The organism is Janthinobacterium sp. GW822-FHT07A03 (genome assembly GCF_058798815.1).
Map to the genome: position 1 here is coordinate 58807 of NZ_JBXAKW010000009.1, position 230686 is coordinate 289492.

Below are 230686 nucleotides of genomic sequence, written 5' to 3' on the forward strand. Positions count from 1 at the left end.
GGGTCGGGTGCGGGTGGATGGTCTTGCCGATGTCGGTGCCGTCGCAGCCCATTTCGATGGCCAGCGCGATTTCGCCGCTTCATCTTTCACCTGTCGCCCGCATGCGTGCCGACGATGGTGCCGCCGGTCAGGTATTTAATCGTATTTGGACAATAAAAAACCCCGCAATCGCTTGCGGGGTTTTTAGTGTCACAGCGCTACAACATCAACGCTTGCGCGGCGGCGGCAAGTCCGTGCATACGCCTTCGTACACTTCGGCGGCCATGCCGATCGACTCGCCCAGGGTCGGGTGCGGGTGGATGGTCTTGCCGATGTCGGTGCCGTCGCAGCCCATTTCGATGGCCAGCGCGATTTCGCCGATCATGTCGCCCGCATGCGTGCCGACGATGGTGCCGCCGATGATACGGTGCGTTTCCGCATCGAACAGCAGCTTGGTGAAGCCTTCGGCGCGGCCGTTGGCCACGGCGCGGCCCGAAGCGGCCCACGGGAAGTGGCCCTTCTCAACCTTGATGCCCTTGGCTTTCGCTTCGTCTTCCGTGATGCCGGCCCATGCCACTTCCGGATCGGTGTAGGCGACCGAAGGGATCACCTTGACGTCGAAGTGCGACTTCTGGCCGGATGCCGCTTCGGCGGCCACGTGTGCTTCATGCACGGCCTTGTGCGCCAGCATCGGCTGGCCGACCAGATCGCCGATGGCGAAGATGTTCGGCACGTTGGTGCGCATCTGGCTGTCGACTTCGATGAAGCCGCGGTCGGTGACGTTCACGCCGGCCTTGTCGGCAGCGATCTTCTTGCCGTTCGGGCTGCGGCCCACGGCGACGAGCACCAGGTCGTAGACTTGCGGCGCCGGTGCCGTGGCACCCGCTTCGGCAGCTTCGAACGTGACCTTGATGCCTTCCGGCAACGCCTCGACGGCGACCGTCTTGGTCTTGGTCATGATGTTGTCGAAGCGCTTTTCGTTGAACTTCTGCCACACCTTGACGGCGTCGCGGTCAGCGCCCTGCATCAGGCCATCCATCATTTCGACCACGTCGATGCGCGCGCCGAACGTGGAGTAGACAGTCGCCATTTCCAGGCCGATGATGCCGCCGCCGATGACCAGCATGCGTTTCGGGATCTGGCGCAATTCCAGTGCACCCGTCGAATCGACGATGCGCGGGTCTTCCGGCACGAAGGGCAGTTTCACCACGGACGAACCGGCAGCGATGATGGCTTGCTTGAACTGCACGACTTTTTTCGAGCCGTCGCCAGCCGTCACTTCGATGTGGTTCGCGGAGAGGAACTGGCCCACGCCCGTGACGACTTGCGTCTTGCGCGCCTTGGCCATGCCGGCCAGGCCGCCCGTCATGTTCGAAATTACACCTTCCTTGTACTTGCGCACTTGATCGATATCAATGGTCGGTTTGGCAAATGTCACGCCTGTATTCGACATGTGCGCCGTTTCATCGATGACGGAAGCAACGTGCAGCAGCGCCTTCGACGGGATGCAGCCCACGTTCAGGCACACGCCGCCCAGGGTGGCGTAGCGCTCGACGATAACCGTCGACATGCCCAGGTCGGCCGCGCGGAACGCCGCCGAATAGCCGCCAGGACCGCCGCCCAATACCATCATGTCGACGTCGATGTCGACCTGGCCGCTGTAATTGCCGGCCGGGATGGCGGCGACAGGTGCAGGAGCCGCAGCGGCTGCCGGAGCGGCTGCGGCAGGCGCAGGAGCGGCCGCCGGCGCAGTTGCTGGAGCAGCAGCCGCGCCTACAGCCGCTTCCACCACCAGCAGCGCGCTGCCTTCGGCGATCTTGTCGCCGACCTTGACCTTGACTTCCTTGACGACGCCGGCGTGGGTCGACGGAATCTCCATGCTGGCCTTGTCCGATTCGACCGTGATCAGGGACTGGTCCACCTTGATGGTGTCGCCCACCTTGACCATCAGTTCGATGACTTCGACTTCCTTGAAATCGCCGATATTCGGTACTTTTACCTCTACTGTGCTCATCAATCGCTCCTTACAGCAGAATTTTGCGCATGTCGGCCAGGACTTCGCCGAGGTACACGGAGAATCGCGCGCCCATCGCGCCATCGACCACGCGGTGGTCGTAGGACAGCGAGGTGCCCATCATCAGGCGTGGCTGGAAGGCCTTGCCATCCCATACCGGCTTGATCGAGGCTTTCGACAGACCCAGGATCGCCACTTCCGGCGCATTGACGATAGGCGTGAAGTGCGTGCCGCCGATGCCGCCCAGGGACGAGATCGTGAAGCTGGCGCCCTGCATGTCGGCCGGTTTCAGCTTGCCTTCGCGTGCCTGCAGCGACAGTTCCGTCATTTCGCGGGCGATTTGCGAGACCGACTTCTGGTCCGCGCCCTTGATCACCGGTACCACCAAGCCGTTCGGCGTGTCGGCCGCGAAGCCGATGTTGTAGTACTGCTTGAGGATCAGGTTCTCGCCCTTGGCGTCGAGCGAGGCGTTAAACGCGGGGAATTTCTTCAGCGCGGCGACGGAGGCCTTGATCACAAAGGCGAGCATGGTCAGCTTGGCCGCATCCTTGTTCTTCGCATTGGCCGCGTTGGTGTCGACGCGGAATGCTTCCAGGTCCGTCACGTCCGCTTCGTCGAACTGCGTGACGTGCGGGATCATGACCCAGTTGCGGTGCAGGTTCGGACCCGAGATTTTCTTGATGCGCGACAGCGGCAGCAATTCGGTCGTGCCGAACTTGCTGAAGTCCAGCGACGGCCATGGCAGCAGATCGAGGCCCACGCCCGAACCGCCTTTGGCAGCGACTGGCGCGTTTGGCGCGGCAACGGCGCCCGACATCACGCCCTTGACGAAGTTCTGCACGTCTTCCTGGGTGATGCGGCCCTTCGGACCGGAACCGCCCACGCGGGCCAGGTCCACGCCCAGTTCGCGCGCGAATTTGCGGATCGATGGCGACGCGTGCGCCAGCTTGCCGTTGACGGCAGGCGCGGCGGCAGGTGCCGGGGCAGCGGCGACCGGCGCCGAAGCGATGGCGGCGGCTGGTGCGGCGGCAGCTTGCGCGGCCGGTGCAGGCGCGGCAGCGGGTGCAGCGACCGGGGCGGCAGCGCCACCGGTCGTTTCCACCACCAGTACCAAGCTACCCTTGGCGACCTTGTCGCCGACCTTGACTTTCAATTCCTTGACGATGCCGGCATGGCTCGATGGGATTTCCATGCTGGCCTTGTCCGATTCGACCGTCAGCAGCGACTGGTCGACCTTGATCGTGTCGCCGACCTTGACCATCAGTTCGATGACTTCGACTTCCTTGAAGTCGCCGATATCGGGCACGGTCACATCGACCAGGGCCGGCGCGCCGGCAGGGGCGGCAGGCGCTGGCGCGGCCGCAGGAGCGGCGGCGGGGGCGGCTTCAGCGGCAGGTGCCGGGGCAGCAGCGGCGGCAGGCGCCGGCGCCGAGGCGTCGTCCGCCACTTCCAGCAGCAGAACCAGCGAACCTTCGGCGATCTTGTCGCCCACGTTGACTTTCAATTCCTTGACGACACCGGCGTGGCTCGATGGAATTTCCATGCTGGCCTTGTCCGATTCGACGGTGATGAGGGACTGGTCCACCTTGACCGTATCGCCTGGCTTGACCATCAGTTCAATGATCTCGACTTCCTTGAAATCGCCGATATCCGGGACTTTGACTTCCACAATGCTCATAGCTTGCTCCGTTATTTTATTTGTCAGATGGACCCGCACACACGCCAGGGCGGCACTTTCGCACCGCCCTGGCATCATCGGGTCCGCACAACGATTACTGGGTCACCGGATTCGGTTTGTTCGCGTCGATGCCGTACTTGGCAATCGCCTGCTCCACCACCGACACGTCGATCTTGCCTTCGTCAGCCAGCGATTTGAGCGCGGCCACGGTGACATAATAACGGTTCACTTCGAAGAACTCGCGCAGCTTGGCGCGGCTGTCCGAGCGGCCAAAGCCATCGGTACCGAGCACTTTGTAGGTGCGGCCCTTCGGCATGAAGGCGCGGATCTGTTCTGCAAATGCGCGCATGTAGTCGGTCGTGGCGACGATCGGGCCATCCGTGTCCTGCATCAGCGACGTCACGTACGGCACGCGCTGCTGTTTCGACGGGTTGACCATGTTCCAGCGTTCGGCGTCCTGGCCATCGCGGGCCACCAGGGTCAGCGACGGCGCCGACCATACGTCCGCAGCCACGCCCCAGTCGTTTTCCAGCAATTCGGCGGCAAAGATCGATTCGCGCAGGATGGTGCCGCAACCGATCAGCTGTACGCGCAGCTTGGCGTCAGCCTTGCCTTCTTGCAACTTATACATGCCTTTCAGGATGCCTTCTTCCTGGCCTGGCTTGATGCCTGGCTGGGCGTAGTTCTCGTTCATGATCGTGATGTAGTAGAACACATCTTCCTGGTTGGCGATCATGCGGCGCAGGCCGTCCTGGATGATGACGGCGACTTCGTGGCTGAAGGTCGGGTCGTACGGCATGCAGGTCGGGATGGTCGCGGCGAAGATATGGCTGTGGCCATCTTCGTGCTGCAAGCCTTCGCCGTTCAGGGTCGTACGGCCGGCCGTGCCGCCCATCAGGAAGCCGCGGGCGCGCATGTCGGCCGAAGCCCACACCTGGTCGCCGATGCGCTGGAAACCGAACATCGAGTAGAAGGTGTAGAACGGGATCATGATGCGGTCGTTGGTCGAATACGACGTCGCCGCGGCGATCCACGAGCTCATGCCGCCCGCTTCGTTGATGCCTTCCTGCAGGATCTGGCCGGCCTTGTCTTCGCGGTAGTACATGACCTGGTCCTTGTCGACCGGCTCGTACAACTGGCCTTTCGGGTTGTAGATGCCGATCTGGCGGAACAGGCCTTCCATGCCGAAGGTACGCGATTCATCGACCAGGATAGGCACGACGCGCTGGCCCAGGTTCGGGTCTTTCAGCAGGGTCGAAATGACGCGCACGAAGGCTTGCGTGGTCGAGATTTCGCGGCCTTCCGGCGTCGCTTCCAGCACGTTCTTGAACGCGTCCAGGCCAGGCACGGGCAGGGTTTCTTCCGCTTTCTGGCGGCGCTGCGGCAGGTAGCCGCCCAGGGCCTTGCGGCGCTCGTGCAGGTAGACCATTTCCGGCGCGTCGTCGGCAGGCTTGAAGAACGGGATGTCGGCCAGCTTGTCGTCGGGGATAGGCAGCGAGAAGCGGTCGCGCATTTCGCGGATGGCTTCGTCGTCCAGTTTTTTCGTCTGGTGCGCCGTGTTGCGCGCTTCGCCGGACTTGCCCATGCCGTAGCCCTTGATGGTTTTTACCAGCAGGACGGTCGGCTGGCCCTTGTGTTCCTGGGCGATCTTGAAGGCCGCGTAGATCTTGTGCGGATCGTGGCCGCCGCGGGTCAGGCGCCAGATGTCGTCGTCCGTCATGTTGGCAACCATTTCCAGCAGCTTCGGATGCTTGCCAAAGAAATGCTTGCGCACGTAGGCGCCGTCTTTCGCCTTGTAGTTCTGGTATTCGCCGTCGACGGTTTCCATCATCACGCGCTGCAGGATGCCTTCTTTATCTTGCGCCAGCAGGGCGTCCCAGCCCGGACCCCAGATGACCTTGACGACGTTCCAGCCGGCGCCACGGAATTCGCCTTCCAGCTCCTGGATGATCTTGGTGTTGCCGCGTACCGGGCCGTCCAGGCGCTGCAGGTTGCAGTTGACCACGATGACCAGGTTGTCGAGCATGTCGCGCGCGGCCAGGCCGATCGCGCCCAGGGATTCCGGCTCGTCCATCTCGCCGTCGCCGCAGAAGGCCCAGATCTTGCGGTTGTCGGTCTTGGCGATGCCGCGTGCGTGCAGGTATTTCAGGAAGCGCGCCTGGTAGATCGCCATGTGCGGGCCCAGGCCCATCGACACGGTCGGGAACTGCCAGAAGTCAGGCATCAGCTTCGGATGCGGGTACGAGGACAGGCCCTTGCCGTCGACTTCCTTGCGGAAGTTCAGCATTTGCTCTTCCGTCAAGCGGCCTTCCAGGAAGGCGCGCGCGTAGACGCCGGGCGAGGAGTGGCCCTGGATGTACAGCAGGTCGCCGCCGTGGTCGGCCGTCGGCGCGTGCCAGAAATGGTTGAAACCGATGCCCAGCATGTTCGCCAGCGACGCGAACGAGGACAAGTGGCCACCCAGGTCGCCGTCGGCGCGGTTGGCCTTGACCACCATGGCCATGGCGTTCCAGCGCATCCACGAGCGCAGGCGCTCTTCGTACTCCAGGTTGCCGGGACAGTGTGCTTCTTGCTTGGTGGGGATGGTATTGACGTAGGCGGTGGTGCTGGAGAACGGGATCTGGGCGCCGCGGCGGCGGGCCAGGTCAACCATGCGCTCCATCAGGTAATGCGCGCGTTCCGGACCTTCGTTTTCCAGCACGGCTTCGAGCGCGTCCAGCCACTCCTTGGTTTCCTGCATATCCGGGTCGGTGCCGATCTGTGTCGTTACCTGGTTCAGTTGAGCTGACATCTGTTGAGTCTCCTTTGTGAACGCCCCACCCCGATTTTCCGGATCGCTGTCGGACGGTATTTCGCTGATTATTTACTATTAAGTCGGTTTAGTGTGGGGATTCTAACAGCGTATTTAGTATTTTTCAAATTACGATATAGCATTTCATATTATGAAATCGCCCTATGAAATTTATGCTGCACTGCCGCAAATTCTGCCCGGAAATTAGGGTGATCAAAGTGCCAAAAACGGCGCCAAAAGAACCGCAGGCCCTTGCGCTCCCTAGGCCACCAGCCCACCAGCAAAACGCATTAACGCCCCAGTCGTCCGCACAGGCATACCGGGCCAAGCGGGCCTGAAAAATGTCGAGGGCAAGGCGCAGCGACGCAGACAGTACGCCAGTACGGCAAGGAGCTGCAACGCCGCCATCGGCATTTTCTCAGGCCCGCGTCTCTGGCCCGCTGCTGCTACGCCTTTGCATAGCCAAAACCGCCCCTTTGCGCCGCCCGGCTTTATAATCTGTCTTTTCCCTCCCACATCTCTCAGCCCCTACCATGCCAGCACAACTGATCGACGGAATCGCCCTCTCCCAAAAACTGCGCAGCGAGATCGCCACGCGCGCCGCCGCCCTTACAGCCAAGGGCACCCAGCCCGGCCTGGCCGTGATCCTCGTCGGCGAAGACCCGGCCAGCCAGGTGTACGTCCGCAACAAGGTCAAGGCGTGCGGCGACGTGGGTTTCCACTCGGTGCTGGAAAAATATGAAGCGGACCTGTCCGAAGCGGACTTGCTGGCACGCATCGCCAGCCTGAACGCCGATCCCGCCATCCACGGCATCCTCGTGCAGATGCCCTTGCCCAAGCACATCAACCCGCACAAGGTCATCGAAGCGATCGCCACGACGAAAGACGTGGACGGCTATTCCGTCCTGAGCGCCGGCGAACTGATGACGGGCTTGCCCGGCTTCCGCCCGTGCACGCCGTACGGCTGCATGAAACTGATCGAAAGCACGGGCGTGGACTTGCGCGGCAAGCATGCCGTCGTCATCGGCCGCAGCAACACGGTCGGCAAGCCGATGGCCCTGCTGCTCTTGCAAGCGAACGCTACCGTCACCATCTGCCATAGTGCGACCCCGGACTTGGGCCTGTACACGCGCCAGGCGGACGTGGTCGTGGCCGCCGTCGGCCGCCGCAACACCCTGACGGCCGACATGGTCAAGCCGGGCGCCATCGTCATCGACGTGGGCATGAACCGCGACGATGACGGCAAGCTGTGCGGCGACGTGGATTTTGCCGGAGTGAAAGAAATCGCCTCCCACATCACGCCCGTGCCCGGCGGCGTGGGCCCGATGACGATCACGATGCTGTTGATGAATACGGTAGAGGCCGCCGAGCGCATCTAAGAGGAGCACCTGAGAAAACGTCCATGGCTGCGTTGCAGTGCCTCGCCGTACTATTCGTACTGCCTTCGGCACCGCGCCTTGCCCTGAACGTTTTTCAGGCGCTCCATATATGAAGACAGAATGGACGAACCGACGATGAATACCAATCCCCTGCTTGATTTTTCCGGCCTGCCACGCTTCGACGCGATCACGCACGAGCATGTCACGCCTGCCATCGATACCCTCCTGGAACAGGCACGCGCCACGGTGGCGCGGCTGGAAGCGCCCATGGAAGAAGTGAGCTGGGACAACTTCGTCGCGCCCCAGGACCAGATCGCCGAAACCCTGGGCCGCGCCTGGAGCATCGTCAACCATTTGAATAGCGTGGTCGATACGCCGGAACTGCGCGCCGCCTACAATGCCAACCTGCCCAAGGTAACGGAGTTCTTGACCGAGCTGGGCCAGAACGAAATCCTCTTCGGCAAATACAAGCAATTGCAGGCCCGCGCCGATTTCGCCAGCCTGTCGCCGGCGCGCCGGCGCATCGTCGAGAATGCCGTGCGCGACTTCCGCCTGGGCGGCGCCGAGTTGCCCGAGGACAAGAAAGAGCGCTTCGGCGCCATCCAGGAAGAACATGCGGCCGTCGGTACGCGTTTTTCCGAAAACGTGCTCGACGCCACCAATGACTACAAGTTGCTGGTCGAGAACGAAAGCGACCTGGCCGGCTTGCCCGACGACGTGAAGGCCGCCGCGCGCGCCGCCGCCGAAAAGGCCGGCAAGCAAGGCTATGAATTCTCGCTGCACTTCCCGTCCTATTACCCTATCCTGCAATTTGCCGACAACCGCGCGCTGCGCGAAACCATCTACCGCGCCAACGCCACCAAGGCATCGGACCAGGGCGAGGTCTTCAGCAAGAAAGAGGACTGGGACAACACGCAAAACATCGTCACCTTGTTGCGGCTGCGCAACGAAGAGGCACAACTGCTCGGCTACGCCAATTTCGCCGAAGTGTCGCTGGTATCGAAGATGGCCACCTCGCCCGCGCAAGTCGTCACTTTCCTGGAAGACCTCGCCAAGCGCGCGCGTCCGTTCGCCGAGAAGGACCTGGCCGAGCTGAAACAATTCGCCCGGGAAGAACTGGGCATCGCCGAACTGCAGGCGTGGGACGTGCCTTACGCCTCCGAAAAACTGCAGGAACGCCGTTACGCGTTCTCGGCCCAGGAAGTCAAACAGTATTTCCCTGAACACAAGGTGATCGACGGCTTGTTCCGCCAGATCCAGAACCTGTTCGCGGTCGAGATCAAACTGGATACAGCGCCCGTCTGGCACCCGGACGTGCGTTTTTACCGCATCGAGCGCGATGGCCAGCTGGTCGGCCAGTTCTACCTGGACCTGTATGCGCGCGCCGGCAAGAGCGGCGGCGCCTGGATGGATGACGCGCGCGGCCGCCGTGCCGATGCACAGCAAGTGCAAACGCCGATCGCCTACCTGACCTGCAATTTCACGGAACCGGCCGTGGTCGATGGCCAGGCCCAGCCGGCGCTGTTCACCCACGATGAAGTGATCACCCTGTTCCACGAGTTCGGCCATGGCCTGCACCATATGCTGACCGTCGTCGACGAGCTGGGCGTGTCGGGCATTGCCGGCGTCGAATGGGATGCCGTGGAACTGCCGTCGCAATTCATGGAAAATTTCTGCTGGGAATGGGAAGTGCTCGAACACATGACGGCGCATGCCGTCACGGGCGAGCCGCTGCCGCACGCGCTGTACGACAAGATGCTGGCGGCCAAGAATTTCCAGTCCGGCCTGCAAACCCTGCGCCAGGTGGAATTCTCCCTGCTCGACATGCATCTGCACTATGACTACGATGCCAGCACGGGCCAGAGCGTGCAGCAGCTGATCGACGGCGTGCGCGCCAAGTTCGCGCTGATCATCCCGCCCGCCTTCAACCGCTTCCAGAATTCCTTCGGGCATATCTTCTCCGGCGGCTACGCGGCTGGCTACTACAGCTACAAATGGGCCGAGGTGCTGTCCGCCGACGCCTATGCGGCCTTCGAGGAAGCCCGAGCGCTGGGACCGGCCGCCACCACGGCGGCGGGCAAGCGTTACCTGCAGGAAATCCTGTCCGTCGGCGGCTCGCGCCCCGCGCTGGAATCGTTCACGGCCTTCCGCGGCCGCGAACCGTCGATCGACGCCCTGCTGCGCCACAGCGGCATGGCCGCTTGATCGCCATGAGCCGCGTCGATTTTCACAGCAACGTGCCGGACAAGCTGGCCTACGCCTGCCGTCTGGCACGCAAGGCGTATATGGCCGGCAACAAGGTGGTCGTGCTGGTGCAAGATGGCACCCAGCTCGACGCCTTGAATAGCGCCATGTGGACCATTTCCGCCACGGATTTCCTGCCGCACGTGCTGGCCGGCGACCCGCTGGCCCCGCAAACGCCCATCATCCTGACCGATGACGCGGCGGCCGAGCTGCCGCACCACGACATCCTCGTCAACCTGTCGCAGCTGCCGCCCGCCAATTACGCGGATTTCCAGCGCGTCTTCGAGATCGTCTCCATGGATGAACAGGATGCGCAGGCGGGCCGCCAGCGCTTCCTGCACTACCGCCAGCAGGACGTGCAGCCGACACATTTCGTGGCGGGTAAAGCATGAACCAACCGCCATTCGACCAGGGCATCCCCCTGCTGACGGAGGTGCTGCTGGGGCCGGAGGTGCCGGAGGTGCCACAGGTGATGCCCGTCGCACCTGCTGCGCCTGCTTTCGAGGAAGCGCCAGCATTGCCGCCCAGCATGCCGCAACCCGACTGGGACGCCATCGAACAGCGCCTAACGCAGCGCATCTTGCATCAAGTGCAGGGCAAGATCGACCATCTGCTGGAAGAACGCATCGCCCACGTCCTGCAGACGGCCCTGCAAAACGCCCTGATCGGCATGCGCGGCGCCCTGCGCGAAGACTTGCAGCAATCGCTGGAACAGATCGTTGCCCATGCAGTGAGCCATGAACTGGGACATCTGCATCCGCCGGCACAGTAATCAAGCCACTTTACCCCTAGCAGCGAATTGCCGGGGTCGGCCCCTGAGAGTCCGCCCCCAGTCCTTGCCGCGGGGTTAATGCCGGCATTCCTACACCCTTCCCCCTCCCAACGCCATTCTTTGGTGCGCGCGCGCCTGCGAAATCGGTGCATCGCGCCTCACTTTGGTGATTGTTGCGACAAAATGCAAAAAGCCCGAAAAGCGGCTTTGCGCCGCCTGTTTTTTGTTGTACCTTTCTTCACACGTACCGCCATTCGAAGCGGTTTTCACGAGACGCCGCCGTATCTTTATCCATTGGAGAATGTTTATGCTGCTCAAGACCAAAGTCCTTCCTCTCGCCCTCGCCCTCGCCTTTGCCGGCCATGCGGGCGCGCAGGAAATCATCAAGATCGGCCACGTCGCCCCGGTCTCTGGCGCCAGCTCCCACCTGGGCAAGGATAACGAGAACGCGGCCAAGATGGCCATCGAGGATTTGAACGCCAAAGGCTTCAAGATCGACGGCAAAGCCGTCAAATTCGTGCTGGTGCCCGAAGATGACGCGGCCGATCCCAAGCAGGGCACGGCCGTGGCGCAAAAGCTGGTCGACGCCAAGGTCAACGGCGTCGTCGGCCATCTGAACTCGGGCACGACGATTCCCGCTTCGCGCATTTACTTCAATGCGGGCATCCCGCAGATTTCGCCGGCCGCCACCAACCCGACCTACACCCAGCAGAAATTCAACACGGCCTTCCGCGTCGTCGCCAATGACAACAAGCTGGGGGGCACCCTGGGCGCGTATGCCGTGGGCAAGCTGCAAGCAAAGAAAATCGCCGTCATCGATGACCGCACGGCCTACGGCCAGGGCGTGGCGGAACAGTTCGTCAAGGGCGCCAAGAAGGCAGCCCCCGGCGTGCAAATCGTCGGCAAGGAATTTACCAATGCCAACGCGACGGACTTCAATGCCATTTTGACCAGCATCAAGTCGAAAAATCCCGACCTGATCTTCTTTGGCGGCATGGATTCCGTGGGCGGCCCCATGCTGCGCCAGATGAAGGCGCTGGGCATCAAGGCCAAGTTCATGGGCGGCGACGGCCTGTGCACGGAACCGCTGGGCAAGCTGGCCGGCGACGCCGTGGGCGAAGACATGGTCACCTGCGCGGAAGCGGGCGGCGTGACGGGCGCGCAGCAAAAAGGCATGGACGATTTCCGAGCCCGCTACAAGCAGAAATACAACATGGAAGTGCAGCTGTACGCGCCATACGTCTACGATGCCGTGATGACCATGGCCACCGCCATGCAGGACGCCAAATCGTCGAAACCGTCCGTCTACCTGCCGTATCTGGCCAAGGTGCACTACCAGGGCGTGACGGGTCCGATCTCGTTCGACGCCAACGGCGACATCAAGGATGGCGCGCTGACTTTATTTACATATCGCGACGGCAAGAAGACCAAGATGGAGGTCGTCAAGTAAGCGGCTGCTCAGCCACGTAATCGCGTAAACCTTCGGCCAGCGCGTCGAAGGTGGCGCGGCAGCGCAGGCTGCCGCGCAAATCTTCATGCATGGTGACCCACGTCTCCATCGGCAGCGAAAACGCTTGCGGCAGCACGCGCCGCAGGGCCGGATCGCACGCCGCCAGCCCCGCCTGGCACACGCCGATGCCGGCGCCCGCCCGTATCAGGGCCAGTTGCGCCAGGTCGCTGTCGCTGCGCCAGGCAAAGTTTTCCCGCGAAAATCCCTGAAAGGCCGCACCCGCGTTGCGCACGAACGGACTCGCCTCGTCGTAGCCGATGACGGCGTGTTGCGCCAGATCAAGCAACCCCGCCGGCGTGCCATGGCGCGCCAGATAATCCGCGTGCGCATGCAGGCCCAGTTCGATCTCGCCCACCTTGCGCGCCACCAGCTGCTCCTGGCGCGGACGCAGCATGCGCACGGCAATGTCCGCCTCGCGGCGCAGCAAATCCTGCACTTTATTGCTCAATACCAATTCAATGGTCAGCCCAGGATGGCGCGCGCGCAAGCGGGCCAGGATGGGCGGCAGCACCTCCACGCCCACCACTTCGCTGGCCGCGATGCGCACGACGCCGGCCACGCCCTGCCCCTGGCTGCTGGCCGCGCGCTGCATCAGGGCCGCCGTGTGCTCCATGGTTTCCGCATGGGGCCGCAGCGCCAGGGCCACTTCCGTGGGCAGCAAGCCCAGCTGGGAGCGCGTGAACAGGGTCGCGCCCAGCGCCTGCTCCAGGGCGGCGACGTGCCGGCCGACGGTGGGCTGCGTGATGCCCAGCGCGCGGGCGGCGCCGGACAGGGAGCCCTGCTTCAGCACGGCCAGCAGCGAACGGTAGTATTCCCAGGGAATGGATGGGTTCATGGTGTCAACTTGGTCATACATAAATGTATAGCTTGTGCTCGATGTTCGTCAATTCCCAATTAGCCTTGCGCGGCAGATACTGGCGTCATCAACCACACGGAGGTCATGATGGACAAAACAGCATTGGTACTGGGCGCGACGGGCGGCATCGGCGGCGAGATGGTGCACCAGCTACTGGCGGCGGGCTGGCAGGTACGCGCCCTGACGCGGGGAGAAACGCCATCGCCACGGCGAGATAACATCGAGTGGCTGCGCGGCGATGCGCTGTCGCGCGCGGACGTGCTGGCAGCCGCGAAAGGCTGCGCCGTCATCGTGCACGCCGTCAATCCGCCCGGCTACCGCCACTGGGGCCGGCTGGTGCTGCCCATGCTCGACAACACGATTGCCGCGGCGATGGCCGAAGGCGCCACCATCGTGCTGCCCGGCACCGTGTATAACTTCGGTCCCGACGCCTTTCCCGTGCTGGAGGAAGACGCGCCGCAGCACCCGCAGACGCGCAAGGGCGCCATCCGCGTGGAACTGGAAGCACGGCTGGAACGGGCCAGCACGCAGGGCGCGCGCGTGCTGATCGTGCGCGCAGGCGACTTCTTCGGCCCACGCGCCGGCAATAACTGGTTTTCGCAGGGGCTGGTGAAACCGGGCCAGAGCGTGCGCAGCATCCTGCATCCTGGCGCGCCCGGCGTGGGCCACCAGTGGTCCTACCTGCCCGACGTGGCGCGCACGATGGTGCAATTGCTGGCCATGCGCGCCACCTTGCCCGCGTTTGCGCGCTTTCACATGGCCGGCCACTGGGACCACGACGGCCGGCAAATGACGGGCGCGATCGCCCGCGTGGTGGAACAGGCGACAGGAGCGGCGCCCGCCATCCGGCGTTTTCCGTGGTGGCTGGTGGCGCTGGCGTCGCCGTTCGTGGCGACCTTGCGCGAAATGCGCGAGATGCGCTATCTGTGGCAAGCGCCCCTGTCCATGGACAATGCGCGGCTGCTGGCCGTGCTGGGCCAGGAGCCGCATACGCCGCTCGACGAGGCCGTGCGGGCGACCTTGACGGGCATGGGGAACCTGCAGAATTTGCAGGCTGGGGGCAAAAAAAACGCGCCGGGATTGCCGGCGCGCTAATTGCAGGTACTGCGGCACAGATTATTTCTGTGCCAGTACCCATTTAACCAGGGTGTGGGCTTCCGCATCGCTCACTTGCGGGTTCGCTGGCATCGGGATCGCGCCCCAGGTGCCGGAACCGCCCTTCATGACTTTCGCCACGAGCTTGGCTTCCGCGTCTTTCTGACCGGCGTACTTGGCAGCCACGTCCTTGAACGCAGGGCCCACCAGTTTCGTGCTCACCGCGTGGCAAGCCATGCAGTTTTTTGCTTTCGCCAGGTCCGGATTGGCCAACGCTGCTTGCGATGCCAGAGCCGATACGGCCAATACACTCACCAACATAAAACGTTTCATTGTCTTTTCTCCAAAGTTACTTCCTGCGGCATTTTACTGTGTTTCCGCAGATGCACCACGAGCCCAGATCAAGCGTTTCAATGTAGTAACGCAATGTCGTCAGAAGGCATAGCTATTCTGCCCCATCTGCGCGCGCATGACCATGTTGTTTGTAAGGCGATGTAACGACAGCCGGCCCCGCACAGTCAAACGGGGCCGGCCGTCGTACTTACACAACAAATCAGCGTTTCTGCTTCTTCAGCTGGGAGAGATCACGCACGGCGCCCCGGTCGGCCGACGTCGTCAGCGCCGCATACGCCTGCAGCGCTTGCGACACGTAGCGCTCGCGGTTGACGGGCAGCCAGGCCGCATCGCCCTTCGCTTCCATGGCGGCGCGGCGCGCGGCCAGCTGCGCATCGGTGACGCGCAGGTTGATGGTGCGCTCGGGGATGTCGATGTCGATGAAGTCGCCCTCTTCCACCAGGCCGATGGCGCCGCCTTCGGCCGCTTCCGGCGAGGCGTGGCCGATCACCAGGCCCGAGGAGCCGCCCGAGAAGCGCCCGTCCGTGAACAGCGCGCAGGCCTTGCCCAGGCCCTTGGACTTGATGTACGAGGTCGGGTACAGCATTTCCTGCATGCCGGGACCGCCTTTCGGGCCTTCGTAGCGGATGATGACGACGTCGCCTTCATGCACGGTATCGGCCAAAATCGCTTCCACAGCGGAATCCTGGCTTTCGAACACGCGCGCCTTGCCCGAGAACTTCAAGATGCTTTCATCGACGCCTGCCGTCTTGACGATGCAGCCCTTTTCGGCCAGGTTGCCGTACAAGACCGCCAGTCCGCCATCCTGCGAGTAGGCGTGGGCCTTGTCGCGGATGCAGCCCGTGCTGCGGTCCGTATCGACGGCCGCGAAGCGCTCCGACTGCGAGAATGCCGTCTGCGTCGGCACGCCGCCCGGCGCGGCGCGGAACAGTTCATGCACGGCGGGGTTATCCGTGCACATGATGTCGTTTTGCGCGATGGCGTCGGCCAGGGTCGGCGCGTGGATCGTCGGCAGGGTCGTGTTGAGCAGGCCGGCGCGCGCCAGTTCGCCCAGGATGCCCACGATGCCGCCCGCGCGGTGCACGTCCTCGATATGGTATTTGTCCGTCATCGGCGCCACCTTGCACAGGCAAGGCACCTTGCGCGAAATGCGGTCGATGTCGGCCATGGAAAATTCCACCTCCGCCTCATGCGCGGCGGCCAGCAAGTGCAGCACGGTATTCGTCGAGCCGCCCATGGAGACGTCGAGCGCCATGGCGTTTTCAAACGCGGCCTTGGTGGCGATGGAACGGGGCAGCACCGAGTAATCGTCCTGCTCGTAGTGGCGCTTGGCCAGTTCCACGATCAGACGGCCCGCGCGCAGGAACAGCTGCTGGCGGTCGGAGTGCGTGGCCAGAATCGTGCCGTTGCCGGGCAGGGCCAGGCCCAGCGCTTCGGTCAGACAGTTCATCGAGTTGGCCGTAAACATGCCGGAGCAGGAACCGCAGGTGGGGCAGGCGGAACGCTCGATCTCGGCCACGTCAGCGTCGGAGACGGTGCTGTCGCCCGCCTTGATCATGGCGTCGACCAGGTCCAGCTTGATGATCTTCTGCGTGCCGTTGACCACCTTGACGACCTTGCCCGCTTCCATCGGCCCGCCGGAGATGAACACGACGGGGATATTGATGCGCATGGCGGCCATCAGCATGCCCGGCGTGATCTTGTCGCAGTTCGAGATACAGACCATGGCGTCGGCGCAGTGGGCGTTGACCATGTATTCGACGGAGTCGGCGATCAGGTCGCGCGAGGGCAGCGAATACAGCATGCCGCCGTGGCCCATGGCGATGCCGTCATCGACGGCGATGGTGTTGAATTCCTTGGCCACGCCGCCGGCAGCCTCGATTTCGCGCGCCACCATCTGTCCCAGGTCCTTCAGATGCACGTGGCCGGGCACGAACTGGGTAAACGAGTTGACGACGGCGATGATCGGCTTGTCGAAGTCGCCGTCCTTCATGCCGGTGGCGCGCCACAGGGCGCGGGCGCCAGCCATGTTGCGGCCGTGGGTGGTGGTGCGGGAGCGGTATTGCGGCATGATGGGGTCCTTCCAAGGATGATTGATGCCTGACTGCGCGGATTTTCAACAAAACCCTGCATGCAGTGGGGGTACGTCAGATTGCCTTGCGCGCGCCCCACTGTCAAATATATGATGCACGTTCCTGTGAGTCGTTTTGCATATCACAGCACTTACTCCACATGGAAACGCATATGAATATCGAACTGCGCCAGCTGCGCTATTTCGTCACCGTCGCCGAGGAATTGCACTTCGGCCGCGCCGCCGCGCGCCTGCACATGACGCAACCACCGCTGTCGCAAACCATCATGGCCCTGGAAGAACTGCTGGGTGCGCCCCTGTTCGTGCGCACGCGCCGCGAAGTGCAGCTGACACCGGCCGGCAGCGCCCTGCTGCCCGAGGCGCGCCGCCTGCTGGCGCAGGCGCAGGACTTGCCCGCGCTGGTACGGCGGGCCGCGCAGGGCGAGGCGGGCCGTCTGAGCCTGGCTTTCGTTTCCTCGGCCGACTACAGCGTGCTGCCGCCATTGCTGCGCGCCTACCAGACGGCCTGTCCGCAGGTGCAGATCGCCCTGCAGGAAGCCACCTCGGACCTGCAACTGGACGAACTGCTGGCCGGGCGCACGGATGCGGGCCTGCTGATCCCGCCCCTGCCCGAGAAGGCGAAGGGCGAACTCGACTACCTGCCCGTGCTGGCCGAGCCGCTGGTGCTGGCCGCGCCGTCCGGCCTCGACATCCTGAACACGCCGGGCCCCGTGCGCCTGCGCGACCTGCCGCCCCTGCCCTTGATCATTTTCCCGCGTGCAATATCCCCCGCCCTGCACGATGCCATCCTCGGCGTGTTCCGCGCGGCCGGCATCACGCCGCAGATCGGCCAGGAAGCGATCCAGATGCAAACCATCGTCAGCCTCGTGTCGGCTGGCATGGGCATCGCGCTTGTGCCACAATCGGTATCGAATCTGATGCGCCCGGGCGTAGAATACAGGCCGCTGCAGGACGCCACGCCGCTGGTGGAAACGGGCCTGGCCTGGCGCCGCGACAATCCGTCCGCCGTGCTGCAAGGTTTCCTGGCGCTGCTGCGCAAGCAGATCAGCGCTGCCGCCGATTAAATTAAGTGGCCGCTAAGGCAAAAAACCGCCAGCGCCCCCATACTACGCAACCTTGGCTTTAAACAAAGAAAGAATTCCCATGCTGATACACCCGATGCCCGACCCGATAGCCATCCAGATCGGCCCGCTCGCCGTGCACTGGTACGGCCTGATGTATGTACTGGCCTTCGCCCTGTTCATTATCCTGGGCCGCGTGCGCATCAAGCAGCCGCATATCGCCGTGCTGGGCTGGAAGAAGGAAGACCTCGACGACATGCTGTTCTACGGCATGCTGGGCGTGGTGATCGGCGGGCGCCTGGGCGAAGTGCTGTTCTACCGTCCCGAATACTTCCTGCACAATCCGCTCGAGATCTTCATGGTCTGGCATGGCGGCATGTCCTTCCATGGCGGCTTCCTCGGCGTCATCCTGGCCATGTACCTGTGGAGCCGCAAGGCGGGCCGCAACCTGTTCGACGTGCTTGACTTCATCGCGCCGCTGGTGCCGCTCGGCTATGCGGCCGGCCGCCTGGGCAACTTCATCAATGCCGAACTGCCGGGCCGCATCGCACCGGAAACCCTGCCGTGGGCCATGCAATGGCCGGGCATCCCGTATCCCGTGCACCCGTCGCCCATCTACCAGATGCTGGTCGACGGCATTTTGGTGTTCATCATCCTGTGGCTGTATGCGCGCAAGCAGCGTCCGCGCATGGCCGTGGGCGCCATGTTCACCCTGTTGTACGGCTGCGCGCGCTTCTTCACGGAATACTTCCGCACGCCGGACTGGGAAGTCGTGTGGTTGGGCGTGCCGATCACCTCGGGCCAGATGTTGTCCTTGCCGATGATCGTCGGCGCCATCGCGCTGCTCGTGTGGGCGTACAAAAGCCAGGTGATGGGCACGCCGCCCACCAAGGCCCGCCCGGCCAACACCTAAGCACCACAATTCCCCCGGTGGCGCGCCAGGCAGGCGCGCCATCCCCTCCCCCGCCAACATTTCCCTAAAAACAGCAAAATTTCTGCATGGAATGGACTAGCTGTTGACATCTGGGTATCATCGTTTTCACGTATCGCCGTATTGGCGCTACGCCACGACGCCACCGGGGAGTGCCTTGCCATGCCGCCTGCCGGGCGAAAACTGACCTGCTGGACTACGCTGGGCGCCTGCTATGTGCTGGCCCAGCTGGCCTTGACGGCATGGGCGGGCACGCGCGCCCCCTGGGTGAGCTATGCCTTCAGCATTGTCGCGCCGCTGCTGGCGCTGGCCGCCTGTTGCCGCTGCGCCTGCGTCAGCACGGCAGGCACAGCCAGGACAGGCTGGGCCCTGTTCGCCGTGGCCATGCTGTTCTGGAGCACGGGGATGATATTGTCGGCCTGGCAAGACCTGAGCGGCCAGGTGGCATCCGACGCCACGTATTTTTCCGATTTTGCCTATTTCATGTATGGCGCGCCCCTGCTTCTGGCCATGTCGTCCGTGACGCACGAGCATCCCTCGCGCACCCTGCAATGGCTGGACGCCGTGCAGGTGCTGCTGGCGGCCTACCTGGCCTATACGGCTATCTTTTCCGTGTCGCCATTCGACCAGCGCTCCATCGCGCCGATTCCCGCCAGCCTGCTGGTGCTGACCTACAACGTGGAAAACCTGGCCCTGGCTTGCTGCGCCTCGCTGCGTTTGCTGGCGCACCGCCGCGATGGCGAACAGGGCCGCTTTTACCTGCTGCTGACGGTGTTTTTATGCTGCTACGGGGGCTGCGCGGCCATCTATAACTATCTGACCTTGCACGGCGTGACGCAAGCATGGAGCGAAGTGCTGCCGGGCTTGCCGTTCCTGCTGCTGGCGGTGCTGGCCGCGCAAACCCGGATGACCGGGGACGAGGCACGGCCAGGCCAGCCGCCGCGGCGGCTGACCCTGCTGATCGACAATTTCAGTCCCATCTTCTTTACGGCCGCCCTGCTGGGCCTGGGCTTTGCCGTCATGCGCACGCATTTCTACCTGGCGGCGGCGTCGCTGTTCGTCGCGCTGCTGGTCCACGCGCTGCGCTCGGCCACCTTGCAAAGCCGCTACATGCAAAGCGAACTGGCCTTGCGCGCGGCGCTGGACAAGCTGGAAAAGCTGTCGCTGACGGATGGCTTGACGGGCATTGCCAACCGGCGCTGCTTCGACCAGACCTTGCAGCTCGAGTGGCAGCGCGCCGCGCGCAACAGTCAGCCGCTGGCGCTGCTGATCATCGATATCGATTTCTTCAAAAGCCTCAACGATACCTTCGGCCACCCGTATGGCGACGCCTGCCTGGTGCAAGTCGCGGCGGCCCTGCATTCCGCGCTACCGCGCGCCAGCGACCTGGCGGCCCGCTTCGGCGGCGAGGAATTTGCCGCCATCCTGCCCGCCACCGACCGCGCGGGGGCGCTGGCGGTGGCGCACAAGATGCAGGCAGCGATCGCCGCGGCCGCCATCGCCCACGCGCCGTCGCGCGGCGGCCTGGTGACGGCCAGCATCGGCCTGGCCCTGCATGACGAAAATCAAACGCCGGCACAACTGCTGGCCGCCGCCGACCAGGCCCTGTACCGGGCCAAGCAGAATGGCCGCAACCGGGTCGAGGAGCAGGCTTGGACTACACCTTCAGCTTGCCGGTAATGACCTTCCATTGCGCCGGCGTCACGGGCGTGATCGACAGCCGGCTGCCCTTCTTGAGCAGCAGCATGTCTTCCAGCTCCGGCATCTGGCGCATCTCGGACAGGGGCAGCAGCGCCGTCTTCTTCACGCCGCGCACGTCGACGCTGATCCAGCGCGGCTGTTCCGGCGTGGCCTTAGCATCGAAATACTTGCCGCCTTCTTCAAACTGGCTGTGATCGGGATACGCGCCGCTGGCCACTTCGGCCACGCCCGCCACGCCCGGCTGCGGGCAGCTGGAGTGATAAAACAGCACGCCGTCGCCCGGCCGCATGCCGTCGCGCATGAAGTTGCGCGCCTGGTAGTTGCGCACGCCAAACCACGGCATGGTGTGCCCGGGCGCCGCCATCAGGTCGTCGATGCTCACTTCATCGGGTTCGGATTTCATCAGCCAGTATTGTTTCATGCAGACTCCGTGTGAAAGCGACAGACGTAAAAAAACGGTTGCGCAGGATGCGGCAACCGTTTTCGGTGGTGATGCAAATTGGGCCCCGCCTGTGCCGCTATGCCGGCATCCCGAACCAAACGGTTCAAGGTGGTCACGTTAGTTCAATTTCGGGTTCGTCGAACGAGCGACGCTCACTCCCATCAAACAAAATTCGCAACCGATGCGCATAAATGGTTCAAGGAATATATGGCAATCGCGAACACCGCAGGGTAGACCCAAGTTTACTCCTTTGATCGCGCATCGCAAAGACAAATCGTACCGTGTCCGCTTAAAATCCAATTAATAACACTGAACAAAACCGTAGCGAGCGGCGATGAATTGTGGCCAAGAAGCGCAGCTGTGCTTGCACGGGGCCGCCGAGGCAGCGAGCATCGCAGGCCGCAAGTCGCGACGCGCAGTAGGTTTGGTTCGGTGTTTAAAAAAGGTTTTCCTGGGGCGTCAATGCGCTGTCCAGTACCGTGTGCATGGCCGAGATCTTCTGCTTCACTTCCAGGATCGTCAGTTCCGACAGCGGACCTTGCGGCGACTTCACGGAGAGGAATTCCGCGGCCACGCCCAGCGCGGCCAGCACGGCGATGCGGTCATTGCCCTTGACCTTGCCCGCGTCGCGGATGGCTTTCATTTTGCTATCGAGATAAATCGCCGCTTCGCGCAACGCGCGCTCTTCGCCGTCGCGGCACACCATGCTGTAGGACTGGCCCATGATATTGACATCGACACGCGGCATTACGCTTCCTTCTCGTTCTCGGCAATATAGGCGCCCGCCTCCGAAGCGGCTTGCTCCAGGCCAGCTTGCACCAGTTCGGGAATTTTTTCCAGCAACGCTTCCACCCGCTCCTGCGCCTCGCGCATGCGTTGCACATACAGGGCGTTCTCGGCGGCCAGCGCGGCATTGTCCTTGCGCAATTGCGCGTTTTCACGGCGCAGCGCATGGGTCATTTCGGCCAGCAGGCCTATTTTGTCGGATAATTCGTTGAATTCGGAAATCATCCCGCCACTATAGGGCGGACGCTCCATGGGCGTCAATCGAATCACGCCGCTGTCACACATATTTACATCAATGCAGGTCAGTTGCCGTGAAATACACGCTTTTTCCGGCGCGTTTCGCCATCTGCACGCATCCGCCGGCGCCGCGATGGCAGCGTTTTACTCGTCGACGTAATCGGGTTCGATATCGAGACCACCATAGCGGTTTTCGCACGAGCGGCGCGTCAATTCCTGCTTGCCGCTCTTGCCATCAAGCACCATCGTCAAGTCGCGGCAAGTACGATGGTAGCTGCCAGGTTTGGCGTCCGTCCGCGAGGGCGTCAAAGTGACGCGCAAGGGCACGGCATTGCCCAGTCCCTTGTTGCTCCATTCACGGCTCTTGCCATCCTCTTCATCTTTCAGGGTGCGCACGGCGGCCGTCAGCAAGGATTTCTGTTCCTTCGCATTCAGCCTGGCGATGGTCACGTCGGACAGGAAGGGCGGATACACGACGGGCGCCGGGTCCTTGCCCTGCACATCCCAACGGCCGCTGTTCTGCGAACAGGTGCGGCGGCTCAGGTCCTGCGACTTGTCGCGCGCCGTGACGACGAATTTCAGGTCGCGGCAGATGTGCGCCTTCAGGCTGTGTTCCGTCATGCCGGAGTTGCTGAAGTGATATGTGACCTTCACCAGCACGCCGCTGTCGCCGCCGTTGTTCCACACATGGGCTTCCTGGTCGTCGTCGTCCTTGTTCAGATCGTTGAACAGCTCGTTGAGCAGCATTTCCTTTTCCAGCGGCGTCAGGGTCGCCACGGTGATCTCGTCGAGAATGGTGGGCGTTTGCGCGGCGGCATTGCCCAGGCAGGCGAGGCCGACGAGGGCGGCGCCCAGCAGGCGCAGGGTAGGACGGGAAAGAGTCGATGGCATGGTGTGCTTTCTGGTACAGGGGGAATATTGATATGCAATTGCAATCATCTTATCAAAGTCCATAGCAAAACTCTGTTTCCCGTGCGTACAGGAACGCCGTTCGCCTGAAGGGCATGCTAGAGTCGCGCCTGTTGCTGACGCCCGGGAACGAGGCTTGCGTTTGCGCAAACCCTGCGTAAATGCAGGCTGCACAGAACGTCTATGCATATCTTCCCGGAGAATAAGCCCTTGAATAAGCCCCCTACCGTCCCTATAATTAGCACTCGTTAGTAGAGAGTGCTAACAAACTCTTTCGTAGCAATCCTCAGGACATGATGGTGTCTGCCGGGCAACAGCAGGGAACGCTACGCGGCGGGCGACGCCGCGATGCCACCACTGCCCAGCGCCGGCATGCACCCGATGCCATGGGGTTTGCTTGACCGTTGCGGGCTGCTTTCAACGGCGGTCACTGAAAGCACGCCTGGCGCTGTGCCAGGCATGTATTCATTTAGCAACACCTATCCATTGAACTTTAAGGAGTTTTGTATGAATCTGCGCCCATTGAACGATCGCGTCATCGTCAAACGCCTCGACCAGGAAACCAAGACTGCGTCCGGCCTCATCATTCCTGATGCAGCTGCTGAAAAACCGGATCAAGGCGAAGTCCTTGCCGTAGGCAATGGCAAGATTCTCGACGACGGCAAAGTCCGTCCTCTGGATGTCAAAGTGGGCGACCGCGTCCTGTTCGGCAAGTACGCCGGCCAAACCGTCAAAGTTGACGGCGATGAGCTGCTGGTCATGCGCGAAGAAGACATCATGGCGATCGTCGTCAAGTAATTGTTTCCACGTTGTAGACAGATACATCCCGAAACTCAGGAGAATTGAACATGGCAGCTAAAGAAGTAGTATTCGGCGACGCAGCGCGCGCCAAGATGGTCGAAGGCGTCAACATCCTCGCCAACGCAGTCAAAGTCACCTTGGGCCCGAAAGGCCGCAACGTGGTCCTGGAGCGCTCGTTCGGCGCCCCTACCGTCACCAAGGATGGTGTGTCGGTAGCGAAAGAAGTTGAACTCAAAGACAAGCTCATGAACATGGGCGCGCAAATGGTCAAGGAAGTGGCTTCCCGCACCAGCGACAACGCCGGCGACGGCACCACCACCGCAACCGTGCTGGCCCAAGCCATCGTGCGCGAAGGCATGAAGTTCGTTGCCGCCGGCATGAACCCGATGGACCTGAAGCGCGGTATCGACAAGGCTGTTGCTGCGACCGTCGAAGAACTGGCGAAAATCGCCCGTCCTTGCACCACGACCAAGGAAATCGCCCAGGTTGGCGCGATCTCGGCGAACTCGGACTACTCGATCGGCGAGCGTATCGCTGAAGCGATGGAAAAAGTCGGCAAAGAAGGCGTGATCACGGTGGAAGACGGCAAGTCGCTGAACGACGAGCTGGACATCGTTGAAGGCATGCAGTTCGACCGCGGCTACCTGTCGCCATACTTCATCAACAACCCAGAGAAGCAAGTTGCCGTCCTGGACAGCCCATTCGTCCTGCTGTGCGACAAGAAAATCTCGAACATCCGTGACCTGCTGCCGGTACTGGAACAAGTCGCCAAAGCTGGCCGTCCACTGCTGATCATCGCGGAAGACATCGAAGGCGAAGCGCTGGCTACCCTGGTTGTGAACAACATCCGCGGCATCCTGAAAACTTGCGCAGTGAAAGCACCTGGCTTCGGCGACCGCCGCAAAGCCATGCTGGAAGACATCGCTGTCCTGACCGGTGGCCAAGTGATCGCTGAAGAAGTCGGCCTGACCCTGGAAAAAGTGACGCTGGCCGAACTGGGCCAGGCGAAACGCATCGAAGTGGGCAAGGAAAACACCATCGTCATCGATGGCGCCGGCGAAGCTGCCTCGATCGAAGCACGCGTGAAACAAGTGCGTGTGCAGATCGAAGAAGCGACCTCGGACTACGACCGTGAAAAACTGCAAGAGCGCGTAGCCAAACTGGCTGGCGGCGTTGCCGTGATCAAGGTTGGCGCAGCCACCGAAGTCGAAATGAAAGAGAAAAAAGCCCGCGTTGAAGATGCACTGCACGCAACACGCGCTGCCGTGGAAGAAGGCATCGTGCCAGGCGGCGGCGTAGCCCTGCTGCGCGCACGCGCCAACATCACGGTCAAGGGCGACAATCCTGATCAAGACGCTGGTATCAAGATCGTCCTGCGCGCAATGGAAGAGCCACTGCGCATGATCGTGCAAAACGCTGGCGAAGAAGCTTCGGTCGTCGTGGCAGCCGTACTGGCTGGCTCGGGCAACTACGGCTACAACGCTGCCAACGGCACGTATGGCGACATGGTGGAAATGGGCGTTCTGGACCCAGCCAAAGTGACCCGTTCGGCGCTGCAAAACGCCGCTTCGATCGCTTCGCTGATGCTGACGACCGACTGCATGGTCTGCGAAATCGCTGACGACAAGGCAGCCGGCGGCATGGGCGGCGGCATGGGTGGTATGGGCGGCATGGGCGGCATGGACGGCATGATGTAATGTCCGGCATCCCCGCGCGCAGGCGACGGCGCGCGGGGATGCATCGCCGGGACAGGACAGGCAGACCAAAAGCTGCTTGCGCCTGCCCGGCAGCCCCAAGAGCCATCTTCTACGGAAGGTGGCTTTTTTTCGCCTTGCTTTTTAGAAATTTCAACGATTGCCCGCCTGCACGTTTTGCTTTAGCATGGCCGCCATCGTCCCTCTTTCTCACGCCACCATCATGCAGCCACGCGCCTCTTCTTCCAAAACCACCATCATCGCCGGCATCCTGGCCGGCTTGCTGGCCGCCGGGCTCGGCGCTTTCTACCTGCACGAGCAGTCCGCGCCGCACGGCGATCATGCCCCGGCCGCGAGCAGCCCGGCGGCGGCACAGGAACAGAATGCGCGCGCCGTCGATGCGCTGATGGCGTTGCCGGAAATCAAGGCCTGGTCGGCGCATATCGAAAAGGCTTCGGGCGGCCGCGCCCATGGCGCCGTGATGGAAACGTCGCCCGATGTGCGTCTCATCGATGGCAAGCCCTACTATGACCTGAACTTTGTGGAAAACACGCCGGACGCGGCGCACCGCTGGGAGAGTTTCGTCGTCTCCCAGGATGGCAAGCGCATCCTAGTCGACGACGTCGTCAGCGGTGAGCTGATCAGCCTGGAACAATGGCGCAAGGACAATGCGCCCATGCAGCGCATCGCCACGCAGTAATCCCCTACGCCGGCGCCCCCTGCGGCGCCGCGCCGCGCACGCGCGCCACCCACCACACCGTCCACAGCGACAAGCCCGCCGCCAGCCAGCCATTGATGCCGTAGCCGCTGATGTGGCCGGCCGCGTCCGTCTGCAGGGTCAGGCCGCCCAGCCAGGCGCCCAGGCCGCTGCCAAAGCTTTGCAGGGCCGAATTGGCGCTGAGAAACGCGCCCCGCTTGTGCGGTTCCGGGATGGTCGTCAGCAGCGCCTGCAGCGGCACCATGCGGCCCGAGACGAGGGCCATAAAGAAGGGAAACGCCAGCATCAGCCCCAGCAGGGGCAACTGGGGCAAGTGCGTCATGAACAGCAGCGGCGCGATCGACAACAGGGAGACCCAGCGGTACACCTGCTGCTTGCCGGCCCGGTCCGCCCAGCGGCCGATCAGGCGCGCCGTGAAGATCGTGGCGCAGCCGCCCGCCAGGTAGACCCAGGTGACGTCGGCCGGCGCCAGCCCCATATTGCCTACCAGCACGGGCGAAATGAAGGGAATCACCAGCATGCCGGCCGTCATGTTGACAATCGACAAAGAAAACGCTTGCAGGTGGCGCCGCTCGCGAAACAGCGCCAGCAGGTTCGGCAGCACCTGGTGCAGCGGCGTGGGAGCCGCGCCCATGTGCGCCGTCAGCGCCGGCAGCACGCGCGCCGCGCCCAGCCAGACCAGCAGCGACAGCACGACCAGCAGGAAAAACGGCGAGGCCCAGCCAAAGTGCGCGGCCAGCACCACGCCGATGGGCACGCCGCCCACGGCCGCCATGGCAAACGAGGTCATGACGATGCCCGTGGCCGCGCCGCGCCGCTCGGAAGGAATCACGTCGCCGATGATGGCCATGACCATGGCGCCCAGCACGCCGCCCGTCAGCCCCGCAAACGCGCGCGACCACAGCAACACGTGGAAGTTCGGCGCCAGCGCGCAAGCGAGGTTCGACAGGGTGAACAGGCAAAACATGGTCAGCAGCAGCTTCTTGCGGTCGAAGCGGTCGATATACGTGGCCGCCAGCAAGCCGGACAGGCCCGCGCACCAGGCATACGCGGAAACGGCGCCGGAAACGGCGGCCGGGCCGATGTGAAACGCCTGCATCAGCTGGGGCGCCAGCGGCATCATCACCATGAAATCCATGATGACGGTAAATTGCGTCAGTGCAAGCAGCCACAGCATCGCGCGCTCGCGCGCCGGCGTCAGCATGGGTACGGGCGCGGGCGTCATGCCAGCGCCTCGATATCGGCGCGGGCCTGGCGCAGGATGGCGCGGATGGCGTCCAGGCGCACGGCATCCGCATCGCCCGCGCGCCCGCGCGCCAGCACGGCCGCCTTCAGTTCGTGCATCAGGTGGCGCAGGTCGTCGTCCGCGCCGGCCGGCGCATCGATCCTGGCGGCAATCGCGTCGACATACGCACGGTTCGCCGCCAGGAAGGCCAGCCCTTCGGGCGTGATGCTGTGCAGCTTCTTGTTGCCATCGAGGCTGACGGCCACGTAGCCGTGGCCCACGAGGCCGTGCATGAGCGGATAGATGGCGCCGGGACTCGGGGCATACGCGCCGCCGGCGCGCTGGGCGATGGCCTTGATGATGTCGTAGCCGTGGCGCGGCTTGTCGGCGATCAATTGCAGCACCAGGTAGCGCAAGGTGCCCGCGTCAAACATTTTCGGCCCGCGCGCGGCGGGGACAAGGCTGGCAGCGGCGCCCGGCGCATCGCCCTGGCCATGGGCTGCCGCGCGCACGGGGTGCATCCCGTGCAGAAGATGGAACATGATAATTCCTTAAGATATATCGCAATAAGATATATCTTATTATCGAAGTCCCTGTAACGCAAGGTTTACTTTCTGGCATCGAAGCCCGATACTCGCCCACATGCCCGCTACCACTGTCCGCCCCCTGACACCCGACGACGTTGCCGCCTACCGCGCGCTGCGCCTGGCCGGCATCGCCGAATTGCCCGCCGCCTTCTGCACCACGTACGCGGCGGAAAGCGGCTTGCCGCTGGCACGGATAGCCGAGCGCTTGCGCATCACGTCCCACCAAATAATATTTGGCGTTTTCAACGGAGAACAATTGATCGCCATTGCCGGCCTGCGCCGCGAGCCGATCGCCGTCGTGCATGACAAGGCCAGCCTGTGGGGCGTGTATGTGGCGCCGCAGGCGCGCGGGCGCGGCGCGGGTCGGCAACTGGTGCAGGCCGCCATCGCGCATGCCTGCGCCATTCCCGAACTGGGCCGTGTGCGCCTGGCCGTGGCGCAGGACAACCACGCGGCGTTGACCCTGTACCTGGGCTGCGGCTTTACCCTGGCGGACAGCCCCGCACCGGATGGCATGCTGCAACTGCAGCTGTTGCTGCCCCGCCCGGCCCGTGCAAGTGCCGAAAGTAATGTCTTTATGAAAATCAATACCTTACAAATCCCTGCGAAATAGCGGACAGGCCGTTTTTTCTGTTGCAAGCAAACGCGGCAGGCCTTAGCATCGCGGCTTACAAAAAAAACTTGGGGGAGAGCCAATGTCATCGGCCGAGACACAAACCGCCACGGGCAAAATGCCGCGGCAAATACCGTACATCATCGCCAACGAAGGCTGCGAACGCTTCAGCTTTTACGGCATGCGCAACATCCTGACGCCATTCCTCATCAGCACCCTGCTGCTGATGATCCCGATCGACCAGCGCACGGGCGAAGCCAAGCACGTGTTCCACACCTTCGTCATCGGCGTGTATTTCTTCCCGCTGCTGGGCGGCTGGCTGGCCGACCGCTTCTTCGGTAAGTACAACACCATCTTCTGGCTCAGCCTCGTGTATTGCGCCGGCCATGCCTGCCTGGCCATCTTTGAAAACAGCGTCAACGGCTTCTATTTCGGCCTGTTCCTGATCGCCTTCGGTTCCGGCGGCATCAAGCCGCTCGTCGCCTCGTTCGTCGGCGACCAGTTCGACCAGACCAACAAGCACAAGGCCAAGCTGGTCTTCGACTTGTTCTACTGGATCATCAACTTCGGCTCCTTCTTCGCCTCGCTGCTGATGCCGATGTTCCTGCGCGACTTCGGTCCCTCGATCGCCTTCGGCATTCCCGGCCTGATGATGCTGGCCGCCACCATCGTCTTCTGGATGGGCGCCAAGAAATACGTGCACGTGCCGCCGGCGCCGCCGAATCCCGATTCGTTCACCCGCGTGGCCCGCACGGCCCTGCTCGCCCGCGTCGACGGCGGCTCGCGTCCCGGCCTGTACGTGGCCTACGTGGGCGTGATCGGCGCCCTGTACGCGTTCTACAGCATTCCCGAATGGGGCTTCGTGATTTCCGCGTGTACGGCGCTAGTATTGCTGCTGGCCTTCGGCAGCATCGGCACGGCCATGCAGCTGGAACGCGCGCGCGGCATCCACCCGGACGAAGCCGTCGAAGGCGTGCGCGCCGTGCTGCGCATCCTCGTCATCTTCGCCCTCGTCACGCCGTTCTTCTCGCTGTTCGACCAGAAGGCCTCGACGTGGATCGTGCAGGCGAACACCATGGAAAAACCGAGCTGGTTCCTGCCGGCGCAGATGCAGGCGCTGAACCCGATGCTGGTGATGCTCCTGATCCCGTTCAACAACCTGGTGCTGTACCCGATGCTCAACCGCTTCGGCCTGGAAGCGACGGCCCTGCGCCGCATGACGGCCGGCATCGGCTTTTCCTCGCTGGCGTGGATCGTCATCGGCTTGCTGCAGCTGGCCCTCGACAGCGGCAACGCCGTCTCCATCATGTGGCAGATCCTGCCGTACGCCCTGCTGACGTTCGGCGAAGTGCTGGTCTCGGCCACGGGCCTGGAGTTTGCCTACAGCCAGGCGCCCGTGTCGATGAAGGGCGCCATCATGAGCTTCTGGAACCTGTCGACCACCGTGGGCAACCTGTGGGTGCTGATCGTCAACCGCAGCGTCATGAACGAAGGCGTGATCGGCAAGATCGCCGAGAGCGGCATCAGCGTGACGGCCTTCCAGATGTTCTTCTTTGCCGCCTTTGCCGCCGTCGCCATGCTGGCCTTCGGCCTGTATGCGAAGCGCTACAAGATGGTGGACAACTACCGCCAGGCGGCCATCCCGGCAAAAGCATGATGCCGGTTTGATCTGTCGCAATGCAGAAGGGCGCCCTCGGGCGCCCTTTTTTGTTACGTCGTCACCGTCGGCGCGTCGCGCCCCGTGCGTGCGCGTATCTGCGCCAGTTGCTCCGCCACGGCGGCCAGCCCCGCCAGCGCTTGCTGGGTCGGAATGTCATGCTGCGCGGGATCGGCTTCGTAGCGCTCCAGGTACAGGCGCAGGGTGGCGCCCTCGGTACCCGTGCCCGACAGGCGCAGCACGATGCGCGCGCCGTCCGTCATGATGATGCGGATGCCCTGCTGCGTCGCCACGGAGCCGTCGACGGGGTCCGTGTAGCTGAAATCGTCGGCCAGCGCCACCGTGTAGCCATCGAACACCTGGCCCGGCAAGGCGGCCAGCTGGCCGCGCACGGCGTCCATCAGCTGCGCCGCGCCGGCGCTGTCGATGTCTTCATAGTCGTGGCGCGAGTAGTAATTGCGGCCATAGGCAGCCCAGTGCGCGCGCACGATGTCTTCCACCGGCTGCTTTTTCTCTGCCAGCAGGTTGAGCCAGAACAAGACGGCCCACAGGCCATCCTTTTCGCGCACGTGGTTCGAACCCGTGCCGTAGCTTTCCTCGCCGCACAGGGTGGCCATGCCGGCGTCGAGCAGGGTACCGAAGAATTTCCAGCCCGTCGGCGCCTCGTGGCAGGGGATGCCCAGCGCGCTGGCGACCCGGTCGGCCGCGCCCGACGTCGGCATGGAGCGGGCGATACCCTTCAAGCCCCCACGGTAGCCGGGCGCCACGGCGGCGTTGGCGGCCAGGATGGCCAGGCTGTCCGACGGCGTGACGTCGAAGCGCCGGCCGACGATCATGTTGCGGTCGCCGTCGCCGTCCGAGGCGGCGCCGAAGTCCGGACCATCTTCGGCCGCCATGATGGCGATCAGTTCCTGCGCATTCACGGGATTCGGGTCCGGGTGGCCGCCGCCGAAGTCTTCCAGGGGCACGCCGTTGATGACGCTGCCTTTCGGTGCCCCCAGCATGCCTTCCAGGATGGCCGTCGCATACGGGCCGGAAACGGCGTGCATGCCGTCAAAGCAGATGCGCAGGCCGCCCGCGAACAGGGCGCGGATGGCGTCGAAGTCGAACAGCTGCTGCATCAGTTCCGCGTAGTCGAGAACGGGATCGATCACTTCGACCGTCATCTGCTCCATGCGCACAGTGCCCAAGGCGTCGAGGTCGATGTCGGCCGCGTCGCTGATGCGGTATTCGGTGAGCGTTTGCGTGCGCGCAAACATGGCTTCCGTGACCTTCTCGGGCGCCGGGCCGCCATTGGCGATGTTGTACTTGATGCCGAAATCGCCATCGGGGCCGCCCGGATTATGGCTGGCCGACAGGATGATGCCGCCGCTGGCGCCATGCTTGCGGATCACGCAGCTGACGGCCGGTGTCGACAAAATGCCGCCCTGCCCCAGCAGCACGCGCGCGTAGCCGTGCGCGGCCGCCATGCGCAGCACCGTCTGGATGGCCGCGCGGTTGTAGTAACGCCCGTCGCCGCCCAGTACCAGGGTCTGGCCGCGGCAGTCGCCGAGCGTGTCGAAGACGCTTTGCACGAAATTTTCCAGGTATTGCGGGGCGCTGAAGACCGCTACCTTCTTGCGCAAGCCCGACGTGCCGGGCCGTTGGCCGGCAATCGGTGCCGTATTGATAATTTGAATAGCCATCTTGCCTCCCTGTTAACTTCCCATGTTAACCGATGCCGGCCGCCCGGCAAAGCGTTGTACGCCTGCCACGGTGCGGCAAGCCGCTTAACGCCGTATCCCGGCATATCGTATAATGAGAATCATTCTCATATGCGGCATTCCTCGCTGCGGACTCATACATCGGACGCCGTGGTTGCACGCTATTACCAAGAACTGTTGAACTTTTGCTGGCGCAGCTTGCGCAACCGCGAGGCTGCCGCCGACCTGGTGCAGGAAAGCTATCTGCGCGTGCTGGGCGAAGCGGCCGTGCGCGAACCGCGCGCGCTGCTGTACCGCACGGCGCGCAACCTGATGATCGACCAGCACCGCCGCGCCGCCCTGCGCCAGCACGAGGAACTTGATGCCCTGCCGGAAGCGGCGCATCCGGCCGCGCCGCTGCATTTGCAGCCGGAACAGGCACTCGAAAGCAGCCAGGACTGGCAAGCCTGCGTGGCCGCCATCGACGCGCTGCCGCCCCGCTGCCGCGACGCCTTCGTGCTGCACGTCTTCGAGGAATTGCCGCACGCGCAGATCGCCGCGCGCATGGGCATTTCCGTGAGCATGGTGGAAAAACATATCGCGCGCGGCATGCTCAGTTGCCAGGCGCAGTTGCATTCTTTGCGCAAAGCCACATAATGGCGCCCATGACCGCCCGCCCGCCCCGCCATGATTTCGGCCCCTCCGCCCAGGAGCAGGCGGACTTGCGCGAGTACGCCGCTTTTACCGCCACACAAGACCCGGCAGCGCTGGCGGCGGCGACCTGGTTCAGCCGGCGCGGCCAGCTTGATGCGCAGCAACAGGCCGACTTTGCCGCCTGGCTGGCAGCCGATGCGCGTCACGCCCAAGAGTATGCGCAGCTAAAAGATACCCATCGCGCGGTGCGACGGATTCCCGCGCAGGTCGCCGCGCGCTGGACGGTGCCCCCGGCGCCCCCGGCGCCAGTGTCCGCTCCCCGCCGACACTGGCTGCGCGCCCTGCCGTATGCGGCCGCCGCCATGCTGCTGCTCGGCGTGGGCGCGGGCGGCTACCAGTGGTGGCAGCAGCAAGCCGTGTTCAGCCAGTCGTATGCCACGGCGCGGGGCCAGCGCCTGGCCGTCGCCCTGCCCGACGGCAGCAAGCTGCAGCTCGATACGGCCACGCAGCTGCACGTCACCCTGTACCGCCAGCGCCGCGAAGTGCGCCTGGCGCAGGGCGAAGCGCTGTTCCAGGTGCAAGCGAAGCAAGGACAAGCGTTCGACGTGCTCAGCGGCCCAGTGACGGTGACGGTGGTGGGCACGCAGTTTTCCGTGCGCAACACCCTCAAGCATGACGGCCAGCTGCGCGTGGCCGTCCAGCATGGCCATGTGCGCGTGGCGGGCGCGCGGCAAGAGCAAGTCGACCTGACGGCCGGCCAGGGCGTGACGGCCGACGCCGCAGGGAATTTGTCGGCCGTCGCCAGCCTGGCGCCCGGCAGCGTGGCGCCGTGGCGCGACGGCAGGATCACTTTCGACAACGTGCCGCTGGGCGCGGCGCTGGCCGAATTCGAACGCTATGGCGACACGGGCCTGCTCGTGCGCGATCCCGCCGTCGCCAGGCTGCGCATCGGCGGCAGCTTCAGCCTGACCCAGCTCGACCGCTTCGCCGCCGCCCTGCCCCAGCTGCTGCCCGTGCAGCTCGTGCGCGCCGGTGCGGCCAGCGAGATCCGCATGGCGGCAACAATGCCTGCGCAGGCGCCCGCCATGCACCTCCCCAAAAAATAAATGAAAATAAGTCGCATTCGCAGGTGAGGGTTTTTCCCACTGCCGCGTCTACCAAGTTAATCGACAACAAGTAACCTGGAGAATGCCGCATGTGGTCCCCCCGCTTCAATCTGCAACCCGCCCCCCTCGCCCTGGCCGCCATGCTGGCCCTGGGCACGCTCAGTGCTGCACAGGCGCAAATCTTGCCCACCGTCAAACTGTCCATCGCCGCCCAGCCGCTGGGGCAAGCCCTGAATGAACTGGCGCGGCAAGCCAACCTGCAACTGCTGTTTTCGCCCGAGCTGGTGGCCGGCAAGACGGCGCCCGCCATCAGCGCCACCCTCAGCGTGCGCGACGGCCTCGATCGCCTGCTGGCGGGCAGCGGTCTGCAGGCGTCGATCGACGGCAGCGCCGTCATCATCAAGGCGGCACCCAAGGCCACGGGCGAGACGGCGACCCTGTCGGAAATCACCGTGACGGCCAATGGCGAGCGCACGGCCACCAGCGAAGGCACGGGCGCCTACACGACGCGCGCCGTGACCCTGGCGGGCGCGGAGCGCTCGCTGCGCGACACGCCGCAATCGGTATCCGTCGTCACGCGCCAGCAGATGGATGACAAGAACCTGTTCACCTTGGACCAGGTGCTGGAGCAAAGCACGGGCCTGACGCGCATGAACCGCAGCTTCGGCTCGCATGAATTCTTGTCGCGCGGCAACGCCTTGTCTTATCTGATCGACGGCATGCCCGGCATTTCCGACAATGCCACGGGCTGGCTGATCCCCGACATGGCCGTGTATGACCGCGTGGAAATCCTGCGCGGCTCGGCCGGCCTGATCGTCGGCGCCGGCACGCCGGGCGGCGTGGCCAACCTGGTGCGCAAGCGCCCGCGCGCCGAAGCCCATGCGGATGTGACGGCAACCGCGGGCAGCTGGAACCAGCGCCGCATCGAGCTCGACGCAGGCGCGCCCCTGAACGCGGCCGGCACGGTGCGCGGCCGCGCGCTGGTGGCCTATGAAGACCGCGATTACTTCTATGACGCGGCGCACAGCCGCATGCCATTGTTCTACGGCATCGTCGAGGCGGACCTCGATGCCGCCACCACCTTGCGCGCCGGCGCGCGCCGCCAGCACACGGTGACGGACGGCTACTGGCTGTTCGGCCTGCCCCGCTACAGCGATGGCGCCACCTTGCCGATACGCCGCTCGACCTCGCTGGCGCAGGACTGGAACCGCCACGACGCCACCATCGGCGAACTGTTCGCCGACCTCGAACACCGTTTTGGCGGCGACTGGAAGGCCAAAGTTGCCATCAACCGCACGTATGGGGCCTTCGACCAGCAGGCGGCCATCGTGCGCGGCAGCATCAATCCCGCCACGCAGCAAGGGGCGCGCCTGTACACGCTCAATTACCGCAAGCAGGATATCGTCACCACGGGGCTGGACGTCAACGCGGGCGGCACTTTTCAAGCCTGGGGCGGCAGGCATGAGGTGTTGCTGGGCATGAACGCCTCGCGCGCCGTCACCGACGACCATGCGGCCTCGACCTCGCCGGGCCTGCCCTTCGACGTCTTCCATCCGAACAATTCCCTTCTGGCACAGCCCCCGCATCCGGCCTGGGACGCGCTGCCGCACCTGAACGAGCAGCATTACGGCGCCTATGCCAGCACGCGCTGGGAACTGCGCCCGGACCTGCATCTGCTGCTGGGCGGCCGCCTGAGCTGGTTCGACAAGCAGACCACGGGCAAGCTGGAGACCGACCCCGTCAGCCGCTACAAGGAAAGCCGCGAATTCACGCCGTACGCGGGCCTGGTCCTCGACCTCGACAAGCGCTGGTCCGTGTACGGCAGCTACGCCAGCATCTTCCAGCCGCAGAGCCTGTACTACACCCTGGGCGGACAGCCCTTGAAACCCGTGGTGGGCGATACCTATGAGGCGGGCGTGAAGGGCGAGCTGTACGACGGGCGCCTGAACGTGGCGCTGGCCGCCTTCCGCATCAACAAGCGCGACACGGCCATCTACGACGAGGCCAGCAACGACGACTGCCTGAAGTGGGACGTGACGGGCAGCTGCTACCGCAATGGCCGCCCCATCCGCAGCACGGGCATCGACGCGGACGCCAGCGGCGAAGTGCTGCCGGGCTGGCAGCTGTCGTCCGGCTACACCTACAATATCGCGCGCGGCGAAGGCGACGAAACGCCGCCCACCGTCACGCCCAAGCACATGCTGCGCGTGTCGACCAGCTACCGCCTGCCCGGGGCCTGGAACCACTGGACGGTGGGCGGCGGCGTCTCGGCACAAAGCGGCTATGTCTACCGGGCCGATGACAACCCCGACGTGCGTTTCCGCAACGGCGGGCGCACCGTCTGGGACGCGCGCGCCGCGTATATTTTCAACCGCCACTGGAGCGCCAGCCTCAGCATCGCCAACCTGACGGACAAGACCTACTGGGCCGCCACGGGTGAATTGCGCCGCGGCAATTACTTCGGCGAACCGCGCAACATCATCCTCACCGTGCGCTACACGCCGGCGCTGTAAGCGCCTCGCAGCCAGCATCGCATCTACGGCCGCCGCCAGCACTGGGGCGGCCGTGTGCGTTTACAACATCGCACTCTTGCATGTCTCACAACCCCGCACTATAATAGGAATAGTTCTCATTCACATTTAGACTCGCCGGAGTCTGCGCGCAGTCGCCTGACTGCCATATGGCTGGATGACACGCTGCGCCAGCCAGGCAACACCGCCAAGCAAGCCTCCCCTACCAAAAACGCCAGCCGCCCGACGGCGGGCATGCGAGAAGAAGGATGTTTCATGGCGCGAGCACGTTCGCTGGCCGGCATGGTTGCCGGCCCGTTTTCCCCAACCGTTGGCAATACCGCCCTGCGTCCGCTGGCTGTCGCCGTGCAGGCGGCATTGCTGGCCGCGGCGCTGGGCGCAGGCACGGCCCTGGCCGCCGAAACGCAGGCCAAGGCCGACGAAGCCACCTTGAGCGAGATCAAGGTGCTGGGCCAGCAAGACCAGGCGTCGACGGAGCACACGGGTTCCTACACGACAAGGGAAATGGCCACGGCCACGCGCATGGGCCTGTCGATGCGCGAAACGCCACAATCGATTTCCGTGGTGACTCGCCAGCGCATGGACGACATGGGCTTGAACAGCCTGGCCGAGGTGCTGGTGCAGTCGACGGGCGTGACGGTGCAGGAAAACGATAGCGAACGCACGAGTTTTTCCGCGCGCGGCTTTTCCATCGGCAATTACCAGATCGACGGCGTGGCCGTCAATTCCGGGTCGAATGCGCTGTTCGACACGGCCATCTATGACCGCATCGAAATCGTGCGCGGCGCCACGGGCCTGGTCAGCGGCAATGGCGACCCGTCGGCCACCATCAACATGCTGCACAAGCGTCCCGGCAAGGAATTTTCCGCCTCGGCCGGCCTGACCGTCGGTTCGTGGCGCAAGGTCCGGCTCGAAGGCGACATCAGCGCGCCCTTGAATGCGGACGGCAGCATCCGCGGGCGCGTCGTCGTGGCCGGCCAGAACCGCCATTCCTACATGGACCTGTACCAGGAGCGCAAGCTGGCGGGCGCCGTCATCGTCGAGGCGGACCTGACGCCTGCAACGTTGCTCACGGCCGGCATCGACTATCAAAAGAACACGCCGAAAGGCACGAGCTGGGGCACCACGCCCCTGTTCTTCGCGGACGGCACGCCGGCCAACATGCCCCGCTCGTTCAACATGGCGGCCAAGTGGAGCAGCTGGGAGCGCGCATTCGAAAACAAATACGTCTACCTCGAGCACCGCTTCGCCAGCGACTGGAAGCTCAAGGCCGCCTACGGACGCCTGGACAGTTCCTCGAACGGCAAGCTGTTCTACGGCGGCAGCGGCTATCCGAAACGCGACGGCAGCGGCCTGGAAGTCTGGAGCGGCGCCTTCCCCTACGAGGAAAAACAGGACAATTTCGACCTGTCGGCCAATGGCAGCTTCCCCCTGTTCGGCCGCCGGCACGACCTGGTGCTGGGCGTGAACGGCTGGAAGCGCACGGGCACGACGAATGAAACCTTGCTGCCCGATCCGCTGCCGTTCGCCACCACCATCCCCGACTTCCGCCACTGGACGGGCGACGTGCCCGAGCCGGCGCTCACGCGCACGGGCGCGCGCGACGTCGCCACCACGAAACAGTCGGGCGCCTTCATCGCCACGCGCATCAACGTCACGGACAGCTTCAAGGTACTGGCCGGCGCGCGCGTGTCGAAGTGGGAAACGTATAACGACCGTTACGACACTGGGGGCCGGTTTGTGAAGCGCAGCTCCGCGTATAAAACGGATGACGTCGTCACGCCATACGCGGGCCTGGTGCTGGACGTGAGCAAGAGCACCTCGCTGTACGCCAGTTACACGGACCTGTTCAAGCCGCAAAACCTGAAGGACAAGAACAACGCCTTCCTCGACCCGATCACGGGCAGCAACGTGGAAGCGGGCGTGAAGAGCGAATTCCTCGACGGCGCCGTCAATGCCTCGTTCGCCGTGTATGAGGCGAAGCAGGACAACCTGGGCGAGGAAGACAAGTCGGTGCCGCCCACCTTCGTGCTGCCGGACGGCAGCCGTCCGTATATGTCGACGGGCAAGGGCACGAAAAGCAAAGGTTACGAAGCAGAAGTGTCGGGCAGCCCCTTGCGCGGCTGGCAGCTGTTCGCCGGCTACACGCGCAGTACCTCGAAGACGGGCAAGGGCGTGGTGACCAATACCATCCAGCCGACCAACATGCTGCGCGTCTCGACCACGTACCGCCTGCCGGGCGAACTGCAGAACCTGACCATCGGCGGCGGCTTGAACTGGCAGAGCGAAATCTGGACGATGGCCACCCTGCCGAACAAAAGCAAGATCCGCGTCAGCCAGGGCAGCTACGTGCTGGCCAACCTGATGGCGCGCTACCAGATCAACCCGAAACTGTCGGCCAGCCTGAATGTGATCAACCTGTTCGACAAGACGTATTTCCGCCGCGTGGGTTTCTATAACGGCGGCTATTACGGCGAACCGCGCAACGTGGCGCTGAACCTGCGCTACCAGTACTGATGCACCGCCGGCCGCCGGTCCTCGGACGCGCGGCCGCTTTTTCCATTCACATAACAAGATAAGGGATACACCATGCACATCGCTTCCATCGCGCGCCGCGGCGCCCTCGCTACCGCCCTGCTGGGCGCGGCCATCGCCTGCGGCAGCGCCAGCGCGCACCAGATCTGGCTGCAGCAGGACGGCAAGGCGGCCAGCGTGTACTTCGGCGAATTCGGCGACAACCTGCGCGAAGCGTCGCCCGGCCTGCTGGACAAGTTCAGCATCCAGCGCGTGACGTGGCTGTCGGCCAAGGGCGCGCAGCCGCTACAGGCCAGCAAGACGGCCGGCGCCTTCCTCCTGAACGGCAAGGTGGGCGCCGGAGAAAGCATCATCGTCGAGGAAGACAACTACCCGTCGTGGGAAGAGAAAAAAGAGGGCAAGACCACGCGCACCGTGTGGGTTCCCGCCGCGCGCCTGATCGCCGACGCCAGGGCGCAAGCGGCCGCGCTGACGCTGGACCTGGTACCGACCGGCACGCCGGGCCAGTTCCAGGTCAGCTACCAGGGCAAGCCTCTGGCGCAGGCCAAGGTCAACGCCGTGGTGCAGTCGGGCTGGGGCAAGGAAGCGTGGAGCGATGCGCAAGGCCTGGTCAGCTTCCCGCTGCCATGGCAAGGCACGTATGTGCTGGAAGTGCAGCACACGGACAAGACGGCCGGACAGCGCGGCGCGCAAGCGTATGACAAGGCCATGTTCGTGACCACCCTGAGCCTGGTGCAGCCGCAAGGCGTGACGCCGCTGCCGGCCGGCCCGGCCCAGCCGCCGAGCAAGGATCACGACTGACCATGCAAGCGCCTGCCATCCTTAAAATGCCGCGTCTGCGGCTCTCCGCCGGGGCCGTGTACCGCCTCGGCGTGGCGTCGCGCAGCGTGGCCGCCATCGCTGGCGGCTACGTGCTGGCCGCGCTGGTCACCATGCTGCTGTCGGTGAGCCTGCCCCTGGCCCGTTCCGAAGCCGTCATGACGGCCACCCTGCTGTCGTTTGCCATCTATACCTGCGCCGTGCTGTGGGTCTTCGCCACGCGCAGCGCCCTGCGCGCCTGGCTGGGTCTCCTGATTCCGGCCGCCGTCATCGCCGCCATCCTGCAGTCGATGGATGCACTTTCCTGGAGTCTCGCATGAAAGAAGGTTTCCGCCAGTCGATGGCATGGCTGCACACCTGGTCCGGCCTGCTCGTCTGCTGGATCTTGCTGCTGGTGTTTTGCGCCGGCACGGCCAGCTACCACCGCAATGAAATCACCTTGTGGATGCAGCCTGAACTGCACGGCGCCGCCGCCAGCGACGTGACGACGGAAGACGCGGCCAAGGTGGCGCAGCAGGCGATGGAAGAGCGGGCCGAAGGCGCCACGCGCTGGTTCATCAGCCTGCCCGGCGAGCGCAGCCCCGCCACGCAGCTGGGCTGGAGCAAGCCGTCGCAACCGGGCGAAAAGAAACGCGGACGGCGCGGCAATTTTCATAGCGAAAAAGCCGACCCGGCCACGGGCGAAGTGCTGTCCAAGCCGCGCGAGACGCGGGGCGGCGAATTCCTCTACCGCCTGCATTTCGACCTGCACTACATGCCGGCCATCTGGGCCCGCTGGATCGTGGGTTTCTGCGCCATGTTCATGTTCGTCTCCATCATCAGCGGCATCGTCACGCACAAGCGCATCTTCAAGGACCTGTTTACCTTCCGGCCGAAGAAGGGCCAGCGCTCATGGCTCGACGCGCATAACGTGACGGCCGTGCTGGCCCTGCCCTACCACATCATGATCACCTACACGGGCCTGGTCACCTTGATGTTCCTGTACATGCCGTCCGGCGTCACGGCCGCCTACAAGGGCGACCAGGACGCCTTCTTCGCCGAAGCCTTTCCGGGCCGCTCGGGCGACAGCAAGCCGGCCGGCGTGACCGCGCCCCTGACGCCGATCGCGCCCCTCGTGCGCCAGGCAGAGCAGCAGTGGGGCGGCAAGGTCGAACGCATCTCCGTCAACCACCCAGGTGACGCCAACGCCACCATCACGCTGACGCGCGCGGGCGGACGCGACATGTCGTCGAAGCAGCCGTCGATGGAATTCGATGGCGTTTCCGGCAAACTGCTCTCAAGCGATGGCGAGGCGCAGCCCGGCGCGGCCGCCACGCAAGGCGTGATGGTTGGCCTGCACGTCGCGCATTTCGGCGGACCGCTGCTGCGCGCCCTGTTCTTCCTCTCCGGCCTGGCCGGCTGCGCCATGGTCGCCACGGGCGCCCTGCTGTGGGCCGTCAAGACGCGCCAGAAGCAGGCCAAGGCGCTGGCCGCCGGCAAGCGCGCCAGCTTCGGCCTGCGCCTGGTCGAAGCGCTCAACATCGGCGCCATTGCCGGCATCCCGATCGCCTTCGGCGCCTACTTCTGGGCCAACCGCCTGCTGCCGGTGGCGATGGAAGAGCGCCCGAAAGAAGAAATCGCCTGCTTCTTCGGCGCCTGGGCCCTGGCCGCCATCATCGCCCAGCTGCGCCCGTCGCGCGCCATGTGGCGCATGCAGCTGGGCGCCGGCGCCTTGCTGCTGGCGTCGCTGCCCGTGCTGAACGTCTTCACCACCGCATCGCACCTGGGCGTGACCCTGTTCCTGGGCCGCGGCCCCGTGGCGGTGGCCGCCTTCGACTTGGTGGTGCTGGTGCTGGGCCTGGGCCTCGCATATGCGGCGTTCAAATTGAAACCGCTGCCCGTGAAAGCGGCCAAGGCCGCACCCGCCGCCAAGCCGGCGCCGACGACGATGGAGGCCGCGTGATGGAACTGTTAGCCAATTTCCTCGTCTTCGCGCTGTGCTATGCAGGCCTGTCCTCGCTGTGCCTGGCGATGGACCGCCACTACGCGGACCTGCACGGACGTGGCGCCGAACCGCCCGCGCCGCTGCGCCGCCGCCTGCAGTGGGCCGGCTGGCTGGCACTGGCGGCCGGCCTGGCCTGGGCCATGCACATCGCCGGCGGCGGCTACGGCCTCGTCTACTGGGTCGGCAGCCTGACGGGCTGCGGCTTGCTGCTGATCTGGCTGCTGCCGTATGCGCCGCACCAGGCCATGCGCCTGGCGCGCGTCATCGGCGGCGCGGCCGTACTGGCCGCCGTGCTGCTGGCGGCGCTGTCCATCACGCCGGGCTAGACAAGTTGAGCAGCACCTCGATGCCCTCGGGCGCCATGGCGCGGCCGAGAAAATAGCCAAACGCCTCGTCACAGCCCATCTCGGCCAGCAGTTCCAGCTGCTCGCCGCTTTCCACGCCGCCGGCGATGCTGCGCAGCCCCAGCGTGTGCGCCATCGCCACGATGGCGCGCACCATGGCGCCGTCGCCGCCCGGCTTGCCCAGGTCGTCAACGAAGCACTTTTCGATCTTCACGGCATCCGTGGGAAAGCGTTTCAGGTAAGTGAGCGAAGCGTCGCCCGTGCCGAAATCGCTGATGGCGATCGCCATGCCCAGCTGGCGGAACTGGCGCAGTATCAATTCGCAGTTCTGGTTGCGGTCGATCAAAATGCCGGCGGCGATTTCCAGCTCGATGCAATGGCCCGGCACGCCGGCCGCCTCCAGCGCGGCGGCGAAATTGCGCGCGATATCGCGCTGGTAGAACTGGCGCGCCGACAGGCTGACGGATACGGTCAGCATCTGCCCCTGCGCCATCCAGCTGCGCGCCTGCTCCACCGCCGTGGCCATCACCCACGCCCCCACCGGCAGGATCAAGGCGCTTTCCTCCAGCACCGGCAGGAAGTCGAGCGGCATCATCAGGCCCAGTTCCGGGTGCTTCCAGCGCAGCAGCGCCTTCACGCCCGTTATCCTGCGCGTCTTCAAGTCCATGCGCGGCTGGTAGAACAGGGCGAATTCATCGCGTTCGAGCGCGTGGCGCAGGGCCGTCTCGAGGATGGTGCGCGAATACGACTGCGTCTGCATGCGCGCGGCGTAGCGCAGGCAAGTTCCGGGCGCGTGGCGCTTGGCCGCATACATGGCCAGGTCGGCCTTTTCAATCAGTGCATTGACGTCGTCGTCGTCGTCCGGGTACAGGGCCACGCCCACGCTGGCCGCCACCGACAGACTGTACTCGCCGATGACGAAGGGCGCGGCGATGGCGGCGACGATCTTTTCGGCCACCCGCTCGGCATCGTGCGCCACGCGCAGTTCCGTCAGCAGGATGATGAATTCATCGCCGCCCTGGCGCGCCACCGTATCGACCTTGCGCACGCACTGCTGCACCCGGCGCGCAAACTCCGTCAGCACCTGATCGCCCACGTCGTGCCCCAGGCTGTCATTGATGGATTTGAAGCGGTCGATGTCGACGAACAGCACGGCCAGCAAGGCCTGGTGGCGGCGCGCGTAGGCGATGCCGTGCTCGAAGCGGATCTGGAAATGCAGGCGGTTCGGCAGCCCCGTCAAGCCGTCGTGGTGGGCGATGAATTCCAGCTGCTGCTCGGCGCGCCGGCGGGCCGACACATCGTGCAGCAGCAGCACCGCGCCGCCCTGCGCCAGCGGCGCGCAGCTGTACTGCACGTCGATGCGCTTGCCGTCGAGATGGCGCAGCAGCACGGCGCCGCGCGCCACCTCCAGCACTTCCTGGCGTGCCACACAGTCGCGCACCTGGCGCGCCGCATCGACGGGGGTGCCGTCATGGAACAGCGGCAGCAGCCCGGTCACGGGCTGGCCCAGGCCATCGTCGCCCAGCAAGCCCCCCATGGCGCTGGCGCGGGGATTCAGGTACTGCACCACGCCATCGCGGTCGGTGCCGATGATGGCCGCCGGCAATGCATGCAGCAGCGCCAGCGCATCTGCCATGCGCTGCGCCTGCGCCGCCTGCAGCACCGCGCCGGTCGCATGGCGCATGCGCCACATGCGCGCCGCCTGCCACTGGCTGGCCAGCAGCACGCTCAGCATCACGGCCAGGCACAGGCACAGCGCCAGCAGCAGCGCCGTCATGCGTCACCCGGCAGGCGGAAAGTACGAAACATGGTTTTCCTTTGCAACGCGCGCCATGCGGCCGGGCGCAGATACATGCGGAAAGGAAATAGTATAAGAATTTCGGCGCGATATTTGCCTGATCGGGCGCCGCTTGACTGGCATCAAGCGGCGCAGGGTGCGACTGCGTCAGGCCAGCGACAGCGTGCGGGCCAGGGCGGCACCGGCAGGTAGCGCCACGCCGGGCGTCCCGTGCAGCTTGAAGATGCTGACGGCGTCGGCCAGGCTGGCCGCCTGCTGCTGCAGCGCGTCCGCGGCGGCGGCGGCCTGCTCCACCAGGGCCGCATTCTGCTGCGTCACGCCATCCATCTGGCTGATGGCGATGCTGATCTGCTCGATGCCGTCGCGCTGCTCCACGCTGGCCACGGCGATCTCGCCAATGATGGCGTTCACGCGCTGCACGCTGCTCACCACGTCATCCATCGTGCGCCCCGCCTGGCCGGCCAGCACGCTGCCCTCTTCCACCGTGCGCACGGATTCGCCGATCAGCTGCTTGATTTCCATGGCCGCTGCGGCCGAGCGGTGCGCCAGACTGCGCACTTCGCTGGCCACGACGGCGAAGCCGCGTCCCTGCTCGCCCGCGCGCGCCGCTTCCACGGCCGCATTCAGGGCCAGGATATTCGTCTGGAAGGCGATGCCGTCGATGACGGCGATGATATCGACGATGCGCTTCGAGGAGGCATTGATATGGTGCATGGTCTGCACCACCTGCGCCACGGCTGCGCCACCCCGCTGCGCCACGTCGGACGCGCCGCCAGCCAGCTGGCGCGCCTGGTCGGCGTTGTCATTATTCTGCCGCACGGTGGACGTCAGCTCGATCATCGAGGCGGCCGTCTCTTCCAGCGAACTGGCCTGCTCCTCCGTGCGCGAGGACAGGTCCATATTGCCGCTGGCGATTTCGCCGGACGCCATGGCAATGGCGTCCGTGCCGGCGCGCACCCTGCCGACGATGGCGGCCAGGTTGCCGCTCATCGCTTTCAGGGCCCGCAGCAGGTCGCCGATTTCATCGCGGCTGCCGTCGGCCACCACGGCGCGCAGGTCGCCGGCCGCCACTTGCTGGGCAATGCCGACGGCCGCGCCCAGCGGCACGGTGATGCTGCGGATCAGCCACCACACGGTGACGCTGCCGACCACCAGGGTCACCAGCACGGTGGCCAGCATGACGATGCTGGCGCTGCGGTGCGCGGCGTCATCCTGCTCCTTCATCTGCGCCATCAGGCTGTGCGACTGCTTGCCGATGGAAGCGACGATGGCGTCGATCTGCCGCGTCGGTTCGCGGTCCATGCCCTTGACCAGCGCATCGACCGTCTGGGCGCTGTCGGCGCGCGCGCCATCATACTTTTGCAGCGCCGCCAGGTAGCTCACGCCCAGCGCGTCGTGCGCCTGCAGCGCATGCTCCACGGGCGCCGTATCGAGTTTCAACGCCCCCATCATGGCCTGCAGGCCTTTCAATTCCTTGCGCGTCTGCGCGCCGCTGGCGACAAACGCTTCGCGGTAGCGCTGGAAGGCGGCCGCGTCGCCGCCGCGCAGCAGGATGTTTTTCCATTCCTGCACCTGGATCTTGAATTCCACCTGCGCGCTGCGCGCCGCGTCGACGGCTTCCGTCAGGGCCACGGAGCGCTGCATGGCTTCGTTGCCGCGCGCGCTGGCCGCGTCGAGCGCGCTCCAGCCGCGCGCGCCGACGAACACCAGCGCAAGAAAGAAGAAGGCGCCCAACAGACCCAGGCGGACGGAGATTTTCAGATTCGCGAGTTGCATGTGTTTCTCCCGGCGGCAAGAACAGGATGGCAACAAAGACGCCGCCAAATCTATCCAATTCTCACCGAATACAGAAATCATGCGGCGCGCCCCGTGAAAAACCAAGCGGCGCTTTCGCTAGAGAAACACTTTCAACATAGAAACAACAAATTACACTGGAAGATTGACTGTCTGGCCATATTCCCGCGCCCACAGCATGGCCGGGCAGGCAATCTTGCCGGCCCCGTCAGCGCGCCGCCGCCGCACCCGCGAACTCCTCGCGCAGCAGCGGGTACAAACGCCGGTAACGCGCCAGGCGCTCGTCCAGTACGCCGGACGCCTGCGGCGCCACCGTTTCCAGCACGGCCGGGCGCGTGCATACCTGCACGGGCGGCAAGCCCGTCGCCGCCATCTGCGCCAGGCGCGCCGCGCCCAGGGTGCCGCCGGCCACGCCATGGTCGTGACGCAGCACCTGCAAGCCCGAGGCATTCGCGCACAGCTGCGCCCAGAAGCGGCTGCGCGAGCCGCCGCCCACGAACGACGCTTCTTCCAGATGCGTGCCGGCGCTGCGCAGGGCCGCATTGCCGTCGGCCATGGCAAAGGCCACGCCTTCCATCACGCTGTAGGCCAGTTCCGCGCGCCCGTGCTCCGTCGACAGGCCAAAGAACACGCCGCGCGCCGTGGCATCGTTGTGCGGCGTGCGCTCGCCGCTCAGGTAGGGCAGAAACACGGGCGCCGTACGCGCCTCGACGTTTTCCGCCAGTTTCACCAATTCTCCGATGTCGGACGACTGCGTCAGGCGCGCCACCCAACTGAGACTGGACGCGGCGCTGAGAATCACGCTCATCTGGTGCCAGCGCTCGGGCAGGCAATGGCAGAACGCGTGCACGCCCTGGCCCGGATTGGGCGCGAAGCCGTCGCTGCCCGCGAACAGCACGCCCGAAGTCCCCAGCGACAGCAGGCCGGCGCCCGGCTCCGCCACGCCCAAGCCGACAGCCGCCGCGGCGTTGTCGCCCGCGCCGCCGGCCAGCACCACCGCGTGCGCGATGCCCCATTCCTGGCACAGCGAGGGTCGCACCTGCGCGGCGGCATGGCTGCCTTCCACCAGGCGCGGCATATGGTCGCGCGTCAGGCCAGTGGCGGCCAGCATGCGCTCGGACCAGTCGCGCCTGGCCACGTCCAGCCACAGGGTGCCGGAGGCATCGGACATGTCCGACACATACTCGCCCGTCAGGCGCAGGGCCACGTAATCCTTGGGCAGCAGGACCTTGGCCGTGGCGCGGAACAGCGATGGCTCGTATTTTTGCAGCCACAGCAGCTTGGGCGCCGTGAAACCGGGCATGGCCTGGTTGCCCGTGATGGCGCGCGACTCGGGCACCAGCGCCTCGAGCTCCACGCATTCGGCAAAGGCGCGCGTGTCGTTCCACAGGATGGCCGCGCGCAGCACGTGCTGCTGCTTGTCGAGCAGGGTGGCGCCATGCATCTGGCCCGACAGGGCGATGCCGCGCAGGCCGGAAAACGCCACCGGCTGCGCGGCGCGGATGGCGGCGATCACGTCGAGGGTGGCGTGCCACCAGTCTTCGGGATTCTGTTCCGACCAGCCGGGATGGGGACTCGAGACGCGCAGGGTCACGCCGCTGCTGGCAAGGATGGTCTGCGCGTCATCGGTGAGGATGGCCTTGACTTCGGAAGTGCCGATATCGATACCGAGATAAGTCATTTGATTCCAAGAGAAAGTTAAGAATGGCCGTCGCCGGACGGCTCGGGCATGTTCATCAGCAGGCAGGAGCGGAATTTCGACGGCGACATCTGCTTGTGCGCCAAAAACTGGCGGTTGAAATTGGAAAGGTTGTTGAATCCCGTGCGGTAGCAGATATCGGTGACCTTCATGTCCGTGTTCATCAGCAGCTCGCAGGCCAGCGCGATGCGCTCCTGATTCACGTATTGAATGAACGAGGTGCCCGTATGCTTGCGGAAGAAACGCGTGAATTTCAAGGTGTTCATTTCCGCCACGTCGGCCACGTCCTGCTCGCAAAAATCGAGCGTGATGTTCTGCTTGATGTAGGCCAGCACCAGGTTGATGGTCGACGACATGTAGCGCCCCGCCTGCGCCAGGTAGCTGACGCTGGCCAGGGGCCGCCGCTCGCGGCAGTCGCACAGCTCGCCGAACAGGCGCGTAAACAGTTCGACGCGGCGCAAGCCCTGTGCCGTCGTCAATTCCTTCATCAGCGGCACCAGGCGCAAGCCCAGCGCATCGGGAAATTGCAAGCCCCTGGCGGCCTCGACCAGCAGGGATTTCAGGGGCGCCATTTCCGGGAACAGCAGCGCACAACGCTCGATGAAATCGCTGGAAAACTGCAGCACCAGGTCGCGCTCGGGCAGCACCACGCCTTCCGGCAGTTCGCTGACCCAGTTATGCGGCAGGTTCGGCCCCGTCAAGATCAGATTGCCCGCCCCGTAACTGCCGATATGGTCGCCGATAAAAAATTTACCGTTCGATGTGATGATGAAGTGCAGTTCGTACTCGGGATGAAAATGCCATTTCGCCACCGTATGCGGAAAGCCGTGCGCCCATGCGCGAAACGATTCGTGGATCGGTTTGTGGATCAGTTCCAGGTCAGGCGTCACGGCAGTTCCCTTGCGCGGTCTCGTTGCCAGCTATTCTAACCACTTACCTGAGCACTGACCGCCACGGCCAGCCCGCTGTCGGCATCGAACAGGTGCATGTGCTCCTCGTCGAAGGCCAGCGCCAGGGTCTGGCCCACCTGCGCCACGCTGTTGGCCGCATTCGCCGGCAGCAGGGCCGACAGGCTCAAGGCTCCGCACTGGAAGCTGATCAGCGCTTCGGCCCCCAGCAGCTCGACCAGGTCGATCACGCACGCCAGGCCATGGCTGCCGGCGTGTTCCTGCGGCAGCGCCGCGCGCAAGTGGTTCGGCCGCAGGCCGAAGACCACGCGCGCGCCTGCCTGCAAGGCCGCGAAGCGGGGCGACGTCAATGGCCAGCGGTAGCCGGCGCACACGAGCAGCGTTTGCCCGCCCTCTTTCTCGATGACGCCGTCGATGAAGTTCATGGCCGGCGTGCCGATGAACCCTGCCGCGAACAGGGTGCGCGGATGGTTGTACAGTTCCGCCGGCGTGCCGATCTGCTCGATATGCCCGCCCTTCATCAGCACCACGCGGTCGGCCAGGGTCATGGCTTCGAGCTGATCGTGCGTGACGTACAGGGTGGTGGTGCGCAGGCGCCGGTGCAATCGCTTGATGTCGGCGCGCAGCTGCGCGCGCAGCTTGGCATCCAGATTCGACAGCGGTTCGTCGAACAGGAACACCTGCGGCGTCTTGATCATGGCGCGCGCGATGGCCGTGCGCTGCTGCTGGCCGCCCGACATGGCACGCGGTTTGCGTTCCAGCAGGCTGTCCAGGCTGAGGATGGCCGCCACCTCGCGCACGCGGCGCTCGATCTCGTCGTTCGGCACCTTCAGGCGCCGTAAACCGAAGGCGATGTTGTCGTACACCGTCATGTGCGGATACAGCGCGTAGTTCTGGAACACCATCGCCACATTGCGCGCGCGGGGCGGCAAATCATTGACGATGGCCCCGCCGATGTGCAGCTCGCCGCCGCTGATGTCTTCCAGGCCCGCGATCATGCGCAGCAGGGTCGACTTGCCGCAGCCCGAAGGCCCCAGCAGGACGATGAATTCGCCGTCGGCGATCTCCAGGTCGAACGGCTGCAGCACGGCCGTCTTCTGGTCATAGGTCTTGTGCAGCTGCCTGCAGGCGATGTTTGCCATGATCAGTCTCCTGCCAGTTCGATTTGTATCTTGACGTCGCGCGGATGGCCCTTGGCCGCTTCCTCGAACGCCTGCACGCCGTCGGCAAAGCCGAAGGTGCGCGAAATGAAGGGCTTCACGTCGATCTTGCCCGAAGCGAGCAAGGCGATCGCGCGCGGGAAGATGTTCGCGTAGCGGAACACCGATTCGATGCGCACTTCCTTGGCCTGGATGGCGACGATATCGAAAGGCACGTGCCCGGGCGGCATGCCGACCAGCACCAGGCAGCCGTTGGGGCACAGCAGGTCGACGATATGGTCGTAGGCGCGCATGCTGCCGCTGGCCTCGAAGACGATGTCGGCGCCCCAGCCATCCGTCAGTTCGCGCACCGTGTCGGCCAGGCTGGCCTGGCGCACGTCGACGGTGGTCACGGCGGCGTTATCGGCGAACAGGGCCAGTTTTTCCGGCACCAGGTCGGCCAGGATCACGCGCGAGCAGCCGCCCGCCAGCGCGGCCAGCGCAGTCATCGCGCCGATGGTGCCTGCGCCGATGACCACCGCCACGTCGCCCGGCTTGATGGCCGCCTTCTTGGCCGCCTGCAGGCCGATGGCCAGCGGCTCGACGATGGCGCCTTCGCCGAAGCTGACGTTGTCGGGCAGCTTGAAGGTGAACGCGGCCGGGTGCACGACATACGGCGTGAGGCAGCCGTGGATGGGCGGCGTGGCCCAGAAGCGCACGGCCGGGTCGAGGTTGTACAGGCCGCGCATGGTGGCCGGCGAATCGAACTGCGGCACGCCCGGCTCCATGCAGACGCGGTCGCCCGCTTTCAAATGCGTCACCTCATCCCCTGCTTCGGCCACCACGCCGGACGCTTCGTGGCCGAGCACCATCGGTGCTTCGACGGCGAAGGGGCCGATCTTGCCATGTTTGAAGTAGTGCACGTCGCTGCCGCAGATGCCGACAGTATGAATCTTGATCTTCACGTCGCGCGGGCCGACGACGAGCGGCATGTCGATGTCGCGCAAGGTGATTTTTTCCGCCTGTTCCAGTACGAGTGCTTGCATGATGAATTCCTTTTATTTGTGTTTGAGCATGGAGTTGAGCAGCCGTCCCAGGATGCCGACGAACAGCAGCGGCGGCAGCGCCAGCAGCACGGTGGAAGCGTTCACCACGCCCCACGGCACTTCCTGGCCCATCGAGGTAAACGCCGACGCCACCACGGGCAGGGTCATGCTTTTCGACGAGGTGAGCGCCAGCGCGATCATCAGTTCATTCCAGACCAGCACGAAGCTGAAGACGATGCCGCCCATCAGGGTCTTCGAGGCTACCGGCAGGGCCACATGCCAGAACACCTGGTAGGGGCCATAGCCGTCCAGCGCGGCCGCTTCCTCGATCTCCTTGGGGATGCGGGCAAACGCGGGAATCGACAGCCAGATGATGGTCGACAGGGTCACCAGCAGATACGTCACCACCATCGACAGGCGCGAGTCGTACAGCCCCAGGTCGATCCAGATGGAGATCAGCGGAATGGCGACGGCCACGGGCGGCAAAAAGCGCAGGGACAGCAGGAAGAACTGGATATCCTTCTTCGCCGGAATCGGATAGCGGGCGATCGCATACGCGGCCGGCACGCCCAGCACGGCGCCCAGCAGCACGGCCACGCCGACGATGGCCACGCTGTTGCCCAGCCCCGTCAGCACTTCCGGGCTGGCCAGCACCTGCTGGTAGTTGGCCAGGGTCGGGCTGAAGAAAAAGCGCGGCACGGGCGTGACGATATCCATCAGCTCCTTGAAGGAATTGAGCACGGCCCACAGGATGGGAAACAGCGCCACTAGGATAATCACGGTGGTGATGGCGGTGGTGGTGACGGCACCAACGCCGCGCGTCAAAGTCAGTTTTCCCATTTGGCGACCCGCTTCCAGAGTAGAGTGAAGATGACAGTCGTGGCCAGCATCATCAGCACGGCCATGCTGGAGGCGTACGACACCTTGCCCATCAGGCCGATGCCTTGCGCATACGCGTACATGTCCAGCGTTTCGGTGGAGATGCCGGGGCCGCCCTTGGTCATCACGTAGATCAGGTCGAACGAACGCAGCGACTCGACCATCTTGATGAACACGAGGCTCATGATGGGTACCTTCAGCATGGGCAGCGCGATGTAGGCATACACCTGGAGCGTGCTGGCGTAATCGAGGCGCGCCGCTTCCAGCGGTTCGGCAGGCAGGGTTTCCAGCAGCTTCAGGATGACGGCGCCGAAGAACAGGCCCCACTGCCAGATATCGACCAGCGCCACCGCATACAGGGCCGTGGCGGGGTCCGACAGCAGCGCCGTGCCGCCCAGGCCCACGCATTCGAGCAGCCAGTTCAAAATGCCCATCAGCGGCGAATACATGAACTTCCAGATGAAGGCGGCCGACACGCGCGGCAGCAGCACGGGCACGATCAGCAGCAGCGCGATGACATCGCGCGTGCGTCCCTTGACTTTCTCGAACAGGAAGACGGCCAGCAGCACGCCGACGAGCAGCGAGCCGGCCACGGTGACCACTTCCCATATGGCCGACACCTGCACGGCATTGAGGAAGCGGCGGTCGCCAAACAGGCGGATGAAATTGGCAAAACCGACGTAGTCGCTGTCGCTGTAGCGTAGCACGCGGTTTTGCAGGGCCAGGTTGATGGCGGCGATACTGGGCACCAGGCCCAGTATCAGCAGGACCAGCAGCGGCAGCGTGAGGAACACGGCCGGCAGCCAGGTATGGCGTTTCTTGCGGATGGTATGCGGCATAGGAGAGACTCTCGCAACGGACTGTCAGGCACAGGGAAGCTGGCCGCCGTCTTGAAGGACGGCGGCTAAACAGCATGGGAATTACTTTCTCTTCTGCGCCCGCTGCATCACTTCCGTGGCGTACTCATTCGCTTCATCGAGCGCGCTTTGCACGTCGCCGCGCGTGCCCGTAAACACCTCTTCCAGCACGACGCCCAGGTTGTCGCCGATGTCCGGCCACTCGGGGCTGGGCCAGATGGTGACGCGCGAGACGGGCGTGGTGTCCGTCAGGCCCGCCTGGATCTGCGGCTTGACGTGCTTGCGGAAGTACTCGCTGGCGATGGTGCTGCTGCGGTTGTAGTCGCTGAAGACGTTATCCTTCAGGCGCGCCTGTTCCTGCTCCTTGCCCGTGGCCCAGGCGATGAACTTGCCAGCCGCCTGGCGCGTGCATTCATCCCTGGCGCCCGTGGCGGAGATAGCCAGGCCGTGGCCATACGCGGCCGATGGCAGCGGCGATGGCGGGCGCACATAACCCACCTTGTCGACCACCGAGGATTTCTTCGGGTCTTCCATCCAGTCGGCGAACGGCGTCGATTCGATCATGAAGGCCACCTTGCCCGACCTGAACGCTTCGAGCGCATTGCTCCAGTCGTAGGTGGCGCCGCCCGGCGGCGAGTACTTGAACAGCTCGCGGTACAGGGTGGTGGCCTTCACGGCCTGCGGCGAATTGAAGGCCGGCACGCCATTGTTTTCCCATTTGCCGCCGGCGGCCAGCATGAACGGCGCCCAGCGCCACACATTCATGCCCGAGCCGCGCTGGCCCCGCGCCGCCCAGCCATACACGTTCGGCGGGTTGTTCAGTTTTTTCACGGCGGCGACCAGTTCGTCGAGCGTCTTCGGCACGGCGATGCCGGCCTTTTCCAGCAGGTCGCGGCGGTAGAACAGGAAGTCGCTGCCGCCGATCAGGGGCGCGAAATACGCCACGCCCTTGTACGAGGCGACGGCGCGGCGGCCCGGCAGGAAGTCGTCGTAATCGGCATCCTTGGGCAGGTATTTGAGCAGGGGGACGACCCAGCCGGCCGTGGCAAATTCGGCCACGTTGGCTTCGTCGATGTAATAGATCTGGTAGGAGCCGGCCTTGGTGGAAGCGTCGAGCCTGGCCTTGGAGCGGCGGTCGTTTTCGCCGAAATAGCTGATCTGCACCTTGGTGCCGTTTTTCTTTTCATACTCGGCCAGGGTCTTTTCCATCACGGTCAGGCCCAGGCTTTTTTGCGCCAGCACCTTGAGGACGGGCACCGAGCAGCTTTGCGCCAATGCCGCCGGCATCGACGCGCAGGCGGCGGACATGACGCCGCCCCATGCAATAGCAGTAACGATTTTCATCACGAGTCTCCAGTTTTTATAGTCCGGCGGTCTTCCACCGGTATGCCAACTATAAAAACAAAGACTGCGCGCCACCACTACAAAAGCGGCCGGATTTTAAATACTATTTTTCAGCCTGACGATACGCCTTGCCCATTCAATCCAGACGAAAATCGCGGCGGTAGACATTCGTATCCTTGCCATCCGGCTGGCGGCGCGTAAAGCGCTCGAAGCGCAGCCCCAGCTTGTTGAGCAGGTTGATCGACGCCTGGTTCTGCAGCGAGGTGATGCCGTACAGGGTGGGCAGGCGCAGCACGTGCTGCGCATGCCGCACGATGGCGGCCGCCGCTTCCCAGGCATAGCCCTGGCCCCAGTAGGCGGGACGTACGGCATAGCCGATATCGGGGCCGGGCAGGCTGTCGCGGCGCACCAGGCCGGCCATGCCCACGGGGGCGCCGTCGCTGCGGCGCTCGACGATGTACAGCGAATAACCGTGTTCGCGGAACTGCGCCATGGGTCCCGACTCCAGCGCGGCGCGGGCCGCTTCCAGGGTATGGATGTTGCGCTGGCCGATATTGACGATCCACGACGGGTCGTTGACCAGCTCCATGTAGAAGGCCGCATCGTCCAGGGTGGCCGTGCGCAGACGCAGACGGGGCGTCTCGATGACGGTGATCGGCTCTGTCATGGCGCCGCTCATGCCGGCCACTGCATCGGGTCGGTCAGCAGCTGGTACATCACGTAGGCGTCGACATAGCCCAGCTGCGCGTGGCGGTAGGCCAGCGGCAGGGTGGCGACCACCGTGAAGCCCAGTTTTTTCCACAGGGTGACGGCGGCCAGGTTGGTGCTGACGACGAAGTTGAACTGCATCGCCAGGTAGCCCGCGCGGCGCGCCTCTTCCATGCAGTGCACGCCCATCAGGCGGCCCACGCCCACGCCTTGCGCGGCGGGATCGACCATGAACGAGGCATTGGCCACGTGCGATCCATGACCCGGCTGGTTCGCCACCAGCTTGTACATGCCCAGCAGACGCTCGCTGCCCATCACGGCGACGAAGCTTTGCACGCCGGGACCGAACCAGTAGGCGTGGCACTCTTCGCGCGTGGTATCGGCGGGGAAGGTATAGGTGTCGCCAGCGGCCACCAGGACCTGGAAGATGGCCCACATGGCGTCGAAATCGGCTTCGTTGGCCGGGCGGATATCAATTTCTTTCAAGGCGGTGCTCCCAATGACAAGTGATGGCCGATTGTATCAGCGCCCCAGGCGGAAGTTCACACTGTCGGGCCGCCCCGGCAGGTGCAGGCGCGATTGCGCGCGCGGCGCCTCGCTGACGACTTTCCCGCGCCGCAGCACCAGGCGCCGCGCCGCGCGCAGGCGCAGCGCTTCCACCGTGGAGCCGCAATCGAGGATCAGCAAGTCCGCATGGCAGCCGGGCGCGATGCCGTAGCCGTCCAGGCCCAGGATGCGCGCCGGCGTCTCCGTCACGGCCAAAAAACACTCGTGCATCGCCTGCTGGCCCGTCATCTGCGCCACGTGCAAGCCCATGTGCGCCACTTCCAGCATGTCGCCGGAACCGAGGCTGTACCACGGGTCCATCACGCAATCGTGGCCGAAGGCGACGGGAATGCCGGCGGCCAGCATCTCGGGCACGCGCGTCATGCCGCGCCGCTTCGGATACGTATCGTGGCGCGCCTGCAACGTGATGTTGATGAGGGGGTTGGCAATGGCCGCCACGCCCGCCTCGCGGATCAGGGGCAGCAGTTTGCTCACATAATAATTGTCCATCGAATGCATGGACGTCAGGTGCGAACCCGTCACCCTGCCCTGCAACCCCAAGCGCTGGCTGTGGAAGGCCAGGGTTTCGATGTGGCGCGACAGCGGGTCGTCCGATTCGTCGCAATGCATGTCGACCATCAGCCCACGCTCGCAGGCAAATTCGCACAGCAGGCGCACGGATTCCGCGCCGTCGGCCATGGTGCGCTCGAAATGCGGGATGCCGCCCACCACGTCGACGCCCATGGCGATCGCGCGCTTCAGATTGTCGAAAGCGCCGGGACTGCGCAGGATGCCATCCTGCGGAAAGGCCACCAGCTGCAGATCGAGATACGGCGCCACTTGCCGCTTGACGTCGAGCAGCGCTTCCACGGCCAGCAGGCGCGGGTCGCAGATATCCACGTGCGAGCGGATGGCCAGCAAGCCGCGCGCCACGGCCCAGTCGCAATACTGCAGGGCGCGTTCGATCAGCGCGTCCTGCGTCAGCTGCGGTTTCAGCTCGCCCCACAGGGCGATGCCTTCGAGCAGGGTGCCGGAGGCGTTGACGCGCGGCAGGCCGTAGCTGAGCGTGGCATCCATGTGGAAGTGGGCGTCGACAAACGGCGGCGTGACCAGATCGCCGGCGGCGTCGATCTCTTGCGCGCCCGTCACGGGCAAGGCGGGGCCGACGGCGGCGATGCGGCCGCCCTCGATGGCGATATCGATGGCGCGGCGCCCGTCGGACAGGCTGGCATTGCGGATGACTAGGTCCATGCGGACACTCCTTCGGTTGACGACTGTGTCTGGTGCTTCCAGTTAATTATCATTTAATATACTTCTCATGGATGCTGCAGTGCAAGAAATCAGCCACTGGCAAAAGCGTAGCCATAGATTCCCTGGCAACACCTTGCGCGCGCGCAAACTTCCCGCAAATGCTGCCAGGCGCATGAATGGGGCAAGCACACGTCGCGCCATCTAAAGAAAATAACTTTCAACTAACTCGAATCACCGCTAGAATATTCATATTGCGTTGCATCATAAAAAGTCTATGATCAGCTATTTAGCACGCTACCTACTTTACAAAACGCGGCCAACTCTGGTTTTCGGGATTTTGCAGAGCGTTTTGCCAGCATTTTAATCCGTACAAAGGAGTAAATATGTTTCCGCTTCCAGAACACATTTCCAGCGCCGCCAAGTCGCAACTGGAAAACCAGCTGCAAATCTTCAGCACCCTGACCAGCAAAGTCTTCGAAAGCGCCGAGAAAATCATCGCCCTGAACCTGAACGCAGGCAAGGCTGCCATCTCGCAAACAGCGGAAACGGCGCAGCACCTGCTGGAAACGCAGGATCCGCGCGATTTCTTCAGCTACAGCACCAGCCAGGCGCAGCCGAACATCGAAAGCGTGCTGGCCTACAGCCGCCAGCTGTTCGGCATCGCTTCGAGCACCCAGGCAGAATTGCTGGCCTCGGCCAAGGCCCGCCTTGATGCGGCCGCCCCTGTCGTCGCAACCGCGCCTGTTCCGGCCCCTGCCAAGCCCGCGCTGGCCGTCGTCGCGCCTGCCGCCGCACCTGCACCTGCACCTGCACCTGCGCCGGCAGCGGCGCCCGCGCCCGTTGCCGCCAAGCCGGCCGAAGTGGCCAAACCTGCCGAAGTAGCCAAGCCGGCCGCCAAGGCAGCGCCAGCGCCAGCCGCTGTTGCCGCCCCGGCCGCCAAGCCGGCGGCAGCACCTGCCAAGGTTGCCGAGAAGGCCGCCGACAAGCCCGCCGTGAAAGCCGTCGAAGCCAAACCGGCAGCCAAGCCTGAAACGGCCAAGCACGCACCTGCCCCCGCCACCGCCGCGGCCCCAGCGAAAGCCGCCGCGCCAGCCCCCGCCAAGCCGGCCGCCAAGCCAGCCAGCACCGCCGGCAAGACCGTGGCCAAGGCCGCCGTGAAGCACGCCCCTGCGCCGGCCGCCAAGGCAGCGCCCAAGGGCACGCCATCGAAACAGCTCGACATGCTGGGCGGCAGCAAAGGCAGCGGCCGCAAGTAAGCCTCGCGCACGGTACTGACGCAGCAAAACAACGGGCTACGGCCCGTTTTTTGCGTGCCCGTCCACAGCGCGCTTTTCCGCCTTGTTGTATCCTACGCGTACTTTCCGTCCGCGTGCCCGTCCTTCCGCCCCGCGACACCCCATTACTCAAAACAAAAGGTAACCATGAGTTTATCGAGGCTCATCGCCGGCTTCGTGCGTCAGCATTGGCCGGCGTATGCCGCCGCCGCCGTCATGCTGACAGGCGTGGCAACACTGACCGTCTGGATCCCGCGCCGCGTGGGCGCCATCATCGATGCGCTGGCCGCGCACCGCATGACGGCCGCCGAGCTGTGGCTTGAGCTGCTGACCCTGCTCGCCGTCGGCGTCGTCATCTACTTCCTGCGCGTGGGCTGGCGCATCACCCTGTTCAAGGCCGCCTACCAGCTGGGCGTGATGCTGCGCACACGCTTCTACACGCGCATGTCGCAGCAGGGCGCGTCGTTCTACCAGAACCAGCGCACGGGCGACCTGATGGCGCTGGCGACGAACGACATCGACGCCATCGAAATGGCCGCCGGCGAAGCCATGCTGGCCGGTTTCGACGGTACCCTGACCTTGCTGATGGTGCTGGGCATCATGCTGCTGGGCGTGGACTGGCGCCTGGCCTGCATCGCCCTCCTGCCCTTCCCCCTGATGGGACTGGCCTTCTGGCGCATTTCCAGCCATATCCACACGGCGTCGACGGATTCCTTAAAGCGCTTTTCGGCGCTGAACGACCACGTGCAGGAATCGCTGTCGGGCGTGCGCACCTTGCGCGCGCTGGGCCTGGAAGAGCGCAGCAGCAAGCAATTCTCCACCCTGGCCGGCCACGCGGCCAACGCCAGCCTGACGGCGCAGCGCTGGGAAGCGGCGTACGAACCGGCCGTCGGCCTGACCCTGACGGCGGCCACGGCGCTGACCCTGGGCCTGGGCGGCTACCTCGTGTGGCAAGACCAGCTGACCATCGGCGCACTGACGAGCTTTTCCATGTACCTGGGCCAGCTGATCTGGCCCATGTTCGCCGCCGGCTGGGTGCTGTCCCTGATCGAACGGGGCCGCGCCGCCTGGCAGCGGCTGCAACCCATGTTAGATGCGCCGCTGGCCATCGACGACCATGGCAGCATCGCCACGCTGACGCCCGGCCCCCTGCACTTGCAGGACATCGGCTTTGCGTATGCGGGCCAGACGGCGCCGGCGCTGTCCGGCATTTCGCTGCTGTTACAGCCGGGCCAGACCCTGGGCCTCGTCGGTCCCACGGGCAGCGGCAAGTCGACCCTGCTGCGCGTGCTGCTGCGCCAGGTGACGCCGCAATCGGGCACGGCCACGTGGAACGGCCAGCCGCTGGATGCCTACACCCTGCATGCGCTGCGCGCTGCCATCAGTTGGGTGCCGCAGGAGTCCTTTTTATTCTCCGCCACCATCGCCGACAATATCGCGCTGGCCCGCCCCGGCGCCACGCGCGAAGAAGTGGAACGGGCGGCCCAGCTGGCCGACATTCATGCCGATATTTTGCAGTTCCCGGACGGTTATCAAACGCATGTGGGCGAAAAGGGCATCACCCTGTCCGGCGGCCAGCGCCAGCGCGTGGCGATTGCCCGCGCCCTGCTGGCCGACAACGGCTTGCTGCTGTTGGATGATGCGCTGTCCGCCGTCGACACGGGCACGGAAACGCGCATCCTGCAGCACCTGGAAGAACTGCGCGCGCGCCGCCCCGAGCGCAGCGCCATCATCGCCAGCCACCGCCTGAGCGCCGTCGTCAACGCGGACCTGATCCTGGTGCTGCGCGATGGCCACGTCACGGAAACTGGCAACCACGACGCGCTGATGCAGCGCGACGGCTGGTATGCCAGCCAGTGGCGCTATCAACAACTGGAGGCCAGCCTCGATGCCATCTAAGAACGACCAAGCCACCGCCGCCACGCCATCCGTGCGCCGCCAGGCCGCGCAAGCCGTCGGCCTGCTGCGCCGCGCCGCCGCGCCCGACCTGCGCCATTTGTACTGGGCCACGTTCTGGCTGATCCTCGCCGCCGCGCTGGAAGTCACGGGTCCCATTTTAGGCAAGGCCCTGATCGACCAGCATCTGCTGCCGCGCCACCTGGACTGGACGCGCATGTCGCTGCTGCTGGGCGGCTGCCTGCTGACGGGCTGGGTCGCTTCCGGCCTGCGCTATTTGCAGCTGGTGCGCCTGTCCGGCCTGGCCATGCGCTCGGTGCAGCGCCTGCGCGAAACCGTGTATCAGCACGTGCTGCGCCTGCCGATGAGTTTTTTCGACCGCGCCATCACGGGGCAACTGGTCAGCCGCGTCACCAACGACACGGAAGCGGTGAAATCGCTGTACGTGCAGGTGCTGTTCGTCATCCTCGACAGCTCCATCGTGCTGGTCGGCACCATGGCCGCCATGGCCTTCCTCGACTGGCGCTTGATGCTGATCGTGCTGGCCCTGCTGCCGGCCGTGCTGCTCATCGTCTTCCTGTACCAGCGCTGGAGCGCGCCGGCCGTCACGCGGGCGCGCGCCCTGCGCAGCGAGATCAATGGCCAGATCGCCGAATCGATCGGCGGCATGAGCGTGCTGCAGGCGAATAACGCGGAAAAGCGCTTCGGCGCGCGCTTCACGGGCATCAACCAGGACCACTACACGGCGCGCATGCAGGAATTGCGCGCCAACGCCTGGCTGCTGCGCCCCGCGCTCGACATGCTCAACATCGTGCTGCTGGCCGTGGTCATCTTCAGCTTCGGCCGGCGCGAGATGGGCGCCGTGGAAGTGGGCGTGCTGTATGCGTTCATCAGCTACATCGCGCGCGTAATCGAACCCTTGATCCAGATCACCATGCAATTCAGCCAATTGCAGCAATCCGTCGTGGCGACGGCGCGCGTCTCGGCCCTGCTCGATGAAGCGCAGGCGCTGGAACACGCACAGGGAAGGGAGACTCCGGCCCTGCGGCAGGCGAAAGCGGACAGCGATGTGCCCGCCGTCGACATTTCCCGCCTGACGTTCGCCTACGTGGAAAACCAGCCCGTGCTGCACGAGCTGTCGCTGAGCATTCCCCAGGGCGCCTTCTTCGGCATCGTCGGCCACACGGGCAGCGGCAAGTCGACCCTGCTCTCCCTGCTGCTGCGCTTCTACCCCGTCACGCAGGGCAGCATCGCCATCAACGGCGTGCCCCTCGACAGCATCGACAACGAGCACTTCCGCGCCGACGTGGGCCTGGTGCCGCAAGACCCCTTCCTGCTGGCCGCCTCGGCGCGTGAAAACATCGACATGGGCCGCGGCTACACGCAGGCGCAGATCGAGACGGCCGCCCGCGCCGCGCATGCGCACGACTTCATCGCGGCGCTGGAACACGGCTACGACACGCCGCTGGGCGAAGGCGGCTCGCGCCTGTCGTCGGGGCAGAAGCAGCTGATCGCGATTGCCCGCGCGCTGGCCGGCCAGCCGCGCATTTTGCTGCTGGACGAAGCGACGTCGCGCATCGATAGCCAGACGGAGCAGATCGTGCAACTGGCCCTGAATGAATTGCGCGGCAAGGTCACCATCATCGCCATCGCCCACCGCCTGTCGACCATCCGCGAGGCCGACCGGATCATCGTGCTCAACCATGGCCGCATCACGGAAGCGGGGCCGCACGACGCCTTGATGCAGATCGAAGGGGGCTTGTACCAGCGCCTGTACCTGCTGCAGCAGCTGGCGCAGTAATGCTGTTTTGTCAATGCCTGCCGTGTGCACTTTCGCAAATTTCTGCGTCCCGCATGATATTTCTTGATTGCAACAGAATATAATCTGCTCCAGACAGGTGGTCATTGCGGGAGCGGGACGTTGGCAGGCAGACAGAGACGGGCATCATGGCGAAAAGCGCATTGGCTGCTGGTATTGGCCTGCCTGCTGCCGCCTGCCGCCCAGGCCCAGGTCAGCAACCTTGAGCAGTATCTTGCCGCCGTGCGCGACGATGGCCGCTTCGTGCCCGCGCGCGCCCTGGAGCGCCTGCAGGAGGTGGAAACGCAGGCGCGCAGCGCCCCCTTGCCCGTGCGCGCGGAATTCCTTACCCAACTGAGCAACGCCCGCATGCGCCTGGGGCAGAACGACATCGCCATGCAGCTGGCCGAGGAGCTGATCGCCTACGCCCGCATGAACAAGAGCGACGTGGCGCTGGCGAAAGGCATGCTCAACAAGGCCTACATCACGTTTGCCAGGAACGAGCGCCGCGCCTCGCACCTGCTGGCCTTTGAAGCGGAACGCATCGCCAACCGCACGGACGACTTGCCCGTGCGCGTGCAAGCGACCATCAGCGCGGGCCAGTCGTGGGCCGAGGAAGGCAATTTCCCGTTTGCGCTGGCCAAGCTGCAGGCGGCCGTCGACCTGGCGCGCCAGAGCGAATCCCCTTCCAGCCTGGCCGCCGCCCTGAATGCGCTCACCTTGCTGTACACGCAGATGCGCGAATACGACAAGGGCTTCGAGGTGCTCGACGAATTGCTGGCAGTCTCCGCGACACTGGAATCGCCGGGCCGCATGGCGCAGGCGAAGAACACGGAATACGGGCTGGCGCTCGACGCGCAGCAGCCGCAGCGGGGCCAGCGCGCCCTGCTGGCGGCCCTGGCGCTGGAACGCCAGCTGCGCGCGCGCGGCATGGTCGCCGTCACTCTCGTCAATCTGTCGGACAGCTATCTGAAGGAAGGCGACTACGCGCGCGCCCAGCGCTACGCGAATGAAGCCATCACGGCGGCGCGCCTGGTCAACGACGAACAGGTGGAGGCGACGGCGCGGCTCAATATCGGCCAGGCGCTGATCGGCCAGGGACGGCTGCAGGAAGGCAAGCAAAGCGTGGCCACGGGCCTGGCCTACTATGAACGCACGGCCAACCAGCCGGACATGCAGGCGGTGCTGCTGGAATACGGCATGGCGCTGGAACAGGCGGGCGACCTGCGCGGCGCCGTCACGGCGTATCACCGCGAGCGGGGTATTTCCAACCAGCTGTTCGAAAAGCAGCGGCAAAAGGCCGTGTATGAGCTGCAAGAAAAGTATGAGGCGGAAAAGAAACAACGCCAGATCGAGCTGCTGAGCCGCGAAAATCAGCTGAAAAGCACGGAAATCGACAACCGCCGCCTGCAGCAGCGCGTGTGGTGGCTGCTGGCGCTGGTGCTGGCCATGGCGTCCGTCATCGTCGGTTTGCTGTACCGCAAGGTGCGCCACGCAAACGTGCAGCTGAAGGTGAAAAACCAGGAACTCAAGCGTCAGAGCTCGCGCGACCCGCTGACGGCCCTGTACAACCGCCGCCACTTCCAGGAATTCATGCGCAGCCATGCGGGCAAGCCGCAGCCGGCCTACGGTGGCAACGACGTCGTGGGCGCGCTGTTCCTGCTCGACGTCGACCATTTCAAGCACATCAACGACGCTTACGGCCATGCGGCGGGCGACCTGGTACTGACGACCATCGCCGAAACCTTGCACGATGTGTTGCGCGAAACAGACATGATCGTGCGCTGGGGCGGCGAGGAATTCCTCGCCTTCCTGCCTGCCGTCGCGCGCGACGGGCTCGACGATATCGCGCGGCGCATCCTCAACGGCATGGCGGTGCAAAGCATAGACTACCAGGGGCAGACCATTCAGGTGCACGTGTCCGTGGGCTTTGCGCCCTATCCGCTGGCGCCGCTGGGACGGCCGCTTACGTGGGAACGCAGCGTCAACCTGATCGACATGGCGCTGTACCTGGCCAAGGCGCACGGGCGCAACCGGGCGTATGGCTTGCGCGGTTTTCAGCAGGTGGAAAGAACGACCCTGGAAGCGGTGGAGCAAGACCTGGAACGCGCGTGGCGCGACGGCTATGTCGATTTGAGCGTGGTACTGGGGGGAACGGACGGGATCGATGGTGCAAGTACAGGGATGGCGGCGCACGGCAGGCAGGCGGGCGCCGGCGATGGCGTCGCCGCAGCCGCCATCACCTGACGGCAGCCACGGGGACCGGACCGGCAGCGGCCGGCCCTGGCGCAGTGATTACTTGTGCGCGGCGTCCTGCATCTTTTCGCCGGCTTTTTCCACTTTCTTGCCGACGGCATCGGCCGCTTCGCTCATTTTCTTGTCCGCGTCAGCGGCGACCTGGTCCATCTTGGCGCTCGTATCGGAGGCAGCCTGGCTCACGGCAGCGTCGGCTTTGGTAGCGGCGGCCTTGATGTCGGCTTCAGCCTTGGCAGCGGCCGCATCGATCTTCTGGCCAGCTTGTTCCGCAGGACCGGCGGCGACATCGTCCTTCTTCTGGCAGGCAGCCAGTGCCACAACCATCATGCCGGCGGCGCACACGGTCATCCAATTTTTGCTTACTTTCATGATATTCCCTTTCATTGTTATCAAAAGACACAGATCAGTTCGCAATATACACCTGCCTAAAATTTTCTAGCGTGCGCTAACGCACATAAAAACACGCTTTTGTGGCATAGTTGTAAGCAATGGTATCTTGATATCTTTTCAGCCATGCTTCCCCTCTGCCGGGCGGAGCGCCGGATAGCCATCCGTCAGGGTATGCAGGAAGGCGATCACGTCGGCGATCTCCCGCTCGTTCAGGGCCGGCGCCTGGCCCGGCTGGCGGTCGAACGGCGCTTCCACATTCACGTTCGCTTCCAGGCCGGGCGGCAGATCGTTGTATTTGCGCACCTTGCCATTGTTGTCCTTGGGATACCATTTTTGCGGCGCCGTATCGCGCTGCACGTAAAAACGCAGCACCTGCTCCAGGCTGGTGAAACTGCCGTTGTGGAAAAACACCTTGCGCAGGGCGACATTGCGCAGGGACGGCGTCTTGAAGCTGCCGCAGTACTCCTTGTGCTTCATCAAGTCGGTGCGGTCCGGGCCACATAAACCCATGTCGAAGAACGCCGGGTCCGCATTAGCCGGCAGCTTGCCATTGCGCGGCACGCCGATATTGATCAAACCGTAGTCCGTAAATTGGGGAAAGGCGCCGCCGGCGCTCACCTGGCTGATGTGGCAGGAGGCGCAATTGCCCTTGCGCTCATCGTTGAACAGGGCCAGGCCGCGCGCTTCCTGCGGACTCAAAACGGCCTGCTTGCGCAGCACGGCGTCGTACTTGCTCGTGTATGGATAGAAATCCAACGGGCTTTCCTGGAACACTTCCAGCGACATCAGCGCCCAGCGCAGCGCCTGGCCCGGCTGCTCGAAGATATCGGCGCCATACGTCTGGCGGAATTGCGCCGCCAGGGGGCCAGCGCGCAATTTGGCGACGACGGCGGCCGCGTCGCGGTTGCCCATCTCGCGTTTGGAGAGCAACGGCGCCAGCGCCTGCTCATGGCCGGACTGGGCGCGGCCATCCCAGTTGCGCCCGCCCGTGGGGCCCGCGTCGACGCTGTCGTCGCCATCGTCGTCGTGATAGTGCTCGGTAAAGGCGGGCGCGGTCTGCAGGTAGCGCAGCGAGGGCGCCGCGCGCGTGCCCGCATCCTTCAATTCCGGGCCGCCCAGCTGTACCGCCAGCGCGTTCGGCGGACCGTACGCGTGTTCGGGACTGTGGCAGCTGGCGCACGACATCTTCCCCGACACGGACAGGCTGGGTTCGAAAAACATGGCGCGTCCCATGGCCATCATCTGGGCCACGGAAGGCTGGCGTTTCAGGGAGGGGGCGTAGGCGCCCGCCAGATAGGCGGGCTTGGCTGCGGCTTCTTTTTGCGCTGCCGGATGGCAGGCGGCCAGCAGGCAGGCGGCTACAAAGGCGAGCAGCAAGGAGGGCATCGGTTTCATCATGGGCTGGCAGCGTAGCAACGGCATGTGACAGCTGCGTGACAAGACCCTGCGAAACGTAATGTATCAAGTCCGTACATTACGTCATGTAACAGGCGCTGACATGTCACAGAGCTGACATATTGCCTGCCTAGCATGCGACGTTTTCCACCCAGAAGGCATGAACATGAAACCGCACGCTCGCCCCATCTTACGTCCCCTACCAATCTTGCTGTCGCTGGGCCTGGCCGCCTGCGGCAGCGACTATGCGATCACGCCCAGCACCACGGGCCAGGTCATCGGCAGCTACTATGAAAACGCCCAGGTATGCCTGGAAAGCGCCACAGCCAAGCTGACCTGCGACAGCGCTTCGACTCCCGTGCGCACGGCCGCCGACGGCAGCTACACGCTCGACGGCCAGGGCGCCGTGCTGGTGACCGTCGGCACGGACGCCATCCGCCATGAAGCCATCGGTGATGCGGGCAGCAAGGTGACGCAAAAACTGCTGCTGCGCGCCCCCGCCGGGCACAGCACCTTCGTCAGCGCCCTGTCGACGGAACTGGCGCAAGTCATGGAAGGCAACGGCGGTGACTTTGCGGCCGCCAGCAGCAAGCTGGCCGCGCGCCTAGGCGTGTCGGAAGCGGGCCTGGCATCCGACTTCAACAAGGCCAGCGGCGACGAATTGACAAAGCTCAAGGCGGAAAACGCCAGCGTGACGGCCCTGATCGCCAGCGCCAGCGCGCAGGCGGCACCGGCCGACGCGCTGGCCGCCCTGAACGGCGCGCTGGCGCTGAACAATATCCAGACCATCGTCGTCATCTACGCGGAAAACCGCGGCTTCGACAACTTGTACGGCCTGTTCCCGGGCGCGAACGGCGTGCCGGGCGTCAATCCCACGTCGACTTCCACCTACGTGCCGCAGAAAGACTATGACGGCAGCACCCTGCCCGTGCTGCCGCCCACCTGGGGCGGCATGACGGCGGCCGGCCAGAGCACCGTCATCACGCAGGCGCAATCGGCCAACCTGCCGAACAAGCCGTTCCAGATCGACGACGCCGGCAGCCCCCTGTACCTGCCGCAATCGGTGATCACGCGCGACCTCGTGCACCGCTTCTACAACAACCAGATGCAGATCAACGGCGGCGCCAACGACAAGTTCGCGGCCTATTCCGATGCGGGCGGCCTGTCGATGGGTTACTACGACGGCAGCAAGATGCAGCTGTGGGACATCGCCAGACAGTATGCGCTGGCCGACAATCTGTTCATCGGCGCCTTCGGCGGCTCCTTCCTCACGCACCAGTATCTGATCTGCGCCTGCGCACCCACGTATCCGAACGCCGACACCTCGGTGGCCAAAGGCTCAATTGCGAAGATCGACGTCGACGCCAACGGCAACTTCGTGCGCCTGACGCCGTCCGCCACGGCACCGACCACGGTCCTGAACGGCGCGCCCGCCTACGCCAACGACGGCGCGCTGACGCCGGCCGACAGCACGGGCATGTTCTACGCCGTCAACACCATGCAGCCGCCATTCCAGCCCAGCAGCAATGCGCCCGCCTCGGGCGACAGCAGCAGGCTGTATGCGGACACGGCCAAGGCCACCACCCTGCCGCAGCAGACACAGACGAATATAGGCGACTTGCTTTCAGGCAAGAACATCGACTGGGCCTGGTACGCGGGCGCCTGGAAGGACACGACGGCCCTGGCCACGGCCAGCGCGCGCGCCGGCAGCTTCCCGAATCCACCGAATTTCCAGTTCCACCACCAGCCGTTTAACTATTTTGCCAACATGGACCCCGTGAAGGCGCCCGCCTACCGCGCCGCCCACCTGCGCGACTTCGACAGCCAGTTCCTGGCCGACGCCAGCGCCGGCAAGCTGCCGCCCGTGGCCTTCTACAAGCCGCAGGGCAATTTGAACCAGCATGCGGGCTACGCCAGCGTGGCCGACGGCGACGCGCATATCGCCAGCGTCATCGCCCAGCTGAAGAAGAGTCCGCAATGGAAAAACATGCTGGTCATCGTCACCTACGATGAAAACGGCGGCTTTTATGATCACGCCGCGCCGCCGAAGGGCGACCGCTGGGGTCCGGGCACGCGCGTGCCGGCCATCCTCGTCTCGCCGTACGTGAAAAAGGGACTAGTTGACCATACGCAATACGATTCTGCCTCCATCCTGCGCGCCATCACGCACCGCTTTGGCCTGCCCGTCCTGGACGGCTTGAACACGCGCGACAAGGCGCTGGTGGCCAATGGCGGCAAGCCGATGGGCGACTTCAGCGCGGCGCTGGCGCTGGTGCCGCAAGAGTAAGGCTGAGTAGGTGCGCCCTCCCGGCCTGGCCGCGGCGGGCGTTTTAGCTGTTGGCGCTACTGGCCAGGGGCCGTATCGAGCAACGAGTGCTCGAGCAATTGCGACAAGGCCGCGCGCAGCGCCTGCGTGCGTGCCGCCAGTTCCGGCCGCTTGTAGCGCTCGGCAGCGATCAGGCTGTTTTCCAGGCAGACGCGGTCCCCCTTGGCCAGGCAGGCGTCGGCCAGGTCGAGCTGGGCGCTGGCTTGCGCCACTTTCACTTTGGCATCGAGTTCCAGGGTGTCAGGATCGTCGCCCCAGCGCTTCACGTAGGCGGCCAGGCGCGTGGCGGCCAGCTCCGGCTTGCCCGCATCGAGGGCCTGCAGGACGCTGTCTTGCAGCGCCGTCCACGCCTGCGCCCGCTGCTGTTGCCTGTCGCACGCGGCGGCGGACTTGGTGATATTGGCCTGTAGACGTTTGATCTGCGCGGCGGGTGCCTTGGCGCTTTTCAGCACGGCCAGCGCGCTGCGCGCCCCGTCCAGGTCGCACTGCGCCGCCAGCGCAGTGGCGGCCTCGACCTGTTCCCCCACGCTGGCCGGCTTGTCGGCCGGCTTGTTATAAAACCAGATACCGGTCAGCACCACGGCCGCCGCGATCCACGTGCGCAAGCGCACGGGCGGGCGCGGCGGCGGCACCGAGCCCCTGGCGGCTGGTTTCGCGGGAGGCGCCTTGGCCGGTGCGGCAGCCGGCGGCGGAGCCGGCTGGGGAGCGGAAGCTGGCTGCGGTGCGGGCTGCGGTGCGGCTTGCGGCGTGAACACGGGCGGGGCGACGGGCACCGGCGGCGGCATGCGCGGCACCGGCGGCACCACCGCTTTCTCCAGAACTGGCGCTTGCGCCACCTGGCGCGCACCGCAAAACGGGCAATGCGCCACGCGCAGCGGCAAGGTCCGGCCGCAGGCGGCGTTGATGCAAACGTCATTCACTGTTTCAAGCACATTCCAACCTTTTCCTGGAGTCATTCCACTGCGTTCTGCCGCAATATTACCTTACGCAAGCACGGCACCGGCGCACCGGCGCCCTGTTCAACAGTCTTGATACCGATCAAAAAGCCTTCGCCGCCACGGCCTAAGCTACAAGCACAGGCCACGGACAAGGAGATTGCCATGTCAGCCCACCTGATCATCGAAGACGGCCAGCCCTGGTGGTGGGACAGCGCCGATATCTGGGTCGTGCCCGGCAATGATCCGAATGGCCCGCCCGGCGCGCCCATTGCCGGCATCAGCAATTACCTGTGGGGCCGCGTGCACAACACGGGCAACAGCGCCTCGAATGGCGTGCGCGTGGACTTTTATTGGGCCGACCCTTCCGGCCAGATCGCCGTAGGTGCCGCCACGCAGATCGGTTCCGCGTTTGCCGACTTGCCGCCCGGCGCCACGCAGGAAGTGCTGTGCCTGGTGCCCTGGATCCCCGTCATCGTCAATGGCGGCCACGAATGCCTGCTGGCCGTGGCCCACGGCCCTGGCGACATCAACCCGCTGCCCGACCCGCTGCCCAACGGTTTCCCCTTCCAGCCCACGCAGCACGACCAGATCGCCCAGCGCAACGTCAACGTGGTGCTGGCAGCAAGACGCGCGCAATTGCTGGCCATCGCGGTGGCGGCCTTGCCCCGCGAAACGAAAAAAGTGGAACTGCAGATTGAGTATGGCGGCGAGCTGCCGGAGCGCCTGCTGGCCGCCCTCGGGCTTGAGCGATGGCAGGCGGCCAGGGACGCACACCTGGTAGCGGGCCTGGCGCGCACCCCCCATTGCAATGGCGATGCGCCCGGCGAGCAAAAACTGGCGCTGGAAGTGCCGCGCGGCCAGGCGCAGGCCGTGTACCTGAGCGTGCGCGCCGAAGCCTTGCCGCCACGCCAGTATGCGCTGCTGCGCGTGCTGGAAACCCAGGACGGCAAGGTACTGGGCGGCGTCACGTATGTCGTCACCGATCTGGAGAAAGAACAAGCTCAAGAACAGCAAAGCCCCGAGGAGCAAGCATCATGAGCGACACCCCCCTGCAGGTGCTGACGCGGCCGTTCGCGATCGAGCCCGTCACCAATATCATGCTGCCCGATGGCATCTTCGACAACGCCATCTATGGCTTGCGCATCACCGCCCACGTCACGAATATGTCCAACAGCGCATTGAGCAATGTCACGGTGTACCTGGAAAGCGTGGGCGACCCCGGCATCGTGCCCGTGGCGCGCACCTTTTTCTTTGCCAGCATTCCCGCCGGCGCAGCCATGCTGGTGATGTGGGACGCCGACTTCCAGCATGCGGCGCCCGGCAAGAGACTCGTCAGCTTTGTCGCCAAGGCGGACGGCTATACGCCGCACCGCTCGATCCAGCAAATCTTCGTCTCGCAAACGCGCTTCGACAGCACGACCAACACCTACACGTGCACGGTCGAGGAAGGCACCCTGGAACTGTCCAAGCCGCAGGGCCACCTGCCTGGCAAACGCTGGGGCAGCACGGGCACGGATGGGAAGGAGTGCCGCTGTCCGCCCGGCCTGGGCCCCATCGTGCCAACCGGCATGACGCTCGTCTGGACGCCGAACCCCGCCTACGCAGGCACGCATGGCGAGCTGCCGTTTTCCGATCCGTGGTGGAAGATACTCGCCATCATCATCGCCATCATCGCCGCGCTGGTGGCCATCATTGCCGCCGCGCTCGGTTCCGGCAAGGCCAGCTTCAGTGTGGGCGGCAGCTTCGATGAAACGGAACCCGACGTGCATTGCTGTTCGCTGGAAGGGGCCGGCTCGGGCCAGCCCGAATTCACGGTGGCGGGCGTGGCCTCGGCCATCGCCTCGGGCGCCATCGCCGTCGCCTGCTCCGATATCGCCGACCCGTTCTGGCGTGGCCAGGAAGCAACACCACCGGCCGCCGGCGAACTGACCCTGGCCGAGCGCGTGGTGGCGAAGTGGGTGTTGCCGGAAGCGCCGAATGCGGGCCTGCCCTACACGGCCGACATCAGCTGGGAGTATCAACGTTTCACCACGGGCGCCACCTACCAGCACGCCGTCACCGAAACGCAAGTCAACATCCATGTGGCAGGGCCGGTGGAAACGGATACGCCCGCCGTCGTGCAAGCCTACGAACCGTTGTGGATACGTGCCAGTTTCAAGCGCGACAACGGCAATGTGTTCCGCGGCACGGAACTGTACGCCTTCGTGTTGTTCCAGGCGCCGCAGGGCCTGTATTTCGTGGAGTCGCTGACCGATGACGGCCTGGGCTTCGACCCGGGCGCCAACGATGGCGTCTATGCGGGCAGCCTGGACTTGAAGCGCGCTTACCGCACCTTGCTGCAATATGATCAAAAGGTCTACGGCACCTGGCGCGTATTTGTCTTCGCCCAGGACGTCAACCTGACCAAGCCCGGCACGCCGCCCGAAATCGCCGCCCAGCACATCGGCGGCATGTTCGTCGCCAGCGCCATCGAAATCACCTTCGACGACACCCTGCCCTGCCCGCTCAAGGCGCAGGCGAATATCGTCGTGGTGTGAGGGGGAAAATCGAAAACGGCCGGAAAAAACGCGCAGGGCCAAGCGCCGCCCCGAAGACAGTACGCCAGGACCGAGGGAAAGGCTACAAACTGTGGCCTTTCGTACAGCCATTCGTAAGCGCGCCAAGAGCGGCTGAGAAAATGCTCAGGGCTAGGCGCCGCCTCGAAGACAGTACGTCAGTACGGCGAGAGGCAGGCAACAACGCCTTGGGCGTTTTATCAGCCGCTCTTACACCTTGACCGCGTCGGCCTTGGCAATGACCGTGCGTGGAATGATATCCGTTGCCGGGCAAGTATCCATCGCATCCGAATACGCGAGCCAGCGCTGCAGGCTTTCCATGCGGCGGATGGTGATGCCCTTGCCATTGATATAGCCGATCTGCTCGAAATTGGCGGGGCTGGTGGTCAGCTTCGATACGGTGGGCGCATTGTCGACCAGGCGGTCATAGGCCTTGCGTGCCTTGTGCTCCCACTTGGCCAGCACGGGGTCGTCAAAGCGGTTGCTTTCAAAATACACGGTGATGGTGCGGTCGTGGTTGGCAAAGCCGACAATGGCCGCACCCTTGCGTATGGTTAACAGGACATCTTCCTTGACGCCCGTGACGGGAACGAACACAGCGGCGCGCCCATCCGTATCCGGCCGCTCCATGGGAATATCTTGTCCGATTATGCTCATCACATCACACTCTTAGTCATCGCCTGTTGGCTTGTTGTCCGTGCATCGCTGAAAGCGTGCTGGCATGCGCATGCGCGCCTTTGCCGCTGCGCCGGGCCGCTTCCAGGCTCGCTGCTATACCATTTATCAAATAATACATTGCCGTAAAGCACTACACAAGATAATCAGGGACCCGGCAGGCGCCTGTCCTCCGCCGGATGGGGAATGGTGTGCCCAGCAGCAATCACCTTATAATGCTGCGATTACTTCACGTCTCCCACCTTCGCACCATGACGCTTCCCGAGAATGACACCAGCCGGCTCGACGCCATCAGCGCCGCCACCGAAGTGGCCGCGCAAAACGTGGCCGACCTGCTGGCCATGGCCATCTGCCACCGCCCCGACGAACCGGCCCTGGTCGTCTGCGACAAGCGCAGCTGGCTCAACGTCGTGCTGACGGAAGCGTATCGCCAGACCTTGCCGGACGCCACCTTCATCGATTTCGACGAGGTCACGCCCGATGCCGTGCTGGCCGCGTTTGCCGACCTGCCGGCCGGCAGCCTCGTCGTGCTGATCCAGTCGACCAGCTTCCGCCTGGAAGCGTTCCGTATCCGCATCGAGCTGTTCAAGCGAGGCCTGAAGGTCATCGAGCACGTGCATCTGTCGCGCATGCCCGGCGTGCAGGGGCTGCACTACATTGCCTCGCTGGCCTACGACCCCGATTATTACCGCGGCGTCGGCCATGCGTTGAAGGCGCGCATCGATGGCGCCCGCCACGGCATGGTCGACAGCGGCGGCGAGCAGCTGGTCTTTGCTTCTCCGTTCGAATCAGCCAAACTGAATATCGGCGACTACAGCGGCATGAACAATATCGGCGGCCAGTTCCCGCTGGGCGAAGTGTTTACGGAAGCGCAGGACCTGGAGGCCGTCAACGGGCGCGTGCGCATCTTCGTCTTCGGCGACACGCACTTCATGGTCAACCGCCCCGACACGCCGATCACCCTGATCATCGACAAGGGCCGCGTGACGGGCACGGAAAACGCCACGCCGGAATTTCTGGCCATGCTGGAAATCATCCGCGCGCATGAAGGCGAAGTGTGGGTGCGCGAACTGGGCTTCGGCATGAACCGCGCCTTTTCGCGCGAACAGCTGGTCAACGACATCGGCACGTATGAACGCATGTGCGGCATCCACCTGTCGCTGGGCGCCAAGCACGGCGTCTACACAAAACCGCAATTCAAGCGCAAGGATGCACGCTATCACGTCGATATCTTCGCCGTCACCGAAGCCGTTTATCTGGACGACGAGCGCGTGTACGCGGATGGCGCGTGGACGGTGGAACCGGTCGCCTTCAACTGAACTTCAACTGAAAAAACCCGCGGCTGCCAGCTCGCGGTCCCATGGCGGCACGGGCTGGTATTCGGCCACCAGGAAATCGATCAGCGCGCGCACCTTGGGCGAGGGCTGACGGCTGGCCGGATACAGGGCGCTCAAGTGATTCAGCGGCAGCTCCCAGTTGGATAGCACGGGCAGCAGGCTGCCATCGAGCAGATTGCGCCAGGCGAGGAACGTGGTGCTGTAGACAATACCGAGTCCCCGCTGCGCCGCCTGGTGCAGCACCAGGCCATTATTGGCCGTAAATCCCGCCTGCACGCGCACGCTCACTTCCTCGCGCTGTTCCCCTGCTCCCCGCTGGAAATGCCAGTTCGTGCCATCGGTCAGGTGGCTGAAATGCAGGCATTGATGTTTCAACAAATCCTGCGGCGTCTGCGGCACGCCCCATTGCGCCAGATAGGCGGGACTGGCGCACAGCACCGCGCGGCACGGCGCCAGCGGGCGCATGGCCAGCGCGCTGCTGTCCGGGATGCCGCCCACGCGGATGGTCAAGTCAAAACCGTGGCGTATCGGGTCGAGCAGCGCGTCGTCGACAAACAGTTCGGCCTGCACCTGCGGGTGCAGCAAACTGAAACGGGCGACGGCATCGGCCAGCCAGGCACTGCCGAAACTCGATGGCGCCTGGATGCGCAGCGGCCCGGCCAGCCCGGCCCCCGCCTGCGCCACGTGCGCCACCATGCGCGCCGCTTCCTGCGCCTGGATGACGGTGGCCATGCACGGCGCCAGATAGGCACGGCCCGCGTCCGTCAGGCTCACTTCGCGCGTGGAGCGGTGCAGCAGGCGCGCGTTGAGACGCTCCTCCAGCTGCATGATGGTCTTGCTGACCATGGCGCGCGTCAAGCCCAGGCGCTGTCCCGCCGCCGTGAAGCTGCGCAGGCGCGCCACTTCGACAAAGATTTCCATCGCTTTTAATTGATCCATGTCAAAGATTGTCTGCGTTTTGACGACAATCTGTCAACCGCCGGGCGATTGTTTGCGCACTGTCCCCATCCTACAATGGCGCTTTCCATTGACCTTCCGGAGCCGCCGCCATGCTGACAACTGAACAACAAGAACAATACCAACGCGACGGCTACATCATCCTGCCCGGCTTCAAGGGCGCGGACGAAATCGCCGCCCTGCGCGCGCGCGCCGAACAGATTGTCAACGAATTCGATCCCAGCGTCAGCCAGTCGATCTTCACCACGCGCGACCAGGCGAAGAATACCAACGATTACTTCCTCGCCTCCGACAACACCATCCGCTGCTTCTTCGAGGAAGAGGCCTTCGGCCCGGACGGCCAGCTGAAACAGGCGAAATCGCTGTCGATCAACAAGATCGGCCACGCCATGCATGACCTGGACCCCGTCTTCCGCGCTTTTTCGGCCGACCCGAAACTGGCCGAAGTGGCGCGCGACCTGGGCCTGGCGGATGCGCAGGTATGGCAATCGATGTACATCTTCAAGCAGCCCGGCATCGGCGGCGAAGTGCGCTGGCACCAGGACGCCACGTATTTCGAGACCACGCCGGTCAGCGTGACCACGTTCTGGTTTGCGCTGGAAGACGCGACCCTGGACAACGGCTGCCTGTGGGCGGAACCGGGCGGCCACCGCGGCCCCCTGCGCGAACGCTTCATCCGCAACGGCGACCAGGTAAGAGTGGAAAAACTCGATGCCATGCCCTGGCCCGACGACAGCACGGCCGTTCCGCTGGAAGTCAAGGCGGGCGCCCTCGTCTGCTTCCACGGCTTGCTGCCCCACTACAGCGCGCCGAACCGCTCGCCCGTCTCGCGCCACGCCTACACCTTGCATGCGACGGACGGCCAGACCGAATACGCGGCCCACAACTGGATACAGCGCGATGCGGCATTCCCCGTGCGGGGCTTCGTCTGATGCGCATCGAGGTTTTCGCCGCCCACTGGGGCAATAACGACCTGCCGCCCGAGGTCTTCATCGACAGGGTAGCGGCGGCCGGCTTCGACGGCATCGAGATGTCGCTGCCGCTGGATGCCGCGCTGCGCGAGGAGTGGACGGGGCGCATCGCCGATGCGGGCCTGGACCTGATCGCCGCACAGTGGGAAACCGTCTTCCACAGCGACTTCGAGCTGCACCGCGCCGCCCTGGCGGAACTGCTGGAAAACGCCTGCCTGGCGCGCCCCGTGCTGGTCAACACCCACACGGGCAAGGATTACTATACCCAGGCGCAGAACGCGGAATTGATCGACCTGGCCGCCGCTATCTCGGAAAAGCACGGCGTGCCCATCGTCCATGAGATCCACCGCAGCCGCTTTTCCGGCCATCCGATGCTGCTGCTGCCGTATCTGCAGCAGTATCCGGATTTGCCCTTGACGGCCGACCTGTCGCACTGGTGCTGCGCCTGCGAATCGCTGCTGGAAGACCAGCCGCACACGCTGGCGCAAGTACTGCCGCTGGTGCGCCACGTGCATGCGCGCGTGGGCCATGCGCAGGGACCGCAGGTGGCCGACTTCCGTGCGCCGGAAGCCAAACCGGCGCTCGACGCCCACCTGGCCTGGTGGGATGCCATCGTCGCCCTGCGCCGCGCGGCCGGCGCCGAACGCATGACGTTCACGCCGGAATTCGGCCCCGCGCCGTACACGCAAACCCTGCCCTGGACGCAGCAGCCCGTGAGCGACGCGTGGGAACAGAACGTCGCCATGCTCAAGCTGCTGCGCGCGCGCTACGCGCAGTAGTGCGCCACGACCGCGCCCATGCCCCGGGCCAACCGGTCCGGGGCATGGGCGCGCGCCAGCCACGCTTGTCATTCGGTTGCAATTAAATAGCGCGCTATATATACTGTGACCATGGATACCACCACTTCCCCCAACCCGCTACACCAGGTGCCGCGCCTGGACAGCCAGCTGTGCTTTGCTCTGTACTCGACCTCGCTCGCCATGAACAAGCTGTACCGCAAGCTCCTGCGCAAGCTGGGCCTGACCTATTCGCAATACCTAGTGATGATGGTGTTGTGGGAGCGCGACGGCCTGACGGTGTCGGAAGTGGGCGAGCGCCTGTTCCTGGATTCGGCCACCCTGACCCCCTTGCTCAAGCGCATGGAGCAATCGGGCCTGCTGACGCGCACGCGCGCCGCCAGCGACGAGCGCCAGGTCATCATTTCCCTCACGCAGCAGGGCGACCAGCTGCGCCATGCAGCGGCCCTGCTACCCGAAGCCATCCTGACGGCCAGCCACTGCAGCGTGGAGCAGGTTGTGGACATGAAACAACAACTGAACCAGTTGCGCGATAGCCTGATGAAAAGTGAGTAAAGGCGCCGCTTTTCCGAGCAAAATCAGGTAAAGCATCGCCATGACGGGGCCAGGCAAAAGCTGGTGCGAAATCCGCCTTTCTTTATTACAAATCGATACAAGACTGACGCCACCCTGCGTATAGAATAGTTGCCACTATTTCTTTACAACAACATCAGGGTGATCATGCGCATACCTTTCGGCTCCGTAGCCTCGTTGGCTCTGTGTTTTACCGTCTCGGCCTTCGCTGCCGAACCATTCGACGACAAGTTCCGCCAGCTCGAAGAGGTGCTGCCCACCCCGAATACCTACCGCACCGCGTCCGGCGCGCCGGGCCATGCCTACTGGCAGCAGCGCGCCGACTACACGATCCGCGCCACCCTGGACGAAGCCAAACGCGAGATCGCCGGCAGCGGCACCATCACCTACCATAACCGGTCGCCCGACACCCTCGGCTACCTGTGGGTGCAGCTGGACCAGAATATCTACAAGCCCGATTCGGACGCGCGCCGCATGACCACGGCGCCATCGCGCCAGGCGTGGGCCAAGACGGCGGGCGAAGACACGATGAAGTTCGAAGGCTTGCGCGGCATCCTGGCGCGCGGCGACTTCCAGGGCGGTTTCAATATCCGCCGTTTGACGGGCGCCGATGACCAGCCGCTGAACTACGTCATCAACCGCACCATGATGCGCATCGACCTGCCGCAGCCCTTGAAACCGGGCCAGGATTTCGTCTTCCAGATCGACTGGGATTACCGCATCAATGAACAGAAGGTGCTGGGCGGGCGCGCCGGCTATGAAGTCTTCGACGACAAGAACGCCCTGTTCGAAGTGGCGCAGTGGTTCCCCCGCATGGCGGCCTACTACGACGCGGCCGGCTGGCAGCACAAGCAGTTCCTGGGCTCCGGCGAATTCACGCTGGAATTTGGCGACTACGACGTGCAACTGACGGTTCCGGCCGACCATATCGTCGCCGCCACGGGCGCGCTGCAAAATCCGCAGGAGGTGCTGTCCGCCGCGCAGCGCGAGCGCCTGGAGCAGGCCCGCGACAGCGACAAGCCCGTCGTCATCGTCACGCAAAAGGAAGCGGAAGCGGCCGAAAAATCCGTCAGCCGCGCGCAAAAGACGTGGCACTTCAAGGCGGCCAACGTGCGCGACTTCGCCTGGGCCTCGAGCCGCAAGTTCATCTGGGACGCGCAGGGCTACAAGAAGGGCGGCAGCGATGTGATGGCCATGTCCTACTATCCGAAAGAGGGCAATCCGCTGTGGGAAAAATACAGCACGCAAGCCATCGTGCACACGATCGAACAGTACAACAAGTACAGCATCGACTATCCGTATCCGACGGCCATTTCCGTCAACGGCCCCGTGGGCGGCATGGAGTATCCGATGATCTCGTTCAACGGCCCCCGTCCCGTGAAGGACAAGAAAACGGGGGAGCTGACGTATTCGAAGCGCACCAAGTATGGCTTGATCGGCGTGATCATCCACGAAGTGGGCCACAACTACTACCCGATGATCATCAACTCGGACGAGCGCCAGTGGACGTGGATGGACGAAGGCCTCAACACCTTCGTGCAATACCTGGCGCAGCAGGCGTGGGAAGAAAACTACCCGGCCTCGCGCGGCGAACCGCGCGAAATCGTCGACTACATGCGTAGCCGCGACCAGGTCCCCATCATGACGAACTCCGAGTCCCTGCTGCAGTTCGGTAACAACGCCTATGCCAAGCCGGCGGCGGGCCTGAACATCCTGCGCGAGACCATTCTCGGGCGCGAGCTGTTCGACTACGCGTTCAAGGAATATGCGCAGCGCTGGAAATTCAAGCGCCCCACGCCCGCCGACTTCTTCCGCACCATGGAAGACGCTTCCGGCACGGACCTCGACTGGTTCTGGCGCGGCTGGTTTTATACGACCGACCCGGTCGACATCAGCATCGACGGTATCAGTGAATACGGCGTGAGCTCGAAAGATCCGGCAACAGAAAAGGCGTGGAAGAAGGCGCAGAAGGACGCCCAGCCGGAATCGGTGACGAGCCGCGCCAACAAGGGCATGCCGCGCCGGGTCGATGCGCACCCTGAGCTCAAGGATTTCTACAACCAGCACGACGACTTCACGGTGACCAACAAGGACCGCAACACCTACGCCGAAGCGCTGGCCGCGCTGGAGCCGTGGGAAAAGGACCTGCTGAAACAGGGCAAGCACCTGTACCTGGTCGACCTGTCGAACTTGGGCGGCATGGTCATGCCCCTGATACTCGAGATCGAGCTGAAAAGCGGCAAGAAGTACGTCGAGCGCGTGCCGGCCGAAGTGTGGCGCTATTCGCCGAAGAAAATCACCAAGGTCGTCATCACGGATGAACCGATGGTGGGCCTGGTGCAGGACCCGTACTGGGAAACGGCCGACATCGACACCAGCAACAATAGCTGGCCGAGAAAAATCACGCCCTCGCGCCTGGAACTGTTCAAGAGCGAAAAATCGCCCAGGGATAACCTGATGCGCGATTTTCATACGCCGTTGAAAGGCAAGAACGGCGGTTCCGACAAGGGCGACGACGCGTGAAGCGCTGGCGCCTCCTCGCGGCAAGCGTGCTGGCCTGCGCCAGCATGGCGGCCGGCGCCCATAACTTCCACATGGGTATCGCCGACATCAGCTATAACGCGGCCAGCGGCAGCACGGAAGTGGTGCACACCTACACGGGCCATGACGTCGAAGCGCTGCTGACGAATCTGTACCAGCGCCAGTTCGACCTGGGGCAGGAAGACAGCGAAGCGGCGCTGCGCCGCTATGTCGAAAAACAGTTTTACCTCGTGGGACCGGACGGCAAACGCCTGCGCCTGAACTGGGTCGGCATGAAGGTCAACGCCGACAACGTGGTGATCTTCCAGGAGATCGAACGCACGCGCCTGGCGCCCGCCACGCGCATCCATAACCAGTTGCTGACCGACTTCCTGCCCAGCCAGCGCAATACCCTCAACGTGCAGGACAGCGGCAGCATCCAGACGCTGATCTTCGACCGCCAGAACACGGAATTGCCGATCCGCTAAGCCCCGGCACACCTATCCCCCATGACGCCACGCTCCCTTCCCTTCCTCCTCGCCGCCCTGTTTTCACCTGCGGCCCACGCCGACGACATCTTCCAGCGCGTGCTGGTCGACGGTTCGCGCCTGAACCAGCTGGGCGTGGCCGATTCGGCCAACGCGGGCAGCGTCACGCAACAGCAGCTCGACGCGCGCACCAGCTACCGGCCCGGCGAACTGCTCGAAGCCGTGCCGGGGCTGATCGTCAGCCAGCATAGCGGCGAAGGCAAGGCCAACCAGTTCTACCTGCGCGGCTTCAACCTCGATCACGGCACGGACTTGCGCACCACCGTCGACGAGATGCCAGTCAACCAGCGCAGCCATGGCCACGGACAAGGCTGGACGGACCTGAACTTTTTGATCCCCGAACTGGCCATGCGCCTCGATTACAAGAAAGGACCGTATTCGGCGGCGCAAGGCGATTTTTCCTCGGCGGGCGCGGCGTCCGTCGTCTACGCGAACCGCCTGACGCAAGGCATCGCCAGCGCGGGCATCGGGCAAAACGGCTTTCGCCGCGCCCTGCTGGCCGACTCCATCGATGGGGGCGACGGCAGCCTGCTGTACGCGCTCGAAGCGCAGCATAACGATGGCCCGTTCACGCAGCCGGACCGCTACCGCAAGCGCAATGGCGTGCTGCGCTACAGCGAGGGCTATGCCAACAACGGCTTCAACGTCACGGCCATGGCGTACGACGCCAGCTGGAACGCCACCGACCAGATCCCGCTGCGCGCCGTGCAGGACGGCAGCTTGGGCCGCTTCGACGCCGTCGATGCCAGCGACGGCGGCAAGGCGCAGCGCTACAGCCTGTCGGGCGCCTGGCGCCAGACGACGGACGACGTGTCGTCCAGGGTCAGCGCGTACGTGATCGCCAACCGCCTGGCCCTGTTCTCGAATTTTACGTATGCGATGGACGACCCGGTCAACGGCGACCAGTTCGCCCAGCCCGACCGGCGCGTGACGGCCGGCCTCGATGCCAGCCACACCTGGCACCGGCACACGGACAGGGGCAGCAGCGACACCACCATCGGCCTGCAGCTACAGAACGACAATATCCACAATGGCTTGTACAACACGCGCCAGCGCCAGGTCCTGTCGACCACGCGGCAAGACCATCTCGTCGAAACGAGCATCGGCGTGTATGGCGAAAACAGCACGCGCTGGTCGCGATCGCTGCGCACCGTGGCCGGCCTGCGCGCGGACGCCTACCGCTTCGACGTGCGCAGCGACCGCGCCGCCAATTCGGGCACGGCCAGCGACCATTTGTTCAGCCCCAGCCTGAGCGTGATCGTGGGGCCGTGGCGCGACACGGAAGCGTATGTCAACATTGGCAATGGTTTTCACAGCAACGACGCGCGCGGCACGACCATCGCGGTCGACCCGAAGACGGGCGAGGCGGCCGGCAAGGTCACGCCCCTGGTGCGCTCGCGCGGCCTGGAACTGGGCTTGCGCAGCGCCGCCATCGCCGGCTTACAAACCTCGCTGTCGCTGTACCGCCTGGACTTCGATTCCGAGCTGCTGTTCATCGGCGACGCGGGCGCCACGGAGGCGGGCCGCCCCAGCCGCCGCTACGGCATCGAATTTTCCAGCTACTACAAGCCAGCCAGATGGCTGTCGCTGGACCTGGACCTCGCGTATGCGCGGGCGCGCTCGCGCGGCAGCGACCCGGCGGGCGACTTCATCCCCGGCGCCATCGAAGGCGTGGCCCAGCTGGCCATGACGGTGACGCCGCCGGGATCGTGGTCGGGCTCCTTGCGCCTGCGCTACTTCGGCCCGCGCCCCCTGGTGGAAGACAACAGCGTACGCTCCGCCGCCAGCGTGGGCTTGAACGGGCGCATCGCCTACCGGATCGACAAGACCTGGCGCATGGAACTGGAAGGCTACAACCTGGCCAACCGGCGCGACTCGGCCATCGATTACTACTATGCCTCGCGCCTGCCCGGCGAGGCGCAGCCCGTGGACGATATCCACTTCCATCCGGTGGAATCGCGCTCGCTGCGTATGACCCTGGTAAAGAATTTTTAAGTAAACAAGAATAATTCTTATCGTACTGCACAGGAAACGCCGCGAAGTCGTAGAATGCCAGGCTGGATAAACTGATACAGGCCGCGTTCCGGCCGGCACCGCCATGAGCACTTCCGCACCGATCTTTACCGACCCGTCCCGCCTCAAGGAAGCCTTGCGCGACGACGGCTATGCCGTCCTGCGCCCGCAGGACGTGGCCGCGCTGGCCGGCTGCCCGCTGGCCGCGCTGCGCGCGCTGGAACCAAGCTGGAACACCCTGGCGCTGGACAATTACCTGAAGGATGGCGGCCGCTATCGCCGCCGGCGCCACTCGTGCTTCGTGCAGGATGGCGAGCGCCTGACGCAGACGGCGCACCGTCCGCACTGGCAGCCGGTGGAGTACAACGCCCTGCATGGCGGCATGCACCGGCTGTTCGAGCCGGTCGAAGCGGCCATCGTCGCGCAAGCGGCCTGGCAGCAGCTGATCCGCGCGCTGGGCGACGCCTGCTCGCAGGTCAAGGGGCGCCAGCCGTGGTTCATCGAGGCGCACCAGTTTCGCATCGATACGACCGATGGCATCGGCCGCCCGACGCCGGAAGGCGCGCACCGCGACGGCGTCGATTTCGTCGCCGTGCTGCTGATCGGGCGCGAGCAGGTCAAGGGCGGCGAGACGCGCATCTTCGAAGCAGACGGCCCCAACGGCAAGCGCTTTACCCTGACCGAGCCGTGGTCGCTGCTGCTGCTCGACGATGCAGCCGTGATCCATGAATCGACGCCGATCCAGCCCATCGGCGAACACGGCCACCGCGATACGCTCGTGCTGACCTATCGCGCCGGCCAGTTCCAGGGCGAGAACTGACAGGCGGCCACAGCATTCCCTGTGGCCAAAATAGTTACTTGGAAGTTACTTTTGCAGACCTAAATCCGATATAGTCATACGATGTCGATATTGCGCGCTCACCGCGCCCAGCATCACCACACTGAAATTCTAGGAGAGGTCTGTGGACTCCAACAACCAAATCAAGCCTGACGAAATCGAGATCCTGATCGTCGAGGACAGCCCGACCCAGGCGGAGCGCTTGCGCCGCCTGATCCAGTCCCTGCACTACAACGCGCGCGTGGCGGCGAATGGCCAGCTGGCCCTGGCCGCCATCCGCGAGCGCAAGCCGCACCTGGTGCTGTCCGATATCGTCATGCCTGAAATGAATGGCTACGACCTGTGCCGCGCCATCAAGTCCGATCCGACCCTGCGCGACATCCCCGTGATCCTCGTCACCTCGCTCAACGACCCGAAGGACATCATCCGCGGCATCGAGTGCGGCGCCGACAATTTCATCCGCAAGCCCTACGCGGAAGACTACCTGCTCAACCGCATCAGCCACATGCTGATGAACCAGAAGCTGCGCAAGAACCAGAACGTGGAAATCGGCATCGCCCTGTACCTGGGCGACCAGAAGCATTTCATCAACGCGGAACGCCAGCAAATCCTCGATTTGCTGATCTCCACGTATGAACAGGCGGTGCAGGTCAATGGCGAACTGCAGGCGCGCGAACGCCAGGTGATCGAGCTGAATATGCGCCTGGCGCACCATGCGGCAGAACTGGAAACCATCAACCGCGAAATCGCCCTGAAAAACCTGGAGCTGGCCGAAGCGAGCCGCATGAAGTCCGCCTTCATCGCGAATATGTCGCATGAACTGCGCACGCCGCTCAACGCCATCATCGGGTTTACCGGCGCGCTGCTGATGAAACTGCCCGGCCCCCTGACGTCGGACCAGGACAAGCAGCTCAATACCATCCGCGCCAGCGCGCGCCATCTGCTCTCGCTGATCAACGACATCCTCGACGTGGCGAAGATCGAGGCAGGCAAACTGACCCTGTCGATCGAGCCCGTGCACTGCCAGGACCTGATGGCCGAAGTGGCCGACACCCTGCGTCCCCTGGCCCAGCAAAAGGGCCTGGCCCTGGAAATGGCGCTGGGAGAAGCAGACCAGCCGCCCGCCATCATCGACACGGACCGCCGCGCGCTGACGCAAATCCTCATCAACCTGCTCAACAACGCCATCAAGTTCACGGAACAGGGCACAGTGCGCATCAGCCTGGCCCAGCGCGAAGAAGACGGCGTGCTGGTGACGGAAATGAGCATCGCCGACAGCGGCGCCGGCATCAAGGAAGAAGACCAGGCCAAGCTGTTCCAGGCCTTCTCGCAGCTCGATTCCACCTCCACGCGCCACGTGGAAGGCGCGGGACTGGGCCTGTACCTGTGCCAGAACCTGGCCAACGCCATCGGCGGCGCCCTGTTCTTCAACAGCGACTACGGCTCGGGCAGCACCTTCACGCTGGCGCTGCGCAGCAAGGCCTGAACTTCTGTGCGGCGCAGCACGGAATACTGATTTTTTGCCATCCACGAGAGACCGATACAGTAGTTCTACGGTATTGCACTGCACCATTTTCGGCGCTATAGTAGAACCGTCTCCTCCAATTCGTTCTCCGAACATTGGATTCAGCCCGCGCCAGTTCGCGGGCTTTTTTTTGCCCGCGTTTTACCTCATCTTCATCATTTCTTAACTAAATCAAACGATTTAGTTATATCAATCGTTTGAGATATGTGCTTCAATCTGCGGCATGATTGAAAAAAACATTTCCCCAACGCCAAGCGCCGACGACGGGCGCAAGCCCCGTTCCGATGGCGAGCAGTCGCGCGAGCGGCTGCTGCACAGCGCCATCCGCCTGTTTGCCGGGCAGGGCTACGCCAAGACGTCCACGCGCGAACTGGCGCAGGCGGCCGGCACCAACGCCGCCGCCATCCGCTACTATTTTGGCGACAAGGCGGGCTTGTACCGCGCCGCCTTCGCGCAGCAATCGGCCAGCCCGCAAGACAATATCGCCCTGTACGAGCAACCGCATTTCACCCTGCGCCAAAGCCTGGAAGGCTTTTATGCACAATTGCTCGCACCCATGCAGCAGGGCGAGATCGCGCGCGACTGCATGCGCCTCTGGTGCCGCGAGATGCTCGAACCGACGGGCCTGTGGGCGCGCGAGATCGACCAGAACATCCGCCCCGAACACGAGGCGCTCACGCGCGTGCTGGCGCGCCACCTGGGCGCGCCCGACAACAGCGACGACATGCACCGGCTGGCGTTCTCGATCGCCTCGCTGGCCCTGCAGCACATGGTGGGCGCCGACGTGCTGCAAACCCTGCGCCCGCAACTGCTGGAATCGCCGCACGCGATCGACACCTGGCTGGCGCGCATGACCGACTACGCGCTGGCCATGGCCGACGTGGAGCGCCGGCGCCTGGCCATCCCCCCCTCCTCCCCTACCACTCAACGACAAGCAGAAGGACCAGCATGACGATTATTCGATGCACCGTTCAACGCGCCCTGGCCGCCGGCATCGTGCTGGCGCTGGGCGGCTGCGCCCTGCAGGGACCACCCACCACCGTGACCGCCAATGATCCCGCGCAGTGGCAGGCGCCACTGCCGCATAACGGCAAGCTGACCGACCTGGCCAGCTGGTGGCAGGGCCAGGGCGACAGCCTGCTGGTGGAATTGATCACCGACGCGCAACAGGTCAGCCCCACCATCGCCGCCGCCGGCACGCGCATCGTGCAGGCGCGCGCGGACAGCATCGCCGGCGGCGCCGCGCTGGCGCCCAAGCTCGACGCGACGGGCAGCGTGGTGCGCACCAGCCAGCAATCGGCCCAGCCGAGCGGCACCACCTCGCAGGCGGCCTTGCAGGCGTCGTGGGAAATCGACGTGTTTGGCGCCAACCGCGCCACGCGCGACGCGGCGCAGGAGCGCTACGACAGCGCCCGCGCGCTCTGGCACGAGGCCCGCGTCTCGGTGGCCGCCGAAGTGGCGAACCAGTATTACGCCTTGCGCACCTGCCAGCAGTTGCAGGCCGTGGCCAAACAGGATGCCGTCTCGCGCCGCGACTCGGCACGCCTGACGGAACTGAGCGCCGGCGCCGGCTTCCAGCCGCCCGCCAACGCGGCGCTGGCCCGCGCCAGCGCCGCCGAGGGCGCCAGCCGCGCCATCGAACAGCGCGCCGCCTGCGACGTGAACATCAAGGCGCTGGTGGCCCTGTCGGCCATGCCGGAAGCGTCGCTGCGCCAGAAGCTGGCGGCCAGCCCTGCCATCCTGCCCTCGCCCGTGGAGATTGCGCAACTGCCGGCGCAAACCCTGGTCCAGCGTCCCGACATCTACAGCGCCGAACGCGAAGTGGCGGCCGCCAGCTTCGAAGTGCGCGGCGCACAGGCGCAGCGCTATCCCCGTCTGAGCCTGGCCGGCTCCATCGGCAAGGGCAATATCCGCGCTGGCGGCAGCAGCATCACGGCCAGCACCTGGAGCATTGGCCCGCTGGCCGTCAGCCTGCCCATCTTCGACGGCGGCACCCGCCGCGCCCAGGTCGATGCGGCCACCGCGCGCTACGACGAGGCGGTGGTGAAATACCGCGCCGGCGTGCGCCAGGCCGTGCGCGAAGTGGAAGAAGCGCTGGTCAACCTGGCCAGCACGGACGCGCGCAGCGAGCATGCCAAAACCGCGCTGGAAGGCTACCGCGTGTCGTTCGTCGCCACCGAGGACCGCTACAAGAACGGCCTGGCCAGCCTGATCGAACTGGAAGACGCGCGCCGCACGCGCCTGGCCGCCGAAAACACTGTGGTCAACCTCGAGCGCGAACGCAGCGCCGCCTGGGTGGCGCTGTACCGCGCCGCCGGCGGCGGCTGGAACAGCAGCGCCATCGCCAACAACGCACCCTGACGGATACGACAACATGAAAAAACTGATTTTGACACCCACGGCATTCGCCCTGGCCGCCCTTTGCGTGATGCTGGGCGCGGGCGTGGCCCTGTACCCATCGGCTTCCACGGCGGCCGACGAGGCGAAGGACAAGAAGGCGGCGCAAAAACCCGCGCTGACCGTCACCACGGCCAAGCCGCAGACGGCCAGCCTGCCCATCAAGCTGAGCGCCAACGGCAACGTGGCCGCCTGGCAGGAAGCCGTCATCGGCAGCGAATCGAACGGCTTGCGCCTCACCGACGTGCGCGTGAATGTCGGCGACGTGGTGCGCGCCGGCCAGGTGCTGGCCGTATTCTCGAACGACACGGTCAATGCCGACGTGGCCCAGGCCAGGGCCGCCGTGCTGGAAGCGGAAGCGAATGCGGCCGAGGCGGCAGCCAACGCGCAGCGCGCCCGCTCGCTGCAAAGCACGGGCGCCATCAGCGCGCAGCAGATCAGCCAGTACCTGACGGCCGAACAGACGGCCAACGCGCGCATCGCGTCCGCCAGGGCGCAGCTGGCGTCGCAGCAGCTGCGCCTGAAATACACGCAGGTTGTGGCACCCGACAGCGGCATCATCTCTTCGCGCTCGGCCACCGTCGGTTCCGTCGTGGGCGCCGGTACGGAACTGTTCCGCATGATCCGCCAGGGCCGCCTCGAATGGCGCGCCGAAGTGACGGCCACCGAGCTGCTGAACCTGAAGCCGGGCACCCTGGCGCAGGTGAAGGCGGCCAATGGCAGCGTGTTGACGGGCAAGGTGCGCATGATCGCCCCCACGGTCGACCCGCAGACGCGTTCCGCCCTCGTGTACGTGGACCTGCCGGCCAGCACGGGCAACAACGCGCCGTTCAAGGCCGGCATGTACGCCAGCGGTGAATTTGAACTGGGTACCTCGGGCGCGCTGACGGTGCCGCAGCAGGCGATTGCCGTGCGCGATGGCTTCAGCTATGTCTTCCGCCTCAATCCCGACCAGCGGGTCAGCCAGATCAAGGTGCAGGCCGGACGGCGCCTGAGCGACCGCATCGAGATTTTGAGCGGCATCACGGCCGACACGACCATCGTCGTCAGCGGCGCAGGCTTCCTCAATGACGGCGACCTAGTACGCAATGTGGCGACACCAACAGCAGCCAAGCCGGCCGCAGCGAAAAAGTAAGGAGAGGCCATGAATTTTTCCTCCCTCTCGATCAAGAATCCGATCCCGGCCATCATGCTGTTCGCGCTGCTGACCCTGGCCGGTCTGCTCGCCTACAAGGCCAATCCGGTGCAGGATTTCCCCGACATCGAACTGCCCATCGTCACCGTCAGCGCGGTGCTGCCCGGCGCCGCGCCGGCCCAGCTGGAAACGGAAGTGGCGCGCAAGATCGAAGACTCCGTCGCCACCCTGCAAGGCGTGAAAAACATCTACACCAAGGTGCTCGATGGCGTCGTCACGGTGACCGTCGAATTCATCCTGGAAAAGCAGATCGCCGAAGCCGTCAACGACGTGCGCGACGCCGTCGCGCGGGTCAAGGCGGACATGCCGGCCGAGCTGCGCGACCCCACCGTCACCAAGGCGTCCACGGCCGGGCGCGTGGTGCTGACCTTTATCGCCACGGCGAAACCCGGTGTCGATAATCCGCTCGACTCTCCCGACCTGTCGTGGTTTGTCGACAATACGGTGGCCAAGCGCCTCTTGACCGTACCCGGCGTGGGCGCCGTCACCCGCGTGGGCGGCGTCTACCGCGAGATCCAGGTGGAACTCGACGAGGCGCGCATGGCGGCATTGAAAGTGTCCGCGCTCGACGTCTCGCGCCAGCTGCGCCTGGTGCAGCGCGAAGCGCCGGGCGGCCGGGGCGACATCAGCGGCGCCGAGCAATCGGTGCGCACCATCGCCACCGTGAAAACGGCCGATGAACTGTCGCGCGTGGAAGTGCCGCTGCCGGACGGCCGCCATGTGCGCCTGGACCAGGTGGCCACCGTGCGCGACACCATTGCCGAACCGCGCGCGCTGGCCGAGCAGGATGGCAAGACGGTGGTCGCCTTCGAGGTCTTCCGCACCAAGGGCGCCAGCGAAGTGGCCGTCGCCAAAGGCGCGCGCGACGCCATCGCCGACCTGCAGAAGGAAAATCCGAATGTGGTGCTGCAGCAGTCGATCGACAACGCCTTCCCCGTCGAGGAAAACTTCGACGGTTCGATGGAGCTGCTGTACGAAGGCGCGCTGCTGGCCGTGCTGGTGGTGTGGTGGTTCCTGCGCGACTGGCGCGCCACTCTGGTGGCAGCCGCCGCCCTGCCCCTGTCCGTGATGCCGGCCTTCCTCGGCATCTACTGGTTCGGCTACACGCTCAACACCGTCACCCTGCTGTCGCTGGCCCTGGTCGTCGGCGTGCTGGTCGACGACGCCATCGTGGAAATCGAAAACATCGAGCGCCATCTGCGCATGGGCAAGTCGCCGATGGATGCGGCCATGGAAGCGGCCGACGAAATCGGCATGGCGGTCATCGCCACCACCTTCGCGCTGGTGGCCGTGTTCCTTCCGACGGCCTTCATGAGCGGCATTCCCGGCCTGTTCTTCAAACAGTTCGGCTGGACGGCCGTGCTGGCCGTGCTGGCCTCGCTGGTGGTGGCGCGGCTGCTCACGCCGATGATGGCGGCCTACATATTAAAACCGCTGCCGCACAAGGAGGAACAGGACGGCTGGCTGATGACGCGCTACCTGCGCGTGATGCGCTGGTGCCTGAACCACCGCGGCATCACGGCCATCGCCGCGGCCCTGTTCTTTGTCGGCGCCATCGCGCTCGTGCCGCTGCTGCCGACCGGTTTCGTGCCGGCCGCCGACCGCGCGCAGACGCAGATCAACCTGGAACTGCCGCCCGGCTCCACTTTGAGCGAAACGCAGGCCGTGGCAGCCATGGCGCGCGACGCGGCCATGCGCACGCCGGGCATCCAGGGCGTCTTCAGCTCGATCGGCGGCGGCTCCAGCGGCGATGCCTTCGCCCCCGGCGCGGCGGCCGAGGCGCGCCGCGCCGTGCTGACCCTGACCACCGTGCACCGCACGGAGCGCAAGGAATCGATGGCGGGACTGGAAACGCAGCTGCGCCACAAGCTCGATGCGATTCCCGGCGCCCGCTTCACGGTGGGGCCGCCCGACACGGGCGTCAAGATGCAGCTGGTGCTGCGCTCGGAAGACCCGGTGGCTTTGACGACGGCGGCGCAAAAGGTCGAGCGCGAACTGCGCGGCCTGAAAGGCATCGGCAACGTCAGTTCCAGCGCCTCGCTGGTGCGTCCGGAAATCATCGTGCGTCCCGATTTCGCCAAGGCGGCCGACCTGGGCGTGACGGCGGCAGCGATCGGCGAAACCGTGCGCGTGGCCACGGCCGGCGACTACGACACGGACCTGACGAAAATGAACCTGCCGGAACGGCAAGTGCCGATCCGCGTCAAGCTGCCCAACAGCGTGCGCGCCGACCTGGCCGCCATCGAGCGCCTGACCGTGCCCGGCAAGAACGGCCCCGTGCGCCTGGCGAACGTGGCCACGGTGACGATGGAAAGCGGCCCGGCGCAGATCGACCGTTTGAACCGCAGCCGCAACGTCACCCTCGACGTGGAACTCGGTTCGCGCACCCTCGGCGAACTGAATGAAGAAGCGCGCGCGCTGCCGTCGATGAAGAATTTGCCGCCGTCCGTGAAGATCGCCGAACTGGGCGACGCGCAGGAGATGGCCTCGCTGTTCGCCAGCTTCGGCCTGGCCATGCTGATCGGCGTGCTGTGCATCTACTGCGTGCTGGTGCTGCTGTTCAAGGACTTCATGCAGCCGGTGACCATCCTGGCGGCGCTGCCGCTGTCGATCGGCGGCGCCTTCGTGGCCCTCCTGATCACGGGCAGCGCCCTGTCGATGCCGTCGATGATCGGCCTGATCATGCTGATGGGGATCGTCACGAAGAACTCCATCCTGTTGGTCGACTATGCGATCCTGGCGCGCCAGGCCGGCATGAACCGCTTCGACGCGCTGGTCGACGCCTGCCACAAGCGCAGCCGCCCCATCCTGATGACGACGATTGCCATGGGCGCCGGCATGATGCCGCTGGCACTGGGCTGGGGCGCCGACCCCAGCTTCCGTTCGCCGATGGCCATCACCGTCATCGGCGGCCTGATCACCTCGACCTTATTGAGCCTGCTGGTCGTGCCGGCCGTGTTCACCTATATCGACGACCTCGAGCACCTGCTCAAGCGCGGCATGGCGAAACTGCGCCGCCAGAAGGCGCCGCTGCGGCGCGATGACAGGGTGGCGCTGGAAAAATAAGCGCCGCAGCTGATTGCAAAAACGCCCCCTGCGGGCAAGGAAGCGGGGGACCGGCCGCCAGGCCGCGCTCCCTCGCTTTCATCTATCTGGCATACTGCGCCCATTCTCCATGAACGCAATCTGCCCTGCCTATGAATTACCGCACCCCGCTCGTCCTGCTGATGGCCTCCGCACTGCTCGGCGCCTGCTCGGACAAGACCGCCCCCGCCAGCGCCGACCTGGCAGCCGACGTGGCAGCAACTCCCCCCGCCGCCGCTGAGGACACCGCATCGGCCGAACACGTGCCGCCGCCGTCCGCCACCGCGCCCAGGACGGAAGCGATGAACACGCCGCAGGCGCGCGAGCGCGAAGCAGGCATGATGCGCGCCGTCTTCGGCAAGGACTACCGCGGCGACAGCGACGATGCACTGGCCGACCTGCCCGATCCGGACAATCACGTCGACAAGCTCAGTTACGTCGTCAGCGCCGTCAGCCACAAGCTGCTGCCCGATGGCAGCGCCATCCTGGTGGCGAATGCGGAAACGGCCAACACGGAAGGCACAGCCGAATCGGCGCATGCCTCGCCGGGACTGCTGAATGTCTTTTTCCTGGCGCCCAAGGGCACGCCGGAAGACGGCCAGTGGCAAGTCGTGAAACGCCTGGAAAACATCGCCGCCCTGGGCTCGTCGGGGCAGCTCGGCGAAGTCCACTGGGTCATGCTGGGCGCGAACAAGCCGGGACTGGCGATCCGCTACGGCTATACGGGCCAGGGCTACACCATCACGCAACTGGCCCTGTTTGAAATCGGCGACTGCAAGGTCACCTCGCTCGATGGCGCCATCGACCTGTACTCGGACAATATGGGTGCCTGCGGGCCTGAAACGGACGAGTGCTGGCTGGTCAAGGGGAACTGGCGCTTCGCGCCAGCGCGCAATGGCGGCGCCTACGATGACTTGCTGATCGATTTCAAGGGCGCCTCCGAAAAGATCAAGCCGGGCGTCGCGGTCAAGCAGGACGAAGACCCGCCGCGCATCGCCACGCCACTGAACGGCCACGCGCGCTATGGCTTCGATGGCAAAGGGTATAAACTGGTCGAAGGGAAGAATCCAGTGCCTGGCGTGTAAGCCGGCACCGGCAAGCCATCAGCGGCGCGCCGCCTCCAGGCGCGCCAGCAGCGGCGCATACATGGCACGCGTATGGCTGCTCCAGCGGGCCATGGCGCTGTCGATATCGAGCAGCAGGCGCTCCGACAGCACCTTGTCGCCCTGCTGCAGCGCCCAGATCGCGCACTCGGCGCGGCACTCGAAGCTGTTGTAGCGCGTCAGCGCATCGTCGAACTCCGCCTTCGCTTCCGCCTGGCGCCCGCTTTGCGCCAGCGCGCGCGCCGTCAGCAGGGACACCATCTCGGGACGGAAATGGATATCCGTGCGGCGGATGAATTCCAGGTGCGTCAGCGCTTCGGCGCCGCGCGCACATTCCAGATAGGCGCGTGCCGCGCCCAGGCGAATTTCCAGGTCCGATGAAAACGCTCCCCGCAGGCAGGCTTCGTACGTCGCTGCCGCTTCCTGCGCAGCGCCCGCCTCCAGCTGCGCGCTGGCCAGGCGCATCTGGTTTTGCGCCGTCGGCGTGTACTCGAAGGCGGCCTTCGCCTCGCGCAGTTCGCGGTTCGGATCGAGCACCTGCACGGCCACCGAAGCGACCTTGCGCGCGCCTTGCGGCAGGCGCGAATTGGGCAGGTAGATGGCGAAGAAATACACCACGCTGCCCAGCAGCGGGAACATGAATAAAATGAGCAGCCAGTACAGCTGCTGCCCGTTGCGCACCACGTGGATCGCAAAAAATACCGCGATCAGGATGTGGATGCCTATGCCAAAAATCGTCATGCTGCGACCTCGTTCGTTCGTGACGGGAGCAGCTGGCACCATGCCGCCGCTTTCCCTGGTCAGAATATTACACTGGCCGCGCCGTGCACACGCGTCTATTGCGCCTTGGCCGACCAGCCGCCGCCCATGGCCCGATACAAGTCGACCGAGGCGACGAGGATGCGCGTCTTCAGCTGCAGCAGTCCCACGTCGGCGCTGTACAGGGTGCGCTGGGCGTCGAGTTCCTCAAGGTACGAGGCGTAGCCATTGCGGTAGCGGTTGTGCGCGATGCGCAGGGTGTCCGCCGCCGCGGCGCGGCGCGCGTCGTTTTCCACGGCCTGCTGCTGGAGGCGGTAGATGGCGCCCAGGCTGTTCTCCGTTTCGGCGAAGGCGTTGCGCACCACGTTTTCATACGCGTACACGAGCTGGTCGCGCTGCGCGCCGGCCGCATCCGTCTGCGCCTGCACGCGCCCGCCATCGAACAGGGGGCCGGCCGCCAAAGCCGTCAGACGCCACAGGGCCGTGGGCGCATGCAGGAAATCGGTGAGGGTCGTCGCCTGCCCGCCGCCGGCCGCCGTCAGCTTGAACGAGGGCAGCAGCTGGTCGCGCGTGGCGGCCAGGCTGGCGTTGGCGGCCGCCAGGTTGTGTTCCGCGCGCGCGATATCGGGCCGCCGGCGCAGCAGTTCGGACGGCAAGCCGGCCGGCACGCCTGGCGCCGCCAGCTCGGCCAGCGGCAAGCCGCGCGCGATGGGGCCGGGATTGCCGCCGACGAGGATGGCCAGCGCATTTTCCTGTTCGAAGATCTGCCGCTGCAGCTGCGGCACCTGCTCGGCCGCCGCATGGTATTCCGATTGCGCCTGCAGCCATTCCAGGCGCGAGCTGTAGCCCACCTCGAACTGCTTGCGCGCCAGCTCGCGCGACTGTTCGCGCAGCTGCAGGGTCGATTGCGTCAGCGCCAGCTGCGCGTCGAGTCCCCGCAGGTTCAGGTAACTCGTCGCCACGCTGGCGGCGATCGACAGAGCCGCCGCATCGAGGCTGGCCTGCTCGGCGCGGTAGCTCTCGCCGGCCGCGTCGCTCAGACTGGCCAGCCGGCCCCACACATCGATTTCATAGCTGGCCTGCAGTTCGGCCTGGAAGACATTCGTCACATACGGTTTGCCGCTGGACGCCAAAGTGCGCGTGCGCGTGGGCGAACCGTCGAAGGCCAGATTGGGCGCGCGGTTCGCGTCGGCCTGCGCCAGGCGCGCGCGGTATTCCTGCACTCGGGCGCGCGCCACGCGCAAGTCGCCATTGCGCGCCAGCGCCTCGCCCACCAGGTCGCTCAAGACGGGATCGCCGAAGGCTTGCCACCACAGTTGCTCGACCTGGGCACCCGTCGCCGCAGGTGCGCCGAGGGCTTGCGCGCGCCAGCCCGACGGCAGCTGCAGCGATGACGGGGGCTGCGAAGGCGCCTTGGCGGCGCAGCCGGCCAGCGCCAGCGCGGCGGCCATCAGTAATGCGCGGCGTGTCATGGCTTGGCTTTCTTTGGCGCAGGCGGAGGCGCCGGATTGTCCGCCGAGTCGTTCAGCACGGCCGACGTGTCGACGCTGACCACCACCGACATGCCCGGCACGAGCCGGCGCGCATTCGCCTGGCCCGGATCGATGCGGATGCGCACGGGAATGCGCTGGGCAATTTTGAGATAGTTGCCCGTCGCGTTATCGGCCGGCAGCACGGAAAACTCGGACCCCGTGGCCGGCGAAATGCGCTCCACCTGGCCCGTCAGCACGGCGCCGTCGAGCGCGTCGACGTGGAAGGTGGCGCTTTGCCCTTCCTGCACGCCGTTCATCTGCGTTTCCTTGAAATTGGCGATCACCCACATCTGGCGCGGCACCAGCGCCATCAGCTGCGCGCCCGAATTCACGTAGGCGCCCTGGCGCACCGTCACTTGGCCCAGCTGGCCGTCAGAAGGCGCGACGATGCGCGTGTTATCGAGGTCGATCTTCGCCGCCTTGACTGCCGCCTGCGCGTTGGCCACGGCAGCCTCCAGCGCCTGCTTGTTGACCACCACCGAATGCACGCTCTGCTGAGCGATGTCGAGATTGGCGCGGGCTTGCGCCAGCGCGGCCGCCATCTGCGCCTGCGTGGCGCGCGACTGGTCGTGTTCGCGCTGCGACAGCGAGCCGTCGGCCACCAGCTGCTCCACCCGGCTCAAGTCCGCGCTGGCCTTGCGCGCCTGCGCTTCCGCATTGGCCAGCGCCGCCTCGCTGACGGAGATGCCCGCCTGCGCGCTGGCCTTCTGCTGCGTCCAGTTCGACAGCGCCGCCTGCTGCGCGGCCAGCTGCGCCTGCGCCTGCTCGTAGCGCTGCTGGTAGATGCGGTCGTCGATGCGCACCAGCAGCTGGCCTTCCTTGACGTCCATGAAGTCCTGCACTGTCACTTCCACCACATAGCCGGACAGCTGCGTGCCGATGATGGTCACCTGCCCCCGCACGGTGGCGTTTTCCGTCGTCACGATGGGACTGGTGAACGGCGGCAGACGCCACGCATACAGCACGATCAGCACGCCCACCAGGGCCACGGCGGCAAAGGCCAGCGCGGACAGCCACTGGTGGCGCCGGTCCGGCTGCGGCGGCGTGCTGCTGGCAGCGGGCGCGGGTGGCGCTGCGGGTGCGGATGGCGGTGCAGGCGTCGGTACTGGCGGCGGGGTGTTATTTTCTGTCATTGCTCGGTTCCGAATTGGTAATGGGGACGATGGCCATGGCCGTCTGCGCATCGCGCACGGGGCCGACCAGGCGGCGCGCGCCGGTGGTGATGCGGGTCCAGGACTGGCTGACCAGCATCCAGATCAGGGTGGCGATGGCGACGCCGGCGATCATCAAAAAGACGTCGTTGTAGGCGAGGACATTGGCTTCGCGCGTGGCGACGGCGCCCAGGCGGGCCACGCCCTGGGCGCTGCGCAGGGCCGGGTCCATCAGCACGCCGCCGTAGCTTGCGGCACCGGACTGCACGCGCGCGGCCACCTGCGGGTCGAGCATGGTGAGGTGCTCGACCAGATAGCTGGAATGGTATTTTTCGCGCGCCGTCTGGATGGTGCCGACGATGGCCGACCCGAGCAAGCCGCCCAGGTTCTGCGTCATGGTAAACATCACGGAAAAACTCACCAGGTTGCGCGGTTCGGCGATCACGGCGCCCATGCCAGCCACCATGGTGGGACCGAGGAAATACGTGCCGCCAAAGGCCAGCAGGAACTGGCTGACATACATATTGACGGGGCGCGTCTGGCTGGTGGCGTGCGCGTCGATCAGGGCACCGGCTGCGATCAGCAGCAGCGCGACCATCAGCGAACGGTTCAGGGTCGCCGGATTGATCGTCAGCGCGCTGACCACCAGGCCCGCCACGCTGCCCATCAGGACCACGACGAACAGATTTTGCATCTGGTCCGTGTTCAGGCCCAGCGCCTGCAAAAAGCCCACGGCGCCCGTCGATTCGGACAGCACGACGCGAAACAGCAGCACCGATAAAAACAGCTTGGCGATCTTGCCCGTGGTGAGCCAGCGCGTGTTGAGCAGCGGGCGCGCGCGGTTATGCTCGATGGCCAGCGAGGCGGCGATCAGCACGATGGAGCCCGCCAGGCACACGCCCACCCACTCCGATTCCATCCACCACGCCGTGCGCCCCTGCGCCAGCACGGCGCACAGCAGGGCCACGCCGGGCGCGAACAAAATAAAGGTGAGGAAATCGAGCGGTTCGAACGTCTGCACGCGGTCGCCGGGCGGCAGCTTCAGGGCCAGCACGCAGCCCAGCGCCAGCAGGGCCAGCCCCAGCTCGAACAGGTACAGGCCGTGCCATTCGCCGATCTGCAGCAGTTCGGACGTGAAGATGCGCGCCAGCGGCAGCGCCAGCTGGGCAAAGCCCAGGCCCAGCACCACGCCCTTCAGGCGGTGCCGCGCGGGAAACGCCTGCAGGGTGTAGTACAGCCCCAGCACGCCCAGCGCGCCGCCCACCATGCCATGCGCGGCGCGCACGGCGATCGCGGACGGCAAGGTATTGGCATACAAGTGGGCGAACGTCACCAGCGCGTACAGCACGAGAAAGAATTCCGTAAACAGGCGCAGGCCGAACTGCTGGCGAAACTTCACCAGCAGCAGATTCATCGAGACGATGGTCATCACGTAGGCGGCCGGCAGCCACTGCATCTGGTAGGCATAGGCGGCCAGCGAACCTTGCAGGTTCAGCAAATTGGCCGTCACCAGGCCGTTACCGAGTCCCCCCGTCAGCGCGACGATCAGGCCGACGATGAAATACGCGACACGCTTGGGCGTCGAATGTTCGGGCATCGATGGCGACCCGGGCAAGGTCGGGCGTTCGCCCGGCCCCCAGGTGCGAGGTGTGTACTTGTCCATGCGGTAATCGCGATCCGGTTTGCTGAAGCCGTTCTTTGCTGCTGTTATAGAAATAGTTGCAAATGAACAGTTCTAGTCAGCAGCATATCATCGCAGGACGTTTTTATTGTTTACATTGTTGCGCACTGTTGCGTCAGCAAGGCAAGCCAGGCCTGCCCCACTGACGCTCAAGCGGGCATCACACGCGCGGCGGATCCGTTTCGCGCGCAAACGCCCGGTGCGCGGCCAGCGCCTTTTTAAAGGCCGCCACGCCTTTCACCACGTCGCTCGCCGGCACGACGATGATGGCGGGGTCCGGCTTGCCGTCGGGCAGGGTCACCGGTACGCCAGCCTTGTCCAGCAAGCCCTTGCCGGCGCCGATGGCCAGGATCGGCTTGCAGTGGCGGTACTGCAGGCGCAGGAAGTCAAGCGCATTGGCGTCGCTGCCCAGCTGCTGCACGGCGCCCTGGCCGTCCGGCAGCACGACGGCGTCGAACAGCACGGACGGTCCCGTTTCGAGCGAGATTTCCACGTCGAGCGGCGCGCCGCCGCTCGTGTCGACTTTCCCCAGGTGGCTGCCCACCAGGCGCGGCACGGCGCCGTCGGCCAGCAAGGATGCATAGATGCTGCGCACCTGCGCCCCATCGCTGCCCGGCCCCACGAGGATGGCCACGCGCAGGGTGTGGATGCCCGTCTTGCCGGGACGGAAAAAGAGCGACAGCGCCGGCGACGGTGGATACGTGGGGATCGGCAGCATGGACACGGGCGGCATGACGGGCGGCAGGGCCAGGCCCAGCGCGTCGGCCAGGCGCTGCGCCAGCGTCTCGTCGACATTGCGCAGCATGGCGACGATGCGCTTGCGGATGGCCACCGTCTGCACCTTGCTCAGTTCAAAGCGGAACGCATGCACGATATGGTCTTGCTCGACCGGCGTCTGGCTGATCCAGAACAGCCGCGCCTGCGCATAATGCTCGGCGAATTTCTCGGGCTTGCCGCGCACCTTGTCGCCTTCGGCGGGCGCTGGAAAACTGTTAAAACCCTTCGCCCCGGCCTGGAACGGACAGCCGCCCGCCAGCGAATTGGGCTCGTACGCGACCCGGCCCCGGTTGATGGCCTGGCGGTGGATGCCGTCGCGCTGGTTGTTGTGCAGGGGCGCCAACGGCGAATTGATGGGGATTTCATGGAAATTGGCGCCGCCCAGGCGCGTGATCTGCGTGTCGACGTACGAGTGAATGCGCCCCTGCAGCAGCGGGTCGTTGGAAAAATCGATGCCGGGCACGATGTGCGCCGTGCAGAAAGCCACCTGCTCCGTCTCGGCAAAAAAATTGTCGGGATTGCGGTTCAAGACCATTTTCCCCACCGGGATCAGCGGCACCAGTTCCTCGGGAATCAGCTTGGTGGGGTCAAGCACGTCGAAGGCAAACGCTTCGGCCTGCGCTTCCGTGAAGACCTGGAAGGACAGCTCGTATTCGGGATACTCGCCGCACTCGATGGCTTCCCACAGGTCGCGCCGGTGGAAGTCGGAATCGGCGCCGCTGAGCTTGACGGCCTCGTCCCATACGAGCGAATGCGTGCCCGCCATGGGCGACCAGTGGAATTTGCAGAACACGGACTGCCCCTTGGCATTGACGAGGCGGAACGTATGCACGCCGAAGCCCTGCATCATGCGGTAGCTGCGCGGAATGGCGCGGTCGGACATGGCCCACATCAGCATGTGCGTGATTTCCGGCGACAGCGACGCAAAATCCCAGAAGGTGTCATGCGCGCTGGCTGCTTGCGGAATGCCGTTGTTCGGCTCGGGCTTGACGGCGTGGATCAGGTCGGGGAATTTCATCGCATCCTGGATGAAGAAGACGGGAATGTTATTGCCGACCAGGTCCCAGTTGCCCTCGTCCGTATAGAACTTCACGGCGAAGCCTCGCACGTCGCGCGCCGTGTCGGTCGAACCGCGTTCGCCGGCCACCGTGGAAAAGCGCACGAAGACGGGCGTGCGCTTGCCCGCCTTGGCGAACGGCGCGGCGCGCGTCAGCTTGCTTTGTTCCTTGTAGCATTCGAAGTAGCCATGGGCGGCGGAGCCGCGCGCATGCACGACGCGCTCGGGGATACGCTCATGGTCGAAATGCGTGAGCTTTTCACGCAGGATGAAATCTTCCATCAGGGTGGGGCCGCGCAAGCCCGCCTTCAGCGAGTTCTGGTTGTCGCCCACGGGCACACCCTGGTTGGTCGTCAGCACGCAGCCGCTGTCGTCGCTGCGGGCGCCATCGAGCGAGGCGTTACGGGCATTCTCGCCCAGCGCGGGCTGGCCATCGCCCGTCTTCGGCGACGCTAGCGTTTCGCCCGTGGTGCTGGCCGTGGCCAGCGGTTCGCCGGCCGCCACATGCACGCCTTCGGGCGGCGTGCGCGCCGCCTCGCCATACTGGCCGGCTTCCTTGGGATTATCGGCCATGGCGGCGGACAGCTGCTGGCTGGCAGCCGTCTTTTGCAGCAGCGCGCGGGTCACGTCATTGTCCGCGCCCAGGCTGTGCGGCGCATTGCTGTCGGATGGACCGGACATGCTGCTCAAAACGGAACCCGCACCGTCCGTGGACGGCGTTTTCTTGGTGGTAGCCATTACATCTCCTGTGAGTAGTTTGCCCCGGGAAGTAACGCTACAACTCCCTCATTCAGCGCACGAACAGGGCAATCAAAATAATGATGGGAATAGGTATGCCAATCAACCACAACAAAATGGAGCGCATCATCACTCTCCTTTACTGCTTGCTACTACCTTGTGCGCGTGGGCGCCGCTCCGGGCCGCCATGAGTGCAGACCGGGCCAGCGCCCACGACAAATACTTCCAGGAAGGCGTAAGACTTATTTACGCGAACCCAGCAGCTTCGACAGGCCATAACCGGCCGCCGCAGCAATCAGCAGGGACACGGCCGGGCGCTCGCGCACATAGCCGCGGCCCGTTTCGCCGGCGCGCTGGCAGGCGGCGCCCAACTGCTTGCCGCGCGCCATCAGGCGTTCCGAGGCCTTGCTGACGGTGTCGCTGACTTGCTCGATGCGGTCGCCCACCTGGTCCACGCCGTCATGGGCGCGCGTGGCGACCTTGTCGGCCAGAGGCTGGGCCTGGCTAGCCACCTTGTCGATGGTGCGGTGCAAGTCCTGGCGGGTATCCTGGGCGGTGCCGTTCATCTCGGAGCTGGTTTTTTCAATCGCGTTCATGATGGTTTCCTTCAAAGGTGAATAAATCAACCATGCTCGATGCCGTGACCGAATCATGATTCTCCTCGCTTCCGGGAAAAAGAAGCGGCTAAACGCTGCCGGGCTGAGCCATATCAAACTCTGGTTCAGCAGCAAGCTGTTGTCACCACCTTAACCGCGCCCGCCACATGCCACCGTGCGGTGCCACACCTTGAAGCACAGACTTAAATTCCTGATGGAAATAACAATCGCCGCCGGCCCGGTAGGACAGCGGACACGGAGAAGCGAACAAGGCAGGACTTCCCCGCTGTGGCAAAACATCCACGGAAAACCTGCGCCTGCCCCCTTGCCCACAAATTGATTGCTTGTCCGAATAATTCTATGCGACGATACAAACCGCTTTGACCGTCCGCCCGGATGGCCGATTGCAGGCGCTTTCTTGCCAGCGGGGGACATGAATAAATTGTTAGACCTCAACACGCTCAAGCTTGCGCCCCCCTCTACCGCCCGTCCCCTGATGGAGCGGGAACAGGTGTTGCGCAAGCTCTCCTCCCTTGGCGCGTTTCGCCTGGTGCTGCTGCGCGCGCCGGCCGGCTACGGCAAGACGTCGCTGATGCGCATGATCCGCGCCGATGCCGGCGCGGCCGGAGGGAACGTGGCCTGGCTGACCTTCGACAGCAGCGACAACGATCCCGCCCGCCTGCTGCTGGGCATGCGCGCCGCCCTGCTCGTCACGCCCGAACCGCCGCAGGACAACTATGTCCGGCTGGGCGACACGCGCGTCACCCACCTCTTCCTCGACGACGTGGAACTGCTCGACACGAGCAATATCGCCCTCGTCTTCACGCTGATCGCCGACGTGCTGCCAGCGCCGATGAGCGTGTTCATCGGCGCCCGCTCGCTGCGCGGCCACAGCGTGGCGGCGCTGAAAGCCAATGGCGCGCTGCTCGAGCTGGACATGGAAGACCTGCAGTTCAGCCAGGCCGAGACGGCCAGCTACCTGCAGCGTGCCCAGTTCGACCTGTCCGCAGCCGACGTGGCCCTGCTGCAGCAGACCAGCGAGGGCTGGCCTGCCGCAGTCGAGCTTATCGGCCTGGCCTGGAAACGGCTGCAAGGCCGTGGCCATGTTGCGTTGCCGCAATTGCCCGGCTTGCGCGACTTGGGCGAATACCTGGCCGAGGAAGTGTTCGAAGCGCAGAGCGACGACATCAAGGAATTTCTCATCGCGACGGCGGCGCTGAGCTCCTTCCACGCCGAACTGGCCGACTGCGTGCGCGCCAGCAGTGACAGCGCGCGGCTGATCGCCGCCATCCGCGCGGCCGGCCTGCCGATCCAGCCGCTGCAAAACAACTGGTTCCGCTACCACCCGCTGTTCGCCGAGCACATCGTGCTGCACCACCGGCCGCCGCCGGCCATCTATGTGCGGGCGGCGGAATGGCTGACGTCCCACGGCTACGCCTTCGAGGCGATCGATTACTTCCTCAAGGGCGGCGAATACGAACAGGCGGCCGATACCCTCGAGAGCATCGTCGGCCAGCTGCGCCTGCACGGCCAGTTCCCCAGCATTATCCAGTGGTGCGACCAGTTGCCCGACGCGCTGCTGAAGCGCCGCCCGGCCCTCACCAGCGCGCTCGTCGTGGGCATGGTGTATTCCTCGCGGCGCGACGACCTGGCGCGCTGGCTCGACTACTTCCGCCAGCAGGCAGGCAAGCCGGATGCCGACCCGCTCTACAGCGAAGGCTTGCGCGCGCTCGACCCCGTGCTGGCCTTCCTCGACGGCGACACCGCGCGCACCATCGCGCTGGCGGACCGCGACTGGCCGCAGCAGCGCCAGGCCAATCCAAACGACCGCGCCACCCTGGCCTACGTGGCGGCCTACACCTGCCTGTGGCGCGGCATGCTCGACGAGGCAGCCGCGCTGCTCATCGAGGCGCGCCGCGCCTGCCGCGAGTCGGGCACCATTTCCGGCCTGGCCATCGTCTACTTCCTGCAAGCCTACCTCGATGCGATCCAGGGCAATTTCGACGCCGCGCTGCAGCAGCTGGCGGCCATCGATGCGCTGGCCCAGCGCCACAGCGACAAGATCTCGCCAGCCCTGCTGTACCCGTTCAGCGCGGGCCTGATCCTGCTGATCGACTATGAGCGCAATGCCCTCGACCTGGTGGCCTCGCGCCTGACCTTCGCCCGCAGCCTGATCCCGCTGGGCTTGCCATGGGACTCGCTGAGCGCCGTCTCCATCGTGCAGGCGCGCATGCTGGCCATCAAGGAAAATCCCGCTGCCGCGACGCGCTGGCTGGAAGGGCAGATCATGCAGGGCCATCCGCGCTCCGCCTCGCCGGCGCGCGCGGCGCTCGAGGGAGAACTGTCGCGCATGGCGATCCAGACGGCGCGCCCCGAGTCGGTGGCCGGCTACGCCGCCCTGCTGCTCGATGCCAGCTGGCCCGGGCACGAACGCTGCATCGTTTCCTGCCAGGAAATCGACGGCGCCGGCATCGTCCAGGCGCGCCTGATGATCCATGCGGCGCCCGGCGAAGCGCTGGCGCGCATCGGCCAGTTGCTGGCGCATGCGCTGGCGGCCGGGCGCCTGTGGCGCGCCACCAAGCTGCGCGTGCTGCTGGCGATCGCCCTGCAGCGCAACGGCTTGCCCAAGGACGCGCAGCGGGAACTGGCGCTGGCCCTGGAGCAGGCGGCGCGCTCGGGCATGGTGCGCAGCTTTCTCGACGAAGGCCCCGACATCCATCCGCTGCTGGCACACATGCAGGCCAAGTCGCGCCACCTGCTCAGCATCGCCGCCGCCGCCCACCTCGATGCCGTGCTGCGGGCCGCCGGCGCGGCCGCCGACGCCGCGCCGCCGGCGGTGACGCTGACGCAGACCGAGTACGCGCTGCTGTCGCTGGTGGCGCAGGGCAAGTCGAACCAGGAGATCGGCGCCAACCTGTTCCTCTCCGTGAGCACGGTAAAGTGGCACCTGGGCCAGATCTTCCGCAAGCTGGAGGCCGGCAACCGGGGCCAGGCCGTCTTCAACGCGCGTCAGCTGGGCCTGCTGCCCCAGCAATAGCCTGTCCGCCAGCCCCGGGAATCCGTCCGCCTCACTTCGCCGCCGCGCCGAGCCAGCGCCGCGCGATGGCATCATAGGCGCCGTCGCGCTGCATGCGCTCGAGCGTGCGCTGCCAGCGCAGCACCAGGGCAGGGTCGGTCGACAGGGGAAAAGTGAGATAGCTGCCGATCGAAAAGATCGGGTACACGAGTTCGACGGCATCGGCCGCCACGCCCGCCTGCTTCAGCAGGGCTGGCAGCTGTTCCTGGTCCAGCGCCATCAGCGGGTGCCGGCCGGCCAGCAGCATGGCCAGCATGGTGGCCGAGTTGTTCACCGCCTCCAGGTTGGCAAAGCCGGCCTGCTGCAAGTAGCGATAGGAATAGAAGGCGCGCGGCGCCATCACGCCCGACAGGGTCTTGGCGTCGTTTACGCTGCCCAGATGGATGCCCGCGCCGCGCCTGGCATAAAAATTGGTTTGCGACACCAGCAGCGGCCCCACCCATTGGAATTGCCGCTCGCGCTCGGCCGTGCGCTTGGGGCACACCAGCACCACGTTGGCGCCGCTCTGCGCCATCAGATAGGCGCGCGCCCATGGCATCAGGCGCATCGGCGAGCGGTCGCCGAGCCGGCGCTGGATTTCCGCCACCACCTCGACGCAAAAGCCCGTGATCTTGCCATCCTTGCTGAAAGCCAGAGGCGCAATCTCGGCCGTCAGTATCTCCAGCGCCTGCGCCTGCGCGCCGCCGCACAGCGCCGCCGCCAGCAGCGCGGAACCCAGTAAGCACATCGGCAACATCGCATCCTCCTTCCCGCCGGCTTGCCACCGGCAGAGACCGGCGCAGGCAGGCTTGCGCCGCTGCCCACGCCATCGCATCCATGATAGCAGCGTGGCCGGCGCGGCGCCAGGCGCGCCAAAAACCGTACTTTAGTAGGGCGCAAGGGACGCCGCATTTGACTATATTCGTCGCTTTTTCATCTGTCTGCCGCCACCTTGCTTCCCTGGAGCGCACACCTTGCCGTATCCCCATTTACTGAAGCTGACGCCGCCATTCGGCAACGTCCCCCAGATGGAACGCGAAGTACCGTTGCGCGAACTGTCCGCGGACGGCGCCTTCCGCCTCGTGCTGCTGCGCGCGCCCGCCGGCTACGGCAAGACGGCGCTGCTGCGTGCCGCCCATGCCCGGCGCGCACGCGCGGGCGCCCACGTCGCCTGGCTGAACCTGGACCACGCCGACAACGATCCGGCCACGCTGCGCCGCAGCCTGCACGCCGCGCTGCGTGTCGCCCCGGCCCCCGCACCCGGCAACGACGCCCAGTTGGCCAGTTCAAGCGTCACCCATCTGTACCTTGATGCCGTCGAGCATCTCGACGGCGCGGCCATCCGCGGCCTGTTCGCCCTGATTGCGTGCGTCCTGCCGCCCTCGATGCGCATCTACCTGGCGGCCCGCGCGCTGCACCACGGCGGCATCGCCGCGCTGAAGGTGGCAGGGACGCTGGTCGAGCTCGATATGGAGGACCTGCAGTTCTCGCCAGCGGAAACGGCAAGCTACCTGCAGCAGCAAAAGATCGATATTCCGCCCGATGATGTTGCCCTTTTGCAACGCGTCAGCGAAGGCTGGCCGGCGGCCATTGCGCTGATCGCGCCGGCATGGAAAAAGCTGCGCCGCCACGAGGGGGCGGACAAGTTCATTCTTTCCGCCTTGCCCGAATTTAACGCCTACCTGCAGCGCGAAGTGCTGGGCGCACTGGACGAGCCAATGCGCCGCCTGCTGACCACGGCAGCGCCGCTGGCCACCTTTTGCGCCGGCCTGCTCGAGGCGGCGCTGGGACGCGGCGACAGCGGGCAGCAGATGGCATGGCTGCAAGCGGCCGGCCTGCCCCTGCGGCAACTGCCGGACGGCTGGCTGCGCTGCCATCCGCTGCTGGCCGGCCACCTGGCCCTGCGCCAGCCCGCGCCCAGTGCCGTGTACGCCAGGGCAGGAAGCTGGCTGGCGCACCACGGCCACGTCGAGCAGGCCATCGATTGTTTCCTCATGGCCGGCGCCCACGCGCAAGCGGCCGACGCACTCGAGTCTGTCATCGCCGCGCTGTGCGCGGGCGGCCAGTTCGAGCGCATCGTGCACTCTTGCGAACAGTTACCCACCGCCATGCTGCAGCAACGCCCGGCGCTGTCGGGCGCCTTGCTGGTCGGGCTGCTGTGCACGGCGCGCGGCAACGAACTGGCAAACTGGCTGCATTTCCACCGGCGCCGCAGCACTGTCGTTGGCGCCGACCCGCGCTACGCCGCCAGCCTCGACGGCATCGCTCCGCTGCTGGCCTTTCTGGCCGGCGATACCGACCGCTGCATCGCACTTGCCGCAGGACACAAATCGCACGCGACGATGGCGCCGCCCGCCCCGGCCGATCCGCGCCACCTGGCCGCCTATACCTGCCTGTGGCGCGGCGAGCTGGCCGAGGCGGCGGCACTGCTGGTGACGGCGCGGCGCGATTGCGCCGCTTCCGGCTCGCCCATCGGCATGGCCCTGGTCGGCTTCCTGCAAGCATATCTGGATGCCATCGGCGGCAATTTTGACGCGGCGCTGCAACAACTGGCGGCGGCCGATGCACTGGCGCAACAGCAAGCCGAGCAGATTCCTCCCTTCCTCTTCCATGGCTACAGCATCGGGCTGGCCCTGCTGATCGCCTACGAGCGCAACCGCCTCGACCTGGTGACGGCGCGCCTCGCGCTGGCGCGCAGCTTGCCCGCCGCCGGACTGCCCTGGGACGCGCACGCCGCCGTACTGGTGATGCAGGCGCGTATGCTGGCGCTGCAACAGGGCCAGGCGGCCGCGCGGCAATGGCTGGAAGCCGCCTGCCGCCAGAGGCGCGCACGGCTACCGGCCGCCGCACGCGCGCTGCTGGAAGCCGAACAGTCGCGCATGGCGCTACTTGCCGGCAACCACGACGCCGTATCCTGGCACGCCTCGATCCTGCTGCAGCCCGTCTGGGCCGGCGATGAACGCTGCATCCTGCCCAGCCAGGAAATCGATGGCGCCGGTATCGCCCAGGCGCGCCTGCTGATACGGCTGGGGCCCTTGCCCGAAGCCAAGGCCCTGATCGGCCGCCTGCTGACGCATGCGCTGGCCACCGGGCGCCGCTGGCGCGCCACCAAGCTGCGCGTGCTGCTGGCCATCGCCCTGGCCCAACTGGGCAAGGCCAGGGAGGCGGAAGCCGAAATGGCCCTGGCGCTGGAACAGGCGGCCGCGTCGGGCATGCTGCGCCTGTTCCTCGACGAGGGCAGCGATGCGCTCGGCTTGCTGCGCATCATGCGCGGCAAGGCGCGCCGCCTGCTCAGCACCCAGGCCGCCACGCACCTGGACGTGCTGCTGCGCGGCGCCGACACGCCTGCCGCAGCCCTGCCTGCGGCGCAACTCACCCCCACCGAATCCACCCTGCTGGCCCTGGTGGCGCTGGGACGCACCAACGGTGCCATCGCCGACCAGCTGGATCTGTCCGTCAACACCGTGAAGTGGCATCTGGGGCAAATCTTCCGCAAGCTCAGCGTCAGCAACCGCGGCCAGGCCGTCTGCAAGGCGCGCCGCGTCGGTGTGTTGCCAATGCAATAGATGTTGCGGATCGCGCAACAGATAGCGCAAATCCATACTTAAGTATGGTGCCCCCCTACCGCCTGACAAATATGATTTCAATCACTTGCTGGCATGCGCCAGCCGCACCGCATTGCACTTAGTTCTTGAAAGAAACATGTTAAAAAAGACCATCATCCAACCGCGCCGGGCCGGTGCCATCCAGCGGCCGGCGGCCGCCGATGCGCCACAGCCACCGGACGCTGCCAAGATGGAGCATCCCCCTGCCGCGCGGCCGCTGCCCGGCCTGCTCAAGAAGCTCGGCACCATGACGGCCATCCGCGACATGCAACTGGTCGAGAAAAGCTTGCTGCGCACGCTCGGGCCGATGCTGGGCGTGCTGCGGACATCGCTCTACCGCACCGACGAAAACCGCGACGTCGTGCGCGTGCTGCGCCACTCGCGCAGCAGCGGCCCTACCGCCGACGGCACCGAACGCATCACGGAGCAGGTCGAAGAGGTGCGCAGCGGCGCCCATGTGCCGGCACACGTGGCGCAGCTGCTGGCCGACATGCGCCTGCTGGGCCGTCCCTGCAGCCGGGCGATGGCATCGCACCTGATGATCGGCTACCCCTTGCATGGCGGCAACGCACTGTGCGGCTATCTGATCTTCGAGCGCAGTCACGCCGTTACGCCGGTCGAGGATGCCGTCATCCACGGCGTGCTGGAAGTGTTTTCCAACTATTACGCCTTGCTCGACACCAGCCAGCGCGACCGCCTGACCGGCTTGCGCAACCGCCATTCGCTGGAACTGAACCTGGAACGCCTGTGGGACGAGCTGGCCGCGCAATCGGGCAGCACCGCCGAGGTGCCCGAAACCTATTGGCTGGGCTTGCTTGACATCGACCACTTCAAGCGCATCAACGACAGCTACGGCCACATGATCGGCGATGAAGTGCTGCTGCTGGTGGCGCGCCTGCTCGACGGCGCTTTCCGCAGCACCGACCTGCTGTACCGCTACGGCGGCGAGGAATTCATCGCCGTCATCGCCGCCAGCGACCTGGAGCAGGCCACGCTGGCATTCGAGCGGGCACGCCTGACGATTGCGCAATTCAACTTTCCGCGCGTGGGCTCGGTGACGATCAGCGGCGGCTTTTGCCTGGCCAGTTCCGCGGTCCTGGCCAACGCCATCGTCAGCCGCGCCGACCAGACCCTGTACGAAGCCAAGCGGGCCGGACGCAACCGGATATTCCACTACGGCAGCCTGGTCGATGCCGGCATCCTCGCGGAAGTCGAAGCCGGCACCATCGAGCTCTTTTGAGCCCGTTTCCCCGTTTTCATGGAGACACAATGACCAACTCTCAGCAAGCCTTCCTGGCGCAGCGCAAGCGCTTCGAGGCGGACATGCTTGCCCGCTACGACATCGACGCGGCCAGCTACACGGCCGTCAGCATGCTGCTGGCGCCGCTCGCCGTCGCCGTTTCGCTGGACAAGGGCGACTACCTGCAGCGCGCCGGTTCGCCGGCCAGGTATGTGTACTGGATTACCTCCGGCATCGTCTGCTGCGGCGTCAACACGCCGTCCGGCGGCGACATCACGGCGGCCTTCTCCATCGAAGGACACAACGCCACGCCCTACCACGACCTGCTGCAGGGCGCCAGCGGGCTGCCCGCGCTGCACTCGCTGACGGCCGAGACGGCGGTGGAAGCCTTCCGCCTCGACTGGGACAAGGTCGTCGCCCTGCGCGCCAGCCACAGCGTACTCGACGCCTATCACCTCAAGGTGATCGAATACATGCTCAAGCAGCAATCGCGGCGCAGCCATGCCCAGTACGGCGCGTCAGCGCAAACCCGGCTCGCCTCGTTCCTGCGCGATTACCCCGGACTCGAAAGGCGCATCTCGCAAAAGACGCTGTCCTCGTATCTGGAGATCACGCCGCAATACCTGTCCCAGCTCCTGAACAAGGGCAGGCGCAAGGATGAGCCCAGGCAAGACAGTGCCGTCCGGCCCATGGCAAGGCTGATGGCATGACGCGCGCCGGCGTGTCAGCGCGACCGCGCTGAGCCGCCGCCCGGGTTCCACGGAGACGACACGGATGAACGCAAACAAACGGCGCAGTTGGATCAGCTCGCCTTACATGCGCAAGGTGCTGAAGGTTTCCTTCAGCAACATCGCGTTTTATGCGCTGGCGGCCCTGACCCTGTTCCACAGCGCACGGCACTACGAAGAACAGGCCATGCTCGCCACGCAAAACCTCGCCTACGCGCTCGAAACGAGCGTCGCCGACGTCTTCGGCAAGATCGACCTCGTCCTGCTCGGCATCCAGAGCGAGGCGCAACAGCAGCTCGCCGCGCGCGGCATCGACGCCGCGACGCTGCACGCCAGCATGCTGCAGCAGCGCGCGCAGATCCATGAAGTCGAAACGGTCGGCGTGGCCGATGCCAGCGGCGCCATCCTGTACGGCCCGCAAGCACCGGCCGGGCAGCCGCCGCTGCGCCTGCGCGGCGATGTCCTGCGCGCCGCGCGCGACCCGCAGTCGCAGCTGATCATCGCCGCACCGGGCACCAGCGCCGCCAGCGGCCAGCGCGTGGTGCTGATGGCGCGGCGCCTGAGCCACAGCGATGGCAGTTTCGCCGGCGTCGTCTACGCGGAACTGCCGCTGGATTACCTGGCGCGCCTGATCACCGCCTTCGACGTCGGCCGCCACGGTATCATTTCCCTGCGCAGCGCCGACATGGCGCTGGTGGCGCGCTTTCCCGAACAGGCGTGGAATCAGCAGGTCATCGGCAGCCGCACGGTTTCGGCGGCCACGCGCGCCCACATCGCCGCGGCGCCGGCGGCAGGCAGCTACCGCACCGTGGTCGCGCTGGACGGCATCGCGCGGCGCATGGCCTACCGCAAGAGTCCACGCCAGCCCTTCTACATCTTCGTCGGCCTGGCCACGCAGGATTATCTGCAGCCCTGGTGGCAGCAACTGGCGGTGCTGTCGCTGCTGGCCGCCGCCTTCACCGCCTCGACCATCATCCAGGGGCGCAAGGCTTACCGCCGGCGCAAGGCCGAACTGGCGGCGATGGCCGAGCTGCGCGGCAACCGGGAAGAGCTGCAGCACTCCGAACTGAAATTGCGCACCCTGTACAACTCGATCAGCGACGCCGTCTGGCTGGTCGATGCGCGCGGTCTGCTCGACTGCAACCGCGCCACCCTGGACGTCTTCGGTTGCGACAGCAAGCCCGCCTTCCTGGCCAACAGTCCCGGCGATCTGTCGCCCGCGCAGCAGCCATGCGGCGGCGGCTCGGTGCCCCTGTTCGAATCGCAGATCGCGGTGGCACTGGCACAGCGCGTCGTGCGCTACGACTGGGTCTACCGCCGCCTCGACACGGGCCGCGACTTCCACGCCGAAGTGCTGCTGAGCGCGATAGAACTGGATGGTGCACCGGTCGTCCAGGCCGTCGTGCGCGATATCAGCGAGCGCAAACAGGCCGAGGAACGCATCCGCCACCTGGCTTACTATGACGGCCTGACCGATTTGCCGAACCGGCGCATGATGATGGAACGACTTGGCCAGGCCCTGGCCGCCAATCAGCAGAACTACGGCGCCATGCTCGTCATCAACCTCGACAGTTTCAAGGGCCTCAACGACATTGAGGGACGCGCCGCCGGCGACCGCCTGCTGTGCGAGGTGGCGCAGCGCCTGCGTGACTGCACCACCCCGGCCGACACGGTGGCACGCGTAGGCGCCGACGAATTCATCGTCCTGCTGGCCAATCTGGCGTACAGCGAAGCGGACGCTGCCGCACAGGCCGGTGCCGTGGCGCAGCGCATTCGCGGCGAACTGTGCCACCCTTACCAGTTCTGCGCCGACGCCCAGCTCTGCCATGCCACGGCCGGCATCGGCATCACGCTGTACCGTGGCCAGCGCCTGTCCATCGACGACATCCTGCGCCAGGGCGAAGCGGCACTGGCGCATGCCAAGCAGGGAGGACGCAACGGCATCTGCTTTTTTACCACGGCGATGCTGGCGGCGCTCGAATCGCGCGCCATGCTCGAGGCGGCGCTGGGCAAGGGCCTGCACCGCGATGAATTCCAGCTGTATTACCAGCCCCAGGTGGACCTGACTGGCCGCCTGGTCGGGGCCGAGGCGCTGCTGCGCTGGCTGCCGCCGGACCGGCCGTCGGTGTCGCCAGCCCAATTCATTCCGCTGGCCGAGGAAAGCGGCCTGATCGTGCCGCTGGGCCTGTGGGTGCTGCATACGGCCTGCGCCCAATTGCAAGCCTGGGCCGGCGCGCCGGACAGCGCGCAACTGACCCTGTCCATCAACGTCAGCGCACGCCAGTTCCGCCGCCGCGACTTCGTCGAGCAGGTGCGCGAGGCGCTGCAGCAGTACCAGGTGCGGCCGGCGCTGCTGAAGCTGGAACTGACCGAGAGCGTGCTGCTCGACAGTGTCGACGACGTCATCGAACGCATGCACGACATCCGCGCGCTCGGCGTCAGGATGTCGATGGACGACTTCGGCACCGGCTTTTCCTCGCTGTCCTACTTGCGCCGCCTGCCCCTGGACCAGTTGAAAATCGACCAATCCTTCGTGCGCGACGTCACCGCCAACGCCAGCGACGCCGCCATCGTCCACGCCATCATCGTCATGAGCCAGTCGCTCGGCCTGCACGTGATCGCCGAAGGCGTCGAGACCGAACCGCAGTACCGCTTCCTCGCGGAGAAAGGCTGCCATGCCTTCCAGGGCTATCTGTTCGGCAAACCCATGCCCATCGCCCAGTGGCCGGCCCAGCAATTGATTCCCGACTTCAACTAGTTGATTTTTAGCAAGCCCATTTCTATTTAGACTGGGTCATACCACAGCGCCATGCGCGCCATCGTCACAGGAGAATGCATTGACAGACCATACGCAGAAGGCCATGCCTGGCCCACCCACCGACCTCGAAGCGACGATCAGCCATCTGCTGCGCTTGCGCGACACGCTGGTCACCGCCGCGCAGACCCTGCGCGACATGCACTTTGAACAGAATACGCCGGCACGCCGCGCCGCGCTGGAAGACACCAGCATGCTGCTGGACAAGCTGTCGCGCATGTATGGCACGCCACCGGTACAACAACAAGGAAAAAAACCATGAAATCGTCCAGCATCAAGTTCATGTTCGCCACGGCCCTGACCGTCGTCAGCCTCGTCATTGCCCTGGTGGGTTTCGGCATCTACCGCGTCAGCCTGGCGTCGGCGGCCGTCAGCGCCGCCCACGACTCGCGCTATGCCTCCTACCTGCTGGCGGACGAAATGCGCCAAAGCTCGGACGACCTGACCCGCCTGGCGCGTACCTATGTCGTGTCGGGCGAGCCGAAATGGGAACAGCAATACCTGGAAATTCTCGATATCCGCAGCGGCAAGAAGGCGCGCCCCGCGCAGTACGAAAAAATCTACTGGGACTTCCGCGCCGCGGACATCGATCCGGGCAAGGGCTCGGACAAGGCCATCGCGCTGACGAGCCTGATGAAGGCGGCCGGCTTCAGCGAGGCCGAGTTCGCCAAGCTCAAGGAAGCGGAAGTCAATTCCAACGAGCTGGTACGCACTGAAACGGTCGCCATGAACATGGTCAAAGGTCTGTACGCGGACCAGAGCGGCGCCTTCACGCGCCAGGATGCACCCGACCTGGCCAAGGCGCGCAGCATGATGCACGACGCGGCCTACCATGCCGCCAAGGCCCGCATCATGCGCCCGGTCGACGAGTTCCTCGGCATGCTGGACCGCCGCACGGGCCAGGCCATCGAGGAAGCGGAACAGGCCAAGCACTTCTGGTTCGGCGCGCTGACCGCCGTCGCCGTGCTGCTGATCGCCACGCTGGCGGCGGCCCTCTGGTATGTGTATCGCCAGATCGCCGTTTCGCTCGACCACGCGGTACGCCTGTCCGACGTGATGGCCTCGGGCGACCTGTCGGCCGACATCCGGCGCCAGGGTCCGGCCGAAGTGGCCAGGCTGCTGGGGGCACTGGCCAGCATGCGCGACAGCCTGACGGCCGTGGTCGCGACGGTACGCCACAACTCGGAAAGCGTGGCGCTGGGCAGCGCAGAAATCGCCGCCGGCAACCAGGACCTGAGCGCCCGTACCGAAAGCCAGGCCAGTGCGCTCGAGCAGACTGCCGCCTCGATGGAAGAACTCAGTTCCACTGTCAACCAGAATGCCGACAACGCGCGCCAGGCCAACACCCTGGCGCAGCAGGCATCGCAGGTGGCGCTGGCCGGTGGCGCCGTGGTCGCGCAGGTGGTCGAGACCATGCGCGGCATCCACGCCGCCAGCAAGCGCATCGCCGACATCATCAACGTCATTGACGGCATCGCCTTCCAGACGAATATCCTGGCGCTCAATGCGGCAGTGGAAGCGGCGCGCGCCGGCGAGCAGGGACGCGGCTTCGCCGTCGTCGCCACCGAGGTACGCAGCCTGGCCGGACGCAGCGCCGAAGCGGCCAAGGAAATCAAGTTGCTGATCAACGACAGCGTAGCCCGCGTCGAACAGGGCACGACCCTGGTCGACCAGGCCGGCAGCACCATGACGCGGGTCGTCGACAGCATCACCCGCGTCACCGACATCATGGCCGAAATCAGCTCGGCCAGCGTCGAGCAGAGCGCAGGCGTCGCCCAGATCGGCGAGGCGGTGACGCAAATGGACGAAGTGACGCAGCAGAACGCGGCCCTGGTGGAACAGATGGCGGCGGCGGCCATCAGCCTGAAACAGCAGGCCGGGGAGCTGGTGCAAGCCGTCAGCGTGTTCCGCCTGGCGGCACCCGCTGCCGCCACAAAACCGTTGGCAACCGCGCCGCGCGCCAGTGCCATCCTTGCCCCACGCCCTGCCACCGTCACGCAGCGGCCGCAGGTGACGCGCATCGGCGCCGCCAGGCCCGCCGCGCACCGCAAAGCCACGGAGTCTGACTGGGAAGAGTTCTGAGGGGCTACCGGAACGCAGTGCCGATGGCCGTCACGGCATCGGCGCCGCCGCAGGCCAGTAGCGCGGCAAGCGCTGCCGGCAAACAAAAAACCCGCTGACCTTTGCAGGTAAGCGGGTTTTCTGATGAAACTTGGTGCCGTTGGCCGGAATCGAACTGGCGACCTTCACATTACGAATGTGCTGCTCTACCAACTGAGCTACAACGGCGAAGACCCACATTCTACAAACAATGCACAAAATTTGCTAGTGTCAACGCGAACTTTTTTGCATTTTTTTAGCGGCCCGGCTGCGGGCCGCTGAAAATCGTGGAAAAGTGCGGCTTTTTACTCCGCGTGGTAGGCCGTCACGCGGGCCACTTCGTCTTTCGAGCCGAGGAAGACGGGCACGCGCTGGTGCAGCTTGTGCGGGGCGATGTCCATGATGCGCTGCTGGCCGTCGGTGGCGGCGCCGCCGGCTTGCTCGACGATGAAGGCCATCGGGTTCGCTTCGTACATCAGGCGCAACTTGCCCGGCATCGAGGTGTCGCGCAGGTCGGCCGGGTACATGAAGATGCCGCCGCGGTTCAGGATGCGGTGCACGTCGGCCACCATCGAGGCGATCCAGCGCATGTTGAAATTGGTGCCGCGCGGACCCGTGTCGCCGGCCAGCAGTTCGTCGACATAGCGCTTCACGGGCGGATGCCAGTGGCGCGCGTTCGACATGTTGATGGCGAATTCCTTGGTCGTCGGCGGAATCTGCATATTGCTTTGCGTGAGTACCCACGAACCCATTTCGCGGTCCAGGGTGAAACAGTTCACGCCATTGCCGAAGGTCAGCACCAGCATGGTTTGCGGACCGTACACGGCGTAGCCGGCCGCCACTTGCTTGCTACCGGCTTGCATGAAATCCTGCTCCGTCGGCTGGCCCATGCCATCCGGCGCTTTCAGCACGGAGAAAATGGTGCCGATCGAGACGTTGACGTCGATGTTCGATGAGCCATCCAACGGGTCGAACAGCAGCATGTATTCGCCCTTCGGATAGCGGTTCGGGATCGGGTGAATCGATTCCATCTCTTCCGACGCCATGGCCGCCAGGTGGCCGCCCCATTCGTTCGCTTCCAGCAAAATCTCGTTGGAGATGATGTCGAGTTTTTTCTGTACTTCGCCCTGCACGTTTTCCGTGTCGGCCGTGCCCAGCACTTCACCGAGGGCGCCCTTGCCGACAGCATGGCTGATGGTTTTGCAAGCGCGCGCGACGACTTCGATCAGCAGGCGCAGTTCGGCCGGAATGCTGTTGTTCGAGCGCTGCTCTTCAACCAGGTATTGCGTAAGACTGATGCGTTTCATGAAACCCCTTCGTTAGTGTTTTAAATACGTCTCGTGCGGTGATTGTCGGCTTACGCGCCGTTGGCGCTAAGCCGACCTACGAAATCATGACGCCGTGTAGGTCGGATCAGCCCGCAGGGCGTAATCCGACATGCAGTCAATTGGCCAATGCCTTGCTGACCACTTCCATCACGTCGTTCGACAAACTGGCCTGGCCGGCGACTTGCTCCAGCGCCGTGCGCATGTGGCTTTGCAGCGCTGGGACGTAACGGCGCCAGCGGTCCATGGAGCGCGCCAGGCGCGCGGCCACCTGCGGATTCAGGGCGTCGAGCGCGATGACCTGCTCGGCCCAGAAGGCGTAGCCGCTGCCGTCAGACGCATGGAATTGCGATGGATTGCCGTTGGTGAAATTGAAAATCAGGCTGCGCGCGCGGTTCGGATTTTTCAAGGTGAAGGCCGGATGCGTCATCAACTGGTGCACGGCTTGCACGTCGGTCGTCGGCGCGGCCGCCTGCATGGCGAACCACTTGTCGACCACCAGCGCTTCGTTCTCGAAGTCGGTATAGAAACTGGTCAAGGCCGCCTGCGCATGCGGCTGCGAGCCGGAATGAATCAGCGCCGCCAGCGCCGCGGCGCGGTCCGTCATGTTGCCGGCATTGTCGAACTGCAGCCGCGCCAGGTCCAGCTCCGCCGCTTCGGGCGCGATCAGCAGATACGACAGGGCCAGGTTTTTCAGCGCGCGCTTGCCGGCCGACAGGGCGTCGGGGCTGTAGTCGCCCGGCGTCTGGTTGGCGTGGTATTGCGCCAGCAATTCAGGTTTCAGGGCTGCCGCGATGGTGCGGCGCATGAACTGGCGCGCCGTATGGATCGCCTGCGGGTCGACTTGCGCCATGCGCTCGGCGATGATGGTTTCCGACGGCAGGATCAGGGCCAGCTCGCGGAAGGCAGGATCGAGGGTGTCGTCGGCCAGCAGGGCGCGCTGCGCGGCGATGAAGGTGTCGTCCAGCGCCAGCGTCTCGCCGGCGGCGACGGCGGCGGTCAGTTTCAGCAGGCGCTCCATGGCCAGGCGCTGGCCCGCTTCCCAGCGGTTCACGGGATCGCTGTCATGGCGGAACAGGTGCAGCAGCTCCGCGTCGGTATAGCCGTATTCGAGCACCACGGGCGCGGAAAAATCGCGCAGCAGCGATGGCACGGGTTCTTCCGTCACCTGCGTGAAACGGAAGGTCTGCGACGCCTGCGTCAATTCCAGCACGACGCTGGCCGCGCCGTTCGACGCCACGCCATCCACGTGCAGCGGCAGGTCGCTGCCATCGGCAGCCAGCAAGCCCACGGTGACGGGAATGTGGAAAGGCAGTTTTTTCGGCTGGCCCGGCGTGGCGGGGCAGCTTTGCGCCAGGGTCAGCTGGAACGTCCGGCTGGCGGCGTCGTAGCGCGTGGAAGCGGTGACGACGGGCGTGCCGGCCTGGCTGTACCAGCGTTCGAACTGGCTGAAGTCGCGGCCATTCGCGTCCGCCATGGCGGCGCGGAAGTCGTCGCACTGCACGGCCTGGCCATCGTGGCGTTCGAAATACAGGTCCATGCCCTTGCGGAAACCGTCGCGGCCCACGAGGGTCTGGTACATGCGCACCACTTCGGCGCCCTTCTCGTAGATGGTGACCGTATAAAAGTTATTGATCTCGACGAAAGAGTCGGGACGCACGGGATGGGCCATCGGGCCCGCGTCCTCGGGGAACTGCGCCTGGCGCAGGGTACGCACCTGGTCGATGCGCGTGACGGCGCGGCCCGTGTCCGTGCCGATCATGTCGGCCGAGAATTCCTGGTCGCGGAATACCGTCAAGCCTTCCTTCAGCGACAGCTGGAACCAGTCGCGGCACGTCACGCGGTTGCCGGTCCAGTTATGGAAGTATTCGTGGCCCACCACCGCTTCGATGCCCGCGTAATCGACGTCGGTCGCCACGCGCGGATTGGCCAGCACGTACTTGGTGTTGAAGATATTTAAACCCTTGTTTTCCATGGCGCCCATGTTGAAGTCGCCCACGGCGACGATCATGAAGCGATCCAGGTCCAGCTCCAGGCCGAAGCGCTCCTCGTCCCAGCGGATCGAGTTTTTCAGCGACTGCATGGCGTAATCGGTCTTATCGAGGTTGCCCTCTTCCACCCACACCTGCAGCAGCACTTCGCGGCCCGATTTCAAGGTGTAGCGCTCTTCCTGGCACACCAGGCGCGCAGCGACCAGCGCGAACAGGTAGGACGGTTTCTTGAACGGGTCTTCCCACTTGGCGTAATGGCGGCAGTCGCCGAGGTCGCCCTCTTCGATCAGGTTGCCATTCGATAGCAGCACCGGATAGCGTTCCTTGTCGGCGCGCAGCATGACCGTGTACTTGGCCATCACGTCCGGGCGGTCCGGGAAGAAGGTGATGCGGCGGAAGCCTTCCGCTTCGCACTGCGTGAAGAAATTATGGTTCGACACGTACAGGCCGGATAGCGAGGTATTGTCCTGCGGCGCCAGCACGGTCTCGATATCGAGCGTAACATCGTCCGGCGCCTTGGGGATGGTCAGCATGCCGGCCGTCAGCTTGTATTGCGACGGTTTCAGCTGCTTGCCGTTCAGGCGCACCATCACCAGCTCGATGTGTTCACCATGCAATTCGATGCTGCGGCTGGTGCTGGCAGGGTTGTGGCGCATGCGGATCCGGCTCGCCACCACTGTGCGGGCGGGATCAAGATCGAAACCAAGTTCGACGCTGTCGACCAGGAAGCTGGGCGGCGTGTAATCTTTGCGGTAAATCGTCTGAGGGCTGTCTGTGCGCATAGGGATTTGGGTGGGAGCGGAGGCAAAAGCCTATTTTACCAACACCAGCCCCCGATAGTCGCGATTCAGCTCAGGAATGTTGGATTCCCTTACACGCCGACATACCAGGTAACATTCTGTAATAATGAATAGAAACAAATAGAACTATTCTTATAATACTAAGCGATGAATTGCGTCTACTAATCAGGAGGTCATGCAATGAAACGATATCTCACCATCATGATGGCCGCATTGACCGTGTTGCTGACCGGATGCGCCACCACCATACGCAGCGATGTGACCGTCTTCCATGAGTGGCCTGCGCAATTGCAGGACAAATCGTATGCGTTTGAAACGCCAGATGCCGAAAATGACACGCTGGAATACCGCAGCTACCAGAAGCTGGTGCGCGCGGAACTGGCCAAGCACGGCTTCGGCGAAGCTTCCGGCCCCGCGGCAGCCAATTTGCGCGTGGCAATGAATTTTTCCACCGTCGACTATCCTGAACGCGTGCTGCAAGCCACCGACCCGTTCTGGTATGGTCCCGGCTACTGGCCTGGCCGCTACGGCTACCGCTACGGCGCATGGCCAGGCTATGGCCGCTTCGGCTACAACCCCTACTGGTATGGCCCGATGGATGTCGAGGAAAGCGTACGTCATAAATACGAGCGCGAATTGCGCATCACGATCAATGACCGCAACGGCAAGAAACTGTACGACGTGACCGTGCAATCGACCAGCAACAAGCGCGCCACCTCGCAAGTGATGCCGGCCATGGTGGCGAGCGCCTTTGCCGACTTCCCCGGCCAGAGCGGCGTGCCACGCAAAGTCGAAGTGAAAATAGAATAATTTCGTGGCAAGACAAAAAAACCGGCTGGTGCAGCGATGCGCCAGCCGGTTTTTTCATGTCTGTTTTATGCCTATGAGTAATACGCCTCGGCGGCAAAGGTGAGCGCACCGATCAGGGCCACGGCCAACAACAGCACGATCAGCAGGCGGCCGAATTTCGGCACGCCGTCTCTTTCGCTGCCGCCGCTCATGGCACGATGATGGTCGAACCGGTCGTCTTGCGCCCTTCCAGGTCGGTGTGCGCCTGGGCGATATTGGCCAGGCTGTAGCGCTGGTTGATCTCGATTTTGACTTCGCCGCTGCTGACGACGCCGAACAGCGAAGTGGCCATTTCTTCCAGGTTGGCGCGGTTCGAGGCATAGCTGAACAGGGCCGGGCGCGTGATGAAGAGCGAGCCGCGCGAGGCCAGTTCGCTCAGCGTAAAGGCCGGCACGGGACCGGAAGCGTTGCCGAAGCTGACCATCATGCCCAGCGGCGCCAGGCAGTCGAGCGAGCCCGTAAACGTGTCCTTGCCGATGGAATCGTAGACCACGGAGACGCCCTTGCCGCCCGTGATCTCGCGCACGCGCTCGACGAAGTTTTCCGTGTTGTAGTTGATGACGTGGGCCGCGCCATGTGCCTTGGCCAGCGCCGCCTTTTCATCGGAACCGGCCGTGCCGATCAGGTTCACGCCCAGCACCTTGGCCCACTGGCAGGCGATCAGGCCCACGCCGCCCGCGGCCGCGTGGAACAGGATGGTATCGCCCGCCTTCAGCGCCACCGTGCGGTGGAACAGGTATTGCACCGTCAAGCCTTGCAGCATCATGGCGGCGGCCGTATCAAAACCGATGCGCTCGGGCAGCACCAGCAGCAGGGCCGCCGGCAGGTTGCGCTGCTGCGCATAGGCGCCATTGATGCGCGCCGCATAGGCCACCCGGTCGCCGACCTTCACTTCCGTGACGCCCTCGCCCACCGCCTCGACGATGCCCGCGCCTTCCACGCCGAGGCCATTGGGCAGCGGCTGCGGATACAGGCCCGTGCGGAAATACACGTCGATGAAATTGAGGCCGATCGCCTCGTGTTTCACGCGCGCCTCGCCGGGCCCCGGCGGCGGCAGTTCCACATCCACGTATTCCATCACTTCCGGGCCGCCCACGCGCTGTACGCGGATGGCTTTGGTGGTAATCGTTGCGCTCACAATATGCTCCTAGAAGAAGAATCGGGAAAAACGTCAGGCGGCCGCGCTGGCCCGCGCCTGCAGCTGCGACAGCACCAGGTGCGCCGACGACAGGTTCGTTGCGCACGCCACGTTGTGCACGTCGCAGGCGCGCACCAGGGCATTGATGTCCGGCTCGTGCGGCTGCGGCGTCATCGGGTCGCGCAGGAAGATCACGCAATCGATCAAGCCTTCCACCAGCAGCGAGCCGATCTGCAAATCGCCGCCGAACGGGCCGGAATGCTTGCGCTCGACCGCCAGGCCCAGCTCGTTGATCAGGCGGCCGCCCGTCGTGCCCGTGGCCGACAGTTCGCAACCCTGCAAAAAGTCCAGGTATTCGCCCGCCAGGGTAATCATGTCATCTTTTTTCTTGTCGTGGGCAATCAGGGCGATGCGTGTTTTCATGGTGAGGACCATTTCAGTGGTTGGAGGAATTATTTCTTTTTCGACAGCAAGTAAATACCGGCCAATACCAGGCTGGTGCCAGCCAGTTGCCAGTTGGTGATCGGTTCGTCGAGGATCATGGCACCCAGGAACAGGGTCGAGACTGGGCCGATCATGCCCGCCTGCGAAGCGACGGGCGCGCCGATGCGTTCGACGGCGATCATCGTCATGAAGACGGGCATCACCGTGCAAAAGATGCCATTGAGCAAGGACAGGCCATACACGGGCATGGGCTGAATCAGCAATTCGACGGGGCGCAAAATAAAAAACTGGGCGATGCAGGCAAAGCTGGCCACGCACATCGCGTAGGAAACGAGCCGCATCGAGCCGATGCGCTTCACCAGTTCACCCGAGCCCAGCAGGTACACGGCATACGAACAGGCCGAGCCCAGCACGAGGGTGGAACCGAGCGCCACATTGCTGGCGCCGCCCTGCAAGTCGTGCACGAACACCAGCACGATGCCGCAATACGAGGTGAGCAAGGCCAGCCACTGCAGGCGGCTGATGGTCTGCTTGAAGTACACGGTGGTAATCAGCAGCACGAAAGTCGGCGTAAGGAACAAAATCAGCCGTTCGAGCCCCACGGAAATGTATTGCAGGCCCAGGAAGTCCAGATAGCTGGACAGGTAGTAGCCGACGAGGCCCAGCCCGACCAGGCGCCAGCGGTCGCTGTTTGATAAGGGCGGCTCCGTGCGCATCTTCCACCAGGCGATGACGGCGAACACGGGCAGCGAAAAGATCATCCTGAAGGCGATCAGGGTGACGGCGTCGATCTGGTAGCGGTACAGCAGCTTGGCAACGATGGCCTTGGTGGAAAACAACACCGCCCCGCCCACGGCGATGGCCAGGCCACCGAGGTAGACGGAACGGGGAATAGATGGAGGGGTTGCTTGCGGGGAACTGGAGCTCATGCCCAGATTGTAATGGATAAGCGCAAGTTTGCTGGGCCGCCCCTTCCAGGCCGACCGCCAGCCTCTATTCCAGCAACAGGTTAGGAAATACTCACTCCCGCCGTACCGGCCACCACCGTGGCCGTCGTCACCCGCGCAATCACGTTCGACGGCGCCGCCGTGCCGATCAGTTTATTCACCTGCTTGAACTGCGCCACCAGCTTGCCCGGCGTCAAGGTCACCACCGTGTAGCCCTGCGCATCCGTGTTCAAATGCTTGATCCACGGATTGTTGCCCAGGCCGGACAATTGCTGCGCCAGGCCCAGCAGGGTCGCATTGAAGTCAGTGCTCGCTTTCAAGCCAGCCTGCACGGCCGCTACCGTCGCGTCCAGCTGGGCTTCCAGCACGCCCTTGGCGGCCAAGGCGCCGCGCAACTGCACGCGCAACTGCTCCAACAGGCTGTCAACGGTGGGCGCGGCCTTGCCCATGGTGTAGTCGAGCAGGTTGACGTCGAGGTTGACCGTGCCCAGGCCCGTGACGGGAATGGCCAGCGGATAGCTGACCAGGGTACCGATATCACCCATGGCACCGGCGGCCGACTTCAGGTAGCTGAAGAAGGAATCGGAGCTGACGCCAGCCGAGACTAGGTCCACCATGACGGGCGTGCCGCCGCCGGCCGCGTCGAAGTCGTCGCTGACCGTGCCGGCAAAGAACGAGTGGATATCGCCGGTCAGCGCCACCACGTTGCCGATGGCATTCGTTTTCAGGTGCGCCATCAAATTCTTGCGCTCGCTGTTGTAGCCGTCCCACTGGTCGCAATTGAGCAGGAAACGCGTGAAGAACGGCGCCAGCGCCGCCTGCTGGCCCGACGCGGCGACGAAGCTTGAGGCGGCGCCCTTGGCCTGTACGTCGGGCTTGATCCAGCCGAAGGCGATCACTTGTGCGGCGGCGGCCGGTGAGCCGCTGTTGTAGGCGGCCACCGTGATGCCGGCCTGGGCCGCGCTCAAGCCGGCGCCCACGGCAGCGGCGCCCTGCGCGTCGGCGTTGGCGGCCGCACCGGCAATCGCCATGGCTGCTGCCTGCGCCACGGACTGCGATGCGCCGGCCGTCGAGGCGGCGACGATGCTTGAGGCCAGCGGCACGCTGCCGCCCACCAGCGGCAAGGTGCTGGCGATGGCCTTGCCCACGTTGGCCATGGCGCTCAGGGCCAGCAAGGTGGCAATCGCATCCGTGCCATTCAAGCCCATGCGCAGCAGGGACACTTCATTGCCCCACAGCTTCCAGGTCGAGGTGGCCGCCTTCATCTTGCCTTTCCACCAGTCGCGCTGCGTGCTGCCCAGCATGGCAACAAAGGCCAGCGGGTCGGCGCCGGCCTTGGTGGCGGCCGCCATTTTCTGCCCTTCAACGCTGTCGAACAGCGCTTGCGGCACCAGGTAGCGGCTGCCGATGCTGCCCAGCGGCTTGCCCGTGGCCGGGTTGATGGTCGATTCGGCGATCGCATGGTCGGCGCGGTACAGGCGCTCGTCCGTCATCACCAGCTGCATCAGTTTGCCGAACTGGAAATCGCGGTAGATCTGGATATTCTGGAACGTTGTCGCGGCGGCATCGAACGTGACGTCGGCCGGCATGTATTCGAACCATGCCTGGTTGGCGCTGCGGCGGCGGGCCGGCTGGTGCAGATCGCTGCCGTCGGCGGCCGCGATACCCTCGTAGGTGGAGGCATCCTGCCAGGCGTCGTCCGTGAATTCATGGTCATCCCAGATGGCGATGAAGGCGAAGCGCTCGTGCACGGCTTGCAGGCGCGTATCGGTGCGGTATTTCTTGTACAGGTAGCGGTAGTCGGCCACCGTGGTCGCGTATTTCGCACCGGCATTGCCGCTTTTGAACGTGCCGTCCGGCAGTTTCAGCTGGTCGTGGCGGCTTTCCACGGCGCCGCTCTGGAAGGCTTCGCCCACCGTTTCATAGATGTAATCGCCCAGGTGGACGATGAAATCGAGCGCTTCGTTGGCGGCGATGTGCGACAGCGCGCCCCAGTGGTTGATGCTCCAGTCCTGGCACGTCAGGTAGGCGAACTGCAGCTGCGACACGTCGCTGGTCGCGGCGGGCGCCGTCTTGAAACGTCCCACGTTCGAGCGCACGTCGCCGGCGATGAACTGGTAAAAATATACCTGGCCCGGCTGCAATCCCGTCACCTTGTGGCGCAGCGTATTGTCGAAATCGGCTTTCAGGGGCAGCTTGGCGTCGACGATGGGCGTGCCGGCCAGGGCCTTATTGCCGCCCAGGGCGGCCGTATTGTCCGCCGCGCTGACGATCAGGCGCACGGCCACGTCGGACTTGCCGGCCACGGCGGGCGCGACGGCGTCGAAACTGGCGGGCACGACGCGCGTCCACAGCATGGCGCTATCCGGACGCGGATCGCCCGAAGCCACGCTCTGCGGGAATTTCCAGTCGCTGCCCGAGGCCAGCGGCACGCCAGGATCGCTGTAATCGGTGCTGCCGCAGGCGGCAAGGCCGACAGTAGCCACGGAGACGGTAATAAAGCCGCCCAATTTCAGAAATTGCCGCCTGTCCATTTGACTTGCCATGATGTCGCGCCCTCGATATGGTGAAAGCGCGTCACTTTAGCAACAGATTGTGTCATCCTGATGACGGGGCCATGCCGCTTCGCAGGGGGCCGATATGCTAAAATGTCGGCCACAATTGAACACCCGTCTAAGGAAGATTCGACATGGCAGGACATAGCAAATGGGCCAATATCAAGCATAAAAAGGCTGCCACCGATGCCAAGCGCGGCAAAATCTGGACGCGCCTGATCAAGGAAATCACGGTCGCGGCCCGCATGGGCGGCGCCGACGCCATCACCAATCCGCGCCTGCGCCTGGCAGTCGACAAGGCGGCTGACGCCAATATGCCGAAAGACAACGTCCAGCGCGCGATCAACCGCGGCAGCGGCGGCGTCGATGGCGCCAACTACGAAGAAGTGCGCTACGAAGGCTACGGCGTGGGCGGCGCGGCCGTCATCGTCGAATGCATGACCGACAACAAGGTGCGCACGGTGGCCGAGGTTCGCAACGCCTTCAACAAGAATGGCGGCAACATGGGCAACGAAGGCTCCGTCGCCTTCATGTTCCAGCACTGCGGCCAGCTGCTGTTCGCACCGGGCACCGACGAAGACAAGCTGATGGAAGCGGCCCTGGAAGCCGGCGCCGACGACGTCATCGCCGACGAGGAAGGCGGCTTCGAAGTGGTCACGCCCGTGCACGATTTCGCCGCCGTCAAGGAAGCGCTGGAAGCGGCCGGCTTCAAGGCCGAAGTAGCCGAAGTCATCATGAAACCGACGACGGAAACCGTCTACACGGGCGACGACGCCATCAAGATGCAAAAGCTGATCGATGCGCTGGAATTGCTGGACGATGTCCAGGAAGTGTTCACCAACGCCCTCATCGAGAATTAATCACTCTGCACACAAGGGCGGCACCGCCGCCCTGCAACCCACACTGAACGAACGGTCCCTATGAAAATTCTGGTAGTCGGCTCTGGCGGCCGCGAACACGCCCTGGCCTGGAAACTGGCCCAGTCCGAACGCATACAGATGGTGTATGTCGCACCGGGCAACGGCGGCACCGCGCGCGATGCGCGCCTGGTCAATCTCGACATCAGCGACCCGCAATTGCTGGCCGATTTCGTTCAGCAGGAGCACATCGGCCTGACCGTCGTCGGCCCGGAAGTGCCGCTGGCGGCCGGCATCGTCAACCTGTTCCGCTCGCGCGGCCTGAAAATCTTCGGCCCGACCAAGGAAGCGGCACAGCTGGAGTCGTCGAAGGACTTCGCCAAGGCCTTCATGCAGCGCCACGGCATCCCGACGGCCGCCTACCAGACGTTTTCCGACGTCGCTCCCGCGCACGCCTACGTCGACGCCATGGGCGCACCGATCGTCATCAAGGCCGACGGCCTGGCCGCCGGCAAGGGCGTCGTCGTTGCCATGACCCTGGAAGAAGCGCACCAGGCGGTCGACATGATGCTGTCCGATAACCAGTTCGGCGACGCCGGCGCGCGCATCGTCATCGAGGAATTCCTCGCTGGCGAAGAAGCGAGCTTCATCGTCATGTGCGACGGCAAGAACATCCTGCCGCTGGCCACCAGCCAGGACCACAAGCGCCTGAAGGACCACGACCAGGGCCCGAACACGGGCGGCATGGGCGCGTATTCGCCGGCACCCATCGTCACGCCGGCCATGCATGCGCGCGTCATGCGCGAAATCATCGTGCCGACCATCCAGGGCATGGCCAAGGACGGCATCACGTTCACGGGCTTCCTGTACGCGGGCCTGATGATCGACGACAAGGGCACGCCGAAGACGCTGGAATTCAACTGCCGCATGGGTGACCCGGAAACGCAGCCCATCATGGCGCGCCTGAAGACCGACCTGGTCACCGTCATGGAGCACGCCGTCAACGGCACGCTGGACGCCGTGGAACTGGAATGGGACCGCCGCACGGCCGTTGGCGTCGTGATGGCCGCCGCCGGCTATCCGGACGATCCCGTCAAGGGCACGCCGATCGGCGACATCCCGGCCGAAACGCCAGACTCCGTCACCTTCCATGCGGGCACCCGCATCGACGGCGAACGCCTGGTCACCAACGGCGGGCGCGTGCTGTGCGTGGTGGGCCTGGGCGACAGCATCAAGATGGCGCAGAAGCAGGCGTATGAAACCGTGGAAAAAATCCATTTCGACGGCGCGCAGTACCGCCGCGACATCGGCTGGCGCGGTTTGAAGCACTAAGCATGCCTCTGGCGGCAAACGGCGGGGCCGGCGCGGAATTCATCCGCCCCGGCCCCGTTTGCATAGACGCGCCGGGAAACCGGCATCTGCGCTAAGATTTTGCCTTCCTGACAAAATTACAGCCCATGACCACACGCACCCATCCCTCGCTTGCCGAACTGCGCCAGCTCGGCCTGATCACGCCCCAGGAGCTCGGCGAGGCGATGGACGAACTGAACATCCTCGCCCAGCCCGACGAGGACGATGTCGACATGCCACGACTGGCCGTCGGCGCCGGTCTCGCCGACACCCTGGCATGGCTGCTGCGCACCGACCTGCTGCCGCAGGACGACTTCCTGCGGCGCGTGCGCGACCTGCCGCGCCAGCATGACGGCGCGGCCCTGCTCGAGCGCCAGCGACTGGCCGCCGATGCGCTAACGCTGGTCAACCGCCAGGCCATCGACACCCTGTACGACGAAGACCTGCTCGACCAGTGGCAACGCGATGCCGCGCACGCCAGCTTGCCGGCGGACCGCCTGCTCGCCTCGCCGGTCGCCGCCCTGCGCGACATGCTCCGGCAAGGCACCCTGACGGCGCAACAATTCGAGGCGCTGCGCCTGCGCACACGCCAGCGCGGCTCGGAACTGGCCTGCCTCATCGTCGACGCTGCCGCGCGGCAGGCCCGCCCCGCCTATGCCCGCCCGGGCACGTGGGTGATGGCCGCGCTGCTACTGCTGGTGCTGGCCTTTGCGGTCCGCACCATCGTCTCGAGGCAGCCGTCCGCTCCCGCCGCCCCCGTCGCCGGGCAAGGCACCGAGCGGCCCGATCTGCAGCAGCGCGCCGCGCAGGCCGTGGAGAGTGCGCGCGTGCCCGGCGGGCCGGACCTGTCCATCACTGTGGTGCAGGAGGAAGCTGCGCCGCCGGCACGCTAATGCACGGCGCACTTCCCGCGCCGGCGGCCATGATGGCATACTGCCGTTTTGCCACCAATGCGGGGAAGCCATGGCCTGGAATGAAGGATACGTGTCGGATATCGAGTACACCAACGGTTTTTACAGCGACCTGAGTCCGCATCACCTCAATTTCAGCTGCATCCTCAACGGCATCGAACCAGTGCCCCTGGATCAACCCTACACCTACTTTGAACTGGGCTTCGGGCGCGGCCAGACGCTCAACGTACTGGCCGCCGCCAACCCCAACGGCCAGTTCTACGGCAACGATTTCAATCCGGCCCATGTCGCCGGCGCACGCGCCCTGGCGGCAAAGGCACAGTTGGGCAATCTGACCCTGCTGGAAAACAGCTTTGAAGAATTGGCCCAGGGTCGCGTGCCCGATCTGCCGCAGTTCGACTTCATTACCTTGCACGGCATCTACACCTGGGTCAACCGCGAGAACCGCCAGCATATCGTCGACTTCATTGCACGCTATCTGAAACCGGGCGGTATCGTTTCACTCAGCTATAACGCCATGCCTGGATGGAGTTCCGCCCTGCCCCTGCAACGCCTGCTGCTGGAGTTTGCCGCCAGCTTCCCCGGCCGCAGCGACTTGCAGATGCAGGCTGGCATCGCCTATGTGCAGCAGTTGCAGAACCTGCAGGCCAGCTACATCACGGCCAATCCCGCACTCGCGCCGCGCCTCAATGCGCTCATCAACAGCGATCCCCATTACAGCGTGCATGAATACCTGAACCAGGACTGGGAACCGCTGTACCACGCCGACGTGATGCGCGATGTGGCGCGCGCCAAGCTCGATTTTGCCGGCTCGTCCGACCTGCCTTTTGCCTTTCCCGAGCTGTACCTGAACGCCGACCAGCAAGCCACCATCGACTTGCTGCCCGACGCGGCCATGCGCGAAACGATGAAGGATTATTTTCTCGACACCAGCTTCCGCAAGGACGTGCTGGTACGCGGCGCGCGCCGCATGGGGGCCGTGCGCCAAGCCGAATGTTACGCCGACGTACACCTGGCCATGCTGGTACCGCGCGCAAAAATGACTTTTACCTTCCAGACCAAGGCCGGCGTCGTGACGGGCAACGAGCAGGTCTACGGCGCCGTCTGCGACGCGCTGGCGAACGGACCACATAGCCTGGCCGAATTGGCCGCACTGCCTTCCTTGCCCGGACAGAGCGTGCAAAGCCTGGCGGAGGTGGCGGCCATGCTGGTCACCGGCAGCCAGGTCGTGATGTATTTTCCAAATGAGGCGCAGGGCGACAATGGCGACGAGGCCGCGCACCGCCTGAACCGGGCAACCGGCGCGCAGCTGCGCTACGGCGACGACTACCGCATCCTGTGCTCGCCATTGACAGGCAGCGGTATCGACACGGAATTCATCGACCGACTGCTGTTTTCGCTGCTGACCCAGGAGCGGGAGCAGCCGGACTTGGCCACCCTGCAGGCGCAGGCGGCCACCACCATGGCGCAGTGCGGGCGCCGCCTGCTCAAGGATGGCGCTGCATGCGCCGACGAGGCGGCGCACCAGGAGCAGCTCAACGCCGCCATCGAGGAATTCATGCGGGACACGCTGCCCGTGCTGCAGCAATTGCGCGTGCTGTAGAAGGCGCTGGCCGCGGACGGTGCGCGCGGCCAGCCGCAAAACCACAGCGCCAGCGCCGCCCTATCACAAAAACGCGTTACAGGGTACAATCCGTCCTTACTTTTTTATTTCGGCCTCGTCGGCCCACGCGATGTCGTCAACTCCCTCTCCTTCGGCCGTCAAGGCTTATTTGCTCGATTTGCAAAGCCGTATCGTGCAGGCGCTCGAAGCGCAGGACGGCAAGCCCTTCCTGACAGATGCCTGGCAGCGCCCCGAGGGCGGCGGCGGCATTTCGCGGTTGATCGAGGAAGGTAATGTGTTCGAGCGTGGCGGCGTGAATTTTTCGCACGTCACCGGCGCCGCACTGCCGCCATCGGCCGCGGCCGCGCGCCCTGAACTCGGTGGCAAGGCATGGGAAGCGATGGGCGTGTCGCTGGTGCTGCATCCGCGCAATCCCTACGCGCCCACGGTGCACATGAACGTGCGCTTTTTCAGCACCGTGAATACCGATGGCGAAGCCGTATGGTGGTTCGGCGGCGGCATGGACTTGACGCCGTATTACGGCGACGCGGGCGACGTGAAGCACTTTCACCAGGTGTGCCATGATGCGCTGGCGCCGTTTGGCGCGGAACTGCATCCGAAGTTCAAGCAGTGGTGCGACGATTATTTCTACCTGAAACACCGGCGCGAAGCGCGCGGCGCCGGCGGGATCTTCTTCGACGACTTCAACGCCCTGGGCTTTGATGACAGCTTTGCCATGCTGCGCAGCGCGGGCGACGCTTTCATCGACGCCTATGTGCCGATCCTGGCGCGGCGCAAGGACACGCCCTACGGCGAACGCGAACGCGATTTCCAGTGCTACCGGCGCGGACGCTATGTCGAGTTCAACCTGGTCTTCGACCGCGGTACCCTGTTCGGCCTGCAGTCGGGCGGACGCACCGAGGCGATCCTGATGTCGATGCCGCCCGTGGTCAAGTGGCGCTACGACTGGCACCCGGAAGCCGGCAGTCCCGAAGCGGCGTTGTATACTGACTTCCTCGTGCATCGCGACTGGCTGCAGGCGTGACGGAAATTGGCACGGCGGGTAGTACTGCGAGCAGTACGGCATGCGTGACGCTGTTGGGCGGCAGCTACGATCCGGTGCATATGGGCCACGTCGCACTGGGCACGTATTTTTCCAGCCTGCTGCACGCCGACGAACTGCGCGTGATTCCGGCCGGCGCGCCCTGGCAAAAGAGCAAGCTGGGCGCCACCGGCCAGCAGCGCGCCGAGATGGCCAGCCTGGCCTTCGCCGGCCTGCCCCTGCCCGTGGTGATCGACCGCCAGGAAATCGAGCGCAGCGAACATGGCCAGGCCAGCTACACCATCGATACCTTGCGCCAGGTACGCGCCGAGCTGGGACCGCGCGCTTCCATCGTTTTCCTGATGGGCGCCGACCAGTTGCAGCGGCTCGCGACATGGCGCGAATGGCAGCAATTATTTGAATACGCGCATATCTGCGTCGCGGCCCGCCCAGGCTTCGCGCTGAATGACACAGCAGTACCGCAAGTGGTCGCCGATGCATTTTCGCGCCGCCTGGGGTCTCTGGAAAGCATCCGCAACACGCCGCACGGTCTGACTTATCTGGCACAGGACTTCGCGGTGGATATCTCCGCCACCGAAATACGTGCGGCATTACAACGGGGGAATCGGGCAAACTCGCTTGTTTCCCCGCTAGTGCTAGACTATATTGAACAACATAATTTATACAAAAGCTAAATGGACATCAAAAAACTGCAAACCCTCGTCGTTGACGCCCTTGAAGACGTCAAAGGCCAAGACATCGCCGTCTTCGAAACGAGTCACCTGACCAGCCTGTTCGACCGCATCGCGATCGTCTCCGGCACCTCGAACCGTCAAACCAAGGCGCTGGCCGCCTCGGTGCGCGACAAGGTCAAGGACGCCGGCGGCCAAATCATCGGCATGGAAGGCGAGGAAACGGGTGAATGGGTGCTGGTCGATCTGGGCGACATGATCGTCCACATCATGCAAGCACCTATCCGCGCCTACTACCGCCTGGAAGAAATCTGGGGCGACACCCCGGTCAAGCTGGGTGCCGCCAAGCGCGCGCCGAAAAAAGCGGCCGGCGACGAGCCGAAAAAGGTCAGCGGCCATCTGGCGGCAAGCAAGGCCAATGTGGAAGCTGCGCCCGTGATCGAAAAGAAAACGCCAGCGAAGAAAGCCACGGCAACCACCACCGCCAAGAAAGCCCCGGCGAAAAAAGCCACCGCTTCCAAAGCCGTCGGCAAGACCGTGAAAGTCGCGCCTACCAAGACCGAAGCGGCCGCCGTAAAAGCGCTGAAAGCGCTGCCGGAGAAAAAAGTACGCGCCCCACGCGCGGCCAAGCCGGCAGCCGATGCCGCACCGGCAAAAACCGTGATCAAGCGTATCAAAAAAGTCGAAGCGTAAGCGTCGATGCAGCTCATCATCGCTGCGGTCGGCCATAAAATGCCGGCCTGGATAGAGACGGGCTTCGCGGAATACGCGAAGCGCATGCCGCCGGAATTGCGCATCGTGCTGAAAGAAATCAAGCCGGTGGAGCGTTCCGGCAGCAAGACCGCCGCCACGGCGATGGCGCTGGAACGCGAACGCATCGAAGCCGTCCTGCCCAAGGGCGTGCGCATCATCGCCCTCGACGAACGCGGCAAGGATCTGACCAGCGTCGGTCTGTCGCAGCAATTGATGGCGTGGCAGCAGGATGGCCGCGACACGGCTTTCCTGATCGGCGGGGCCGACGGCCTCGATCCGCAACTCAAGGCGCGTGCCGAAGGCATGCTGCGCATTTCCAGCATGACCCTGCCGCACGGCGTGGTGCGCGTGATTCTCGCCGAGCAGCTCTATCGTGCCTGGTCGATCACGCAAAACCACCCCTACCACCGCGTCTGAACTCCCCCATGAAAACGGCTGATCACAAGATCTACCTTGCTTCCAAAAGCCCGCGCCGGCGCGAACTGCTGCGCCAGATCGGCATCGATTTCGAATTGCTGCTGCTGCGCAGCGATGGCCCGCGCGGCGCCGACGTCACCGAGGAAGTGCTTCCCGGCGAATCGGCGCTCGATTACGTGGCTCGCGTATCGAATGAAAAAGCCGCCTTCGCGTGGGACCTGGTGCGCCGCCGCCACCTGACGCCGCGCCCCGTGCTGGCGGCCGATACCACCGTCACCATCGACGGCGTCATCCTCGGCAAGCCGGCCGACCGCCTCGAGGCCGTGGCCATGCTGCAGCAGCTGTCGGGCCGCACGCACGAGGTGCTCACCTCGATCGCCGTGCACTACAAGGATTTCGCCGAGCAGCGCACGCAGGTGTCGCAAGTGCGCTTCGGCGTGCTCTCGCCCGCCTCGATCGCCGCCTATTGCGCCACGCCGGAACCGTACGACAAGGCCGGCGGCTACGGCATCCAGGGCAGCGCCGCGCTGTTCGTCGAGCATATCGAAGGCAGCCATTCCGGCATCATGGGCCTGCCCCTGTACGAAACCGCACAGTTGCTACGGCTAGCAGGTTTGCCCCTGCCCTGATCCCGGGTATGATGTCATTCGTTGCCTCCACTCCCGCGCCTCCATGAACGAAGACATCCTGATCAATATCACGCCGCAAGAAACGCGCGTCGCCCTCATCCTGCAGGGCGCCGTGCAGGAATTGCACATCGAGCGCACGCTCACGCGCGGCCTGGCCGGCAATGTGTACTCCGGCAAAGTGGTGCGGGTGCTGCCGGGCATGCAGTCGGCCTTCATCGACATCGGCCTGGAGCGCGCCGCCTTCCTGCACGTGGCCGACATCTGGGAAGCGCGCGGCCACGATGGCCAGAACGCCACGCCGGCGCCCATCGAGAAAATCCTGTTTGACGGCCAGGTGCTGACGGTGCAGGTGATCAAGGACCCGATAGGCACCAAGGGCGCGCGCCTGTCGACGCAGATTTCCATCGCCGGGCGCATGCTGGTCTACCTGCCGCAAGACAAGCACATCGGCATTTCGCAGAAAATTGAAAAGGAAGCGGAGCGCGAACAGCTGCGCGTGCGCCTGCAAAGCCTGCTGCCGCCCGACGAAAAGGGCGGCTACATCGTACGCACCATGGCCGAGGACGCGTCCGACGCGGACCTGAAGGCGGATGTCGATTACCTGCGTAAGACTTGGAGCACCATCACGCACGGCGCGCGCACGCGCCCCGCCACCAGCCTGCTGCACCAGGACTTGAGCCTGGCGCAGCGCGTGCTGCGCGACTTCGTCGGCGATGAAACGGCCACCATCCAGGTCGATTCGCGCGAAAACTATGTCAAGCTGCGCGAATTCGCGGAAATCTACACTCCCAGCGAACTGACGCGCCTGCAGCACTACACGGGCGAGCGTCCCCTGTTCGACCTGTACGGCGTGGAAGAAGAGATTTTGCGCGCGCTGGGCCGCCGCGTCGACCTGAAATCGGGCGGCTACCTGATAGTCGACCAGACGGAAGCGATGACGACCATCGACGTCAACACGGGCGGCTTTGTGGGAGGTCGCAATTTTGCCGACACCATCTTCAAGACCAATCTGGAAGCGGCGCACGCCATCGCGCGCCAGCTGCGCCTGCGCAACCTGGGCGGCATCATCATCCTCGACTTCATCGACATGGACAATGCCGAGCACCGCAACGCCGTGCTGGCCGAACTGAAACGCACCCTGTCGCGCGACCGCACCAAAGTTTCGGTGAGCAACTTCTCGCCCCTGGGCCTGGTGGAAATGACGCGCAAGCGCACGCGCGAATCGCTGGCGCACATCCTGTGCGAACCGTGCCCCGCCTGCGCCGGCAAGGGCCAGGTGAAAACCTCGCGCACGATCTGCTACGAAATCCTGCGCGAACTGCTGCGCGAGGCAAAGCAGTTCAACCCGCGCGAATTCCGCATTCTCGCCTCGCAGGAAGTAGTCGATCTGTTTTTGGAAGAAGAATCGCAGCACCTGGCCATGCTGGGCGACTTCATCGGCAAGAAAATCTCGCTGCAGGTGGAGAACGCCTACCACCAGGAGCAATACGACGTGATTTTGATGTAGCCATGCCGGGCACCACCGCCTTCTGGCGCGACCCGGCCTTGCCCCACGTGGAGAGCCGGCGCGCCTGCCACAGCCGGGCCTGCTACAAGCCGCACAGCCATCCCACGTTTTCCATCGGTGCCGTCGACAAAGGCGGCAGCATCTTTACGGGCAGCAAAGAGGGCAAGGTCACCCTCAGCAATGGCAGCCTGGTGCTGGTGCCGGCCGGCTGCGTGCACGCCTGCAATCCCCTGCCTGACGCCGTCTGGAGCTACCAGATGCTGCATCTCGATGCGCAATGGCTGCAAGCCCACGCGCCGGCGCTCGATGGCGATACGGCGACGGTGTTGCACTGCCCGCTGCTGTACGCACAGTTTTGCGCCATGCATGCGCTGCTGTTTTCAACGACTGGCGCAGGTGAAAAAAATGCGGCGCTGCTCGCGTTCCTGGGCGCTTGTGCCAGCGCCCGTGCAGACCTGCTGCCCTCGGAACGCAAGCCGGTGCCGCAGCAGCTGGCGCCCGTGCTCGCAACGCTGCAGGCGCAGCCCTCGGCCAGCCTGCGGCAACTGGCGGAAGCGGCAGGCCTGAGCCCTTATCAATTGATCCGCGCCTTTCGCGCCGCCACGGGCATGACGCCGCATGCCTACCAGCTGAACGCGCACGTCAACCGCGCGCGCAGCCGCTTGCAAGCGGGGACGGCGTTGGCGCAGCTGGCGCATGAGCTGGGCTTTGCGGACCAGAGCCATCTGCAGCGCGTCTTCAAGGCGCATGCGGGCATCACGCCCGGGCGCTATCGCGGCCAGGGCGGCTAGAGCGCCTGCAATTTTCTTCAATACGGGCTGCCGCCAGCCCCTGCATACTCGCGCATCGCCATTGCCGGAGCCGACTTACATGCAGGATTTCCTCTTCATCGCCGCCGCCCACTTTCTGTCCCTGCTGTCGCCCGGTCCCGATTTTTTCCTGATCGCGCGCACCTCGCTGGCCCACGGCTGGCGCGGCGCCGCCGGCACGTGCGTGGGCATTACGGTGGCCAATGCGGTGTTTATCGTGGCGGCATTTGGAGGACTATCGGTACTGCGGGCGGGCAGTACGGCATTCATGGTGGTGCGGCTGGCGGGATGCGCCTATCTGCTGTACCTGGGCTGGCTGTTCCTGCGCCATGCGGGCAAGAGCCGCCTGGATGCAAAGCCCGCCAGCGGCAAGGCGCGCTGGCGCGGCGGGGTCGTGATGGGATTCATGTCCGCCATCCTGAATCCGAAGAATGCGCTGTTCTACGTCAGCCTCGCCACCGTGCTGGCCGCCAGGCAGACGAGTCCCGCTGCGATGGCGGCGTATGGCGCGTGGATGGTCTTTGCCGTGCTGGCGTGGGATATGACGGTGGCGCTGGCCATCGGCAGCACCGCCCTGCGCCAGCGCTTTGCGCGCGCGCTGCCGTCACTGGAACGGCTGTCAGGCGTGATGCTGATCGTGCTGGCGGTGGCGCTGCTGGTTCAGGCAGGCAGCGGGTCCAGGTAAAACACGGCATACACTTTCAACGGCGACGTCTCTGTCGCTTTTTCCGAGCGCACGACGGAGCAGTCGTCGGCGGCCAGGCTGCGCCAATTCTGGATGCCGGCCTTGGCGAACATCGCGTGTGCGGGGGCATTCGCGGCCAGGTCCAGCACCAGGCAGGCGTTGCGCGGGCCGGCGCCGTAGTTGACGGTACGGATCTCGATGCCGAAGGTCGTCATCCACGGCTCCCACAAGCCTTTTTCCTTGCCGGCAGCCATGCGCTCGAGCATCTCGCCGAAGGTCAGGCCCTTCTTGACGGTGCTGCGCAGGGCGGCCAGCGACGGCGCCAGGCGCGGATCGGGCTGCTTGTTGCCGGCGCGGATCTCGGCGATCGCCTTCAATTCCTTGATGATGGCCGCATCGCGCTCCGTGTAGTCGCGCATGCGCGCATAGAATTCGGCGTCCAGGAAAGGATTGACGGTCAGCTTGGCAACGCCCTCTTCGCGGCGTTTCGGGGAAGGCGTGTTGGTTTTGGTCATGGCGATGAGGGCAAGAGAAACGATGAGGGGCGCCAGTTTAACACCATGCGGCCCCTGCGGCAGCGCGGCGGGCGCTTTAATGTTGCGCCTGGCGGGTGCCGGATGGCGCGGCCGGGGCGCCGGCCGCGCCCGGTGGCAGGAAAAAACGCCGCGGTCTGAACAGGTGGACGGCGCCCGCATACAGGCCGGCCAGCGGGAAACGCACTTCCTTGAGCAACTGGTGAAAAATGGCGATCGAGCGCGCGCGCGTGACGGGAATCTCGGCGCGCCACTGGCACAGCACGTCATGCACGAGGCTAGCGTGATAGGTCGCAGGCAGGCCCAGGTGTTGCGCGCCATCGGGCGTGCCCACATAGAACAGGCCGAGCACGCTGATACAGGGCGAACAGCCATCCCAGGCGTAGCCGGCGCGGATGCGGATCGCCGATTCGCGTATCGTCACCCACTCGTTTTCAAATTCAATGCCTTCGAGTAGCGGCGAGCAATAACCATAGTCGCTGCCCAGCGCATAGCGCCAGGCGTTGCCGGGCATGCCGAAGTTTTTCGGCATCAGCGGCCTCCCTGCTGTGCTTGCTTTGCTCTCGTCTGCATGGCGTTGCCTTGATAATTATCAATATCAAGATTTAAACATACTCGGACGAAAGAAGGGCAAGAAGGTATCAGGCGCGCGGCGCGGCCGTCGATTCGCGCACCACCAGTTCCGGTTTCAGGCGCACGTCGAGCACCGGGGAATCGGGCGAGTCGATGGTTTGCAGGATCAGCCGGGCCGCTTCCGTACCGATGCCGTGGTGGCGGATACGGATGGTGGTCAGGGGCGGGCGGATCATGTCCATGTACGGCATGTCGTTGTGGCCCACCACGGAAATATCTGCGGGGCAGTTCAAGCCCAGTTCGCGGACGGCGTCGTAGCAGCCAAGGGCCACCAGGTCGCTGCCCGTCACCACGGCCGTCGTTTGCGGCGACTGGCGCAGCAGTTCCAGCAGGGCCGCCTTGCCGCATTCGCGCGAATAGCCGCTGCTTTCAAAAACGAACGCTTGCGAGGGATCGAGTTCGCTGGCCTGGATGGCGGCCAGGAACCCCAGGCGGCGCACGTGGCCCGTGGACAGGTTTTCCGGGCCGGCAATGTGCGCGATATGGCGATGACCCAGCGCCAGCAAGTGTTCCACGGCCAGGCGCATGCCGACCACGTCGTCACTGACGACGCAGGAAGCGACGCCCGTCTCGTCGCTGCGGTTGACGGTGACCACCGGCACGTTCTGGTCGATACACATCTTGATGACGGGATCGTCGCGGCGCGCGGTGGCCAGGATCAGGCCATCGACCTGCTGCCCCAGCAGGCGGTTGATGACGAACAGCTGCTCTTCCTCGTCGGCGCCCACGTTGGCGACGATGGCCAGGTAGCTATGCTTGCGCAAACCCTCCTCAATGCCCAGCAAAATCGGCGGGAAAACAGCGTTGGTGATGTCGGGCAAGACCACGCCGATGATGCGCGACTTGCGCGTGACGAGGGTCGAGGCGGCGCGGTTCGGCCGGTAGCCGAGCCGGCCCGCTTCGGCCAGCACGCGCGCGGCCACCTCGGCGCTGACCATTTGCCGCGTTGCCGGGTTCATCACGCGCGACACGGTGGAAAAGTGCACGCCGCTGGCCCGCGCAACGTCGCTTAAGGTGGGGTTCTTGTTTGTCATGGGCTTCCCGGATCGCAATACTGTGATTTTATCGTAAAAATTCCCCATTTCGTCAAAAACCGAGCAAACGCTTGCATTGAAATAAAGCCGTTGCCCAAAGCGGTTTTGGTCGACTTAAGTACAATCCAGCCTTGACAGCGTGCAAACGCTTGCATACCATGGCTCGGACTTACCACTCGGGCCATGCATGCCCTTCCCAGAATTCCTATGTCTACTTCCCACAGCAAGCACGCCGACCAGAACGGCGAAAACTTCAACCTGAAAGAAGCCGCCCTCGCCTATCACGCACAACCCCGCGCAGGCAAGATTTCCGTCACGCCAACCAAACCACTGGGCGACGCCCGCGCCCTGACCCTGGCGTACTCGCCGGGCGTGGCCTTCGCCTGCGAAGCCATCGTGGAAGATCCGCGCACGGCCGGCACCTACACGTCGCGCAGCAACCTGGTGGCCGTGATCACCAATGGCACGGCCGTACTGGGCCTGGGCGATATCGGCCCGCTGGCCAGCAAACCGGTGATGGAAGGCAAGGCTTGCCTGTTCAAGCAGTTCGCCGACGTTGATGTATTCGACATCGAATTGGCCGAGAACGATCCCGACCTGTTCATCGATACCGTGGTGCGCATGGAGCCGACTTTCGGCGGCATCAACCTGGAAGACATCAAGGCGCCCGACTGCTTCTATATCGAGCAGCAATTGCGCAAGCGCATGAACATTCCCGTCTTCCACGACGACCAGCACGGCACTGCCATCATCGTCGCGGCCGGCATCCTGAACGGCCTGGAGCTGGTGGGCAAGGATATCGGCAATGTGAAAGTGGCCGTCTCGGGCGCCGGCGCGGCCTCGATCGCCTGCCTGGACCTGCTCGTCTCGCTGGGCCTGAACAAGTCGCTACTGAAGGTATGCGATAGCCAGGGCGTGATCTACCCGGGCCGCGATGCCAACATGGAAGAGAACAAGGCGCGCTACGCGAACGATACGAGCGACCGCGACCTGGCCGACGCCATGGTCGGTGCCGACATCTTCATCGGCGTCTCGAAGGGCGGCGTGGTGAGCGCGCAGATGGTCGAATCGATGGCCGCCAAGCCTTTGATCTTCGCCCTGGCCAATCCGCATCCGGAAATCGCCCCGGAAAAAGTGCATGCCGTGCGCGACGACGCCATCGTCGCCACGGGCCGCTCGGATTATCCGAACCAGATCAACAACGTGCTGTGCTTCCCGTACATCTTCCGCGGCGCGCTCGACGTAGGCGCCACCACCATCAACGAAGAAATGAAGCTGGCCTGCGTGCGCGCCATTGCCGCGCTGGCAAAAGAACCGCTGCCAGGCCACGAAAGCAGCGCGCTGACGCCGCTGCAACTGATTCCGTCGCCGTTCGACGAGCGTCTGCGCAGCTGGGTCGCCCCTGCCGTCTCGCAAGCGGCGATTGCCACCGGCGTGGCGACGCGCGTGCCGGCGGTTGCCTGATCGACATTAGAAATATCCGCCTGCCTTAATAAAATTACAGCAAGTTACCATTGCTTACAAAAAAACCATGGCTAAAAACCATGGTTTTTTTCATTCCCCCCCTTGAGATCGCCTATATAGTTATCGAAGAGTAAATTCTCAGAGAGCGTTTTTGCTGTCACCTTCGATTACAATGACGCCTACTTTATGTTGCTACAGTTGCCATAATGGCGATGTCGTGCGTTACCAAGGATATTCATGCCGGGCCTGACCTCTGTTTGTGTTTTTCTCTTTTCGGCATTGGCGCTGGCTGTCACCAGCGGATACTCGCTGGGCGCGCTGGTTCTCCTGCTGGCCAGCAGCTGGCTGCTATGGAAACGCCCCCGTCTGAACCTGCAACGCCGCGATTATCTGATGCTCGGCGCCCTGCTGCTGTACTTCTTCATCTTTACAGCCAATATGCTGTACCACGGCGATCCGGCACGCGAACTCGACATGCCCTTGCGGGCACTGCTGGCCGTGCCCGTGCTGCTGCTGCTGCTCGCCTATCCGCCGCGGCCGGGCGCTTGGTGGAGCGGTGTCGCCATCGGAGCCATCGGCGGTGCGGCACTGGCTTTTTGGCAATTCTTTGCCAATGATATTGGCCGTCCACAAGCGGCAACGAGTAACGCCATCCATTACGGTAATGTAAGCATGTTGCTCGGCATGCTCTCGCTGTGCGGCGTCACGTGGGCACGCGCTCAATCGCGCCAGTGCCTGTGGACCGTGCTGATGCTGTGTGGCTGCATCGCTGGAATTGCCGGTTCGATCATCAGCGGCAGCCGTGGTGGCTGGTTGGCATTGCCGATCTGTGTCTGCATCATCACGCTGCATCATGCTAAAAAACACGGCAACCGGTATCTTTTCAGCGTCGCCGCCATTTTTGTGGTGCTGGGAACGCTGGTCTACGCCCTTCCCAACTCACCGGTGAGGGAGCGCAGCGTAGCCGCCATTAACGAACTCAACAGTTTCAACGATTCAGGCAACATATACTCGTCAGTTGGCCAGCGCGTTGAAATGTGGCGTTCCGCGCTGCGTATGTCGGACGAAAACCTGTTGCTAGGCATCGGCCGCAATGGCTATCTGGAGCAAAAGCAGGAACTGGCAGCGGAAGGCAAGATGAATACCGTGACGCGCGATTTCACGAATGCCCACAACGATTATATCGATTCGCTGGTCAAGCGTGGTTTGGTGGGCATGTCAGCTTTACTGGTGCTGTTTTTCCTCCCTCTGAAGCTATTTAGCCAGGCACTGCAGAATACCGGGTGTGAGAAAACGACTCAGCCTTATGCGCTGGCGGGTGTGATTTTAGTTTCCTGCTATATCACGTTCGGCCTGACGACGAACTCGCTCACCCTGAATATCGGCATCATCATGCTGGTCTTTCCGATGGTGATAGTGTGGGCCCTGTTGCGCCAGCAAGAGCGTATCGCTTGAGCTCGTCTTCCGCCTGACCGTTTTTGCTGTCCCCTGCAAGGAATCATACCGATGCTCACGCCCGACCTGAAGCGCCTCACCGCGCTGCACGCGCCCTACAAGAAACACCTGGCCCTGGCTCTGCTGGCGATGGTCGTCACGGCGGCGACGGAACCGCTGTTGCCGTATGCGCTCAAGTTGCTGCTCGACAATGGTTTTGGGGGCAAGGTCGAATTTTCCTACTGGCTGGTGCCGCTGATCGTCATCGGCATCTTTGCCATCCGGGGCGCCTCGACGTTCGCCAGCAGTTATCTGATGAGCTATGTCTCCACGCGCATCCTCAACGAATTGCGGCGCCGGATGTTTGCCAGCATGCTCAACCTCCCCATCGACTTCTACAACACGCACACGGTGGGCAAGGTCATCAACTCCATCATGTTTGAGGTGCAGCAGATCATCGAGATGGTGACCAAGGTGTTTACTTCGATCGTGCGCTCCTCGCTGACCGTGCTGGGCTTGCTCGCCTGGCTGCTGTACCTGAACTGGGCACTGACCCTGGTCACCCTGGTGCTGCTGCCCGTGCTGACCATCGTCGTGCGCACCACGGGCAAGCGCCTGAAAAAACTCAACCGCGACTCGCTGGCCGTCAACGCCGAGCTGACCCAGGTCATCGAAGAAACTACGCGCGCCCAGCAAGTGATCAAGATCTTCGGCGGACAGCATTACGAGAAGACGCGGTTCGAGGAGCGCGCCGAGCAATTGCGCCGCTACAGCATGCGCATGACCACCACCTTTTCCGCCACCGTGCCCATCACGCAGGTGATCACCGCCGCCGCCGTGGCCCTGGTCATCGTGATGGCGCTGTTCCAGTCGGAACAGGGGCAAATCACGGTGGGCGGCTTCGTTTCCTTCATCACGGCCATGCTGATGCTGCTGACACCCCTGAAACAACTGGCTGAAGTCAACGGTCCCCTGCAGCGCGGCATGGCCGCCGCCGAAGAAGTCTTTTTACTGATCGACAAGACACCGGAACGCACGGGCGGCAAGCCGCTGGCGGGCCGCAGCAAAGGCCGCATCGAGTTCAAGGACGTCAGCTTTGCCTACCCCGGGCACCAGGAACTGGCCCTGCAACACATCGATCTGAGCATCGCGCCAGGACAAACGGTCGCCTTTGTCGGCATGTCCGGTGGCGGCAAATCGACCCTGGTCAGCCTGCTGCCCGGCTTTTACTCGGCTAGCAGCGGCCAGATTCTGCTCGATGGGCAGAATATTGACGACATCGCCCTGACCAGCCTGCGCAGCCAGATCGCCATGGTCAGCCAGCAGGTGGTGTTGTTCGACGATACCCTGGCCGCCAATATCGCGTATGGCGATGCGGCCCCGGACCGGCAGCGCGTCGAAGCGGCCGCCGCGGCCGCCTTCCTGTCGGACGTCATCGACGGCTTGCCCGACGGCCTGGAAACGCGCCTGGGCGACAACGGCTCGCGCCTGTCCGGCGGCCAGCGCCAGCGCGTGGCCATCGCCCGCGCCATCTACAAGGATGCGCCCATCCTGATCCTCGATGAAGCCACCTCGGCACTGGATACGGAGGCAGAACGGGCCGTGCAAGCGGCACTGGAGTACCTGATGCAAGGTAAAACCACCTTAGTTATTGCTCATCGGCTATCAACAATTGAACGTGCGGACCGTATCGTGGTATTGTCACATGGGAAAATAATGGAAACCGGCAGTCACCAGCAATTATTGGATGCCGACGGCGCGTATGCCAATCTGCATCGCCTGCAATTTTCCCAGCAAGTGGTATGACACCATCGAATGAATACCTGAAATCGTACTGATACATGACGCCTTTGATTCCCGCCGAACTTCTACAAAAGTCGGAAAAAATTCTGTTCATCGCCCATCTGGCGCTGGGAGACTTTACCTACCTGCAAAATGGTTTCCGCGCCTTTGCCGCGGCCTACCCCCATATCCAGATCCACCTGTGGGTCGACGAAGTACGGCGCACGTCCGACGCCAAGCAATGGGAAAGCTTGCGCACCTATTCGCTATACGACTGGGTCGAACAGTCGGGCCTGTTTTCCAAGGTGTACCGCAAGACCTACAGCCCGGCGCTGTACGAAGAGTCACTGCGCGAAGCCAAGGCGGAGCACTATCCTGTCGTCGTGTCGCTGGCCCACGTACGGCCGCAGCAATACGCGGACCTTGCCCGCGCGATCAGCCCGCACGGGCTGGTGATCGGCACGCGCAAGCCGTTCAGCCCGCTACGCCCCTGGCACTACCTGGCCTACCGCAAGATCGATGCCGTGCTGGCCTCGTATGCGGGACAGGATGCCGGCGAACACCATATCAGCAGCGTGTATGCGGACTGGTTCCATCAATTGACGGGCCTCGATATTCCCGTGGCCGAACGCTATCCCTTCGTGCACATTCCCGAGCACGCATTGCAGCAGGCGCAGGAGCAGCTGGCCGCCTGGGGCTTTGCCCCGCGCCAGGGTCCGCTCGTGCTATTGAATCCGTTTGCCAAGTCGCACAAGCGCGGCTGGCCGCTGGAGCGCATTGCCGAGCTGATCGCGCGCATGCAGGCGATGCCGAAATGGCAGCATGCCTGTTTCCTGATCAATGCCATGCCGCAGGAACTGGCCAAGGTGGATGCCATCGTGCAGGCGCACAACTTGCCGCGCACGCAAGCCTTCAGTGCCGTCGACAACTTTTTCCAGCTCCCGGCCATGCTGGCGCAATGCGACCTGATTATTTCAGTGGAAACCTCGATCATGCATCTGGCGAACGCCGTGCATGTGCCCGTGGTAGCACTGATGCGCAAGAAAAATCCCGAATGGGCTCCCTTCGACAGCGCCAACAGCACCGTCATCACGGTGGCGCGGCGCAGCGACTGGGTCAAGGCGATTTCAAGCGATCAGGTATTGAAGACCATCGCCTAGAGAACTCTTCCGCGGCTAGCCGGTGCCCAGCATGCTGATGCGCACCAGGTCGGCCACATTATCGACGCCCAGCTTGTCCATCAGGCGCGCCTTGTGCACTTCCACGGTGCGCACGGAAATACCCAGCGCCGGGGCGATGTCGCGGTTGTGCTGGCCCGTCACCACAAGATGCATCACTTCGCGCTCGCGCGGCGTCAAGGCGCGCAGCAAGGCTAACCCTTCCACCTGGCGCTGCAACTGGCCGCGCGCATGCGCCTCGCGCGAAAACGCTTCGTCTATGGCCGCCAGCAACTTGTCATGGTCAAATGGCTTTTCCAGGAAATCGCTGGCCTGCGCCTTGAATGCCTGGCGGGCCAGCGCCACGTCGCCGTGCCCCGTGATGATGATGATGGGCAGCATGCATTTGAGCTCCAGCAGGCGGCGCTGCAGGCTCAGGCCATCCATGCCCGACATGCGGATATCGATCAGCAGACAACCGGCCCACTCGGGCCGCCAGCTGTGCAGGAAATCCTCGCCGCAGGAAAACAGGGCCGTGCGGTACCCGCGTATGCCCAACAGCAAACCCAGCGCATCGCGCACGGCGGGATCGTCGTCCACGATAAACACCGTCAAATTACTTGTCACCATACTCTCCCTTGGCGGCCGCACTGGCATGCGCCAGGGGCAGGATAAAACGAAAAATACCATGCTTGCCCACTTCGGCCCATAGCTGGCCGCCATGCGCTTCGACAATGCTGCGGCTGAGCACAAGCCCCAGCCCCAGGCCGCTGGCCTTGGTCGAGACAAACGGTTCGAACAGGCGTGCGGCCAGGCTATTGGAAATGCCGGGTCCGCTGTCTTCCACGGACAGGCGCAGCCGGCCACCCTCGAGCGGCTCGGCCGACACCGTGATGCGGCGCTGGCCGCGCGGCTGGCCCATCACCGCATCCTGTGCATTGGCCAGCAAGTTACGCAGTACCAGCTCGATTTGCAGGCGGTCCGCGTTGACGGCCAGCGGCGACGGCGGCGCCAGCACCAGCTCGATGCCATGCTCATGGAACAGCGGCGTAAACTGCCGCGCCAAGCCCTCGATCAAGGCGCTCGCCTCTACCGCTTCGAGCTGCATCGCGCCAGTGCGGAAAAAGTCGCGCAGGCGGCGCACCACGTCCGCGGCGCGTCCCGATTCAACGATCATGTGCCCGATGGCGCTTTGCAGCAAGGCGCCGTTCTCGCCCCGTTCCAGCAGGTATTCGCATGCCTTGCCGTAGGTCGACAAGGCTGTCAGCGGCTGGTTCAGCTCATGCGCGAGAGCGGCCGCCATTTCGCCGGCGGCCGCCAGGCGCATCGTATGCTTCAGTTCGTCGGCCACCTGGCGCATTTCATCGACGACGATGCCGATAAAAAAGCCCACCAGCGCCAGCACGGCGTCCAGCAGTTGCAATTCATAAAACTGGATATCGACGGCATGCGTCCATTTCACCAGGGTGATGATGCATAGCTGCAATACAAATACGGCCAGTACGGCACCATGCAAGCCCTGGCGCGAGGCGGCCCAGATCACGGGGAGAAACAGGAAATAGAAATGCTTGTATTCGGAACGCACGATGGAACCGAAGACGCTCCACAGCACGAAACTGGCCAGGGCCAGGTACGCCAGGGTTTCCCAGCGCCAGACGGCGGCATGCAGGCGCTCACGCCCGCGTTCGCTGAACAGCACCCAGATGAGCGGCATCGACACCAGCATGCCGACCGTGTCGCCGATGCCGAAACGCCATACTGCCGTGCCCCATTCGCCGGCCGGTATGCGCCCCGTGAGCGACAGCAAGGAAATATAGCCGAGCGCATTGAGCACGGTGCCCAGCAGCACGATGAGGACCCAGGCGCTCAGGCGGCGCCGGTTGTCGAAGATGTCGCTGCTGCTGAAACTGCGGCGCAAGACTGCGCCGATACCGCCATAGCCGAGCACCAGCCACGCAGAACAGAGCAAAGTCAGAGGCAGGCCTGCCGGCATGCCGCGCACCAGCACCTCGCCGGCCACCAGGGCGATGAACCATGGCAGCGCCGCCTTGCGGCCGTGGATCAGCCAAAATACCAGTCCCAGTGCGGGATCCGGGTTCCACGGGGTGATGTTCAGCCCATACATCGGGTCGATATAGGTCGCCCAGTCAAACAGCAGATACAGGCCGACAAAGGCAGGATACGGCAGGTAGCGGGACAGGAATGGGCGCATAACGGTGTTTTTTAACTGTTCCGCATTATGCATCGCAAGCGTGCGCCACGCCATGCCATCTTGCGTTATATGCACATACAATAATCTTCATGCAATATCGCAAGACCCGCCAGCGCAGTCAGACCTCGGCCAACGGCAAGCGCACCTCCACCAGCAAGCCCAGGCCACCGTTACCGCTGTGCAACTGAATCGTGCCGCCGTGCTGGCGCACGACGGAAGCGACGATGGACAAGCCCAGGCCGCTGCCTGGCTGCACCTGCTGCGGCGCGCGGAAAAAACGGTCGAACACGCGCGCATACAGCGCCGGCGCGATACCCGGCCCCTGATCGGCCACATGCAACACAGCCTGGCCCCGTTCCGCATGCAGCGACACCGTCACGCTGCTGCCGCGCGGGCTGTACTTGATGGCGTTTTCCACCAGGTTGTCGATCAGCGAAACCAGGCTCTCGCGCTGGCCGGGCACGCTGAGCGAGACGCTGGCCTGCAATTCGAGCTCGATATCGCCCGCCTGGGCCAGACCGGACAGGGCCGCCAGGCGGTCTTGCAGCAAGGTATCGAGCGCCTGCCGCCGCGGCAGCTCGCCCGCGCCCGCCTGCACTTCGCTGCGCGTCAGCTGCAGCAACTGGCCCACCAGGCGCGCGGCCCGGTTGCCGCTGTTCAAGATACCGTCCAGCAACTCTTGCTGACGCGCATCATGCGCCTGGCCCTGCAAGGCCTCGACATTCACCCGCATGGCCGCCAGCGGCGTGCGCAGCTCATGCGTGGCATCGGCGATGAAGCTGCGTTCGCGCGCGGCGCTGGCGTCGACCCGCTGCAGCAAGGCATTGATATTGTCGACCAGGGCCGCCAGTTCGCCATGCGGCGGCTTGAACGCCAGCGGACGCAAATCCTGCGGCCCGCGCGCCGCCACCTCCTGCGCCAGCCTGCGCCACGGGCGCATGGCAAGGCGGATCGACAGCCAGGCCGGCACCAGCAGGAATGGCAGGCTGATCAGCAGCGGCAGCAGGTAGTAACCGCGTGAATTGATCGTGATGAAAAATTGCCATGCGCCCCCCACTTCCAGCACCGTCACGCGCGTCGCTCCTTCGGTCAGGCTGCGGCTGCGCCAGGCCTGTCCCTTGATGTACACCACTTCCATCTGCTCCGGGCCGGCGCTGCGGATACCGCTGGGCGCTGCGGGGGACTTGTAGACCAGCTTGCCCTCACGCCAGACCAGGATGCGCGGCGCCAGCTCCGGCACTTGCCCCATTTCAAATTCCTCGCGCAAGGCTTCGTCGATCGCGCGCAAGCTTTGCTCCTGGCGCTGCGGCTGCTCGGCCAGGTTATCGGCCACGCTGATAATGGCGTGCAGGACGCCGCGGCTCACATTGCTCGCTTCGCCCGCGCCCTCGACCAGCACATACGCCACGGCCAGGCTCCACAGCACGGTCAGCATCAGCATTTGCGCGATCATCAGGCGGCGCACCAGGGTAGGCCGGCGCAGCATGGCCCAGAAACGCCCCATCATGCGCCGGTGCCCGGCGAGGTGGATGTCTCGCTCTGCTGGTCGATGACATAGCCGACGCCGCGCACGGTACGGATATAGCCTTCGCCTATCTTGCGGCGCAGGTTGCCCATATGTACGTCCAGGGTATTGCTGGCATTGGCCAGCCCGCCGGGCAGGATATGTTCTTCCAGCACGCGGCGCGTGATGACCCGGTTGGCGCGCATCAGCAAGGTCTTCAGCAGGGCATATTCACTGGCGGTGAGCTCCACCGGCCGGCCATGCACGCTGACACGGCGCGTGGGTACCTGCAGCAGCAAGCCGCGCAACTCGATGGTATCGCCGTCGAAGCCATAGCTGCGGCGTGCCAGGGCGCGCACGCGCGACAGCAGCTCGGCCAGCACGAACGGCTTCACCAGATAGTCGTCGGCGCCGCCATCGAGGCCCCGCAAGCGCTGTTCCAGCGTATCGCGGGCGCTGAGGATCAGCACCGGCAGGCGGGCTGCGCGCAGCCTGGCCAGCAAATCGAGGCCATCGCCATCGGGCAAGCCCAGGTCCAGCAGCACCAGTTCGCAGCTGTCGTGCTCGATGCTGCGCGCCGCATCCTCCAGGCTGCGCACCCAGACCACTTGCATGCCCTGGTCGCGCAAGGCAATCCGCACGCCATTGCCCAGGTCCATATCGTCTTCAATCAGCAGTATCTTCATGTTGAGTATTAAACCACCGCAAGCTGAAGAATGGGTAAAGAAGCGCTCTTCATGCAATCTTAATAAAAGGCTCATTTTTCCTTCATGGCAAGGACCGATACTGTCGGCAGTCAATCGAGCCACTCCGGACTCGGTTCTCCACCTGACGGAAAACTCCATGCACGCACCCACAACCCTGCTGACCTCGCTGGCACTCGCCAGCGGCATGATCCTCAACCCGCTGGCCGCTGCGGCGGCTGAACCGCCGGCGGAAAATGTCTTCACCATCGGCGGCGGCGTCGCCGCCGTGTCCAGCTATTCCGGCTCCGACAAGCTGTCGGCCTCGCCATTGATCATCCTCGACTACGCCATGGCCAATGGCTTGTTCATCAGCACCTCGCGCGGCATCGGTTATGGCGGCCAGGCCGGCCCCTTCAGCTACAGCGCCGCGCTGGGCTACCGCGGCAAGCGCGAAGACCACAAGCGCACAGGCGTCAACGGCTGGGGCGGCAGCGATTACCTGAAGGGCATGGGTGAAGTCAAGGGCAACGCCAGCGCCCTGCTCAGCGCGGGTTATTCGCCCTTGCCAGGCCTGTCGCTGAGCGTCTCGAGCGACATTCCCCTGTCGAACCGCGAAAATGGCGCAAATGTGCATTTCGGCGCGACAGGTCAGATCTACGGCCGGGCCGATGCCAGGGGCGTGCAGCAAGACAGCGTGAGCATCGGCGGCCAGCTGGGCTGGGGCGAGCGCAAGTACGTACAGACCATGTATGGCGTGACGGCTACCCAGGCCGCGAATACCTCGTTCAAGCAATACACGCCCAAGGGCGGTTTCTATGAAGCACAGGCCACCGTCAACTGGGAGCACCGCTTCGATGCGCGCTGGGGCATCAATACCCTGGTCGGCGTCGAACACCGCATGGGCGACGCGGCCAAGAGCCCCATCGTGCAGCGCAAGACATCCCCGATCGGTGCCGTGTATGTCACTTACCGCTATTAACAACACGCAAACCTAAGGGAAACCCGTACGCTGTTTCGCCAATTTACAGGGCGTGAGGGCATGGATAAGATGGCACGGTTTTTCCACCACGGCCATCTTTTCCATGCATGCATCGCGCCTTGCCCCGCAACGCCACCGCGCCCCGGACAGCGCCGCGGGCGCGTGCGGCAAGCCGGGCCAGGATACCTTGCTGCTGCTCTTGCCCGTCAAGCGCGCCAGCGACATCATCTACGGTGCGCGCTACGCCAGACGCTTGCAGGAATGGGGCATCAACGTCTGCGTCAGCCTGTTGCACGTGACACCGGCGCCGCGCCGCAGTGCCGATGGCGTGCCCCGGCACTGCGCCAGCGAATGCGATGCCCTTGACCCGGCCACGCAGCACATGATGCACGAGGCGGGACTCTACCTGAGCCGTTCTCATATTTCCTTCAGCACCCACATTTTTGCCGGCGAGCTGCTGTTTACGATCCTCGATGCGGCTGAGCTGCTGGGTTGCCACGAAGTGGTCTTGCCAGCGCCGCGGCACAACGGCTGGCCGCGCCGTTTCTCGGGCGGACTGGCCGGCAAGCTGGCGCGTGGCAGCCGCGGCACCACCATCCTGCTGGCAAACCACGAGGGCGTCAGCAGCCCGGTACCCGTCTGAGCCGAAACGGCCTCGACGTTCCCTCTTTATCATGGACATGCGCACGATGATGCCAACTATTACCCTGTCTGACGGCTTGATGGCGATGCCGAACGGCATGCGCCGCTGGCGCGAAATGCTCAAGCTGCATCTGCGCGCCCGCGTACAACAGCGCCAAACCCGACTATGGCTACAACTGCTGAACTCGCATCCGGTGTTTCATGATCTGGTCCACGCCTATCCGCACATGATCCACAAGGTCTACCGGCCTTACCTGAGCCTGACCTTGAATTGCCACCAGCGCGTGGCATTGCTGGCCGAGCACTACCACTTCATCTTGCAACAAGGCTGGGGCAAGCTGATGGCTCAAGCGGCCCATGGCCCCGTGCGCCTGGGCACCGTGCCGGGCAAGTCGGGCGCGCCCTATCACCTGCAACTGTGTTCGCTGCACCCGATGGACCGCGAAGGCGAGATGGTGCTGCAACTGATGCATGACGACGACGTGCTCTATTCGATCGCCTTTTCCTTCTTCGGCAGCCAGCTGCGCGCTACCCTGGGCATGCGCATCGGCTGCCTGCAAGGCCCGAAGGGCCAGGAAAGCGCACACCGCGTGCGCGAGGCAACGCGCGACTTGCACGGCATGCGTCCCAAGACCCTGATGGTACGCCTGGTGCGCCAGTTGGGGTACGAACACGGCTGCCGCAAGATGCTTCTTGTCGGCAATATCAACCGCGCCGTGCACCACTCCGCCAAGAAAGGCCGTTTGTTCGCCGACTACAATGCAATATGGCAAGAACTGGGCGCGCATATGCGCCAGGATGGCGATTTCGAGTTAAGGTGCGAAAACCTGCCCTTGCCGGCACTGGAAGAAATTCCTTCCAAGAAACGCTCGGAAGCCCGCAAGCGCCATGAACTGACACTCGCCATGATCGGCAGCCTGCGTAGCGGCCTCGACGCCCATCGCAGCCCGCTGCAGGCCGCCACGGCAAACGCCGCGGCCGCCGCCAGCGAGGTACGCCAATCGGCCGTTCTCGATGACGACGACGATTACGCTTCCGCTATCGCCTGAGCATCCTCCCTCTTCCGGCACACGCTACAACCCGTGCATGGCACAATCCTGTTACGCTAGCACTATCGGTATGCACATGTAGTGTGCCGGTTCCCCCAACGCTTACTAGGAGGCAAGTCATGCGCGTAGACATCTACCGCCGGGCCGAGCACGACGGCATTTTTTCCTACCTCGCCGTGCCGGAAGGAAAGCTCATTCCGGAAGAAGTTACCAATACCGACTGGCAACTCGAAGTACGCGCCAGCGAAGTCGCCGACGATGCCAATATCTTGCCCGACTACCATATCGAACAGCCGCACCAGCAGATCGCCGCCAAGGGCTATGCGATCACGGGCCTGAAAGACATGTAAACGTAAAAAAGCCAAACCAGCATGCCTGCGGTTTGGCTTTGTTGTATGCCCCGGGCGGTGCCGGTCAGTACTCGACCGCCACCTCTTGCGCACCCAGCATCTGCTCCAGCGCCATCTGCAATTCATCCGATGGCGCCACTTTCCACTCGTCGCCAAACTGCAGCACGCAACTGACGCCTTGCGGGCTGACCTTGGCGGCGATCGGTAATCCGTCCGCCGCCCGGTGCGGCATGATCACGTCGCGGATGCGCTTGGCGTCCAAGGTGGCCGGCAAGGTCAGGCCCAGCTGGCGCCCATACTGCACGCGCGCGGCGATGATGTCGAAGGCGCTCTCGGCCGTGATACGCAAGCCGCCCGAAAAGCGGTCTTCCGACACCTTGCCCACGACGGCCAGGAATTCATCTTCCTTGAAGATTTTTCGGTTGGAATCAAACAATTCCCCGTACACCGTCACCTCGACGGTACCGCTCTTGTCGTCCAGGGTGACGATGAGGATCTTGCCGCGCTGCGTCATCTGCGTGCGCAAGCCCGTGATGACGCCGGCCATCATGCGCGGCTCGCGCGACGGCGACAGTTCGGACAATTTCGTGCGGGCAAAACGGCGCGCCTCGGGCGCATACGAATCGAACAGGTGGCCCGACAGGTAGAAGCCCAGCGCGATCTTTTCTTCCGTCAGGCGCTGCTTGTCCGTCCACACGGGCACCTTGACGTATTCGGGCGGCGCCACCATGTCGCTGTCGTCGCCGCCGAACAGGCTTACCTGGTTGGCGGCCTTGGCGGCCTGGTCGGCGCATTCCATGGCAAAGGCCACGGACGCGAGCAGGATGGCGCGGTCGACCTTCAGGCAATCGAAGGCGCCGCTGCGGATCAACGACTCGATGGTGCGGCGGTTGATTTGCTTTTTATCAACACGCTTGCAGAAATCGAACAGGCTCGTGAATGGCCCGCCCGCCTCGCGCGCAGCGATGATGGCTTCGATGGCGTTCTGGCCCGAGCCCTTCACGGCGCCCAGGCCATAGCGGATCTGCGTGACTTTCTTGCCGCTCACGGATGGCGCCGCGCCGCTCGGCATGAAGCGGTAGTCCGATTCGTTGATATCCGGCGGCAACAAGGTCAGCTTGCAGATTTCCAGCGAATCTTCCACCAGGATCTTGATCTTGTCCGTGTCGTCCATGGCCAGCGACAAGTTGGCAGCCATGAAGGCAGCCGTGTGGTGCGCTTTCAGGTAGGCCGTGTGATACGACAGCAGGGCGTAGGCGGCGGCGTGCGATTTGTTAAAACCGTAGCCGGCGAACTTTTCCATCAAGTCGAAGATCTCGTCGGCTTTTTCCGCCGTCAAGCCATCTTTCGCCGCACCGGCGCGGAAGATCTCGCGGTGCTCGGCCATCTCTTCGGCCTTCTTCTTACCCATGGCGCGGCGCAGCATGTCGGCGCCGCCCAGCGAGTAGCCGCCGACGATCTGCGCCATCTGCATCACCTGCTCCTGATACACCATGATGCCGTAGGTTTCGGACAGAATCGATTCCGTGCGCGGATCGGGATAATCGAAACGTTCGCCGTGCTTGCGCTTGCAGAAGTCGGGAATCAGGTCCATCGGACCCGGGCGGTACAGCGCCACGAGCGCGATAATGTCTTCGAAGCGGTCGGGACGCGCGTCTTTCAGCATGCCCTGCATGCCGCGCGACTCCAGCTGGAACACGGCCACGGTCTTGGCCTTGGTCAGCAAGTCATACGATGGCTTGTCGTTCAGCGGCAAGGTGGCCAGATCGAAATTGGCTTGCGCGGGATCAAGCTGCTTGATGTAGCGCACGGCGCGGTCGAGAATCGTCAGGGTCGTCAGACCCAAAAAGTCGAACTTCACCAGGCCGACGGCTTCCACGTCATCCTTGTCGTACTGCGACACGACGCCCGAGTCGCCGCCCTGCGTGTACAGCGGGCAGAAATCCGTCAGCTTGCCCGGAGCGATCAGCACGCCCCCCGCGTGCATGCCGATATTGCGCGTGATGCCTTCGACTTGCTGCGCCAGGTCCAGCAGCTGCTTGACCTCTTCCTCGTTTTCCAGGCGCTCCTTGAGCAGCGGTTCCTCTTCGATGGCGTCGGCGATCGACACGGGCTTGCCCGGCTTGAACGGAATCAGCTTCGAGATGCCGTCGCAGAAGTTGTAGCCGAAGTCCATCACGCGGCCCACGTCGCGGATCGCGCCCTTGGCCGCCATGGTACCGAAGGTGGCGATCTGCGAGACGGCCTCCTTGCCGTACAAATCCTTGACGTGCTGGATGACGCGATCGCGCCCTTCCTGACAAAAGTCAATATCGAAGTCGGGCATCGAGACGCGTTCGGGATTCAGGAAGCGCTCGAACAGCAGGTTGTATTGCAATGGATCAAGATCGGTAATCAGCAGCGAATACGCGACCAGCGAGCCGGCGCCCGAACCGCGGCCCGGGCCGACGGGCACGCCGTTTTCCTTGGCCCACTGGATAAACTCGGCCACGATCAGGAAGTAGCCGGGGAACTTCATGTTGCAAATCGTGTCTGTCTCGAACTTCAAGCGCGATTCGTAGCGCGGACGCTCCTTTTCGCGGCGTTCCGGGTCCGGATACAGCTGGATCAAACGCTTTTCCAGGCCCGCCTGCGATTCGGCCACGAGGAACTGGTCGATCGTCATGCCGTCCGGCGTGGGGAAGTTCGGCAGTTGCGGCTTGCCCAGGGTCAAGGTCAGGTTGCAGCGCTTGGCGATTTCCACCGAATTGGCCAGCGCGGCCGGCAAATCGGCAAACAATTCCGCCATGTCCGCCTGCGACAGGAAGCGCTGGCTGTCATTGAAGCGTTTCACCCGCTTGGCGTTGGCCAGCATTTCGCCTTCGGCGATACAGGTGCGGGCTTCGTGGGCAATAAATTCCTCAGGGGAAATGAATTGCACGGGATGCGTGGCCACCACGGGCAAGCCCAGCTTGGCCGCCAGGGCCACCGCGTGGCGCACCTGCGCCTCCTGGTTGGCCTGGCCGCCGCGCTGGATTTCAATATAGAAATGGCCGGGGAAAATCTCGGCCCAGCGCTGCGCATTGCGCTCGGCCAGGGCCAGGTTGCCGTTCTCGATGGCAGTACCGACGTCGCCGAAATGCGCACCGGACAGCACGATCAAGCCATTCGCCGCGCTTTCGCCCGGGTACAGGTCGTAGGTATTCGTCGCCAGCGCCTGCAGCCACTCGATGCGCAGCTCGGCGCGCCCCTTGTACTGGTTGGTCAGCCAGGCCGTCGACAACAGTTCGCACAACTGCAGATAGCCCATGCGGTTCTTCGCCAGCAACAGCAGGCGCGACGGTTTTTCGCGGTTGTCGTCATTCGTGATCCACACGTCGACCCCGACGATGGGCTTGATGCCCTTGCCGCGCGCTTCCTTGTAGAACTTGACCATGCCAAACAGGTTCGACAGGTCGGTGACGGCCAGCGCCACCTGCTTGTCCTTCGCGGCCGCCTTGACCACGTCGTCGATGCGCACCAGGCCATCGACGATCGAGTACTCCGAGTGCACGCGCAAATGGACGAAGGCAGGACCGGGCTGCATCGCTTGCTGTGAACTTGCCGGAGCGCCGGCCTCTTGCATTACCATTTCCATCCTGTGTACCGTTTCGTGCAAAATTCAATGGGGTCTATTCTACCGCGTCGCGCGTGCGGACCGGGTATCCTGGCTGGCCTGTCGGGCTTATAATATCGGCTGTTCAGTCTAACCCGATCGCCATCATGCAAGCCATCACCCCAGCAACATCCGCCGTTTCCGCCGCCGTCAGCCCGCCCGCCGCCACGTTTGTCAATATTGCCGCGTATAAATTCATTACGCTGGCCGATACGGAAGCCATGCGCCCCTTGTATCAGGAGCAATGCCTGGCGCTGGGCCTGAAAGGCACGATCCTGCTGACGCCGGAAGGCATCAACATGTTCCTGTCGGGCACGCGCGAGCATATCGACAGCTTCCTGGCCTGGGTGCGCAGCGATGAGCGTCTGGCGGACCTGGAATGGAAGGAAAGCTTGTCGAACGAGCAATCGCACAAGCGCATGCTGGTCAAGCTGAAAAAAGAAATCATCACCATGCGCATGCCGCTGATCAAGCCGGAACTGGGCCGCGCCCCGTCCGTCGACGCGCAGACGCTCAAGCGCTGGCTCGACGCCGGCGTCGACGACGCGGGCAAACCCGTGGTCATGATGGAAACGCGCAACGCCTTTGAAGTGGATGTGGGCACGTTCAACAACACGCTTGATTATCGTATCGACAAGTTTACGGAATTCCCGGCTGTTGCTGCCGCACACAAGGAAGAACTGGAAGGCAAGACCGTCGTCACCTTCTGTACGGGCGGCATCCGCTGCGAAAAGGCCGCCATCCACATGAAGGAAATCGGCTACGACAGCGTGTACCAGCTCGACGGCGGCATCCTGAAGTATTTTGAGGAAGTGGGCGGTGAGCACTACACGGGCGACTGCTTCGTCTTCGACTACCGCACGGCCCTGAATCCGAAGCTGGAACCGACGGAAACCGTGCAATGCTTCGTCTGCCGCGCCGTCGTCACGCCACGCCAGCAACTGGCGCCGGAATATGTGTATGAGGTGTCTTGTCCGCATTGCTACGGCAAAAAGAACTAACCCCATCGTGCCCATGCGCGCCTGGTGGCGCGCAGCAGCGTCCATTCCCCGCCATTGCGCCAGAGGCATGCCAACTGCGCATGTCATAATTCATAATATTGCCCGATTCCGGGAGACGGCAACATGCATAATAAAGGCAAGCTATAACAAGATGACAAAACAAGGCTTGGCCATTGCGGTCGTCATACCCAGCTACAAGGTGGATCGGCATATCCTCTCCGTCATCAGCCAGATTGGCGTCGAAGTGAGCCGTATTTATGTCGTCGACGATTGCTGCCCGGAGCGCTCCGGCGAACTGGTCGAGCGTCACTGCAGCGACCAACGCGTGGTAGTGTTGCGCCATACCGAAAACCAGGGCGTCGGCGGCGCCGTCATGACCGGCTATCGCGCCGCACTGGACGATGACATGGATATCATCGTCAAGGTCGATGGCGATGGCCAGATGGATCCGACATGCATTCCCGACTTTATCGCGCCCATTGCCGCTGGCGAAGCCGATTACACCAAGGGTAACCGCTTCTACGATCTGGAAAGCGTGCGCAGCATGCCCAAGGCGCGCCTGTTTGGCAATGCGGTCCTGTCTTTCATGAGCAAGATCTCTTCGGGCTATTGGGACATCTTCGATCCGACCAACGGCTACACCGCCATCCACTGCGATGTGGTGCGCTACCTGCCGATGGAAAAAATCAGCCGCCGCTATTTTTTTGAAACGGATATCTTGTTTCGCCTCAATACATTGCGCGCAGTCGTCGTCGATATCCCCATGGATGCAAAATATGGCGATGAGGTCAGCAATCTGAAGATTTCCCAGGTTGTGCTTGAATTTTTTGCCAAACATCTGCGTAATTTTTTTAAGCGCATTTTCTACAATTATTACTTACGGGACGTGTCCATTGCGTCCATTGAACTGCCCATCGGTCTTCTGATGGTTGGCTTCGGCTGCGTGTTTGGTGCCACGCAATGGCTGCACTCCGTGCATGACGATGTACCAGCCTCGGCAGGTACAGTCATGCTGTCAGGCTTGCCGATTATTGTCGGCCTACAACTAATACTGGCCTTTCTTGGACACGATATCAGCTCGATCCCCAAAAAACCATTCCATCGCATTCGGCGGGGTAAAAAGTGACAGCTCAATGCATGGCCTCTCAGCCTAACCGCAGGCAATGGCGCAGGCTGCCCGTGCGCTGGAATACGGCGCACGGCGTTTCGCCTCAGCAACTGTATGGAGATAAATGAATGACTTACCTCGTGGCCCTGTTATGTGTGCTTGGCATTGCAGCCGGACAAATCCTGTTTAAAATCAGCGCCAACGGATTGCTGCAAAGCGGCAGCTTTTTTTCATTCAAAACCCTGGCGGCACTTTCGGCCGCAATCTGCCTCTATGGGCTAACGACGCTGGCCTGGGTCTGGGTACTGCAGCGCATCGAACTGGGCCGGATCTACCCGCTGATGGCACTGGCCTTCGTGCTGGTACCGATCGGCAGCCATTTTCTCTTCGGTGAACGTTTCCAAACCCAATACCTGATTGGTGTCGCGCTGATCATCGTCGGCATCCTTGTTGCCACGAAGGCATAAGCACCATATCGCCCTTGCCTGCGGCACTGCTCCTTTCTCCAGCTCGAATTTGAAGTTACCCATGAAAAATCAGGTTTTCACTCCTCTGGCCATTGCCTTGACAGCCATCGTCCTGGCGGTCATCTGGTTCTGTTTCGCCCCTGGCTTCATGTCATATGACTCCATGGTGCAATACAAGACAGCACTGAATCAGTACTATACGGATAGCCATCCCGCGATCATGTCTTATGTGTGGCATCTGTGCCTGTCCTTGGTATCCGGGCCGCAAAGCTTGCTGCTGCTGCACCTCGCCTTGCTGGCAGCAGGCATCCTGATCTGGTATGGCAATGTGGCGCACCGCGGATGGGCTCTGCTGATTCCCGCCATGTACCTGCTACCATGGGTCCTCAACTTTGCCGGGGTGCTGTGGAAAGACGTAGGCATGGCTTTCGCCCTGCTCGTAGCGACGGGACTGCTGTACACGAAGACGAAGAACTGGCGCATCGCCGCCTTGGCCATCCCGTTCATTTTCTATGCGTCCGCCGTCAGGCACAATGCCATCCTGGCAATCGTACCCCTCATCTACTTTGCACTGCGCTACTTCTGGCCAACACGATCCATCGTGCAAGTAGCCATCCTGAGCGTGCTGGTGTCGGCCACCCTGCCTCTGGCCACGTCCGTCCTCAGCTACAACGTCCTGCAGGCGGAAAGAAAACACTTTGAAACATTAACGATGGGGGATGAAGTGGCCAAGATCGCCTTCATGACGGGCGAAAACCTGATGCCTTGGGTAAAGCCTGAAGACAATGCCACCTGCTCCCCCATGCTTATCCAATATGAACGGGCGATGTGCTTTGTCCGCAAAGGCTATGACCCTAGCGGCAGCCTGTTTGCTGGCATGCCGCATACAACTGCCCACGCCTTATGGAAAAGCACCATTGTTGCGCACCCGCTGCAGTACTTGCAGATCAAGGGCACTGCATTCCTGTATTTCCTGCGTTCGCCCACACTGGAACCCTACTATGCCTGGCACCCAGGCATTATGGACAATGAACTGGGCATCAAACTGGATAATCCGAAACTGGCGCACCTGATGCAAGCCTATGTCGAAGGCAGCCAGGCGACGCCGCTCAGGGAATTCTTCAAGCCGTATGTCTGGCTGCTACTGGCAATCGCCATGATGGTGCTTGGCGGGCGCATGCGGCAATCGCTGGAAAAGACCCAGATATTGGCCTTGAACGCCTCCTCGCTCGGCTACTTCCTCGGGTACCTGGCGAGCGTGCCGTCAGCCGATTTCCGCTATATCTACTGGTGCATCATCGCCACCAGCCTGTCCATCATCATCTGGCTGGCCGCACGGGCCAGCGCGCGTGCAAGCCTGGCAAAAAACTAGCGGCCAAGCTCCACCGCATCGATCGTCAGCATCGAGCAAGCATCGGGAGAGTCGAGATCGATACGCACGCCGGCGATCATGGCCGCCGGCTGCCATGCCGGCAGCGTCGCCAGATCGATGGCATTGCTGCCAGGTGTAGCCATGAAACGTACACTGAACGCTTCGCTCGGATGGCCGTCCGCGGCATGCCAGAATAGTTGTACCGGCACCGCCACGGACTTATCGTCGCAGCCCAGATTAAACGCCACTCTGGACGCTTCGGCCGCGCGCACTACCGGCGCGAGCTTGAAGGTAATGAAGGCATCGCCACCAGTTACACGGTAAGCCCGGGAACCAGGCACTGCTGCCAGGTCATTTGCCGAGGACTCCGTGCCACGCGCCAGGGCCACGAAATTGGCCGGTTTGGCCGACACATGCAGCGGCGGTACCTGTTCGAACCGGGGTGCTCTCGCATCGCGCTCGACAACGGTGAAAAACACATAATCCGGCTGGTACTTCTCGACCAGCTTCACCACCATGGCGGCATCGGTCACGCCATAATGAATCTGCAAGGTTTCACTGAACGTCGCTGCCATATAGGGCGACATGGCAGTACCGAAAGAATCGCGCAGCCACAGTACTTTCTTTCGATTCAGGGCATTGGGTGACTTGACAAGCATCGGCGTGCGCGGAGCGCCCACCTCAGGATTCCCGCCCGATTCCAGCAGACGGCCCGTCTCAAAGTCATATTTCGCCGTCTCCACCGGACGCCCGATATCAATCTCAACCGGAATCTCGCTATCATGCAAGGTCTCGCTCAACTTGAGGAAGTTGGCCAGATCGCCCCCGTTGCGCTGGACGGCCGTACCGGGTCGCACCTGCTGTCCGGAGAGCCTCTGCAGTCCCGGCGCCGTGCGTGCCAGCTCGTCCCCCAGGGCTCGCATGGCAATCCATCCGCCAAGCCGGTTCCAATGGGTATCCGTTTTGTAGTAAAGGGCTTGCGCAAATTCTGTCCTGGCTTTCAGCATGGCAGGCCGCACATCAACATACTGGCCTGGCTTCATGCCAGCGATGAGGGTATCTGTGGCCGATGGCTTGCGCGCTTGCGCCCAGCCAGGTGCCATGTCGCCATACACGCTATCCTTGTTCGGCCCCAGGACTACGTGGAAAGCCTGCACGCCTCGCGCTGCCAGCCATTGCTCCCAGCCGGTGGTGGCCAGGGCAATTCTCCTCGCCGCTTCGACATCGGCAGGTGTGCTGCCGCGCCGAGTCACCGTCAGCGTCTGTTCATATTGGTCCCCCAGATACAGCCAGCCTTGACGGCCTATCGTCACTTGGCTGGGACTGGTGGAAATGCCAAAGCCATACAGCATCCGGCTCCAGTAAGGCAAGGCAAAATCAAGGTTGTACAGCACGGCGCGGTGCCACCAGGTTTCACCCGGCTTTTTTTGCACCTTGCCCAAGCTCAGGTTGATAAGGGGCACCAGCGACAGCACCAGCAATGCCAGACCGATAAAGGTAAAAATCCTTTTTTTCATGATGATACCGCTTAGAAATTGAAGTAAAGGAAGACAGATGTCGTTGTCACCAGCACGGAATACATTGCAAAACAAAACAGGAACAGGGCACCTGTCATTTTTGTCCGGCTCAAGCCGCTTTGCATCAAGTCAAAGGAATTCTTTTGCCGGACAATCACAAAGGCCACCACGACTGCGCAGAAGCACAGGAAGTTCGCCGCCAATCCGGTAGGCAACCAGCGCAGCAGATAGTCGGTCAGCCAGCCTCCCCAGGCCAATTGGTTACTGGGAATCGTGACCAGTGGCAGCTGCTGAATCGATGCGAAATCGACCATGCCACCCAAAATGCGACGGGCATCGCCCATGTCTTTGGCGCGGAAGAAAACCCAGGTGACATTAATAAATAGAAAAGTTACCAGCCAGGCCAGCGGTTTCGGCATGCTCCAGCCCCGTCCACCCCAGAAGCGGTGCAGCACCAGAGCGCCGCCGTGCAGCGCGCCCCAGATAATAAACATCCAGCTGGCGCCATGCCATAGGCCACCCAAGACAAAAGTGGCCATCAGATTGAAATAGACACGCCCAGGCGAACAGCGATTGCCGCCGAGCGGGATATACAGGTAGTCGCGCAAATAACGGCTCAGCGTCATATGCCAACGGCGCCAGAAATCCTGGATATCGAGCGCCTTATAGGGTGAATTGAAATTGATCGGCAACCAGATGTTGAACAGCAACGACGCCCCGATCGCCATGTCGCAATAGCCGCTGAAATCAAAATATAGCTGGAAGGTATACGACAGGCTGGTCAGCCAGGCACTGAAGAAATCCAGTTGCGCCTTGCCGTCGAAACCCGCGTTGGCCCAGATGGCAAAGGTGTCGGCGATCACAGCTTTCTTGAACAAGCCGATACTGAAAATGAACAGTCCAAGCAGGATATTACGATGACGGACAGACAAATTGCGGTGCGACTTGAACTGCGACATCATCTCGTGGTGATGAAGAATTGGACCGGCGATCAAGTGCGGGAAGAAGGTGACGAACAACGCGTAGTTGAGGAAATCATATTCCTTGGCTTCGCCGCGATAGCTGTCGACCAGATAGGCAATTTGCGTAAACGTAAAAAAACTGATCCCCAATGGCAGCAAGATCTGCGGCAGCACATACGAGGCGCCGAGCACGGCATTGATATTGTCGACCAAAAAATTGGTGTACTTGAAGTAACCGAGCAAGGCGAGATTCAAGCCTATGCTCAACGTCAGCACCGCGCGGCGCGACAAGGGGAAATGCCGCGAACGGAAATCCGAGGCCAAGTGATTACCGATCGAGAAATTGAACAGAATCGAGCCTAGCAACAAATGGATATAAGCGGGATTCCAGTAGGCGTAAAAGAACAGGCTGACCGCCACCAGCCATGCTTTACTCAGCACGACAAGCCGTATCCGGTTAAGAAAAAAATAGCCAAAGAACGAGACAGGCAGGAATAACAGAATGAACTGAGCAGAACTAAAAATCATCGATGCAACCTTTTCTTTGGGTGTTTTCCACACACTTTTCGATCATTCGCTTCATCGTGTCCAGAGTGCAATACATAACAATCCCTTATCTAAAAAACAAAGCTTGCAAGTATTATCGAGCAGCGGGATCGCGTCAAATTCTATCCAGCACCGGGAGCGTCACATGCTCGATGACATGATCCACGGGCATGCCATCGCGCAGTGGGAGCCACATCTGGAGTCGAACAGGGGTCAGTTCGAGTGTCTTTCCATGCCGCTGCAATTCATGCAATATCGCATCCTCTGCCAGTACGTTCAGGCGCCAGCACGAAGGAAGATGGCGCACCATCGCCTGAGCGGCGGCAGCGGGCAAACCGTCGTATGCCGTGACAATGGCGCCTTGGGCATCCTCCAGCACGACCATCGAGCACACTGGATCGGTATAACCATACACGGCGCGCGCAAATGGAGGCAGGGGCAATGTGGTATTGAGTACGAGTTTGCTATCGGGCTTGAACGGCGGCCGATCTGTGCCCTCAGCGCCCTTCACCCAGCCATACATCCAGCGGTCAGCCACCTGGAAACCGTGCTTTTCATATACCGAATACTGGCTGGTCCACAACGTCAGGTAATCGAACTGCTGTTCGCGCGCATGGGCAAGAATGGCCTCCAGCATACTATTGGCGATACCTTTGCCGCGTTCTCGTGGTGCCACGCAAACGAGGCCGATCATCCCGATACGTAGCGAACGCTCGCCCACCGGATACCGCATTTCCCGCAACACCAGTCCGCCGACGGTCACCACGCCAATACGCGCTTCGGCAAAAATCACGCCTTTCGATCCCGTCGACAACCAAGGGAAATGACGCTGTAGCGTCACACCACGGTGTTTACTTTGGAAAAAAACATCCCAAAACAAAGCTTTTAATGCCTCGGATACAACCGTGGAGAGCGTGATGATCACACCCTCCACATGAACAATTCTCGATGATTCCATGAATTAATGGGCTCCAACATGAACAGTAAAAAGAGGCGGCAGACTGCAGTCGCGGCAGCGGACAGCACTGCCGGCAGCGCATGAGGAGCACGGACAAGGTACAAGGAACAAGCGTGAGGTGCCAGCAGCCGCTGCCCTGCCGGGCCGGGCTCCGGACGCCCCGCGACCGCCCCCTCTACTCAAGGACGGGAAACGTCCATGTTCAACGCCCACCATTTACGCAGCAAAACGATTGCCGAGGACAGGAAGAACCCGAACAGCAGACTCAGCAGCAATACCGCGGACAAGCGGATATTGCGTTTCTCCGGCAAAGTAGGACCAGCGATGAAGCGGCTTTTTTCCAGATACAAATTGATGGAGCGCTGATTGTCGATCGTGATCATGTTATATACCTCCTTGACCACTTCATCGTTCAGATTCTTGCTCTTGAAGACGCCTTCCTTCACGGCTTCGAGACCGCGCAGCAGCGCTTCTCCTGACTGGTTGTTATCAAGCAGGCTCTTGGCCTTGTCGTAGTACTCGCGCAACAAAATACTCTGCGCCTGCTCGCGCTTGAGCCTGATGATGGTTTCGCTGGTGTTCAAAGCTTCCACTTCGCCGGACATCAGATGGGTGACGGGCGACAAATAGCGGGCGCTATCTTCCGTAATTGAAATCACCGAGTTGGCCGCCTTGTTCGCCGCTTCCGGATAATTGCCTACAATCTTCTTGAGCACCACGCCCTTGCGCTGATACATCTCCAGGCGCTCATTCATGGTGATGATATCGTTATCGAGTTTGGTGATCTTGGCCGACAATTCAATATGCTTGAAACGCAGCACATCAGAATAATTAGAATAGATGATGCTGTCGATGGTATAGCGCCCCAGCAAGCCCACCATGCGCTGGGCACTTTCGGCATTCCCTGCGGCATAGGAAATGCGCAAGCCAATCACATTATTGCCGCCATCTTTGGGCTGCTCCATCAATTCTTTGGCGTCTACCTTGGTAAAGGAGAAAATAGGTTCGACCATCTTATTAAAGCCATCTCCGCTGGCCATGGCCTTGCGCAGCCCCGCTATGCCGTCGACTCCCTGCAGCTTGTTCGCCAGTACAAAAGCATCGAAGCGTTCGCTGGTGCTGAAGGTGGCGGCATAGCGCTTGTAATCCGCCAATACGATACCAGGATTACCTTCCTTGTCCTTTTTGACATCCTTATCTTTGTCCAGCGTCTCCAGGGGCAGGGGAATAGGACCGCCAAACTGCAAGAAGCCCTCGCTACGATACTGTCCCAGATACAAGGCACCGGCCACGGCGATCGCCATGACGCCGATCGTGGCGGCGCCTATCCATTTGCGCGCATCACGCAAGGCTTTCACATAATTGGCAACGTTGACGCCATTGTGCTTGTCAAGCTGATTCAAATTTTCCATATTTTTTCTTTAGAAAGTAAATACATCAATCCACCGGTACGGCAAGGCAAGATGTGCGCTGGCCGTACCTGATTACTTAAAGCTGCGACGATCCGGCATCGCCACCACGAGCGCACCAGATTAAATCTTCAATCCCGCACTGAGGCGCATATTCGCTGACTACTTGCAGCAGCAAGGCGCGTACGGCTTCATGATCAAACCGTTCGCACGCTTGCGTCAACTCATCGAGCAGCAGCTGCAACTGTCGCCAGGGCAATTCGGCTTCTTGGGCACGCATGATCAGGGGATGATCGGTGCCTTCAACGTTATCGCCAATCAGCAGTTCTTCATACAATTTCTCGCCGGGGCGCAAACCAACATGATGGATCTCAATGGTGCCATTCGGTGTCTGTTCACTACGGACTTCCAGGCCGCTCAGATGCACCATGCGCTTGGCCAGGTCGACGATCTTTACCGGATCACCCATGTCCAGCACGAAGACATCGCCTCCTTCGCCCATAGCGCCAGCTTGCAGAACCAATTGCGCGGCCTCCGGAATGGTCATGAAATAACGCGTGATTTCCGGATGCGTAATGGTGATGGGCCCGCCTGCCATGATCTGCTTGCGGAACAGGGGAACGACAGAGCCGGATGAGCCCAGTACATTACCAAAGCGCACCATGCAGAAACGCGTCTTGTCTTGTTCGCGTGAAAACGCCTGCAAAATCAATTCCGCCAGTCGCTTGGTCGACCCCATGACGTTGGTTGGCCGCACAGCTTTGTCGGTGGAAATCAGCACAAAGCGTTTCACCCCGGCGGCAATGGCAGCGCGGGCCATGCTCAAGGTGCCCAAGGCATTGTTGCGTATCCCCTCGATGGGGTTATGTTCCACCAACGGCACATGCTTGTATGCGGCTGCGTGATAGACCGTTTCCACCTTGAACGTACGCAGAATCTTTTCGCATTTCTCCGTTTCCAGGACGGATCCCAAGAATGGCAGCAACTCAAGTTCGATATGCTGCGCCTTGCGCAGGCCCTGCAATTCCTGTTCGATGGTGTACAGGGCGAATTCCGACATCTCGAGCAAGATCAGGCGCGCAGGCCGTTGGCGCAGAATCTGGCGACACAACTCGGATCCGATGGAGCCACCGGCCCCCGTGACCATGACGGTCTTTCCAGTGATACACATGGCCATCAAGTCATGGTCAGGCTCGACTGCATCACGGCCCAGCAAATCCTCGATCTCGATCTCGCGCAAATCCTGCAAGCGAACCAGGCCGCTGATCAGGCTCTTGATCGGCGGGGTCACCAAGGTCTTGATCTTCAGAGGCTCCAGCTTGTCAAGAATACGGCGCTGCTGCGCACGCGACAACGATGGCAGCGCCACCAGTATCTTGGTGATGCCCTTGTCTGCCACCAGTTCCGGCAAGTCGTTGGGGGAATACACGCGGATGCCGGCGATAATTGCGCCGTGCAACTCTTTTTTCTCGTCAATGAGCGCCATCGGACGATACTCGGTGCCATAGCTAAGCGTCTGTGCCAACTGGCTGCCGGATGCACCAGCGCCATAAATGGCGACAGGAATACCACCGGTCACGCCGGATATCCGGGCAAAATAGCCGCGCGCTATGAAGCGGCTGGCCGTCACGTACATGATCGCACTGACCCAGTAAATGCCAAAGACGCCGCGCGACAGGCCAATCATGTGCGTGGAGAAAGCAGCAATGGCCAGCAAGACCGCAACGGATAGCGTCACGCCCAGCACCACCACATAGACAATCTTGTAATCGATGAAACGGATCACTGCACGATACAGCCCCAGCTTGATAAAGATCGGAATGGAGATCAGCGGCGCCAGGAGAATCAGCAAGAAGTACGGGCGGAACACGGCGAGGCTGACACCATCAAAACGCAGCAAAATTGCCACGCAAAATGTCAGTGGTAAAAAGAACATGTCCGCAGATGCGGCGATCAGCTGCTTTTGCAAGCGCGGGAAATTCGATAAAGGAGTCATCAATTCATACCAATCTCAATATACGGGCGCAACCTGGGCATCAATGCGTGATGCCATCGCGACGCACCACTTTCAGGAAGGTCAGGAAGATAATCTTCAAGTCGAGGAAAAACGACTGGCGCTCCAGGTACTCGGCATCCAGGCGCACTTTGTCCGGTATCGGCAATTCATCGCGACCGTTGATTTGCGCCCAGCCGGTCAAGCCAGGCAACACCTTGTCGACACCGTACTGCGTACGCAAGGCAATCAAGTCATCCTGATTGAACAGGGCAGGACGCGGACCGACAAAGCTCATGTCACCGACCAGGATGCTCCATAGCTGTGGCAATTCATCCAGGCTGGATTTGCGCAGGAAAGGGCCGACCGGCGTGAGAAAGCGCTTGGGATCGGCCAGCAAATGGGTCGCGACCGCGGGAGTATCCACACGCATGGTACGAAACTTTGGCATGCGGAAAATTCGGTTATGGCGTCCCACCCTGTCCGACCAATACACAAACGGGCCAGGCGAGGTCAATTTGACCATCAGGGCAACCACCAACAGCGGCACGGACAGCACGACGATGGCCAGCAAGGCAACACTTATATCAAATACACGTTTCATTTAATTTCCCCGCGCCGCACGGCGCAAACCTTCATCCACACTCAATGGCGGCACCCAGCCGAGTAGCCGGCGCGCCTTTGAACTATCCACTTGCAGGGACCCGCACAGGCGCTGAGCAAAGCCGCGCTTGCCAATCGCGGCACATGCCGCGCCCAGCATCCATGCGGGTACCGGCAGCAACCGCGCGGGCTTGCCCAGTGCCTGGGCCATACGGCGCAGCAGCTGGCTCGTCGACAGGTCCTCGCCATCGGCAACCAGCCAGACCTGGTTGGCGGCAGCGGGATGTTCCGCGCATACGGCAACCAGATCAGCCAAATTGTCCAGCGCTACCAGGCTGCGCCGATTCTGGATCGCTCCCAGCGGCAGCGGCACACCGCGCCGCAGCCAGCGCATCATGCTGAGGAAGTTGGCCCCGACGCCAGGCCCATAGACCAGCGGCGGCCGTATCACCACCACCTGCATGCCGGTTTCCTGGCCCAGCGCGAACAACGCCTGCTCGGCTTCCAGCTTGGAAATGCCATACGGATCCGACGGTGCCGGAACATCGCTTTCCGAAAAGGCCTGTCCCGGTTGTGTCCCTTCGCCATTCACCTTGATGGAACTGATAAACACAAAGCGCTTTACCCCGGCGCGCGCGGCGCAACGTGCCAGGTGCAGGGTGCCATCGACATTTACACGGCGAAACTCCCGCAACGGATCGGCCGCCGTCTCGTGCATCACATGCACCCGCCCTGCGGCATGCACGACAACACTCACCGAATCGAAAGCATGATCCCAACGTGTCTGGCTGGAAAGATCATCGATGACAAACCTTTCCACCGTCTCAGGAAACACGGCACTGGCATCGCGTGTGCACGCACGAATGCGTCCATCGCCTATGCGGGCCAGCCGTTCAAGCAATGCGGCGCCGACAAATCCGGTCGCTCCAGTCAATAACACCACAATACATTCCTAATCAAAAACATGGGAGCAAGACACCGGCCTGGCATCCTGCCAGCCGCACGGGCGGCTTGTCCTGCCATTAGCGCACCTGGCGCGGCGTGTCAAACAAGGCGGCATATTTCGCCGAAATTGTGCTCCACGTATAATTTTCTTCAGCGATCCGCTTCATGCTGCGCCCAACCGCCTGCAGCTCATCTGGCTGCACGGTATTCAGAATGGCCAGCAAACCTGCTTCGTCATCGAAGTATTGGGCCTGATTTTGCGTTGTTTCCCGGTTATAGCTCACGCCAAATGCCAGAATGGGCAAGCCCAGATACATCGCTTCCACCAGAGACGGATTCGTTCCACCGGCGCTGTGGCCGTGCACGTATATACGGCAATTGCTGCGCAACTGGTTCAGAATGCTCTGGTCATAAATCGGATCCAGCAAATGCACATGCGACACATGCGCATATTGTTGCTTCAACTCCTGCCCATACACGCTATTGGACCAGTTACCGACAATCACCAGGGGCATGCGCGTCTGCGAAGCAAAGACATCGATGATCAAGTGCACATTATTTTCCGGCTCGATGCGGCATACCTTGAAGGCATAATCATGCTGCAAGAAGGGAAAGCGTTGCAATACCTCACCGCTGATAGGCTGCTGCGTCACATGGTCTGCACCATACGCAATTAATTCGCTGGGGCGGCCATATTGCGCGCTGACATATTGCTGAATTGCCTTGTTGTCCGCAATCGTGACATCGGCAAAGCGCACCGCCGTCGCTTCGGAAAGCTTCAGGAACCATTTGGCGAAACGCCCCCATTTGGCGCGGCGCCACTCCATGCCATCGATATTGACGATGATTTTCTTTTTACTCAGCAACTTAATAACCGGCAAGAAAATACAGCCTGAAACCCCCAGGATCACCAGCACGTCCGCATAGCGCAGCGCAGACAACATGGAAACGATATCGTATGGAATACTCTGCACGCCATTCGCGTCCAGATTGACATATTTCAGCTTGATGCCCCTATAGGTCGGCGGCTGCTCGGCATATTTTTTACCACTGCAGTATACGGTGATATCAAACTTGTCGCTCAGATTATCCGTCAAATGCTCGGTCAGCGTTTCCCATCCACCGTATTTTGCCGGCAAGCCCACCGTTCCAATAATTGCAATCTTCATTTACCAGCTTTCATTTTTAACTTGTCATTCAACAGGAGTGCCGTCGCGGATATTTGCCCACTGCATGCAGCAGGACAATCCAATAGGCAATACAAAACATTATTTACGGAAATACCTTAACTTCAGCACATCGGACAATATCCTCAAGCACCCGAATGCGATGGAAATCGACAGACAGCCGATGCCGTAAAAGCGCCAATGGCGCAACATGACTTTCTTTGCGCGAAACTCATTCAAGCGCATCTTGAACAGCGCGGAAGACAGGCCGCCCGTACTGCCTGGCGCGCGCGACAGCGTCGTCATCGGCAGAGGAACGAAATGGACGGCCTTGGCCCTTGCGTTGATATTGAGCAGATACGCATAATCCTCGCAATAACGCATCAACGGCACGCCCAGGCCCAAGTTACGCCGGACTGCAAGGCAAGGGGTATACACGGGATTGAGCGCTGCCAGCAAATACTTGAACGGCAGATGGCGCAGGCGCCCCGCATACCAGCGCGCATTGATGGCATTGATATTGGTCGGCGTGTCGACGGGATGATAAACAATGTCGCACGTACCCTGTTTCAGATAGCCAAGCAGAAAATCCATTTTCTCTGGAGCAAACCGATCATCGGAGTCCAGAAACGCCACGAAACTGTAGCGCGCGCGGCGCACACCCATGTTACGAGCCGACTGGGGGCCACTGTTTTTCGCCAGGCGGTACACCCGCACGGGCACGCCGGACGAATTGCAAAATGGCAACTTTTCGGCCAGCACCAGATTGGGAGAGCAGTCGTCGACGACCACGATCTCAACCTGTCCGGTTGCAGTGGTCGTGACCGATTCTATAGCATCAAGCAACGCGTCATAGCGGGCATATGCGGGTATGACCACGGTGATACCAAATGTTTTTCCGATAGTCATAATTTAAAAAAAGCTCACCGAATTAATGGAAGACGAACCAAGCAGGAAAGCGATGGTCAGGCCAAATGACATGAGCACATAGCAATACACGCGCGAGTACATCTCCAAGGCTCGGCTGCGCTCAAGCTCATAGGCAAAGCACCACACAAAGATCGGATAAATCGAATACACAAACCGATAGCTGAAGTACGGCAGGGGAAACAGCAGGACACTGGCGATAAACAGCAGCCAAAGGAAGTTCGCGTATGGCTTCAGCTCAATATATTCCCGCTTGTTCAAATGGCGCATGAACGCATACAGGCAGAAAAAACTGGCATAGATGCTGATCCGGGCCAAGATCTCGTCGTTATCATGCGCCAGATATTTCGTGACCTCATATACAAAACCGTTGACCGGTGCATACAGGACGCTGTCCGCTGGCACAATGAACAAGCAAAGCAAGGCCAACAGGCCGCCTTGGAGTAGGCGGCGCATGTCACAACACGACAACAGATAAATTGCCAGCAATAACAATGAACTTTTATGCAACAGCAACGACATGACCAGAAAGACAAGGCCAGACTTGTGTTTCATTCCGCGCGAAATAGCCACACAAAACAGGATGGCCGATGCCGATTGCCTGAATGCATTTGTAAAAAACTCGGTGCCCACCGGGGAAATAATCAGGAAGAACAGCATGAAGAACTTGACCCGAATATTTCCTTTCATAAACAAAATCGGCAACACAATGAAGAGTATCCAGATGCTCGCAAAAGCATACCGATTGCACAATGCCCCGGGCGCCATCGAGAAAAAGAAGTCCATGACATAGAAGGAATAGTCATCGGCTTCGATGGCGCCGCCCCCGCCTTGGCAAGCCGACAAGAAATAATTCAGGTATGTCGAAGAGTCCGTGCCGAATTCTGGCGAACGGAAGGCAAAGGCGCACAAGGTGATCAGGCAGCACATCGCAATCTGAAATGACAGACGCGACTTATCCTGGGTAAACATCCCGAGTATCAAGACCGGCAGGAAAGCGAGTATATAAACTTGACCGATTGGCATTTTTCTTTTTTCAAACGGGGCAGTGCCGACTTTGCGCTACGGGGATGCAACACCTGCAACGCGCTACATGCCAAGCGCCGCAGGGCCTGGCAACGCAATTTCGGCAACATCTCAGCGCTTGAACTCTTTCATGGCGGATTGCAACTGGCTCAGATTCGGTTGCACATGCGTCAACAAATGCGCATATGCATCGCCAATATTTGTCAGTTTTTCCTGAGCATAAGCTTGACGGTTAATCGCCGGTTTGAACTTGATCTGCATAAAACGATAGGCGCGGCGTGAAAACTCGCGGAACAGTTCCCATATAAAAGATAAACAGGCGGGGCTATAACGTTCGCGCCTGATATAGGTACACAGGGCAGCTTTTGTTTCACGCCAATATTTAGGGTGATGCAGGCAGCACTTGGCATACATGCGGGGCAGATTCGGGCGATAGGCAACATTGCCGATCTTGTCGATAGCAGCCTTGAAGGAATAAGACCAGACCGTTGGCACGCTATAGAATTCAGGGATCAAGGGGTCCCACACCAGATTGGTGAAAGCGCCGATGTGCGCATTGTCGCGCAAGCCCCCCTTATGCCCCCCTTCCGCACTTTGTCCCGAAGTGCTGCCCCCCGAACTTCCTGCGATAATAAAAGGAAAGTCGATCTGCACGCTGCTGCGCGATTCCTCGGCAATCAACGCCGCGCTATAGATATCAGGGCTGACGCCGCCAAATAGCGCGCCATATTTTTGTTCGATACGTTCGGCGAGCGCACGCGACATCATTCCCAGATAGGCGCGGGGCATGGACATGACGCCGGTGCCAAGATTTTTCAATGCCTGCTGCAGCACCTGCGGTCCATTGAGCGGGGAAATGGTGGCGGAAAATGGCTGCACCGTCAGTTTGGCGGTAAAGTCCGCCCCGAAATACAAGGACTTGAAGTCCGGCCAGAAATAGGCTGCCCCCAGGGAACAGGCTGCTGCTTCGACCTGCGTGTCGCGCGCCCAGCGCGCCAACTCTTCAGCACAGGGCCCCAAGCAGTCATCATCGCCGAGGAAGATCAGATAATCGCCAGTCGCCAGACGCAATCCATTCTGAAAATTGCTGACCACATCCATTGGACGTTGCGGGTGATCATAAACCAACCGGCCAGAATCGATCCAATGCCCCAATTCTTCAGCAATTTGCATGGTATCGCTGGTATCCGATACAACGACTTCCGTATCCGGAAAGTTCGTCAGGATGGTAGTAATCGCATTGATCGCATAGCGCTGACGATTATGCGTAGGAATGATGGCAGACAAAAGAGGCATTATAAGTATTATATCTAAACAAACGGGTGGTATATCGACAATGCAATCAGATGGCGCCTTCTTAATGCGGCAGCCATTTGGCAAATCTACTGTTAGCAAGCCAACGCCTGATATCCGGCGCCGTCAACGCACTGCAAGCAACACACAGCAGTGCCGTCGCAGCGATGAACAACAAGCGCAGCCATCGGCCATCAATGGTGGAGAGGCACCAGTAGCCCAGCATCAAGCATGGCAAACTGGCCAGTACGGGTAAAGCCAGGCTCTCCCGGAACCAGCGCCCAAACTGGCCAGGCAAGAAATTCCGATGCAAGAAATACATATACGGCGGCATCGTGCACAGGTTCATGATCAGCCATGACAGACCAGCACCGGCCAGGCCGTGGTGCAGCACAAGGTAAATCATCATCGGCGTCACGACGACCACGGACACAATGCCGACCTGCAAATTCAAGCGGATATTCCCATGCGCTAAGGCCAAGTAATATGGCACGACTGTCATCGCTTGCAATACTTGTCCACCGAGCAACAGGGAAGCGGCAATTGCCGCAGCCTGGGCACTGGCTGTGGAACCGGTCCATAAATAAATCACATCGTGCGAAAACAGCGCTACCACCAGGCAGCCAGGCACGGTCACGATGGCAACAAACTGGCAGGTCCGGTGATATAGGGCAATAAGTTGCTCAGGCTCATTACGTGCGACCAATTCCGTGAAACGGGGGAAAATTGCCGAGGCAATTGGACTGGCCAATATCAATGGAACCGATGCCAGCGTTCCTGCCAGCGTATAAAAACCCAGCATTTCAAGCGACAACATCTTACTAACTGTCAACTTATCGATTTGTGTCAGTAAAATCGACAGCAGCGCCATCCCCGCCATACCTGAGGCATAGCGCCAGGTAGTATGAAACACTTGCTTCCGGAAAAAGCCGACAGAGCGCACGCCATCTGTTCTCAGTGCATGCCATAAACCATGCCGTACAGTAAGGCAATAAATCGCATTCGCCACCAGTTGCCAGATAGCAAAAGTGACGATGGTCGGCGAAAACAGCCACAACACCAACAGGGTGCCAAAGCCACGGTAGGCACTCCAGGCGATCTGCAAGAGATTCGCGCGCACTTGTTGCTGCAAACCCATCAAGCCACCGATGTACAGGCCTGATGGCAACTGGAACGCAATGGCAACGCCCATCAAGCGGATCGCCAGCGTGATATCGTCGGAATGCAAGGTACTGGCTTGCAGCCAGTGCTCGGTAATCAATGGCGCCCCCAGACACAACCCCAGAACGATCACGCAGCAAATCACCAGGTAGCTCAACTCATACGTGCGCAACAGGTCGCGCCGTTCCTGCGCTGCATTGGCACTCGCCGACAAACGTGCCATCTCGCGATTCAAGGTGGCGGAAAAACCCATATCGGCAAACGCCATGACACCGAGCAGTGTCGAATAAAACCCCACCAGCCCATAGGCTTCCGCCCCCAGCATGTGCAAATACAGGGGCACAAACAGATACACTGAAATGAAGCCCCATGCACGTCCCATGATATTGGCAGTGATATTCTGCTTAATCATGAATATTCGGGGGAATGGAGCGGGAAGATAAGAGATTTCATTTTTATTATAATTCTTAAAGCAATATGTTCGGCATCTATTATCGATGCCGCATCATTTTCACCGCTGATCAGCTATTTTTCAATTCCTGCTGTACATAATCAAGCGACAACAGCAATTTCTTGACGCCCTCGACATCGAGGCGTTGCGTATTATGCGAAGTATAGTCCTGTGCCTGATTCACTTCGGGCTGTCCATCCAGGATGAATTTATCGTAGTTCAAATCGCGGTTATCCGCCGGCACGCGATAATAATCCCCCATATCTTCCGCCTTGGCGATCTCTTCGCGAGATACCAGCGATTCATACAGTTTTTCACCATGCCGTGTACCGATCACCTTGACGGGCACATTGCTGGAAAACAGCTCTTGAATAGCCTGCGCCAGTACTTCGATGGTGCTGGCAGGCGCCTTCTGCACAAAAATATCGCCTTGCTGTCCATGCTCAAAAGCATGAATTACCAGGTCAACCGAATCTTCCAGCGACATCAGGAAGCGCGTCATTTCTGGATCGGTCACCGTCAGAGGTACGCCAGCCTTAAGCTTTTCAATAAAGAGCGGAATCACCGAACCACGCGATGCCATTACATTCCCATAACGCGTGGCACACATCACCGGCCCACCTGGGCGCACCATGCGCGACTTCGCGACCAGCACTTTTTCGGCCATGGCTTTGGAGATCCCCATCGCATTAATGGGATACACTGCCTTGTCAGTACTGAGCAAAATGACTTTTTGAACGTTATTGGCAATCGCCGCGTTCAGGACATTTTCCGTACCCAGCACATTGGTTCGCACCGCTTCCATTGGATAAAACTCGCATGACGGCACCTGCTTGAGAGCCGCGGCGTGGAAAACATAATCCACGCCAGCCATCGCCTGCGCGACACTCTGGTAATCGCGCGTGTCGCCAATATGAAATTTGACCTTATCGTTATTCAACGCGATCCGCATGTCTTCCTGCTTCTTTTCGTCGCGACTAAACACAATAATCTCTTTGACATTCGTGTTTAAGAATCTGTTCAACACGGTATTACCAAAGGATCCAGTGCCGCCAGTAATCATTAAAACTTTATTATCAAACATGTCATTCCAGGTAAAGGTAGAAATTAAAAATGGCGCTACCGTCAGGCTTGACCGGCAGACTCGTGCAACGCGCCCTTCACGGAAGCGATCAGTTGCTCGATGTCCTGCACGGAAAGCCACCAGCCACACGGCAGGGCGATTATGCTACGTTGTAATATTTCGGTATTCGGCAAGTCACGCCAGCAAGCCGCAAATCCAGAATAAATATCATTACGTTGATGCAATATTGATGCTGCCACGCCCCGCGCTTTCAGCGCCGCCAAAACAAGATCACGTTGCTCAACCGTAATTAATACAGCCCAGTATGACGGCACGGCTCCGGCGCTCGCCGGCAACAAGGTCAAGCCGGCACAGGAGGCCAGCCCATCATTGATCTGCTGTGCATGCAGGCGCGTTTGGGCAATGCGCTGCGCGACTCCCTGCAATTGTACAGAGCCCAGCGCCGCGCACAAATTATTCATGGCCATCGACCAGCCGATGACGGGAATATCGGACTGCGGACTGATTTCCCCGACGGCAGTGCGAAAACTGCCAGCATCGATACCGAAACGGCGTAGTTTGCGCGCACGGACCGCATCGTCCGGGTTGCGGCACGCCAGTGCGCCCCCTTCGGTAGTATTGATTTGCCGGTTCGGATAAAAGGAAAACACCGCGAAATCACCGAAAGTCCCCACCTGCCGGCCATCAATGGTTGCCAGCAGAGCGTTGTCGCAGTCCTCAATCAAAACGATGCCGCGCTGGCGGCAAATATCAGCGATCGTCTGCGCAGGGCCAGGATAGCCGGCCAGGTGATACAGAATCACGGCGCGCGTGGCAGGTGTGATGGCGCGCTCGAAATCGGCCACGTCCATACAAGTCGATGCCGGTGCCACATCCACCCAGACCGGGCGTGCACCACAGCCGGCAATGGCCGAATTGGTCGACATGCAGGCAAAAGCCGTGGTCAGCACATCATCTCCCGAGCGTACACCTGCCAGATACAACGCCAGGTGTAGCGCACTGGTCATATCCACAGTGGTGACGACATGTGACTGGTCCAGCAAAGTCCCCAGTCCCGCCTCGAACGCGGCAACGTGCGGGCCGGAAGCAATGCGCCCGGAACGCAATACGGCCAGCGCCGCCGCTTCCATCTCCGGCGTATTCACTACACCAAACAAAGACAGTGCAGACATAGACATCACCCTTTTTTCAGGGCATCGACAATGCGCTCGCGATCTTCCGCACCCAGCCACCAGCCGCACGGGATATGCACCATGCGGCGATAGTAGGTATCGAGCTGCGGCAGGGGGCCGGCCAGCTCCTTGAAAATACTATGCAGATGGTTTGGACGATGCAACTTCGACGCCGATACGCCGATGGCGGCAAGCCGGCGTTCGACATCGGTGGAATCATCCGACAATACGGTATACAGCCAGTAACTAGGCTCGGCCAGCTTGTCGAAGGCGGCCACGGCAAGACCTGGAATGGCGCCGATGGCACGGTCAAAATAACGGCCATTTTCTTTGTGCGGATTCAGCACACGGGCATCAATGTCTTGCAGCTGCGCCAGCCCAAACGTGGCCGTCACATTATTCATATTGTATTTATAACCGATGGACGTGATGTCGACTTCGGTACGCGGCACGCCCTTTTCCAATCCGAACCAGCGAAATTTTTTTGCTTCCCGGATCAGCGATGCATCGCGCATGGTCAACATGCCACCGTCAACGGTCGTCATGTGCTTGATGGCTTGCAGCGAGAAAATGGCAAAGTCGCCAATGGTGCCGATTGCCGCGCCATCGTAGCGCGCACCCATGGCATGCGCACAATCTTCAATCAAAGCAATACCGTGACGACGTGCGATGGACGCGATCTCCGCCAGTCGCACCGGCATCCCTGCATAGTGGACAACGAGGATCGCCCTGGTCTTGCTAGTGATGGCTGCCTCGATGGCGGCCGGGTCAAGATTGCCAGAAAGCGCATCAACGTCGGCAAACACAGGCACTGCGCCCATTTGCAGGATAACCACATTCGTTGGCTCCGCCGTCATGCTGGTCGAAATAACCTCATCGCCAGACCCTACGCCAGCCAGATGCAATGCCGCATGTAATGCGGCCGTACCGCTGCTCATCCCCAAAGCAAAAGGCAAACCAAAATGTTCGGCGAAACGTCGCTCAAACTCGTAGACCAGCTCACCCTCCCCGACCTGGCCGCTATACAGCACTTGCTCAAGTACCGGCATCAGGACCTGCTTATCAGGAAAGCCAACTTTTACTAAAGGAATCATCTTCAACTCTCGGTTTACCAAAGGCATTAAACAATGAATAGAAACATGCAGGTTCAGCACCCCGACATCCGGCGTGCCCATACATGAATGCCGACACAAGCCAGTCACAACACACATTGCGCCAGATCAGCAAGCGCTACCCATCGTTATCCATAGGTAAAGTACCGCTTGCCCACGCATAGGCAATCATTTGCGAAATCAGTTTTCTTTGATGGCGCCGCGCTTATGGGGCATGCGCACCGTCAAAGCTGCACATGATGCCAGCATCATGCCGGACACTCACGCGCCCGGGATGGCGCAATATCGGCTATGCGACGCATAAATTATCATGCAATGCGCGCTGCAGACCGCATTCCAGGCACTGCTCTGCGTGAGAGAGCTTGCCAGCATACGGCGCCTGACCAAGAAAGATCAGCAAATCTTTATATTGAATCAATCATTCAATTGTGGAAGAAAAGCAAACCCCGCCGAGAAAATTATCAATAAATCAACACCGCGCGGCACAAAAATCGGGCGTTCATTTTAAATGAAACATACATTTATTACCAGAGGCCGGCATCGAAAATCAAATCCAGCGCCCCGCAGAAAATGTCCCACGTCAGCAATTTACATATTAATTTTTCAAAATACGTACAGCACCAACACACTTCAAAATACCAAAAGCAGAATAATCGCCTCTTATCAGCCGATATATCAATATTATCAAAAAATAAGCACAACAAGCCGACAGCCCAGTCCGTGCCGCCAGCCCCCCCATACGGCGCACAGGATGTCCATGGCAGCACGCCTGACCGCACACTTTCGGCCAGACGCGCATGGCACTTCCAACAACAAAAAACTGCCAAGCTGAACCCAACCGTAGCCTATGCCAAATTTATGCAATAAAAAAAATCTCTTACACCTTGTCACAAAAAATGCAATCCTCTCAAGCCCTGGAATACGTGGCGGATGTGTCGTTACCGCGACACAAGTTCGTCCAATGCCCCATGCAATCGGCAAAGTATTCCTGCGGCATGACTGGCAATCCCAGCGCCACGCGACAGAACCCGGCATATCCCGGATCCATCGATGATGTACAACTGCCATCCGCAGGCAAGCCAGCCGCAAGCAGGATTGGCGCAATGCCCAATACCTCATGCATAGGAAAACAAGTGAGGCATATCAACAAAAAAGCACTGATGCGTCTGCGTCGATCAAGAAAATAGCGGTCAAATACAATTAAAAGCAAATTAAGAGGTCCGCAAGCCGGACGATATAAAATAAAGATGAGGTCATAAGTTAATTATTTAATATATAAATACAAAGAATTGCCTGCCATTGAAAAAATATCGAAATTAATATATTCGCGAAGCACCCCTTCAGGACGAGCCCGCAAAATCAGAAAAATAATGCAGGGACTGAGGCCCCACCAAGCCTTGCCAGCACATTCTCGCGGCGAAAAAAAGCCCGCCTTGACAGGCGGGCATCTCCTCTTTACTGGCAAGCAACAAGCTCTATCCCATAACAAAACCATGGATAAGAACTGCGCCCCGCCTATTGTTGCTTCAGCAATCCACCCAACAACGCTGCCACCTTCTGCTTCGGCTTGGCCGCGGCCGGCGCCATGCTGGCGGCAGCGGGGGCCGCCGCCTTGGCAGGCTCATATGGCTTCAGGAACCAGGGATCGGCCTTTTCGCGGCGGGCGCCGGGACCGAACGCGGAACGGGCACCGCGCTCGGCGGAGCGGCTGTCGCGGCTGTCGCTGGCATGGCGGCTGTCGGGGGCGCGCGCGGGACGTGCCTCGCCACCTTCGCTGCGGCGCGGCGGACGGCGCTCGCTGTCGCTGCTGCGGGCGGGCGCCGGGTTAAAGCCCGTCAATTCGCCGCGCTTGATGCTTTGCTTGATGAGTTTCTCGATATCGGCCAGCAAGCGCTCGTCTTTATCCGAGTAGATCGAAATGGCGTCGCCCGAGGCGCCGGCGCGGCCCGTGCGGCCGATGCGGTGCACATAATCTTCCGCGTTGTACGGCAAGTCGAAGTTGATGACGCAAGGCAAGTCGGAAATGTCCAGGCCGCGCGCCGCCACGTCGGTGGCCACCAGCACGTCGATCTCGCCCTTCTTGAACGCTTCCAGCGCCGCCATGCGTTCCTGCTGGCTCTTGTCGCCGTGAATCGCCGTGGCGCTCATGCCTTCCTGTTCCAGCACGCGGGCCAGGCGCGAGGCGCCGATCTTGGTGTTCGAAAACACGATGACCTGCTTCAGGTCGCGCTGGCGCAGCAGATGGGCAACCAGGGCATGCTTCTGGTCTTCCGTCACCTTGTAGACCACTTGCGTGACCTTGTCTGCCGTCTGGTTGCTGCGCGCCACTTCGATCGTCAGCGGATCGTTGAGGAAGGTGGCGGCCAGCTTCTTGATTTCCGGCGAGAACGTGGCCGAGAACATCAGGTTCTGGCGCTGTTTCGGCAGCAAATTGATGATGCGTTGCAAGTCCGGCAAGAAACCCATGTCCAGCATGCGGTCCGCCTCATCCATGACCAGCATCTGCACCTGGCTCAGGCTGATGTTCTTTTGCTCGATATGGTCGAGCAGGCGGCCCGGCGTGGCGATGACGATTTCCACGCCACCGCGCAGGATGACGGTTTGCGGCTTCATGTCCATGCCGCCGAAGACGACGGTCGAACGCAGCGGCGTGTGCTTGGCGTAGGCCTTGACGTTTTCCGCCACCTGCACCGCCAGTTCGCGCGTCGGCGTAAGGATCAGCGCGCGCACCGGATGGCGTGCCGGCGACATGCTGCTGCTGGCATGCGCCATCAGCAACTGGATGATCGGCAAAGAAAAACCGGCCGTCTTGCCGGTGCCCGTTTGCGCGGCCCCCATCACATCGCGGCCTTGCAGCACCACGGGAATCGCTTGTTCCTGGATCGGCGTCGGATGGGTATAACCCTGGTCGGTCAATGCGCGCTGGATTTCAGGCGCGAGGCCAAAGTCGGCAAAGGTCAGGCTGGGAGCAGCGGATGCGGCAGGTGCTGGTGCAGGTGCGGCGGCAGGCGCCGCTTCAGGGGCAATCGCCGGGCTGGGCGTAGGAGTCGATTCGGTTTCAGACATAAATTTTCTGGTGTGCCTCCGCACTGCGGAAGCCATGCTTTCTCAATAAACAACATTTCGGGGCACAGGCAGCTCCGTCTTGCAAGCCATGGATCATTGTTCTTGCGGCACCTCCGTGCTCCGGGACATGCTGTATGGCGTATGCGGGAGCGTCGAGGAGATGTGCTGCGATGGCGGCGGAGATCGCGCCGGCGGAACATCGCGCGCAGAAGATACAATATCAGTGCTGTAAACGATACCCTAATTCACCGCAACTGTACACGGAAACCGTGATTTTTGAGCAAAAAGCGTTCCAGCAATAGCCCGCCGGGATGCCGTATCATGCCAGCTCCGATGCCCGCTCCGCCGTCTCCTGCCCTTACCATGCCCACCCCGCCTTTCCCCCACGATCCGCAACCGCAACCGCCCAGCAAACCGGGCAATGACGAGTGCTGCCACAGCGGTTGCACTTTTTGCGTACTGGAAATGTACCAGGAAGACCTGGCCGCCTACGAAGATGCCCTGAGGGCGTGGCAACAGCGCCAGCAAGCCGCTGCCGCGCCCGCCACCCAGGGCGTCAAGAAACCGCGCAAGCGCGCTTAACGCTTAATTAAAAGCTTTCCCACTCATCCACTGGCGCCGCGCGGCGCGCCGTGCTGGCCAATTGACGCGGTGCAGGTGCCGGCGCCGCCGCTGCAGGCGCCTTGACAGCCTTGACAGGGGCGCGCGGCCGGTTTGCGGCGGCGCTGGCCACATCGAGCTTGAAGATGCTGACCACCTCGCTCAGGCTGGCAGCCTGCTCCTGCATCGATTCGGCCGCTGCCGCCGCCTCTTCCACCAGGGCCGCATTTTGCTGCGTCACCTGGTCCATTTGGGCGATGGCCTGGTTGACTTGTTCGATACCGGCGCTCTGCTCGCTGCTGGCGGCCGTGATCTCGCTCATGATGTCCGTCACGCGCGTGATGCTGGCAACGATATCATCCATCGTGCGGCCCGCCTGGTCCACCAGTTTCGATCCCGCCTCGACTTTCTCGACCGAATCGCCGATCAGGACCTTGATATCCTTGGCCGCCGCGGCCGAGCGTTGCGCCAGGTTGCGCACTTCCGTGGCGACGACGGCAAAGCCGCGCCCCTGCTCGCCTGCGCGCGCCGCCTCGACTGCCGCATTCAGGGCCAGGATATTGGTCTGGAAAGCAATGCCGTCGATGACGGCGATGATGTCGACGATCTTGCGCGACGACGCGTTGATCGACGCCATCGTGCCCACCACTTCGCTGACGACCTTGCCGCCTTCGATGGCGATGCTCGACGAGGTCAGCGCCATGGTGTTGGCCTGGCGCGCATTGTCCGCATTCTGCTTCACGGTCGAGGTCAGCTCTTCCATCGACGAGGCCGTTTCTTCCAGCGAACTGGCCTGCTCTTCCGTGCGCGACGACAAATCCTGGTTGCCGGCGGCAATCTGGCTCGACGCCGTGGCGATGGTATCGGTGCCGCCGCGCACCTGGCCCACCAGGTTCTGCAGGCTGGCATTCATGTCTTTCAGAGCTTGCATCAATTGCCCCGTTTCGTCTTGCGATCGCACAACAATATGCGCCGTCAAGTCGCCGGCCGCCACCTGGCGCGCCACGCCGACGGCTTCGATCAGCGGGCGCGCCACGCTGCGCGCCACCCACAGCGCCAGCAGCATGCCGATGACGACGATGCCCACCAGCAAGCCGATCAGGCTGGCGCGCGAGGCCGCATACGTTGCGTCAGCGCTGGCGCTCGAGCGCATGCCGCCGTCCGTGTTAATCGACACCAGTTTATCCAGGGCCACCATCATGTCCGTCATGACCTGGGCCGATGGCCCGACGGCCAGCGCGCGCGCCTCTTCCTTCTTCATCTCGCGCGACAGGCTCAGCATGGTTGCGTGCAGGCGCATGAATTCATCGTTAAGCGCCAGGAAACGCTCGAACACGTCCTTCTCGCCCGGTTCGGAAATCAGGCTGCGGTACTTGTCGGCATCGGCCTTCAGCTTGCTCTGCGTTTCCGTCATGCGCGTTTCGTTCTGCGCCATGTCGGCATCCTGCGCGGCCAGCATGTGCGCCAGTTCCCAGCGGCGGAAATCGCTGACATCGCTGCGCATGGACATGGCTGCCAGCACGCTGGGCATCCAATTGTCGGACAGGTCCGTCGACGCGGTATTGATGCGCGCCATGGAAAAGATCGCCGACACGCCCAGCGCGGCCGTCAACAGCAGCACGGCGCCAAACGACAAGATCAGCTTGGTGGCAATTTTCAGATCAAAAAACCATTTCATGCGTTGCTTTCCTTCATTAAACGGGTAAGCGGGACTAGACAGGCGCGCGCCAACAAATGCACGGCGCGGGCAGTGAGGGCAGGTTGAAGCGGAAATGATCAGCAAGGGAGAGCAAGAGCTCTTGCCGAAACACGGATCAATTTCCACAAGGCAACATTTTATCACCGTCGCACTATGGCGCAGAGTGGTTTGACCGCTGCAGGCAGCCAAAGTTCGCGTGTCGCGGGCAAGCTGCGTATTTTTTGCCCCGGCACCGTTGTGTCCAGAGGAAAAAATGAAAAAACAGCGTAGGAGTCGGATGACACGAGGCAATGTTCCTAGCCTACATAAGCACGTCGGCTCATCCGATGCCCGCCGGCGCCCCCTGGTCCTATAGTGGATACAAGATTCAGCACAACGCTAGCAAGCCAGAAAAGCAGCGCCATCCAACAAAATCAGAAGACGAGGCCCTACCATGTACAAAGCTTATAGCAACCTGACCCCAGCCACGAATAGCCACGCCGCCGCCCAGCACAACTGGCAAGCCGCTCCCGCCACGCCCATGATCAGCATCACCGGCGCGCAACAGAACGAATTGCTGCGCGCCTTGTCGCGCGCCGATCTGGAGCGCCTGTTTTGCCAGTTGGAACTAGTCGCTTTGCCTGCCGGCAAGCACCTGTTCGATTGCGGCGGCAAGATTGAATACACGTACTTCCCCACCAACGCCATCGTTTCCCTGCTGTATGTCATGGAAGACGGCGCCACCACCGAGATCGCCGTCATCGGCCGCGAAGGCGTCGCCGGCGTGGTGCTGTACGAAGCCGAGCGCGCCACCTGCACCGCCATCGTGCAGACGGCCGGCTATGGCTACCGCCTGAAAACCGCCTTCCTGCGCGAAGTGTTCAATGAAGGCGGCGCACTGGCGCAATTGCTGATGCGCTACACCAGCGCCATGTTTGCGCAAATGGCACAGAACGTGGTGGGCGGCCGTCATTGCAGCATCGAACAAAAACTGTGCCGCTGGCTGCTGGACCGCCTCGACCGCTCCCTGTCGAACGAACTGAAGGTCACGCAAGACACCATGGCCAACATGCTGGGCGTGCGCCGCGAAAGCGTCACCGTCACGGCCCGCAAGCTGCAGGACGAAGGCTTGATCCAGTACCGCCGCGGCACGGTCGAAGTGCTCGACCGCGAAGGCCTGGAAGCGGCTGCCGGGAATTGCTACAAGGCAGCGCGCGCCGGTTTCGAACAATTCCGCAGCGGCATCAGTGCACACAATTAAGCACCACGCTGGCAAACGGGCAGGCAAGCGGGTATCGTAGGCATTCCCGCTCACTACCCCGGAGACTGGCCATGAAACTGATCGGCATGCTCGACTCGCCCTATGTGCGCAGAGTCGCCATCTGTTTGCACTTGCAGGGAATTGCTTACGAGCACTTGCCTCTGTCCGTGTTCCGCAACATGGATGCCGTGCGCGAGATCAACCCCGTCATCAAGGTGCCAACCCTGGTCCTGGACGACGGGCAAGTGCTGATGGACTCCACCTTGATCCTGCACTATCTATCGCTGTTGCGCCCGGACGCGTCCGCCCCCACCCTCGCCGACAGCGTGCGGGCGCTGCGCCTGACGGGCCTGGCGCTGGCTGCCTATGAAAAAGCCGTGCAGATCGTCTACGAACGCAAGCTGCGTCCGCTCGACAAGCAACACGCGCCATGGCTGGAACGGGTCAGCATGCAACTGCATGCCGCCTGGAATGCGCTGGAACAGGAATGTGCGCAGCTGCCCCTGCCTGGCGAGACGGGCAGTATCGACCAGGCGGGCGTGACCATCGCCGTCGGCTGGAGCTTCGCCCAGCTGGAAACGCCCGATATCGTCAAGCCGGCCGACTACCCGGCCGTGCACGCCTTTACACGCTCGGCGGAAACCCTGCCCGCCTTCCTGGCCACGCCGCCAATCTGACGCGCCGGCTAATCGCCGGAAGCGGGTACGACAGCGGCCAGGTCAACCTGCCACCAACCCGGCCTGACATCGTCAAACGAGTGATATTCTGGCGCAAAGGCCGCCTGGCTGGGATCATCAAAACTGCCCACCAGCAAGGCCACCGTGGGCGCATCGTCGATGGCGCCGATGGAACTGCCGCAAGCGGCGCAAAAGGCCCGGCTGGAATACTCGGAAGAGCGGTAGGTGGCCGGCGCGCCGGCCGTGCCCGTCCAGCGCACTTGATCGCGCGCAAACTCCACCCACGCTACCGTCGGCGCCCCCGTGTGCTGCTGGCAATTGCGGCAGGAACAGCCGTGCGGATTGCTGCCCTCGCCCCTCACTTCGAAGCGCACCGCGCCACATAAGCAGCCGCCTGCCTGCACCGCATTCTCCATCGTATCTCCCCGTTTGCACCGTTGCGTACCTGGCCAGCCGGCACGTACCCGGTACAATATTGCCATAAACCCCCAACCCAGGACAGCCCGCAACGCATCGCGCCGGCACTATGAAAGAATGAATGGAAGACATCAATTGCGAAGGCTTGCCGCACATCCGCGTACTGGCAGGCGAAAACACCAGCGGTCCCGTGTATGAAACCCTGCCGGCGCGCCAGATCGACGAGCACGTCTATGAACTGCTGGCCTCGCCCGGCCTGACCCTGAACCTGGCGCGCGGCGACATCGTCAGCATCGCCGACCCGCTCGCCCCCGCCGAAGTCTTAAAGCGCGGCGGCAACTTCTGCATCCAGATCTACGCCGATGACGTGCCGCAAGCAGCAGTGGACCAGCTCGAACGCGACGTGCAAAGCCAGCTGGGCGGCACCATGGATGGCCAGTACAAGGGCAACCTCACCTTCAGCGTGCCGGGACACCACGGCATCTACAATGTCAACGGCCCCTTCGACGCCTTCCGCGAGGCAACAGGCGTGGAATGGTACTTCGCCAACATCTACGTCAACCTTGATGACGACGATGATGAAACCTTGCTTAACTGGTGGGTGGATATGTAAGGTTGTCCGTGCACCAGGCGGGGCCATGACACATGTCAATGTTCTGTATTGCTCTGGCACACATCAAGCTGCTTGCCCGCGCCTTGCATACGCTCTCTCTATCATCAACCGCAGAGAGCAACGCTATGCCCTACATTGCGCGTGCCGATTATGCGAAGCAAAAAGAGTTCGTGGGAAATGGCGAGTGCGTTACCCTGGTCAGGCACCTCACCGGCGCCCGCGCCTCATCGCTTTGGCGCGAAGGAGACAAAGTGCCGGGCCTGCTGGAAAAAGGCGGTATCGCGAAAGGCACGGTGATTGCCACCTTCGTCAACGGCCGCTATCAGAATCTGCGGCAGGGCAACCATGCGGCGCTATTCATTCGCCAGGTGCCTGGCGGCATTGAAATTTTCGACCAGTGGCGCAACCATAAACCTAGCGCCCGCGTGATCTACTTTGGCCGTTCGGCGGCCGGGGCATCGAATCGCCCCGAACTCTATTCGGTGGTGGAATGAAGCCGCTCGCACTGGCGACATTGGTCATCGCTGCCGCGGCGATGCGGCCAGTTGCCGCGGCCCCCATTGCGTCCGTTTCTTGCCCGCAAGCGCCTCCCTCAAGCTGGAACCTGCCGGCCAGCAAACTCGATGGCGTACGCGTTCTGTCCTATCCGTCGCATCAGCCGCCAGCAGCTGGCGAAGCGTTGCCTATCCTGGCCCCGGACAAGGAATGGACACGCAACGGCACCTTGCATCAACGCTGGGACATCAATTTTGATGCGCCCGAGTATCTGTTTCAGGTGGACTGCCTGTATGCGGGTACCGAACGCTACCTGCGCATGGCTTTGCCAGGCGTCAAACAGTGCGTTGCAGCCATTACACAGCAAACGAAAATAGTCAGGTTTCAGTGCAAATAGGTAATACGGCTGGCATGCAGCGGAGCGGCTATCGCCACCGGATGGACGCATCCCGTTAAACGGACTGCAGTCCGTTCTCACCTCCCGCCAGCGCCCCCTGTGGCGAGAAATAAACGAACTTGCCCGTGGCAGGCTGGTACAGCAAGGGCCCCTCGTCAGAAATGGCCAGCAAGCAAGGCCAGCATGCGGCAAGCGCGGCCGGTATCAGCGCATAGGCAAGCGTCCGGCTGGCCATGAAAAAGACGGGTGCTGCCCCGGCGCCGTGAAAATGGGAAGAGAGAAACCGTGCCACCCGGCCACCCTGCGCCGGGTGTTCGCTGGAAACGGCATCGAACTCGGCCAGCCAGTCCGGCCCCGACACCGTCGTCTGCAGACGGTGTCCCGCGCGCAGCCGCATGGGGTGCGTTTCGTCGGGCTGGGCCGACACATGGCGTATCCATAGTTGCGCCGCCGCATCGGGCGACAGCACCCGCACCTGCGCCAGCGTCCCTGCCGATATGAAAAAATCGGCATCGAAGAAAGGCCAGTCCGCTTCAGGCTGCAGCGGCCGGCCAGCGTCGCCGCCCAAGTCTCCTACGATTGACATATCTCAAGGTAGCGGCCCAGCACCTTGTCCATGCCCTGCTCGATGCATTCGACCACCAGCGCGTGGCCGATCGACACTTCCAGGATGCCGGGAATGTCCAGGAAGCGCGCCAGGTTGTGCAAATCGAGGTCGTGCCCCGCATTCACGCCCAAGCCCAGCGCCTGTGCCCGCCGCGCCGCCTGCAAATACGTGTCAAACACGGCCTCTGCCTGCGCGCCGCCATAACTCTCGGCAAACCGTTCCGTGTACAGCTCGACCCGCGCTGCGCCCACCTCGCGCGCCCATTCCAGCGCAGGGTAGTCGGCATCGACAAACAGGCTGACGCGGATGCCCAGGTCGTTCAATTCCGCAATGACGGGGCGCAACAGCGCCGCATGCCGTTCGATGTCCCAGCCGTGATCGGACGTCAGCTGGCCCGGCATATCGGGCACCAGGGTGCATTGCGCCGGGCGCGCGTCTTTCACGACTTGCAGGAATTCCGCCGCCGGATAGCCCTCCACATTCAGCTCGCGTCCCCGTTCCGCGCACAGGCGCTGCAACGGGGCAACATCATCATAGCGCGCATGGCGCTGGTCCGGGCGCGGGTGCAAGGTAATGCCGGCGGCGCCCAGGTCGAGGAAGCGCGCGGAAAACGCGAGCAGGTCCGGGAAATTGCGGCCGCGCGAATTGCGCAGCAGGGCGATTTTATTGACGTTGACGGAGAGCTGGGTCATGGCAGGAATGAAGTGAAAGTGACGGGTCTGGCAGCGATTGTAGCGGATCGCCCGCGCAGGGCATGGCCAACCGAACTCAGCGCTACGTGCTACGATGCAAGACAAGTTCCTTTCAATACATACCATGACCTACCAGCTATTCCTGTTTGACCTCGACGATACCCTGCTCGATTTCCGGGCGTCCGAAAAACGCTCATTCCTGCACACCATGCACGAACTAGGCTTGCGCAACGGCATCGACGCGCTGTTTTCCCAGTACCAGGCGATCAACGTCGACCTGTGGAAACGTTTCGAAACGGGTGAGGTGAGCAAGGATTTCCTGAAGGTGGAGCGCTTCCGCAAGACGTTTGCGCTGAACGGCATCGCCATCGACCCGGAACTGGCCAGCCGTCTGTATCTGGAATCGCTGCCGGACACGGTCGTGCTCATCGACGGCGCCAAGCAAGTGTGCGAAACGCTGTCGCGCATCGGCGAAGTGGGCATCATCACCAACGGCGTCGACGCCATCCAGAACCGCCGCATCGCGGCCTCCGGCCTGAGCGACTACATTTCCTTCGTCGCCACCTCCGAAGCGTGCGGCCACGCCAAGCCGGACGTGCGCTTCTTCGACTACGCGGCCAACATGGCGCGCGCATTCAGCAAGGAGACGACCATCATCATCGGCGACCGGCTGGACGCCGACATCCTCGGTGCCAACCGCTACGGCATCGCCAGCTGCTGGTTCAACCCGGACGGCATGGCCAACACCTCGGCCGCCATCCCCACCTGTGAAGTCGCCAGCCTGCACGACGTCGTGCCAGCGCTGGACATGATGCAGGTCAACTTGAAACAGGCTTGATCTTCCACAAGCGCACCACCTGAATATGCAGGCAGCGGCACGACAACATGCCGCTACTCGCGTAGAGTGACGGCAAGCGCCCTGCCCGCCTGAGTTCGCGTCAAGCGATCAATCGCGCGTCAGCACTTCCAGCAATTCGATCTCGAAGATCAAATTGGAGTTCGGTGGTATCAAGCCCACCTGCCGCTCGCCATACGCCAGCGCCGCCGGCACCCACAGCTTGCGCGTGCCGCCCACCTGCATGCCATGCAAACCCAGAATCCAGCCCTGGATCACCTTGTTATTGCTCAACACACAGCGAAACGGCTCGCCCCGTTTGTGCGACGAGTCAAACTCCGTCCCATCCTCCAGCCAACCCCGGTAATGCGCCGTGACCAGCGCGCCACGCGCCGCCGCTTTGCCATCACCCACCACGATATCGTCAATCTTCACTTCAGCCGTCATCCCGTTTCATCCTTGAGAAATATCAATGCCGCGATTGTACGACAGCATGAAAAAAGCCCCGGCAGTGGCCCGCCGGGGCTCAATCTATTGCTGCAAATTCTGGTGGGCCTCACGTGAGTCGAACACGGCATCAACGGATTATGAGGTACATGCTCTACTGGCGAAATAGAATACTATCGCACAGAAAAATTAGATTATTCCATTAAAAATCAAAGAGTAGACCGGTCTAATTAATAACCAAATCACCGCCCTTAGCACTCAAAACATATATTTCGGCATCAATATCGCTCTTAAACTCATCTCGAGTGGCAAATATCTTTTTAGCATCAATCAAATCCTCCATATAATCGTAGAAATCTTCTCTTCCTAACGCATCCTTAACGGTTACATCATTATTTTTACACCACCTAACAATTCCAGTTCGTATCCTAGATCTCATATCAAATGTAGGCCGTGAAACCTTACCAATAGACATCCTACGCATTCCAGCGATTTCAGATTGCAAATCAGAAAGCATTTCAATTACAACCTTATCCGTTGAGCCTTCCGCCTGCTTTAAACTAGCTACAGTAAAAGTACCAAAATTCTTTAAAAAAGTTGAATGTGTAGGGTCTCTCTCTGCCTCCCTCATCGTAGCAATAACTTTATCCAGAAGATTCTTCTTGAAAGAAACAACAGAAGCAAATCGCAAATCACGCCTATAGGCAATATGTTCAATCACACCAGTATCAAATGAGTAATCAGTCTTATCATCTTTTACAATAACCGTTGGTTTATCGAATGCCAACCTCATTCCTAATTCAAACATTACATTTGGGTTCTTACCACTTACATCACAAACCACGATATCTGATGAGTAAAGATTCTGAACAATACGTTTCTGAATCACTCCGACATCATCAGCATCGCTTACGAGTCTTACTGTAATTTTAAAATCACAGATAGCTTCCACAGCATCAGTAATTATAGATTTAACCTCGGACCAATGTTCTGCAGGATATCCTTCCATACTAGAAATTGGCATAACAAGACCACATGTTTTAATGATTTTTTCGTCTGTCATATATAATTAATCTAAAAAATTTTAAATATCAGCGTAATACACAGACTCTAACCGACTATGCTCGGCAAACTATCTGCATATACCGGTAAATAGGATACCGGGAAGTGTGCATAACGGCGAACCATTTGGCTACGCTCCTAAATAGGCTTAAAAAATGAATTTCCCCTCGGTTTTATAGCCATTTGGGGCCGGCGTCGGGACCATCTCCAACGCCAGTCTTTCACCCTTTCGTAAATATTTGTCGAAAATATTCTCAGAGTTTTTTCCCATAAGATAACGCCCTCTTTCTCGCTCAAGCCAGCCACTAGCGGTTGCCCCCACAAATTTAAGATAGTGCTGCGATTTCGCTAAAGGGCTAGAGGTGAGGAATTTTTCTTGTTGAGCGCCGCTAAGATTAGCCTGAGGATGGTTATCTATATTAAACTTCCACCAAACGGAAATACGCAGCTCCCCTGAACCTATAGGGTCCCAGTTAACTATGGAAGTTTCGCCGGCAATCACTGTAGTGATGTAACCGCCTGCGCCACGAGATTCCTCTTCGGTATAGTCAAAGCGTATCAACCCTTTTTCTAAAAGTTGATTGATCCCCAAGATAAGCAGTTTGCGATAGACATTCATAGTGGCAGATGAGGGTTGTATTGGCAACTTCACAAGTATAACCCAAGGTGATGACTATTGAGGCTGTGTGAAACAAGCACGTCGGTGCTGCAACGCTTTCCAGCACCAATACGGCAGAGAAACGTAAAACTGGGTATGAAACCGGGTACAAAATAGTACTTTTGAGGGGTGGTAGTAGGGGTGGTAGGGTCAGGTCCGCCATTCAGACACAAGCCCAATCATAGTCGCATTGAACAACGATCATGAGCCGGCGCGTACTCAATTGCAAATACAAGGTCGAACGCAGGCAAAGTGCGCAGCACCTCCTATGCACTCCGTACCGCTATAATTTGAAATTAGTGACAAAACCATAACCAGCCCATCCAAACGACCAAACCTTGCGCTGATTGTCTAGCGCATAAAAAAAAGCCCCAGCAGTCACCCGCTGGGGCTAATTCTCTACTACTAAATTCTGGTGGGCCTCCCGTGAGTCGAACACGGCACCAACGGATTATGAGTCCGCTGCTCTAACCAAGCATGAGCTAGAGGCCCGGGGACTGCGGCTTGGCGGCGCTGTTGATGCCTGCCTCGCGCGGCCGTTTTGGAAACGGACACGCGAGGATAGGGGTATCAGGGGCGTACGTCAAGCCCTATTGGCTTCTAGTTGCCTTCCAAGAAGCTTTTCAGCTTGTCGGAGCGCGATGGGTGGCGCAGCTTACGTAGCGCCTTGGCTTCGATCTGACGGATGCGCTCGCGCGTCACGTCAAATTGCTTGCCCACTTCTTCCAGCGTGTGGTCGGTGGACATCTCGATGCCGAAACGCATGCGCAGCACTTTCGCTTCGCGTGGCGTCAGGGAATCGAGCACGTCCTTGACCACGCCCCGCATGGACGCGTGCAGCGCTGCATCGGCCGGCGCCAGGGTGTTGTTGTCCTCGATGAAGTCGCCCAGGTGGGAATCGTCGTCGTCGCCGATCGGTGTTTCCATCGAGATCGGTTCCTTGGCGATTTTCATGATCTTGCGGATCTTGTCCTCGGGCATCTCCATCTTGATCGCCAAAGTGGCCGGATCGGGCTCCGCGCCTGTTTCCTGCAGGATCTGGCGGGAAATCCGGTTCATCTTGTTGATCGTCTCGATCATGTGCACGGGAATGCGGATCGTGCGCGCCTGGTCGGCGATCGAGCGGGTAATCGCCTGGCGGATCCACCAGGTCGCATACGTCGAGAACTTGTAACCGCGGCGATACTCGAACTTGTCGACGGCCTTCATCAGGCCGATATTGCCTTCCTGGATCAGGTCGAGGAATTGCAGGCCCCGGTTCGTGTATTTCTTGGCGATCGAAATGACCAGGCGCAAGTTGGCCTCCGTCATTTCGCGCTTGGCCTTGCGCGCCTTCATTTCACCGGCCGCCATCTGGCGGTTGATGTTGCGCAAGTCCGGCAACGGCAGCACGACGCGCGCCTGCAGGTCGATCAGGCGCTGCTGCAGTTCCTTGACGGTCGGAATGTTGCGGCCCAAGATGGCGCTGTACGCGTGTCCTGCGTTGACTTCGCCATCGACCCAGTCCAGGTTGGTTTCATTGCCCGGGAAGACCTTGATGAAGTGGGCGCGCGGCATGCCGCAGCGGTTCACGGCCACGTCGAGGATCTGTTTCTCGATATGGCGCACTTCGTCGACCTGGCCGCGCAGGGTGTCGCACAGCTTTTCCACGACCTTGGCCGTGAAGCGGATGCCCAGCAGCTCTTGCGAAATGGCTTCCTGCGCCTTGGCGTACGGTTTCGAGTTGTAGCCTTCCTTTTCGAAGGCGCGGCGCATCTTGTCGAATTGCTGCGAAATGACGGCGAATTTTTCCAGCGCCGTGCGTTTCAGGGTTTCCAGCTGTTCGGCCGAGAAGCCGGCCGCGCCGGAAGCGCTCGCTTCTTCCTCTTCTTCCTCTTCCTCTTCTTCCGCTTCGCCTTCTTCCTCGTCTTCTTCGACGGGAGCGGACACGACCGGAGCAGCGGCGACCGGTTCGTTTTCATCGACGAGGCCGTCGACGATTTCATCGATCTTGATCTCTTCGTTGGCGATGCGGTCGGCGGCGGCGATGATTTCGGCGATCGTCACGGGACAGGCGGAAATGGCCTGGATCATGTCTTTCAAGCCATCTTCGATGCGCTTGGCAATCTCGATCTCGCCCTCGCGCGTCAGCAGCTCGACCGAGCCCATCTCGCGCATGTACATGCGCACGGGGTCGGTGGTGCGGCCGAAATCGGAATCGACGGTCGACAATGCGGCCTCGGCCGCCGCTTCCGCCTCGTCGTCGCTGGTGACGACGGCAACGTTATCGGACAGCAACAACGTTTCCGCATCGGGCGCGTGTTCGTAGACGGCGATGCCCATGTCATTGAAGGTGCCGATGATGCCTTCGATGGCTTCCGGATCGACGATGTTTTCGGGCAAGTGATCGTTGATTTCCGCATACGTGAGGAAACCGCGTTCCTTGCCGAACTTGATCAGGGTCTTGAGTTTCTGGCGCCGGCGCTCGAGTTCTTCCTCGCTCGCTTCCGTGTCGGACGAGAAAGCGTCCTTCAGCAGCGCGCGCTCTTTCGCCTTGCGGTCCTTGGCCTTGGCCTTGTCGACGGCCTTCAGTTCGGCCCGCTCGACGGCGTTCAGGGCGGCGACTTCATCATTTTCTGGCTGGAATTCTTTGGGCTTGCGGCCGCGGCGGCCTGGCACTTTTACCGACGGCAAGACATAACCGGACGTATCGATGGCCGCCAGGGTGGCGGCGTCGGTGGTCTGGCTGACCACGGGCGCGCTGGTCACGCGCGCTTCGGGCCGGTCGAGCGCCTTTTCGGCTTTCGTGGTAACTTTAGTGGGCTTTGCAGCCGCTTTGGATTCGGGTTTCTTGATTGGCACAGGCGCTTTCGATTACACAACGACTTGCTTTACGGTGGATTAGGATAAAGTTTGCTGCCAGTTCCCTGTCTACCTGCGGGAACCACCATCTTCGAACCTGCCGACTACGCAAATTCGACACTGTTACGTTACTTACACCTCATCGGCCACGATCCGCGGGAAGCGCAGCAATTCCTGTCCACCGGCTGTTGCCAGCCGTCTCGGCAAAAATTCCTGCATCGACCGCGTTGGGAGCGAGAGCCTGGCGCGGCTTGCCAGCGTCCGCGAGCCTTGCCCGCAACGCCGAAAGCGCCAGTTGGCCCTGGCTGCCGACACGATCCACCGCGCCGATCAAGAGCCTAACTTACTGAAAACAAATACTATTTACGAAACAGAACTAGCTTGCCAAAGCACACAATACTTAGCATTTAATTATAGCACGCGAAAAATGTTTTTCCAGTGCGCGCCATATCCTCAGGGCAAGGTTAGCGATTCACCAACTCGGCATCGCGTTCGCGTTCCAGCTCACCCTGCTCCTGCATGATTTCGCGGTAGCGTACACCAATTTTCTCCGATGGCAAACCCGACGCAAACAATTGCTGCAATTCCGCCTTCAAGGCATTCAATTTGATCTCGCGGATGGTGCTCACCAGCCACGACAATTCGCTGTCGTAATCGGATTCCGTGCCGGCCGCGATCTCGCCGATGATCTCGTCGTATTCGCTGCCCAGCTCCTTCAACTGCTGCGCCAGCGCGGCAAAACTGCCGTGCTCGCCCAGTGCCTGGCCCACGGCCACCAGCTGCCCCAGGCTGTGCGCCGCATCCGGTCCCAGGTGCTGGAAGGCGGTCAGCGCCGCTTCATCGATGCGCAGGGTCAAGGGCGGGTGCGCCACCAGCATGCGCATGATCTTCAATTCCAGGCCCACGGGCACGGGGCGACCCGATTTCGGCGGCGCGCGGTGCGCCACGGCAACGGGTTTCGCCAGCTCGAACAGGGCCTCGATCTCGGCCGGCGTGGACTGCGTCAGCTGGGCCAGGCCCCGCACGATCTGCAGGCGCAAGGACGACGGCGCCATCAGCTGCAGCAGGGGCTTGGCGTCGAACTGCACGCGGGCGCGCCCTTCCGGCTCCGACAAATCATGCTCGCCCGACACTTCCTTCAGCAAGAATTGCGACAGCGGCATGGCTTCATGCACTTGCTGCTCAAAACCTTCGGCGCCGAATGCGCGGATATAGCTGTCCGGATCGTGTTCCGACGGCAAGAACAGGAATTTGATCGTTTTATTGTCCGACACGTGGGCCAGGCTCGCTTCCAGCGCGCGGCGGGCGGCGCGGCGGCCGGCCTTGTCGCCGTCGAAGCTGAAAATCACGTTATCGGTCTGGCGCAGCAGTTTTTGCACGTGGGTGGGCGTGCACGCCGTGCCCAGGGTGGCCACCGCCTGCGGGAAACCCATCTGCGCCAGCGCCACCACGTCCATATACCCTTCCGTCACCAGCACGTAGCCGGCATCGCGGATGGCCTGGCGCGCCTCGAACAAGCCATATAGTTCAAAACCCTTGGAAAACAAGGGGGTTTCCGGGGAATTCAGGTATTTCGGTTCGCCATGGTCGAGCACGCGGCCGCCAAAGGCGATGACCTGGCCCTTGGTATTGCGAATCGGAAACATGATGCGTTCGCGGAAACGGTCGTAGCGCTTGCGGTTGTTGCCCTCTTCATCGACCTTGTCGATCACGAGACCGGCCTCGGCCAGGGCTACCACGTCGTAATCGGGGAACACGGAACGCAGGTTATCCCAGCCGCCTGGCGCAAAACCCATGCCGAAGCGAGCGGCCACTTCGCCCGTCAAGCCCCGGTTCTTCAGGTAGGCGATGGCTTCCGGCGCGTGGCGCAATTGCCCGCGGTAATAATCGCACGCCTGCGTCATGGCGTCGGACAGGGCCAGGCTTTGCGCCTGGATCTGCGCGCGCTGGGCCGGCGGGATCTTGTCGTCCGCTTCCGGCACGACCATGCCCACGTTCTGCGCCAGGTCCTTGACGGCATCGACAAAGCCCATGCCCGAGTATTCGATCAGGAAGCCGATCGACGTGCCATGCGCGCCGCAGCCGAAGCAGTGATAGAACTGCTTGGTGGGGCTGACGGTAAAGCTGGGCGATTTTTCACTGTGGAACGGGCACAAGCCCATGAAATTGGCGCCGCCTTTTTTCAGCTGCACATAGCGCCCCACGACATCGACGATATCGACGCGGTTGAGCAAATCGGAAATGAAGGATTGAGGTATCACTGGCTAGGGCGGGTCTTGTTATAGGTCAGACTATACTACCGCACGTGGCCTGAGGTTGAGCCAGGTCAACGTGTGGGCTGTTTAACAGGCTGCCAGCGCGACGGCTGGCAGCCCTTGCTACTATTGTTGCTTACGCGGCCGGCGTCAAGGCTTTCTTGACCAGGGCGGACACCACGGTCATGTCGGCGCGGCCAGCCAGCTTCGGCTTGACGATGGCCATGACCTTGCCCATGTCTTGCGGACCGGCGGCGCCCGAGGCGGCCACGGCGGCAGCCACTTCGGCCGCCACTTCTTCATCCGACAGGCCGGCAGGCATGTAGCCGATCAGGTGCACCAGCTCGGCTTTTTCGATGTCGGCCAGATCGGCACGGCCACCGGCTTCGAACTGGGTGATCGAATCCTTGCGCTGCTTGATCATCTTTTCCACGATGGCCGTCACGTGGGCATCCGTCAATTCGATGCGCTCGTCGACTTCCTTGCGCTTGATTTCCGCCAGCAACAGGCGAATCGTGCCCAGCTTGCCCGCTTCCTTGGCGCGCATGGCGTTTTTCATGTCTTCGGTAATTTGTTCTTTCAAGCTCATGGCAATCCTCGTGTTGGTAAGTAGGGCTCGATGCTCGTGCAGGCACTCCAAGCAGGCGGCCACAAAAGCGAAAACCCGCTGCGGCGAACCGGAGCGGGTATGCGACTCATCTGAAGTATCACTCCAGGCGAATCAAAACAAAACCCGTGGCGAACAATGCGCCGAACTACCCGGGTTGGTTCTGACTGAACAGTCTTAGAATAATTTTTTCGGCAGTTGTTGGCTGCGGATGCGTTTGTAATGACGCTTGACAGCAGCTGCCAGCTTGCGCTTGCGCTCAGCTGTTGGCTTTTCGTAGAATTCGCGAGCGCGCAATTCGGTCAGCAGACCCGTTTTTTCGATGGTGCGTTTGAAGCGACGCATTGCGACTTCGAACGGCTCGTTTTCTTTAAGGCGAATAGTGGTCATGTAAAATTCAAACCGTTGAGGTGGTGTATAGGAAGAGATAGATAGTAGCAGCTTTTATTCGGAAAGGGAAGCCCCTCCCCACTTGCGTGCGGCATGCAGCCTGAGGTCGCTGCCGGAATGTGGCGTAAACCACGCACCGGTGCACCCATCCTACAGAGTTGCTTACTGCAAGGCAATACCTGCCGCCATGCCGGAAGCCCAGGCCCACTGAAAGTTGTAGCCGCCCAGCCAGCCCGTCACATCGACCGACTCACCGATGAAATACAGGCCCGGCACCTTATTGGCCATCATGGTCTGCTGCGACAGTTCGCGCGTGTCGATGCCGCCGCGCGTCACTTCCGCCTTGCGGTAGCCTTCGGAACCGTTCGGCACGATGGACCAGGCATTGATGGCCTGCCCCAGCTTGCGCAGCTGCGCGTCGGGCATGTCGGCGATGCGCGCGTCCGGCGCCAGGCCGTTCGTGGCCAGCAGGCAATCCGCCAGGCGCTGCGGCAGCCATTGGGCAACGATATTGCCCAGCTGCTTCTTCAGGGTGCCCTTGCCTTCGATCAAGGTCTGCGCCACGTCGACTTCCGGCAACAGGTTGATGACGATGGGCTCGCCCGGCAGCCAGTAACTGGAAATCTGCAAAATTGCCGGGCCCGACAGGCCGCGATGCGTAAACAGCAAATCTTCGCGGAAACGCGCACCCGTGGCCTTGCGGCCCTTCAGGCTGCCCGTTTCCACATCCACTTCCAGCGCGATGCCGGACAGTTCCGCAAACGGCGCCCAGCTGGCCGGGTCGAACGTCAGCGGCACCAGGGCCGGACGCGGCTCGACCATCATCAAATCGAATTGTTTGGCGATGCGGTAGGCAAAGTCGGTGGCGCCGATCTTCGGGATCGACAGGCCGCCCGTGGCGATGACGATGCTGGCCGTCTCGATGTCGCCGCTGTCCGTCTGCAGCACGAAGCCGCCGTCGTCTTGCTGGACAACATTGTCGATCTTGCATGGCATGCGCCAGTGCACGCCGCCGGCGGCGCACTCGTCCTTGAGCATGTCGATGATCTGTTCGGCCGATTCATTGCAGAATTGCTGGCCCTTGTGCTTTTCGTGGTAGCCGATCCGGTATTTTTTCACCAGCGCGAGGAAATCCTGCGGCGTATAGCGCGACAGCGCACTCTTGCAGAAGTGCGGATTTTCCGAGAGGAAATTTTGCGGCGTGGCGTTAATATTAGTGAAGTTGCAACGCCCGCCACCCGAGATGCGGATCTTTTCGGCAAGCTTGGCCGCGTGATCGATCAACACCACGCGCTTGCCTTGCTGGGCGGCAACAGCCGCACACATCATGCCGGCCGCGCCCGCGCCGATCACTGCCACATCAAATTGTTTTGCCATAAGAATTCCGGTCACCGCTGATTACAAAGACGCCATTGTAAACTGCGGCGGCGCGGCTAGCGCGGCCGTGCTGCAATCTGCCGCGATGCCATCAGGCATTGCTCCACCTGTCCGGCGATCGATGGCGGCACGGGCACCTCGCCGCGCAGCACGGCGGCGATCCAGGCGGCCGTGGTGGTCGCGTCGCGCTCGGCCGGCAGATGCGGCAGTTCTTCCACCAGAAGTTGCTTTTCCACCAATACCGTGCGCTCGCCGTCGTGGAACCAGTCGATCTGCTGCGCCTTGTTGGCGTTGGCCACCGTTTCGCCTTCCGTGCCGCGCATCAGGAAGGCGTCGCCGCGCCCAGGAGGGCATGCCGTCAGGAAATACTCACCGAGCATTTCCAGGTATTCGGGATGCGTGTACGACACCAGGCGCAGGGCGGGCCCGGCGAACGGCTGCATGATTTTCACCAGGGTGTGCGTGGAATTGCGCACGCCCAGCACGCGCCGCAGCGACAGCAGGTGCGCCAGGCGGGGCGCCAGCGCTTCGATGGGCAGGAAGGCCGCTTCGCCGCGCGCCATGGCGGCCTCGGCTTGCGCATGGCCCTGCGAGGCGGGCACGCCCAGCGCGGCCAGCACTTCGGCCGTCGTGATGCGGCCCGGGTCGCTGGTCACGCCATGCACGAGCACGGGTGCGCCCGCGCGCGCCAGCAACAGCGCCAGCAAGGCCGTAAGGTTCGCCATCTTGCGCGCGCCGTTGTAGCTGGGAATGATGATGGGCGCGAATTCACCGGCCGGCGCGGCCAGCGGGGCGAACGAGGCTTCGGCCGCATCGAGGAAGCCGGCGATCTCGTCCACGGACTCGCCCTTGATGCGCATCGACAATAAAATGCCGCCCAATTCCAGGTCCGACACGCGGCCCTCGAGCATGGCGCGGTACAGGGCGCCGGCATCAATGCGCGTCATGCTGCGCGCGCCGTTCTTGCCGCGTCCTATTTCTTTAATGAAACGCGCGGCGGGAAATGGCTCGCCGGCCACATCGGTATGGGGGATGGATACAGTCGTCATGGCGCCAGCTTACACGGATTTTTCCCCGTGCAGACGGGCTGATCGACGGCATAGGCGCCGATGCAACAGTCTTCCAGGCTCTTTTACGAATTTGCTTCGCACCTGCATCCAAACGCGCCGCCGCTGCGTATAAGACTGCACAGGGGGGGGGAACTCATCATGGAACACGCGATCAAACAGGAAACTGCCTTTGTCGGCATCGAAACGAGCAAGCTGCTGCTGAAAGCCGTGCTGCGCTCGGGCGGCGAGGTGCTGTGCAAGGTGCTGGAAAACGACATGGCCGGCTACCGCTGGCTGCGCAGCTGGCTGCAAAGGAACGACGTGCCCGTCATGGGCTTGCGCGTCTGCATGCGCCTCGACGCCCCGTACAGCGAGGCGCCAGCCCGCGTGCTGGCCGACATGGGCATGCTGGTCTGCGATGCCCAGCCCGCGCAGCTGGCAGACTATCTGCGCAATCAAGGTTTGCCCGCGAACGCGGCGCACGGCGCCGTAGTGCTGGCCAATTACTGCGAGGACAAACGCCCCGCATGCTGGACGCCGCCCTCGCCCGCCTACGTGGAACTGCGCCTGTGGCTGCGCCGCCTGCACGCCATCGAAGGCGTGCGCAAGCAGGAGTCGGCGCGCCTCGACGCCCATCTGCAGGCTGGCCAGCACGCGCTGCATGCCCTGTTGCGCCAGCAGATCGCCTGCCTGGATGCGCAGATACGCCAGCATGAAACGGCCATCCTCGAGCATGTGCGGCGCCATCCCGGCCTGCCCCGGCCGCCCGAGCTGGCCGGCAACTACCAGTACATCGCCCGCTACAGCGTTGGCGCCAGCCTGGCCGGCCGCCACTGAGCGCCCGGCAGCAAGGGGCCGGCGGCGTGCCGGCCCTGCCATAAAAACAACTCATGCATTCCCGTTTTGGCCCCATCCCCGCCGCCAGGCCGCATTTCCGCTACACTATTGCCTCTTAAAGAACGCAATAGCGAAAGCCGAGCCAGAATCATGAATACGCCAGACATCGAAAATATCAACGTCACCTCCTTCGCGCCCATGCCGACACCGGCCGAACTGCACGCCAAGCTGCCCCTGTCGGAAAGCGCCTTCGACACCGTCAGCCGCGGCCGCGAAGCGCTGCGCAACATCATCGACCGCAAGGACCAGCGCCTGTTCGTCGTCGTCGGCCCGTGCTCGATCCACGACCCCGTGGCCGGCCTCGATTACGCGCGCCGCCTGAAAGCGCTGCAAGAGGAAGTCAAGGATACGATGCTGCTGGTGATGCGCGTGTATTTCGAAAAACCGCGCACCACCACGGGCTGGAAGGGCTATATCAACGACCCGTACATGGACGATTCGTTCAAGGTCAACGAAGGCATGGAAAAGGCGCGCCAGTTCCTGCTCGACGTGTGCGAACTGGGCTTGCCCACCGCCACCGAAGCGCTGGACCCCATCTCGCCGCAATACCTGGGCGATCTGATCGCCTGGACGGCCATCGGCGCGCGCACGACGGAATCGCAGACGCACCGCGAAATGTCGTCGGGCCTGTCGACGCCCGTCGGCTTCAAGAACGGCACCGATGGCGACATCAGCATCGCCGTCAACGCGATTTTGTCGTCGGCACACCCGCACTCCTTCCTGGGCATCAACGGCGAAGGCAACGTCGCCATCGTGCGCACGCGCGGCAACGCGTACGGCCACGTGGTGCTGCGCGGCGGCGACGGCCGCCCGAACTACGATTCGGTCTCGATCGCCATCGCTGAACAGGCGCTGGCCAAGGCCAAGCTGCCAGCCAACCTGGTGGTCGACTGCTCGCATGCGAACAGCTATAAAAAGCCGGAACTGCAGCCGCTGGTGATGGGCGACGTGGTCAACCAGATCCGCCAGGGCAACCGCTCGCTGGTGGGCGTGATGATCGAATCGAACATCGTCGGCGGCAACCAGAAGATCCCGCAAGACCTGTCGCAACTGACCTACGGCTGCTCCGTCACGGACGGCTGCATCGACTGGGACACGACGGCCACCATGCTGCGCGACGCGCATGCGCACTTGTTAAGCCGCCCTGCATAAGCCTCTCGCGGATACGAAAAACGGCGCCCTGTGCGCCGTTTTTTTCTCACACTGCCATCTGCACATGCGGCAGCACGGCGAACGATCCCGCCAGCGCCTGCTCTGCCTTGCTGGCCGGGATATTCAGTTCATTGATGTCCAGGTAGATGCGCCCATCGAGGATGCGCACGGCGTACAGGCGCGCCATGCCCTGCACGGGCGCCACCAGGCGGCCCGAATCGAGCTCGATGATCCAGCTGTTCTTCGGCCCCATCAGGTTTTTCTCCATCAGCACCCCCTGCGCCAGCGGTCCGCCCAGGCAGGGCACCGTGTCGAGCAGCGCGTACACCGTGTCGTCCACGGCGCGAAACAGCGCCACGCCCGGCAAATCCTGCCACGCCAGGCCCCGCTGCACCATGCGCGCGCCCGCCAGCGGCATATCCTTCAGGCGGCAAATCATTTTCCATTGTTCCGGCATCGCAAGCTCCCTTGAGAAAGGCACACGCCTCTCTAAGCAAGAGCGGTGCCAGTGCCGTTCCAGGCGCAAAGCAGCCGCAATCCCGGGAAAAACCGGCCCACGGCGCACTGCGCAAGTGCACACTGCCGCCGAAATGGTGCGCCGGCCGCACGGTGGACTGCGCGGCTTTCCTTTACAATGGCGGATTACTCCTCCCTATTCAGTACCTTCATGATTGTTCTTGGCGTCGAATCCTCCTGTGACGAAACCGGCCTGGCCTTGTACGACACGCAACGCGGCCTGCTGTCGCACGCCCTCTATTCGCAAGTCGCCATGCACGAGCAGTACGGCGGCGTGGTGCCGGAACTGGCGTCGCGCGACCATATCCGCCGCGCCATCCCGCTGCTCGAAGAGACCCTGACGAAGGCCGGCATCACCCTGCCCGAAATCGACGCCATCGCCTACACGCAGGGCCCGGGACTGGCCGGCGCGCTGCTGGTGGGGTCGTCCGTCGCCTGCAGCCTGGGCCTGGCCATCAACAAGCCGGTGCTGGGCATCCACCACCTGGAAGGCCATCTGCTGTCGCCGCTGCTGGCGTCCGAGCCGCCGGAATTCCCCTTCATCGCGCTGCTGGTATCGGGCGGCCACACGCAGCTGATGCGCGTCGATGGCGTGGGCCAGTACACGATGCTGGGCGAAACGCTCGACGATGCGGCTGGCGAGGCGTTCGACAAGTCGGCCAAGCTGCTGGGCCTCGGTTACCCGGGCGGCCCCGCCATTTCGCGCCTGGCCGAATTCGGCGACCCGCTGGCGTATAAACTGCCGCGCCCCTTGCTGCACTCGAAGGATTTCAATTTCAGTTTCTCCGGTTTGAAGACGGCCGTGCTGACGGTGGTCAAGAACCATGAAGAAAAAGTCATCGCCAATATCTGCGAACAGGACAAGGCGAATATCGCGCGCGGCTTCGTCGACGCCATCGTCGACGTGCTGACGGCCAAATGCGTGTCGGCCCTCAAGCACACGGGCTTGAAACGCCTGGTGATCGCCGGCGGCGTGGGCGCCAACGCGCAGCTGCGCGCCTCGCTCAACGCGGCCGCCGCCAAGAAGCGTTTTAAAGTGTATTACCCGGAGCTGGAATTCTGCACCGACAACGGCGCCATGATCGCCTTTGCCGGCGCCATGCGCCTGCAGATCAACCCGGACGCCGCCAAGCACGATTACTCGTTCAACGTGCGCCCGCGCTGGCCGCTGGACGAAATCCGCGAAGTCTGATCACGCCAGCAGGAAGTTGCGCGCCCCCGCCAGGGTCGCGCCCTCTTCCACCGTTTCATCCTTCAAGTCCACGCCCGACAACTGCCTGGTAAATGCCTGCGATAGCAAATAGTGCAGCCGGTAGGCGGCCGGCGCATACGCCAGCCCCTCCGGGCGCACGTTCGAGATGCAGTTGCGGCGCTCGTCCAGCAAGCCCACTGTCGGCGCCCACGTCAGGTACAGCCCCAGGCTGTCCGGGGAACTGAGGCCCGGCCGCTCGCCGATCAGCACCAGCACAACCTTCGCCTCCAGCAATTGCCCCACCTCGTCGCCGACGGCCACCCGCCCCTGCGCCACGATGTGCAGCGGCGACAGCGTCCACGGCTCCAGCGCCAGCCGTGCGCGCAAGGCGGCCAGGAAAGGCGCCGCGTGGCGCTGCACGGCCAGCGCCGACAGGCCGTCGGCCGCCACCAGCGCCAGGTCCACGCCCTTGGCGCCAGCGGCCAGGCGCACGCGTGAAGCGTCATCGAGCCGGCGTCCCAGGTCGGGCCGTTGCAGGTAGATGGCACGCGTGGCGGCGGCGCTGTGCAGCGGCACGCAGTCTTGCCCCTGCGCGGCCAAGTCGCGTGCCAGGGCCTCGCCATCGAGCGCCTCGTGCACGGCGTCGCGCGCCTGCGCGTGGGCCAGCTGGAACGCCAGCTGCGCGCGGGTCGGCACACTTACGCCGCGGCGCCCCAGCGCGATGCGCGCCGCCGTATGCGCGCGCAGCGCCTGCCACGGGGGTTTCTCGTCCATGTATCCTCCCTAGCCTTCCAGGCGCAGCAGGGCCGCCTGGAAGGCCGGCGCCAGCGCCGTGTTCAGGTGCCCCTGCGCATCCGTGATCTGCATGTGCGCCAGCCAGGCCGCGAATTCGGGCGCAGGGCGCAGGCCCAGCACGCGGCGCGCATACAGGGCGTCGTGGAACGAGGTGCTCTGGTAGCCCAGCATGATGTCGTCCGCGCCCGGCACGCCCATGATGAAATTGCAGCCGGCCACGCCCAGCATGGTCAGCAAGGCATCCATGTCGTCCTGGTCCGCTTCCGCGTGGTTGGTGTAGCACACGTCGCAGCCCATGGGCAGTCCCAGCAGCTTGGCGCAGAAATGGTCTTCCAGCCCGGCGCGCATGATCTGCTTGCCGTCATACAGGTATTCGGGGCCGATGAAGCCCACCACCGAATTGACCAGCAGCGGTTGATACGCGCGCGCCACCGCATAGGCGCGCGCCTCGCACGTCTGCTGGTCCATGCCGTGGTGGGCGCCCGCGGACAGGGCGCTGCCCTGGCCCGTCTCGAAATACATGACGTTGTTGCCCGCCGTGCCGCGCCCCAGCGACAGGGCCGCCGCCTGCCCCTCGGCCAGCAGCGCCAGGTCGATGCCGAAGCTGCGGTTGGCCGCCTGCGTGCCCGCCACCGACTGGAACACCAGGTCGACGGGCGCACCGCGGCGTATCGCCTCGAGCGTGTTGGTGATGTGCGTGAGCACGCAGGACTGGGTGGGAATCTGATATTGAGCTATGACGGCGTCGAGCAGGTGCAGCAGCGAGACCACCTGCGCCACATTGTCGGTGGCGGGATTGATGCCGATCACGGCGTCGCCGCTGCCCAGCAGCAGGCCGTCGAGCATCGACGCGGCGATGCCCGTGGCGTCGTCCGTCGGGTGGTTCGGCTGCAATCGCGTGGACAGGCGGCCGTCCAGGCCCAGGGTATTGCGGAAAGCCGTGACGACACGGCACTTGCGGGCCACCAGCACCAGGTCCTGCAGGCGCATGATTTTTGACACGGCGGCCGCCATTTCCGGCGTGATGCCGGCGGCCACCCGGACCAGCGTTGGCGTGTCCGTGGCATCGTCCAGCAGCCAGTCGCGAAAGTCGCCCACGCACAGGTGGGCAATCGGCGCAAACGCGGCGCGTTGGTGGGTATCGATGATCAGGCGCGTGACTTCATCGTCTTCGTACGGCACCAGCGCCTCATTGAGGAAGGTCAACAGCGGCACGTCCGCCAGCGCCAGCTGCGCCGCCACCCGTTCGCGTGCGCTCGATGCCGCCACGCCGGCCAGCACGTCGCCGGAACGCGGCGGCGTGGCCTTGGCCAGCAGCTCCTTCAGGCTGGCGAACTGGTAAACATGGCTGTCTATCGTATGGCTGAAGCGGGGCATAGATTGTGCTCCAAGGCATCCCAATGGCCCATTCTACGCCAGGCTACAGGCTGCGCAACGCCCCTTCCAGCTGCGGATAGCGGAAGACAAAGCCGTCGGCCAGCAAACGGCGCGGGGCGACCCGCTGGCCTTCCACCAGCAAGTCGGCCTGCTCGCCCAGCAAGGCGCGCATGACGAAGGCGGGCGTGGGCACGATGCTGGGGCGGTGCAGCACGGTGCCCGCCACTTGGGCGAAGCGGCGCTGCGCGATCGCTTCCGGCGCGCAGAAGTTATACGCGCCGCTCACCGCACCCTCTTCGCTGCGGCGCGCCAGATGGGCGATGGCGCGGATGACGTCGCGCACGTGCACCCACGTGACCCACTGCTTGCCGCTGCCGAGCGGGCCGCCCGCGCCGAAGCGGACCGGCAGCAGCATCTGCGGCAGCGAACCCTGGTGGCCGAAGACGAGGCCGAAGCGCATGCAGCCCACCTGCACGCCATATTGCTCCGCCTGGCGCGCCGCCGCTTCCCATTCCTGGCACAGCTGCGACATGAAGATGGCTTGCGGCGCGCTGTCCTCCGTCAATTCCGTCGCGTCGCCCTGCGGCTGCACGCCGTAGTAGCCGATGGCCGACGCCGACAGCAGCACCCTCGGCTTGTGCTGCGCGCGGGCGATCCACGCCACCAGTTCCTGCGTCAGCGCCACGCGGCTGCGGCGCAGGGCCGCCTTGCGCGCGTCCGTCCAGCGCTTGCCGACGATGCGCGCGCCGGCCAGGTTGACCACCATGTCGATGCGCTGCGCAGCCGACAATGCGTCCAGCGACCGGATGCAGCGCACCTGGCCGTCGAAGGTCCACGCGGCCGGCTTGGGCTGGCGCGTCAGCACCGTCACCGCGTGGCCGTCGGCCAGCAAGGCGCTGACCAGCTGCTGGCCGATGAAACCCGTGGCGCCCGTCACCAGCACGGACTGCGGCGCGGCGGCAAAGCGCAGGCGCTCCTCCTGCTCTTGCTGCTCCTGCACCTTGCGCCGGCCCAGCTGCCACACGGCATACGCGTCGCGCAGGCCGGACAGGCCCACGCCCACGCCGCACAGGGCAAGGAAGACGCTGAGCCAGCCATACGGCTGCCACACGAGGGCCGTCGGCAAGTTCGCCCACTCGCTGCTGTTCAGGGCCAGCAGGGCGATGAAGGCGCCCGCGTTGATCGCCAGCACCGTGTGCGTGACCCGCTCCGTGGCGGGCAAGAGGCGGGTTTGATCTTCCACAACAAAATCCCACAGGGTCAGCACGATTTCCACGCCAAACACGATCACCAGCACCCAGGCCCAGGCACCGTGCCATTCCCAGGCCGCCAGGCCGACGAACAGCAAGCTGTAGATCAGCGCGCGCGTGGCATGGATGGTCAGTTCCAGGCGCGCCGAGGCCTTTTGCGGCAGCGCTTCCGTGATTTCATGGTGGTAGATGGTGTCGAAGGCGCCCAGGCAGCCTTGCGCCGCCATCAGTTGCAGGGCCAGCAGATGCGTATTCATGGTGTCTCCTTGTGACTTTCCGGCGCGGCGGATTCGCGGAACACGCCGGCCTGGGTAAACGTGGTGCCGAACAGCGCATGGCGGATCTCGATGCGGATGTTGAACTGCTGCGGCGTGTCGTTGCGGTGGCACAGATAGGTCTTGCCGGGCGTGAGCACGCCGGGCAGCGGCAGGCGCCAGCCGAAAAGATCCCAAAAATAGCCGTCGCTGGTGAAATGCAGGTTGCCATCTTCCACGTGCAGGACGAGCTTCATGCCCAGCCCCATGCCCACGTATTCGAGCACTTCGCCCTTCGCGCTTTCGGCCATGTAGGACGTGAAGCGGATCGGCGCGCGCCCATGCAGGCGGTAGGTGCGCTGCTTGAAGATGAAGGGACAGCCGGGGCGCGAATAGACTTCGATATCGACGGGGAAGTCGTGGTCGTCGTACGGAATCAAGGCGCCGTCGATGAAGGGGCGCGTGAGCCAGCCCAGCACCTTGCCCAGGCGCGAACTGGTGAGCTCACTGAGCTCGCCACGGTAGTACAGGGGCTGGCCGGGCGCGGGATTTTTCTCGAAGCGGCGGCGGATGTCCGGGTGCAGGGTGAGCCACCGCTCGCCCATCACCTTCCTGAACAACTCTCCTTCCGAGGGGCCGTTCATGCTTTTCCCGGCTTGCCAGGCTTGTCGTCCGGGCTGAGGAACTTGGCCACCTTGCCGCCCATCGACAGCATGCGCTGCAGGGTCGCCGGCGGCAGGTTTTTATAGTCGCTGTAGGTGGAACTGAGCATTTCCAGGAAGGCCAGCACTTCGCCCATGCGCGCCAGCGTCTCCGGCGGTATCGCCGCATCGTGCTCGCCCTCGATCGCGCACTCGCGCAGCACCGTCAGGGTGGGGTCGATCTCGCGCCGCTTGCGCTCTTCCATGATGACGCGGAAGATTTCCCACACATCCTGCAGGGCAACGAAATGGTCGCGCCGGTCCCCCATCACGTGCGTGCTGCGCGCCAGGCCCCAGCTTTGCAATTCTTTCAGGCTGTTGCTGACGTTGGACCTGGCCACGTTCAGGCTGGCCGCGATGTCTTCCGCCGTCAGCGGTGCATTCGCCAGGAACAGCAGCGCGTGGATCTGCGCCACGGTGCGGTTGACGCCCCAGCGGGTGCCCATCTCGCCCCAGTGCAGAATATATTTCTGCGTAGTCGGACTCAATTCCATGATTTTCTCTTATTTCTGTCGTTACAGAAATGTAAGACGAAACAGAAACCCAGTCAAGCGCGATTCGTCAGGACTGTGCGGGCGGCTGGCCCATGGCGCGCAGGAAGGCTTGCTGCGAGGCGTGCAGCTGGCCATAACCGAGTTCGCGGTAGACTAGACCGTGGCGCGGGGCCAGTTCGGCCAGGATGCGCGCCAGCGCCGGGTAATGGCGGTGGTTCCAGGTGGGAAACAGATGGTGCGTCAGGTGCAGATTCAGGCCGCCGAGCCAGTAGCCTAGCCAGCGCAGCGCGCGCGGTTTCGGCGTCCAGTCGCAGGCCGTGTAAAACGTGTGCTGGTACCAGTCATGCGGCAGGGTGCCGTCCTGCCCCGGCTGGAAGAACTCCACTTCGGCCCAGTGCGTGCCGAGGATCAGCGCCACCAGCGCGCACGAGGCGAGCATCTGGCCCAGGAAATACGCGCCCAGCACCACGCCCCAGCCGATGCCGTGCTGCTGCAGCACCCACATGGGCAGCGCCAGCACCAGCGCCACGTGGCCCAGCTTCCAGCCCAGGAAGGAAATCCAGCCGCGCCAGCCCTGCAGGCGGCTGTGCGCCGCCACCGGGGTCTTGCCGAAGCGGTCCAGCCAGTCGCCATACCAGTTCAAATACGGCAGCGACAGGGCCGCCACCACGGGCCAGTACAGGTATTGATAGCGGTACTGGGGCGCCCAGCGTTGGAACGGCGTCTGGCGCAGAAAGGGGTTCGGCTCCGTGTCGAGGTCATAGCCTTCCACGTTCGCATACGTGTGATGGAAATGCACGTGGCGGATGGTCCAGAAATCCGTGTCCACGCCTACGGGCAAGCCCACCAGGCGGATCAGGATGCGATTCAGGCGCCCCTGGCGGAAGACGGCGCTGTGGGCCGCGTCGTGCAGGGTATTCATGGCCAGCGCCATGGCCGCGACCAGGCAGGCGACATAGCTGGCGACAAACGGCCAGGTACTGCCAGCGCTCAAGGCCAGCGCATACAGCCCCGCCGTCAGCGCGGCCAGGAAGGCGGTTTTTACATGCAGGCGCCAGTCGCCGAAGCGGTGCGTTCCCTCGCTAGCGAGGTAGGCGTCGGCGCGTGCGCGCAGTTCGCGGCGGAAGGCGGAATCGCGGGCGGGCTGGAAGCGCAGCGGGGGAAGCTGGCTCACGCGCGCGTCCCCGCCGCGGCCGGCCACCACAGGCGGCGCGCGCCATCGAGGCCATGCGCCAGCAGCGCGGCCAGGAAGACCATGCCCCACGCATCGCGCGCGCCATACCAGCCCAGATACAGGGCCGGCATGGCCACGGCGATGGCCACCCAGGCGATAGCGCCCCAGCGGCGCGCATCCGACAGGCCGCCCAGCGCCAGCGTGCCGCCAAAGATCAGCGCGAACAGAATCGCCTGCTGCGCGCCGGCCAGCACCGCTTCGTGGTTGACGTAATAGATCACCAGGCCAAACAAAATCACGCCGCCGATGCCGATGAACAGTTCGGGCACCTCGAAAGTGCCGTGCGACTGCCAGTGGGGAAAGCGCGCGCGCAGCCACTTGAACAGTTTTCCGTTGCTGGCCAATAGCGGGTTATGCGTGGGTGTCATGCCCTTCACGCCATAGCGCATTTCCACGCCCTCGAGTTCGGGCTGGAAGCTGCCGAAGAGTTTGTCCCAGATCAACAGGGTGCCGCCGAAATTGCGGTTGATGTAGCGTTTATCGGTGCCATGGTGGACGCGGTGGTGCGAGGGCGTGACCATGAACTTGTCGAGGATGCCGGACTTGTTCACCAGCGCATTGTGGTTGTAGAACTGCACCGTGTAATGCAGGGACGAGACAACGAGGAAGATTTCCAGCGGCACGCCCAGCACGGCCAGGATGGCGATGAAGGGGAAATTCGTCAGCGACGAATACCAGGAATTGCGCACGCCCAGCGACAGGTTGAAATGCTCGCCCTGGTGGTGCACCACGTGCACGGCCCACAACAGGGGGATCTTATGGTGCAGCCGGTGCATCCAGTAAAAGCACAAATCCCACGCAAAGAATGCGAACACCCACTGCGCCACCACGGGCCACTGGTCGACGAGGTGCAGGTTCACATGGCGCAGCAGCAGGGCGAACGCCGCCACTTCCACGCCGCGGAACACCCACATCAGGATATGGCCGGAATTGAGGTTGAAGATCACGTCTTTCCACGGCACGGGTGTCTTGCGCACCCATTTGAGGATCAGCAGTTCGGCCAGCACGAAGGCCAGCATGACAAGGAAAGAGAGGGCAAAAGGGTTCATCATGATGCGGTTTCAGTGGAAATGGCGCGGCGAGCCGTCCAGAATACCTGCATTTTCGCCAACATGCCGCCCGCCACGCCCACGGCCAGGCCGGCGGCCAGGTCGATGCTCACGTGGCGGCGCAGCGCGATGATGGCGTAGCAGATGGCCACGCCCAGCACCAGCGCCAGCGCGGAGCGCAGCAGATGGCGTTTGTCGCCCAAGGCCCACACGCATAGCAGGGTCAATGCACCATGCAGCGAGGGCAGGCAGTTTTGCGCGGAGTCAAACGACTGCAGCATGCGCAGCGCCTGCGTGCTCCAGGCACTGCCCTCGCCCACGGGCGGATACGCGAGCGTGGTCGGATACAGCAGGAAGATCACGCCGCAGGCCAGCGCGGAAAGCGCCATGGCGCGCGCCAGCCAGCGCACGCGCGCCGCGTCGGCCGCCAGATAGGCGTACGGGATCAGGATGAAAAACGACAGGTACAGCCAGATGGCGGCATCCGTGTAGGGAATCGCGCGGTCGAGCGCCGTCTCGGGCAGCAGCACGCCCTGCCCTTGCAGCAGGTCGCTGGAAAAATACACGAGGCCGACGCTGCCCCAGCCGGCCAGCAAATGCAGCAGGCGGCAGCGTACGCTCATGGAAGAAGGATTCATGCGCTTGCAAGGCGCCGGATGCGGCGCCGTTTCATGGTGGGGTCAAAGGGAGGCAATTCGCCGCTCGTCGTCCAGGACAGGCCGTCGACGGCCACGCCCAGGCCGCGCAGCACCGTTGCCAGGTGATCGCGCAGGGCGGCCAGGCCAGCGTCGTCCAGGGCCGCATGCAGCTGCAAGGAGCAATCGCCCGACTGCAGCAGGCGGTAGTCGGCATCCGCCGGCAAGGCTTGCGCGAACGCGCGCGTCAAGACGTCGGCAAACACGGCGACGGGGGCGCCGCCGTTCGCCGACAACATGGATGGCAAAGATGGCAAGAGCAGCATGTCGTCGCAGCGCCCTTCGATGCCGTCGATGGCGTGCGTGGCGCGGCCGCACGGGCATGGCGTGGCGCGTGCGACCAGGATATCGTCCAGGCGGTAGCGCACGATGGGCTGCGTGATGCGCGTGAAGTCCGTAATCACGGGCACAAAACGGCGTTGCTCCGCATCGAGCCACTGCGGCTCGATGTGCACGTATTCCTCGTTCAGGTGCAGCACGCCGTGTTCGCAGCTGCTGGCGAGGAAACCCTCGGTCGCCTGGTAGATTTCATGCACGGCGCCGAACGCCTGCACGATCAGCGCGCGGTCCTGCGCTTCCAGCACTTCGGCCACGGAGATGACTTTTTTCGGCGCCAGCGCCAGGCTGCCATCGATGACGCGCAGCGCCAGCTGGCGCAGCACCTGGGCCGGCGCGACGATCACGGAAGGTTGATATTGCGCAAGCTGCGCGCACAGGCTGTCGAACGGCGCGAACAGATCGTAGAAGGCAAACGTGAGCCACGGCGAGCGCACGGCCGTGTACAGATTGCTGTTCGCGCGCAGGAACAGCGCCACCTTTTCGCCGGAAAACAGGCCGTCGGGCAGCGCCTTGGCCAGCATCACGCCCGCCCATTGGGCCTTTTCGCGGGGGCTGACGGTAAATACGGCGCGCCGCGACGAGGTGCCCGACGACAGGCCCACCGTGATGTCGCCCACGGCCGGCGTGAAGTCGCGGCTATGCTCGGCCGCCATGGCCGCCTCCATCGCCTGCGCCAACGTGATTCCTGCCGTGTTCATGGCATCGAAATGCTCGAGCATCAGCGCCTTGTTCATCGTCGGCCACTGCGCCAGCGGCAGCTTGCGGTACGGCGCAAAATACGTGCTGCGGGCGCACAGCACCTCAACGAAACGGGCCAGCTGCCTGTGCTGGTAGGCGTCCAGCTGCGCGCGGCTTGCGAAACGCAGGCGGCGCGTGCGCCAGTACGACAGCAACAGCCAGAAAAGACGCTTCACGGGCGGCCCGCCACTGGCAAATAATCGTTGGTATCTTCATGCGTGATGCGGATCTGCGCATTGCCCGACTGGTGCAGCTGGTGCAGGCGGTTCAACGTCTCATAATACGGCGCGCGCTTGTGCTGGATGAGGAACGACAGTTCCGACGGTCCGCGCAGCTGCTGGAAACTTTCCGGCACCCAGGCCGCGTCAGATGCCAGCAGGGTCCAGCCGCCATCCTGCAGCACGAAGGCACCGATATGCCCGATGGCGTGGCCGGGCAAGTCGACGATGTAGATCTCGCCCGTGCCGCTGACATCGCGCCCGTGCGTAAATGGCAGCAAGGCCGCCGGCAAGGCCGTCGCGGGCACGCTTTCCACGAAATCCAGGCGGTCGGCAATATCGTTCGGCAGCAGCTCGGGCACGAAGGCCTGGCGCACGGCGGACACCCCGGACAAGCCGCGCACGACATCCCAGCCCGTTTTCGAGGCCATCAGCCGCGCGCCGGGAAAGTCGCGCAGGCCGGCGATATGGTCGGCGTGGAAGTGCGACAGCAGCAGGGTGTGGATGTCGCCCGGCGATACGCCATGCGCGCGCAGCTGGCCATGCAGCGACTCGTTCTCGTCGAACGCAATCGGCGTGACCCACGCGTACATGCGGTACACGCCCTTCGACGTGGCGGCGCGGAAGTGTTCGGCGTAACCGGTATCCCACAGGTACAGGCCCGCGCGCGTTTCGATCAGGTAGGCGCGCGAAGGGAAGCAGCGGCTGGCCAGCCCGCTGCCTTTCAAGACCATGCACGACGGGTGGGTGCAGTGGCCGACGCGAAATGCGGTGATGCTAGCCATTGCGCTCCTTGCCCACCTTGTGCGCCGCCGCTTCCTGGCGCATCCACTGCGCCGTGCGGGCGATGCCGTCCTGCAGGCTGACGACGGGACGATAGCCGAGCACCTTGCGCGCCTTGGCGTTATCGAGCGTCATGTCGAAACTGAGCGCACCGATGCTGTAGGGCGTGAGCGCCGGTTCGCGCCGTGTAAAACGCGAGGCGAACTGCATCAGGCTCGCCGCCAGCGCCAGCACGCGGTACGGCACGCTGACGATCTCGAACGGCTGCTGCAGGTGCTCGCAAAACAAGGTGCGCAAAATGTCGCACAGGCGCGCCGGCTCGCCATTCGTAATGTTGAAGGCGGCGCCGGAAGCGATGGTCTTGTGCACGGTGGCCAGCCACATCGCGTGCACGACATTGTCGACATAGGTGACGTCGATGGTGGCCGCGCCGCCATTGGGCAGCGGCAGCTTGCCGCCGCGCTCCTGCAGCACGCGCGCCAGGCGCGGGATCAGCACCTGGTCGTGCGGGCCGAAGATGGCGCGCGGGCGCAGGATCACGCACGTCATGCCGCGGTGGCGGTCGACGCACTCCTGCACCAGTTTTTCCGCCATCGCCTTGGAACGCGCGTACGCGTTGACGAAAGCGTCGGGGCGGAAGGTTTCCGGCACCTCGTAGCGGTTGCGGTAGTCGAAATAGATGGCCGGGGTCGAGATGTGCACGAAGCGCGCCACGTGCAGGCTGGCGGCCGCGCGCAGCAGTTGGGCCGTGGCCGTGACGTTGGCGGCGATGAAATCGCGCTCCGCGCCCCACGGCGACGACAGCGCGGCGCAGTGCCAGACGGTGTCCATGCCGCGCACCAGTTCATCGACCTGGCGCGGCGAGGCTTGCGCCAGATCAAGCGCCACGAATTGCGCACCCATGCGTTCCAGTTCGCGGCCCACGGCGGCGTTGCGGCCCGTGGCGCGCACTTCCACGCCCTGCGCCAGCAGGGTGCGCACGGCATTGCGCCCCAAGCCGCCCGTCGCTCCCGTGACCAGTATCCGCCTCATTACACCACCTTCACAGGTCAAGAATCATGCCGCCGATGGTCAGGCCCGCGGCCGTGCCCATCATCAGCAAACGCTGGCCTGCCACGGCCCGCCCCGTCATCACCGCCTCGTGCAGGGCGGTGGGCAGGGACGCGGCCACCTGGTTGCCGTGCGTTTCAAAGATCTTGATGATTTTAGCATCGGGAACGTCGAGGATGCGCGCCGCATGCGCGAGGCCCAGCGGGCTGGCCTGGTGCGGCACGACCACGTCGACTCTGTCCAGGCCCGCGCCCGATTCCTGCATTAGTTCCGCCAGGAAATCCGGCATCACCTTGACGGCCAGGCGGAACACGGCCTTGCCATCCATGCGGAACAGGTAGTCGCCCGGTTCGCAGCCGTTGCGGGGGTTGCGCTCGGTGCCGCCGCCGCGGATTTCGCAGTAGCGCCGCCCTTCCGGATACGTGCCCATCTTGTAGGCGCGAATACCGGCGCTGCCGTCGCCCCGCTCGACGATGACGGCGGCGGCGCCGTCGCCAAAGATCATCGACGCTTCCGGCTCGCTCCAGTCGACCCCGCGCGAGGCGAGATCGGACGAAACGATGGCGATGCGGCGGTAGGCGCCGCCGGCCAGCATGGACGCGGCCACGCGGAAGGCGGCCATGAAACTGAGGCAGCTGGCGTTGACGTCGAAGCTTTGCGTGCCTGGCGGCAAGCCCGCATGTTCGGCCACGAAGCAGGCCGTATTCGGCAAGGCTTGCTCGGGCACGCCGTTGGCGCAGATCAGGAGATCGATATCGGCCGGACGCAGGCTGGCGTTCTTCAGCGCGTCGAGCAGGGCGGCGGCGCCCAGCTGGCTTTGCGATTCATCGGGCGTGGCGACAAAGCGCGACAGCACGCCGCTCTTGCGCAGGGTATAGCCGTCCGGATGCCCCAATTTCAGGTCCAGGCTGGCGGAAGTCACACTATGCGGCGGCACGGCCTTGCCCGTCGCGATCAGGCGAACTGGAATCATGTTGGCCTTAACAAAGTAAAGTAAATATGGTCTATGTATGGTCTATGCGCTAATCGCGTGCCAGCGGCGGCAAATCGACCCCGCAGTTCTTGCAGAAATTGGCATCGTCATCGAGCCCTTCTTTCAGACACGTGGGACAGGTACGCGTGGTGACCAGCTTGGAACTGCGCTGTACCGTCATTTCGGCGCTGATAATGCCGGTAGGCACTGCCAGGATGCCCCAGCCGAGCAGCATCATCAGCGAAGCGATGGTGCGCCCGATGTCGGTGCGCGGCGTGATATCGCCGAAACCGACGGTGGTCATGGTGCTGATGGCCCAGTAAATCGACGTGGGGATACTGCTGAAACCGTTATCCGGCCCTTCCACGACATACATCACAGTACCCAACAGAAAGACCACCATCATGACAAAAGACAAGAAAATGAGGATCTTGCGCCGGCTGGCCAGCAAGGCCCGCCCCAGCACCGTATATTCATGCACATACGAGGTGAGCTTGAGGATACGGAACATGCGCAGCAGGCGCAAAATGCGCACGTCGATCAGCACGTGCGCGCCCGGCAGCAGCAAGCCGATATAGGTCGGCACGATGGCCAGCAAGTCGATGATGCCGAAAAAACTCTTGGCGTAGCGCACCGGATGCTGCAGGCACGACAGGCGGGCGAAATATTCGATGGTAAATAAAATGGTGAAAAACCATTCCAGCGCCGTCAGCCAGGTGCCATAGCGCTCGGCCACGGAGGCGACACTGCTGAGCACGACCACCGTCACGCTGATCAGGATGGCGGCGATCAGCAGCAGGTCGAAGGCGCGGCCCGTGCGCGTTTCCGCCTCGAAAATGACGGTGTACACCTGCTCGCGCCAGCCCCGCTCGGGCTTGCCAAATTTTTGCTGCGTTTCCTGCGCCGCCAGTTGCTGCGGCGTCAAGGGTGCCGCGCCGCTCTTCGTCGCGGCTTTCATGTGGGTAGTGTGCTCATATACTATTATTGTATAGATAATTGACAAAGCACGGCGACACGCACGTTTGCGTGAAGATTTTCCCTACGACAATTTTTTCGCCAGCAGCACGGCATTGCGCCGGTCGCGCTCCGCCTGCACGATGTCCGTCGTGCGCGCTTCCGACAGGCCTACCGTGTGCAGCACGGTAGCCGTCAGCTGCAGCGCCGATTCCAGCGCCTCGGGCACGACCAGGGTGGCGCCCGCCTGTATCAGGGCCACCGCATGCGCCTCGTCGCGGGCGCGCGCATATACGGGCAGCAGCGGATATTCGCGGCGGATCGATTTGACGGCGTGCAGCACGGACGCCGCATGGTCCATCGTCAGCACCACGGCCGCGGCCCGGTCCGCATTGACCTTTTGCAACAGTTCCGCGCGCGACGCGTCGCCGAAATACACGGGGAAACCGCGCGGATGCAGGGTCGTCACCAGCCGCGCATCATTTTCGATGGCCACATACGCGATATCCTGCTCCGTCAACACCTTGGCCAGCAACTGCCCCACCCGGCCGAAACCGGCGATGATGACGGTGCTGCCCTGCGGCGGCAGCGCGCCGTGCGCGAGGTCGGCCAGCTGATGGTGGTGGCGCTGTTCCCACCAGTTGCCGAAGGCGCGCGCCGCCTTGGCCAGCGCCGGCGTGGCGAACAGGCTCAAGCCCACCACCAGCATGACAAACTGCGCCACCTGCGGGCCGATCAGCCTGGTACCGAGCGCATACGCGACGACGATGAAGGCAAATTCGCCGCCCTGTCCCAGCAGCACGCCCGTTTCCACGGCGCGCCCCCAGTGAAAGCCGCCGATACGGAAAATCACGCTGATAACCAGCGTCTTCAGGAAAAACAGGCTCAGCACGGCCAAGGGAATCAAGACGGGCGACTTGAGGATTTCGCGCACGTCGATCTGCATGCCCACCGACATGAAGAACAGGCCCATCAGCAAACCCTTGAACGGCTCGATCGTCACTTCCACTTCGTGGCGAAATTCCGTTTCCGCCAGCAGCAAACCCGCCAGCAAGGCGCCCAGCGCCATCGACAGGCCCGCCAGATACGTCAGGCCCGCGATGCCCAGGGTGCTGAGCAGGGTCAATGCCATGAACACGTCGGGCTGGCGTTTCTTGACGAAAAACTGGAACAGGGGACGGATCACGCGGCGCCCGAGCAGATAGATCAGCAGGATGGCGCCCGCCGATTTCACGGCCGCAAAGCTGAGCAGGTAGGCCAGGTCGTCGCTGCGCCCGCTGGCAAACACGTCGATCAGGATGAACAGCGGCACCACCATCAAATCCTGGAACATCAGAATGGAAAAGCCCGCCTGGCCGGCCGGCGTCTGCAGGGAGCGCTGGTCCGTGAGCAGCTGCATCACCACGGCCGTGGACGACAGCGACAGCACCAGGCCCAGCACGATGGACGCTTCCAGCGACAGGCCGAAGTAATACGCGACGCTGCCGATCAGGCAGGCACTGACGGCCACCTGCCCCACGCCCGCGCCGAATACCCAGCGCCGCAGCGCCCACAGCCGTTCCGTCGACAATTCCAGGCCGATCATGAACATCAAGAACATCACGCCCAGCTCGGCCAGGCCGCTGACCTGCTCGGCGCGCACGAACGAGAAATACGTCAGCCACGTAAAGTCGCCCGCCCACAGGCCGAAGCCGAACGGGCCGAACAGGCAGCCGACGGCCAGGAAACCGAGGACCTGGTTGACTTTCAGGCGTTGCAATAACGGAATAAAAATCCCGGCCAGGGCGAGAAACAGCAGGGTTTCCCGCAAATACGGTAAGGCGTGTTGCTCTTCCAAGATAATCCTAACTTAATGACATCCATGCCGAATTGATAATTGTCGCATGCTGGGCCATGGCGAAGTAAGTGCACACACGATATTTTTTTCCACAGAGCAACATATCCGCTACTTGCCATCCTCTTTCGGCAACGCCAGCATGTCGGCACGGGGGCGGTCCCAGCCCGGCACGTAGGCGGGACACGGCCGGCTGCGGAATTGCTGCAGTTCCACGGTGGTAAAATTGGGCAACATGCCGGGATTGAAGCGTACGTCCGTCAATTTGTCCGCATTCAACCTGGGCATGCGGGCAAAACGGAACCAGGCGTCGACATAGCAATTGTCTTCCTGCAAGGCGCGCAAGGCGGCCAGGCTGCCGGCTGCCTGGGCGGAGACAGCGATGCCGGGCGCCAGTTGCCGGCCCTGCTTGCTGGTCTCGGCCAGGCCGGCCGGACAGGCGGCGGGCGCCAGCGCCCCGGGCAGCAGGCTCAGGGTGCCGCGCCGCAGGGTATACACGTCCGTCTTGCTGTCGAGCGAGACATAGATCCAGCACAGGGGATGGCTGGGAAACGCCGTCATCGCCACGTCCCACACGCGCGTGCCGGGGTCCAGCCGCTGTACGGCCGCCTCGATGCGGCCGCGGCCGATGGCCGACGCCACGCCCTGCGTACCGATGAACGTGGCCGCCAGCGCGAAGGCCAGCAGCAACGCTCCCCGCCCCCGCTCGCCGGCCCGCCCTTGCAGCACGGCCAGCACCACGCCCAGTCCCAGCAAGACGGCCAGCGCGCCGGGCGCCAGGTAGGTTTTATAGGTAAAGAAACACAGGGCCGCCGCCAATCCCGCCAGCAGCACGCTTTTGACGATGCCGTAGTGCAAGGACATGATCACGGGCACGCCCAGCAGCACCCAGAACATGGGTTCGACGATGAAGACCATGTCGCCGTACAGCCAGCGGCTGTTGAACGGGTAGAACGGGTGCAAGCCATAGGAATTGAGGAAATCCATGCCCATGTGCAAGCAAAATCCCATCAGCAGACAAGCCGCCAGGCCGATGCGGGCGGGCACGCTTTCCTTGAGCAGCCGCCGGGCGCCGGGCCACAGCAGCCACAGCAGGGCCAGCAAGAGCAGCGCCTGCGGCAAGGCCAGCAGCAAGGTATGCGTATGGCCGCGGTGGTGCAGCATGTAGCCGAACGGGCGCGGCAGCAGCCTGGTCAGCACCAGGTCCAGGTCGGGCGCATTGCTGGCAAACCAGGCCGAAAACAAAAACAGCGCACGCCGGGTGCGCTGGGCGGGGGGCTGCGGCTCGGGCGGCAGGCTGCGGTGTACCAGTTCGCCGACCCCGAGGCCGATGACCGAATGCGTAATATTATCCATCGGGCAATTTTACAGGATGGCCGCCCTGGCGCGCTCTTGCACGACTACTTGCGCTACAGTTTCTCCAGCTGCTCGCCGCGCATGCCCACCAGCAAGGCACGGCCATCGGGCAGGATACGGAACTCGCCATAGCGCGCCTTTTCCCAGCGCGCCGCCTCGCCTTCCTTGAAGAACCAGGCATCGCTGACCAGCACCCAGTTGCCATCCTTCGGCGTCAGCTCGAGCAGGAATTCGCCGGGAGCCAGCGCCTCTTTGGTGTACGGGCGCAGCAGTTCGGCCACGCCCCGTGCATCGCGCCTGGCCACCACGAGGGGCCGGCCCGGCGCCCGCTCCACGCTGGCCAACGTGCTCAGGACGCCCAGGTTGACGAAATTGAGGCGCATGTAATCGCCCTGCATCAGCGAACGGGGATCGACGGGTTCCAGCGCCACGAAGATGGCCTCGCCCCTGGCGATCAGCTGCTCTTTCTGCCAGATGCCGCCATTGGCGACCAGCAACACCAGCAGCAAGCCGCCCAGCACGCCCAGGCGCAAGAAGCGGCGTTCGACCGCCACGCCCGCCGGCTTGCTTTCCACCAGGTGCAGCACGGCGCCGCGCGTGGCCAGCCACGACAGGGCGCACAGCACGGCGCCAGCCACGGCCAGCAGCGCCGCCTTGCTGGCCAGCGGCCAGGCCAGCTGGTAGTAAAAACTGCCGATGATCCACGCCGCCGCCAGCGCAGCGGCCACGGCCACGCGTGTACGCCCGCTCGTCACGCAATACGCGAGGATCAGCAGCACGGGCCCCAGCGCCGGCATGAACCACGCCAGCACGATCAGCACCAGGGCCACGCCGATGGCGGGCAACTGGCGCAGCGCCGGCCAGCGCCAGCCCGTCCAGGCGGCGGCGGCCGTGGCCAGCACGAGCGAGATGCCGTTCAACGCTTGCGCATACCAGGCACCGGCCTGGTGCCGGGTCACTTCGCGCGCCACGTCGCCCGTGAAGCCACCGCCCAAGGCACCGCCCAGCATGAAGGTCATGCCGGACCAGAAGACCAGCCCCAGCAAGGTGGCCAATACCCACCCCGTCGACAGCGATTCCAGGAAGGCGGCGATGGGCGCGCCGCGGCCATCGTTGAAGGCCTGCTTCTGCAGCCAGTGCGCGGCCAGCCACAGGGCCAGGGCCAGCATCCAGGCCAGATACAGCTGCGTCGGGTCGTTCTCGAAAATCCAGTCGCGCGTGCTGTCGATGATGCCCAGCCCCAGCAAGCCGCAGGCGACCAGTCCCAGCAGCACGCGCAGCCAGTCGCGCGGCAAGGCGGCGGCTACCACCAGGGTTGCCAGGCACATCAGCAGCGATGCCGTCTGCGTGGAATAATCGCGGAACAGGGCATAGCCGAGCAACGCGCCTCCCACCAGCAGGCAGGGCACGGCCAGCTGCTCGACAAACAGCGCCACGCCGCGCGTGCGGATCAGCAGCACGGACACCAGCAGCACGATGGCGGCGACGACATACGCGCCGGGGCCGTGGCGCACCACGCTTTCCAGGCCCGCGCCCAGCGCCAGGACCAGGGGGATGGCGGCCAGCCAGGCGCCGAAGGCCGTCATCAGCACCAGCGGCCACGGCCGGACATCCTGCACGGGACGGGCGGCGCCAGGCGGCAGCAGGCCGGCGCGCGTGGCGTCGTCGATCAGGTTGGCGAGCGCATCGTCGCGCTGACTGTTGATATTGCTCATGCCGCCTCCTGGCGCGTGCGCCACAGAATACCTTGCACGGTCAGCGCCAGCAGCACGGCCGCAAACAAGCCCAGCATGGCCAGCCGGCCGACGCCATCGCCATTACCGCCATTGAGCAGCACGCGCGCCAGGCCGCCCACCAGCAAGGTGTTGACGCCCAGCGCAACGGCGCTCAGGCCGAACACGTCAAAGAACTGACGCAGGGCCAGCAGGACGCCGGCGACGGCCAGCAAACCCAGCCCGGCCCAGTACGGCGATTCGACTTCGCTGCCGAACAGGGCCGTGACGGCCGTGCCCGTGATAAGGATGGTGGCGAGGACCAGGCCCAGGCGCAAGGCCCAGACGCCGGCGCCCGTCCAGCGCGCCAGCAGGGGCGAGACAAACGCACAGGCCAGCAGCACGGCCAGCCAGCCGCTGACGAAAATGGTCAGGTCCGCCGAATCGATGCGCCAGCTGTGGTGCGCATGCGCCTGCATCCACAGGGCGGCGGCCGTCGAGAAGATCAGCATCCACGGTGTCCACAGCACGTCGCTGCGCGCCACCAGGCACAGGGGCAAGGCCAGCACGGCCCACAGGGCGAACAATTGCCACGGATCGGCGCCCGTCTGGTAGGTCTGGCCGAAATACGCGAACAGGCCGCCGATGGCCAGCAAGGCCATCAGCAGCAGCGGTACGCGCGCCTTGGGCACGGCGAAGGCGCCCACGCAGGCGGCGGCAAACACGCCTTGCAGCAGGGCAAAGCGGCCCATGCGGCCCAGGTCTTCCCAGTTGGCGGCGACCCAGCAGATCAAGCCCATGCCCAGCAGTGCGGCGCCCAGCACGGCCACGCCGCGCGGCAGCCAGTAGGCCAGGCGCGCCGGTTCGCGCTGGAAGCCGGCCACTTCCTGCAATTGCCGGGTTTGTTGGGCATCGAGCGCATGGGCCGAGGCGAGTTGGTACACGGCGAGGCGTAGATCCATCGTCTGCTTTCTTTGTCAGGGCTTTGTCAGGGAATGGGGGGCGTCAGGTCAGCGCTCGACGCTCACGCCGCGCCAGAAGGCGACATGGCCGGCAATTTGCTTGGCGGCATCCTTTGGCTGGGGGTAATACCAGGCCGCGTTGGCATTCGTCTGGCCATCGACGACGAGGTCGTAATAGCTGGCCGTGCCCTTCCACGGGCAGATGCTCGTGTGGCTGCTGGGACGCAGGTACTCCTGCGTCACCGCCGACAAAGGAAAATATACATTGTTTTCAACGACTTGCACCTGCGCATCGGTGGCTTGCGCGATGACGGCGCCATTCCAGCTGGCTGTTGGCATTTGACTATCCTCCCTCTGCGCCGAGTGTAGCCGAAAATGCCCGCCATGGCGCGCGCCATTGGCGCCCCGTTCAGGCGCCGCTGATGATCTGGCGCAAGGCTTGCTCAAACACTTCGGGCGGCTGGCCGCCGGAAATCAGGTGGCGCTCGTTGATGATGACGGCAGGCACCGAGTTGATGCCGTTCTGCTGGTAGAAGCGCTCCTGCGCGCGCACCTCGTCCGCATACGCATCGGACGCCAGCACCTCGGCCGCTTTCGCGGTATCGAGGCCCACGTCGCCCGCGACTTTCAGCAGCACCTCGTGCGACGAGGGATTCTGGCCTTGCGTGAAATACGCATCGAACAGCGCCATTTTCAATGCTTTCTGGCGCCCTTCGATCTCGGCCCAGTGCAGCAGGCGGTGCGCATCGAAGGTGTTGTAGATGCGCCCGCGCTTGTCCATGGCAAAGGTAAAGCCCAGCTGCTCGCCGCGTGCGCGGATCGCTTCGCGCGACTGCGCCATCTGTTCGGGAGTGGAACCGTATTTGCGGGCGATGTGTTCGCCGATATCCTCGCCTTCCGGCAGCATATTGGCGTTCAGCTCGAAGGGCTGGAAATGGATCTCGGCCTGGACGGTACCGTCCAGCTTGTCCAGCGCCTGCTCCAGCGATTTCAGGCCGATCACGCACCAGGGGCAGGAAACGTCGGAAACGAAATCGATACGGATAGGAGCGGGTGTGGCGGAGGTGGTGGAAACGGTCATGGTGGGCAGCCTTTGCGCGAGTCGGTGGCGGCCGCACCGCGCGGCGGCGCAAGCACTGCATATGCGTGCGGGCCGCGGGAAATCAAGCGCTTACTTTTTCTTGACGGGCGCCTTGGCCGCATCCTTCTTGCCGCCGATCTTGCTTTCCTTGCCAGAGAGCAAGTTCGCGATATTCTGGCTGTGGCGATACGCCAGCAGCACGCTCATGACAATCACGGCCAGCAAGATGGGATCGACGCCGAACAGCAAGCCATAGTAAAACGGCGCGAACAGGGCCGCCACCAGCGCTGCCAGCGAGGAATAGCGGAAGGCGTAGGCGATGATCAGCCAGGTGGCCAGGGTCGCCAGGCCCAGCCAGGGATTAATGCCCAGCAACACGCCGAGGGCCGTGGCCACGCCCTTGCCGCCGACGAAGCGGAAGAACACGGGCCACAGATGGCCGAGGAAGACGGCGATGGCCACCAGGGCCACGGCCGTGTCGCCCACGCCGAGCGCCGTGGCAAAATGGTCGGCCAGGAACACGGCCAGCCAGCCCTTGGCGCCATCGCCCAGCAGGGTCATGATGGCGGCGCCCTTGTTGCCGCTGCGCAGCACGTTGGTGGCGCCCGGATTTTTCGAGCCATAGGTGCGCGGATCGGCAATGCCGTAGACCTTGCTCATCACCACGGCAAACGATATCGAGCCGAGCAAGTAAGCGGCCACTGTCATTGCCACGGTTGTGATTACTGGATTCATTTCTTCCCTTTATTGTGTTTATTACACCAGCGTCGAGGCTGGCGCAGCAGAATATACACCAGCGCCCTGTCCTGGGACAGGGTGGCGTCTGGTTTTCTTAATCTTGCAGCGCGCACTGCACCGGCTTGGCCTTGAGCAAGTCGAGCAATACCTGCGGCGCCAGCGAGACGAGAAAACCGCGCCGCCCGCCATTGATGTAGATACGCGGCAACTCCAGGATCGATTGCTCCACATACACGGGCATGGCCTTCTTCGTGCCGAACGGCGAGGTGCCGCCGATCATGTAGCCGGAATGGCGCTGCGCCACCTCGGGCTTGCACGGCTCGACGGACTTACAGCCGATGCCGCGCGCCAGGTTCTTGGTCGACACCTTGCAATCGCCATGCATGAGCACGATCATCGGCTTGGCCGCCTCGTCCTGCATCACCAGGGTCTTGATCACCGCATGTTCCGGCACGCCCAATTCGCGCGCCGAGACGCTGGTGCCGCCGTGCTCCTCGTAAGGATACGGGTGTTCTTCGAAGGAAACTTGATGCTTGCGCAGCAGCTGCGTCGCCTGGGTTTCGGAAATATGCTCTTTTTTAGCCATGCGTGATACGCTGATCGTTCAGTGAGGAGTGCTAATTATGCAGGAAGAAATCCGCTTTGCCACATTCAATGTCTGCAACCTGGCCCCCGCCGGGGCGAAATTGTATGACAACCTGGAACCGTTGAGCCCGGCGCAATACGAGGCCAAGGCGGAATGGACGGCGCGGCAGATCGACCTGCTCGACGCCGACGTGATCGGTTTCCAGGAAATTTTCTCGCAAGCGGCCCTGCGCGACGTGCTGTCGCGCACGCGCCACTACCGCGCAGCTACCCTGGCCGGCTACGATGCGACGGATATTGCCGGACGCATGCTGCCCACGGTGGCGCTCGTATCGCGCCTGCCGCTGGCCGGCGACGGTGTTGCCTGGGCAAATTTTCCCGCCGGCGTGACCGTGCCCGCCGACAGCCAGGCCGCCGACGACAACGCCTGCCGCTTCGCCCGCGCGCCCCTGCACGTCCAGGTCATCTTGCCGGGAGGACAACTCACGGATGTGGTCGTCGTGCATTTGAAATCGCGCCGGCCCGACTACCGCCATGGCGACGGCAACGATGCCGCCGCCTACGCGCTGGCCAACCTGCGCTCGCTGCAGCGGCGCGGCGCGGAAGCCGTGGCCCTGCGCGTGCTGGCAAGCGAGCTGGGCCACACTGGCCGTCCCCGCATCGTGCTGGGCGACTTCAACGACATCGCCAATGCCGTCACCACGTCCATCGTCATGGGCGCCGGCGCGCCGTGCGAACCGGGCATGGAAATGCGCGCGCGCCTGTACGACGCCAACGCCATCCAGCAGCGCCAGGACGCCCTGCGCCACGTGGGCTACACGAATATCCACGACAGCGCCTACATGACGATCGACCACATCCTCGTGTCCGAGCATTTCCACCCAGCCTCGCCGCGCGCCATCGGCGTGCTGCAGGAAGTGACTTATCTCAACGATCATTTGCTGCTGGGCCTGCCGCATGCGTCCGACCATGGCCAGGTGCTGGCACGCATCAAGCTGCTGGGAAACATTCACTAATTCAATAACTGCGCCAGAACACTGCCCGCGACTTGCGCGCTGGCAAAGCGCCCCTGGTATTGCTGGCAGCCCTGCCCCCGCAGATACGCCAGCTGCTGCGCCGTTTCCACGCCTTCGGCGATCACCGTCAATTGCAGTTCGCGCGCCATGGCGATGATGGTGGCGGCGATGGCCGTGTCGGACTCGCCTGCCGCGCCATCGGCCGCGGCAGGCAGGAACGACGGGTCGATCTTGAGTTGGTCCACCGGATAATGGCGCAGATTGGCCAGGCGCGAATAGCCGGTGCCGAAATCGTCGATGGCCAGCCTGGCGCCCAGCGCGCGCAGCTGCGCCAGCACGCCGGCCAGGCGCGCGCCGCCCTTCATCAGCAAGGACTCCGTCACTTCCAGTTCCAGGCAGGCGGCGGGCAAGCCCGACACGGCCAGCGCCTCTTGCACGCTGAGCAATAAGTTGTTGTGCAGACATTGCGCCGGCGACAGATTCACGGCCACCCTCCAGGCATGGCCCGCATCGTGCCAGGTGCGCGCGCGGCGGCAGGCTTGCTGCAGCACCCAGTTGCCAATCGACACCATCAAGCCGCACTCCTCGGCCACGGCAATGAAGCGCTCGGGCGGCAGCAGGCCCAGTTGCGGGTGGCGCCAGCGCAACAGTGCTTCGGCACCAATGATTTTCCCGCTAGCAACATCGAGCGCGGGCTGGAACTCGAGCACGAACTCGTCGCGCCCCAGCGCTTCGCGCAAGCCCTGCTCCAGGCTGGCCCGCTCGACGATTTGCGCATTCATCTCGGCATTGAAAAACTGAAAATTGTTACGCCCGCTTTCCTTGGCGTGGTACATGGCGATGTCGGCGTTATGCACGAGGGTATCGATGCTGTCGCCATCGCTGGGAAAGATCGCCACGCCGATCGAAGTCGACACATGCAACTCATACTCGCCCAGCTGATAGGGTTGCGTGACGGCATGCAGCAGGCTGGCTGCCACGTGGGCCACCTGGTCGATGCCGCCCACCTCGGCCAGGATGATGACAAACTCGTCGCCGCCATGCCGGCTGACCGTATCGACGCCGCGCACGCAGCGCACCAGGCGCCGCGCCACTTCCTTGAGCAGCAAGTCGCCCACGTGGTGGCCCATGCTGTCGTTGATGTGCTTGAAATGGTCGAGGTCCAGGTACAGGATGGCCAGCATGCTCAGCTTGCGCCGCGCGGCTGCCAGGGCCAGCGACAGCCGGTCCAGCAGCAGCACGCGGTTCGGCAAGTCGGTGAGGAAATCGTGCTCGGCCAGGTGGCGCGTGTGCTCCTCGTTTTTCTTGCGCTCGCTGATATCGCTGAGGATGGCCAGGTAATTGCTCAATTGCCCCTGCGGGTCGCGGATGGCCGTCAGCGACAGCCAGGCCGGATAGCGCCCGCCCGCCTTGCGCTGGCCGACGATGTCGCCTTGCCAATAACCGTTGGCATCGACTTCATCCCACACGTGGTCGAAAAACGCGGGCGCGTCCGGCTCGACGCCGTGCGGGACGAAGGGCTTGCCCAGCATGTCGTCCAGGCTGTAGCCGCTGATCTCGCTGTACGCGGGATTCATGCTGACGACGCGCTGCTGCGGGTCCATCACGACGATGGCTTCGCGCGCATGCTCGACCACCTGTGCCGACAGGTACAGGGCCCGCTCGGCCAGTTTGCGTGAGGAAATATCACGGATCACGGCGTAAAACAGATAGGTATGGTCGAGCGTGACGGACGTGAGCAGCACTTCGCCCCAGAACAGCTGGCCCGCGCATGTCTGATAACGCCAGTCGTAGCGGCAATTGCCGTCGGCGTGGGCCTGCGCCGCCAGCTGCGTGCCGCGCAACGAGGACAATTCGCCATCGGGCTGGCGCAGGGGCGAAAAGTCGCTGAGGCGGCGCCCCAGCAGGCGTGTCCGGTCTTCGCATTGAAACAGGGCAATGGCGGCCGGATTCGCCTCGGCGATGTGCTCGTCGCGCAGCAGCACGATGGCGTCGGCCGACTTGTCGTACAACTGGCGGAAATTGTCTCCCATCAACAACAAGGCGCCCTGCGCCGCACCATCCTGGCCGCTGGCCGTGATGTCGACATCGATGCACACCACTTGCCGCACACGTCCGGACTGCATGACCGGAAACACGGTGGAACAGATACAGCGCGGCGCGGCCCCGTCGGCATCGAGCTTCCACAGGCGCATGCCGCGCGCCTTGCCGCTTTCCCACACGGCCGCCAGTTCGCCGGCAACCTCCTCGCCCAAGGTGGCGGCACCGGGCAGCGAGCCAGCCACCCTGGCCCACGGCTGGCCCAGCGCCAGCTCGGCCGCCACGCCATACAGGCGCGCCGCCCCCGCGCTCCAGTAGCGCACGATGCCGTCGCGGTCGATGCCGCGCACGGCCAGGCCGGGCGCCTGTTCGACGGCGGCAACGATGATGGACAGCAAGTCCAGCGCCTTGCCGGCCGGCCCCGCCTGCGGTTCGGCAGGGGCCAGCAAACGGCCCGGCGACGGGGCGGCTCCGACAATCCGATCAGACATCAGGCCCCCCGTGGCGCGGCCGCGCGGCAACCGGCGGGCAAATGGCCTGTCCGGTGGCGCAACCATCCCGACCATTCTTGCGCGCCGGCGAATCGGCTTCTTGAGGAGGCGCAAGCATCGTGACGTGGACGGCATGCATGCCGGCCGTGGTCTTTGGTCGCCGTTTTTTGCATTCCAGCCCCGATTTTGTGCAATCTGTCGCACGACGATGGCGGCCGGACTTGAATCTTCCTAAAGTGGCAACATGCGCATCGCCGTGAACGGCCGCAGCGGCAGGCGTGTTGTCTGCGGCCGCCACGGTGATGCGCTACCCGAATTCCCCCGGCCCGCCGCAGGCCGGCCGCACCGAGACCTGGCGCCGAACCCCTGCGCCGCTCCTGACTAAAAAACCTATGAAAAACGAGACCCTGCCCCCCGCCTCTCCCCTTGCCGCCACGCGCCGCCGGCGCTGGCGCGCCCCCGTCTTGATCCTCGTCGTGCTGGGCCTGGCCGGCGGCGGCTGGACCGTGATGCAATCGAAGCAACAAGCGGCCAAGGCTGCCGAATTGCAAGCGAGCAAGAAAAAGGAGCAGGCCAAGACGCCCGTGCATGAACTGGCGCAGGGCGACGTGGCCGCCATCGATGCGCGCGCGCTGAGCATCAGCCTGCCCCTGTCCGGTTCGCTGGCGCCCGTGACCCAGGCCACCATCAAGGCCAAGGTTTCCGGCGTGATCCAGGAAACGACCTTGCAGGAAGGCCAGCAAGTGGCCAACGGGCAAGTTCTCGTGCGCCTGGATGCGGCCGACCTGCGCGCCCGCCTGACGCAGCAGCAAGCCATGCTGGACGAAGCGCAGGCGCGCCTGTCGATGGCGGCCAAGAATGAGGCGAACAGCCAGGCGCTGCTCAAGCAAAAATACATTTCGCAGACGGCCTACGACACGACGCAAAACTCGGTCGACCTGGCGCGCGCCAACGTCAAGTCCGCCGCCGCCATGGTCGATATCGCCCGCATCGCGCTGGCCGACACGGTGATCCGCGCGCCGATGGCCGGCATCGTCAGCAAGCGCCATCTGCAGGCGGGCGAAAAAGTCGCGCCCGACATGCCCGTCTACACCATCGTCAACCTGGCCCAGCTGACCCTGGAAGCACCCGTGCCCAGCGCGGAAATCCCCCGCATCAAGCTGGGCCAGGACGTGCACTTCAAGGTCGACGGCTTCGGCGCGCGCGACTTTGCCGGCAAGGTCACGCGCATCAACCCCACCACCGAAAGCGGCTCGCGCGCCATGCTCGTCTACATCGCCGTCGACAATGGCGACGGCGCGCTGCGCGGCGGCATGTTCGCCAAGGGCAGCATCGTCACCGAGCGCTCGGCCGTGGCGCCGCTGGTGCCCTTGACGGCCGTGCGCAACGAAAAGCAGGGGCCCGTCGTGTATGCGCTGGTGAACAACAAGGTCGTTGCCCAGCCCGTCACCCTGGGACTGCGCAACGAGGACGAAGGCTATGCCGAGGTCAAGTCGGGCCTGGTGCCGGGCGCGAAAGTCATCATCGCCAAGCTCGATGGCGTGAAACCGGGCCATGGCGTGACCTTTGCCGCGCCCGCCACGGCCCCTGCCGCGCCGGCGGCCGTGCTGGCACGGAAGGATTAAGCCATGTGGATGACCAAAGTCAGCATTCAAAACCCCGTCTTCGCCACCATGGTCATGGTGGCGCTGGTGGTGCTGGGCATCTTCTCCTACCGGGGCCTGGGCGTGGAAAGCATGCCCAGCGTGCAATTTCCGTTCGCCGCCATTGAAGTGAATTACCCGGGCGCCTCGCCCGAAGCCGTGGAAAACGACATCACGCGCCCCATCGAGGACGCCGTCAACACCGTCAGCGGCATCAAGACCATCCGCGCCAACTCGTGGGAAGGACGCGCCGGCGTCTACCTGGAATTCGAGCTGTCGACCAACATGGACAAGGCCATGCAGGACTTGCGCGACAAGGTGGCCCTGGTGCGCCCGCGCTTCCCGAAAGAGGCCAAGGACCCGTTCATCGCCCGCGCCGAGGGCGACAACGAGCGCCCCATCGCCACCATCGTGCTGACCTCGACCGGGCATGACCTGCGCTCGCTGTCGACCATGACGGAGCAGATCATCAGCAAGCGCTTCCAGGGCGTGGCCGGCGTGGGGCAAGTCAAGCTGCGCGGCCTGCGCGCGCGCCAGATCCTCATCAGCATGAAGCCGATCGAACTCAATGCCCAGGGCATCGGCGTCGATGAAGTCATCCGCGCCATCCAGGCGACGAATACCAACCTGCCGGCCGGCTCCATCAGCCATGGCGCGGCCGAGCAGCTGGTGCGCGTGGAAGGCAAGATCAAGAATGCGCGCGAATTCGGCAAGATCATCGTCGCGCGCCGCGCCGTCGGCCCCGTCTACCTGGACCAGGTGGCCACCGTCGTCGACGGCGAGCAGGAAGAACTGTCGATTTCGCGCATGAACGGCCAGCAGGCCGTGACCATGGAAATCACCAAGGTGCAGGACGCCAACGTGGTCGAAGTGGGCACCGGCATCCTGAAAGTGGCGGCCGACCTGCAAAAGAGCCTGCCGCCCGATATCACCCTGCGCGTGCTGGACGACGAGTCGGAACGCGTGCAAAGCCAGCTCAATAACGTCAAGCGCACCATCATCGAAGGCGCCGTGCTGACCATGGTGATCGTCTTCCTGTTCCTGCACTCGTGGCGCTCGACCATCATCACGGGATTGACCCTGCCGATCTCCGTGCTGGCCAGCTTCATCGCCATGAAGGCCTTCGGCTTCACCCTGAACTTCCTGACCCTGATGGCGCTGTCGCTGTGCATCGGCCTGCTGATCGATGACGCCATCGTGGTGCGCGAAAACATCGTGCGCCACCTGGGCATGGGCAAGAACCACTACAAGGCGGCCAACGACGGCACCAACGAAATCGGCCTGGCCGTGATGGCCACCACGTTCGCCATCGTCGCCGTGTTCGTGCCCGTCGCCTTCATGGACGGCATCATCGGCCGCTTCTTCCTGCAGTTCGGCATCACCGTGGCCGTCGCCGTGCTCGTCTCGCTGTTCGTCAGCTTCACGCTCGACCCCATGCTGTCGTCCGTCTGGCGCGACCCCGTCAAGGACCGCTTCAAATACGCGCCGTGGCTGGGCCGCTTCATGGCCTGGATCGAGACGGGCATCGACCGCCTGCACGTATGGTACGGCAAGGTGCTGGCAGTCGCCTTGCGCTGGCGCAAGACCACCCTGGCCACGGCCGTGGCCCTGTTCGCGGGCAGCCTGATGCTCGTGCCCATGATCGGCGGCGAGATGTTCCCCGAGACGGACCAGGGCTGGGTCAACCTGCGCTTCAAGACGCCCGTCGGTTCCAGCCTCGAATACACGGACAGCAAAGTGCGCCAGATCGAAACGGCCTTGAAGGAATTTCCCGAGATCGACAGCCTGGTGGCCAACATCGGCACGCCCGATGGACGCAACACGGCCGAAGTAAACCTGAAGCTGACGGACATCAAGACGCACAAGCGCCGCTCGCAGCAGGAACTGGAAAAGCTGATCCGCGAACGCCTGGCGCCGATTGCCGGCATCACCCTGTCCGTCGGCCAGCGTCCCATCTTCATCGCCATCCTCGGCACCGATGAAGGCAAGCTCGATGCGGTGGCGCACACCCTGATGGACAAGATGCGCAACATCAAGGGCCTGGCCGACATGGAATACAGCCAGGAAGGCGCCAATCCGTCGACCACCGTGAAGATCAACAACGAACTGGCCAGCGACCTGGGCTTGTCGGTGCAGCAGATCGGCAATGCCCTGCGTCCGTTCGTGGCCGGCGACACGGTCAGCCACTGGCTGGCGTCCGACGGGCAGAACTACGACGTCAACGTGCAGCTGCCCAAATCGGGCCGCCAGAAAGTGGCCGACCTGGCCGACCTGTCGCTCGCGTCGAGCAAGCTTGACGCGAACGGCAAGCCCGTCATGATTCCGCTGCGCCAGGTGGTCGACTTCGTGCCGTCCTCCAGCCCGCAGGTGCTCAAACGCCAGGCCTTGCAGCGCCGGGTCGCCATCTATGCGGGGGTGCAGGGCCGCCCTGCCGGCGACGTCGACGCCGACGTGCAGAAGGCCATCAAGTCCATCGACCTGCCGCCGGGCGTGCGCTTCGACGTGGCCGGCAATGCGCAGCAGATGGCCGAAACCATGGGCGGCGCCATGATGGCGCTGGGGATCGCCGTGATCTTCATCTACCTGGTGCTGGCCTCGCAGTTCGGCAGCTTCTTGCAGCCGATCGCCATCATGGTGTCGCTGCCGCTGTCCCTGATCGGCGTGCTGGCCGCGCTGCTGATCACGGGCAGCACCCTGAACATCTTCTCCGTGATCGGCTTCATCATGCTCATGGGCTTAGTGACGAAGAACGCGATTTTGCTGGTCGACTTCACCAATCAGCGCCAGCGCGAAGGCCTGGGGCAGTTCGAGGCGCTGATGGAAGCGGGGCAAGTGCGTCTGCGCCCCATCCTGATGACGACCCTGGCGATGGTGTTCGGCATGCTGCCGATGGCCATCGGCATGGGCGACGGCGGCGAATCGCAGGCG

The 230686-nt window shown here is 63.2% G+C and carries 191 protein-coding genes, 2 tRNA genes, 1 other RNA gene and 1 pseudogene (1 of these 195 cut by a window edge); 89 read left to right on the forward strand and 106 right to left on the reverse strand.

Going from position 1 to position 230686, the window contains the following annotated elements; genetic code table 11:
• Positions 1-205 precede the first annotated feature (205 nt).
• From lpdA to aceE, 3 genes are all read right to left on the reverse strand, one after another.
• Positions 206-1993 (reverse strand): dihydrolipoyl dehydrogenase, encoded by a 1788-nt coding sequence (gene lpdA, locus AC1RJW_RS23645; protein ID WP_493047123.1) that lies wholly within the window; start codon positions 1991-1993, stop codon positions 206-208.
• A 10-nt stretch (positions 1994-2003) separates the two neighbouring features.
• On the reverse strand, positions 2004-3671 hold the full coding sequence (aceF, locus tag AC1RJW_RS23650; RefSeq protein ID WP_493047124.1) for a dihydrolipoyllysine-residue acetyltransferase: 1668 nt from the start codon (positions 3669-3671) through the stop codon (positions 2004-2006).
• A 94-nt stretch (positions 3672-3765) separates the two neighbouring features.
• Positions 3766-6462: a pyruvate dehydrogenase (acetyl-transferring), homodimeric type gene (aceE, locus tag AC1RJW_RS23655; RefSeq protein WP_099408847.1), complete on the reverse strand. Its 2697-nt coding sequence runs from the start codon at positions 6460-6462 to the stop codon at positions 3766-3768.
• A gap of 533 nt (positions 6463-6995) precedes the next feature.
• On the opposite strand from aceE, the gene folD reads away from it, so the two are divergent.
• The 5 genes from folD to AC1RJW_RS23680 all read left to right on the forward strand — a co-directional run bounded on the left by folD (position 6996) and on the right by AC1RJW_RS23680 (position 12307).
• Positions 6996-7841 (forward strand): bifunctional methylenetetrahydrofolate dehydrogenase/methenyltetrahydrofolate cyclohydrolase FolD, encoded by an 846-nt coding sequence (gene folD / locus AC1RJW_RS23660; RefSeq protein ID WP_070221908.1) that lies wholly within the window; start codon positions 6996-6998, stop codon positions 7839-7841.
• Positions 7842-7961: 120 nt separating this feature from the next.
• Positions 7962-10046, forward strand: a complete 2085-nt coding sequence (locus AC1RJW_RS23665) for a M3 family metallopeptidase (protein WP_493047125.1) — start codon at positions 7962-7964, stop codon at positions 10044-10046.
• A 5-nt stretch (positions 10047-10051) separates the two neighbouring features.
• The gene (locus tag AC1RJW_RS23670) at positions 10052-10477 is read left to right on the forward strand and encodes a DNA polymerase III subunit chi (RefSeq protein ID WP_070311793.1); all 426 of its coding nucleotides are present in this window, start codon (positions 10052-10054) and stop codon (positions 10475-10477) included.
• Entirely contained in the window at positions 10474-10857 is a 384-nt protein-coding gene (locus tag AC1RJW_RS23675) for a DUF2486 family protein (protein WP_493047126.1), read from the forward strand. Before AC1RJW_RS23670 ends, AC1RJW_RS23675 begins: the two co-directional genes overlap by 4 nt.
• A gap of 307 nt (positions 10858-11164) precedes the next feature.
• Entirely contained in the window at positions 11165-12307 is a 1143-nt protein-coding gene (locus AC1RJW_RS23680; RefSeq protein WP_070289205.1) for a branched-chain amino acid ABC transporter substrate-binding protein, read from the forward strand.
• Here the strand turns inward: AC1RJW_RS23680 and AC1RJW_RS23685 are convergent.
• Complete coding sequence (locus tag AC1RJW_RS23685; RefSeq protein WP_493047127.1) at positions 12300-13202, reverse strand: LysR family transcriptional regulator; 903 nt, start codon at positions 13200-13202, stop codon at positions 12300-12302. The genes AC1RJW_RS23680 and AC1RJW_RS23685 overlap by 8 nt on opposite strands.
• A 105-nt stretch (positions 13203-13307) precedes the next feature.
• Here AC1RJW_RS23685 and AC1RJW_RS23690 point away from each other — a divergent pair, with 105 nt between their 5' ends.
• Entirely contained in the window at positions 13308-14318 is a 1011-nt protein-coding gene (locus AC1RJW_RS23690; protein WP_493047128.1) for an NAD-dependent epimerase/dehydratase family protein, read from the forward strand.
• Between the two features lie 21 nt (positions 14319-14339).
• On the opposite strand, the gene AC1RJW_RS23695 is transcribed toward AC1RJW_RS23690, so the two are convergent.
• The gene (locus AC1RJW_RS23695; RefSeq protein WP_034786554.1) at positions 14340-14651 is read right to left on the reverse strand and encodes a c-type cytochrome; all 312 of its coding nucleotides are present in this window, start codon (positions 14649-14651) and stop codon (positions 14340-14342) included.
• 220 nt (positions 14652-14871) lie between these two features.
• A complete protein-coding gene (ilvD, locus tag AC1RJW_RS23700) occupies positions 14872-16743 on the reverse strand; it encodes a dihydroxy-acid dehydratase (protein WP_493047129.1) in 1872 nt (623 codons plus the stop codon).
• Between the two features lie 173 nt (positions 16744-16916).
• Here ilvD and AC1RJW_RS23705 point away from each other — a divergent pair, with 173 nt between their 5' ends.
• The 3 genes from AC1RJW_RS23705 to AC1RJW_RS23715 all read left to right on the forward strand — a co-directional run bounded on the left by AC1RJW_RS23705 (position 16917) and on the right by AC1RJW_RS23715 (position 20436).
• Positions 16917-17828 (forward strand): LysR family transcriptional regulator, encoded by a 912-nt coding sequence (locus tag AC1RJW_RS23705; RefSeq protein ID WP_493047130.1) that lies wholly within the window; start codon positions 16917-16919, stop codon positions 17826-17828.
• A gap of 79 nt (positions 17829-17907) precedes the next feature.
• On the forward strand, positions 17908-18738 hold the full coding sequence (gene lgt, locus AC1RJW_RS23710) for a prolipoprotein diacylglyceryl transferase (RefSeq protein ID WP_436494118.1): 831 nt from the start codon (positions 17908-17910) through the stop codon (positions 18736-18738).
• A gap of 180 nt (positions 18739-18918) precedes the next feature.
• Positions 18919-20436: a GGDEF domain-containing protein gene (locus tag AC1RJW_RS23715; protein WP_493047131.1), complete on the forward strand. Its 1518-nt coding sequence runs from the start codon at positions 18919-18921 to the stop codon at positions 20434-20436.
• Here the strand turns inward: AC1RJW_RS23715 and AC1RJW_RS23720 are convergent.
• The 5 genes from AC1RJW_RS23720 to AC1RJW_RS23740 all read right to left on the reverse strand — a co-directional run bounded on the left by AC1RJW_RS23720 (position 20414) and on the right by AC1RJW_RS23740 (position 22813).
• On the reverse strand, positions 20414-20878 hold the full coding sequence (locus AC1RJW_RS23720) for an EVE domain-containing protein (protein WP_493047132.1): 465 nt from the start codon (positions 20876-20878) through the stop codon (positions 20414-20416). The two genes, AC1RJW_RS23715 and AC1RJW_RS23720, sit on opposite strands and share 23 nt — an antisense overlap.
• 78 nt (positions 20879-20956) lie before the next feature.
• Positions 20957-21134: non-coding RNA, 6S RNA (ssrS, locus tag AC1RJW_RS23725), on the reverse strand.
• A 201-nt stretch (positions 21135-21335) separates the two neighbouring features.
• On the reverse strand, positions 21336-21647 hold the full coding sequence (locus AC1RJW_RS23730; RefSeq protein ID WP_034747344.1) for a cell division protein ZapA: 312 nt from the start codon (positions 21645-21647) through the stop codon (positions 21336-21338).
• The gene (locus tag AC1RJW_RS23735) at positions 21647-21937 is read right to left on the reverse strand and encodes a DUF904 domain-containing protein (RefSeq protein WP_306594795.1); all 291 of its coding nucleotides are present in this window, start codon (positions 21935-21937) and stop codon (positions 21647-21649) included. Before AC1RJW_RS23735 ends, AC1RJW_RS23730 begins: the two co-directional genes overlap by 1 nt.
• Before the next feature lie 129 nt (positions 21938-22066).
• Entirely contained in the window at positions 22067-22813 is a 747-nt protein-coding gene (locus AC1RJW_RS23740; protein WP_493047133.1) for a hypothetical protein, read from the reverse strand.
• Positions 22814-23338: 525 nt separating this feature from the next.
• Here AC1RJW_RS23740 and groES point away from each other — a divergent pair.
• The 3 genes from groES to AC1RJW_RS23755 all read left to right on the forward strand — a co-directional run bounded on the left by groES (position 23339) and on the right by AC1RJW_RS23755 (position 26026).
• Positions 23339-23629: a co-chaperone GroES gene (gene groES, locus AC1RJW_RS23745; protein WP_010400979.1), complete on the forward strand. Its 291-nt coding sequence runs from the start codon at positions 23339-23341 to the stop codon at positions 23627-23629.
• Between the two features lie 50 nt (positions 23630-23679).
• Positions 23680-25329 carry a chaperonin GroEL gene (gene groL, locus AC1RJW_RS23750; protein WP_070281377.1) on the forward strand — a complete coding sequence of 550 codons (1650 nt, stop codon included), beginning with the start codon at positions 23680-23682 and terminating at the stop codon, positions 25327-25329.
• A 184-nt stretch (positions 25330-25513) separates the two neighbouring features.
• Positions 25514-26026 carry a hypothetical protein gene (locus tag AC1RJW_RS23755; RefSeq protein ID WP_493047134.1) on the forward strand — a complete coding sequence of 171 codons (513 nt, stop codon included), beginning with the start codon at positions 25514-25516 and terminating at the stop codon, positions 26024-26026.
• A 4-nt stretch (positions 26027-26030) separates the two neighbouring features.
• Here the strand turns inward: AC1RJW_RS23755 and AC1RJW_RS23760 are convergent, their stop codons facing one another.
• Both AC1RJW_RS23760 and AC1RJW_RS23765 read right to left on the reverse strand, forming a co-directional pair.
• Positions 26031-27269, reverse strand: a complete 1239-nt coding sequence (locus tag AC1RJW_RS23760) for an MFS transporter (protein WP_493047135.1) — start codon at positions 27267-27269, stop codon at positions 26031-26033.
• Positions 27266-27811 carry a PadR family transcriptional regulator gene (locus tag AC1RJW_RS23765; protein ID WP_493047136.1) on the reverse strand — a complete coding sequence of 182 codons (546 nt, stop codon included), beginning with the start codon at positions 27809-27811 and terminating at the stop codon, positions 27266-27268. The genes AC1RJW_RS23760 and AC1RJW_RS23765 overlap by 4 nt, the downstream gene beginning before the upstream one ends.
• A gap of 100 nt (positions 27812-27911) precedes the next feature.
• Here AC1RJW_RS23765 and AC1RJW_RS23770 point away from each other — a divergent pair, with 100 nt between their 5' ends.
• Both AC1RJW_RS23770 and AC1RJW_RS23775 read left to right on the forward strand, forming a co-directional pair.
• The gene (locus AC1RJW_RS23770; RefSeq protein ID WP_493047137.1) at positions 27912-28469 is read left to right on the forward strand and encodes a GNAT family N-acetyltransferase; all 558 of its coding nucleotides are present in this window, start codon (positions 27912-27914) and stop codon (positions 28467-28469) included.
• 82 nt (positions 28470-28551) lie between these two features.
• A complete protein-coding gene (locus AC1RJW_RS23775; RefSeq protein WP_493047138.1) occupies positions 28552-30126 on the forward strand; it encodes a POT-type proton-dependent oligopeptide transporter in 1575 nt (524 codons plus the stop codon).
• A 53-nt stretch (positions 30127-30179) separates the two neighbouring features.
• Here the strand turns inward: AC1RJW_RS23775 and AC1RJW_RS23780 are convergent, their stop codons facing one another.
• On the reverse strand, positions 30180-31811 hold the full coding sequence (locus tag AC1RJW_RS23780) for an alpha-D-glucose phosphate-specific phosphoglucomutase (protein ID WP_493047139.1): 1632 nt from the start codon (positions 31809-31811) through the stop codon (positions 30180-30182).
• Positions 31812-31979: 168 nt separating this feature from the next.
• On the opposite strand from AC1RJW_RS23780, the gene AC1RJW_RS23785 reads away from it, so the two are divergent.
• The 8 genes from AC1RJW_RS23785 (at position 31980) to AC1RJW_RS23820 (ending at position 41763) form a co-directional block, all read left to right on the forward strand.
• Positions 31980-32465, forward strand: coding sequence for a sigma-70 family RNA polymerase sigma factor (locus tag AC1RJW_RS23785; protein ID WP_493047140.1), 486 nt, complete (start codon positions 31980-31982; stop codon positions 32463-32465).
• Between the two features lie 8 nt (positions 32466-32473).
• Positions 32474-33568, forward strand: a complete 1095-nt coding sequence (locus AC1RJW_RS23790; RefSeq protein ID WP_493047141.1) for a FecR family protein — start codon at positions 32474-32476, stop codon at positions 33566-33568.
• Between the two features lie 89 nt (positions 33569-33657).
• Complete coding sequence (locus tag AC1RJW_RS23795; protein ID WP_493047142.1) at positions 33658-36081, forward strand: TonB-dependent siderophore receptor; 2424 nt, start codon at positions 33658-33660, stop codon at positions 36079-36081.
• Between the two features lie 273 nt (positions 36082-36354).
• Complete coding sequence (locus AC1RJW_RS23800; RefSeq protein ID WP_493047143.1) at positions 36355-38616, forward strand: TonB-dependent siderophore receptor; 2262 nt, start codon at positions 36355-36357, stop codon at positions 38614-38616.
• A gap of 72 nt (positions 38617-38688) precedes the next feature.
• On the forward strand, positions 38689-39435 hold the full coding sequence (locus tag AC1RJW_RS23805; protein ID WP_493047144.1) for a DUF4198 domain-containing protein: 747 nt from the start codon (positions 38689-38691) through the stop codon (positions 39433-39435).
• 2 nt (positions 39436-39437) lie between these two features.
• A complete protein-coding gene (locus AC1RJW_RS23810; RefSeq protein ID WP_493047145.1) occupies positions 39438-39773 on the forward strand; it encodes a DUF3649 domain-containing protein in 336 nt (111 codons plus the stop codon).
• Positions 39770-41395 (forward strand): PepSY-associated TM helix domain-containing protein, encoded by a 1626-nt coding sequence (locus tag AC1RJW_RS23815; RefSeq protein WP_493047146.1) that lies wholly within the window; start codon positions 39770-39772, stop codon positions 41393-41395. The genes AC1RJW_RS23810 and AC1RJW_RS23815 overlap by 4 nt, the downstream gene beginning before the upstream one ends.
• Complete coding sequence (locus tag AC1RJW_RS23820; protein WP_493047305.1) at positions 41395-41763, forward strand: DUF3325 domain-containing protein; 369 nt, start codon at positions 41395-41397, stop codon at positions 41761-41763. The genes AC1RJW_RS23815 and AC1RJW_RS23820 overlap by 1 nt, the downstream gene beginning before the upstream one ends.
• Here AC1RJW_RS23820 and AC1RJW_RS23825 read toward each other — a convergent pair.
• From AC1RJW_RS23825 to AC1RJW_RS23880, 12 genes are all read right to left on the reverse strand, one after another.
• The gene (locus AC1RJW_RS23825) at positions 41750-43558 is read right to left on the reverse strand and encodes a putative bifunctional diguanylate cyclase/phosphodiesterase (RefSeq protein WP_493047147.1); all 1809 of its coding nucleotides are present in this window, start codon (positions 43556-43558) and stop codon (positions 41750-41752) included. The genes AC1RJW_RS23820 and AC1RJW_RS23825 overlap by 14 nt on opposite strands.
• Before the next feature lie 168 nt (positions 43559-43726).
• The gene (locus AC1RJW_RS23830) at positions 43727-45355 is read right to left on the reverse strand and encodes a methyl-accepting chemotaxis protein (RefSeq protein WP_493047148.1); all 1629 of its coding nucleotides are present in this window, start codon (positions 45353-45355) and stop codon (positions 43727-43729) included.
• A gap of 226 nt (positions 45356-45581) precedes the next feature.
• Positions 45582-47054 carry a xylulokinase gene (gene xylB, locus AC1RJW_RS23835; protein ID WP_493047149.1) on the reverse strand — a complete coding sequence of 491 codons (1473 nt, stop codon included), beginning with the start codon at positions 47052-47054 and terminating at the stop codon, positions 45582-45584.
• A gap of 17 nt (positions 47055-47071) precedes the next feature.
• A complete protein-coding gene (locus AC1RJW_RS23840; RefSeq protein WP_493047150.1) occupies positions 47072-47962 on the reverse strand; it encodes an AraC family transcriptional regulator in 891 nt (296 codons plus the stop codon).
• A 35-nt stretch (positions 47963-47997) separates the two neighbouring features.
• On the reverse strand, positions 47998-49122 hold the full coding sequence (locus tag AC1RJW_RS23845) for an ABC transporter ATP-binding protein (RefSeq protein WP_493047151.1): 1125 nt from the start codon (positions 49120-49122) through the stop codon (positions 47998-48000).
• Positions 49123-49124: 2 nt separating this feature from the next.
• Entirely contained in the window at positions 49125-50165 is a 1041-nt protein-coding gene (locus AC1RJW_RS23850; RefSeq protein WP_493047152.1) for an NAD(P)-dependent alcohol dehydrogenase, read from the reverse strand.
• A gap of 12 nt (positions 50166-50177) precedes the next feature.
• Positions 50178-51005, reverse strand: a complete 828-nt coding sequence (locus tag AC1RJW_RS23855) for a carbohydrate ABC transporter permease (protein WP_121670323.1) — start codon at positions 51003-51005, stop codon at positions 50178-50180.
• Entirely contained in the window at positions 50993-51883 is an 891-nt protein-coding gene (locus AC1RJW_RS23860; RefSeq protein WP_493047153.1) for a carbohydrate ABC transporter permease, read from the reverse strand. The genes AC1RJW_RS23855 and AC1RJW_RS23860 overlap by 13 nt, the downstream gene beginning before the upstream one ends.
• Before the next feature lie 81 nt (positions 51884-51964).
• The gene (locus tag AC1RJW_RS23865) at positions 51965-53209 is read right to left on the reverse strand and encodes an ABC transporter substrate-binding protein (RefSeq protein WP_436495930.1); all 1245 of its coding nucleotides are present in this window, start codon (positions 53207-53209) and stop codon (positions 51965-51967) included.
• Between the two features lie 172 nt (positions 53210-53381).
• Positions 53382-53912 (reverse strand): GNAT family N-acetyltransferase, encoded by a 531-nt coding sequence (locus AC1RJW_RS23870; protein WP_493047154.1) that lies wholly within the window; start codon positions 53910-53912, stop codon positions 53382-53384.
• An 8-nt stretch (positions 53913-53920) separates the two neighbouring features.
• Positions 53921-54439 (reverse strand): GNAT family N-acetyltransferase, encoded by a 519-nt coding sequence (locus tag AC1RJW_RS23875; protein WP_493047155.1) that lies wholly within the window; start codon positions 54437-54439, stop codon positions 53921-53923.
• A gap of 36 nt (positions 54440-54475) precedes the next feature.
• Positions 54476-55750, reverse strand: coding sequence for an amidohydrolase family protein (locus AC1RJW_RS23880; protein WP_493047156.1), 1275 nt, complete (start codon positions 55748-55750; stop codon positions 54476-54478).
• Positions 55751-56133: 383 nt separating this feature from the next.
• On the opposite strand from AC1RJW_RS23880, the gene AC1RJW_RS23885 reads away from it, so the two are divergent.
• The 4 genes from AC1RJW_RS23885 (at position 56134) to AC1RJW_RS23900 (ending at position 62965) form a co-directional block, all read left to right on the forward strand.
• Positions 56134-57006, forward strand: a complete 873-nt coding sequence (locus AC1RJW_RS23885) for a phasin family protein (protein WP_493047157.1) — start codon at positions 56134-56136, stop codon at positions 57004-57006.
• Positions 57007-57171: 165 nt separating this feature from the next.
• Positions 57172-58923, forward strand: coding sequence for an ABC transporter ATP-binding protein (locus AC1RJW_RS23890; RefSeq protein WP_493047158.1), 1752 nt, complete (start codon positions 57172-57174; stop codon positions 58921-58923).
• Complete coding sequence (locus AC1RJW_RS23895) at positions 58913-60721, forward strand: ABC transporter ATP-binding protein (protein WP_493047159.1); 1809 nt, start codon at positions 58913-58915, stop codon at positions 60719-60721. Before AC1RJW_RS23890 ends, AC1RJW_RS23895 begins: the two co-directional genes overlap by 11 nt.
• A gap of 174 nt (positions 60722-60895) precedes the next feature.
• On the forward strand, positions 60896-62965 hold the full coding sequence (locus tag AC1RJW_RS23900) for a sensor domain-containing diguanylate cyclase (protein WP_493047160.1): 2070 nt from the start codon (positions 60896-60898) through the stop codon (positions 62963-62965).
• Between the two features lie 48 nt (positions 62966-63013).
• Here AC1RJW_RS23900 and AC1RJW_RS23905 read toward each other — a convergent pair whose 3' ends face one another.
• Positions 63014-63343 (reverse strand): hypothetical protein, encoded by a 330-nt coding sequence (locus tag AC1RJW_RS23905; RefSeq protein ID WP_493047161.1) that lies wholly within the window; start codon positions 63341-63343, stop codon positions 63014-63016.
• 138 nt (positions 63344-63481) lie between these two features.
• Entirely contained in the window at positions 63482-64759 is a 1278-nt protein-coding gene (locus tag AC1RJW_RS23910; RefSeq protein WP_493047306.1) for a cytochrome-c peroxidase, read from the reverse strand.
• 166 nt (positions 64760-64925) lie between these two features.
• Between AC1RJW_RS23910 and acpA the strand changes: the two genes are divergently transcribed.
• Entirely contained in the window at positions 64926-67046 is a 2121-nt protein-coding gene (acpA, locus tag AC1RJW_RS23915; RefSeq protein ID WP_493047162.1) for an acid phosphatase, read from the forward strand.
• 56 nt (positions 67047-67102) lie between these two features.
• Here acpA and AC1RJW_RS23920 read toward each other — a convergent pair whose 3' ends face one another.
• Complete coding sequence (locus AC1RJW_RS23920) at positions 67103-68017, reverse strand: hypothetical protein (protein ID WP_493047163.1); 915 nt, start codon at positions 68015-68017, stop codon at positions 67103-67105.
• Between the two features lie 168 nt (positions 68018-68185).
• Between AC1RJW_RS23920 and AC1RJW_RS23925 the strand changes: the two genes are divergently transcribed.
• A complete protein-coding gene (locus AC1RJW_RS23925; protein WP_493047164.1) occupies positions 68186-69061 on the forward strand; it encodes a hypothetical protein in 876 nt (291 codons plus the stop codon).
• Entirely contained in the window at positions 69058-70560 is a 1503-nt protein-coding gene (locus tag AC1RJW_RS23930) for a hypothetical protein (RefSeq protein ID WP_493047165.1), read from the forward strand. The genes AC1RJW_RS23925 and AC1RJW_RS23930 overlap by 4 nt, the downstream gene beginning before the upstream one ends.
• 228 nt (positions 70561-70788) lie before the next feature.
• Here the strand turns inward: AC1RJW_RS23930 and AC1RJW_RS23935 are convergent, their stop codons facing one another.
• Positions 70789-71208: a hypothetical protein gene (locus AC1RJW_RS23935; RefSeq protein ID WP_493047307.1), complete on the reverse strand. Its 420-nt coding sequence runs from the start codon at positions 71206-71208 to the stop codon at positions 70789-70791.
• A 296-nt stretch (positions 71209-71504) separates the two neighbouring features.
• On the opposite strand from AC1RJW_RS23935, the gene AC1RJW_RS23940 reads away from it, so the two are divergent.
• Positions 71505-72572 carry a M29 family metallopeptidase gene (locus AC1RJW_RS23940; protein WP_493047166.1) on the forward strand — a complete coding sequence of 356 codons (1068 nt, stop codon included), beginning with the start codon at positions 71505-71507 and terminating at the stop codon, positions 72570-72572.
• 3 nt (positions 72573-72575) lie between these two features.
• Here AC1RJW_RS23940 and AC1RJW_RS23945 read toward each other — a convergent pair whose 3' ends face one another.
• On the reverse strand, positions 72576-73529 hold the full coding sequence (locus tag AC1RJW_RS23945; protein WP_493047167.1) for a LysR family transcriptional regulator: 954 nt from the start codon (positions 73527-73529) through the stop codon (positions 72576-72578).
• A gap of 110 nt (positions 73530-73639) precedes the next feature.
• Here AC1RJW_RS23945 and AC1RJW_RS23950 point away from each other — a divergent pair, with 110 nt between their 5' ends.
• The 13 genes from AC1RJW_RS23950 to AC1RJW_RS24010 all read left to right on the forward strand — a co-directional run bounded on the left by AC1RJW_RS23950 (position 73640) and on the right by AC1RJW_RS24010 (position 91093).
• Entirely contained in the window at positions 73640-74479 is an 840-nt protein-coding gene (locus AC1RJW_RS23950; RefSeq protein ID WP_493047168.1) for a phytanoyl-CoA dioxygenase family protein, read from the forward strand.
• Positions 74479-75297 (forward strand): sugar phosphate isomerase/epimerase family protein, encoded by an 819-nt coding sequence (locus AC1RJW_RS23955; protein WP_493047169.1) that lies wholly within the window; start codon positions 74479-74481, stop codon positions 75295-75297. The genes AC1RJW_RS23950 and AC1RJW_RS23955 overlap by 1 nt, the downstream gene beginning before the upstream one ends.
• Before the next feature lie 111 nt (positions 75298-75408).
• A complete protein-coding gene (locus tag AC1RJW_RS23960) occupies positions 75409-75870 on the forward strand; it encodes a MarR family winged helix-turn-helix transcriptional regulator (protein ID WP_092795988.1) in 462 nt (153 codons plus the stop codon).
• A gap of 165 nt (positions 75871-76035) precedes the next feature.
• A complete protein-coding gene (locus AC1RJW_RS23965) occupies positions 76036-78411 on the forward strand; it encodes a M1 family metallopeptidase (protein ID WP_493047170.1) in 2376 nt (791 codons plus the stop codon).
• The gene (locus AC1RJW_RS23970) at positions 78408-78896 is read left to right on the forward strand and encodes a DUF6702 family protein (protein ID WP_493047171.1); all 489 of its coding nucleotides are present in this window, start codon (positions 78408-78410) and stop codon (positions 78894-78896) included. Before AC1RJW_RS23965 ends, AC1RJW_RS23970 begins: the two co-directional genes overlap by 4 nt.
• A gap of 21 nt (positions 78897-78917) precedes the next feature.
• The gene (locus AC1RJW_RS23975) at positions 78918-80951 is read left to right on the forward strand and encodes a TonB-dependent receptor (protein ID WP_493047172.1); all 2034 of its coding nucleotides are present in this window, start codon (positions 78918-78920) and stop codon (positions 80949-80951) included.
• Between the two features lie 103 nt (positions 80952-81054).
• On the forward strand, positions 81055-81789 hold the full coding sequence (locus tag AC1RJW_RS23980; RefSeq protein ID WP_493047173.1) for a 2OG-Fe dioxygenase family protein: 735 nt from the start codon (positions 81055-81057) through the stop codon (positions 81787-81789).
• Positions 81790-81931: 142 nt separating this feature from the next.
• Positions 81932-83293, forward strand: coding sequence for a hybrid sensor histidine kinase/response regulator (locus tag AC1RJW_RS23985; RefSeq protein ID WP_493047174.1), 1362 nt, complete (start codon positions 81932-81934; stop codon positions 83291-83293).
• 262 nt (positions 83294-83555) lie between these two features.
• Positions 83556-84284, forward strand: a complete 729-nt coding sequence (locus AC1RJW_RS23990; protein ID WP_493047175.1) for a CerR family C-terminal domain-containing protein — start codon at positions 83556-83558, stop codon at positions 84282-84284.
• Positions 84281-85693: an efflux transporter outer membrane subunit gene (locus tag AC1RJW_RS23995; protein ID WP_493047176.1), complete on the forward strand. Its 1413-nt coding sequence runs from the start codon at positions 84281-84283 to the stop codon at positions 85691-85693. The genes AC1RJW_RS23990 and AC1RJW_RS23995 overlap by 4 nt, the downstream gene beginning before the upstream one ends.
• Positions 85694-85706: 13 nt before the next feature.
• Complete coding sequence (locus AC1RJW_RS24000; protein WP_493047177.1) at positions 85707-86864, forward strand: efflux RND transporter periplasmic adaptor subunit; 1158 nt, start codon at positions 85707-85709, stop codon at positions 86862-86864.
• Positions 86865-86873: 9 nt separating this feature from the next.
• Positions 86874-89990 carry an efflux RND transporter permease subunit gene (locus tag AC1RJW_RS24005; RefSeq protein WP_493047178.1) on the forward strand — a complete coding sequence of 1039 codons (3117 nt, stop codon included), beginning with the start codon at positions 86874-86876 and terminating at the stop codon, positions 89988-89990.
• Between the two features lie 131 nt (positions 89991-90121).
• Positions 90122-91093 (forward strand): hypothetical protein, encoded by a 972-nt coding sequence (locus AC1RJW_RS24010; protein WP_493047179.1) that lies wholly within the window; start codon positions 90122-90124, stop codon positions 91091-91093.
• Positions 91094-91111: 18 nt separating this feature from the next.
• Here AC1RJW_RS24010 and AC1RJW_RS24015 read toward each other — a convergent pair whose 3' ends face one another.
• From AC1RJW_RS24015 to AC1RJW_RS24040, 6 genes are all read right to left on the reverse strand, one after another.
• Complete coding sequence (locus tag AC1RJW_RS24015) at positions 91112-91852, reverse strand: hypothetical protein (RefSeq protein ID WP_493047180.1); 741 nt, start codon at positions 91850-91852, stop codon at positions 91112-91114.
• A gap of 95 nt (positions 91853-91947) precedes the next feature.
• The gene (locus AC1RJW_RS24020; protein WP_493047181.1) at positions 91948-93342 is read right to left on the reverse strand and encodes an efflux transporter outer membrane subunit; all 1395 of its coding nucleotides are present in this window, start codon (positions 93340-93342) and stop codon (positions 91948-91950) included.
• Complete coding sequence (locus AC1RJW_RS24025; RefSeq protein WP_493047182.1) at positions 93339-94535, reverse strand: HlyD family secretion protein; 1197 nt, start codon at positions 94533-94535, stop codon at positions 93339-93341. Before AC1RJW_RS24025 ends, AC1RJW_RS24020 begins: the two co-directional genes overlap by 4 nt.
• Positions 94522-96216 carry an MFS transporter gene (locus tag AC1RJW_RS24030; RefSeq protein WP_493047183.1) on the reverse strand — a complete coding sequence of 565 codons (1695 nt, stop codon included), beginning with the start codon at positions 96214-96216 and terminating at the stop codon, positions 94522-94524. Before AC1RJW_RS24030 ends, AC1RJW_RS24025 begins: the two co-directional genes overlap by 14 nt.
• Before the next feature lie 178 nt (positions 96217-96394).
• Complete coding sequence (locus AC1RJW_RS24035; protein ID WP_493047184.1) at positions 96395-98806, reverse strand: catalase; 2412 nt, start codon at positions 98804-98806, stop codon at positions 96395-96397.
• A gap of 242 nt (positions 98807-99048) precedes the next feature.
• Positions 99049-99402 (reverse strand): ElaB/YgaM/YqjD family protein, encoded by a 354-nt coding sequence (locus AC1RJW_RS24040; RefSeq protein WP_475414807.1) that lies wholly within the window; start codon positions 99400-99402, stop codon positions 99049-99051.
• 433 nt (positions 99403-99835) lie between these two features.
• Here AC1RJW_RS24040 and AC1RJW_RS24045 point away from each other — a divergent pair, with 433 nt between their 5' ends.
• Positions 99836-102439 carry a winged helix-turn-helix domain-containing protein gene (locus AC1RJW_RS24045; protein ID WP_493047185.1) on the forward strand — a complete coding sequence of 868 codons (2604 nt, stop codon included), beginning with the start codon at positions 99836-99838 and terminating at the stop codon, positions 102437-102439.
• A gap of 31 nt (positions 102440-102470) precedes the next feature.
• On the opposite strand, the gene AC1RJW_RS24050 is transcribed toward AC1RJW_RS24045, so the two are convergent.
• Positions 102471-103214, reverse strand: a complete 744-nt coding sequence (locus AC1RJW_RS24050) for a substrate-binding periplasmic protein (protein WP_493047186.1) — start codon at positions 103212-103214, stop codon at positions 102471-102473.
• A 217-nt stretch (positions 103215-103431) separates the two neighbouring features.
• Here AC1RJW_RS24050 and AC1RJW_RS24055 point away from each other — a divergent pair, with 217 nt between their 5' ends.
• The 6 genes from AC1RJW_RS24055 (at position 103432) to AC1RJW_RS24080 (ending at position 112927) form a co-directional block, all read left to right on the forward strand.
• The gene (locus tag AC1RJW_RS24055) at positions 103432-106023 is read left to right on the forward strand and encodes a winged helix-turn-helix domain-containing protein (RefSeq protein ID WP_493047187.1); all 2592 of its coding nucleotides are present in this window, start codon (positions 103432-103434) and stop codon (positions 106021-106023) included.
• Positions 106024-106159: 136 nt separating this feature from the next.
• Entirely contained in the window at positions 106160-107302 is a 1143-nt protein-coding gene (locus AC1RJW_RS24060; protein ID WP_493047188.1) for a GGDEF domain-containing protein, read from the forward strand.
• Between the two features lie 29 nt (positions 107303-107331).
• Positions 107332-108012 (forward strand): Crp/Fnr family transcriptional regulator, encoded by a 681-nt coding sequence (locus tag AC1RJW_RS24065; protein ID WP_493047189.1) that lies wholly within the window; start codon positions 107332-107334, stop codon positions 108010-108012.
• Positions 108013-108076: 64 nt separating this feature from the next.
• Complete coding sequence (locus AC1RJW_RS24070) at positions 108077-110788, forward strand: bifunctional diguanylate cyclase/phosphodiesterase (RefSeq protein ID WP_493047190.1); 2712 nt, start codon at positions 108077-108079, stop codon at positions 110786-110788.
• Between the two features lie 79 nt (positions 110789-110867).
• Positions 110868-111107 carry a hypothetical protein gene (locus tag AC1RJW_RS24075; RefSeq protein WP_493047191.1) on the forward strand — a complete coding sequence of 80 codons (240 nt, stop codon included), beginning with the start codon at positions 110868-110870 and terminating at the stop codon, positions 111105-111107.
• Positions 111104-112927, forward strand: coding sequence for a methyl-accepting chemotaxis protein (locus tag AC1RJW_RS24080; RefSeq protein WP_493047192.1), 1824 nt, complete (start codon positions 111104-111106; stop codon positions 112925-112927). Before AC1RJW_RS24075 ends, AC1RJW_RS24080 begins: the two co-directional genes overlap by 4 nt.
• Positions 112928-113058: 131 nt before the next feature.
• On the opposite strand, the gene AC1RJW_RS24085 is transcribed toward AC1RJW_RS24080, so the two are convergent.
• The 3 genes from AC1RJW_RS24085 to pepN form a co-directional block, all read right to left on the reverse strand.
• Positions 113059-113134: transfer RNA gene (locus AC1RJW_RS24085), tRNA-Thr, on the reverse strand.
• 116 nt (positions 113135-113250) lie between these two features.
• A complete protein-coding gene (locus tag AC1RJW_RS24090) occupies positions 113251-114252 on the reverse strand; it encodes a class 1 fructose-bisphosphatase (RefSeq protein WP_034747152.1) in 1002 nt (333 codons plus the stop codon).
• Positions 114253-114388: 136 nt separating this feature from the next.
• Positions 114389-117043 carry an aminopeptidase N gene (gene pepN / locus AC1RJW_RS24095; RefSeq protein WP_493047193.1) on the reverse strand — a complete coding sequence of 885 codons (2655 nt, stop codon included), beginning with the start codon at positions 117041-117043 and terminating at the stop codon, positions 114389-114391.
• A gap of 198 nt (positions 117044-117241) precedes the next feature.
• On the opposite strand from pepN, the gene AC1RJW_RS24100 reads away from it, so the two are divergent.
• Positions 117242-117871: a DUF4136 domain-containing protein gene (locus AC1RJW_RS24100; RefSeq protein ID WP_493047194.1), complete on the forward strand. Its 630-nt coding sequence runs from the start codon at positions 117242-117244 to the stop codon at positions 117869-117871.
• 187 nt (positions 117872-118058) lie between these two features.
• On the opposite strand, the gene AC1RJW_RS24105 is transcribed toward AC1RJW_RS24100, so the two are convergent.
• The 4 genes from AC1RJW_RS24105 to AC1RJW_RS24120 form a co-directional block, all read right to left on the reverse strand.
• The gene (locus AC1RJW_RS24105) at positions 118059-118988 is read right to left on the reverse strand and encodes a quinone oxidoreductase family protein (RefSeq protein WP_240453672.1); all 930 of its coding nucleotides are present in this window, start codon (positions 118986-118988) and stop codon (positions 118059-118061) included.
• A gap of 93 nt (positions 118989-119081) precedes the next feature.
• Complete coding sequence (locus tag AC1RJW_RS24110; RefSeq protein ID WP_070287924.1) at positions 119082-119471, reverse strand: methylglyoxal synthase; 390 nt, start codon at positions 119469-119471, stop codon at positions 119082-119084.
• A 29-nt stretch (positions 119472-119500) separates the two neighbouring features.
• Positions 119501-120421: a DMT family transporter gene (locus tag AC1RJW_RS24115; RefSeq protein ID WP_493047195.1), complete on the reverse strand. Its 921-nt coding sequence runs from the start codon at positions 120419-120421 to the stop codon at positions 119501-119503.
• 80 nt (positions 120422-120501) lie between these two features.
• Positions 120502-122973 (reverse strand): alkaline phosphatase D family protein, encoded by a 2472-nt coding sequence (locus AC1RJW_RS24120; protein WP_493047196.1) that lies wholly within the window; start codon positions 122971-122973, stop codon positions 120502-120504.
• 155 nt (positions 122974-123128) lie between these two features.
• On the opposite strand from AC1RJW_RS24120, the gene AC1RJW_RS24125 reads away from it, so the two are divergent.
• The 12 genes from AC1RJW_RS24125 to AC1RJW_RS24180 all read left to right on the forward strand — a co-directional run bounded on the left by AC1RJW_RS24125 (position 123129) and on the right by AC1RJW_RS24180 (position 134249).
• Complete coding sequence (locus tag AC1RJW_RS24125; RefSeq protein WP_493047197.1) at positions 123129-123854, forward strand: YebC/PmpR family DNA-binding transcriptional regulator; 726 nt, start codon at positions 123129-123131, stop codon at positions 123852-123854.
• Positions 123855-123914: 60 nt separating this feature from the next.
• Complete coding sequence (purD, locus tag AC1RJW_RS24130) at positions 123915-125183, forward strand: phosphoribosylamine--glycine ligase (protein WP_436493992.1); 1269 nt, start codon at positions 123915-123917, stop codon at positions 125181-125183.
• A gap of 125 nt (positions 125184-125308) precedes the next feature.
• On the forward strand, positions 125309-126094 hold the full coding sequence (locus AC1RJW_RS24135) for a hypothetical protein (RefSeq protein WP_493047198.1): 786 nt from the start codon (positions 125309-125311) through the stop codon (positions 126092-126094).
• 70 nt (positions 126095-126164) lie between these two features.
• The gene (locus AC1RJW_RS24140; protein WP_493047199.1) at positions 126165-127715 is read left to right on the forward strand and encodes a class I SAM-dependent methyltransferase; all 1551 of its coding nucleotides are present in this window, start codon (positions 126165-126167) and stop codon (positions 127713-127715) included.
• 130 nt (positions 127716-127845) lie between these two features.
• Positions 127846-128760: an oxygen-dependent coproporphyrinogen oxidase gene (gene hemF, locus AC1RJW_RS24145; protein WP_475416630.1), complete on the forward strand. Its 915-nt coding sequence runs from the start codon at positions 127846-127848 to the stop codon at positions 128758-128760.
• Positions 128761-128804: 44 nt separating this feature from the next.
• Positions 128805-129452, forward strand: a complete 648-nt coding sequence (nadD, locus tag AC1RJW_RS24150) for a nicotinate-nucleotide adenylyltransferase (protein WP_493047200.1) — start codon at positions 128805-128807, stop codon at positions 129450-129452.
• Complete coding sequence (gene rsfS / locus AC1RJW_RS24155; RefSeq protein WP_493047201.1) at positions 129453-130142, forward strand: ribosome silencing factor; 690 nt, start codon at positions 129453-129455, stop codon at positions 130140-130142.
• Between the two features lie 6 nt (positions 130143-130148).
• On the forward strand, positions 130149-130619 hold the full coding sequence (gene rlmH / locus AC1RJW_RS24160; protein ID WP_034747108.1) for a 23S rRNA (pseudouridine(1915)-N(3))-methyltransferase RlmH: 471 nt from the start codon (positions 130149-130151) through the stop codon (positions 130617-130619).
• Between the two features lie 8 nt (positions 130620-130627).
• Positions 130628-131248 (forward strand): Maf family protein, encoded by a 621-nt coding sequence (locus AC1RJW_RS24165; RefSeq protein WP_099409611.1) that lies wholly within the window; start codon positions 130628-130630, stop codon positions 131246-131248.
• Between the two features lie 43 nt (positions 131249-131291).
• The gene (gene rng, locus AC1RJW_RS24170) at positions 131292-132755 is read left to right on the forward strand and encodes a ribonuclease G (RefSeq protein WP_034747098.1); all 1464 of its coding nucleotides are present in this window, start codon (positions 131292-131294) and stop codon (positions 132753-132755) included.
• Positions 132756-132757: 2 nt separating this feature from the next.
• Positions 132758-133546, forward strand: a complete 789-nt coding sequence (locus AC1RJW_RS24175; protein WP_493047202.1) for an AraC family transcriptional regulator — start codon at positions 132758-132760, stop codon at positions 133544-133546.
• Between the two features lie 79 nt (positions 133547-133625).
• Positions 133626-134249, forward strand: coding sequence for a LysE family translocator (locus tag AC1RJW_RS24180; RefSeq protein WP_493047203.1), 624 nt, complete (start codon positions 133626-133628; stop codon positions 134247-134249).
• Here the strand turns inward: AC1RJW_RS24180 and AC1RJW_RS24185 are convergent.
• From AC1RJW_RS24185 to AC1RJW_RS24195, 3 genes are all read right to left on the reverse strand, one after another.
• Positions 134225-134764, reverse strand: coding sequence for a hypothetical protein (locus AC1RJW_RS24185; RefSeq protein ID WP_493047204.1), 540 nt, complete (start codon positions 134762-134764; stop codon positions 134225-134227). The two genes, AC1RJW_RS24180 and AC1RJW_RS24185, sit on opposite strands and share 25 nt — an antisense overlap.
• A 76-nt stretch (positions 134765-134840) precedes the next feature.
• A complete protein-coding gene (locus tag AC1RJW_RS24190; RefSeq protein ID WP_493047205.1) occupies positions 134841-135314 on the reverse strand; it encodes a hypothetical protein in 474 nt (157 codons plus the stop codon).
• Positions 135315-135423: 109 nt separating this feature from the next.
• Complete coding sequence (locus AC1RJW_RS24195; RefSeq protein ID WP_493047206.1) at positions 135424-136449, reverse strand: LacI family DNA-binding transcriptional regulator; 1026 nt, start codon at positions 136447-136449, stop codon at positions 135424-135426.
• 207 nt (positions 136450-136656) lie between these two features.
• Between AC1RJW_RS24195 and AC1RJW_RS24200 the strand changes: the two are divergent.
• The 4 genes and pseudogenes from AC1RJW_RS24200 to AC1RJW_RS24215 all read left to right on the forward strand — a co-directional run.
• Positions 136657-137895: pseudogene (locus AC1RJW_RS24200) on the forward strand (malic enzyme-like NAD(P)-binding protein); the annotation flags it as partial.
• A 255-nt stretch (positions 137896-138150) separates the two neighbouring features.
• A complete protein-coding gene (locus AC1RJW_RS24205) occupies positions 138151-139368 on the forward strand; it encodes an O-antigen ligase family protein (protein ID WP_493047207.1) in 1218 nt (405 codons plus the stop codon).
• Positions 139369-139419: 51 nt separating this feature from the next.
• Entirely contained in the window at positions 139420-141153 is a 1734-nt protein-coding gene (msbA, locus tag AC1RJW_RS24210) for a lipid A export permease/ATP-binding protein MsbA (protein WP_493047208.1), read from the forward strand.
• A gap of 35 nt (positions 141154-141188) precedes the next feature.
• Positions 141189-142289, forward strand: a complete 1101-nt coding sequence (locus AC1RJW_RS24215; RefSeq protein ID WP_493047209.1) for a glycosyltransferase family 9 protein — start codon at positions 141189-141191, stop codon at positions 142287-142289.
• A 15-nt stretch (positions 142290-142304) separates the two neighbouring features.
• Here the strand turns inward: AC1RJW_RS24215 and AC1RJW_RS24220 are convergent, their stop codons facing one another.
• From AC1RJW_RS24220 to AC1RJW_RS24235, 4 genes are all read right to left on the reverse strand, one after another.
• Complete coding sequence (locus AC1RJW_RS24220; protein ID WP_493047210.1) at positions 142305-142916, reverse strand: response regulator transcription factor; 612 nt, start codon at positions 142914-142916, stop codon at positions 142305-142307.
• Entirely contained in the window at positions 142903-144498 is a 1596-nt protein-coding gene (locus tag AC1RJW_RS24225; protein WP_493047211.1) for an ATP-binding protein, read from the reverse strand. Before AC1RJW_RS24225 ends, AC1RJW_RS24220 begins: the two co-directional genes overlap by 14 nt.
• A gap of 118 nt (positions 144499-144616) precedes the next feature.
• Positions 144617-146005: an ATP-binding protein gene (locus AC1RJW_RS24230; protein WP_493047212.1), complete on the reverse strand. Its 1389-nt coding sequence runs from the start codon at positions 146003-146005 to the stop codon at positions 144617-144619.
• Positions 146002-146688 (reverse strand): response regulator, encoded by a 687-nt coding sequence (locus tag AC1RJW_RS24235; protein ID WP_493047213.1) that lies wholly within the window; start codon positions 146686-146688, stop codon positions 146002-146004. Before AC1RJW_RS24235 ends, AC1RJW_RS24230 begins: the two co-directional genes overlap by 4 nt.
• A 157-nt stretch (positions 146689-146845) precedes the next feature.
• Here AC1RJW_RS24235 and AC1RJW_RS24240 point away from each other — a divergent pair, with 157 nt between their 5' ends.
• The 4 genes from AC1RJW_RS24240 (at position 146846) to AC1RJW_RS24255 (ending at position 149708) form a co-directional block, all read left to right on the forward strand.
• Positions 146846-147667 (forward strand): MipA/OmpV family protein, encoded by an 822-nt coding sequence (locus AC1RJW_RS24240; RefSeq protein WP_493047214.1) that lies wholly within the window; start codon positions 146846-146848, stop codon positions 147665-147667.
• Between the two features lie 103 nt (positions 147668-147770).
• Positions 147771-148310, forward strand: a complete 540-nt coding sequence (locus AC1RJW_RS24245) for a universal stress protein (RefSeq protein ID WP_493047215.1) — start codon at positions 147771-147773, stop codon at positions 148308-148310.
• A 46-nt stretch (positions 148311-148356) separates the two neighbouring features.
• Complete coding sequence (locus tag AC1RJW_RS24250; RefSeq protein ID WP_493047216.1) at positions 148357-149358, forward strand: VirK/YbjX family protein; 1002 nt, start codon at positions 148357-148359, stop codon at positions 149356-149358.
• A 119-nt stretch (positions 149359-149477) separates the two neighbouring features.
• Complete coding sequence (locus AC1RJW_RS24255) at positions 149478-149708, forward strand: DUF6139 family protein (RefSeq protein ID WP_493047217.1); 231 nt, start codon at positions 149478-149480, stop codon at positions 149706-149708.
• Between the two features lie 64 nt (positions 149709-149772).
• Here the strand turns inward: AC1RJW_RS24255 and dnaE are convergent, their stop codons facing one another.
• Positions 149773-153312, reverse strand: a complete 3540-nt coding sequence (dnaE, locus tag AC1RJW_RS24260; RefSeq protein ID WP_493047218.1) for a DNA polymerase III subunit alpha — start codon at positions 153310-153312, stop codon at positions 149773-149775.
• 137 nt (positions 153313-153449) lie between these two features.
• On the opposite strand from dnaE, the gene AC1RJW_RS24265 reads away from it, so the two are divergent.
• The 4 genes from AC1RJW_RS24265 (at position 153450) to AC1RJW_RS24280 (ending at position 157290) form a co-directional block, all read left to right on the forward strand.
• Positions 153450-154343, forward strand: a complete 894-nt coding sequence (locus AC1RJW_RS24265; RefSeq protein ID WP_493047219.1) for a sulfurtransferase — start codon at positions 153450-153452, stop codon at positions 154341-154343.
• A gap of 151 nt (positions 154344-154494) precedes the next feature.
• Entirely contained in the window at positions 154495-155469 is a 975-nt protein-coding gene (locus AC1RJW_RS24270; protein WP_493047220.1) for a glycosyltransferase family 2 protein, read from the forward strand.
• A gap of 110 nt (positions 155470-155579) precedes the next feature.
• Positions 155580-155918: a DMT family transporter gene (locus tag AC1RJW_RS24275; RefSeq protein WP_493047221.1), complete on the forward strand. Its 339-nt coding sequence runs from the start codon at positions 155580-155582 to the stop codon at positions 155916-155918.
• 49 nt (positions 155919-155967) lie between these two features.
• Complete coding sequence (locus AC1RJW_RS24280) at positions 155968-157290, forward strand: hypothetical protein (RefSeq protein ID WP_493047222.1); 1323 nt, start codon at positions 155968-155970, stop codon at positions 157288-157290.
• On the opposite strand, the gene AC1RJW_RS24285 is transcribed toward AC1RJW_RS24280, so the two are convergent.
• The 15 genes from AC1RJW_RS24285 to AC1RJW_RS24355 all read right to left on the reverse strand — a co-directional run bounded on the left by AC1RJW_RS24285 (position 157287) and on the right by AC1RJW_RS24355 (position 175678).
• Positions 157287-158807: an alginate O-acetyltransferase AlgX-related protein gene (locus tag AC1RJW_RS24285; protein ID WP_493047223.1), complete on the reverse strand. Its 1521-nt coding sequence runs from the start codon at positions 158805-158807 to the stop codon at positions 157287-157289. The genes AC1RJW_RS24280 and AC1RJW_RS24285 overlap by 4 nt on opposite strands.
• 11 nt (positions 158808-158818) lie before the next feature.
• On the reverse strand, positions 158819-160330 hold the full coding sequence (locus tag AC1RJW_RS24290; protein WP_493047224.1) for an MBOAT family O-acyltransferase: 1512 nt from the start codon (positions 160328-160330) through the stop codon (positions 158819-158821).
• Positions 160331-160430: 100 nt separating this feature from the next.
• Positions 160431-161273: a GNAT family N-acetyltransferase gene (locus AC1RJW_RS24295; RefSeq protein WP_493047225.1), complete on the reverse strand. Its 843-nt coding sequence runs from the start codon at positions 161271-161273 to the stop codon at positions 160431-160433.
• Between the two features lie 179 nt (positions 161274-161452).
• On the reverse strand, positions 161453-162685 hold the full coding sequence (locus AC1RJW_RS24300) for a lipopolysaccharide biosynthesis protein (protein ID WP_493047226.1): 1233 nt from the start codon (positions 162683-162685) through the stop codon (positions 161453-161455).
• A 76-nt stretch (positions 162686-162761) separates the two neighbouring features.
• Complete coding sequence (locus AC1RJW_RS24305) at positions 162762-164678, reverse strand: polysaccharide biosynthesis protein (protein ID WP_493047227.1); 1917 nt, start codon at positions 164676-164678, stop codon at positions 162762-162764.
• A 40-nt stretch (positions 164679-164718) separates the two neighbouring features.
• Positions 164719-165279 (reverse strand): sugar transferase, encoded by a 561-nt coding sequence (locus AC1RJW_RS24310; RefSeq protein WP_493047228.1) that lies wholly within the window; start codon positions 165277-165279, stop codon positions 164719-164721.
• Positions 165280-166224 carry a UDP-glucose 4-epimerase family protein gene (locus AC1RJW_RS24315; protein WP_493047308.1) on the reverse strand — a complete coding sequence of 315 codons (945 nt, stop codon included), beginning with the start codon at positions 166222-166224 and terminating at the stop codon, positions 165280-165282.
• A 76-nt stretch (positions 166225-166300) separates the two neighbouring features.
• Complete coding sequence (locus AC1RJW_RS24320) at positions 166301-167392, reverse strand: DUF1972 domain-containing protein (protein WP_493047229.1); 1092 nt, start codon at positions 167390-167392, stop codon at positions 166301-166303.
• A gap of 99 nt (positions 167393-167491) precedes the next feature.
• Positions 167492-168298, reverse strand: a complete 807-nt coding sequence (locus tag AC1RJW_RS24325) for a glycosyltransferase family 2 protein (protein ID WP_493047230.1) — start codon at positions 168296-168298, stop codon at positions 167492-167494.
• A gap of 3 nt (positions 168299-168301) precedes the next feature.
• Positions 168302-169342 carry an EpsG family protein gene (locus AC1RJW_RS24330; RefSeq protein ID WP_493047231.1) on the reverse strand — a complete coding sequence of 347 codons (1041 nt, stop codon included), beginning with the start codon at positions 169340-169342 and terminating at the stop codon, positions 168302-168304.
• 111 nt (positions 169343-169453) lie between these two features.
• Complete coding sequence (locus AC1RJW_RS24335; protein WP_493047232.1) at positions 169454-170629, reverse strand: glycosyltransferase family 2 protein; 1176 nt, start codon at positions 170627-170629, stop codon at positions 169454-169456.
• A gap of 70 nt (positions 170630-170699) precedes the next feature.
• On the reverse strand, positions 170700-172208 hold the full coding sequence (locus tag AC1RJW_RS24340) for a lipopolysaccharide biosynthesis protein (RefSeq protein WP_493047233.1): 1509 nt from the start codon (positions 172206-172208) through the stop codon (positions 170700-170702).
• A 109-nt stretch (positions 172209-172317) separates the two neighbouring features.
• The gene (locus AC1RJW_RS24345) at positions 172318-173331 is read right to left on the reverse strand and encodes a nucleoside-diphosphate sugar epimerase/dehydratase (RefSeq protein ID WP_070254302.1); all 1014 of its coding nucleotides are present in this window, start codon (positions 173329-173331) and stop codon (positions 172318-172320) included.
• Between the two features lie 41 nt (positions 173332-173372).
• Entirely contained in the window at positions 173373-174503 is a 1131-nt protein-coding gene (locus AC1RJW_RS24350; RefSeq protein WP_493047234.1) for a DegT/DnrJ/EryC1/StrS family aminotransferase, read from the reverse strand.
• A gap of 5 nt (positions 174504-174508) precedes the next feature.
• Positions 174509-175678, reverse strand: coding sequence for a DegT/DnrJ/EryC1/StrS family aminotransferase (locus AC1RJW_RS24355; protein WP_493047235.1), 1170 nt, complete (start codon positions 175676-175678; stop codon positions 174509-174511).
• A gap of 507 nt (positions 175679-176185) precedes the next feature.
• Between AC1RJW_RS24355 and AC1RJW_RS24360 the strand changes: the two genes are divergently transcribed.
• Positions 176186-176482, forward strand: a complete 297-nt coding sequence (locus tag AC1RJW_RS24360; RefSeq protein WP_493047236.1) for a hypothetical protein — start codon at positions 176186-176188, stop codon at positions 176480-176482.
• 648 nt (positions 176483-177130) lie between these two features.
• Here the strand turns inward: AC1RJW_RS24360 and AC1RJW_RS24365 are convergent.
• Positions 177131-178681 (reverse strand): DEAD/DEAH box helicase, encoded by a 1551-nt coding sequence (locus AC1RJW_RS24365; RefSeq protein WP_493047237.1) that lies wholly within the window; start codon positions 178679-178681, stop codon positions 177131-177133.
• A 363-nt stretch (positions 178682-179044) separates the two neighbouring features.
• Between AC1RJW_RS24365 and AC1RJW_RS24370 the strand changes: the two genes are divergently transcribed.
• Positions 179045-179263 (forward strand): oxidoreductase-like domain-containing protein, encoded by a 219-nt coding sequence (locus AC1RJW_RS24370; RefSeq protein ID WP_493047238.1) that lies wholly within the window; start codon positions 179045-179047, stop codon positions 179261-179263.
• A gap of 7 nt (positions 179264-179270) precedes the next feature.
• Here the strand turns inward: AC1RJW_RS24370 and AC1RJW_RS24375 are convergent, their stop codons facing one another.
• Positions 179271-180959 carry a methyl-accepting chemotaxis protein gene (locus AC1RJW_RS24375; RefSeq protein ID WP_493047239.1) on the reverse strand — a complete coding sequence of 563 codons (1689 nt, stop codon included), beginning with the start codon at positions 180957-180959 and terminating at the stop codon, positions 179271-179273.
• Positions 180960-181500: 541 nt separating this feature from the next.
• Here AC1RJW_RS24375 and AC1RJW_RS24380 point away from each other — a divergent pair.
• Positions 181501-182220, forward strand: coding sequence for a Crp/Fnr family transcriptional regulator (locus AC1RJW_RS24380; protein ID WP_035828139.1), 720 nt, complete (start codon positions 181501-181503; stop codon positions 182218-182220).
• Positions 182221-182291: 71 nt separating this feature from the next.
• A complete protein-coding gene (locus tag AC1RJW_RS24385) occupies positions 182292-182897 on the forward strand; it encodes a glutathione S-transferase (protein ID WP_493047240.1) in 606 nt (201 codons plus the stop codon).
• Between the two features lie 8 nt (positions 182898-182905).
• Here the strand turns inward: AC1RJW_RS24385 and AC1RJW_RS24390 are convergent, their stop codons facing one another.
• The gene (locus tag AC1RJW_RS24390) at positions 182906-183313 is read right to left on the reverse strand and encodes a GFA family protein (RefSeq protein ID WP_493047241.1); all 408 of its coding nucleotides are present in this window, start codon (positions 183311-183313) and stop codon (positions 182906-182908) included.
• 122 nt (positions 183314-183435) lie between these two features.
• On the opposite strand from AC1RJW_RS24390, the gene AC1RJW_RS24395 reads away from it, so the two are divergent.
• From AC1RJW_RS24395 to AC1RJW_RS24405, 3 genes are read left to right on the forward strand one after another with little or no spacing between them, the layout of a single operon-like run.
• Positions 183436-183927: a DUF4265 domain-containing protein gene (locus AC1RJW_RS24395; protein WP_121670366.1), complete on the forward strand. Its 492-nt coding sequence runs from the start codon at positions 183436-183438 to the stop codon at positions 183925-183927.
• 32 nt (positions 183928-183959) lie between these two features.
• On the forward strand, positions 183960-184421 hold the full coding sequence (locus AC1RJW_RS24400) for a BPSL0067 family protein (RefSeq protein ID WP_493047242.1): 462 nt from the start codon (positions 183960-183962) through the stop codon (positions 184419-184421).
• A complete protein-coding gene (locus AC1RJW_RS24405) occupies positions 184418-184819 on the forward strand; it encodes an STY0301 family protein (RefSeq protein ID WP_493047243.1) in 402 nt (133 codons plus the stop codon). The genes AC1RJW_RS24400 and AC1RJW_RS24405 overlap by 4 nt, the downstream gene beginning before the upstream one ends.
• Positions 184820-184874: 55 nt before the next feature.
• Here AC1RJW_RS24405 and AC1RJW_RS24410 read toward each other — a convergent pair whose 3' ends face one another.
• Together AC1RJW_RS24410 and AC1RJW_RS24415 are read right to left on the reverse strand one after the other, a co-directional pair.
• Positions 184875-185405, reverse strand: a complete 531-nt coding sequence (locus AC1RJW_RS24410; RefSeq protein WP_493047244.1) for a DUF2947 family protein — start codon at positions 185403-185405, stop codon at positions 184875-184877.
• Positions 185393-186118, reverse strand: a complete 726-nt coding sequence (locus tag AC1RJW_RS24415; RefSeq protein WP_493047245.1) for a pyridoxine 5'-phosphate synthase — start codon at positions 186116-186118, stop codon at positions 185393-185395. Before AC1RJW_RS24415 ends, AC1RJW_RS24410 begins: the two co-directional genes overlap by 13 nt.
• A gap of 124 nt (positions 186119-186242) precedes the next feature.
• Between AC1RJW_RS24415 and AC1RJW_RS24420 the strand changes: the two genes are divergently transcribed.
• Positions 186243-186956: a YjjG family noncanonical pyrimidine nucleotidase gene (locus tag AC1RJW_RS24420; RefSeq protein WP_493047246.1), complete on the forward strand. Its 714-nt coding sequence runs from the start codon at positions 186243-186245 to the stop codon at positions 186954-186956.
• A gap of 108 nt (positions 186957-187064) precedes the next feature.
• Here the strand turns inward: AC1RJW_RS24420 and AC1RJW_RS24425 are convergent, their stop codons facing one another.
• The 10 genes from AC1RJW_RS24425 to ybiB all read right to left on the reverse strand — a co-directional run bounded on the left by AC1RJW_RS24425 (position 187065) and on the right by ybiB (position 197639).
• Entirely contained in the window at positions 187065-187400 is a 336-nt protein-coding gene (locus AC1RJW_RS24425) for an FKBP-type peptidyl-prolyl cis-trans isomerase (protein ID WP_493047247.1), read from the reverse strand.
• A gap of 226 nt (positions 187401-187626) precedes the next feature.
• On the reverse strand, positions 187627-188463 hold the full coding sequence (locus AC1RJW_RS24430) for a hypothetical protein (protein ID WP_493047248.1): 837 nt from the start codon (positions 188461-188463) through the stop codon (positions 187627-187629).
• Positions 188464-188610: 147 nt separating this feature from the next.
• The gene (locus tag AC1RJW_RS24435; RefSeq protein ID WP_493047249.1) at positions 188611-189081 is read right to left on the reverse strand and encodes a hypothetical protein; all 471 of its coding nucleotides are present in this window, start codon (positions 189079-189081) and stop codon (positions 188611-188613) included.
• 452 nt (positions 189082-189533) lie between these two features.
• Positions 189534-189612, reverse strand: a tRNA-Ile gene (locus tag AC1RJW_RS24440).
• 108 nt (positions 189613-189720) lie between these two features.
• Entirely contained in the window at positions 189721-191961 is a 2241-nt protein-coding gene (gene rpoD, locus AC1RJW_RS24445) for an RNA polymerase sigma factor RpoD (RefSeq protein WP_070287785.1), read from the reverse strand.
• A 464-nt stretch (positions 191962-192425) separates the two neighbouring features.
• Positions 192426-194222 (reverse strand): DNA primase, encoded by a 1797-nt coding sequence (gene dnaG, locus AC1RJW_RS24450; protein ID WP_436493889.1) that lies wholly within the window; start codon positions 194220-194222, stop codon positions 192426-192428.
• Positions 194223-194352: 130 nt separating this feature from the next.
• Positions 194353-194805 carry a GatB/YqeY domain-containing protein gene (locus AC1RJW_RS24455; protein ID WP_070287781.1) on the reverse strand — a complete coding sequence of 151 codons (453 nt, stop codon included), beginning with the start codon at positions 194803-194805 and terminating at the stop codon, positions 194353-194355.
• Between the two features lie 195 nt (positions 194806-195000).
• Complete coding sequence (rpsU, locus tag AC1RJW_RS24460; RefSeq protein WP_008451879.1) at positions 195001-195213, reverse strand: 30S ribosomal protein S21; 213 nt, start codon at positions 195211-195213, stop codon at positions 195001-195003.
• Between the two features lie 162 nt (positions 195214-195375).
• Positions 195376-196590 (reverse strand): BaiN/RdsA family NAD(P)/FAD-dependent oxidoreductase, encoded by a 1215-nt coding sequence (locus AC1RJW_RS24465; protein WP_493047250.1) that lies wholly within the window; start codon positions 196588-196590, stop codon positions 195376-195378.
• A gap of 56 nt (positions 196591-196646) precedes the next feature.
• Positions 196647-197639: a DNA-binding protein YbiB gene (gene ybiB / locus AC1RJW_RS24470; RefSeq protein WP_493047251.1), complete on the reverse strand. Its 993-nt coding sequence runs from the start codon at positions 197637-197639 to the stop codon at positions 196647-196649.
• A 159-nt stretch (positions 197640-197798) separates the two neighbouring features.
• On the opposite strand from ybiB, the gene AC1RJW_RS24475 reads away from it, so the two are divergent.
• Positions 197799-198476 (forward strand): hypothetical protein, encoded by a 678-nt coding sequence (locus AC1RJW_RS24475; RefSeq protein WP_493047252.1) that lies wholly within the window; start codon positions 197799-197801, stop codon positions 198474-198476.
• A gap of 150 nt (positions 198477-198626) precedes the next feature.
• Entirely contained in the window at positions 198627-199688 is a 1062-nt protein-coding gene (locus AC1RJW_RS24480; RefSeq protein WP_493047253.1) for a 3-deoxy-7-phosphoheptulonate synthase, read from the forward strand.
• Positions 199689-199734: 46 nt separating this feature from the next.
• Here the strand turns inward: AC1RJW_RS24480 and AC1RJW_RS24485 are convergent, their stop codons facing one another.
• On the reverse strand, positions 199735-200145 hold the full coding sequence (locus AC1RJW_RS24485; RefSeq protein ID WP_493047254.1) for a nitrite reductase (NAD(P)H) small subunit: 411 nt from the start codon (positions 200143-200145) through the stop codon (positions 199735-199737).
• 210 nt (positions 200146-200355) lie between these two features.
• Here AC1RJW_RS24485 and tsaD point away from each other — a divergent pair, with 210 nt between their 5' ends.
• Complete coding sequence (gene tsaD / locus AC1RJW_RS24490; protein ID WP_493047255.1) at positions 200356-201396, forward strand: tRNA (adenosine(37)-N6)-threonylcarbamoyltransferase complex transferase subunit TsaD; 1041 nt, start codon at positions 200356-200358, stop codon at positions 201394-201396.
• Here the strand turns inward: tsaD and eutC are convergent, their stop codons facing one another.
• The 21 genes from eutC to ybaK all read right to left on the reverse strand — a co-directional run bounded on the left by eutC (position 201397) and on the right by ybaK (position 222569).
• The gene (eutC, locus tag AC1RJW_RS24495; RefSeq protein WP_493047256.1) at positions 201397-202170 is read right to left on the reverse strand and encodes an ethanolamine ammonia-lyase subunit EutC; all 774 of its coding nucleotides are present in this window, start codon (positions 202168-202170) and stop codon (positions 201397-201399) included.
• Positions 202171-202179: 9 nt separating this feature from the next.
• Positions 202180-203568: an ethanolamine ammonia-lyase subunit EutB gene (locus AC1RJW_RS24500; RefSeq protein WP_493047257.1), complete on the reverse strand. Its 1389-nt coding sequence runs from the start codon at positions 203566-203568 to the stop codon at positions 202180-202182.
• Between the two features lie 43 nt (positions 203569-203611).
• Entirely contained in the window at positions 203612-205075 is a 1464-nt protein-coding gene (locus AC1RJW_RS24505; RefSeq protein ID WP_493047258.1) for a TIGR01777 family oxidoreductase, read from the reverse strand.
• A complete protein-coding gene (locus tag AC1RJW_RS24510; protein ID WP_493047259.1) occupies positions 205072-205716 on the reverse strand; it encodes a DUF4166 domain-containing protein in 645 nt (214 codons plus the stop codon). Before AC1RJW_RS24510 ends, AC1RJW_RS24505 begins: the two co-directional genes overlap by 4 nt.
• Complete coding sequence (locus AC1RJW_RS24515; RefSeq protein WP_493047260.1) at positions 205713-206267, reverse strand: GbsR/MarR family transcriptional regulator; 555 nt, start codon at positions 206265-206267, stop codon at positions 205713-205715. Before AC1RJW_RS24515 ends, AC1RJW_RS24510 begins: the two co-directional genes overlap by 4 nt.
• Positions 206268-206334: 67 nt before the next feature.
• A complete protein-coding gene (locus tag AC1RJW_RS24520; RefSeq protein WP_493047261.1) occupies positions 206335-207441 on the reverse strand; it encodes a fatty acid desaturase family protein in 1107 nt (368 codons plus the stop codon).
• The gene (locus AC1RJW_RS24525) at positions 207438-208553 is read right to left on the reverse strand and encodes a sterol desaturase family protein (protein ID WP_493047262.1); all 1116 of its coding nucleotides are present in this window, start codon (positions 208551-208553) and stop codon (positions 207438-207440) included. Before AC1RJW_RS24525 ends, AC1RJW_RS24520 begins: the two co-directional genes overlap by 4 nt.
• Positions 208550-209188 carry a phosphatase PAP2 family protein gene (locus AC1RJW_RS24530; protein ID WP_493047263.1) on the reverse strand — a complete coding sequence of 213 codons (639 nt, stop codon included), beginning with the start codon at positions 209186-209188 and terminating at the stop codon, positions 208550-208552. Before AC1RJW_RS24530 ends, AC1RJW_RS24525 begins: the two co-directional genes overlap by 4 nt.
• Complete coding sequence (locus AC1RJW_RS24535; RefSeq protein ID WP_493047264.1) at positions 209185-210498, reverse strand: F390 synthetase-related protein; 1314 nt, start codon at positions 210496-210498, stop codon at positions 209185-209187. The genes AC1RJW_RS24530 and AC1RJW_RS24535 overlap by 4 nt, the downstream gene beginning before the upstream one ends.
• The gene (locus tag AC1RJW_RS24540; RefSeq protein ID WP_493047265.1) at positions 210495-211325 is read right to left on the reverse strand and encodes an MBL fold metallo-hydrolase; all 831 of its coding nucleotides are present in this window, start codon (positions 211323-211325) and stop codon (positions 210495-210497) included. Before AC1RJW_RS24540 ends, AC1RJW_RS24535 begins: the two co-directional genes overlap by 4 nt.
• Positions 211318-212355, reverse strand: coding sequence for an NAD-dependent epimerase/dehydratase family protein (locus AC1RJW_RS24545; protein ID WP_493047266.1), 1038 nt, complete (start codon positions 212353-212355; stop codon positions 211318-211320). The genes AC1RJW_RS24540 and AC1RJW_RS24545 overlap by 8 nt, the downstream gene beginning before the upstream one ends.
• Before the next feature lie 10 nt (positions 212356-212365).
• Entirely contained in the window at positions 212366-213346 is a 981-nt protein-coding gene (locus tag AC1RJW_RS24550) for a 3-oxoacyl-[acyl-carrier-protein] synthase III C-terminal domain-containing protein (RefSeq protein ID WP_493047267.1), read from the reverse strand.
• Positions 213347-213395: 49 nt separating this feature from the next.
• Entirely contained in the window at positions 213396-214304 is a 909-nt protein-coding gene (locus AC1RJW_RS24555) for an ion transporter (RefSeq protein WP_493047268.1), read from the reverse strand.
• An 81-nt stretch (positions 214305-214385) separates the two neighbouring features.
• On the reverse strand, positions 214386-216137 hold the full coding sequence (locus AC1RJW_RS24560) for a cation:proton antiporter domain-containing protein (RefSeq protein ID WP_493047269.1): 1752 nt from the start codon (positions 216135-216137) through the stop codon (positions 214386-214388).
• A gap of 108 nt (positions 216138-216245) precedes the next feature.
• Entirely contained in the window at positions 216246-217490 is a 1245-nt protein-coding gene (locus tag AC1RJW_RS24565; RefSeq protein WP_493047270.1) for a metal-dependent hydrolase, read from the reverse strand.
• 53 nt (positions 217491-217543) lie between these two features.
• Positions 217544-219205: a GDYXXLXY domain-containing protein gene (locus AC1RJW_RS24570; protein ID WP_493047271.1), complete on the reverse strand. Its 1662-nt coding sequence runs from the start codon at positions 219203-219205 to the stop codon at positions 217544-217546.
• On the reverse strand, positions 219202-220164 hold the full coding sequence (locus tag AC1RJW_RS24575; protein WP_493047272.1) for a DUF2157 domain-containing protein: 963 nt from the start codon (positions 220162-220164) through the stop codon (positions 219202-219204). The genes AC1RJW_RS24570 and AC1RJW_RS24575 overlap by 4 nt, the downstream gene beginning before the upstream one ends.
• Before the next feature lie 48 nt (positions 220165-220212).
• Positions 220213-220503 (reverse strand): DUF427 domain-containing protein, encoded by a 291-nt coding sequence (locus AC1RJW_RS24580; protein WP_493047273.1) that lies wholly within the window; start codon positions 220501-220503, stop codon positions 220213-220215.
• A 70-nt stretch (positions 220504-220573) separates the two neighbouring features.
• Complete coding sequence (locus tag AC1RJW_RS24585; protein WP_493047274.1) at positions 220574-221245, reverse strand: DsbA family oxidoreductase; 672 nt, start codon at positions 221243-221245, stop codon at positions 220574-220576.
• Positions 221246-221335: 90 nt separating this feature from the next.
• The gene (gene plsY, locus AC1RJW_RS24590; protein ID WP_493047275.1) at positions 221336-221980 is read right to left on the reverse strand and encodes a glycerol-3-phosphate 1-O-acyltransferase PlsY; all 645 of its coding nucleotides are present in this window, start codon (positions 221978-221980) and stop codon (positions 221336-221338) included.
• Positions 221981-222077: 97 nt separating this feature from the next.
• Positions 222078-222569 carry a Cys-tRNA(Pro) deacylase gene (gene ybaK / locus AC1RJW_RS24595; protein WP_326458013.1) on the reverse strand — a complete coding sequence of 164 codons (492 nt, stop codon included), beginning with the start codon at positions 222567-222569 and terminating at the stop codon, positions 222078-222080.
• A 37-nt stretch (positions 222570-222606) separates the two neighbouring features.
• Between ybaK and AC1RJW_RS24600 the strand changes: the two genes are divergently transcribed.
• Entirely contained in the window at positions 222607-223584 is a 978-nt protein-coding gene (locus AC1RJW_RS24600) for an endonuclease/exonuclease/phosphatase family protein (RefSeq protein WP_493047276.1), read from the forward strand.
• On the opposite strand, the gene AC1RJW_RS24605 is transcribed toward AC1RJW_RS24600, so the two are convergent.
• Entirely contained in the window at positions 223581-226115 is a 2535-nt protein-coding gene (locus AC1RJW_RS24605) for a sensor domain-containing protein (RefSeq protein WP_493047277.1), read from the reverse strand. The genes AC1RJW_RS24600 and AC1RJW_RS24605 overlap by 4 nt on opposite strands.
• A 392-nt stretch (positions 226116-226507) precedes the next feature.
• Between AC1RJW_RS24605 and AC1RJW_RS24610 the strand changes: the two genes are divergently transcribed.
• Entirely contained in the window at positions 226508-227740 is a 1233-nt protein-coding gene (locus tag AC1RJW_RS24610; protein WP_493047278.1) for an efflux RND transporter periplasmic adaptor subunit, read from the forward strand.
• 3 nt (positions 227741-227743) lie between these two features.
• Positions 227744-230686: the 5' portion of an efflux RND transporter permease subunit gene (locus AC1RJW_RS24615; RefSeq protein WP_493047279.1), read on the forward strand. 171 nt of this gene lie beyond the right edge of the window; the window shows 2943 of its 3114 coding nt (coding positions 1-2943); it begins with the start codon at positions 227744-227746; its stop codon lies beyond the right edge, outside the window.

Coding starts and splice junctions, on each gene's coding strand:
- lpdA (WP_493047123.1), bottom strand. CDS start 1,993: ATGAGCACAGTAGAGGTAAAAGTACCGAATATCGGCGATTTCAAGGAA.
- aceF (WP_493047124.1), bottom strand. CDS start 3,671: ATGAGCATTGTGGAAGTCAAAGTCCCGGATATCGGCGATTTCAAGGAA.
- aceE (WP_099408847.1), bottom strand. CDS start 6,462: ATGTCAGCTCAACTGAACCAGGTAACGACACAGATCGGCACCGACCCG.
- folD (WP_070221908.1), top strand. CDS start 6,996: ATGCCAGCACAACTGATCGACGGAATCGCCCTCTCCCAAAAACTGCGC.
- AC1RJW_RS23665 (WP_493047125.1), top strand. CDS start 7,962: ATGGACGAACCGACGATGAATACCAATCCCCTGCTTGATTTTTCCGGC.
- AC1RJW_RS23670 (WP_070311793.1), top strand. CDS start 10,052: ATGAGCCGCGTCGATTTTCACAGCAACGTGCCGGACAAGCTGGCCTAC.
- AC1RJW_RS23675 (WP_493047126.1), top strand. CDS start 10,474: ATGAACCAACCGCCATTCGACCAGGGCATCCCCCTGCTGACGGAGGTG.
- AC1RJW_RS23680 (WP_070289205.1), top strand. CDS start 11,165: ATGCTGCTCAAGACCAAAGTCCTTCCTCTCGCCCTCGCCCTCGCCTTT.
- AC1RJW_RS23685 (WP_493047127.1), bottom strand. CDS start 13,202: ATGAACCCATCCATTCCCTGGGAATACTACCGTTCGCTGCTGGCCGTG.
- AC1RJW_RS23690 (WP_493047128.1), top strand. CDS start 13,308: ATGATGGACAAAACAGCATTGGTACTGGGCGCGACGGGCGGCATCGGC.
- AC1RJW_RS23695 (WP_034786554.1), bottom strand. CDS start 14,651: ATGAAACGTTTTATGTTGGTGAGTGTATTGGCCGTATCGGCTCTGGCA.
- ilvD (WP_493047129.1), bottom strand. CDS start 16,743: ATGCCGCAATACCGCTCCCGCACCACCACCCACGGCCGCAACATGGCT.
- AC1RJW_RS23705 (WP_493047130.1), top strand. CDS start 16,917: ATGAATATCGAACTGCGCCAGCTGCGCTATTTCGTCACCGTCGCCGAG.
- lgt (WP_436494118.1), top strand. CDS start 17,908: ATGCTGATACACCCGATGCCCGACCCGATAGCCATCCAGATCGGCCCG.
- AC1RJW_RS23715 (WP_493047131.1), top strand. CDS start 18,919: ATGCCGCCTGCCGGGCGAAAACTGACCTGCTGGACTACGCTGGGCGCC.
- AC1RJW_RS23720 (WP_493047132.1), bottom strand. CDS start 20,878: ATGAAACAATACTGGCTGATGAAATCCGAACCCGATGAAGTGAGCATC.
- AC1RJW_RS23730 (WP_034747344.1), bottom strand. CDS start 21,647: ATGCCGCGTGTCGATGTCAATATCATGGGCCAGTCCTACAGCATGGTG.
- AC1RJW_RS23735 (WP_306594795.1), bottom strand. CDS start 21,937: ATGGAGCGTCCGCCCTATAGTGGCGGGATGATTTCCGAATTCAACGAA.
- AC1RJW_RS23740 (WP_493047133.1), bottom strand. CDS start 22,813: ATGCCATCGACTCTTTCCCGTCCTACCCTGCGCCTGCTGGGCGCCGCC.
- groES (WP_010400979.1), top strand. CDS start 23,339: ATGAATCTGCGCCCATTGAACGATCGCGTCATCGTCAAACGCCTCGAC.
- groL (WP_070281377.1), top strand. CDS start 23,680: ATGGCAGCTAAAGAAGTAGTATTCGGCGACGCAGCGCGCGCCAAGATG.
- AC1RJW_RS23755 (WP_493047134.1), top strand. CDS start 25,514: ATGGCCGCCATCGTCCCTCTTTCTCACGCCACCATCATGCAGCCACGC.
- AC1RJW_RS23760 (WP_493047135.1), bottom strand. CDS start 27,269: ATGACGCCCGCGCCCGTACCCATGCTGACGCCGGCGCGCGAGCGCGCG.
- AC1RJW_RS23765 (WP_493047136.1), bottom strand. CDS start 27,811: ATGTTCCATCTTCTGCACGGGATGCACCCCGTGCGCGCGGCAGCCCAT.
- AC1RJW_RS23770 (WP_493047137.1), top strand. CDS start 27,912: ATGCCCGCTACCACTGTCCGCCCCCTGACACCCGACGACGTTGCCGCC.
- AC1RJW_RS23775 (WP_493047138.1), top strand. CDS start 28,552: ATGTCATCGGCCGAGACACAAACCGCCACGGGCAAAATGCCGCGGCAA.
- AC1RJW_RS23780 (WP_493047139.1), bottom strand. CDS start 31,811: ATGGCTATTCAAATTATCAATACGGCACCGATTGCCGGCCAACGGCCC.
- AC1RJW_RS23790 (WP_493047141.1), top strand. CDS start 32,474: ATGACCGCCCGCCCGCCCCGCCATGATTTCGGCCCCTCCGCCCAGGAG.
- AC1RJW_RS23795 (WP_493047142.1), top strand. CDS start 33,658: ATGTGGTCCCCCCGCTTCAATCTGCAACCCGCCCCCCTCGCCCTGGCC.
- AC1RJW_RS23800 (WP_493047143.1), top strand. CDS start 36,355: ATGGCGCGAGCACGTTCGCTGGCCGGCATGGTTGCCGGCCCGTTTTCC.
- AC1RJW_RS23805 (WP_493047144.1), top strand. CDS start 38,689: ATGCACATCGCTTCCATCGCGCGCCGCGGCGCCCTCGCTACCGCCCTG.
- AC1RJW_RS23810 (WP_493047145.1), top strand. CDS start 39,438: ATGCAAGCGCCTGCCATCCTTAAAATGCCGCGTCTGCGGCTCTCCGCC.
- AC1RJW_RS23815 (WP_493047146.1), top strand. CDS start 39,770: ATGAAAGAAGGTTTCCGCCAGTCGATGGCATGGCTGCACACCTGGTCC.
- AC1RJW_RS23820 (WP_493047305.1), top strand. CDS start 41,395: ATGGAACTGTTAGCCAATTTCCTCGTCTTCGCGCTGTGCTATGCAGGC.
- AC1RJW_RS23825 (WP_493047147.1), bottom strand. CDS start 43,558: ATGACGGCGCTGCTGCTGGCGCTGTGCCTGTGCCTGGCCGTGATGCTG.
- AC1RJW_RS23830 (WP_493047148.1), bottom strand. CDS start 45,355: ATGCAACTCGCGAATCTGAAAATCTCCGTCCGCCTGGGTCTGTTGGGC.
- xylB (WP_493047149.1), bottom strand. CDS start 47,054: ATGACTTATCTCGGTATCGATATCGGCACTTCCGAAGTCAAGGCCATC.
- AC1RJW_RS23845 (WP_493047151.1), bottom strand. CDS start 49,122: ATGGCAAACATCGCCTGCAGGCAGCTGCACAAGACCTATGACCAGAAG.
- AC1RJW_RS23850 (WP_493047152.1), bottom strand. CDS start 50,165: ATGCAAGCACTCGTACTGGAACAGGCGGAAAAAATCACCTTGCGCGAC.
- AC1RJW_RS23855 (WP_121670323.1), bottom strand. CDS start 51,005: ATGGGAAAACTGACTTTGACGCGCGGCGTTGGTGCCGTCACCACCACC.
- AC1RJW_RS23860 (WP_493047153.1), bottom strand. CDS start 51,883: ATGCCGCATACCATCCGCAAGAAACGCCATACCTGGCTGCCGGCCGTG.
- AC1RJW_RS23865 (WP_436495930.1), bottom strand. CDS start 53,209: ATGTCCGCCGCCTGCGCGTCGATGCCGGCGGCATTGGCGCAAAGCTGC.
- AC1RJW_RS23870 (WP_493047154.1), bottom strand. CDS start 53,912: ATGACAGAGCCGATCACCGTCATCGAGACGCCCCGTCTGCGTCTGCGC.
- AC1RJW_RS23880 (WP_493047156.1), bottom strand. CDS start 55,750: ATGGACCTAGTCATCCGCAATGCCAGCCTGTCCGACGGGCGCCGCGCC.
- AC1RJW_RS23885 (WP_493047157.1), top strand. CDS start 56,134: ATGTTTCCGCTTCCAGAACACATTTCCAGCGCCGCCAAGTCGCAACTG.
- AC1RJW_RS23890 (WP_493047158.1), top strand. CDS start 57,172: ATGAGTTTATCGAGGCTCATCGCCGGCTTCGTGCGTCAGCATTGGCCG.
- AC1RJW_RS23895 (WP_493047159.1), top strand. CDS start 58,913: ATGCCATCTAAGAACGACCAAGCCACCGCCGCCACGCCATCCGTGCGC.
- AC1RJW_RS23905 (WP_493047161.1), bottom strand. CDS start 63,343: ATGAAAGTAAGCAAAAATTGGATGACCGTGTGCGCCGCCGGCATGATG.
- AC1RJW_RS23910 (WP_493047306.1), bottom strand. CDS start 64,759: ATGAAACCGATGCCCTCCTTGCTGCTCGCCTTTGTAGCCGCCTGCCTG.
- acpA (WP_493047162.1), top strand. CDS start 64,926: ATGAAACCGCACGCTCGCCCCATCTTACGTCCCCTACCAATCTTGCTG.
- AC1RJW_RS23925 (WP_493047164.1), top strand. CDS start 68,186: ATGTCAGCCCACCTGATCATCGAAGACGGCCAGCCCTGGTGGTGGGAC.
- AC1RJW_RS23930 (WP_493047165.1), top strand. CDS start 69,058: ATGAGCGACACCCCCCTGCAGGTGCTGACGCGGCCGTTCGCGATCGAG.
- AC1RJW_RS23935 (WP_493047307.1), bottom strand. CDS start 71,208: ATGGAGCGGCCGGATACGGATGGGCGCGCCGCTGTGTTCGTTCCCGTC.
- AC1RJW_RS23940 (WP_493047166.1), top strand. CDS start 71,505: ATGACGCTTCCCGAGAATGACACCAGCCGGCTCGACGCCATCAGCGCC.
- AC1RJW_RS23945 (WP_493047167.1), bottom strand. CDS start 73,529: ATGGATCAATTAAAAGCGATGGAAATCTTTGTCGAAGTGGCGCGCCTG.
- AC1RJW_RS23950 (WP_493047168.1), top strand. CDS start 73,640: ATGCTGACAACTGAACAACAAGAACAATACCAACGCGACGGCTACATC.
- AC1RJW_RS23955 (WP_493047169.1), top strand. CDS start 74,479: ATGCGCATCGAGGTTTTCGCCGCCCACTGGGGCAATAACGACCTGCCG.
- AC1RJW_RS23960 (WP_092795988.1), top strand. CDS start 75,409: ATGGATACCACCACTTCCCCCAACCCGCTACACCAGGTGCCGCGCCTG.
- AC1RJW_RS23965 (WP_493047170.1), top strand. CDS start 76,036: ATGCGCATACCTTTCGGCTCCGTAGCCTCGTTGGCTCTGTGTTTTACC.
- AC1RJW_RS23975 (WP_493047172.1), top strand. CDS start 78,918: ATGACGCCACGCTCCCTTCCCTTCCTCCTCGCCGCCCTGTTTTCACCT.
- AC1RJW_RS23980 (WP_493047173.1), top strand. CDS start 81,055: ATGAGCACTTCCGCACCGATCTTTACCGACCCGTCCCGCCTCAAGGAA.
- AC1RJW_RS23990 (WP_493047175.1), top strand. CDS start 83,556: ATGATTGAAAAAAACATTTCCCCAACGCCAAGCGCCGACGACGGGCGC.
- AC1RJW_RS23995 (WP_493047176.1), top strand. CDS start 84,281: ATGACGATTATTCGATGCACCGTTCAACGCGCCCTGGCCGCCGGCATC.
- AC1RJW_RS24000 (WP_493047177.1), top strand. CDS start 85,707: ATGAAAAAACTGATTTTGACACCCACGGCATTCGCCCTGGCCGCCCTT.
- AC1RJW_RS24005 (WP_493047178.1), top strand. CDS start 86,874: ATGAATTTTTCCTCCCTCTCGATCAAGAATCCGATCCCGGCCATCATG.
- AC1RJW_RS24010 (WP_493047179.1), top strand. CDS start 90,122: ATGAATTACCGCACCCCGCTCGTCCTGCTGATGGCCTCCGCACTGCTC.
- AC1RJW_RS24015 (WP_493047180.1), bottom strand. CDS start 91,852: ATGACGATTTTTGGCATAGGCATCCACATCCTGATCGCGGTATTTTTT.
- AC1RJW_RS24020 (WP_493047181.1), bottom strand. CDS start 93,342: ATGACACGCCGCGCATTACTGATGGCCGCCGCGCTGGCGCTGGCCGGC.
- AC1RJW_RS24025 (WP_493047182.1), bottom strand. CDS start 94,535: ATGACAGAAAATAACACCCCGCCGCCAGTACCGACGCCTGCACCGCCA.
- AC1RJW_RS24030 (WP_493047183.1), bottom strand. CDS start 96,216: ATGGACAAGTACACACCTCGCACCTGGGGGCCGGGCGAACGCCCGACC.
- AC1RJW_RS24035 (WP_493047184.1), bottom strand. CDS start 98,806: ATGGCTACCACCAAGAAAACGCCGTCCACGGACGGTGCGGGTTCCGTT.
- AC1RJW_RS24040 (WP_475414807.1), bottom strand. CDS start 99,402: ATGAACGCGATTGAAAAAACCAGCTCCGAGATGAACGGCACCGCCCAG.
- AC1RJW_RS24045 (WP_493047185.1), top strand. CDS start 99,836: ATGAATAAATTGTTAGACCTCAACACGCTCAAGCTTGCGCCCCCCTCT.
- AC1RJW_RS24050 (WP_493047186.1), bottom strand. CDS start 103,214: ATGTTGCCGATGTGCTTACTGGGTTCCGCGCTGCTGGCGGCGGCGCTG.
- AC1RJW_RS24060 (WP_493047188.1), top strand. CDS start 106,160: ATGTTAAAAAAGACCATCATCCAACCGCGCCGGGCCGGTGCCATCCAG.
- AC1RJW_RS24065 (WP_493047189.1), top strand. CDS start 107,332: ATGACCAACTCTCAGCAAGCCTTCCTGGCGCAGCGCAAGCGCTTCGAG.
- AC1RJW_RS24070 (WP_493047190.1), top strand. CDS start 108,077: ATGAACGCAAACAAACGGCGCAGTTGGATCAGCTCGCCTTACATGCGC.
- AC1RJW_RS24080 (WP_493047192.1), top strand. CDS start 111,104: ATGAAATCGTCCAGCATCAAGTTCATGTTCGCCACGGCCCTGACCGTC.
- AC1RJW_RS24090 (WP_034747152.1), bottom strand. CDS start 114,252: ATGAAACGCATCAGTCTTACGCAATACCTGGTTGAAGAGCAGCGCTCG.
- pepN (WP_493047193.1), bottom strand. CDS start 117,043: ATGCGCACAGACAGCCCTCAGACGATTTACCGCAAAGATTACACGCCG.
- AC1RJW_RS24100 (WP_493047194.1), top strand. CDS start 117,242: ATGAAACGATATCTCACCATCATGATGGCCGCATTGACCGTGTTGCTG.
- AC1RJW_RS24105 (WP_240453672.1), bottom strand. CDS start 118,988: ATGGAATACGTGGATGTGGAACTGCCGCCGCCGGGGCCCGGCGAGGCG.
- AC1RJW_RS24110 (WP_070287924.1), bottom strand. CDS start 119,471: ATGAAAACACGCATCGCCCTGATTGCCCACGACAAGAAAAAAGATGAC.
- AC1RJW_RS24115 (WP_493047195.1), bottom strand. CDS start 120,421: ATGAGCTCCAGTTCCCCGCAAGCAACCCCTCCATCTATTCCCCGTTCC.
- AC1RJW_RS24120 (WP_493047196.1), bottom strand. CDS start 122,973: ATGGACAGGCGGCAATTTCTGAAATTGGGCGGCTTTATTACCGTCTCC.
- AC1RJW_RS24125 (WP_493047197.1), top strand. CDS start 123,129: ATGGCAGGACATAGCAAATGGGCCAATATCAAGCATAAAAAGGCTGCC.
- purD (WP_436493992.1), top strand. CDS start 123,915: ATGAAAATTCTGGTAGTCGGCTCTGGCGGCCGCGAACACGCCCTGGCC.
- AC1RJW_RS24135 (WP_493047198.1), top strand. CDS start 125,309: ATGACCACACGCACCCATCCCTCGCTTGCCGAACTGCGCCAGCTCGGC.
- AC1RJW_RS24140 (WP_493047199.1), top strand. CDS start 126,165: ATGGCCTGGAATGAAGGATACGTGTCGGATATCGAGTACACCAACGGT.
- hemF (WP_475416630.1), top strand. CDS start 127,846: ATGTCGTCAACTCCCTCTCCTTCGGCCGTCAAGGCTTATTTGCTCGAT.
- rsfS (WP_493047201.1), top strand. CDS start 129,453: ATGGACATCAAAAAACTGCAAACCCTCGTCGTTGACGCCCTTGAAGAC.
- rlmH (WP_034747108.1), top strand. CDS start 130,149: ATGCAGCTCATCATCGCTGCGGTCGGCCATAAAATGCCGGCCTGGATA.
- AC1RJW_RS24165 (WP_099409611.1), top strand. CDS start 130,628: ATGAAAACGGCTGATCACAAGATCTACCTTGCTTCCAAAAGCCCGCGC.
- rng (WP_034747098.1), top strand. CDS start 131,292: ATGAACGAAGACATCCTGATCAATATCACGCCGCAAGAAACGCGCGTC.
- AC1RJW_RS24175 (WP_493047202.1), top strand. CDS start 132,758: ATGCCGGGCACCACCGCCTTCTGGCGCGACCCGGCCTTGCCCCACGTG.
- AC1RJW_RS24180 (WP_493047203.1), top strand. CDS start 133,626: ATGCAGGATTTCCTCTTCATCGCCGCCGCCCACTTTCTGTCCCTGCTG.
- AC1RJW_RS24185 (WP_493047204.1), bottom strand. CDS start 134,764: ATGACCAAAACCAACACGCCTTCCCCGAAACGCCGCGAAGAGGGCGTT.
- AC1RJW_RS24190 (WP_493047205.1), bottom strand. CDS start 135,314: ATGCCGAAAAACTTCGGCATGCCCGGCAACGCCTGGCGCTATGCGCTG.
- AC1RJW_RS24195 (WP_493047206.1), bottom strand. CDS start 136,449: ATGACAAACAAGAACCCCACCTTAAGCGACGTTGCGCGGGCCAGCGGC.
- AC1RJW_RS24205 (WP_493047207.1), top strand. CDS start 138,151: ATGCCGGGCCTGACCTCTGTTTGTGTTTTTCTCTTTTCGGCATTGGCG.
- msbA (WP_493047208.1), top strand. CDS start 139,420: ATGCTCACGCCCGACCTGAAGCGCCTCACCGCGCTGCACGCGCCCTAC.
- AC1RJW_RS24215 (WP_493047209.1), top strand. CDS start 141,189: ATGACGCCTTTGATTCCCGCCGAACTTCTACAAAAGTCGGAAAAAATT.
- AC1RJW_RS24220 (WP_493047210.1), bottom strand. CDS start 142,916: ATGGTGACAAGTAATTTGACGGTGTTTATCGTGGACGACGATCCCGCC.
- AC1RJW_RS24225 (WP_493047211.1), bottom strand. CDS start 144,498: ATGCGCCCATTCCTGTCCCGCTACCTGCCGTATCCTGCCTTTGTCGGC.
- AC1RJW_RS24230 (WP_493047212.1), bottom strand. CDS start 146,005: ATGATGGGGCGTTTCTGGGCCATGCTGCGCCGGCCTACCCTGGTGCGC.
- AC1RJW_RS24235 (WP_493047213.1), bottom strand. CDS start 146,688: ATGAAGATACTGCTGATTGAAGACGATATGGACCTGGGCAATGGCGTG.
- AC1RJW_RS24240 (WP_493047214.1), top strand. CDS start 146,846: ATGCACGCACCCACAACCCTGCTGACCTCGCTGGCACTCGCCAGCGGC.
- AC1RJW_RS24245 (WP_493047215.1), top strand. CDS start 147,771: ATGCATGCATCGCGCCTTGCCCCGCAACGCCACCGCGCCCCGGACAGC.
- AC1RJW_RS24250 (WP_493047216.1), top strand. CDS start 148,357: ATGATGCCAACTATTACCCTGTCTGACGGCTTGATGGCGATGCCGAAC.
- AC1RJW_RS24255 (WP_493047217.1), top strand. CDS start 149,478: ATGCGCGTAGACATCTACCGCCGGGCCGAGCACGACGGCATTTTTTCC.
- dnaE (WP_493047218.1), bottom strand. CDS start 153,312: ATGCAAGAGGCCGGCGCTCCGGCAAGTTCACAGCAAGCGATGCAGCCC.
- AC1RJW_RS24265 (WP_493047219.1), top strand. CDS start 153,450: ATGCAAGCCATCACCCCAGCAACATCCGCCGTTTCCGCCGCCGTCAGC.
- AC1RJW_RS24270 (WP_493047220.1), top strand. CDS start 154,495: ATGACAAAACAAGGCTTGGCCATTGCGGTCGTCATACCCAGCTACAAG.
- AC1RJW_RS24275 (WP_493047221.1), top strand. CDS start 155,580: ATGACTTACCTCGTGGCCCTGTTATGTGTGCTTGGCATTGCAGCCGGA.
- AC1RJW_RS24285 (WP_493047223.1), bottom strand. CDS start 158,807: ATGAAAAAAAGGATTTTTACCTTTATCGGTCTGGCATTGCTGGTGCTG.
- AC1RJW_RS24295 (WP_493047225.1), bottom strand. CDS start 161,273: ATGGAATCATCGAGAATTGTTCATGTGGAGGGTGTGATCATCACGCTC.
- AC1RJW_RS24300 (WP_493047226.1), bottom strand. CDS start 162,685: ATGGAAAATTTGAATCAGCTTGACAAGCACAATGGCGTCAACGTTGCC.
- AC1RJW_RS24305 (WP_493047227.1), bottom strand. CDS start 164,678: ATGACTCCTTTATCGAATTTCCCGCGCTTGCAAAAGCAGCTGATCGCC.
- AC1RJW_RS24310 (WP_493047228.1), bottom strand. CDS start 165,279: ATGAAACGTGTATTTGATATAAGTGTTGCCTTGCTGGCCATCGTCGTG.
- AC1RJW_RS24320 (WP_493047229.1), bottom strand. CDS start 167,392: ATGAAGATTGCAATTATTGGAACGGTGGGCTTGCCGGCAAAATACGGT.
- AC1RJW_RS24325 (WP_493047230.1), bottom strand. CDS start 168,298: ATGACTATCGGAAAAACATTTGGTATCACCGTGGTCATACCCGCATAT.
- AC1RJW_RS24330 (WP_493047231.1), bottom strand. CDS start 169,342: ATGCCAATCGGTCAAGTTTATATACTCGCTTTCCTGCCGGTCTTGATA.
- AC1RJW_RS24340 (WP_493047233.1), bottom strand. CDS start 172,208: ATGATTAAGCAGAATATCACTGCCAATATCATGGGACGTGCATGGGGC.
- AC1RJW_RS24345 (WP_070254302.1), bottom strand. CDS start 173,331: ATGTTTGATAATAAAGTTTTAATGATTACTGGCGGCACTGGATCCTTT.
- AC1RJW_RS24350 (WP_493047234.1), bottom strand. CDS start 174,503: ATGTCTGCACTGTCTTTGTTTGGTGTAGTGAATACGCCGGAGATGGAA.
- AC1RJW_RS24355 (WP_493047235.1), bottom strand. CDS start 175,678: ATGGGCACGCCGGATGTCGGGGTGCTGAACCTGCATGTTTCTATTCAT.
- AC1RJW_RS24360 (WP_493047236.1), top strand. CDS start 176,186: ATGTCCCACGTCAGCAATTTACATATTAATTTTTCAAAATACGTACAG.
- AC1RJW_RS24365 (WP_493047237.1), bottom strand. CDS start 178,681: ATGTCTGAAACCGAATCGACTCCTACGCCCAGCCCGGCGATTGCCCCT.
- AC1RJW_RS24370 (WP_493047238.1), top strand. CDS start 179,045: ATGCCCACCCCGCCTTTCCCCCACGATCCGCAACCGCAACCGCCCAGC.
- AC1RJW_RS24375 (WP_493047239.1), bottom strand. CDS start 180,959: ATGAAATGGTTTTTTGATCTGAAAATTGCCACCAAGCTGATCTTGTCG.
- AC1RJW_RS24380 (WP_035828139.1), top strand. CDS start 181,501: ATGATCAGCATCACCGGCGCGCAACAGAACGAATTGCTGCGCGCCTTG.
- AC1RJW_RS24385 (WP_493047240.1), top strand. CDS start 182,292: ATGAAACTGATCGGCATGCTCGACTCGCCCTATGTGCGCAGAGTCGCC.
- AC1RJW_RS24390 (WP_493047241.1), bottom strand. CDS start 183,313: ATGGAGAATGCGGTGCAGGCAGGCGGCTGCTTATGTGGCGCGGTGCGC.
- AC1RJW_RS24395 (WP_121670366.1), top strand. CDS start 183,436: ATGGAAGACATCAATTGCGAAGGCTTGCCGCACATCCGCGTACTGGCA.
- AC1RJW_RS24400 (WP_493047242.1), top strand. CDS start 183,960: ATGTCAATGTTCTGTATTGCTCTGGCACACATCAAGCTGCTTGCCCGC.
- AC1RJW_RS24405 (WP_493047243.1), top strand. CDS start 184,418: ATGAAGCCGCTCGCACTGGCGACATTGGTCATCGCTGCCGCGGCGATG.
- AC1RJW_RS24410 (WP_493047244.1), bottom strand. CDS start 185,405: ATGTCAATCGTAGGAGACTTGGGCGGCGACGCTGGCCGGCCGCTGCAG.
- AC1RJW_RS24415 (WP_493047245.1), bottom strand. CDS start 186,118: ATGACCCAGCTCTCCGTCAACGTCAATAAAATCGCCCTGCTGCGCAAT.
- AC1RJW_RS24420 (WP_493047246.1), top strand. CDS start 186,243: ATGACCTACCAGCTATTCCTGTTTGACCTCGACGATACCCTGCTCGAT.
- AC1RJW_RS24425 (WP_493047247.1), bottom strand. CDS start 187,400: ATGACGGCTGAAGTGAAGATTGACGATATCGTGGTGGGTGATGGCAAA.
- AC1RJW_RS24430 (WP_493047248.1), bottom strand. CDS start 188,463: ATGACAGACGAAAAAATCATTAAAACATGTGGTCTTGTTATGCCAATT.
- AC1RJW_RS24435 (WP_493047249.1), bottom strand. CDS start 189,081: ATGAATGTCTATCGCAAACTGCTTATCTTGGGGATCAATCAACTTTTA.
- AC1RJW_RS24455 (WP_070287781.1), bottom strand. CDS start 194,805: ATGAGCTTGAAAGAACAAATTACCGAAGACATGAAAAACGCCATGCGC.
- rpsU (WP_008451879.1), bottom strand. CDS start 195,213: ATGACCACTATTCGCCTTAAAGAAAACGAGCCGTTCGAAGTCGCAATG.
- AC1RJW_RS24465 (WP_493047250.1), bottom strand. CDS start 196,590: ATGGCAAAACAATTTGATGTGGCAGTGATCGGCGCGGGCGCGGCCGGC.
- ybiB (WP_493047251.1), bottom strand. CDS start 197,639: ATGACGACTGTATCCATCCCCCATACCGATGTGGCCGGCGAGCCATTT.
- AC1RJW_RS24475 (WP_493047252.1), top strand. CDS start 197,799: ATGGAACACGCGATCAAACAGGAAACTGCCTTTGTCGGCATCGAAACG.
- AC1RJW_RS24480 (WP_493047253.1), top strand. CDS start 198,627: ATGAATACGCCAGACATCGAAAATATCAACGTCACCTCCTTCGCGCCC.
- AC1RJW_RS24485 (WP_493047254.1), bottom strand. CDS start 200,145: ATGCCGGAACAATGGAAAATGATTTGCCGCCTGAAGGATATGCCGCTG.
- tsaD (WP_493047255.1), top strand. CDS start 200,356: ATGATTGTTCTTGGCGTCGAATCCTCCTGTGACGAAACCGGCCTGGCC.
- eutC (WP_493047256.1), bottom strand. CDS start 202,170: ATGGACGAGAAACCCCCGTGGCAGGCGCTGCGCGCGCATACGGCGGCG.
- AC1RJW_RS24500 (WP_493047257.1), bottom strand. CDS start 203,568: ATGCCCCGCTTCAGCCATACGATAGACAGCCATGTTTACCAGTTCGCC.
- AC1RJW_RS24505 (WP_493047258.1), bottom strand. CDS start 205,075: ATGAATACGCATCTGCTGGCCCTGCAACTGATGGCGGCGCAAGGCTGC.
- AC1RJW_RS24510 (WP_493047259.1), bottom strand. CDS start 205,716: ATGAACGGCCCCTCGGAAGGAGAGTTGTTCAGGAAGGTGATGGGCGAG.
- AC1RJW_RS24515 (WP_493047260.1), bottom strand. CDS start 206,267: ATGGAATTGAGTCCGACTACGCAGAAATATATTCTGCACTGGGGCGAG.
- AC1RJW_RS24525 (WP_493047262.1), bottom strand. CDS start 208,553: ATGATGAACCCTTTTGCCCTCTCTTTCCTTGTCATGCTGGCCTTCGTG.
- AC1RJW_RS24530 (WP_493047263.1), bottom strand. CDS start 209,188: ATGAATCCTTCTTCCATGAGCGTACGCTGCCGCCTGCTGCATTTGCTG.
- AC1RJW_RS24540 (WP_493047265.1), bottom strand. CDS start 211,325: ATGGCTAGCATCACCGCATTTCGCGTCGGCCACTGCACCCACCCGTCG.
- AC1RJW_RS24545 (WP_493047266.1), bottom strand. CDS start 212,355: ATGAGGCGGATACTGGTCACGGGAGCGACGGGCGGCTTGGGGCGCAAT.
- AC1RJW_RS24550 (WP_493047267.1), bottom strand. CDS start 213,346: ATGATTCCAGTTCGCCTGATCGCGACGGGCAAGGCCGTGCCGCCGCAT.
- AC1RJW_RS24555 (WP_493047268.1), bottom strand. CDS start 214,304: ATGAAAGCCGCGACGAAGAGCGGCGCGGCACCCTTGACGCCGCAGCAA.
- AC1RJW_RS24565 (WP_493047270.1), bottom strand. CDS start 217,490: ATGGATAATATTACGCATTCGGTCATCGGCCTCGGGGTCGGCGAACTG.
- AC1RJW_RS24570 (WP_493047271.1), bottom strand. CDS start 219,205: ATGAGCAATATCAACAGTCAGCGCGACGATGCGCTCGCCAACCTGATC.
- AC1RJW_RS24575 (WP_493047272.1), bottom strand. CDS start 220,164: ATGGATCTACGCCTCGCCGTGTACCAACTCGCCTCGGCCCATGCGCTC.
- AC1RJW_RS24580 (WP_493047273.1), bottom strand. CDS start 220,503: ATGCCAACAGCCAGCTGGAATGGCGCCGTCATCGCGCAAGCCACCGAT.
- AC1RJW_RS24585 (WP_493047274.1), bottom strand. CDS start 221,245: ATGACCGTTTCCACCACCTCCGCCACACCCGCTCCTATCCGTATCGAT.
- plsY (WP_493047275.1), bottom strand. CDS start 221,980: ATGAATCCAGTAATCACAACCGTGGCAATGACAGTGGCCGCTTACTTG.
- ybaK (WP_326458013.1), bottom strand. CDS start 222,569: ATGGCTAAAAAAGAGCATATTTCCGAAACCCAGGCGACGCAGCTGCTG.
- AC1RJW_RS24600 (WP_493047276.1), top strand. CDS start 222,607: ATGCAGGAAGAAATCCGCTTTGCCACATTCAATGTCTGCAACCTGGCC.
- AC1RJW_RS24605 (WP_493047277.1), bottom strand. CDS start 226,115: ATGTCTGATCGGATTGTCGGAGCCGCCCCGTCGCCGGGCCGTTTGCTG.
- AC1RJW_RS24610 (WP_493047278.1), top strand. CDS start 226,508: ATGAAAAACGAGACCCTGCCCCCCGCCTCTCCCCTTGCCGCCACGCGC.